Source organism: Spiroplasma endosymbiont of Nebria brevicollis (assembly GCF_964030895.1).
Taxonomy (GTDB): Bacteria; Bacillota_I; Bacilli_A; order Mycoplasmatales; family VBWQ01; genus Spiroplasma_E.
Genome location: NZ_OZ034986.1, coordinates 749728 through 980413, shown reverse-complemented (window position 1 = coordinate 980413; position 230686 = coordinate 749728). Strand labels below are relative to the sequence as shown.

The 230686-nt window shown below is 24.7% G+C and carries 265 protein-coding genes and 1 riboswitch (2 of these 266 running past the window's edge); of the genes, 147 read left to right on the top strand and 118 right to left on the bottom strand.

What is annotated here, in order from left to right; all coding sequences use genetic code 4:
• From AAHM98_RS05705 to AAHM98_RS05690, 4 genes are all read right to left on the bottom strand, one after another.
• On the bottom strand, positions 1 to 175 hold the 5' portion of the coding sequence (locus AAHM98_RS05705; RefSeq protein ID WP_342275923.1) for a hypothetical protein. Its footprint begins 116 nt before the window's first position; the window shows 175 of its 291 coding nt (coding positions 1–175); its start codon is at positions 173 to 175; the stop codon falls past the left edge of the window.
• A gap of 3 nt (positions 176 to 178) precedes the next feature.
• Complete coding sequence (locus AAHM98_RS05700) at positions 179 to 1498, bottom strand: hypothetical protein (RefSeq protein ID WP_342275922.1); 1320 nt, start codon at positions 1496 to 1498, stop codon at positions 179 to 181.
• A gap of 12 nt (positions 1499 to 1510) precedes the next feature.
• A complete protein-coding gene (locus tag AAHM98_RS05695; RefSeq protein WP_342275742.1) occupies positions 1511 to 2041 on the bottom strand; it encodes a hypothetical protein in 531 nt (176 codons plus the stop codon).
• 103 nt (positions 2042 to 2144) lie between these two features.
• A complete protein-coding gene (locus AAHM98_RS05690; protein WP_342275741.1) occupies positions 2145 to 2510 on the bottom strand; it encodes a hypothetical protein in 366 nt (121 codons plus the stop codon).
• A 90-nt stretch (positions 2511 to 2600) separates the two neighbouring features.
• Between AAHM98_RS05690 and AAHM98_RS05685 the strand changes: the two genes are divergently transcribed.
• The 9 genes from AAHM98_RS05685 to AAHM98_RS05645 all read left to right on the top strand — a co-directional run bounded on the left by AAHM98_RS05685 (position 2601) and on the right by AAHM98_RS05645 (position 10723).
• Positions 2601 to 3782 carry an Mbov_0401 family ICE element transposase-like protein gene (locus tag AAHM98_RS05685; RefSeq protein ID WP_342275740.1) on the top strand — a complete coding sequence of 394 codons (1182 nt, stop codon included), beginning with the start codon at positions 2601 to 2603 and terminating at the stop codon, positions 3780 to 3782.
• Between the two features lie 261 nt (positions 3783 to 4043).
• Positions 4044 to 4340: a hypothetical protein gene (locus AAHM98_RS05680; RefSeq protein ID WP_342275921.1), complete on the top strand. Its 297-nt coding sequence runs from the start codon at positions 4044 to 4046 to the stop codon at positions 4338 to 4340.
• Positions 4341 to 4352: 12 nt separating this feature from the next.
• Positions 4353 to 5696, top strand: coding sequence for a hypothetical protein (locus tag AAHM98_RS05675; RefSeq protein ID WP_342275920.1), 1344 nt, complete (start codon positions 4353 to 4355; stop codon positions 5694 to 5696).
• Positions 5689 to 5979, top strand: a complete 291-nt coding sequence (locus AAHM98_RS05670) for a hypothetical protein (RefSeq protein ID WP_342275919.1) — start codon at positions 5689 to 5691, stop codon at positions 5977 to 5979. Before AAHM98_RS05675 ends, AAHM98_RS05670 begins: the two co-directional genes overlap by 8 nt.
• Positions 5945 to 6787, top strand: coding sequence for a hypothetical protein (locus AAHM98_RS05665; RefSeq protein WP_342275918.1), 843 nt, complete (start codon positions 5945 to 5947; stop codon positions 6785 to 6787). Before AAHM98_RS05670 ends, AAHM98_RS05665 begins: the two co-directional genes overlap by 35 nt.
• Positions 6787 to 7704, top strand: coding sequence for a hypothetical protein (locus tag AAHM98_RS05660; RefSeq protein WP_342275746.1), 918 nt, complete (start codon positions 6787 to 6789; stop codon positions 7702 to 7704). The genes AAHM98_RS05665 and AAHM98_RS05660 overlap by 1 nt, the downstream gene beginning before the upstream one ends.
• Before the next feature lie 8 nt (positions 7705 to 7712).
• Complete coding sequence (locus tag AAHM98_RS05655; RefSeq protein WP_342275917.1) at positions 7713 to 8228, top strand: hypothetical protein; 516 nt, start codon at positions 7713 to 7715, stop codon at positions 8226 to 8228.
• A gap of 6 nt (positions 8229 to 8234) precedes the next feature.
• Positions 8235 to 8576 carry a hypothetical protein gene (locus AAHM98_RS05650; RefSeq protein ID WP_342275916.1) on the top strand — a complete coding sequence of 114 codons (342 nt, stop codon included), beginning with the start codon at positions 8235 to 8237 and terminating at the stop codon, positions 8574 to 8576.
• Between the two features lie 41 nt (positions 8577 to 8617).
• The gene (locus tag AAHM98_RS05645; RefSeq protein WP_342275915.1) at positions 8618 to 10723 is read left to right on the top strand and encodes a hypothetical protein; all 2106 of its coding nucleotides are present in this window, start codon (positions 8618 to 8620) and stop codon (positions 10721 to 10723) included.
• A 30-nt stretch (positions 10724 to 10753) separates the two neighbouring features.
• Here AAHM98_RS05645 and AAHM98_RS05640 read toward each other — a convergent pair whose 3' ends face one another.
• From AAHM98_RS05640 to AAHM98_RS05565, 16 genes are all read right to left on the bottom strand, one after another.
• Positions 10754 to 11050: a hypothetical protein gene (locus tag AAHM98_RS05640; RefSeq protein WP_342275914.1), complete on the bottom strand. Its 297-nt coding sequence runs from the start codon at positions 11048 to 11050 to the stop codon at positions 10754 to 10756.
• Positions 11051 to 11107: 57 nt separating this feature from the next.
• Positions 11108 to 14035: a hypothetical protein gene (locus tag AAHM98_RS05635; protein WP_342275913.1), complete on the bottom strand. Its 2928-nt coding sequence runs from the start codon at positions 14033 to 14035 to the stop codon at positions 11108 to 11110.
• Positions 13989 to 15344, bottom strand: coding sequence for a hypothetical protein (locus AAHM98_RS05630; RefSeq protein ID WP_342275912.1), 1356 nt, complete (start codon positions 15342 to 15344; stop codon positions 13989 to 13991). Before AAHM98_RS05630 ends, AAHM98_RS05635 begins: the two co-directional genes overlap by 47 nt.
• A 57-nt stretch (positions 15345 to 15401) precedes the next feature.
• Positions 15402 to 16823 (bottom strand): hypothetical protein, encoded by a 1422-nt coding sequence (locus AAHM98_RS05625; protein ID WP_342275911.1) that lies wholly within the window; start codon positions 16821 to 16823, stop codon positions 15402 to 15404.
• A gap of 4 nt (positions 16824 to 16827) precedes the next feature.
• Positions 16828 to 17004 carry a hypothetical protein gene (locus AAHM98_RS05620; RefSeq protein ID WP_342275753.1) on the bottom strand — a complete coding sequence of 59 codons (177 nt, stop codon included), beginning with the start codon at positions 17002 to 17004 and terminating at the stop codon, positions 16828 to 16830.
• Positions 16989 to 17111: a hypothetical protein gene (locus AAHM98_RS05615; protein ID WP_342275910.1), complete on the bottom strand. Its 123-nt coding sequence runs from the start codon at positions 17109 to 17111 to the stop codon at positions 16989 to 16991. The genes AAHM98_RS05620 and AAHM98_RS05615 overlap by 16 nt, the downstream gene beginning before the upstream one ends.
• A complete protein-coding gene (locus AAHM98_RS05610) occupies positions 17111 to 17632 on the bottom strand; it encodes a hypothetical protein (protein ID WP_342275909.1) in 522 nt (173 codons plus the stop codon). Before AAHM98_RS05610 ends, AAHM98_RS05615 begins: the two co-directional genes overlap by 1 nt.
• Complete coding sequence (locus tag AAHM98_RS05605; RefSeq protein WP_342275908.1) at positions 17625 to 18422, bottom strand: recombinase RecT; 798 nt, start codon at positions 18420 to 18422, stop codon at positions 17625 to 17627. Before AAHM98_RS05605 ends, AAHM98_RS05610 begins: the two co-directional genes overlap by 8 nt.
• The gene (locus AAHM98_RS05600; RefSeq protein WP_342275907.1) at positions 18422 to 19063 is read right to left on the bottom strand and encodes a PD-(D/E)XK nuclease family protein; all 642 of its coding nucleotides are present in this window, start codon (positions 19061 to 19063) and stop codon (positions 18422 to 18424) included. Before AAHM98_RS05600 ends, AAHM98_RS05605 begins: the two co-directional genes overlap by 1 nt.
• Complete coding sequence (locus AAHM98_RS05595; RefSeq protein WP_342275757.1) at positions 19047 to 19208, bottom strand: hypothetical protein; 162 nt, start codon at positions 19206 to 19208, stop codon at positions 19047 to 19049. The genes AAHM98_RS05600 and AAHM98_RS05595 overlap by 17 nt, the downstream gene beginning before the upstream one ends.
• A 2-nt stretch (positions 19209 to 19210) precedes the next feature.
• Positions 19211 to 19396 carry a hypothetical protein gene (locus tag AAHM98_RS05590; protein WP_342275906.1) on the bottom strand — a complete coding sequence of 62 codons (186 nt, stop codon included), beginning with the start codon at positions 19394 to 19396 and terminating at the stop codon, positions 19211 to 19213.
• Between the two features lie 14 nt (positions 19397 to 19410).
• On the bottom strand, positions 19411 to 19617 hold the full coding sequence (locus tag AAHM98_RS05585; protein WP_342275759.1) for a hypothetical protein: 207 nt from the start codon (positions 19615 to 19617) through the stop codon (positions 19411 to 19413).
• A gap of 13 nt (positions 19618 to 19630) precedes the next feature.
• A complete protein-coding gene (locus AAHM98_RS05580; protein WP_342275760.1) occupies positions 19631 to 19804 on the bottom strand; it encodes a hypothetical protein in 174 nt (57 codons plus the stop codon).
• Positions 19805 to 19930: 126 nt separating this feature from the next.
• Positions 19931 to 20419, bottom strand: a complete 489-nt coding sequence (locus tag AAHM98_RS05575; protein ID WP_342275762.1) for a hypothetical protein — start codon at positions 20417 to 20419, stop codon at positions 19931 to 19933.
• Between the two features lie 17 nt (positions 20420 to 20436).
• A complete protein-coding gene (locus tag AAHM98_RS05570) occupies positions 20437 to 20634 on the bottom strand; it encodes a hypothetical protein (RefSeq protein WP_342275905.1) in 198 nt (65 codons plus the stop codon).
• On the bottom strand, positions 20634 to 20822 hold the full coding sequence (locus tag AAHM98_RS05565; protein ID WP_342275904.1) for a hypothetical protein: 189 nt from the start codon (positions 20820 to 20822) through the stop codon (positions 20634 to 20636). Before AAHM98_RS05565 ends, AAHM98_RS05570 begins: the two co-directional genes overlap by 1 nt.
• Before the next feature lie 430 nt (positions 20823 to 21252).
• Here AAHM98_RS05565 and AAHM98_RS05560 point away from each other — a divergent pair, with 430 nt between their 5' ends.
• Both AAHM98_RS05560 and AAHM98_RS05555 read left to right on the top strand, forming a co-directional pair.
• Positions 21253 to 24018 (top strand): hypothetical protein, encoded by a 2766-nt coding sequence (locus AAHM98_RS05560; protein ID WP_342275903.1) that lies wholly within the window; start codon positions 21253 to 21255, stop codon positions 24016 to 24018.
• Positions 24019 to 24078: 60 nt separating this feature from the next.
• Positions 24079 to 24363 (top strand): hypothetical protein, encoded by a 285-nt coding sequence (locus tag AAHM98_RS05555; protein WP_342275902.1) that lies wholly within the window; start codon positions 24079 to 24081, stop codon positions 24361 to 24363.
• 272 nt (positions 24364 to 24635) lie between these two features.
• Here AAHM98_RS05555 and AAHM98_RS05550 read toward each other — a convergent pair whose 3' ends face one another.
• From AAHM98_RS05550 to AAHM98_RS05495, 12 genes are all read right to left on the bottom strand, one after another.
• Complete coding sequence (locus tag AAHM98_RS05550; RefSeq protein ID WP_342277253.1) at positions 24636 to 24851, bottom strand: DUF3800 domain-containing protein; 216 nt, start codon at positions 24849 to 24851, stop codon at positions 24636 to 24638.
• Between the two features lie 37 nt (positions 24852 to 24888).
• Positions 24889 to 25353, bottom strand: a complete 465-nt coding sequence (locus AAHM98_RS05545; RefSeq protein WP_342275901.1) for a DUF3800 domain-containing protein — start codon at positions 25351 to 25353, stop codon at positions 24889 to 24891.
• 200 nt (positions 25354 to 25553) lie between these two features.
• Positions 25554 to 25676: a hypothetical protein gene (locus AAHM98_RS05540; RefSeq protein WP_342275900.1), complete on the bottom strand. Its 123-nt coding sequence runs from the start codon at positions 25674 to 25676 to the stop codon at positions 25554 to 25556.
• Complete coding sequence (locus AAHM98_RS05535) at positions 25661 to 25783, bottom strand: hypothetical protein (protein WP_342275899.1); 123 nt, start codon at positions 25781 to 25783, stop codon at positions 25661 to 25663. The genes AAHM98_RS05540 and AAHM98_RS05535 overlap by 16 nt, the downstream gene beginning before the upstream one ends.
• A complete protein-coding gene (locus AAHM98_RS05530; protein ID WP_342275898.1) occupies positions 25783 to 26313 on the bottom strand; it encodes a hypothetical protein in 531 nt (176 codons plus the stop codon). The genes AAHM98_RS05535 and AAHM98_RS05530 overlap by 1 nt, the downstream gene beginning before the upstream one ends.
• Entirely contained in the window at positions 26306 to 27145 is an 840-nt protein-coding gene (locus AAHM98_RS05525; protein WP_342275897.1) for a recombinase RecT, read from the bottom strand. Before AAHM98_RS05525 ends, AAHM98_RS05530 begins: the two co-directional genes overlap by 8 nt.
• On the bottom strand, positions 27123 to 27785 hold the full coding sequence (locus AAHM98_RS05520) for a PD-(D/E)XK nuclease family protein (protein WP_342275896.1): 663 nt from the start codon (positions 27783 to 27785) through the stop codon (positions 27123 to 27125). Before AAHM98_RS05520 ends, AAHM98_RS05525 begins: the two co-directional genes overlap by 23 nt.
• Positions 27772 to 27930: a hypothetical protein gene (locus AAHM98_RS05515; RefSeq protein WP_342275895.1), complete on the bottom strand. Its 159-nt coding sequence runs from the start codon at positions 27928 to 27930 to the stop codon at positions 27772 to 27774. Before AAHM98_RS05515 ends, AAHM98_RS05520 begins: the two co-directional genes overlap by 14 nt.
• A gap of 2 nt (positions 27931 to 27932) precedes the next feature.
• Positions 27933 to 28118 carry a hypothetical protein gene (locus AAHM98_RS05510; protein ID WP_342275894.1) on the bottom strand — a complete coding sequence of 62 codons (186 nt, stop codon included), beginning with the start codon at positions 28116 to 28118 and terminating at the stop codon, positions 27933 to 27935.
• Positions 28119 to 28132: 14 nt separating this feature from the next.
• A complete protein-coding gene (locus AAHM98_RS05505; protein ID WP_342275759.1) occupies positions 28133 to 28339 on the bottom strand; it encodes a hypothetical protein in 207 nt (68 codons plus the stop codon).
• A gap of 13 nt (positions 28340 to 28352) precedes the next feature.
• The gene (locus AAHM98_RS05500) at positions 28353 to 28526 is read right to left on the bottom strand and encodes a hypothetical protein (protein WP_342275893.1); all 174 of its coding nucleotides are present in this window, start codon (positions 28524 to 28526) and stop codon (positions 28353 to 28355) included.
• A 126-nt stretch (positions 28527 to 28652) separates the two neighbouring features.
• Positions 28653 to 29138 (bottom strand): hypothetical protein, encoded by a 486-nt coding sequence (locus tag AAHM98_RS05495; protein ID WP_342275892.1) that lies wholly within the window; start codon positions 29136 to 29138, stop codon positions 28653 to 28655.
• A 548-nt stretch (positions 29139 to 29686) separates the two neighbouring features.
• On the opposite strand from AAHM98_RS05495, the gene AAHM98_RS05490 reads away from it, so the two are divergent.
• Positions 29687 to 29893, top strand: a complete 207-nt coding sequence (locus AAHM98_RS05490) for a DHH family phosphoesterase (RefSeq protein ID WP_342275891.1) — start codon at positions 29687 to 29689, stop codon at positions 29891 to 29893.
• Positions 29894 to 29907: 14 nt separating this feature from the next.
• Positions 29908 to 30858 carry a bifunctional oligoribonuclease/PAP phosphatase NrnA gene (locus AAHM98_RS05485; protein ID WP_342275890.1) on the top strand — a complete coding sequence of 317 codons (951 nt, stop codon included), beginning with the start codon at positions 29908 to 29910 and terminating at the stop codon, positions 30856 to 30858.
• A 173-nt stretch (positions 30859 to 31031) separates the two neighbouring features.
• Here AAHM98_RS05485 and AAHM98_RS05480 read toward each other — a convergent pair whose 3' ends face one another.
• A complete protein-coding gene (locus AAHM98_RS05480; protein ID WP_342275889.1) occupies positions 31032 to 32435 on the bottom strand; it encodes an SIR2 family protein in 1404 nt (467 codons plus the stop codon).
• Between the two features lie 628 nt (positions 32436 to 33063).
• Between AAHM98_RS05480 and AAHM98_RS05475 the strand changes: the two genes are divergently transcribed.
• On the top strand, positions 33064 to 34230 hold the full coding sequence (locus tag AAHM98_RS05475) for an IS3 family transposase (RefSeq protein ID WP_342275888.1): 1167 nt from the start codon (positions 33064 to 33066) through the stop codon (positions 34228 to 34230).
• Positions 34231 to 34245: 15 nt separating this feature from the next.
• Here the strand turns inward: AAHM98_RS05475 and AAHM98_RS05470 are convergent, their stop codons facing one another.
• Positions 34246 to 34443, bottom strand: coding sequence for a hypothetical protein (locus tag AAHM98_RS05470; protein ID WP_342275887.1), 198 nt, complete (start codon positions 34441 to 34443; stop codon positions 34246 to 34248).
• Between the two features lie 485 nt (positions 34444 to 34928).
• Positions 34929 to 35105 (bottom strand): hypothetical protein, encoded by a 177-nt coding sequence (locus tag AAHM98_RS05465; protein WP_342275886.1) that lies wholly within the window; start codon positions 35103 to 35105, stop codon positions 34929 to 34931.
• A gap of 13 nt (positions 35106 to 35118) precedes the next feature.
• Between AAHM98_RS05465 and AAHM98_RS05460 the strand changes: the two genes are divergently transcribed.
• The 6 genes from AAHM98_RS05460 (at position 35119) to AAHM98_RS05440 (ending at position 38143) form a co-directional block, all read left to right on the top strand.
• Positions 35119 to 35310 carry a hypothetical protein gene (locus tag AAHM98_RS05460; RefSeq protein ID WP_342275885.1) on the top strand — a complete coding sequence of 64 codons (192 nt, stop codon included), beginning with the start codon at positions 35119 to 35121 and terminating at the stop codon, positions 35308 to 35310.
• 165 nt (positions 35311 to 35475) lie between these two features.
• Positions 35476 to 35940, top strand: coding sequence for an ATP-binding cassette domain-containing protein (locus AAHM98_RS05455; RefSeq protein WP_342275884.1), 465 nt, complete (start codon positions 35476 to 35478; stop codon positions 35938 to 35940).
• Positions 35941 to 36164: 224 nt separating this feature from the next.
• Positions 36165 to 36701 carry an IS1595 family transposase gene (locus AAHM98_RS05450; RefSeq protein ID WP_342275883.1) on the top strand — a complete coding sequence of 179 codons (537 nt, stop codon included), beginning with the start codon at positions 36165 to 36167 and terminating at the stop codon, positions 36699 to 36701.
• Positions 36702 to 36814: 113 nt separating this feature from the next.
• The gene (locus tag AAHM98_RS09030) at positions 36815 to 37111 is read left to right on the top strand and encodes an AAA family ATPase (RefSeq protein ID WP_425289608.1); all 297 of its coding nucleotides are present in this window, start codon (positions 36815 to 36817) and stop codon (positions 37109 to 37111) included.
• Positions 37009 to 37305, top strand: coding sequence for a hypothetical protein (locus tag AAHM98_RS05445; RefSeq protein WP_342275882.1), 297 nt, complete (start codon positions 37009 to 37011; stop codon positions 37303 to 37305). The genes AAHM98_RS09030 and AAHM98_RS05445 overlap by 103 nt, the downstream gene beginning before the upstream one ends.
• Before the next feature lie 67 nt (positions 37306 to 37372).
• Positions 37373 to 38143, top strand: a complete 771-nt coding sequence (locus tag AAHM98_RS05440) for a hypothetical protein (protein WP_342275881.1) — start codon at positions 37373 to 37375, stop codon at positions 38141 to 38143.
• A 174-nt stretch (positions 38144 to 38317) separates the two neighbouring features.
• Here the strand turns inward: AAHM98_RS05440 and AAHM98_RS05435 are convergent, their stop codons facing one another.
• The 7 genes from AAHM98_RS05435 to AAHM98_RS05405 all read right to left on the bottom strand — a co-directional run bounded on the left by AAHM98_RS05435 (position 38318) and on the right by AAHM98_RS05405 (position 45355).
• Entirely contained in the window at positions 38318 to 38440 is a 123-nt protein-coding gene (locus AAHM98_RS05435; protein WP_342275880.1) for a hypothetical protein, read from the bottom strand.
• A 121-nt stretch (positions 38441 to 38561) separates the two neighbouring features.
• A complete protein-coding gene (locus AAHM98_RS05430; protein ID WP_342275879.1) occupies positions 38562 to 39158 on the bottom strand; it encodes a hypothetical protein in 597 nt (198 codons plus the stop codon).
• A 627-nt stretch (positions 39159 to 39785) separates the two neighbouring features.
• The gene (locus tag AAHM98_RS05425) at positions 39786 to 40028 is read right to left on the bottom strand and encodes a hypothetical protein (protein WP_342275878.1); all 243 of its coding nucleotides are present in this window, start codon (positions 40026 to 40028) and stop codon (positions 39786 to 39788) included.
• 733 nt (positions 40029 to 40761) lie between these two features.
• A complete protein-coding gene (locus tag AAHM98_RS05420) occupies positions 40762 to 41610 on the bottom strand; it encodes a bifunctional 5,10-methylenetetrahydrofolate dehydrogenase/5,10-methenyltetrahydrofolate cyclohydrolase (protein ID WP_342275877.1) in 849 nt (282 codons plus the stop codon).
• A gap of 21 nt (positions 41611 to 41631) precedes the next feature.
• A complete protein-coding gene (locus tag AAHM98_RS05415; RefSeq protein WP_342275876.1) occupies positions 41632 to 43173 on the bottom strand; it encodes a TrkH family potassium uptake protein in 1542 nt (513 codons plus the stop codon).
• Positions 43174 to 43336: 163 nt separating this feature from the next.
• A complete protein-coding gene (locus AAHM98_RS05410; RefSeq protein WP_342275875.1) occupies positions 43337 to 44458 on the bottom strand; it encodes a YitT family protein in 1122 nt (373 codons plus the stop codon).
• An 18-nt stretch (positions 44459 to 44476) separates the two neighbouring features.
• A complete protein-coding gene (locus AAHM98_RS05405; protein ID WP_342275874.1) occupies positions 44477 to 45355 on the bottom strand; it encodes a hypothetical protein in 879 nt (292 codons plus the stop codon).
• Positions 45356 to 45547: 192 nt separating this feature from the next.
• On the opposite strand from AAHM98_RS05405, the gene AAHM98_RS05400 reads away from it, so the two are divergent.
• Positions 45548 to 47620 carry a hypothetical protein gene (locus tag AAHM98_RS05400; RefSeq protein ID WP_342275873.1) on the top strand — a complete coding sequence of 691 codons (2073 nt, stop codon included), beginning with the start codon at positions 45548 to 45550 and terminating at the stop codon, positions 47618 to 47620.
• 176 nt (positions 47621 to 47796) lie between these two features.
• On the opposite strand, the gene AAHM98_RS05395 is transcribed toward AAHM98_RS05400, so the two are convergent.
• Both AAHM98_RS05395 and AAHM98_RS05390 read right to left on the bottom strand, forming a co-directional pair.
• On the bottom strand, positions 47797 to 48111 hold the full coding sequence (locus AAHM98_RS05395) for a hypothetical protein (protein ID WP_342275872.1): 315 nt from the start codon (positions 48109 to 48111) through the stop codon (positions 47797 to 47799).
• Positions 48112 to 48779: 668 nt separating this feature from the next.
• Complete coding sequence (locus tag AAHM98_RS05390; RefSeq protein WP_342275871.1) at positions 48780 to 49781, bottom strand: TcdA/TcdB catalytic glycosyltransferase domain-containing protein; 1002 nt, start codon at positions 49779 to 49781, stop codon at positions 48780 to 48782.
• Between the two features lie 1090 nt (positions 49782 to 50871).
• Between AAHM98_RS05390 and AAHM98_RS05385 the strand changes: the two genes are divergently transcribed.
• Positions 50872 to 51078 carry a hypothetical protein gene (locus AAHM98_RS05385; protein ID WP_342275870.1) on the top strand — a complete coding sequence of 69 codons (207 nt, stop codon included), beginning with the start codon at positions 50872 to 50874 and terminating at the stop codon, positions 51076 to 51078.
• Between the two features lie 375 nt (positions 51079 to 51453).
• On the opposite strand, the gene AAHM98_RS05380 is transcribed toward AAHM98_RS05385, so the two are convergent.
• Positions 51454 to 52146, bottom strand: coding sequence for a superoxide dismutase (locus tag AAHM98_RS05380; RefSeq protein ID WP_342275869.1), 693 nt, complete (start codon positions 52144 to 52146; stop codon positions 51454 to 51456).
• 157 nt (positions 52147 to 52303) lie between these two features.
• On the opposite strand from AAHM98_RS05380, the gene AAHM98_RS05375 reads away from it, so the two are divergent.
• From AAHM98_RS05375 to AAHM98_RS05360, 4 genes are read left to right on the top strand one after another with little or no spacing between them, the layout of a single operon-like run.
• Positions 52304 to 53389, top strand: a complete 1086-nt coding sequence (locus AAHM98_RS05375; protein ID WP_342275868.1) for a CPBP family intramembrane glutamic endopeptidase — start codon at positions 52304 to 52306, stop codon at positions 53387 to 53389.
• 19 nt (positions 53390 to 53408) lie between these two features.
• Positions 53409 to 54338: an RluA family pseudouridine synthase gene (locus AAHM98_RS05370; protein WP_342275867.1), complete on the top strand. Its 930-nt coding sequence runs from the start codon at positions 53409 to 53411 to the stop codon at positions 54336 to 54338.
• A gap of 37 nt (positions 54339 to 54375) precedes the next feature.
• Positions 54376 to 56298 carry a hypothetical protein gene (locus tag AAHM98_RS05365; RefSeq protein WP_342275866.1) on the top strand — a complete coding sequence of 641 codons (1923 nt, stop codon included), beginning with the start codon at positions 54376 to 54378 and terminating at the stop codon, positions 56296 to 56298.
• 21 nt (positions 56299 to 56319) lie between these two features.
• A complete protein-coding gene (locus tag AAHM98_RS05360; protein ID WP_342275865.1) occupies positions 56320 to 57057 on the top strand; it encodes an Abi family protein in 738 nt (245 codons plus the stop codon).
• A gap of 102 nt (positions 57058 to 57159) precedes the next feature.
• Here AAHM98_RS05360 and AAHM98_RS05355 read toward each other — a convergent pair whose 3' ends face one another.
• Positions 57160 to 58896: an ankyrin repeat domain-containing protein gene (locus tag AAHM98_RS05355; protein WP_342275864.1), complete on the bottom strand. Its 1737-nt coding sequence runs from the start codon at positions 58894 to 58896 to the stop codon at positions 57160 to 57162.
• Between the two features lie 482 nt (positions 58897 to 59378).
• Positions 59379 to 62102, bottom strand: coding sequence for an alanine--tRNA ligase (gene alaS, locus AAHM98_RS05350; RefSeq protein WP_342275863.1), 2724 nt, complete (start codon positions 62100 to 62102; stop codon positions 59379 to 59381).
• A 1161-nt stretch (positions 62103 to 63263) separates the two neighbouring features.
• Here alaS and AAHM98_RS05345 point away from each other — a divergent pair.
• Positions 63264 to 63959 carry a TIR domain-containing protein gene (locus tag AAHM98_RS05345; RefSeq protein ID WP_342275862.1) on the top strand — a complete coding sequence of 232 codons (696 nt, stop codon included), beginning with the start codon at positions 63264 to 63266 and terminating at the stop codon, positions 63957 to 63959.
• Between the two features lie 95 nt (positions 63960 to 64054).
• Entirely contained in the window at positions 64055 to 65458 is a 1404-nt protein-coding gene (locus AAHM98_RS05340) for an SIR2 family protein (protein ID WP_342275861.1), read from the top strand.
• A gap of 625 nt (positions 65459 to 66083) precedes the next feature.
• Here the strand turns inward: AAHM98_RS05340 and AAHM98_RS05335 are convergent.
• The 3 genes from AAHM98_RS05335 to AAHM98_RS05325 all read right to left on the bottom strand — a co-directional run bounded on the left by AAHM98_RS05335 (position 66084) and on the right by AAHM98_RS05325 (position 67413).
• Positions 66084 to 66509: a hypothetical protein gene (locus tag AAHM98_RS05335; protein ID WP_342275860.1), complete on the bottom strand. Its 426-nt coding sequence runs from the start codon at positions 66507 to 66509 to the stop codon at positions 66084 to 66086.
• Positions 66510 to 66570: 61 nt separating this feature from the next.
• A complete protein-coding gene (locus AAHM98_RS05330) occupies positions 66571 to 67041 on the bottom strand; it encodes a hypothetical protein (RefSeq protein WP_342275859.1) in 471 nt (156 codons plus the stop codon).
• Positions 67042 to 67233: 192 nt separating this feature from the next.
• On the bottom strand, positions 67234 to 67413 hold the full coding sequence (locus tag AAHM98_RS05325) for a hypothetical protein (RefSeq protein WP_342275858.1): 180 nt from the start codon (positions 67411 to 67413) through the stop codon (positions 67234 to 67236).
• 48 nt (positions 67414 to 67461) lie between these two features.
• Here AAHM98_RS05325 and AAHM98_RS05320 point away from each other — a divergent pair, with 48 nt between their 5' ends.
• Entirely contained in the window at positions 67462 to 67701 is a 240-nt protein-coding gene (locus AAHM98_RS05320) for a hypothetical protein (RefSeq protein ID WP_342275857.1), read from the top strand.
• 495 nt (positions 67702 to 68196) lie between these two features.
• On the opposite strand, the gene AAHM98_RS05315 is transcribed toward AAHM98_RS05320, so the two are convergent.
• Complete coding sequence (locus tag AAHM98_RS05315) at positions 68197 to 68367, bottom strand: hypothetical protein (RefSeq protein ID WP_342275856.1); 171 nt, start codon at positions 68365 to 68367, stop codon at positions 68197 to 68199.
• 27 nt (positions 68368 to 68394) lie between these two features.
• Here AAHM98_RS05315 and AAHM98_RS05310 point away from each other — a divergent pair, with 27 nt between their 5' ends.
• Both AAHM98_RS05310 and AAHM98_RS05305 read left to right on the top strand, forming a co-directional pair.
• Positions 68395 to 70287 (top strand): M60 family metallopeptidase, encoded by a 1893-nt coding sequence (locus AAHM98_RS05310; RefSeq protein WP_342275855.1) that lies wholly within the window; start codon positions 68395 to 68397, stop codon positions 70285 to 70287.
• 247 nt (positions 70288 to 70534) lie between these two features.
• Positions 70535 to 70777 (top strand): hypothetical protein, encoded by a 243-nt coding sequence (locus AAHM98_RS05305; protein ID WP_342275854.1) that lies wholly within the window; start codon positions 70535 to 70537, stop codon positions 70775 to 70777.
• Positions 70778 to 71040: 263 nt separating this feature from the next.
• On the opposite strand, the gene AAHM98_RS05300 is transcribed toward AAHM98_RS05305, so the two are convergent.
• The 5 genes from AAHM98_RS05300 to AAHM98_RS05280 form a co-directional block, all read right to left on the bottom strand.
• Positions 71041 to 71325: an HNH endonuclease signature motif containing protein gene (locus AAHM98_RS05300; protein WP_342275853.1), complete on the bottom strand. Its 285-nt coding sequence runs from the start codon at positions 71323 to 71325 to the stop codon at positions 71041 to 71043.
• A 104-nt stretch (positions 71326 to 71429) separates the two neighbouring features.
• The gene (locus tag AAHM98_RS05295; protein WP_342275852.1) at positions 71430 to 73793 is read right to left on the bottom strand and encodes an extracellular solute-binding protein; all 2364 of its coding nucleotides are present in this window, start codon (positions 73791 to 73793) and stop codon (positions 71430 to 71432) included.
• A complete protein-coding gene (gene potB, locus AAHM98_RS05290) occupies positions 73793 to 74902 on the bottom strand; it encodes a spermidine/putrescine ABC transporter permease (protein ID WP_342275851.1) in 1110 nt (369 codons plus the stop codon). Before potB ends, AAHM98_RS05295 begins: the two co-directional genes overlap by 1 nt.
• A gap of 1 nt (position 74903) precedes the next feature.
• Positions 74904 to 75956, bottom strand: coding sequence for a spermidine/putrescine ABC transporter ATP-binding protein (potA, locus tag AAHM98_RS05285; protein WP_342275850.1), 1053 nt, complete (start codon positions 75954 to 75956; stop codon positions 74904 to 74906).
• 21 nt (positions 75957 to 75977) lie between these two features.
• Complete coding sequence (locus AAHM98_RS05280) at positions 75978 to 76511, bottom strand: XRE family transcriptional regulator (RefSeq protein ID WP_342275849.1); 534 nt, start codon at positions 76509 to 76511, stop codon at positions 75978 to 75980.
• A gap of 634 nt (positions 76512 to 77145) precedes the next feature.
• Between AAHM98_RS05280 and AAHM98_RS05275 the strand changes: the two genes are divergently transcribed.
• From AAHM98_RS05275 to AAHM98_RS05265, 3 genes are all read left to right on the top strand, one after another.
• Positions 77146 to 77598, top strand: a complete 453-nt coding sequence (locus AAHM98_RS05275) for a hypothetical protein (RefSeq protein ID WP_342275848.1) — start codon at positions 77146 to 77148, stop codon at positions 77596 to 77598.
• 130 nt (positions 77599 to 77728) lie between these two features.
• Positions 77729 to 78022, top strand: coding sequence for a hypothetical protein (locus AAHM98_RS05270; RefSeq protein ID WP_342275847.1), 294 nt, complete (start codon positions 77729 to 77731; stop codon positions 78020 to 78022).
• Positions 77985 to 78182, top strand: a complete 198-nt coding sequence (locus AAHM98_RS05265; protein WP_342275846.1) for a hypothetical protein — start codon at positions 77985 to 77987, stop codon at positions 78180 to 78182. Before AAHM98_RS05270 ends, AAHM98_RS05265 begins: the two co-directional genes overlap by 38 nt.
• Before the next feature lie 443 nt (positions 78183 to 78625).
• Here AAHM98_RS05265 and AAHM98_RS05260 read toward each other — a convergent pair whose 3' ends face one another.
• The 4 genes from AAHM98_RS05260 to AAHM98_RS09025 all read right to left on the bottom strand — a co-directional run bounded on the left by AAHM98_RS05260 (position 78626) and on the right by AAHM98_RS09025 (position 80979).
• Entirely contained in the window at positions 78626 to 78826 is a 201-nt protein-coding gene (locus tag AAHM98_RS05260) for a hypothetical protein (protein WP_342275845.1), read from the bottom strand.
• Between the two features lie 316 nt (positions 78827 to 79142).
• On the bottom strand, positions 79143 to 79439 hold the full coding sequence (locus AAHM98_RS05255) for a hypothetical protein (protein WP_342275844.1): 297 nt from the start codon (positions 79437 to 79439) through the stop codon (positions 79143 to 79145).
• 104 nt (positions 79440 to 79543) lie between these two features.
• The gene (locus tag AAHM98_RS05250) at positions 79544 to 80542 is read right to left on the bottom strand and encodes an AAA family ATPase (protein ID WP_342275843.1); all 999 of its coding nucleotides are present in this window, start codon (positions 80540 to 80542) and stop codon (positions 79544 to 79546) included.
• A gap of 119 nt (positions 80543 to 80661) precedes the next feature.
• Positions 80662 to 80979, bottom strand: a complete 318-nt coding sequence (locus AAHM98_RS09025) for an AAA family ATPase (RefSeq protein WP_425289607.1) — start codon at positions 80977 to 80979, stop codon at positions 80662 to 80664.
• A gap of 710 nt (positions 80980 to 81689) precedes the next feature.
• Between AAHM98_RS09025 and AAHM98_RS05245 the strand changes: the two genes are divergently transcribed.
• The 16 genes from AAHM98_RS05245 to AAHM98_RS05170 all read left to right on the top strand — a co-directional run bounded on the left by AAHM98_RS05245 (position 81690) and on the right by AAHM98_RS05170 (position 93541).
• Entirely contained in the window at positions 81690 to 82199 is a 510-nt protein-coding gene (locus AAHM98_RS05245) for a hypothetical protein (RefSeq protein WP_342275842.1), read from the top strand.
• A 585-nt stretch (positions 82200 to 82784) separates the two neighbouring features.
• Positions 82785 to 83078, top strand: coding sequence for a hypothetical protein (locus AAHM98_RS05240; protein WP_342275841.1), 294 nt, complete (start codon positions 82785 to 82787; stop codon positions 83076 to 83078).
• A gap of 2 nt (positions 83079 to 83080) precedes the next feature.
• Positions 83081 to 83317, top strand: a complete 237-nt coding sequence (locus tag AAHM98_RS05235) for a hypothetical protein (RefSeq protein ID WP_342275840.1) — start codon at positions 83081 to 83083, stop codon at positions 83315 to 83317.
• Positions 83318 to 83330: 13 nt separating this feature from the next.
• Positions 83331 to 84143, top strand: coding sequence for a hypothetical protein (locus tag AAHM98_RS05230; RefSeq protein WP_342275839.1), 813 nt, complete (start codon positions 83331 to 83333; stop codon positions 84141 to 84143).
• A gap of 18 nt (positions 84144 to 84161) precedes the next feature.
• Entirely contained in the window at positions 84162 to 84374 is a 213-nt protein-coding gene (locus tag AAHM98_RS05225) for a hypothetical protein (RefSeq protein WP_342275838.1), read from the top strand.
• 2 nt (positions 84375 to 84376) lie between these two features.
• Positions 84377 to 84634 (top strand): hypothetical protein, encoded by a 258-nt coding sequence (locus tag AAHM98_RS05220; protein WP_342275837.1) that lies wholly within the window; start codon positions 84377 to 84379, stop codon positions 84632 to 84634.
• Positions 84634 to 85017: a hypothetical protein gene (locus tag AAHM98_RS05215; RefSeq protein WP_342275836.1), complete on the top strand. Its 384-nt coding sequence runs from the start codon at positions 84634 to 84636 to the stop codon at positions 85015 to 85017. The genes AAHM98_RS05220 and AAHM98_RS05215 overlap by 1 nt, the downstream gene beginning before the upstream one ends.
• Before the next feature lie 15 nt (positions 85018 to 85032).
• Positions 85033 to 86220 (top strand): hypothetical protein, encoded by a 1188-nt coding sequence (locus tag AAHM98_RS05210; protein ID WP_342275835.1) that lies wholly within the window; start codon positions 85033 to 85035, stop codon positions 86218 to 86220.
• 14 nt (positions 86221 to 86234) lie between these two features.
• A complete protein-coding gene (locus tag AAHM98_RS05205) occupies positions 86235 to 87554 on the top strand; it encodes a hypothetical protein (protein WP_342275834.1) in 1320 nt (439 codons plus the stop codon).
• A 159-nt stretch (positions 87555 to 87713) separates the two neighbouring features.
• On the top strand, positions 87714 to 87932 hold the full coding sequence (locus tag AAHM98_RS05200; RefSeq protein ID WP_342275833.1) for a hypothetical protein: 219 nt from the start codon (positions 87714 to 87716) through the stop codon (positions 87930 to 87932).
• A 1-nt stretch (position 87933) separates the two neighbouring features.
• Positions 87934 to 89085: a hypothetical protein gene (locus AAHM98_RS05195; protein WP_342275832.1), complete on the top strand. Its 1152-nt coding sequence runs from the start codon at positions 87934 to 87936 to the stop codon at positions 89083 to 89085.
• Between the two features lie 58 nt (positions 89086 to 89143).
• Positions 89144 to 90196 (top strand): hypothetical protein, encoded by a 1053-nt coding sequence (locus tag AAHM98_RS05190; RefSeq protein WP_342275831.1) that lies wholly within the window; start codon positions 89144 to 89146, stop codon positions 90194 to 90196.
• Positions 90197 to 90337: 141 nt separating this feature from the next.
• Positions 90338 to 91573, top strand: a complete 1236-nt coding sequence (locus AAHM98_RS05185; protein WP_342275830.1) for a hypothetical protein — start codon at positions 90338 to 90340, stop codon at positions 91571 to 91573.
• Positions 91521 to 92264, top strand: coding sequence for a hypothetical protein (locus tag AAHM98_RS05180; protein ID WP_342275829.1), 744 nt, complete (start codon positions 91521 to 91523; stop codon positions 92262 to 92264). The genes AAHM98_RS05185 and AAHM98_RS05180 overlap by 53 nt, the downstream gene beginning before the upstream one ends.
• Positions 92265 to 92281: 17 nt before the next feature.
• On the top strand, positions 92282 to 92434 hold the full coding sequence (locus tag AAHM98_RS05175) for a hypothetical protein (RefSeq protein ID WP_342275828.1): 153 nt from the start codon (positions 92282 to 92284) through the stop codon (positions 92432 to 92434).
• A gap of 231 nt (positions 92435 to 92665) precedes the next feature.
• On the top strand, positions 92666 to 93541 hold the full coding sequence (locus AAHM98_RS05170; RefSeq protein WP_342275827.1) for a hypothetical protein: 876 nt from the start codon (positions 92666 to 92668) through the stop codon (positions 93539 to 93541).
• Here the strand turns inward: AAHM98_RS05170 and AAHM98_RS05165 are convergent, their stop codons facing one another.
• The 3 genes from AAHM98_RS05165 to AAHM98_RS05155 form a co-directional block, all read right to left on the bottom strand.
• On the bottom strand, positions 93542 to 93823 hold the full coding sequence (locus AAHM98_RS05165) for a hypothetical protein (RefSeq protein ID WP_342275826.1): 282 nt from the start codon (positions 93821 to 93823) through the stop codon (positions 93542 to 93544). It lies immediately after the preceding gene.
• Positions 93824 to 93840: 17 nt separating this feature from the next.
• Positions 93841 to 94008, bottom strand: coding sequence for a hypothetical protein (locus AAHM98_RS05160; protein WP_342275825.1), 168 nt, complete (start codon positions 94006 to 94008; stop codon positions 93841 to 93843).
• A 149-nt stretch (positions 94009 to 94157) separates the two neighbouring features.
• On the bottom strand, positions 94158 to 95864 hold the full coding sequence (locus tag AAHM98_RS05155; RefSeq protein ID WP_342275824.1) for a hypothetical protein: 1707 nt from the start codon (positions 95862 to 95864) through the stop codon (positions 94158 to 94160).
• Positions 95865 to 95937: 73 nt separating this feature from the next.
• Between AAHM98_RS05155 and AAHM98_RS05150 the strand changes: the two genes are divergently transcribed.
• On the top strand, positions 95938 to 97041 hold the full coding sequence (locus AAHM98_RS05150) for an Mbov_0401 family ICE element transposase-like protein (protein WP_342275823.1): 1104 nt from the start codon (positions 95938 to 95940) through the stop codon (positions 97039 to 97041).
• A gap of 292 nt (positions 97042 to 97333) precedes the next feature.
• Here AAHM98_RS05150 and AAHM98_RS05145 read toward each other — a convergent pair whose 3' ends face one another.
• The 3 genes from AAHM98_RS05145 to AAHM98_RS05135 all read right to left on the bottom strand — a co-directional run bounded on the left by AAHM98_RS05145 (position 97334) and on the right by AAHM98_RS05135 (position 99487).
• Complete coding sequence (locus AAHM98_RS05145; protein WP_342275822.1) at positions 97334 to 97519, bottom strand: hypothetical protein; 186 nt, start codon at positions 97517 to 97519, stop codon at positions 97334 to 97336.
• Positions 97520 to 97543: 24 nt separating this feature from the next.
• Complete coding sequence (locus AAHM98_RS05140) at positions 97544 to 97945, bottom strand: hypothetical protein (RefSeq protein ID WP_342275821.1); 402 nt, start codon at positions 97943 to 97945, stop codon at positions 97544 to 97546.
• A gap of 279 nt (positions 97946 to 98224) precedes the next feature.
• The gene (locus AAHM98_RS05135; RefSeq protein WP_342275820.1) at positions 98225 to 99487 is read right to left on the bottom strand and encodes a hypothetical protein; all 1263 of its coding nucleotides are present in this window, start codon (positions 99485 to 99487) and stop codon (positions 98225 to 98227) included.
• Between the two features lie 241 nt (positions 99488 to 99728).
• On the opposite strand from AAHM98_RS05135, the gene AAHM98_RS05130 reads away from it, so the two are divergent.
• A complete protein-coding gene (locus AAHM98_RS05130; protein ID WP_342275819.1) occupies positions 99729 to 100427 on the top strand; it encodes a hypothetical protein in 699 nt (232 codons plus the stop codon).
• Between the two features lie 128 nt (positions 100428 to 100555).
• On the opposite strand, the gene AAHM98_RS05125 is transcribed toward AAHM98_RS05130, so the two are convergent.
• Positions 100556 to 100690: a hypothetical protein gene (locus tag AAHM98_RS05125; RefSeq protein ID WP_342275818.1), complete on the bottom strand. Its 135-nt coding sequence runs from the start codon at positions 100688 to 100690 to the stop codon at positions 100556 to 100558.
• Between the two features lie 651 nt (positions 100691 to 101341).
• Between AAHM98_RS05125 and AAHM98_RS05120 the strand changes: the two genes are divergently transcribed.
• The 6 genes from AAHM98_RS05120 to AAHM98_RS05095 all read left to right on the top strand — a co-directional run bounded on the left by AAHM98_RS05120 (position 101342) and on the right by AAHM98_RS05095 (position 107601).
• The gene (locus AAHM98_RS05120) at positions 101342 to 103057 is read left to right on the top strand and encodes a hypothetical protein (RefSeq protein ID WP_342275817.1); all 1716 of its coding nucleotides are present in this window, start codon (positions 101342 to 101344) and stop codon (positions 103055 to 103057) included.
• A 295-nt stretch (positions 103058 to 103352) separates the two neighbouring features.
• Positions 103353 to 104327, top strand: coding sequence for a hypothetical protein (locus tag AAHM98_RS05115; protein ID WP_342275816.1), 975 nt, complete (start codon positions 103353 to 103355; stop codon positions 104325 to 104327).
• Positions 104328 to 104413: 86 nt separating this feature from the next.
• On the top strand, positions 104414 to 104704 hold the full coding sequence (locus AAHM98_RS05110) for a hypothetical protein (RefSeq protein ID WP_342275815.1): 291 nt from the start codon (positions 104414 to 104416) through the stop codon (positions 104702 to 104704).
• Positions 104705 to 105418, top strand: coding sequence for a hypothetical protein (locus tag AAHM98_RS05105; protein WP_342275814.1), 714 nt, complete (start codon positions 104705 to 104707; stop codon positions 105416 to 105418). It abuts the gene before it with no gap.
• Between the two features lie 62 nt (positions 105419 to 105480).
• On the top strand, positions 105481 to 106839 hold the full coding sequence (locus tag AAHM98_RS05100; protein ID WP_342275813.1) for a Sapep family Mn(2+)-dependent dipeptidase: 1359 nt from the start codon (positions 105481 to 105483) through the stop codon (positions 106837 to 106839).
• A 60-nt stretch (positions 106840 to 106899) separates the two neighbouring features.
• Positions 106900 to 107601, top strand: a complete 702-nt coding sequence (locus AAHM98_RS05095) for a hypothetical protein (RefSeq protein ID WP_342275812.1) — start codon at positions 106900 to 106902, stop codon at positions 107599 to 107601.
• Positions 107602 to 107953: 352 nt separating this feature from the next.
• On the opposite strand, the gene AAHM98_RS05090 is transcribed toward AAHM98_RS05095, so the two are convergent.
• Complete coding sequence (locus tag AAHM98_RS05090; protein WP_342275811.1) at positions 107954 to 108694, bottom strand: Mbov_0401 family ICE element transposase-like protein; 741 nt, start codon at positions 108692 to 108694, stop codon at positions 107954 to 107956.
• A gap of 343 nt (positions 108695 to 109037) precedes the next feature.
• A complete protein-coding gene (locus AAHM98_RS05085; protein ID WP_342275740.1) occupies positions 109038 to 110219 on the bottom strand; it encodes an Mbov_0401 family ICE element transposase-like protein in 1182 nt (393 codons plus the stop codon).
• Between the two features lie 90 nt (positions 110220 to 110309).
• Here AAHM98_RS05085 and AAHM98_RS05080 point away from each other — a divergent pair, with 90 nt between their 5' ends.
• The 10 genes from AAHM98_RS05080 (at position 110310) to AAHM98_RS05035 (ending at position 117370) form a co-directional block, all read left to right on the top strand.
• Complete coding sequence (locus AAHM98_RS05080) at positions 110310 to 110693, top strand: hypothetical protein (protein WP_342275810.1); 384 nt, start codon at positions 110310 to 110312, stop codon at positions 110691 to 110693.
• A gap of 121 nt (positions 110694 to 110814) precedes the next feature.
• A complete protein-coding gene (locus AAHM98_RS05075) occupies positions 110815 to 111282 on the top strand; it encodes a hypothetical protein (RefSeq protein ID WP_342275809.1) in 468 nt (155 codons plus the stop codon).
• 70 nt (positions 111283 to 111352) lie between these two features.
• On the top strand, positions 111353 to 112696 hold the full coding sequence (locus AAHM98_RS05070; protein WP_342275743.1) for a hypothetical protein: 1344 nt from the start codon (positions 111353 to 111355) through the stop codon (positions 112694 to 112696).
• Positions 112689 to 112979, top strand: coding sequence for a hypothetical protein (locus AAHM98_RS05065; protein WP_342275744.1), 291 nt, complete (start codon positions 112689 to 112691; stop codon positions 112977 to 112979). Before AAHM98_RS05070 ends, AAHM98_RS05065 begins: the two co-directional genes overlap by 8 nt.
• On the top strand, positions 112945 to 113106 hold the full coding sequence (locus AAHM98_RS05060; RefSeq protein ID WP_342275808.1) for a hypothetical protein: 162 nt from the start codon (positions 112945 to 112947) through the stop codon (positions 113104 to 113106). The genes AAHM98_RS05065 and AAHM98_RS05060 overlap by 35 nt, the downstream gene beginning before the upstream one ends.
• A gap of 31 nt (positions 113107 to 113137) precedes the next feature.
• Positions 113138 to 113545: a hypothetical protein gene (locus AAHM98_RS05055; protein WP_342275807.1), complete on the top strand. Its 408-nt coding sequence runs from the start codon at positions 113138 to 113140 to the stop codon at positions 113543 to 113545.
• Complete coding sequence (locus AAHM98_RS05050) at positions 113545 to 114462, top strand: hypothetical protein (RefSeq protein ID WP_342275746.1); 918 nt, start codon at positions 113545 to 113547, stop codon at positions 114460 to 114462. Before AAHM98_RS05055 ends, AAHM98_RS05050 begins: the two co-directional genes overlap by 1 nt.
• Positions 114463 to 114470: 8 nt before the next feature.
• The gene (locus AAHM98_RS05045) at positions 114471 to 114989 is read left to right on the top strand and encodes a hypothetical protein (protein ID WP_342275806.1); all 519 of its coding nucleotides are present in this window, start codon (positions 114471 to 114473) and stop codon (positions 114987 to 114989) included.
• Positions 114990 to 114992: 3 nt separating this feature from the next.
• Positions 114993 to 115334: a hypothetical protein gene (locus tag AAHM98_RS05040; RefSeq protein WP_342275805.1), complete on the top strand. Its 342-nt coding sequence runs from the start codon at positions 114993 to 114995 to the stop codon at positions 115332 to 115334.
• Between the two features lie 41 nt (positions 115335 to 115375).
• Positions 115376 to 117370 (top strand): hypothetical protein, encoded by a 1995-nt coding sequence (locus AAHM98_RS05035; RefSeq protein WP_342275804.1) that lies wholly within the window; start codon positions 115376 to 115378, stop codon positions 117368 to 117370.
• A 15-nt stretch (positions 117371 to 117385) separates the two neighbouring features.
• On the opposite strand, the gene AAHM98_RS05030 is transcribed toward AAHM98_RS05035, so the two are convergent.
• From AAHM98_RS05030 to AAHM98_RS04965, 14 genes are all read right to left on the bottom strand, one after another.
• Positions 117386 to 117694 (bottom strand): hypothetical protein, encoded by a 309-nt coding sequence (locus tag AAHM98_RS05030; RefSeq protein ID WP_342275803.1) that lies wholly within the window; start codon positions 117692 to 117694, stop codon positions 117386 to 117388.
• A 63-nt stretch (positions 117695 to 117757) separates the two neighbouring features.
• A complete protein-coding gene (locus tag AAHM98_RS05025; protein ID WP_342275802.1) occupies positions 117758 to 120700 on the bottom strand; it encodes a hypothetical protein in 2943 nt (980 codons plus the stop codon).
• Complete coding sequence (locus AAHM98_RS05020; protein WP_342275801.1) at positions 120654 to 122009, bottom strand: hypothetical protein; 1356 nt, start codon at positions 122007 to 122009, stop codon at positions 120654 to 120656. The genes AAHM98_RS05025 and AAHM98_RS05020 overlap by 47 nt, the downstream gene beginning before the upstream one ends.
• A gap of 1 nt (position 122010) precedes the next feature.
• Positions 122011 to 123483, bottom strand: coding sequence for a hypothetical protein (locus AAHM98_RS05015; RefSeq protein ID WP_342275800.1), 1473 nt, complete (start codon positions 123481 to 123483; stop codon positions 122011 to 122013).
• Between the two features lie 4 nt (positions 123484 to 123487).
• Positions 123488 to 123664 (bottom strand): hypothetical protein, encoded by a 177-nt coding sequence (locus AAHM98_RS05010; RefSeq protein ID WP_342275753.1) that lies wholly within the window; start codon positions 123662 to 123664, stop codon positions 123488 to 123490.
• A gap of 105 nt (positions 123665 to 123769) precedes the next feature.
• Complete coding sequence (locus AAHM98_RS05005) at positions 123770 to 124279, bottom strand: hypothetical protein (protein WP_342275754.1); 510 nt, start codon at positions 124277 to 124279, stop codon at positions 123770 to 123772.
• Positions 124272 to 125069 (bottom strand): recombinase RecT, encoded by a 798-nt coding sequence (locus AAHM98_RS05000; RefSeq protein WP_342275799.1) that lies wholly within the window; start codon positions 125067 to 125069, stop codon positions 124272 to 124274. The genes AAHM98_RS05005 and AAHM98_RS05000 overlap by 8 nt, the downstream gene beginning before the upstream one ends.
• On the bottom strand, positions 125069 to 125710 hold the full coding sequence (locus tag AAHM98_RS04995; RefSeq protein WP_342275798.1) for a PD-(D/E)XK nuclease family protein: 642 nt from the start codon (positions 125708 to 125710) through the stop codon (positions 125069 to 125071). The genes AAHM98_RS05000 and AAHM98_RS04995 overlap by 1 nt, the downstream gene beginning before the upstream one ends.
• Positions 125694 to 125855, bottom strand: a complete 162-nt coding sequence (locus AAHM98_RS04990) for a hypothetical protein (RefSeq protein ID WP_342275757.1) — start codon at positions 125853 to 125855, stop codon at positions 125694 to 125696. Before AAHM98_RS04990 ends, AAHM98_RS04995 begins: the two co-directional genes overlap by 17 nt.
• Positions 125855 to 126043, bottom strand: a complete 189-nt coding sequence (locus AAHM98_RS04985) for a hypothetical protein (RefSeq protein ID WP_342275758.1) — start codon at positions 126041 to 126043, stop codon at positions 125855 to 125857. Before AAHM98_RS04985 ends, AAHM98_RS04990 begins: the two co-directional genes overlap by 1 nt.
• A 14-nt stretch (positions 126044 to 126057) precedes the next feature.
• Positions 126058 to 126264 carry a hypothetical protein gene (locus tag AAHM98_RS04980; protein WP_342275759.1) on the bottom strand — a complete coding sequence of 69 codons (207 nt, stop codon included), beginning with the start codon at positions 126262 to 126264 and terminating at the stop codon, positions 126058 to 126060.
• A gap of 13 nt (positions 126265 to 126277) precedes the next feature.
• Entirely contained in the window at positions 126278 to 126451 is a 174-nt protein-coding gene (locus AAHM98_RS04975) for a hypothetical protein (RefSeq protein WP_342275760.1), read from the bottom strand.
• A 126-nt stretch (positions 126452 to 126577) separates the two neighbouring features.
• The gene (locus AAHM98_RS04970; RefSeq protein WP_342275797.1) at positions 126578 to 127066 is read right to left on the bottom strand and encodes a hypothetical protein; all 489 of its coding nucleotides are present in this window, start codon (positions 127064 to 127066) and stop codon (positions 126578 to 126580) included.
• A 443-nt stretch (positions 127067 to 127509) separates the two neighbouring features.
• Complete coding sequence (locus tag AAHM98_RS04965; protein ID WP_342275796.1) at positions 127510 to 127719, bottom strand: hypothetical protein; 210 nt, start codon at positions 127717 to 127719, stop codon at positions 127510 to 127512.
• A gap of 75 nt (positions 127720 to 127794) precedes the next feature.
• Here AAHM98_RS04965 and AAHM98_RS04960 point away from each other — a divergent pair, with 75 nt between their 5' ends.
• The 3 genes from AAHM98_RS04960 (at position 127795) to AAHM98_RS04950 (ending at position 129845) form a co-directional block, all read left to right on the top strand.
• Positions 127795 to 128703 carry a hypothetical protein gene (locus AAHM98_RS04960; protein WP_342275795.1) on the top strand — a complete coding sequence of 303 codons (909 nt, stop codon included), beginning with the start codon at positions 127795 to 127797 and terminating at the stop codon, positions 128701 to 128703.
• 245 nt (positions 128704 to 128948) lie between these two features.
• Complete coding sequence (locus tag AAHM98_RS04955; RefSeq protein WP_342275794.1) at positions 128949 to 129452, top strand: hypothetical protein; 504 nt, start codon at positions 128949 to 128951, stop codon at positions 129450 to 129452.
• A 201-nt stretch (positions 129453 to 129653) separates the two neighbouring features.
• Positions 129654 to 129845 (top strand): hypothetical protein, encoded by a 192-nt coding sequence (locus tag AAHM98_RS04950; protein WP_342275793.1) that lies wholly within the window; start codon positions 129654 to 129656, stop codon positions 129843 to 129845.
• Positions 129846 to 129942: 97 nt separating this feature from the next.
• On the opposite strand, the gene AAHM98_RS04945 is transcribed toward AAHM98_RS04950, so the two are convergent.
• From AAHM98_RS04945 to AAHM98_RS04890, 12 genes are all read right to left on the bottom strand, one after another.
• On the bottom strand, positions 129943 to 131202 hold the full coding sequence (locus tag AAHM98_RS04945; protein ID WP_342275792.1) for a hypothetical protein: 1260 nt from the start codon (positions 131200 to 131202) through the stop codon (positions 129943 to 129945).
• 17 nt (positions 131203 to 131219) lie between these two features.
• On the bottom strand, positions 131220 to 131963 hold the full coding sequence (locus AAHM98_RS04940) for a hypothetical protein (protein WP_342275791.1): 744 nt from the start codon (positions 131961 to 131963) through the stop codon (positions 131220 to 131222).
• Positions 131938 to 132231, bottom strand: coding sequence for a hypothetical protein (locus AAHM98_RS04935; RefSeq protein ID WP_342275790.1), 294 nt, complete (start codon positions 132229 to 132231; stop codon positions 131938 to 131940). Before AAHM98_RS04935 ends, AAHM98_RS04940 begins: the two co-directional genes overlap by 26 nt.
• A complete protein-coding gene (locus AAHM98_RS04930) occupies positions 132171 to 132551 on the bottom strand; it encodes a hypothetical protein (RefSeq protein WP_342275789.1) in 381 nt (126 codons plus the stop codon). Before AAHM98_RS04930 ends, AAHM98_RS04935 begins: the two co-directional genes overlap by 61 nt.
• Before the next feature lie 263 nt (positions 132552 to 132814).
• The gene (locus AAHM98_RS04925) at positions 132815 to 133126 is read right to left on the bottom strand and encodes a hypothetical protein (RefSeq protein WP_342275788.1); all 312 of its coding nucleotides are present in this window, start codon (positions 133124 to 133126) and stop codon (positions 132815 to 132817) included.
• 17 nt (positions 133127 to 133143) lie between these two features.
• A complete protein-coding gene (locus AAHM98_RS04920) occupies positions 133144 to 133266 on the bottom strand; it encodes a hypothetical protein (protein ID WP_342275787.1) in 123 nt (40 codons plus the stop codon).
• A 4-nt stretch (positions 133267 to 133270) separates the two neighbouring features.
• A complete protein-coding gene (locus AAHM98_RS04915; RefSeq protein WP_342275786.1) occupies positions 133271 to 133450 on the bottom strand; it encodes a hypothetical protein in 180 nt (59 codons plus the stop codon).
• 96 nt (positions 133451 to 133546) lie between these two features.
• Positions 133547 to 135025: a hypothetical protein gene (locus tag AAHM98_RS04910; RefSeq protein ID WP_342275785.1), complete on the bottom strand. Its 1479-nt coding sequence runs from the start codon at positions 135023 to 135025 to the stop codon at positions 133547 to 133549.
• A complete protein-coding gene (locus tag AAHM98_RS04905; protein WP_342275784.1) occupies positions 135013 to 135933 on the bottom strand; it encodes a hypothetical protein in 921 nt (306 codons plus the stop codon). Before AAHM98_RS04905 ends, AAHM98_RS04910 begins: the two co-directional genes overlap by 13 nt.
• Position 135934: 1 nt before the next feature.
• The gene (locus AAHM98_RS04900; RefSeq protein WP_342275783.1) at positions 135935 to 137629 is read right to left on the bottom strand and encodes a hypothetical protein; all 1695 of its coding nucleotides are present in this window, start codon (positions 137627 to 137629) and stop codon (positions 135935 to 135937) included.
• Between the two features lie 14 nt (positions 137630 to 137643).
• Positions 137644 to 137961: a hypothetical protein gene (locus AAHM98_RS04895; protein ID WP_342275782.1), complete on the bottom strand. Its 318-nt coding sequence runs from the start codon at positions 137959 to 137961 to the stop codon at positions 137644 to 137646.
• The gene (locus AAHM98_RS04890) at positions 137942 to 138175 is read right to left on the bottom strand and encodes a hypothetical protein (RefSeq protein ID WP_342275781.1); all 234 of its coding nucleotides are present in this window, start codon (positions 138173 to 138175) and stop codon (positions 137942 to 137944) included. Before AAHM98_RS04890 ends, AAHM98_RS04895 begins: the two co-directional genes overlap by 20 nt.
• Positions 138176 to 139435: 1260 nt before the next feature.
• Between AAHM98_RS04890 and AAHM98_RS04885 the strand changes: the two genes are divergently transcribed.
• Both AAHM98_RS04885 and rmuC read left to right on the top strand, forming a co-directional pair.
• Positions 139436 to 139732, top strand: coding sequence for a hypothetical protein (locus AAHM98_RS04885; protein ID WP_342275780.1), 297 nt, complete (start codon positions 139436 to 139438; stop codon positions 139730 to 139732).
• Between the two features lie 347 nt (positions 139733 to 140079).
• Positions 140080 to 140268 carry a DNA recombination protein RmuC gene (gene rmuC, locus AAHM98_RS09020; RefSeq protein ID WP_425289606.1) on the top strand — a complete coding sequence of 63 codons (189 nt, stop codon included), beginning with the start codon at positions 140080 to 140082 and terminating at the stop codon, positions 140266 to 140268.
• 152 nt (positions 140269 to 140420) lie between these two features.
• On the opposite strand, the gene tpx is transcribed toward rmuC, so the two are convergent.
• Positions 140421 to 140927: a thiol peroxidase gene (tpx, locus tag AAHM98_RS04880; RefSeq protein ID WP_342275779.1), complete on the bottom strand. Its 507-nt coding sequence runs from the start codon at positions 140925 to 140927 to the stop codon at positions 140421 to 140423.
• An 89-nt stretch (positions 140928 to 141016) separates the two neighbouring features.
• On the opposite strand from tpx, the gene AAHM98_RS04875 reads away from it, so the two are divergent.
• Positions 141017 to 142645 (top strand): YhgE/Pip family protein, encoded by a 1629-nt coding sequence (locus tag AAHM98_RS04875; RefSeq protein ID WP_342275778.1) that lies wholly within the window; start codon positions 141017 to 141019, stop codon positions 142643 to 142645.
• An 85-nt stretch (positions 142646 to 142730) separates the two neighbouring features.
• Here AAHM98_RS04875 and AAHM98_RS04870 read toward each other — a convergent pair whose 3' ends face one another.
• Together AAHM98_RS04870 and AAHM98_RS04865 are read right to left on the bottom strand one after the other, a co-directional pair.
• A complete protein-coding gene (locus tag AAHM98_RS04870; RefSeq protein WP_342275777.1) occupies positions 142731 to 142970 on the bottom strand; it encodes a hypothetical protein in 240 nt (79 codons plus the stop codon).
• Between the two features lie 104 nt (positions 142971 to 143074).
• Positions 143075 to 143320: a hypothetical protein gene (locus AAHM98_RS04865; RefSeq protein WP_342275776.1), complete on the bottom strand. Its 246-nt coding sequence runs from the start codon at positions 143318 to 143320 to the stop codon at positions 143075 to 143077.
• Between the two features lie 436 nt (positions 143321 to 143756).
• Between AAHM98_RS04865 and AAHM98_RS04860 the strand changes: the two genes are divergently transcribed.
• The 6 genes from AAHM98_RS04860 (at position 143757) to mgtA (ending at position 152933) form a co-directional block, all read left to right on the top strand.
• Positions 143757 to 144509, top strand: a complete 753-nt coding sequence (locus AAHM98_RS04860; RefSeq protein ID WP_342275775.1) for a hypothetical protein — start codon at positions 143757 to 143759, stop codon at positions 144507 to 144509.
• A 90-nt stretch (positions 144510 to 144599) separates the two neighbouring features.
• Positions 144600 to 145598, top strand: a complete 999-nt coding sequence (locus AAHM98_RS04855; RefSeq protein ID WP_342275774.1) for a glycosyltransferase family 2 protein — start codon at positions 144600 to 144602, stop codon at positions 145596 to 145598.
• 7 nt (positions 145599 to 145605) lie between these two features.
• Positions 145606 to 146298 (top strand): RDD family protein, encoded by a 693-nt coding sequence (locus AAHM98_RS04850; RefSeq protein ID WP_342275773.1) that lies wholly within the window; start codon positions 145606 to 145608, stop codon positions 146296 to 146298.
• Positions 146299 to 146334: 36 nt separating this feature from the next.
• Positions 146335 to 148521, top strand: coding sequence for an ATP-dependent helicase (locus AAHM98_RS04845; protein WP_342275772.1), 2187 nt, complete (start codon positions 146335 to 146337; stop codon positions 148519 to 148521).
• A gap of 440 nt (positions 148522 to 148961) precedes the next feature.
• Positions 148962 to 149765 (top strand): hypothetical protein, encoded by an 804-nt coding sequence (locus AAHM98_RS04840; RefSeq protein WP_342275771.1) that lies wholly within the window; start codon positions 148962 to 148964, stop codon positions 149763 to 149765.
• A 172-nt stretch (positions 149766 to 149937) separates the two neighbouring features.
• A riboswitch (M-box (ykoK) riboswitch) is annotated at positions 149938 to 150106 on the top strand.
• Positions 150107 to 150212: 106 nt separating this feature from the next.
• Positions 150213 to 152933, top strand: a complete 2721-nt coding sequence (mgtA, locus tag AAHM98_RS04835) for a magnesium-translocating P-type ATPase (RefSeq protein ID WP_425289583.1) — start codon at positions 150213 to 150215, stop codon at positions 152931 to 152933.
• 99 nt (positions 152934 to 153032) lie between these two features.
• Here mgtA and AAHM98_RS04830 read toward each other — a convergent pair whose 3' ends face one another.
• Complete coding sequence (locus AAHM98_RS04830; protein ID WP_342275769.1) at positions 153033 to 155987, bottom strand: AAA family ATPase; 2955 nt, start codon at positions 155985 to 155987, stop codon at positions 153033 to 153035.
• Positions 155988 to 156356: 369 nt separating this feature from the next.
• Here AAHM98_RS04830 and AAHM98_RS04825 point away from each other — a divergent pair, with 369 nt between their 5' ends.
• From AAHM98_RS04825 to AAHM98_RS04805, 5 genes are all read left to right on the top strand, one after another.
• Positions 156357 to 160382, top strand: a complete 4026-nt coding sequence (locus AAHM98_RS04825; RefSeq protein ID WP_342275768.1) for an ABC transporter permease — start codon at positions 156357 to 156359, stop codon at positions 160380 to 160382.
• Positions 160383 to 160499: 117 nt separating this feature from the next.
• A complete protein-coding gene (locus tag AAHM98_RS04820) occupies positions 160500 to 161147 on the top strand; it encodes a hypothetical protein (RefSeq protein WP_342275767.1) in 648 nt (215 codons plus the stop codon).
• A gap of 19 nt (positions 161148 to 161166) precedes the next feature.
• Positions 161167 to 161832: a (d)CMP kinase gene (gene cmk / locus AAHM98_RS04815; RefSeq protein ID WP_342275766.1), complete on the top strand. Its 666-nt coding sequence runs from the start codon at positions 161167 to 161169 to the stop codon at positions 161830 to 161832.
• 24 nt (positions 161833 to 161856) lie between these two features.
• Positions 161857 to 163197 carry a ribosome biogenesis GTPase Der gene (gene der / locus AAHM98_RS04810; protein ID WP_342275765.1) on the top strand — a complete coding sequence of 447 codons (1341 nt, stop codon included), beginning with the start codon at positions 161857 to 161859 and terminating at the stop codon, positions 163195 to 163197.
• Between the two features lie 136 nt (positions 163198 to 163333).
• A complete protein-coding gene (locus tag AAHM98_RS04805; RefSeq protein ID WP_342275764.1) occupies positions 163334 to 163804 on the top strand; it encodes a hypothetical protein in 471 nt (156 codons plus the stop codon).
• 98 nt (positions 163805 to 163902) lie between these two features.
• Here the strand turns inward: AAHM98_RS04805 and AAHM98_RS04800 are convergent, their stop codons facing one another.
• Positions 163903 to 164340: a hypothetical protein gene (locus AAHM98_RS04800; RefSeq protein ID WP_342275763.1), complete on the bottom strand. Its 438-nt coding sequence runs from the start codon at positions 164338 to 164340 to the stop codon at positions 163903 to 163905.
• Between the two features lie 615 nt (positions 164341 to 164955).
• On the opposite strand from AAHM98_RS04800, the gene AAHM98_RS04795 reads away from it, so the two are divergent.
• From AAHM98_RS04795 to AAHM98_RS04735, 13 genes are all read left to right on the top strand, one after another.
• Positions 164956 to 165444 carry a hypothetical protein gene (locus AAHM98_RS04795; protein WP_342275762.1) on the top strand — a complete coding sequence of 163 codons (489 nt, stop codon included), beginning with the start codon at positions 164956 to 164958 and terminating at the stop codon, positions 165442 to 165444.
• Between the two features lie 17 nt (positions 165445 to 165461).
• Complete coding sequence (locus AAHM98_RS04790; RefSeq protein WP_342275761.1) at positions 165462 to 165617, top strand: hypothetical protein; 156 nt, start codon at positions 165462 to 165464, stop codon at positions 165615 to 165617.
• A complete protein-coding gene (locus tag AAHM98_RS04785; RefSeq protein ID WP_342275760.1) occupies positions 165607 to 165780 on the top strand; it encodes a hypothetical protein in 174 nt (57 codons plus the stop codon). Before AAHM98_RS04790 ends, AAHM98_RS04785 begins: the two co-directional genes overlap by 11 nt.
• Before the next feature lie 13 nt (positions 165781 to 165793).
• Positions 165794 to 166000, top strand: coding sequence for a hypothetical protein (locus tag AAHM98_RS04780; RefSeq protein WP_342275759.1), 207 nt, complete (start codon positions 165794 to 165796; stop codon positions 165998 to 166000).
• A 14-nt stretch (positions 166001 to 166014) separates the two neighbouring features.
• Positions 166015 to 166203, top strand: coding sequence for a hypothetical protein (locus AAHM98_RS04775; protein ID WP_342275758.1), 189 nt, complete (start codon positions 166015 to 166017; stop codon positions 166201 to 166203).
• Positions 166203 to 166364, top strand: a complete 162-nt coding sequence (locus AAHM98_RS04770; RefSeq protein ID WP_342275757.1) for a hypothetical protein — start codon at positions 166203 to 166205, stop codon at positions 166362 to 166364. The genes AAHM98_RS04775 and AAHM98_RS04770 overlap by 1 nt, the downstream gene beginning before the upstream one ends.
• Positions 166348 to 166989: a PD-(D/E)XK nuclease family protein gene (locus AAHM98_RS04765; RefSeq protein ID WP_342275756.1), complete on the top strand. Its 642-nt coding sequence runs from the start codon at positions 166348 to 166350 to the stop codon at positions 166987 to 166989. Before AAHM98_RS04770 ends, AAHM98_RS04765 begins: the two co-directional genes overlap by 17 nt.
• Positions 166989 to 167786 carry a recombinase RecT gene (locus AAHM98_RS04760; RefSeq protein ID WP_342275755.1) on the top strand — a complete coding sequence of 266 codons (798 nt, stop codon included), beginning with the start codon at positions 166989 to 166991 and terminating at the stop codon, positions 167784 to 167786. Before AAHM98_RS04765 ends, AAHM98_RS04760 begins: the two co-directional genes overlap by 1 nt.
• Positions 167779 to 168288, top strand: coding sequence for a hypothetical protein (locus AAHM98_RS04755; RefSeq protein WP_342275754.1), 510 nt, complete (start codon positions 167779 to 167781; stop codon positions 168286 to 168288). The genes AAHM98_RS04760 and AAHM98_RS04755 overlap by 8 nt, the downstream gene beginning before the upstream one ends.
• A gap of 105 nt (positions 168289 to 168393) precedes the next feature.
• Positions 168394 to 168570, top strand: a complete 177-nt coding sequence (locus AAHM98_RS04750; protein WP_342275753.1) for a hypothetical protein — start codon at positions 168394 to 168396, stop codon at positions 168568 to 168570.
• A gap of 4 nt (positions 168571 to 168574) precedes the next feature.
• Positions 168575 to 170047, top strand: coding sequence for a hypothetical protein (locus tag AAHM98_RS04745; RefSeq protein ID WP_342275752.1), 1473 nt, complete (start codon positions 168575 to 168577; stop codon positions 170045 to 170047).
• A 1-nt stretch (position 170048) separates the two neighbouring features.
• Positions 170049 to 171404, top strand: coding sequence for a hypothetical protein (locus AAHM98_RS04740; protein WP_342275751.1), 1356 nt, complete (start codon positions 170049 to 170051; stop codon positions 171402 to 171404).
• Entirely contained in the window at positions 171358 to 174282 is a 2925-nt protein-coding gene (locus tag AAHM98_RS04735; protein WP_342275750.1) for a hypothetical protein, read from the top strand. The genes AAHM98_RS04740 and AAHM98_RS04735 overlap by 47 nt, the downstream gene beginning before the upstream one ends.
• A gap of 484 nt (positions 174283 to 174766) precedes the next feature.
• Here the strand turns inward: AAHM98_RS04735 and AAHM98_RS04730 are convergent, their stop codons facing one another.
• From AAHM98_RS04730 to AAHM98_RS04690, 9 genes are all read right to left on the bottom strand, one after another.
• Positions 174767 to 176602: a hypothetical protein gene (locus tag AAHM98_RS04730; protein ID WP_342275749.1), complete on the bottom strand. Its 1836-nt coding sequence runs from the start codon at positions 176600 to 176602 to the stop codon at positions 174767 to 174769.
• 41 nt (positions 176603 to 176643) lie between these two features.
• A complete protein-coding gene (locus tag AAHM98_RS04725; protein ID WP_342275748.1) occupies positions 176644 to 176985 on the bottom strand; it encodes a hypothetical protein in 342 nt (113 codons plus the stop codon).
• Between the two features lie 6 nt (positions 176986 to 176991).
• Entirely contained in the window at positions 176992 to 177507 is a 516-nt protein-coding gene (locus tag AAHM98_RS04720; protein WP_342275747.1) for a hypothetical protein, read from the bottom strand.
• An 8-nt stretch (positions 177508 to 177515) separates the two neighbouring features.
• Positions 177516 to 178433 carry a hypothetical protein gene (locus tag AAHM98_RS04715; protein WP_342275746.1) on the bottom strand — a complete coding sequence of 306 codons (918 nt, stop codon included), beginning with the start codon at positions 178431 to 178433 and terminating at the stop codon, positions 177516 to 177518.
• A complete protein-coding gene (locus AAHM98_RS04710; RefSeq protein ID WP_342275745.1) occupies positions 178433 to 179302 on the bottom strand; it encodes a hypothetical protein in 870 nt (289 codons plus the stop codon). Before AAHM98_RS04710 ends, AAHM98_RS04715 begins: the two co-directional genes overlap by 1 nt.
• A complete protein-coding gene (locus AAHM98_RS04705; protein WP_342275744.1) occupies positions 179268 to 179558 on the bottom strand; it encodes a hypothetical protein in 291 nt (96 codons plus the stop codon). The genes AAHM98_RS04710 and AAHM98_RS04705 overlap by 35 nt, the downstream gene beginning before the upstream one ends.
• Positions 179551 to 180894, bottom strand: a complete 1344-nt coding sequence (locus AAHM98_RS04700; protein WP_342275743.1) for a hypothetical protein — start codon at positions 180892 to 180894, stop codon at positions 179551 to 179553. The genes AAHM98_RS04705 and AAHM98_RS04700 overlap by 8 nt, the downstream gene beginning before the upstream one ends.
• Before the next feature lie 12 nt (positions 180895 to 180906).
• Positions 180907 to 181437, bottom strand: a complete 531-nt coding sequence (locus tag AAHM98_RS04695) for a hypothetical protein (RefSeq protein WP_342275742.1) — start codon at positions 181435 to 181437, stop codon at positions 180907 to 180909.
• 103 nt (positions 181438 to 181540) lie between these two features.
• Positions 181541 to 181906, bottom strand: a complete 366-nt coding sequence (locus tag AAHM98_RS04690) for a hypothetical protein (RefSeq protein ID WP_342275741.1) — start codon at positions 181904 to 181906, stop codon at positions 181541 to 181543.
• Positions 181907 to 181996: 90 nt separating this feature from the next.
• On the opposite strand from AAHM98_RS04690, the gene AAHM98_RS04685 reads away from it, so the two are divergent.
• Complete coding sequence (locus tag AAHM98_RS04685) at positions 181997 to 183178, top strand: Mbov_0401 family ICE element transposase-like protein (protein WP_342275740.1); 1182 nt, start codon at positions 181997 to 181999, stop codon at positions 183176 to 183178.
• Between the two features lie 166 nt (positions 183179 to 183344).
• Here the strand turns inward: AAHM98_RS04685 and AAHM98_RS04680 are convergent, their stop codons facing one another.
• Entirely contained in the window at positions 183345 to 183560 is a 216-nt protein-coding gene (locus AAHM98_RS04680; RefSeq protein ID WP_342275739.1) for a hypothetical protein, read from the bottom strand.
• Between the two features lie 158 nt (positions 183561 to 183718).
• Between AAHM98_RS04680 and AAHM98_RS04675 the strand changes: the two genes are divergently transcribed.
• Entirely contained in the window at positions 183719 to 184807 is a 1089-nt protein-coding gene (locus tag AAHM98_RS04675) for a hypothetical protein (RefSeq protein WP_342275738.1), read from the top strand.
• A gap of 331 nt (positions 184808 to 185138) precedes the next feature.
• Here the strand turns inward: AAHM98_RS04675 and AAHM98_RS04670 are convergent, their stop codons facing one another.
• From AAHM98_RS04670 to AAHM98_RS04650, 5 genes are all read right to left on the bottom strand, one after another.
• The gene (locus tag AAHM98_RS04670) at positions 185139 to 185411 is read right to left on the bottom strand and encodes a hypothetical protein (protein ID WP_342275737.1); all 273 of its coding nucleotides are present in this window, start codon (positions 185409 to 185411) and stop codon (positions 185139 to 185141) included.
• A gap of 181 nt (positions 185412 to 185592) precedes the next feature.
• The gene (locus AAHM98_RS04665) at positions 185593 to 185727 is read right to left on the bottom strand and encodes a hypothetical protein (RefSeq protein WP_342275736.1); all 135 of its coding nucleotides are present in this window, start codon (positions 185725 to 185727) and stop codon (positions 185593 to 185595) included.
• A 363-nt stretch (positions 185728 to 186090) separates the two neighbouring features.
• Entirely contained in the window at positions 186091 to 186375 is a 285-nt protein-coding gene (locus AAHM98_RS04660) for a hypothetical protein (protein ID WP_342275735.1), read from the bottom strand.
• Positions 186362 to 186490 carry a hypothetical protein gene (locus AAHM98_RS04655; protein ID WP_342275734.1) on the bottom strand — a complete coding sequence of 43 codons (129 nt, stop codon included), beginning with the start codon at positions 186488 to 186490 and terminating at the stop codon, positions 186362 to 186364. The genes AAHM98_RS04660 and AAHM98_RS04655 overlap by 14 nt, the downstream gene beginning before the upstream one ends.
• 304 nt (positions 186491 to 186794) lie before the next feature.
• Positions 186795 to 186938 (bottom strand): hypothetical protein, encoded by a 144-nt coding sequence (locus AAHM98_RS04650; protein ID WP_342275733.1) that lies wholly within the window; start codon positions 186936 to 186938, stop codon positions 186795 to 186797.
• A 278-nt stretch (positions 186939 to 187216) separates the two neighbouring features.
• Here AAHM98_RS04650 and AAHM98_RS04645 point away from each other — a divergent pair, with 278 nt between their 5' ends.
• The 9 genes from AAHM98_RS04645 (at position 187217) to AAHM98_RS04605 (ending at position 198125) form a co-directional block, all read left to right on the top strand.
• Positions 187217 to 188782 (top strand): hypothetical protein, encoded by a 1566-nt coding sequence (locus AAHM98_RS04645; protein WP_342275732.1) that lies wholly within the window; start codon positions 187217 to 187219, stop codon positions 188780 to 188782.
• Positions 188783 to 188830: 48 nt separating this feature from the next.
• A complete protein-coding gene (locus AAHM98_RS04640; protein WP_342275731.1) occupies positions 188831 to 190801 on the top strand; it encodes a hypothetical protein in 1971 nt (656 codons plus the stop codon).
• Between the two features lie 48 nt (positions 190802 to 190849).
• Positions 190850 to 193003, top strand: a complete 2154-nt coding sequence (locus AAHM98_RS04635) for a hypothetical protein (protein ID WP_342275730.1) — start codon at positions 190850 to 190852, stop codon at positions 193001 to 193003.
• Positions 193004 to 193031: 28 nt separating this feature from the next.
• On the top strand, positions 193032 to 194408 hold the full coding sequence (locus tag AAHM98_RS04630) for a hypothetical protein (RefSeq protein ID WP_342275729.1): 1377 nt from the start codon (positions 193032 to 193034) through the stop codon (positions 194406 to 194408).
• A 193-nt stretch (positions 194409 to 194601) separates the two neighbouring features.
• Positions 194602 to 194724, top strand: coding sequence for a hypothetical protein (locus tag AAHM98_RS04625; RefSeq protein ID WP_342275728.1), 123 nt, complete (start codon positions 194602 to 194604; stop codon positions 194722 to 194724).
• A gap of 37 nt (positions 194725 to 194761) precedes the next feature.
• The gene (locus tag AAHM98_RS04620; RefSeq protein ID WP_342275727.1) at positions 194762 to 194887 is read left to right on the top strand and encodes a hypothetical protein; all 126 of its coding nucleotides are present in this window, start codon (positions 194762 to 194764) and stop codon (positions 194885 to 194887) included.
• Between the two features lie 212 nt (positions 194888 to 195099).
• Positions 195100 to 195930, top strand: a complete 831-nt coding sequence (locus tag AAHM98_RS04615; RefSeq protein WP_342275726.1) for a hypothetical protein — start codon at positions 195100 to 195102, stop codon at positions 195928 to 195930.
• Positions 195931 to 196093: 163 nt separating this feature from the next.
• Complete coding sequence (locus AAHM98_RS04610) at positions 196094 to 197593, top strand: AAA family ATPase (protein ID WP_342275725.1); 1500 nt, start codon at positions 196094 to 196096, stop codon at positions 197591 to 197593.
• Entirely contained in the window at positions 197565 to 198125 is a 561-nt protein-coding gene (locus tag AAHM98_RS04605; RefSeq protein ID WP_342275724.1) for a hypothetical protein, read from the top strand. Before AAHM98_RS04610 ends, AAHM98_RS04605 begins: the two co-directional genes overlap by 29 nt.
• Before the next feature lie 111 nt (positions 198126 to 198236).
• On the opposite strand, the gene AAHM98_RS04600 is transcribed toward AAHM98_RS04605, so the two are convergent.
• Positions 198237 to 199214 carry a hypothetical protein gene (locus AAHM98_RS04600; RefSeq protein WP_342275723.1) on the bottom strand — a complete coding sequence of 326 codons (978 nt, stop codon included), beginning with the start codon at positions 199212 to 199214 and terminating at the stop codon, positions 198237 to 198239.
• Positions 199215 to 200136: 922 nt separating this feature from the next.
• Between AAHM98_RS04600 and AAHM98_RS04595 the strand changes: the two genes are divergently transcribed.
• Positions 200137 to 200688, top strand: a complete 552-nt coding sequence (locus AAHM98_RS04595) for a hypothetical protein (protein WP_342275722.1) — start codon at positions 200137 to 200139, stop codon at positions 200686 to 200688.
• A 68-nt stretch (positions 200689 to 200756) separates the two neighbouring features.
• Here the strand turns inward: AAHM98_RS04595 and AAHM98_RS04590 are convergent, their stop codons facing one another.
• Positions 200757 to 202358, bottom strand: a complete 1602-nt coding sequence (locus AAHM98_RS04590; RefSeq protein WP_342275721.1) for an MATE family efflux transporter — start codon at positions 202356 to 202358, stop codon at positions 200757 to 200759.
• A 986-nt stretch (positions 202359 to 203344) separates the two neighbouring features.
• Here AAHM98_RS04590 and AAHM98_RS04585 point away from each other — a divergent pair.
• The 13 genes from AAHM98_RS04585 to AAHM98_RS04525 all read left to right on the top strand — a co-directional run bounded on the left by AAHM98_RS04585 (position 203345) and on the right by AAHM98_RS04525 (position 212731).
• On the top strand, positions 203345 to 203518 hold the full coding sequence (locus AAHM98_RS04585; RefSeq protein ID WP_342275720.1) for a hypothetical protein: 174 nt from the start codon (positions 203345 to 203347) through the stop codon (positions 203516 to 203518).
• Positions 203461 to 204183 (top strand): hypothetical protein, encoded by a 723-nt coding sequence (locus tag AAHM98_RS04580; protein WP_342275719.1) that lies wholly within the window; start codon positions 203461 to 203463, stop codon positions 204181 to 204183. The genes AAHM98_RS04585 and AAHM98_RS04580 overlap by 58 nt, the downstream gene beginning before the upstream one ends.
• Entirely contained in the window at positions 204165 to 204449 is a 285-nt protein-coding gene (locus tag AAHM98_RS04575) for a hypothetical protein (RefSeq protein WP_342275718.1), read from the top strand. The genes AAHM98_RS04580 and AAHM98_RS04575 overlap by 19 nt, the downstream gene beginning before the upstream one ends.
• A 19-nt stretch (positions 204450 to 204468) precedes the next feature.
• Positions 204469 to 205857 carry a hypothetical protein gene (locus AAHM98_RS04570; RefSeq protein ID WP_342275717.1) on the top strand — a complete coding sequence of 463 codons (1389 nt, stop codon included), beginning with the start codon at positions 204469 to 204471 and terminating at the stop codon, positions 205855 to 205857.
• 566 nt (positions 205858 to 206423) lie between these two features.
• Positions 206424 to 206612: a PQ-loop domain-containing transporter gene (locus tag AAHM98_RS04565; protein WP_342275716.1), complete on the top strand. Its 189-nt coding sequence runs from the start codon at positions 206424 to 206426 to the stop codon at positions 206610 to 206612.
• Positions 206612 to 206776: a hypothetical protein gene (locus tag AAHM98_RS04560; protein ID WP_342275715.1), complete on the top strand. Its 165-nt coding sequence runs from the start codon at positions 206612 to 206614 to the stop codon at positions 206774 to 206776. The genes AAHM98_RS04565 and AAHM98_RS04560 overlap by 1 nt, the downstream gene beginning before the upstream one ends.
• Complete coding sequence (locus AAHM98_RS04555) at positions 206776 to 207150, top strand: SemiSWEET family sugar transporter (RefSeq protein ID WP_342275714.1); 375 nt, start codon at positions 206776 to 206778, stop codon at positions 207148 to 207150. The genes AAHM98_RS04560 and AAHM98_RS04555 overlap by 1 nt, the downstream gene beginning before the upstream one ends.
• Positions 207151 to 207319: 169 nt before the next feature.
• On the top strand, positions 207320 to 208603 hold the full coding sequence (locus AAHM98_RS04550; protein WP_342275713.1) for a methyltransferase domain-containing protein: 1284 nt from the start codon (positions 207320 to 207322) through the stop codon (positions 208601 to 208603).
• A gap of 15 nt (positions 208604 to 208618) precedes the next feature.
• On the top strand, positions 208619 to 209365 hold the full coding sequence (locus tag AAHM98_RS04545) for a PP2C family protein-serine/threonine phosphatase (protein ID WP_342275712.1): 747 nt from the start codon (positions 208619 to 208621) through the stop codon (positions 209363 to 209365).
• Between the two features lie 100 nt (positions 209366 to 209465).
• Positions 209466 to 210461 carry a serine/threonine protein kinase gene (locus AAHM98_RS04540; protein WP_342275711.1) on the top strand — a complete coding sequence of 332 codons (996 nt, stop codon included), beginning with the start codon at positions 209466 to 209468 and terminating at the stop codon, positions 210459 to 210461.
• A gap of 21 nt (positions 210462 to 210482) precedes the next feature.
• Positions 210483 to 211358, top strand: a complete 876-nt coding sequence (gene rsgA / locus AAHM98_RS04535; RefSeq protein WP_342275710.1) for a ribosome small subunit-dependent GTPase A — start codon at positions 210483 to 210485, stop codon at positions 211356 to 211358.
• Positions 211359 to 211380: 22 nt separating this feature from the next.
• Positions 211381 to 212061: a ribulose-phosphate 3-epimerase gene (locus AAHM98_RS04530; protein ID WP_342275709.1), complete on the top strand. Its 681-nt coding sequence runs from the start codon at positions 211381 to 211383 to the stop codon at positions 212059 to 212061.
• A complete protein-coding gene (locus AAHM98_RS04525) occupies positions 212054 to 212731 on the top strand; it encodes a hypothetical protein (protein ID WP_342275708.1) in 678 nt (225 codons plus the stop codon). Before AAHM98_RS04530 ends, AAHM98_RS04525 begins: the two co-directional genes overlap by 8 nt.
• 136 nt (positions 212732 to 212867) lie before the next feature.
• Here AAHM98_RS04525 and AAHM98_RS04520 read toward each other — a convergent pair whose 3' ends face one another.
• A complete protein-coding gene (locus AAHM98_RS04520; protein WP_342275707.1) occupies positions 212868 to 213548 on the bottom strand; it encodes a hypothetical protein in 681 nt (226 codons plus the stop codon).
• Between the two features lie 203 nt (positions 213549 to 213751).
• Between AAHM98_RS04520 and AAHM98_RS04515 the strand changes: the two genes are divergently transcribed.
• The 24 genes from AAHM98_RS04515 to AAHM98_RS04400 all read left to right on the top strand — a co-directional run.
• Positions 213752 to 214876, top strand: coding sequence for a MupG family TIM beta-alpha barrel fold protein (locus AAHM98_RS04515; protein WP_342275706.1), 1125 nt, complete (start codon positions 213752 to 213754; stop codon positions 214874 to 214876).
• Positions 214863 to 215444 (top strand): family 1 glycosylhydrolase, encoded by a 582-nt coding sequence (locus AAHM98_RS04510; RefSeq protein WP_342275705.1) that lies wholly within the window; start codon positions 214863 to 214865, stop codon positions 215442 to 215444. The genes AAHM98_RS04515 and AAHM98_RS04510 overlap by 14 nt, the downstream gene beginning before the upstream one ends.
• A gap of 290 nt (positions 215445 to 215734) precedes the next feature.
• Positions 215735 to 215950 (top strand): hypothetical protein, encoded by a 216-nt coding sequence (locus AAHM98_RS04505; protein ID WP_342275704.1) that lies wholly within the window; start codon positions 215735 to 215737, stop codon positions 215948 to 215950.
• Positions 215951 to 216004: 54 nt separating this feature from the next.
• Positions 216005 to 216124: a cysteine peptidase family C39 domain-containing protein gene (locus AAHM98_RS04500; protein WP_342275703.1), complete on the top strand. Its 120-nt coding sequence runs from the start codon at positions 216005 to 216007 to the stop codon at positions 216122 to 216124.
• Between the two features lie 229 nt (positions 216125 to 216353).
• Positions 216354 to 216806: a hypothetical protein gene (locus tag AAHM98_RS04495; RefSeq protein ID WP_342275702.1), complete on the top strand. Its 453-nt coding sequence runs from the start codon at positions 216354 to 216356 to the stop codon at positions 216804 to 216806.
• The gene (locus AAHM98_RS04490) at positions 216799 to 217209 is read left to right on the top strand and encodes a hypothetical protein (RefSeq protein WP_342275701.1); all 411 of its coding nucleotides are present in this window, start codon (positions 216799 to 216801) and stop codon (positions 217207 to 217209) included. The genes AAHM98_RS04495 and AAHM98_RS04490 overlap by 8 nt, the downstream gene beginning before the upstream one ends.
• Before the next feature lie 68 nt (positions 217210 to 217277).
• Positions 217278 to 217889 carry an ATP-binding cassette domain-containing protein gene (locus tag AAHM98_RS04485; protein ID WP_425289582.1) on the top strand — a complete coding sequence of 204 codons (612 nt, stop codon included), beginning with the start codon at positions 217278 to 217280 and terminating at the stop codon, positions 217887 to 217889.
• 1 nt (position 217890) lies between these two features.
• Entirely contained in the window at positions 217891 to 218295 is a 405-nt protein-coding gene (locus AAHM98_RS04480; RefSeq protein ID WP_342275699.1) for a hypothetical protein, read from the top strand.
• A 47-nt stretch (positions 218296 to 218342) separates the two neighbouring features.
• Positions 218343 to 218816, top strand: coding sequence for an rRNA maturation RNase YbeY (ybeY, locus tag AAHM98_RS04475; RefSeq protein WP_342275698.1), 474 nt, complete (start codon positions 218343 to 218345; stop codon positions 218814 to 218816).
• A 12-nt stretch (positions 218817 to 218828) separates the two neighbouring features.
• A complete protein-coding gene (gene cdd, locus AAHM98_RS04470; RefSeq protein WP_342275697.1) occupies positions 218829 to 219263 on the top strand; it encodes a cytidine deaminase in 435 nt (144 codons plus the stop codon).
• A gap of 3 nt (positions 219264 to 219266) precedes the next feature.
• On the top strand, positions 219267 to 220163 hold the full coding sequence (era, locus tag AAHM98_RS04465) for a GTPase Era (RefSeq protein ID WP_342275696.1): 897 nt from the start codon (positions 219267 to 219269) through the stop codon (positions 220161 to 220163).
• 2 nt (positions 220164 to 220165) lie between these two features.
• Positions 220166 to 220468, top strand: coding sequence for a hypothetical protein (locus AAHM98_RS04460; protein ID WP_342275695.1), 303 nt, complete (start codon positions 220166 to 220168; stop codon positions 220466 to 220468).
• Between the two features lie 422 nt (positions 220469 to 220890).
• Positions 220891 to 222297: a glycine--tRNA ligase gene (locus AAHM98_RS04455; RefSeq protein WP_342275694.1), complete on the top strand. Its 1407-nt coding sequence runs from the start codon at positions 220891 to 220893 to the stop codon at positions 222295 to 222297.
• Positions 222298 to 222310: 13 nt separating this feature from the next.
• On the top strand, positions 222311 to 224104 hold the full coding sequence (dnaG, locus tag AAHM98_RS04450; RefSeq protein WP_342275693.1) for a DNA primase: 1794 nt from the start codon (positions 222311 to 222313) through the stop codon (positions 224102 to 224104).
• A gap of 29 nt (positions 224105 to 224133) precedes the next feature.
• Complete coding sequence (locus tag AAHM98_RS04445) at positions 224134 to 225483, top strand: sigma-70 family RNA polymerase sigma factor (RefSeq protein WP_342275692.1); 1350 nt, start codon at positions 224134 to 224136, stop codon at positions 225481 to 225483.
• An 8-nt stretch (positions 225484 to 225491) separates the two neighbouring features.
• Positions 225492 to 226256, top strand: a complete 765-nt coding sequence (locus AAHM98_RS04440) for a Nif3-like dinuclear metal center hexameric protein (RefSeq protein ID WP_342275691.1) — start codon at positions 225492 to 225494, stop codon at positions 226254 to 226256.
• A 168-nt stretch (positions 226257 to 226424) separates the two neighbouring features.
• Positions 226425 to 226706 (top strand): hypothetical protein, encoded by a 282-nt coding sequence (locus tag AAHM98_RS04435; protein ID WP_342275690.1) that lies wholly within the window; start codon positions 226425 to 226427, stop codon positions 226704 to 226706.
• Positions 226707 to 226730: 24 nt separating this feature from the next.
• Positions 226731 to 227351, top strand: coding sequence for a RadC family protein (gene radC / locus AAHM98_RS04430; protein ID WP_342277252.1), 621 nt, complete (start codon positions 226731 to 226733; stop codon positions 227349 to 227351).
• Positions 227352 to 227518: 167 nt separating this feature from the next.
• Positions 227519 to 228121 carry a LemA family protein gene (locus AAHM98_RS04425; RefSeq protein ID WP_342275689.1) on the top strand — a complete coding sequence of 201 codons (603 nt, stop codon included), beginning with the start codon at positions 227519 to 227521 and terminating at the stop codon, positions 228119 to 228121.
• Positions 228122 to 228295: 174 nt separating this feature from the next.
• A complete protein-coding gene (rpmG, locus tag AAHM98_RS04420) occupies positions 228296 to 228445 on the top strand; it encodes a 50S ribosomal protein L33 (RefSeq protein ID WP_342275688.1) in 150 nt (49 codons plus the stop codon).
• 86 nt (positions 228446 to 228531) lie between these two features.
• Positions 228532 to 229608, top strand: coding sequence for an aminopeptidase P family protein (locus tag AAHM98_RS04415; protein ID WP_342275687.1), 1077 nt, complete (start codon positions 228532 to 228534; stop codon positions 229606 to 229608).
• 2 nt (positions 229609 to 229610) lie between these two features.
• Positions 229611 to 230177 carry an elongation factor P gene (gene efp / locus AAHM98_RS04410; protein WP_342275686.1) on the top strand — a complete coding sequence of 189 codons (567 nt, stop codon included), beginning with the start codon at positions 229611 to 229613 and terminating at the stop codon, positions 230175 to 230177.
• Positions 230178 to 230196: 19 nt separating this feature from the next.
• Positions 230197 to 230511 (top strand): hypothetical protein, encoded by a 315-nt coding sequence (locus AAHM98_RS04405; protein ID WP_342275685.1) that lies wholly within the window; start codon positions 230197 to 230199, stop codon positions 230509 to 230511.
• Positions 230511 to 230686, top strand: the start of a protein-coding gene (locus AAHM98_RS04400; protein ID WP_342275684.1) for a transcription antitermination factor NusB. 232 nt of this gene lie beyond the right edge of the window; the window shows 176 of its 408 coding nt (coding positions 1–176); its start codon is at positions 230511 to 230513; the stop codon falls past the right edge of the window. The genes AAHM98_RS04405 and AAHM98_RS04400 overlap by 1 nt, the downstream gene beginning before the upstream one ends.

Here is a 230686-nt window from a genome sequence, read left to right as displayed (position 1 = left end):
CACATACAGCAAAATTATCATGTACATTACTTACTCTTATATAATTTGGATTTAATGTTGGAAATTCATAAAGTAATATTGCTAATATATCTTGTGAACTATTTAAATCTTCTGGTTTTGGGGAATTTATAATAATATGTGATTTATCATTAAAATATTTATATATAAATTCCATAATTTAAGCCTTAGTAAATGTTAATTTAACTGTTCCATAATATTCTTTATTATCACCAGTCATAGTTGCACTTGTATTAGTAATATTAGTATATGTTGCTTTTTTAGGTTCAAATCCAACATTACCTATTTTTACTATTGCTATATCTAATTCATCACTAGTAGGATTATCACTAGCAATAGTAATTTTTCCTAAATCTTTATAATAAATTATATTTTGTAAATCTAAAATATTCATATTATCATAATCTGTTGATTGATAAGTAGCATTAACATTAGTTGGGTCTGTTTTATAATTTTTTGCTCTTGCTGTTTTAATTTCATCAATTGTTGGCATTTTTTCTTGAATAATATACATTAAATCTGGTCTAATTGCACTTGGTAATGCATATAATGCTTTCCCAATAATACGAATATTATCTGTTGCATTATCTAATTTATTTCTTACTTTTGTAAATGAAATAGGCATACCTCACATATATCTGTTATAAACTACACCAAATAAATTTAATAAATTATAATCTTTTTCTAAATGCATACCAGAAACTGTATCATGAATAAAATCTTGTTCTAAATAAAAACTTTCATAAAATTCCATACCCATAATTTGATTTGTATATCTTTTACCAGTTGCTAAAGTATTTGCAGCAATTTGACCATAATTTAATAATGTAAATGCTTTTGCCAAATTAAAACTACTATCAATACCACAAGCACCAGTTAAATCTGCTTTATTAATACCAACCGTAATATCATCTACTTTTTTAATTAATTTATTATTTCTTTCTCCAATTATATAATAAGCATTTAATGCTTGTTCTTTAGTCATATTATTTAAATTTAAAGGTAATACTAATGATTTAGCAATTGCATAATCTTTGGTACCTTGTAAAAATATTAATTCAAAATTTTCTCTTAAATTTCTCATAAATGAACTTGTTCAATTTGAAACAATTTGAGTTGCTACATTTGCTGGTGAAGTCATAAATCTTTCAATATCAAATTCTGGAATATTAAAATCAATTGTTAATTCTTTATCAATAATTAATGTTGTTGTTTTAACTGTTCCTTTTTGTCTTTTAGTACCAGTAAATTCATCTCATGTTGAACCTCATAATACACGAACTGTTGCTCTATATATTGCCATTGCGACACCACTAATATTTGCTATTTGGTCAGCAGTAACAGTATTTCTCATAAATAAAGTACTTATTTCAGCAGTTAATTCACCACGAACTTGTGCTTCAAGTACACTTAAAACAGCATTTTCAGTAGGTGTATTACCACCAATAATAAATGCTTTAGGTATTTGTGGAATTGCCATTTTATCCTCTTTCTATTTAATAGATTTAAGTGCATTTCCTCTTGCTAAATTTACAAGTTTTTCTAATTCGTTAGGGTCAGTAATACCTGTAGTTTTTGCTTTTTCATTTAATTTTCTTTCTAATTCTTCTGGATTAATACTATTTGTATGTAAATCTAAAAGAGTTTTAGGATTAAAATCATTTGTATTAGGTTTATTTTCTTGTTTAAAAGATTCTGATATTTTATCAATAAGAAATTCTTTATAATCTTCATTTATTTTATTAAATGCTTCTTGTTTAGATAAAGATTTATAATTATCAGTACTCATTAAATTTTTAATTAAATTTACTTTTTTAGTATCTTTAATATTAGAAAATAATTGTTGCTCTTCATAACTATTAATTTTAGTTTCATATTCTTTTAATTTAGTTTGTTGTTCTTGTAGTTTTGGTTCTAATTCAGTCTTAGTATTTTTATAAACAAAATTTCGGTGTTGTTCTAATAAATTTTCTAATTCTTCATTAGTATAATTTTTATTTTTATCTCAGTTAAAGTTTTCCATATTTAACTCCTAAACTCACAGAATGGCTACTGTTTCCTTAATATTAATTATATCATTTTTTCCCTTTAAAATAAAGAAAAAATCTATATTTATTATAGATTTTCTAGTCATTATTTTCTATTTTTCTTGGTTCAGTAATATTAATAATTATATCATTTTGAGTGTTATTATCTTCTTCATTTATATCAAATTCATTTGGATGTGATTTTCTTCAATGTTCATAAATTAATTGTGGAGTTACTAATGCTTTTTCTAACATATGAGTTGAAATAATACTACGTGCTTTATCATAACTTTTTAAAAATTTTACTTGTCATGGACTATTTCTACGTCGGCAATCATATATAAATTTTCTATCAATTCCAAGAGCATTATTTAATCCTTGTGGTGTTAATGTTTTATTTTTTGTTCGTAAATAATTACTAATTTTAACCTCATAATCTCCTAATTCTTTTCTTTGTTTTGGCATATTATTCACCTTTTATCCTTATGTATATTATAACATTTACTATTATTCTTATATATAATTATTTGTAGTTTAAAGAAAGGAATTAATATTATGACTTTAATTAATAATGAATATGATTATGATAGTTTAGATATTAAATATACAAATTTAAAAATAAAAGAATATGAACAAGATTTATTAAATTATGATTATAATTATTTTAAAACTTATGATAAAAATAAATATAAATTAATACAAAGAAGAGTAAAATTAATTATTAATCCTTTTGGAAAATCTTATCTTCCATTAAGAATATATAAAAATTTAGAAACTAATGAAAATATATGTCCAGTAAAAAATTTTATTAAAATTCTAAAATATAAAAATTGTACTAATCGTTTATTAAATTTTATATTAAAACAAATACATAAAGGTAAAAGACAATGTGATATTAAAGATATGTTACCCGATTGTCCTATTTCAAATCAAACTATTAGTAATATAATAAAAAATAGTAAATTTACTATTCAACCTTTAAAAGAAAAAATTAAAGTATTAGATAATCAAAAACTTCATATTGATATTGATGATTGTTATGAATTTTTAAGAAATGATTATGGAATAATAGAAAAACATTGTATTAGAATTTTTAATTTTTATACTCATAAAATTAATATTGGTAAAAATAGAAATCAATTATTAAATAAAACTACTGCTTTTTTATTATATAAAACTGGTAATAGTAATAATATAACACAAGATAAAGTATATAATTTTGTTTTTGAAACTATTAATAATAATTATGATATTAAAATAAATAGTTTAAAAGATTTAGAATCTCAAAATCTTAATTTAATAATTGCAGGTGATGGTGCATTATCAATAAGAGCAATGGCTAAATTATTAGGTGGTTATTATATATTAGATAAATTTCATGCTTTTAGTTATCTTTGAAAATCATTTGTTGGTAAAAGGGGAAAGAAAAAAGAATCTACTGATTGAACTAAGTATATAGATTCATCTGCTTCTTTTAAAAACGGTAATTATAATCAATTTATTAATATTTTAGAAAATAATGTTGATGAAAAAACATTTAATTATTTTAAAAATAATACTCAAGGTATTATTAATCAAGGAGCAGATTGAAATATTGGTTGTTATGCTGAAAGTACTGTTTTTCATTTAGTAAAGTCATTAAAAGGAAATGGTGCAAAATCATATAATTCTAAAACATTTATTAATATGTTAAATGCAAGAGTAGCATATTTTAATAAACAAAATATTAGTTTTTAGTTAATATAAAATTAAATAAATCTTTACCTAAATAGTTAGGAATTTTTAGATTAAAATAGTAAAATTAAAGTGATATTATTGTTTACAAGAATGATAATATATGATATAATTATATCAACAATTAAAGATATATTTCTCTCATTGAAAATATATCTATACGTATATTTTATTCGCCCTTAAACTAAAATTAATAGTTATGAAGAGCAACAATTATTTTCTAATATTAAAGATACTAAAAAAGTAAATTTAATTAAAAATTTAATGAGTACTGATAATTATAAATCTTTATCTAAACAAGAAGCATTTAATAAAATAAATGAAGATTATAAAGAATTTCTTATTGATAAAATATCAGAATCTTTTAAACAAGAAAATAAACCTAATACAAATGATTTTAATCCTAAAACTCTTTTAGATTTACATACAAATAGTATTAATCCAGAAGAATTAGAAAGAAAATTAAATGAAAAAGCAAAAACTACAGGTATTACTGACCCTAACGAATTAGAAAAACTTGTAAATTTAGCAAGAGGAAATGCACTTAAATCTATTAAATAGAAAGAGGATAAAATGGCAATTCCACAAATACCTAAAGCATTTATTATTGGTGGTAATACACCTACTGAAAATGCTGTTTTAAGTGTACTTGAAGCACAAGTTCGTGGTGAATTAACTGCTGAAATAAGTACTTTATTTATGAGAAATACTGTTACTGCTGACCAAATAGCAAATATTAGTGGTGTCGCAATGGCAATATATAGAGCAACAGTTCGTGTATTATGAGGTTCAACATGAGATGAATTTACTGGTACTAAAAGACAAAAAGGAACAGTTAAAACAACAACATTAATTATTGATAAAGAATTAACAATTGATTTTAATATTCCAGAATTTGATATTGAAAGATTTATGACTTCACCAGCAAATGTAGCAACTCAAATTGTTTCAAATTGAACAAGTTCATTTATGAGAAATTTAAGAGAAAATTTTGAATTAATATTTTTACAAGGTACCAAAGATTATGCAATTGCTAAATCATTAGTATTACCTTTAAATTTAAATAATATGACTAAAGAACAAGCATTAAATGCTTATTATATAATTGGAGAAAGAAATAATAAATTAATTAAAAAAGTAGATGATATTACGGTTGGTATTAATAAAGCAGATTTAACTGGTGCTTGTGGTATTGATAGTAGTTTTAATTTGGCAAAAGCATTTACATTATTAAATTATGGTCAAATTGCTGCAAATACTTTAGCAACTGGTAAAAGATATACAAATCAAATTATGGGTATGGAATTTTATGAAAGTTTTTATTTAGAACAAGATTTTATTCATGATACAGTTTCTGGTATGCATTTAGAAAAAGATTATAATTTATTAAATTTATTTGGTGTAGTTTATAACAGATATATGTGAGGTATGCCTATTTCATTTACAAAAGTAAGAAATAAATTAGATAATGGAACAGATAATATTCGTATTATTGGGAAAGCATTATATGCATTACCAAGTGCAATTAGACCAGATTTAATGTATATTATTCAAGAAAAAATGCCAACAATTGATGAAATTAAAACAGCAAGAGCAAAAAATTATAAAACAGACCCAACTAATGTTAATGCTACTTATCAATCAACAGATTATGATAATATGAATATTTTAGATTTACAAAATATAATTTATTATAAAGATTTAGGAAAAATTACTATTACTAGTGATAATCCTACTAGTGATGAATTAGATATAGCAATAGTAAATTCTGGTAATGTTGGATTTACACCTAAAAAAGCAACATATAGTAATATAACATCAACTTCTGCAACTATGACTGGTGATAATAAAGAATATTATGGAACAGTAAAAATAACATTTTCAAAAGTAAAAAAGAAACAAGTTAATAATGACTAATATATATGAATATTTTAATTATAAAAATGAAATTATTATAAATTCACCAAAACCAGAAGATTTAAATAGTTCACAAGATATATTAGCAATATTACTTTATGAATTTCCAACATTAAATCCAAATTATATAAGAGTAAGTAATGTACATGATAATTTTGCTGTATGTGTTGGAGATAATGTTAATTTAAAAGGTAAAGTATTAATTCAAATTAAAAAATCTACTAAATTATTAAAAGGAGAAAATAAACATGCCACAACATGCTGAAACTATACCATTGAGTAACTATACTTTAATAAAATTAATAAGAACAGGTATAAGTCCAATTTCAGCAATGATTGGAACCAGTGCTTATTATGGTCAATTAATAGGTAATCCAATATTAGGCTCAATTAATTCTTTATTATTTGGTAAAAAATTAGGTTTAGATATATGAAATTTAAATCAAAGACCTTCTTCTAAAACTAAATTTATTAATAGTAGTAAAAAAATATTATTAGGTTTAGGAACAATTAGTTTAGCAAATTATAGTAAGTTTTTAAATACTGTTATTACACCAATAGAACCTAGTACAACAATTAATCCAATAACAAGTACTATATCTCCTATAACTACTACAAGTACAACATCAACAACTGTTAATCCATTTCCAGATAATTTATTTAATAATAATTCTAATAATTTAATGGATTGAGATACTTATATTTCATTAAATGCTTATGGTATTTCAAATCTTATTAGTGGAATTACTGAATTAATACCTAATAGATTTGAACCAATAAGAAAAATAGCAAATATGGGTACTGGTGGGTGTTTAATTAGTAGTGGTGTAGCAATGGGTATTAATAATGATTTTAATAATGCTTATGCTATTCCTACAATAATAGCGGGTGCTAGTGAAATTATACATAATTTATTACCAATGAAAACAAATCATGATAGAGAAATGCAAGAAACTTCATTTATTGATAATGAAACTCAACCAATAATATCAGATGATAATATTTTTGATTGAGATAACTATGAAATAAGAAATACTATTAATGATTATGACCCTAATATTCAACGTAGTAATAGTTTATTTACTTTATAATGTTACCTTTAATTATTAGATTAATATATTCTGCATTAGCAAGTGATGATATTCGAGTATTAATTGTTAGTTTATTAAAAAATTATAGTAAAGATAATGGATTAAAATCAGTATTAGATAGTGAAAATGTTTCTATTGAAGAATTAAATCAACCTTATTCAGTTTTTAATCCTAATATTGCTAAAAAATTATTATCTATTTTAAAACCTAATGAATTAACTATTTTAAAAACTGAATTAGATAAATTATTTGTTAATCCAATTAAAAAAGTTAATAATTTATTTAAAGATAATAAAACTAAAGATACTAAAGATTTAAATAATAAAGATGTAAAAGAAACTGATAATAAAGATGATAAAGGTTGAGTAATATTATCTAGTTCATGATTAAAAAAAGGTTTATTTTATAAATCTAATAAATCACTTAAATTAGGATTATTACAAGTTTTAATACAATCTGATACATATAAAAATAAACGTTGATATGGTCCATATACTTATCCTAATGTAAATGAAGAGACTTGAGAATTAATGAAAGTTCAAAAAGGTAAAAATGGTAGTGGTGCTGGAACAATATTTTGAAGATATTTTTTAAGGGGTTTTTTACCTTCACAAATACGTAAATATGTTAAGAAACAACTTAAAGAAGAGAAAGGTATTAGTAAAGGTAAACAACGCTATAATGTGCTTAAATCAACTAATATTAATGTATTAAAAACAACTGCATTTATTAATAGATTAGAACGTGGATTTTTTAAACTTAAAGAATTTAAAACTTTACCAAAAACTGAATTAGGTAGTAGAGCATGAAGAGTAGAAAGAAAAGAATATTTAAATTTTCATAAAACAAGTAGTACTACTAAAAATATAGGTATTTCTATTTATAAAAATAAAAGTAAATATAAAACATGAAAGTAGGTGATTATATGGATATAGATTTAACAAAACCTATTAAACCAATTGGTATATGAAATACTATTAATCCAATATCAAAAGATAATAAAGAATATAAAAAATTAAATAAAATTTGATTTAATAAAAATAGTACTCATATAGATAAAATCAAAATATTAATATCTAATATTTTAAAAATAACTAGTCATATTATTGGTATATTAATAACATTATTTTTTACAATAACACCATGATTACTACCTAAAATACCAATAGAAATGGGAATTGGAAGTTATACAACTCAATATAATTTTACTTGACCTGACCATTTGGTTTTAACTTTATTTCCAATGTTTAGTCATATAGGATTAAATCTAGCAACTAAATTAGGTAATTATGGAAAATTACTTAAATTTGGATTAATAATAATTCCAATTATTATTACAAGTCCTTATTTAATTTATCAATATCAACAAATTAAAAAACATAAAAAAGAATGTATTTTATGTAAAAATCATTCAAATAAAATTCAAATAGAAAAGGTGTAATAAAAAATGAATTTAACAGTATATTTATTAAGTGGAATTATAGGAGGAGCAGTTACTAGTGGAGTAATTGTGACTATTGTTTTACTATTATTATCAAAATTTATTAAAAAATCAAAACAATCAAATTTAGCAAAAGAATTAAAAAATAATAAAGAATTAGAATTTATTAAAGCAAATATTAAACAAATTAATTCTCAATTACAATTAGAAACTACATCAACTGCTAAATTACTTGATAGTTTTAATGTAGAACAAGAACAAATTGATAATTTTGTAATAGCACAAAAATCTAAAAAGAAAGAATTATCAGAAAAAGATAAAAAGAAAGCAACTAAAATTAAAATTTAAAGGGTTTAAATACCCTTTATTTTTACATTAAGGAGTAAATTATGGCAATTAAAGACCCAATATTATTTATTACAGTTGAAGAATTTAAATTATCAAAATATTTTAATGAATTATTATTTGATAAAGTAACTACTCCAGATAATGAAATTTGATTTGCAATATCTGTAGCTAGTAGTAATATTGATTATTTAAGTGGTTTTACTATTAGTAAAAAATGACCAGAAATAACACCAACAGATTTTACAGATAATGTTCAAACAGCAACTACTAATTATGTTAGATTTTTATTAACTAAAGATGTAGATTATTTACGTGGTCAAGGTTCAATTAGTCAAGGTGGATTAACTTATAGTGAAACTAATCCAGATGACCCTTATTTTATCCCACCCGAAGTATTTAATTATTTAAGAAAAATTAAAGAATATCCAAATATTAAAGGTTTTAATTTAAAAGGAATAGAACCACAAAAAAATAATTATTTTAATAAATTTATTTCAAATTGTGGAGAAGATAGTCCATTAAATGCATATATACCATATACTAATATAAAATCATTAGATATTAGAACTAAAATTACTATTACTAATACACAAAATATGTTAAGACCAGTTGTTAATATTGATACTAGAGGTATTAATACAAGTACTACAGTACCTGAATTTAAAAGTCCAAAAAAAACTATTAATATTAAATATGATAAAGAAACTCATATAGTTAATAGTGATGTTAGTGATAAAGTAATTTATTTTGATGACCTTGATGATAAAAAAAATGCTATTGAAATTTTAAAACATACTTTAGTACCTAATTTTATATATAAATGAGTTGCTTATAAAAATTTTAATCCGTTTACAGAAGATTACTCAAGTTATTTAAATGGAACTTTAATTCCAAAAAAATATGCAGATGATAAATTATTATTAAAACAAGATAAATTAATTGCAGGTACTAATATAACTATTAAAGATAATATTATTAGTGCTACTGGTGGTAGTGAACCGCCAGATTTAACTGATTATTATAAAAAAGAAGAAACTAATAATTTATTAGATAAAAAAGAAAATAAATTAAATCTTGTTTATGAAGGAACAACAGAATTAATATATCACAAAATGCCAGATGAAGGTAATGATTTATGAATTCCTAATGGTGGTTGAGTAAAAAAATATGTAGATAATAAAATAATTAATAAACAAGATAAATTAACTGCAGGGGATAATATTACTATTGATGAAAATAATAAAATTAGTGCTACTGGGGGAAGTTCAGTTGATGAAAATAGAATATTTGATAATAAAGATGATAAAGATACTACTACTAATTTAATTAATAATGTTATTAAAAAAGGTAATATTACATTAACATATAGAAATAATCCGTTTGTAACTGATGATTTAGATATTCCACATAAAAAATATGTTGATGATAAAATTAATGAATTAAATTTTATTAAATGAAAATCAGTTGGTACTATTAGTAATGAGAATGATAATATTGCATTTAATTTTAAATTAAACACTTTATATCGTGTTAGTTATTCATGAGCATATCTTAAAAGTAATGGAAGTAGTAAATATTTAATTTTTATGTGAAGAGGCGCACCTGCTATATTAGATAGTACATTTCAAGCAGAAAATAATCAAAAGGTAGTAACTAATTATGTTGATTTAGGTGTTACATCAGCAATGATTTATTTAAAAAAATATAATTACCAAACTGGTTTTTTGCTTTCATTAGAAGAAGCAGAAAATACAAATACTAAAAATTATAGTGAACAAATATTACCAATAACTCCACCAATACCACCAACACCTTGTCCATGTCCAAAATGAAAAGAAGTAGGAACAAGACAAACTAAAGATAGAATTTTATATACTTTTATTGTGGGTAAAAAATATAGAGTTACTTATATGTGATACGGAGATACGCAACCTATTTCTTATTCTATAACTAAAGAATTTGATAAACTAGTATCAAACAAGATTGATTGTATATATACAATAGATAGTTATGTACGAAATTGAAATGTAGTTAAAAATAGAATTGAGTTGTTTAAATTAGAAGTTAATAATATTTGTATTAGAATTAACAACGCTGGTGGTATTACTTATGGAAATATTTTAAAATTAGAAGAATTACAAGAATAAATATAAAAAGTTACCTTAATTGGTAACTTTTTAATTAGATTGTGGGAGAATGTTAGTTTCAATTTTTCTAATTTTTAAAATTATTCAAGTTATTATAAAAGTAAAAGAACATACTAACATAAAAATCATTATTTTAATTAAAAAATATCTATCATTAAAAAAATAAATTCTTGTCTTATCAGTTGAAATATTTAAATTTCCAAAATAATTATCTCAATAAATTAATGTTATTAAATAATATAGTGCTGTAATTAAAAATATAATACTAAAAACTATTAATCATGTTTTTTTTTCTTTAAATTTTATTTTTTTTAACTTTTTATTCATTTATATATACTCCATAAAAATATTTTAATAATTAAAATTATAACATAAAAATATTTTTTATCTTGTATTTAATACTATTTTAGTAATATTAGCTTTAATACTATTTATATATCTCATACCATAAGTTAAAAAGGGACTTATTATAGTATAATTATCTCATCTACATTCAATTTTTCCTAAATTTGCTTGTAAATAAAATGTTCATTTTAAGTTATTATCTACAATACTCATATTAATACATGATTTATTTTCATAACTTTCATCTACTCTTATGCCGGTACCAAAAAATATAGATAGATTAAAATTATATCCAATTAATTCATAAGGCATTTGTCTATTATCACTAAAAAAATAATTATATGCCATACCAGAAGTAGTATCAGTATTTGCTGTGTGATATCAAGTATTTTCATAAAGATTTTCTTGGGGTCTATTTTTATTAAATTTTAAATCTTTTAAATCAATAGTTATACTTGTATTGTCAATTTTTGTTGGTCTAAAATTTTCAATACTTGAATATTTTATTAATTTATTATCTGGTGAATTTTGTATTTCTTCTTTTGTTTCAATATTATAATCATAATATAATGTTATACTTTTATAATATCTTTGTAAGTCATTAAAAGTATTAATTAATAATGTTGGGTCTAATAAAGATTTTAAATTAATTTCATAATTAACCAATTTATTTGGATTATTTTTTTTCCATTCGTTATTATTAGATTGATATGGTCTAACATTTATATTTGTTAAAGGAATATTATTTGCTGTCATTTCTATTTTTAAATCTGGAATAATAATTATTGATTTTGCTATATTTTGTGGACTTGGTGGTAATATGTTTGCTGGATAACTAAATGTAGTTTCTTCAGTTTCTTTATATTCATCATGATTTAATTTATATAAAGTAGTTCAATTAAAAGCATTATTAGTTAAAGCACCTTTATTTTTATATCTAAATTGAGCAACTGAAAGTTCATTATAATCACCTTGATAAGTAAATGGATTATCACTATAAAATGTATGTCTTTCTTCACCTTGATGTAATGATTGAGTTACAATTGTATCAATAATGTATGCATAATTAGAACCATCACTAACACCATTACTTGTTGGATTTCATTGCATTTCTGTGTCTAAGTTAGTTAATGGACTTGCTATATCTAAAAATTCAGTATCTTCTGCTAAAATATAAACTTTATTATTTTTCTTTTGTGATAAATCAACTGTACTTATTTGTTCTTTTGTTTTTAATTTATGACCAGTTTTAGGGTCTCATGGATATACTGATATTCTATCAGTTAATTTCATAGTCATAGCAGTTGTAGAAACATTAGCACCTAATAATTTACCAATAGCAAAAGCATTTTCATTAGCAAAAGCATTTAATGGAATTAAACCACCATTACCAATAATATTTTCTAAATTATTTGTAAAAAATGCTGACATGAAACCATTAAAATATAACATTTTTTTATATTGTTGATTATTTTGATTAATAATAAAACCAATTGGAATACCTAAACTTAAAACATTTAATAATTTACCAATTAATGGTATATCACTTAAAGCAAAAGGTAATCATTGTACACTATCATAAGGCATTTGTATTAAACTACTAAATACTACTGAATTAAAATTTAATATAGCACTCATATATTTTTGACTTATTTTTGAATAATCTACAGTTGGTGAACCAATAATTAAATTAGTATCTGGGTCTTTATATTTAAAATTACTAGACATATCTACATTATAATTACCAGAGATATTATTAATATTTCATTCACTATCTCAAAAGAATTTAGCTTCTCCAATTGCTGTACCATTACTATTAGTTGCTTTTGTTTTATCAAATGCTAACATACCTTTAAAATCTTTTGTAACAAATAAATTTGCTTGTAAATTTAAACTAGTTGATAATCATTCTTTTCAATTTTTAAAATTAAGATATCCAGTAGGTTTTGCATCCATTAAATTATAAAATGTAGTTTCTGGATGACTATTAGTAGTTATTTTATCATTAATACCTGCTAATAAACCACCATTATTTTTAACTGATGTACTTGAACGGTCATTATTACCAGCAATAAATAATCTTCTTGAAGCAAATACTTTTTGTTCAAATATTTCATTATTATTAATTTGATTAGGTGCTTGACCTTGTATTATAGGTCTACCATAATAATAACAACTAGATAATAATTCTAAACCATAAGATTGTCTATGACTATATCTAACTCCAATATCACGCATTAAAGTACGATTTAACGTTACTAAACTATTTTGAATAGTAGGGAAAGCATAACCACTACCTGGACTTGCATATTGTACATAATCAAGCGTATTTTGACCACTTGCTACTGCTCTATCATTAACTGAACTAAAAGTTAATACTTGCATACTAAATTCACCATTATAAGGACTATAATAATTAGTTACATTTGAAATATATAATAATTGTCTATCTTGATTTTTACCAGTATTACCACCAATATTTTCATTTTTATCATTAAATACACAAAAAAATTGTAAATAATCATCTACTGTAATTTGTTCTTCAAACATAACTAATATATATTGTCTTGTTGTAGAAATTGTTTTAAATAATTGATTATTAGGTAAACCACCAAAATCTACACCACTTGTATCATCAATTAAATAAGCATTTCAATAATCACCAATTTTATATTGTTTAGTATAATATTGGTCTTGTCCAGTAGTTTTATGAGTAGTTGGGTCTGTTATACCTTTATTTTTTTGATAGATTTTAGTACTATTTTTTCAAATACATACAACTGGAGTATTACCAGAAAGTATTAATTCATATTGACCAAAATCACTAATTTTACTATTAATAGGTTTATAACCAGTTTCAGTTAAAGGTATTGCTCCATTATTAATTATAAATGGAAATATTTTTCAATGACTTAAACGTTTAATTATTGCTTGTTGTCTCTTTAGATTTAGATGTGCGTGTTTCATTAATTGAATTCGTTGATGATTGCTCATTTTCACTATCTCCTAATTCTTTATTTAATTTTTTATTTTCTATAATAATATTTTCTAATTTATTTTCTGCCATAAGTTGGTCAATATTATCATATTCACCAATTGCTTCACTTACTGTCATAGTACCATTATTTAATCTTGAATTAATAATTTGGTCTTGTACTATTTGGTCAGTCATTGCTATAGGTATAAATTTAAATGAATAAGGTCTTTCACCAATACCATTTCATAAATTTTCACTAATAAGAAGTAAATCAAATATACGATAAAAATAAGCACTATAAAATGCTATTTTAATTTCTGTTGTTTCCATATCAAATTTATTATTAAACATACTTTGTGTTTTATTAGTATAAACATCATTACCATGTTCATCATAATCATAACCAGAACCATTAAATATTGCTTTAGCAGTACCATTATAATCTAATCAATATTCACTAAATTTTGGGTCACCTTGTATAATTTGCATACTACCATTACCATTTTTATCATATCCAGCACTACCAACATTAACTATCATATCTTTTTTAGGATTTTCAATAATATTACCATTTTCTTGCATTTCTTTAACTGTTTCATTATCTAATACAGCAAATAAAGTAGTAACATTAAATTCTCTTTCTAATCTTTTTTTCTTAATAACTTGATTTAAATCTCATATTAAATCTCATACTGCTGTACAATCTGGATAAGCATTTAAAGTAGTTGTATTACCATATAAATTAATAATTGGTAAATTAGTTATTTCAAAAATAGGAATATAATTAAATGGATTTTTAATTTCATAAGTATTTAATGGTGTTATATTTGGTTTTAATTTAGTTCTTGTAGAACCTAAAATAATATCTTTATTATTATCTTTATATGTTTCATATTTAACTTTTCCATTTTGTATTGTTACTCAAGTTAAAGTAGCACTATCAGCTTGTTCATTAATAAAATAAAATTCTGCTGATTGTTCTTGTTCATTATATTTAGCAACTCTACCACAAAAACTATTAGGTAATATTTTAAGGGATTTACTATTATCTTCATTAACTATAATCATAATAAATACTTTACCCATTAGTGAATTTTGTAAACCAAATTTATAAAATTTTTCTAATCATTTATCTTTTAAATTCATTTCATTAAGATAATCTAATATTTCTTTTTTACTTGAATTAAATAAAAATCCTTTACCTAATCATAATTTAGTTGATTTTTGAGCAATAATCATTGGTATATCAATATATCAATCTTTTTTATCACAACTTAAATATTCCATTGTATTTATCATATTAATCACCACCAAAATTATTTTTATTAATTAATAATTTATTATTAATACCATTAATTAATCATTTCATTTCATTTCATGCATTAATGCATACATATCACTATCTCAAGTATCATCATGTAAATCTAACATTTTCGGAGTATTATTATTAGTATCTAATTTCTTTTTATCTAATCATTGCATTAAACTATATTGTCTTTTAGTTTCTTGACATCTTTCTCAATTAAAACTAATAATATTTTTAAGCATACAAATTGTTGTAAAATCAATTCTATCATTTAAATATAAAATTGATTTATCTACTGCTATAAATTTTAATCATGTTATATTACGTTTTTTAACTCAACTTTTTAAAACATCAATAAATACTAACCCACCATTACCATAATCAACATAACAAGTAAAACCAAATAACATTGCTATATAACGTTTACTTTCATTAATATAATAATTAATAATATCATTTGCTAAAGTATCAGTATCTTTATATTGCATAGTAACATTACTATGATAAAATTCACTTTCTTTATGTGCTCTTCTACCATTATCATTTTCACCAATAAATCATAATGAAGCAGATGTAGGATGACCACTTGGACTTGTTGCCATACCTATATCTAAACCACCAGTTAATCTTTGTACTTGAAAATCTAATTTAGTATTAACTTTATCTAAATATCTAGCAAAAATAGCACCTTGTAAAATACTTGGTACACCATAATATCAACTTTGTGCTTTAATTGGATCTAATACTTTTAATTCTTCTAAATCATTAATCATATCTAATGTAAGATTATGAGCATTTACTTTTCAATTACTATAATGAAATAATTTAAAAATATTATTATCAAATATTGATTTAATTTGTTCATTTTTTTCTTTCATTATTTCTAAATTAAAAGGTACAATTTTATTCATATATTCAATATAATATTGATAAATATTATCTGGATTACAACTTTTTATTTTTATTCTTTTTTTAGCATTACCTAATGCAAATGTTATTGCTTGAAATTCTTGTTGACTAAATTCATTTGCTTCTTCACATCATTCAATTGCTAAATCAAAACCTTTTATTTCACTACGAGAAAGACCTTTTAAAGGTATTCTATCATTTGAATTACTATATACACCCATTACCCTAATAAATGATTTAAAACCTTTAAAACGAAAGTCTGCTTGCTTATTAGGGTATTTTAAAGTAAAGTCTTTATAATCATTCAATCCAATTATTATTAAAGCATTATATATTTCTTTTACTAAATCATTAATATCTTTATTTAATTTTCTAAATGCATAAATAGCAATTGATTTTTGTACTTTAATTGATATAACTATTAATATTGCTAATTCTTCTGCTATACTATATGTTTTACTAGAATATCTACTACCACTAAGATTATATTCACTATGAGTAAAATCACTTTTATTTAATAATCAATAACTAATTTCATTAAGATAAGTAAATTCTTTATTCATATTATTACTCCTTATTTTTATAATATTCTTTAATTTCTTTTACTTTATTATTAAAATCTAATTGATGTTTTTTACACATTTTAAAAAATTGAACAGAAGTATTTTCTAAATCTGTAGATTGTAATTTAATTAATACTTTACTATTACAATCTTTACAAATACATTTTAATTTAGTTTTCATTTTCTTTTTTCCTTTAATAAATCAATTAATAAAACAATAAAACAACCTAAATTTATTAATGCTATTATTGTAGAATTTATAATTATTAATATTTCTCATCAAGACATTATTTCACTTCCTTATTTAAATAATATCAACCAATTAATAAACTTTCTGCTTGGTCATGGTCTTTAATTTTAATATTTCAATTATGGTTCTTAATCATGAATTGAGAAAGTTCAATTGATAACTCTTTAGTTCAAGGTTTATAATTTCAATTATATTTAATTTCATCTAAATTTTGATATCATTTTCTTCATTCACTACTACTAACTAACATATCTTTAGTTAATAATTTATTAAATTGTCCAACAATAAAACCACGTAAATGGTCTAATGTTTCTTTACCTTTACCAAATTTTGGATTAAATATCCCACGTTCAATTACTAAATATAAATTATTTTTATTTATACATTCATCATAACTATTAATTTCATCAATTATAAAAGCATTAAATTTAATTTCAATATATTTTTCAGTATATTTTTTAAAACTATAACTATTTATTCATACTGGTTTTTTATTTTCTCATAATGTAAACCCAGTATTTTTTATACTTGGGTCAATTGAAAGTAAATAATTATTCATTACTAAATACTACCTTATCTAAATTATCAATATTAGTTTGTATTTGTTCATAATTAATATTTATTTCTTCTTTTGGTTCTTCAATAGATTTTAATTTAATTTCTTTATTATCATTATTTGGATTATCAACATACATTATATTTTCATTATCTAATACTATTGCTTGATCAATTTGCATTGCTCTATCAACAATATTTTGATTTTCTAATTTAATACTAGGGTCTTTATTAATATCTCTAATAATTGCTTTAATAACTGTTTTAAGTGCCATAGCATTAAAACTAGTAGTTCATGGACTATTACCATTTGCTTTACTATATTTTTTTTTATGTTCTTCACATTCTTGTTTAGTCATACCTTTAATAAAAGTAATTATTTTACCTAAATAATTTTTAATAGAAATCATACCATAATAACCAATAATTATTTTATTTTCAAATATTTTACTAGGGTCTAATTCTCAACGTTGAGTTTCTTTATTAAAAATATGTTTATCAGTAATAATTTCTCTTTGAAAATCAATTACACAATTTGAACGTTGTAATAAAGTTAAAAAACCATCTTCTTGTATTTGTACTTGTAATTCATTATTATAAGGTATTAATGCTATTTCTTTTTTAATTGGATTATTACTTAAATCTAATTCAAATATAGTTGCTAAAGTATTAATAACTGATTGTGGATTTAATGTTGATAATTTTTTATCATTTAATTTTGTTAATTCATAATAGTTAGTAAATTGTTGTATTTTTGATTTATCTATATTTTTAGGTAAAGTTAAATTTGCCATTAGTGATTTTCCTTTCAAAGTGCAATTGCCATTTCTCATTCATATACTAATTCATCTGTTATTTCTACTAATATTTTTTCTACATTATCTTTTTGAATTCAATAAATATAATGTGTATTTGATAAATTAAAACCATTATTTTTTAATATTCAATAATAAGCAGTTAATTGTAATATTGATTTTTCTTTATTTTCTTTATACATATTTGATAATGTTTTAAAATCAATTATTGTATATAAATTATTTTCTTTATAAATTAAATCTGGTGTTCCAGCAATAATATCATAAGTAAATACTTGTTCACATATATATTTAGTATTTACTTTAAATTCTTGTAAATTATTTAATAAATTTTCACAATATTGTAAATAATTTTTATTAAATAAATGTTGAATATTATTTAATAATTTATCTTTTATATTATTAATATTTATATTTTTAAAATATAATTCTGCTACTTTATGAACAGTTTCTCCTCTTAATCTAGCATTTTCTAATCTATCAAAAGGTATATTTTCATAAGGATTTTTATCTTCATATAAATAATATTGAATAATTTTAGATACTGATATTTTTTCTTGTTTATTTAAAAAATATTGATGTGTATCTTTTTTAAAAATTAAATTATTTTTTAATTGCATTTTTAATTAAACTCCTTAAAAAAGCATTAATTGTAATATGATTTTCTAAGCAATATTTTTTAAATTCATAATATTCATCTATAGTTAATCTAACAATCATTTGTTTATTTAATAAATCTTCTTTATTTTTCTTATGTGCTGACATTATTATTCAACTCCTTTAATATCTAATTCCATTACTAATATTTCATAATGTTCAATATAAGCATTTTCTAATATATGATGTTTATAATTTTTATGAAAATTAATAGCATTTTCAATTGTAGAAAATATTTTTTGTTTTCTTTTATTAGTATAATTTACTTTATATTTTAATAAATAATTATATTGCATATTATTTTTCTCCTTTAACCTTTAATAATTTTTTTATAATGAATAATTACTTGTTCTAATTTATTTATTTTTTCATATGAAAAATAATCTTTCATAATTTTTAAATCACCATCATTATCAATTTCAAATTCTAATTCTTCATATTTACTATTAAATTCTTCTTGTAATTCTTCAAATTTATCTATTAATTTTCTTGCATTTTGTAATTCTAATTGATTCATTATCTTTTCTCCTTTAAAAATTTTCTAATTGTAATTCATTAATATAATAGTTATATAAACTATCATAGTTATCACTTGTTAAATATATATCTTCTTCAATCATATTATTAATACATTTATTACAATAATAAGAATTATCTATTTCACTAATTCAAATATATTTTTTATTATGTAATTTACATTTCATTATTTTTACCTATTAATTTATAAAAACAGTTATTACATGTTCTATTAGCAAATGAAGATTTTTTATAACAAATATCACAGTTATGAGTAATAATATTTCAATTAAGCATTTATATTAATTCCTTTCTTAATATTTTAAATAAAATATTTTATTATTATGAGTTACTAAATCTTTTAATGATGTTACTATATAATTTATTACTAAATCATTATGATTATATGGATTATTTATTTTAAAACTTTTTCTATCTTTTTCTCAGGTAATATTATATTTAAAACATTCTTCATTTTTTATTTGTCCAATATAATAACCATTATATTTTTTATAAAATTCAAAAGTAATTAATTTTTCAATAATTTTATTATTTATTATTGGTTTTTCTTTCAAATCTTCAATTTGAATATATTGTTTTAATAATTCTTTTAATTGCACACCATTTAATTCTTTTTTTATATTATCTTTAAAAACTCAATATATTCGTGTTTCATCAATATTAAAAGAATTTTTTTTAATAAAACATTTAGAAATTGATATTTTATATTCTCCAAATTCAATTATTATTGCACCATTATCAGTTTCTTTAATAATTTGCTCTTGTGAAAATTCTATTATCATTTTAAAAACCTTTCTTTTTATTTATTACTTTCTTTTTGCTTTTTATTATAAATAATTGCAATTCCTAATATTAAACCTATAAGATTTAAAGTAATAAATAATATTATTACTCCCATTGCATTATTATCATTACACATAAATAAACCCAGAGTTGTTAATATTATTCATGCAAAAATTCCTATTATTATTAATAATATGATTGTTTCAATGCTCATTAATACTTCCTTTCTTTTTTTTCATATCAAATTTCTTTTAAATGTAATTTTAATTTTCAACAATAAATACAAATAACTTTATTATTTTTATCTTGTAAAAATATATTTTGAAAATAAAATAAATGTTTTATTCTATAAGTATCACAATAATTACAATAATATCTTTTAACAGTAAAATTATGTTTCATTTTAAAAACCTTTCTTTTTATTCAGCACTGCTACTTTTAGTAAGCAGTTGCTGTTTTTTTATTTTCTTTTTTTAAAAAATCTTATAAATAGGTTCTTGTTCACTGATAGTGACAAGACCTAAAAAAATAAATATATATACTAATTATTTAATTTATGTTAATATATAATTGATAAGGTATGTATGTAATATATAACCCCCTTTATGTGTAATAATTTAAAAATAATTAAAGAACAGGGTTTATGGTTATTACATAATCTTGAAAAATTCTTTACTAACTCAATATAGAGACTTCAATTAATAGACAAATACATACAATAACAATTCAATAAAAATTAATAAATTACTCTTTTATACTCATGTAGTAGTATTTACATAAAGTACTCACAATTTAACTAACTACGAGAGTTTATTTAATTTAACAATTAAAAATGAGAGTATTATCTCTCATTTATATTTTTATTAAATCTATACCTATTTTTTATACGGCCGGTATCTCAGACCCAACTACTCATAAAACTACTGGACAAGACCAATATTATACTAAACAATATAAAATTGGTGATTATTGAAATGCTTATTTAATTGATGATACAAGTGGTGTAGATTTTGGTAGTTTACCTAATAATCAATTATTTAAAACAATTTCTACAACAAGACAATATATATTAGTTATGTTTGAAGAACAAATTACAGTAGATGATTATTTACAATTTTTTTGTGTATTTAATGATAAAAATGAAAATATTGGTGGTAATACTGGTAAAAATCAAGATAGACAATTATTATATATTTCAAATGTAACTAATTATTATAGTCCTTATAATGGTGAATTTAGTATGCAAGTATTAACTTTTAGTTCAGTTAATGATAGAGCAGTAGCAAGTGGTCAAAATACGCTTGATTATGTACAATATGCAAGTCCAGGTAGTGGTTATGCTTTCCCTACTATTCAAAATAGTTTAGTAACGTTAAATCGTACTTTAATGCGTGATATTGGAGTTAGATATAGTCATAGACAATCTTATGGTTTAGAATTATTATCTAGTTGTTATTATTATGGTAGACCTATAATACAAGGTCAAGCACCTAATCAAATTAATAATAATGAAATATTTGAACAAAAAGTATTTGCTTCAAGAAGATTATTTATTGCTGGTAATAATGACCATTCAAGTACATCAGTTAAAAATAATGGTGGTTTATTAGCAGGTATTAATGATAAAATAACTACTAGTAGTCATCCAGAAACTACATTTTATAATTTAATGGATGCAAAACCTACTGGATATCTTAATTTTAAAAATTGAAAAGAATGATTATCAACTAGTTTAAATTTACAAGCAAATTTATTTGTTACAAAAGATTTTAAAGGTATGTTAGCATTTGATAAAACAAAAGCAACTAATAGTAATGGTACAGCAATTGGAGAAGCTAAATTCTTTTGAGATAGTGAATGAAATATTAATAATATCTCTGGTAATTATAATGTAGATATGTCTAGTAATTTTAAATATAAAGACCCAGATACTAATTTAATTATTGGTTCACCAACTGTAGATTATTCAAAAATAAGTCAAAAATATATGAGTGCTATATTAAATTTTAATTCAGTAGTATTTAGTAGTTTAATACAAATGCCTTATGATAGTGTACAATGATTACCTTTTGCTTTAAGTGATATACCATTAATTGATAAATTATTAAATGTTTTAAGTTTAGGTATTCCAATTGGTTTTATTATTAATCAAAATAATCAACAATATAAAAAAATGTTATATTTTAATGGTTTTATGTCAGCATTTTTTACAAATAATTTAGAAAATATTATTGGTAATGGTGGTTTAATTCCATTAAATGCTTTTGCTATTGGTAAATTATTAGGTGCTAATGTTTCTACAACTGCTATGACTATGAAATTAACTGATAGAATATCAGTATATCCATGAGACCCTAAAACTGGTCATAAATTAAAAACAAAAGAACAAATAAGTACAGTTGATTTATCACAAAAGAAAAATAATAAAGTTTATATTTTAGCAGAAGATACTGAATTTTTAGATATAGCAAGTCCATTAACTAACTTAGACACAGAAATGCAATGAAATCCAACAAGTAATGGTGTTAGTGATGGTTCTAATTATGCTTATATTATTGATACAATTGTAACTCAATCATTACATCAAGGTGAAGAAAGACATACATTTTATAGTGATAATCCATTTACTTATCAAGGTGATTATAATGAACTTTCAATAGCACAATTTAGATATAAAAATAAAGGAGCATTAACTAGTAATGCTTTTAATTGAACTACTTTATATAAATTAAATCATGATGAATATAAAGAAACTGAAGAAACTACATTTAATTATCCAGCAAATATCTTACCACCAAGTCCACAAAATATAGCAAAACAAATAGTTATTATTCCAAAAAATTCAACTGTTGATATTACATTACAACACTGAGATACTTTATATAAAGGAGAAAACGCAGACATATTATATTCCAATAATAAGTGAATAGAAAAAAATTTATCATTAATTAAACCCTTAGAAATAGATATTAATTTTAAAGATTATTTAGACCCTACATTATTAATTAATACTTTTAATGATTTAAAAAGATATTATAAAAGTATAGATGTATACTTAAGTTATGAATATGAAACAGATGAGTGAAGTTCAACATCAACTAAACCATTTAATAATTTAAATACTGGTGAAAATTTTAAATCAAATAAAAAGCAAGAATTATTAATGAAATCTTATTTATTAAGTGAACTATTCTATTATACAAAAGAAAATAAATTAAAAATATTTGAAAATTATGAAATTAAAGATGATAGTCAATCAATAATACAACTAAAATCATATAAAGGTAAAGCTACAATATCTGCTATTCCAAGTAATATTAATAATTTATATGAAATTTCTAGTGATGAATTATATGGTTATATGTGAGGATATAATTTTTCAACAAATGCTAATGATATTAAACATACTTATTTAGGTTTTTATGATAATTCAACTAAAGAATTTAAATGAAAAATACAAATGTTTCCTATAACAAATCAAATCCAACTTGTTTGACATGATAAACCATATAGGTACACTGATTTTTATTATTCTTTATCAAGAAGTATAATTAATTATAAATTAATTATATCTAAAATAGTGTTAAATCCTAGATAAATTTATTTTTTGTTGTTATACTTAGAACGTAACAAAGAAGTATTTAAAAAGGAGAAAATTATGAAAATAATAGAAAAATTTCTCGATAAAATTATTAGTAAAAAATATATTAAAGCCTTCATATTTTATTCTTTTGGTCTTGCTATCGGGTTTTTAATAATGGCCTTTTCATGAAAATATGCGTCATATGGTGTAAATCAAAAACCTAATTATAATAATTATATTGGTTTTATAGTACAATTTTATATTTCAATTGTACTTTTATCATTTAGTATCTTCTTTTCATTAATATTAACAATAATTTATTTAAAACCTAAACAAAATAATATTCCCTCACAATCTTAAATATTAATGTATAATATAATTAATCTATTTATTTTTTCTTAGCAGTTTTGATAGATTAAATTTAAGGTTAAAAAGTTACCATTTCTGGTAACTTTTTTTATATAAAAGAAAAAAGATGGGAAGCGAACTTACGCTCTTACCAATATGGGACAAAGTCCTATGGCCATCTTTATAATTAAATAATAACATTATTTAATTATTTGTCAATTGATTTGTTTTCACTGCTACTTCAATTTCTGCTTCTTTTACTTTAAAAGGTAATTCTTTAAAATTTATAGTTTTTTATCATTTATATATTTAAAAAACTTTTCATCGTTTTCATTATATGCTCTCCCTACAGAATAAGCTAGAAAATCTGCTCCTTGTAAACAATAATCTTTTTTTGAATCTTCCATTTTAAAACTAAATTCACACTCAAATAAACGTAAATATTTCTGTCCATATTTTAAATATGATTCCATAGTTTCATAATTATCGGTAAATCATAAGTATTCTTTATCACTTATAATATTTATTTTTGTATCTCTATAATATAACTCTTTTAGTTTTATAAGTGCGATTAATTGACCAATAAAATAAGTTTTGTGTCTTCCATATTCATTTTTTTTTATATTTTTTCAGTGTTCTTATTGATTTTTTACTTTTATCGCTAAGTTCTAATAAATTTTTATATTGTGTTTCTAGTATTTCTAATGTATATGAATTATTTTTATTAATAACTACTAAAAATAATTTACAATTACTGTTTATTATACAGTTATGAATTTTATTTCTTTTATCTTTTGGTATTCTATCTGCGCCTTTTACTTCATTATTGTTACCAAATAATGAAATTAGTGTTTTTTCGAAATTAATTCTAAATTCCTTAATGTCTTTTTTATCACTAAAAAGAAGTGCTGAATAGATAAAGTAATTACTTTTATCTGTTAATTCAATATTACCACTATCATCAATAAATATTCAATATTCATTTTTTGTATTATTATTCATAAATAAAAACTCATTCCCATTTTTTTATTAGTTAATAATATTATTATAAATTAAATAAAGAGAAGTTATAATTAGGAACGAGTTTAACTTCTCTTTATTTAATTATATCATATTTTCTATACTAAATATAGATAATTTGGTCATTATTTACTCCTTATTTTTATAATATTCTTTTATTTCTTTTACTTTATTATTAAAATCTAATTGATGTTTTTACACATTTTAAAAAATTGAATAGAAGTATTTTCTAAATCTGTAGATTGTAATTTAATTAATAATTTTTTATTACAATCTTTACAAATACATTTTAATTTAGTTTTCATTTTCTTTTTTCCTTTAATAAATCAATTAATAAAATTATAAAACAACCTAAATTTGTTAATGCTATTATTGTAAAATTTATAATTAATAAAATTTCTCATCAAGACATTATTTCACTTCCTTATTTAAATAATATCAACCAATTAATAAACTTTCTGCTTGGTCATGGTCTTTAATTTTAATATTTCAATTATGGTTCTTAATCATGAATTGAGAAAGTTCAATTGATAATTCTTTAGTTCAAGGTTTATAATTTCAATTATATTTAATTTCATCTAAACTTTGATATCATTTTCTTCATTCACTACTATTAACTAACATATCTTTAGTTAATAATTTATTAAATTGTCCAGTAATAAAACCACGTAAATGGTCTAATGTTTCTTTACCTTTACCAAATTTTGGATTAAATATCCCACGTTCAATTACTAAATATAAACTATAATCTGTTTTATCATCAATTAAACCTAAATTATTAGTTTGACATTGTAGAAAAACTATATTAATAAAATCAGTAAAATAATGATAATCTTTTTTAGAAAAATTAAGACTAGTTATTAATATTGGTATTTTATTTTCTCATAATGTAAAACCAGTATTTTTCATACTTGGATCTATTGAAAGTAAATAATTATTCATTACTAAATACTACCTTATCTAAATTATCAATATTAGTTTGTATTTGTTCATAATTAATATTTATTTCTTCTTTTGGTTCTTCAATAGATTTTAATTTAATTTCTTTATTATCATTATTTGGATTATCAATATATATTTTTTCAGTTTCAGTAATAATTGCTTGGTCACTTTCATACGCTGTTTGCATTTCAGTACTCATAATTCCTCATTTTCTTAATAATTGAGTAAGTACAGTTTTTAATGCCATACTATCAAAATCACTAACAATAAATTCTTTATTTTTTGCATAAGTTTTTGAATATTTTAAAAAATGTTTTTCTATTTGTTCTTTTGACATATATAAAGTTTTTTCAAAACCATTTACTAATTTAAAATATGCTACATAACCAATAATAGGTTGTTTTAATCTTTCTAAATCATTTTGTATTCAATTAAATTCAATACCTTTAAGTCTATCTACTTTTTCCATTTCTGTTAATCTAACATCACTTACATTAATTTCTTTATATTGTTGACTACGTAATGATAATTGAATATAACCTTTATATCCCATTTGAAATTGAGCATTATTTACTTTAGTATTACTATCTCAATAAGGTACAACATAACAATAACCAAAGTTTTTTTCTAATGGTAAATTTAATAATACTGCTTGATAACAACTATTAATAATAGTTTCTGGATGTGCTTTATCTAAACCATATTGATTTGAAATTGCTAATACATTACTTTTAAATTTTTGTATTTCTAAATTATTAATAATTCCTTTATTTTTAATATATTTTTCTACATTACCATTATTAATATGTTTAATTACTAACTCATTTGCCATGTTTATCTTCCTTTCAAAGTGCAATTGCCATTTCTCATTCATATACTAATTCATCTGTTATTTCTACTAATATTTTTTCTACATTATCTTTTTGAATTCAATAAATATAATGTGTATTTGATAAATTAAAACCATTATTTTTTAATATTCAATAATAAGCGGTTAATTGTAATATTGATTTTTCTTTATTTTCTTTATACATATTTGATAATGTTTTAAAATCAATTATTGTATATAAATTATTTTCTTTATAAATTAAATCTGGTGTTCCAGCAATAATATCATAAGTAAATACTTGTTCACATATATATTTAGTATTTACTTTAAATTCTTGTAAATTATTTAATAAATTTTCACAATATTGTAAATAATTTTTATTAAATAAATGTTGAATATTATTTAATAATTTATCTTTTATATTATTAATATTTATATTTTTAAAATATAATTCTGCTACTTTATGAACAGTTTCTCCTCTTAATCTAGCATTTTCTAATCTATCAAAAGGTATATTTTCATAAGGATTTTTATCTTCATATAAATAATATTGAATAATTTTAGAAACTGAAATTAATTCTTTATTTTTAATAAAATATTGATGTGTATCTTTTTTAAAAATTAAATTATTATTCAATTGCATTTTTAATTAAATTCCTTACAAATTTATTAATTGTAATATCTTTTTCTACACAAATTATTTTTAATTTATAATAATCAGTTTTATTAACTCAAATATGAATTTGTTTAATAATTAAATCTTCTTGATTTTTCTTATGTGCTGGCATTATTATTCAACTCCTTTAATATCTAATTCCATTACTAATATTTCATAATGTTCAATATAAGCATTTTCTAATATATGATGTTTATAATTTTCATGAAAATTAATAGCATTTTCAATTGTAGAAAATATTTTTTGTTTTCTTTTATTAGTATAATTTACTTTATATTTTAATAAATAATTATATTGCATATTATTTTTCTCCTTTAACCTTTAATAATTTTTTTATAATGAATAATTACTTGTTCTAATTTATTTATTTTTTCATATGAAAAATAATCTTTCATAATTTTTAAATCACCATCATTATCAATTTCAAATTCTAATTCTTCATATTTACTATTAAATTCTTCTTGTAATTCTTCAAATTTATCTATTAATTTTCTTGCATTTTGTAATTCTAATTGATTCATTATCTTTTCTCCTTTAAAAATTTTCTAATTGTAATTCATTAATATAATAGTTATATAAACTATAATAGTTATCACTTGTTAAATATATATCTTCTTCAATCATATTATTAATACATTTATTACAATAATAAGAATTATCTATTTCACTAATTCAAATATATTTTTTATTATGTAATTTACATTTCATTATTTTTACCTATTAATTTATAAAAACAGTTATTACATGTTCTATTAGCAAATGAAGATTTTTTATAACAAATATCACAGTTATGAGTAATAATATTTCAATTAAGCATTTATATTAATTCCTTTCTTAATATTTTAAATAAAATATTTTATTATTATGAGTTACTAAATCTTTTAATGATGTTACTATATAATTTATTACTAAATCATTATGATTATATGGATTATTTATTTTAAAACTTTTTCTATCTTTTTCTCAGGTAATATTATATTTAAAACATTCTTCATTTTTTATTTGTCCAATATAATAACCATTATATTTTTTATAAAATTCACAAGATATTAATTCATTTTCATTAGCAGTAACATTTGGAATATTTTTTATATATTTTAAAATTTCACTACCTTTAATAGTAGAAATATCATTTATAATAGATTTTTTACCTAATTTATAATCTCAATCTTCAAAAATTTTTATTAATATTTTTTTATTTTTATTATCAATATTAGTATATTGAATAGAAAATCATGTTTCATATTCACCAATTTCTAATAATATACCTTTATCTGTTTCTTTAATTTTACTTTTTAATTCTAAATTAATAGTTGTCATATATTCCTTTCTAACCTTTCTATTATGTATAAGCCTTATCACTTACAGTGATAAAGGCTTATATACTAAATATTTACTATCTACTACGTATAGGCTTATTGCTACTGTAAGTAGCAATAAGCCTCGGAGGGTAGGGGGTTCTAGGGGGAAGGGAACCAAAAAAAAATATAAAGTTATAAAAGACCAACACAAAAATTACTATTAGTTATATCTGCACTATAGCCTTTAATAATTTTTATTAAGTTATGTAATAATTAATTACTTTAATAAAGTACAGATTTATCAAAATAATTAATTATAATTGTTTAACAATTAAAAATGAGAGTATTATCTCTCATTTATATTTTTATTAAATCTATACCTATTTTGGATACGCCCGATAATTAGATGCAAAAAGTAATAATGAAGCCCAATTTTTAAGTTATTGTTATGCAAATTACAAACTTTCTGCTAAAGGAATTATTAGCTTAACTATTACTAATAAATATTTAACTCAATTAAAACTTAGTGCCGATAAAGCTGCTTTTCATGTTAATATTTTCAGTAATGTGATTGGTCATCCAATTTGAGTAATAGGAATTGAATATCCTGATAAACATATTCGTTGTGAATTGCGCACTAGTGATAATAATATTAAAGTTAATACTATTGCTCAACAATTTGGTGTTGGTGGTCACAATAGTGCTGTTGGATGTAAAGTATTTTCATGATTAGAATTTCAACAATTAGTTACAAGCATTGAAACATTATTATAAAAAGGATTGATCGTATGAAAATTATAAATGAAATTTGAGATGAAATTAAAAAACATGAAAAAATTGTTTGCTTAGCACATATTAATCCTGATGGGGATGCCTATGGTAGCCAAATTGGCTTGTCATTATTAATCAAGAAATCATTTCCCAATAAACAAGTTATGTGTTTTAATGATGTAAGTACGCGTTTTTCTGATTGAAACCAATATTTGCGACCAGAAAAAGCAACGTTTATAAAAGATAGTCTTGTAATTATTAGTGATACTGCCAATAGACCACGAATTGATGATCAACGTTATTGTCTTGCCAAAACCATAATTAAAATTGACCATCATCCAGTGACTGATTTATATGGTAACTTAAACTGAATTGATGAAAAATCATCATCGACATCACAAATGATTGCCATGTTAAGTTCTCATTTAAAATTAGATATGGATAGTAATATCGCTCAAATTTTATATACAGGTATGATTAGTGATACTGATCGCTTTCACTATCCTACTGTTGATAGTACTACTTTTAGTATTCTTAGTTATTTAACATCATTTAAAATTGATTTAACAAAAATCTATAATGAATATTATGAGCAAACAGTTGATACCTTACAATTAAAATCAATAATTTTAAGTAAATATGAATTTAGTGATAATAAAGTTTTATCATGTTGTTTAGAAGCTAAAGTTTGTCAATCATTAAATGTCTCAGCTGCGCAAGCTAATGAAGAAGTTGATTTACTTGCTAATATTGATGATGCTAAAATTTGAATGATGTTTAGTCAATCAGTAGTAGATGGCCCTATTACAGGTATTTTTCGCAGTAATAAATTTCCTGTGAATAATATTGCTCAACAATTTGGTGTTGGTGGTCATGTGCATTATGTTGGTGGTACTTTTGAAACATGAAAACAAGTAAGAGAAATTATTAAAGCATATGACCAATTAGTTAAAGGGATTCATAATTAGTGGTGGTAAACCTATTAATTCTGTGAGATTACAAACCAAATTAAGCCAGTATGAAAACATATACTTAGAAAAGGTTAAGTCCAAAGTTAACTATAAAATAAATATATTCTTTTGTTTCATCATAATAATATGATATGAAAACATTATACGTAAAATTTCGCATTTTCTTTCAACTAATTTCTTTTATTCAAAATTTCTACGATAATGCTAACAATTTTTTTGTAGTCTTTTTCTGATTTTAGAATAGTCAAATAATCTTTTAAATACTTAAAATCTTTTATATCTTTTTCAATTAAATTTAAAATTTTCTTGCTCATATACCCAGTTGAACCTATAGGTATAATTATTTTATTTTGTGATTTTGCTATTTCAAATTCTTCCATCATTCCTTGCGAATTTATTATTTTATTATGTTTTTTGTCAAATTTATTACCAAAAACAAATATAATAACTCCTGATTTTTCAATTATTTTATTACGATAATCGTTCCAAATTTGATTTATATCATGTTTTTTTGAATGTTGTGGAAATGGTCATACATCTAAAATTTCTTCTAAATCAGTTCCATTATCCTTAGAATAGTCAACTGCACCACTTATAATAGAATCACCAATCCCTAAACTAAAACCACTAATTATTTTTTTCTGTTTTTTACATAATTCATTTGCCAAATTGTATAAAAATGTTTTGCTATTAATTTCATTATCAAATTCTTTATAACTATAAGCTGCACCTGAGATAAAAATATTTTTTCTTAAGATTAAACTATTTATTGAGTTAAAAATTTCCGATAATTCAGAATAATCTTCTAACAATACTGTCTTTATATTAAATCTTGTTTTTAAATCTTTGATTTTATGTTGTAAGAACATTCTTTCAAATTTTTGATGTTCTTTTATATCTTTTAAAAAAATAAAATGCTCACTTTTATCTTCTTTATTTACAATCATATTTACTTTACTTAAAATTAGATTTAAATTGGTATCTTCAATTGAAGTTCCTATAAATAAAAAATTCTTATTAATTAATTCCATGCTTAGTTTATCTCAAAAAAATTTCCTATCTTTTTCATATAAATCATAACTATCTTTTGAAAACACAAGATATTCTTTATTAAGAATATCGCCATGAATTTTAAAAATAGAATATTTTCTACATGCAGTATAAAATTGTTTCTTATTATAAATAGAATCATATTTCTTATTTTCATTATTTAAGGCTTTTTCAAATAAATCATCATAATTTGTTGTTCAAAATTGTTGAATTGGTAATCTAGTTAGTGAAGTTAAATTTTTTCCTGGCTTTTTATTCTGTAGATTAATTTTTTCTGATATTATATTTAATAGTTCTCTTTCTGATCCCTTTTCGTTTATATAGAACTGAGCAATTAAAGCTAAATCAATATTTTCTTTAACTTCTAAATTTAAGTCCTCAAAAATGTCTCTTAATAAATCAATTCATGTAGGTAAACCTACTTCTACATTTATTCCAGCTCCTAGAAAAACTGCTACCTTGTTTTGCAAAATCATTTTTGAGTATCGTTTTATAAAATCATTTTTTTTAATAACGTCTAACATTATTGAAACTCCTAACCAATTTTTATTATAAATATGGCTAATATTTAAAAATTTTCTTTTAATTTATAACAAAAATATTGATATATAATAGAGTGCTATTTATTTTAATAATTTACACTAAAAAGTTTTATAAATCAACAAAAATTAACTTGAATTCATTATATACATATGCTGTGATGGAAAAAATTAATCCATCACTACTTTTCTACAAAATTAAAAAAATTTTCTCACCTTTATCCCAGTGGTATTAAAATTCTATCATTTAATATTTTTGTAGGCATAAATTTGACTTTTTTCATCTGATAGATGTTGAATAATGCTGCTTACTAATTATGTATTACGTCTTTGTTTTTATTCCTTTTAAGTTAAATTAATTATTTTTAAAAGGAATAAAAAATTGTAATTTTACGTCTAATCAAGCACTTAGTGGAATTACTTGATTAGATGAGACTTATAATCCACAAAATTATAAAGACAGTTGAAACAACGATAATAAGCCCGAAAAACTTCAGGAAATGATCACCTATAATTAAAGTAGACACAAAAAAGAACCATTTTGTGGTAAAACTTTATTGAGAGAGGTGTTCATTTTCTGCATAAATGATATTCAAAAGAAGAAAAATTAGAAATGTTAAAAAAATTAGAAGGTTTAGGTTGTATTACTGCAAGTAAAATATTAAATGTTGATAAAAGTAGTATTAAAAGATGACGCAAATCTATAAGAACTTTAGGTGAAGATAGTCTTATTCCAGGAAAAGGTATCCAATCAAAAGGTAAACGGCAAGGTAGACCTAAAACTCTTGATTTAAATGAAATGACTAAAGAAGAACTAATTCAATATATTGAGGTAATGAATTATCTAAAAAAGTATTTAGAGATATCGACAAAGGGAAAGTGCCAGGCGATATCTCAATTACAAACAAAAAATCCAGTTAATTACCTTTGTAAATTATTAAAAGTTTCAAAATCTGGTTATTATAAATGACTTAACAATGGTATGAAACAGTTTAATAAATGGATTCCATTTATTGCTAATATAATTAAAAGTACATTTTATGCGTTCAAAGAAATTTATGGTTATAACATGATTTGTTGTTGAATAAAGAAAATTTATAAGTTAAACATACAACCACATATTGTTTATAGGTATATGAAAAATATGGGTTTAAAATCCAAAATTAGAACAAAGAAGTTTGATTATAGGTTAAAATCTGGCAGTTTAAGATATGATAATTTATTAGTAGACCGTAATTTTGCAACTACTGGTTTAAATCAAAAATTAGGCACTGATATAACCTATTTACTAACTAATGGTAAAACGTATTATTTATCAATCGTTAAGGATTTTCACAATAATGAAATATTAGATTACAAAATAAGTTCAAGTTTAGATATGTCATTTGTAACAAAAAATATTATTCAAGCTTGAGTTAATGTTGGAAAGTATAAAACATGAATTTTACAATCAGATCAAGGTTTTCATTATACCAACCCTTCTTATAAAACTTTATGTGATACGTTAGGTATAAAAATATCAATGTCCAGAAGAGGAAATTCTCCAGATAATGGGGCAACAGAATCATGGTTTGGAACTATGAAAACTGAATTCTTATATCAGATTCCAAGAAAAAAACGAACTATTGAATGAATTAAAGAAAATTTACTTAAGTATATTTATTTTTACAACAATCATCGACCACAACCAAAATTAAAAGGAATGAGTCCAATTGAATATCGATTAGCTTATTCCCAAACAAATATTAAGTTTATTCCTATGAAATTAGATTTAATGTAACATTTATAATAATAATTATATAAGGTTCTTTTTATTGTCCACTTTACTTGACAAGTTCATAGGTGGTTCTTTCATTTTCAAATTATTATTCAACTGCCACCAATTTGTTTTTTTCTCAATTATTTTAATTTTTTGTTCATAATTTCTAAAAATTTCATTGAAATCTTTATCTGAAAGTTTGTTTAAATTTTTGATAATATCATTTTTATTCATGAAAATTACCTATTAATAAATTCCCACTTTTTGAGGAAATTTAAAGTGAAAACACTACTTTTCTACAAAATTTAAATAAAAAATGTATCAACACGACCTAAAATTTGATTTTATTGAATTTTAGGTTTTTTATATAACAAAGTATACAACACGATTTTTAGGGTTAAGTCGAGAATTAGGTGATAAAGGTCATGAGAAGTTTACTAAAAATCCAACAAAACATATATCCTATTAAATTTAATAAAACCTATTGTAGTATTAAAATATTAGCAATATAATAGTGTTATTCATTTACAAGAATTCTTATTATAATTTATTGTTTTGGGGGTTAACAGGTAGCAAGTAAATATTCTTTAACTTTCTTTGTAAGAATAATTGTTTTATGAATAATGATATTTAGAAGGGTTTATTAAAATTAAAAAAATTTTACCAACAATTGCTGCTTTATTTTTAGTATCAGCGTTTTCACCAAATATATCAAATGCTTATACTAATAATAGTAATTTTAATTCTAATCATTGAACTTGAGAAGATGTTCGAATTAATCATGAAGTTTGAACACCACCAACAGGAACACATGAAGAATCAGACACAAAAATAGATACTAAATCAACAGTTCAACCACGGTCTATTTTTCTGAGTTCTCAACAAATTATTTGCAATCGATATTTTGCTTTGCATACTTATGATGGAGCTGTTTACTTAAATCAGGTTGTATTAAACTTAAAACAAGATGTTGCAAATGATGTTTTTAGACAATGAGATTTTTCAAAAACTAATGATGTTTGACAAGGTTGAGGTTTGATGACCTCAACCATTACCCTTACAGTAACTGCTAAGTATGATGAAAGTGAAACATTAACATAACATCGCTATTAATTTTCCGTGAACAATTAATTCACTGGCTAGGTTACGCATTTCTGCAAGAACTGTTGGTTCTTTTCATGAAGCATCAACAACTTCTCAAGTAACTAGTCTTGAATTTATTAGTTAATAAATTTCTTAAAAATTTTAGAAAAGGTGTATTGAAATATGAATGATGAACATTCTTATGAAATTGAATTAAATAATGTTACAAAAACTTATTCTGAGACAGTAGGAGTTTTTGATATAAACATTAAAATTAAGCAAGGGGAAATATATGGATTCATCGGACCAAATGGGGCTGGTAAGTCCACAACAATTAGACAAATGGTAGGTTTTATTAAACCAGATTATGGAACTATTACTATTAATAATAAAAATGCTTGAACCAACTCCAAAGAAATTATGAAGGTTTTAGGTTACATTCCTGGTGAAAATATTCTTCCAGACTATATGAAAGCTATTGATTATTTAAAAGCAATTGCTGGTATTAGATATAATGTGGAATGAACATATGTTGAAAAATTAATTAATTATCGGACTTCTCCCCACATGTACTTGTGGAGGAAAAAATGAATTGAAATGAATTCAACAGAATATTTCAAACTGAAAAACAATGTCTTGCATATATAGCAAGTTTGAAACAAAGCAAATGTATTAGGTGTTCTAGTTTTAATTTGAATACTTCTGATTTAAAAAGAATGAGATGTTTGAAATGTCATCAAACATTTAGTATTCTCACGGGCACTATATTTTCAAAGTCCCAAACGTCTTTAATATCTTGGTTTTATCTCATCTTTAGATGAATAAACACCAAACATGGAATTCCATCAACTGATGTTGCAAAAGAATTGGGAGTGACCTTGAAAACAGCTTGAAGAATGGGTCATAAAATCCGAAGTGCCATTGCTAAACAAAAACCTCAATTCATTGTTGAAGGGATAGTGCAAATAGATGAAATGTATCTTTCACATATGGGTTTTAAAAAACAAGGAAGATCCTTGTTAAACAAAACCTTGATTGTTGGCATTTATCAAAAAACAACCAATAATTTAATTGTGAAAGTATTGAAAAACGCAAACAGTAAAAATCTTTTGCAGTTTGCAAGAAACCACATGTCTTCAAAGTGTGATGTACATACTGATTTGTGAAAAGGATATCGCGATTTGAAATCGGTTTTCACTAAGCATGAAACAGTTAACCATCAAAATGGCTATGTTTCAAAAACTGGTGTAAATACCAACCAAATTGAATCAGTATGAAAACATATACGAAGAACATTTAAAACACATATCAAAGTTGCAAAACATCATGTTCATTTATATGCAAAAGAATCAGCATATAAATTCAATAACATACCTAGTTTTGAAACTGTAATGCTATGTTTGATTTAAAACTGTGGGGAGAAGTCCGTAGATAGGCTTTTCTCAGCATTTATGTGATAAAATTTAATAGTACATAAAGGGAGAAAAGCCTTAATTATTTTGACCTTAATCCGAAAGTAAAAATTAAGAAAATGTCAAAAGGCATGAAACAAAAAGTTGCCTTAATAGCTGCTTGTATGCATAAACCTAAGATTTTAATTCTAGATGAACCAACATCAGGTTTTGACCCGTTAATGCAAGAAAAGTTTTTGAAAGTAATTAAAGACTTTAAAAATAATGGAACCACAATTTTTTTAGTTCTCATATTTTTAGTGAGGTGGAAGCACTTGCTGATAAAATTGCAATTATTAAATCAGGAAAAATTATATCTGAAATTTTGATGAAAGATGTTAAAATACCATATGAAAAAATTTATTTAATAAAATTTTCACAATTAAGTTGAAAAACAGAAGTAACTAATAATACAATTAAAGTTTTTGTCAAAAAAGAAAAAATTAATGATTTTCTAAAAGATTTAACTAAATTTAAAGTTGACTCTTATACAGAACAACAATTTAAATTAGAAGAACACTTTTTAAAATTTTATGGTGGTGAAATAAATGATCAATTTTAAATTTTTGAAAGTACAATTGAAAAGTACGTGAATATTGTTAATGTTATTTTCTATAGCATCACTTTTTATGATAATACCAGACCTAATTGGTCCTAAATCGTTTTCTCCGTTTTCACATGTTTATCCTGGTGGGTCAAGTACAGATGGTAGTGTTGGAGATTCAGTTTTCTCAGCGTTAGTAGTAGCTTGTACTATGGCTTTATCTTTTATTTTATCTATTCTTTTAATTTATAAATTATTCATTAAAGAAATTGACCGTAGTTATATTGGTTCATGATTAGTAATGCCAATGTCAAAAGTTAATGTTTATACAACTAAATTATTTGTTGTTATTGCTTATATTTTTATTTTTCATATTATATGTTTAACTTTCCAAGAAATTCTTTTTGGTAGTTTAATGCAAGATTTTACTAGTAAAACATTTTTATATTTATTTACTATTAATATAAAAATGTGTTTAGTTGCTTTATTATTTGCTGCTTTTGCTTTATTTTTAGTATCAATAATTGATAAACAAGCTATTTCTTTAACCATTGTTTCAGTTTTATTATCATTATTTACTATCTTTTATATTATGTATGTTGTAACCCCCATTAAAGAAAATCCTTTTTATATTCTGAAGTATTTTACGCTTTTAATATTAGTTCAAAATCCTATGAGTTTTGATGAAACTAATCCCATTAAAATATTTATTAGTCCTACTGAATGAAATGAATATTATTCACTTATTATTAATTGAGTTAACTTATCATGACAAATGCTAACTCCTGTATTATTAGCAATCCCTTTATTTACTTTTAGTATGGTCTTTTTTAAGAATAAAAACTTATCAATTTAAAAGAAAAGGTTCATAAACCGCTTTAATTCACGACTTTTTACTAATTCTATTTTTTATTTCATAATTTATTTTAAGTTTTTAACTTCCTAGACTGCATATGTAACTTTAATCGTAAATGGAACCGTTGATGTAGCTGAAACTAGACCTGGGCCAAAGACAGTTTTTCTACATGTGTTAAGAATTGTAAATTAAACGCAAGTGATGAGAGCCATCAATATCATATGCTGCTTTACATGCCATTAATTGATGTTGAAAACTAGCATTTAAATCATCGATTGTAATTGTAGAGCCTGACACTTGTCATTGTCAAGGTCTAGTTGGAGAACCACCTTAAGCAGCATCATATGCCATTTGGAAGATTCTCTTAAGATCATCTAAAATTCTTTGGCTAACAATTGGAATATTGTTTCCATTAACTTTATTTAACACAGAAGTATCCTGGTAACGTTGGATTACCTGGCATTGGTATGTAATAAATCTTTGATTGTAACCCGAATGCTTCTGCTGTTGTCAAGTATAAATCTAAATAAGGAATATTTATTGCATTTAAATTTAATGCTAATGTTGCTGAATCATGTATAACATTTTTTTGAGTAATTTTGATATGTAATGGGAAATCACTTGTTGCATTTTTTATAATCTTACCATTTTTTATTTCTTGGTAAGCAATGTTATAACTGAGTAAACATGTTTTGTTTTTATTCTCTTTAATGTTATTTAAATCACAAAGTAATGAAACAGATGCAACATTTCTAGCTTTAATTCCAGTTTCTGATAATATTGAAATTCCTCACTCAATATAATTTTCTTTTAATTTTAATTGTTCTTGTAAATTTTTATAAATTGTTTTTTCTAATTTTTTTAAATCACTATTATATTCTACTTCAATGTTGAAAGTAAAGTCTTCTACTTCATCATCATTTTTAGATATATGTGGTGGTAAAATATGTATAAATGATTTATCAGATATTTTTTCTATCTTTTTTTCATTTTTTGCTTGTAATGTGTCTTCCATTTTTACTGCTCCTTTTTATTGTAATATTTTTATTCCTCTTTACTCACACTATTGTTTAATATCGCTTGAACTACAAACTATTATCCATTTTTAATAAAAGAAGAAAAGTTATTTTAAAATAATATGATAGGTTTAAAGTAAGGTTTGTAGATTGTTGATGGAAGTAGAGCATAATCATCCAAATAATTAAAATCATTATGCTTTATGTGTTGTTAATATTAAGATTTACTTAGAATACCAATTTGTTTGTTATTGTGCAATATTGTTGGTCTAGAGGAAAAGGTTAAATAGTATTAAGAATTTTAAATTAAGTTACCTTTTTTATAAACTAGAGTTATAAATTTTTAATCTTTTTAAAAGTATTCTATGTAAACCTTAATTTAAGTTTATAACTGAAAAAATGAATATGCAATAAACATGGTAGATTGTCAATTCAAACGCAACGTTTTAATTAAAATTTACACTAAATAATGTTATTTTCTTAAAACCAAATGTTCAAACTAAAGAAAGCGTAACTAATTCATATCATTTCATTTTTCATAAGTATATGTAAAAAAATTATTTTTTTATCAGCCATTGAAATACTCTTGATCCACTTCATTATAAATTGTTTATTTTTATCTTATTTTAATAACCATTTTCATTTAAAGGAATTTTGTACCAAAATCCTTCATAACAAACAACATTTCCATAATTATTTTTATATTTATTATAAGAACGGCAAATATTATTATACGCCTGGTAATAACTTTTTTTATTACTTTTATCTATATGATAAACTTTTCATATTGTTTCTTCCATTGTGTCATAAACACCCAAACAATTATCTTCTTTATCATATCTGGCATAAATAAATTGTATTTTAATCATTTCAAAGCACTTCAATCTCCAACATATTTTTATATTTATCTATAAATTAAGATTTACCTCTCATAACGTTTGTGTAATTAAGCACTGCTAATAATTGATAAAATATTTAGAATTTTGAGAAAAGTATGAAATGGTAATAAAGAGTATTAAACAAATTTAATAACAGTAATTTTTAATTTTCAAAAAAATTCGGTTGAATAAAGTACTTACAAATAAAACTTATAAGTTAATTTATAAACAATATTTTTAACTATTAGATGTTATTGATTGAATCAACAACACTAATTAATGTATAAAAATTTTTATTATAAATCCTGAGTTGTAAAATTAAATTATAAGTTTTTAGAACATATATAATCATTCATCATGGGCTATTAACAATTCTTGTAATAAATTTAAGCGTTATTATATCTAAGTAAATCTAATTCAAGTTTATAACTGAAAAATCAAATATACAACAAAAAAATGTGTTTATTATTAAAAAACATAATTATATTTCCTCTATGTACATGTTTTAGTACTTTTTTCTTTTTTCTCAAATGAAAAACATGCCCTTCGTTTTCTATGTTTAATTTTAAATTGATAAATATTTTCTGAATCTATATTTTTCCAATTAATTTTCTTTTAGAATGTTCCACTGGATGAAATTCCCGAATTGTAAAATTAAATGGGGGGGTAAGTAGTCTTGAATTCATTAGTTTAAATAGAAAGGTTCACTAAGTGAACCTTTCTATTATTTATTATTTAATTCATAACAAGTCATTAGATTTGTTAATAATATAGCAATCGTCATTGGTCCAACTCCACCGGGAACAGGGGTAATAGCACCTGCCACTTTCGCCATTTCCATAAAATTTACATCACCAACCAATTTTTTATTAGGTCCTGTATAATTAATGGCAATGTCAATAATGGTAACTCCTGGTTTGACTTGTTTATTATTAATAATATTATGAACCCCTGTGGCAGTACAAATAATGTCAGCATTCTTAGTATATGCGAATAAATCTTTTGTTAATTTATGGGCAACACTAACAGTCGCTCCCATATTGTTTAATAATAAACCTAAAGGTTTACCGACAATGTTACTATCATTAATGATAGTAACATTTTGTCCTTTAATCAGAATCTTATAGTAAGTTAATAGTTCTAAAATTCCTTTGACTGTACAAGGTAGCATTGTTTGTTTATCACCTTGTAATAATCGTCCAGCATTAATATTTGTGAGACCATCAACATCTTTATCAATAGTAATGGTATTAATGATAGTTAACATATCTAAATGTTTTGGTAAAGGTAACTGTACTAAAATTCCATCAATGGTACTATCATTGTTTAAACGCTCAATGTGACTAATAACTTCTGTTTGATTAGCAGATTTATCTAAAGCAATTACTTGCCCATCAATATCACATGTTTGACATGCCTTGATTTTAGTATGAACATACATTTGCGAAGCTAAATCATCGCCAATAATAATAACAGCTAATTTTGGTTTTCTTTTGGTAAGATTTGCTACTTGTTGTTTAATTTCTAATTTGATTTTTTGGGCAAGTATTTTGCCATCTAAGATTTTTGTCATATTTTTTCACCAATCTTAATTTTATCCAATTAAAACATTTTCTTCAAGTCTACTAATAGTTGGTTTTCTTTTACGATCACTTCATGCTAATACCGTAGTTGATACACCCAATTGTCCCACAAACATTAGTAAAATTAAACTAAGTTGACTAACAATTCCTAATTTGGAATTATCAAATAATGATAATCCAGTCGTTCCAAAAGCACTAGACACATCATATAGGATTTGGACAAAGGTAATTGAACTGTTTTGATTCATAAAAATATTTTCTATGGCAATAATCATTACTGATAAGAATACAAGAAAACCACCAAGAAAGGCAATAACAAATGACATACGAACAGTGTCATCAGGAATTTTTCGTTTAAAAGCAGAAACGTTATTTTTACCACGAGCAATACTGAAAATAGTTAAGATAATAATGGCTAAGGTTGTAGTTCTAATTCCACCGGCAGTACTTGCTGGTGATGAACCAATTCACATCATTAGTGATTGAATAATTTGTGATGCCACATGAAATTTATTTAAATCAACAGTATAAAAACCAGCATTTCGTGTTGACATGGTATTGAAAAATGCCGCCATTAAGGCATCAGAAGTGGATAAATCTTTAAAGATAGGTTTCATACCACTATCAGTGTCAAAATCGCGAGAAAAGTATTCAATAAACATTACCCCACCAACACCAAATACGGCTACTAAAATATAAGTGGTTGCCGTAATTTTTGTAAATAAACTAAAACGGAATTTTTTACCGTGAGTTTTACTTTTAAATCAATGATATAAATCGTAAAAAACAGGGAAACCAATTCCGCCAATTACAAATTCAGTAACAAAAATTCACTGCACAAAATAATCACTTTGAAAGGCAGATAAAGAATTTTTACCAACAATATCAAATCCCGCATTATTAACAGCGGATACGGAATGGAAAATTCCGCCTCATAATGATAATCATACATGTTCATGATAAATGTGAGTGCTTGTTCCTGTTCCATAAGCAATGTTACTATTAGGAACAAAATAAAAATACAAAAATAAAACAATAGCACCTAAAAACTCGGTAATTGTCATAACGATAATTCCTACTTTAAGGACATCAATGGTTGTACCTAACTTATTAGAACCACGTTCACCTTGCATTAGTAATCGTTCACGTAAACTAGGATTACGGTTAAATTGAAAAACCGAAAGTACTGCTAGTTTAACAGTAATTAAACCAACACCACCAAACTTAATTAAAACTAATATTATAAACTGACCAAAGAAAGTAAAATCATTAGCTGTACTTTTAACAGTTAAGCCTGTATCAGAAAAAGCACTCCCAGTTGTAAACAGAGCTTGTAGAAAAATTCATTGACCTTTAGTAGTGGCTCAGGGTGTCATTAAAAGAATAGTTCCAAGAATTAAGGTATAAAAATATAAATTAAACATTTGTCGCGGTCGGGTATTACCAACAAAAATTATTTTAAAAACTTTTTTGACAGTACTATAACTTCTTTTTCAATTAAAACTATTAGTTAGTTTTAATTTTGATAATGACGGCATAATCTGAGATAACATTAAAAAAACTCCTACAAATACTTTTTTTAATTATACTATACTATCATTAGTAATCTATGAATAAATAGTTATTAATTTCTTATAGAACGTACCAAGTACTGAAAATGAATACAAGTTTAGTGGTAACTGAACACCTATAATAAAGTGTTAATTGGGAAGATCATTAATTTTTCACAAGAAAATCATTAATTTCAGTAATATTAACTGGCGCGTTTTGCGGTGGTTTTCCAGCATTACCACCATGCATATATTTAGCAGGCAAGACCACAATAAAGACTTTAGGGTCAATTTCCACTATTTTACTTTTGAAAAAATTATATTCTAATAATGACATTGTTGTCATCATCATTTTATATTCATTGCCAGAATACAAACCTTTAACATTTCATACATTTCCACCGCGTAAGTAATTATTACGATAAATATCATTTCTAATTTGTTCTAATTCAGTAGAGATAATAAATACTGTCATCAACATATATTTTGGATAAACACGGTTCATAATAAATGCAGAAACATAAATATAAACAATAGTAGCAATAAAGTAGGGTTTAGTTAAAATATTATCAATGAAACTATTATGTTGAATAAAAATACCATCAAGCATTAAAACAACAATCACAATAATAATATTAGTGTTTCTAATAATAGTAGCAATTGAATATTTACGTTTCATAGAAATATAAGTACTAATGAAATCCATACCACCACTAGAACCGCCAGTTTTAAATAAAATTCCAATGCCAGCACCATAAATTAGTCCTGCTAACGCAGCAAAAATAAAGGTTCGTGCTAAAGGGTCTTCTGATTGACTACCTAAAATCTGAAAACTATTAGGAATAAATGTTAAAAGTCAGTTAATACCAGTTTGAAAACCCATATAGATAATAGTATAAATAGTAAATCGAAAACCAACTTTTAAAAATCCTCAAATAATAATAGGGATATTAATAGCTACAAACATTGGATAAAATCAAAGTGCTTGTACTTGCTCTTTTTCTGCTACATCTGTATAAGGCGCGGCAATAAACTTGGCAATTAATTGGGCAAAGGCTGATAATCCATTAGTATACAAGCCGGCACGGTTAATGAGGAAATAAAAAGAAGTAGTGGTTAAAAAAGCACCAATAAAAATTAAAATTAAATTTTTAGACGTTATTTTTCAATTAAAGTTTTTCCATGAAGAACGAATTTCTTGTTTCACACCAATGTTTTTAAAATTAAAAGCGTCAACAATTAATGGTGTTTCTTTATCTTTTTTTGGTTTTACTTTATCAGAAGGCATTTTTGAAATTTCCTAACTCTAACTAACTATAAAATTAATTGTTGTTTGTGGATAGACAGTACTATCATATGGTGAAGGATTAGCCATATTAATAAAAGAATCTTGGAATTGAACATTAAATGTAATTTTAATAGTAAATGTATCTGATACGACTTCATCAGTAATTCCTTGTTGAATAGTTGCTACAATATTGACATATGGATTAGTATTTTTTGTTTGTTTAACTAATTCTGTTTTGATTGATCCTTGAAGATTAGTACTTAAATCAGCAAAAGTTGTCCCAACCTTAGGTTTATCTTTATCTTCAATTGTAACTGTTAATGAATTATTTTGGATATGAGTAATGCTTTCAACTGTTGTGTTAACCATATAGTCACTTTGTGTATAATCACATTTTAAATTAAAAGTAACTTTAACTTGTTGTTGATTTTGGAAAGTTTTATCGTTAGCAACGACTCCCACTTGATATATAATATCAACAGCGATCCGAGCAGTTGTTCCATTAACAACCCATGTTTTATTACCTGTAGTACTATCAGTTGTCCCATTATCAATACTAAAGTTATAACATTTAGTGCCTTCACTAAGACTAGCATCAAATCAAGATATATTAGTTGTACTTTTTGCTTCATCCATAATCTTTTGGACTAAGGTTTGAGCTAACACTACTAATTTATCTTTAGTAATTGTTTGTGATGGTATAGGTTGTTGATCTTTAATCGGTTTACCTGTTGGCTTGTTAACGCCAACGTTTAAATCTCATGCTTCATAATTAGTATCACCACCACTAATTGTTTTTAAGGTTCCATCAAGAGTTTGATTTGAACAAGCTAAGATGGGAGAAGTAGCACAACTACTTAATGTCAACATTCCTATTAATGTTAAAATTTTTCTCATGATTAATCATTCTTCCTTTTTTATAATATTTAGTAACACAAACGTCATTATTTTTAAAATAATGACAAAACTAAAATAAGTTTAATAAATTTATTATAATATAAATTGTATAGTATTTTTTAAAATTTAATATAGTGTACTTTTAAATTATTGATAATATTATTTAATAACACGAAAAAAGGACTTGGTATTATGTGAAAGCAACTACTTTTAACAACAGTTTTAGCAATTTTTACTACTACTTATACTATAAAATCGCAACATGCTAATTTAAATGAATTACATCATCAATCCAATAGTGATATTTTTAATAATCAAACTTTAAACTTAGCTTTTAACGAAGGTCATTTTTTTACTTGAAACACAATGAATACTTCAAGAACCATTGCTGGAGTTTTTACTGCAACTACTAATCAAAGTTATTTATTAAACACCGATGGTACTTATGATAATTTAGATTTACAAATTAATAACTTTATGCAATTTAATGATGACTTAGGAATTGCTACTTGTAATAATTATCATACTGTTGATGGTACCAATTATTTGAATAAGTCATTTTTAATGAATAAAGATGCAAATATTATTCCTAATCCCTTAAAAACAGTTAATAACACCTTCGCTAGATGGGGTGATAAGGTTGTTAGTATGGGGGTTGGAGCTGATTTAATTGCTGATGATGGCTCTGTTAGTGCCTTAGTTGATAATCCTTATAATTACGGTTATGGAGTAACAAGTTTTACTGCTATTAACAAAGATTATGGTGTATTTGTTGGTGGTGACCAAAAGTGTTACTTATTAAAATATGATAAACAAATTACAAACATTAATGATACAGGAGGAAAACAGATAATAGCACCAAATCCTAATATTGCAAAATGTTTTGTTAAACTTAATGATAAGAGTGGTATTATTCGTGATAAAGATGGTCATTTGTTATATGTAACAATTGATAATAGTGGTGGTATTAGTACATATCCCCTAATTATCAACCCTGGTAGTGAACCACTATCTAGTACTACAATTAACTTTTTTACGCCAATTAATCACGACCAAGGAATCCTAAATATTAGTTTTGAAAATAGTAGTAACAATTATGGTTATCCTTATTTAATTGATGCTACTGACCCTGTGAATATTACTTTTACTAAAATTACAAATCATTTAATGAATAATTTTGTTTTACTTCATAATAATTTAGGAGTTTTTATTGATGATGACCAAACAGCATGATTTCTTGATAATACTTTAAAGTTTACTGAAATTGGTAGTGCCACTAATTTTCAAACTATTAATAATGATTTAGGTTTATTAACAACGAATACTTCAACATTACTCTTAACTGACAAAGCTGATAAGAAACTTGCTAATATTAATACTATTACTTGAACCAATGCTGATATCAAACAAAATAGTACTTTTATTAACGCCTATCTTAACTTTGGAAAACAAAATTTCATTGACCGAACTAATAGTTGAATTAGTAATGGTGCTTTAACTTTAAATGTTACTAATAAAAGATTAACCAATGTTACTATTGCTGGTAATCTTCCTTTAAATCCAGATAGCTATGGTAATGTTACTACTACTATTTCGACCATTGGTACTAGTAATATCACTTTTAATTTTAGTGATAGTGCACCATTAATATACCATGTTTTAATTTATAGTATTCCGAGAATACCAACCTTAGATAATACTGCTGATACTAGTTACCAATACGTGGGAGTTAATAATAAACAGTTATATGATATGAATAGTACTAATGATAGTAACGGTTTTACTATTAACTTTAAATATGATAGTACTATTCAATGTGTTAATATCGCTACGATTGATGAAAATAGTATGAATAAAAATAATTTATGAACTATTCAGCCTGGAGAGAATTTTAAATTGCCTATAGGAAATAATAGTCTTACTTATTGTGTCGAAACTGTATCTTGAGATAATACGATAAATTCACAATATTTTAGTATTTATCATAATAATACGTTACCAATTACTGAATTTTGAAAATCTGATGAAGGTGTTAACTTATTCAATCGTGCACTTAAATTAGGATATACAGAAGCTAGATTATTGGCAATGAAGGCCAGTGAAATTAATAACTTACAAGCTTTAGCAGCTAATTGAACTATCAATGAAATTCGTGGTAATATCCTTGGCTATGTGATTGGTGGATTTCTTAGTGTTGGCGTGATTGTTGCCATCATTGCTTTAGGATATGATTGATATTTAAAAAAAGATTTTAAATCCATTTAACCATTCTAGACATGGTGCAAAACTATTTTAAGTGTAAATTAAATATTCCACAAATTAAGTTAAATCGTTGCGTTTGTTTTGCCAATCTGCCATCTACTTTACTTGACAAGTTCAAAATTCAATAAAATTAAATTTTAGGTCGTGTTGATATCTTCTTTTATTTTTCCCCTACTTTTCTACAAAATTAAAGTTGCATCATTAACTATTGAAGGTTGATATTGAACAGAATCATTAATTTGTTGCCAAGGGTCTCCCCCTAAGTTGGACATTTCATGGGTATGTTTTGTCGAGCTTTCATTGGTGCTCTTATTAGTTTCTGATGCTTTATTTAAAGATTTTAAGAGTTCTTCTGAACATTCTTTTGATTTAACAAAAGTAGAAGAAACCAATGATTCAATAGTATTTCAAAAAAACATGTCTTCATCTCTTAATCTTATTAAAGGTTTTAAACTTGCTGCGCTATTACCAAATGTCATTATTCATATTTCCATTGTATTTTCTATTGTATTATTAATATAAATTGACTTTCGATAAGACAAGTTACCTAATTGTTTTGATAAGACACCAGGCCCAGTATAATTGATAGTTGCCTTAGCAGAAGAAACAATATTATCTAAACGATAGTAACTTAAATTATTATTAATTTTAGTATAATTAATTTCATTATAATCTACTTCTGAATGGGGTTTGTTAATTAAAGTATAATTTGAACTAATTTGATTAATAGTATCTTTTAGTTTAATATTTTGTCTTTTAGAAATTATTGCGTTATTAGCTATATGTTTTCAAAATACTACCTCTGATAAAGGGTTTTTATATTCATAAAAAAAGAGAATTTGAAACTAATTGATTAAACCCATTAAATGGCATATTAGGTTCTAGACTTAAAAATGGATTAATACCTTCTTCTTTGATTTTTTTTATGGCATTTTTTATTATAGGAATAAAAAATTGAAAATCAGAAAAATAAGCAGGTAATTCATAATTATAACTTTTCTCGGGATGATGTGTAAAGGAATTTACTAACAGTTTTGAAAATATTGCTTTTAAAATTTCAAAAAGGCATGGTATTTATAAAAATTAAAGTTATAATATTTTTACAAACATTGCTGTTATATTTTTCATTCAAACTTTCAGATAAATTTTGAGCAATTAGTTTTTAAAAAAATAATGATGTTTCAGCAGTTTTTGGAATTAAATGGTCTGTTGCTTTTTTAATGAAAGGTATTATTTTAGGGTTAATTTTTGGCAAAACATCGCAATCAAAATAATAACCTCCTTGCTTAAATAAAATCTCATAACGCAATATATCACTAGCAGCGGGAAAATGTTGTCGCAAAAGCAATTCTTGTAAATATATTTTGTGTCGTTGTTTTTGATTTAGAAGGAAAATATCTTTATTTTCAAAAAATTCATTTTCAGTTACTTTAATTTTATTAATATTGTTTAAGTTTTTAAAGGTTTTTTCATGAATTATACTTGCCTCTTCAATAATTTTATCGATTTCTTTTTCTACCATTCATTTATTTTGTAAAATAAATTCTTTAATATTTTGATCAATACTTTTTTGATAATCATAGTTTGTAAAAAAATCATCTTGAAAATTAATAATCTTCTCTATTTGTTCTCTAATGGGGGTTACTCTATCTCAAGAACTTTTTTCTTTAATTAGTTCATTTAAGGTTTTTATTAAATAACCTTCAGGTTCATAATAAAAATTTATTTTTCATTTTTCATTTGTTTCAGATCAAATTTTTAAATAATCACTGACATTTTCAGATATTACTCCAATTCAAATAAAATGAATTATATTTTCTTCATCGTTTATTTTTATTGGATTCTTGTCAAGGAAAGCATTAATTTTTTCAAAAAATTCTTCTTCTGTAAAAGTCAAATTAGGGTTCTCATAACATTTAAAGAGAATGATTTCCTTTAAAATATTGTGATTTAGATAATACAATTCATTTTTTTCTAAATCAGTTAGAACTTCAAAATCGAGAAGTTCCCAATATGCTTTTAAATATTCAATTCTTGATTTAACCATATTAAGAGTAGGAATATTTTTCTCACTGCTAGTTATCATTTCTAAAATTAATGTTTCAAATTCTAATATATAGTTTTTAGTTATATCTATATCAATTATAAACAGATTGTTGCTCATGTTATATTCCTTTCAAAAATGCAATTTTTATATTGGACCTAGCTAAATTTTTATTTAATCAATAGTAAAAAGCAACAAAACTTCCCCGTTACCCATTTGCAGAAACTTATATTTACTATGATAGTAGCACCACTAACTTTTTATTTCAATAATAATACCTTGTAATAGCTAATGTTTCATAAACTAGATCATGGCTTATTTTATTAATGATTTCATAACCTATTTCAACAAGTAGTTTACCAACAGGTTTAATAAATTTTTCTATTTCATAAATTTTTTAGGTTCTAATTCTTGCCCATTAAATCTACGAGCACCATGTTTTGTTAAGAACTCTATTAAACTCTTGTTAAAACCCATTGTATAATCTAATGCACTATAATGACCAGCAGATTCTGAATCAATTTTTATACCTTCGTAGTTACCTGTTACTAACGTGAAATACTTGAAAAATTCTTAGTTAATTGTTCTATTAATGTTCATAAAGACACTTTTCTTGCTCTTTAAATAAAATCATTAAGCTTAAGAACAAAAAAATACTTGCCATTTATAAACATAAATAGTTAAGTATTTCAAATACAGTTCTTAAGTTTAATAATATTATAAACTAATTATTATTAATATATTAAAATTATTTAAGTTATTCATCAAGTATTATTTAGTAAATTTAAAACTAATATTATTTAATAGTTTTAAATTTACTGTTAAAAATTGTCCCATTCATATTTACAATTTGGGATTAATTCTGATTAATAATACTTAATCAAATAATCTGGCTATGCACGACACATGAACTGATTTTATTAAAAACAAATTTTTAGTTTAACTACATATAAAAATTGTTATCAATTAAAGCTTAAATTTTTGATAAAAAAATAAAAATAAAACATTTTTTAACAATAATGTTTTATAATTATAATTGATATTAAAAAATAATATCTATTTTAATATTTGTTTTTTTAAAACTTTTTTAAGCTTATTTAAGTTTAGAAAGTTTTTTGTGCTTAAATTGCATTTTTTAGGTCCATTTTTTTAATATTTTAAAATCATTATCAAATCTACTAATATCTCGTATTAAGTTAGGAGTAATAATATGAAAGATACATATGCCTCTGTTCGCTTAGCACAGAAACCTGACAATGCTTTTGCTTGCCATCGTTGTGGAAGAATTATTTTAATTGCTGATTTTTTAGAAGCAAAAAATATTCAATTAAACTGTAATCGTTGTGGTTTTAAAAAACATGTAACAAAAATTAAAATTGAAAAAAAAGAAGAAACTAAAAAAACAATTACAAAGTAGTTTCCTGAATTATAAAAATGAATCCTAATATAATTAGGGTTCATTTTTACAAGACTTCTAGACAGTTGAGTTGAGATAAGTACTTTGTAAACCTTGATATAACTAGAATCAGCAAGAACTTTTAATAGTTGCTAACATTTGATTTTTGATCCTTGAAAGAGTTTAAAATCATGGTTTTCAATTAAGATATCTTCAATTCCATAACTTATTCCAATATTCTAACATCATTAAGAACCTATCTTTTAATGTAATCTTATTAGGAGCATCGTCACTTTTTTCTTTTTTGTGTCTACTTTATTATAGGTGATTACATCTTATTAAAAGAACTAACCATGCCTTTATTTTTATTATAAATGTTCACCTCACACAAGAGATCTATTTAATATTATTTAATTTTAAATAATTTTGATAGTACTTCTCTACTTTTTCTCAATTAATAACTTGTAATAGTGCTTTTAAATATTCTTCACGATTATCTTTATATTGCAAATAATAAGCGTGCTCTCAAATATCTAAAGCAATAATAGGCGTCATATTTAAAAATCATGGATTATCTTGATTAAATGTTTTATATAACCTTAACTTTCCAAGATTATCAATAACTAGTCATGCCCAACCACTACCAAAAATTTCCAGGGCTGTATTAATTATTCCCTCACTAAATTTCTCATAAGAATCAAAACGCGCAATAATCTCTTTTCCAATTTGTGATTCACTGTTAAATGGTTTACCCTTTCCTAAAATTGAAAAGAAAAAATTATGGTTTATTAATCCACCCCCAAATTGACGAATATTACTTTGTAATTTTTTCACATTACAATTTTCTTTATTATCACATGTATCCTCTAATTTACAATAGTTACTTAATAAATGATTTAATTCACCCTTAGTTTCGCAATTATAATTAGCAAAAACTTTTGGATGCTTATCCAGAATCCCTTTTAAAGACGTTAAATACCCACGATGATATTTATCATAGTGATATTTCATCGTTTCTTTAGAAATATAAGGTTCTAGGGCATCATAACTATAAGGTAATTCGATAATATCTATTTCATATTTAGGCATTTTGTGCTCTTTCTCCTTCTTTATACATTTCATGCTTTATTGTGTATTTATACTAAAATAATACAATAATAACAAGTTTATTGCCAAGATTTATCACTATATGTTATACTAAAAACTGATGAATTAATTAATTTCGAATAACAAGGGAGTGATTTTCTTGAAACAAAGCTTATATGGTTTTAATAAAAAATCTAATCAAATTAATGTTTCTCAAAACAATAATATCACACGTAAAATTAATGTAAATGAAACTGATAAGATTAATGAATATAATTTGCAAAAAACAGCAAAAAAGGCTATTTTTATTGATAAATTTACTTCAAAAACACTTACAAGTGATGAAAATTACAGTTTTAACTTTAAAACCGCCAAATGAAGTTTAACTATTATTTATATTGTTTCCTTTATCGCCATTCCCATTTTATATAGTGTTATTAAAGCCTATGCTTTTCATAATAATACTAATTCTTTTCTTGATATTTTTATTTACTATTTATTACCAATTTTGGGTCTTATTGTCTCATTAGGAATTGATAGCCCAACAATGATAAAAAAAGGGGGTTGAGCTGCATATACCCATTGTATTTTCGGATTTATTAGTATGATTTTTGTTTCCATTTTCCTAATAGGTACTAAACTTATTTCAGGAAAAAGTAATGATGTTAATTCATTAGCAACCATGTTCTTAATTCAACAACTATTCCAACTACTAGGGTCTATTTTAGTGATTACATTTTGTAAATCATTACGCGCAAGAATTATAGCAACAATTAAATGCGCTAAACTTGATTTAATCACATGAATTACAATCTTTGTTGTAATAGGGACAGTCCTTAATGTATTAATTAATTTAATTCCCAAATTTACTAGTATTAATTTTTTAACTGACAATGATAGTTCAAAAAATCAAGATACTTTAAATTTATTAATGAAATCACCATATGGCATTTTTAGTTTAATTCTTGGTACAATCTTTATCGCCCCTTTAAATGAAGAAATATCATACCGCCATGGCACATTCACAATCGTTCGTTATCGTTGATTAGGATATGTTGCATCATTAATTTACTTTCCATCAATGCATGTAATGGATGGTGGCGATTGAAATCATATCTTAGGATACTTAGCAATGGGTGCTTTATTACCGCTCCTATTTGTAATAACACGTGGTAATGTTACATACACTATTGGCTTACACGCCTTTTCCAACATCTTAGCTACTATTTCTGGTTTTATTAAATAACCCTCAAAGGAGAACATTCATGACAACACTAATAATCACTGCTAATGATGCAGAACAAACTTTAATCAACTATTTTAAAAAAGTTTTTAAAACTTCCCCGCTCTCGCAAATTTATCGTTTATTTAGAACCAAAAAAATTCGTGTTAATGGTAAACAAATTACTGACTTTAAATTTCGTTTAACTGAAAATGATAAGATTGATATTTATGAAAGTAATTTAGCAGTTAACTATAAACCAGAAAAACTTGCCAAAGAACCACCCATTGATTTAGTATATGAAGATGATAATTTCTTAATCGTTGATAAACCTCATAACTTAGTAGTTCACCAAACATATGGTTCTAACCTTGATACAATGGTTCGTTACTACTTACAACAAAAAAATCCTAAAGCGCCAAGAGAACAAACTTTCACTATTAGTCATCAATATCGTTTAGATAAACTAACAAAAGGATTAATTATTTATCCTAAAAATAAAATAACACAAAATGCTTTTTATGAAGCTAACCAAAATGGTAGTATTATTAAAAAATATCTTGCCATTTGCAAAGGGCAACTAACAAAAACATTAGACATTTCTGGTTTTATTACTCATGATGAAGATGAAATGAAAATGATTTTTAACATGGAATCTTATGAACAAAGCAAAAGTTGTACTACTATTTTTACTCCCTTATTTATGACAAAAAATTTTACTTTAGTTGAATGTCAATTAATAACAGGACGAAAACACCAAATTCGCGCTACTTTACAATTTTTAAACTTACCAATTGTTGGTGATACTAAATATGGTTCGACAATTACATCTCCTCAAAAGATTGCATTATATGCTTATTATTTAGGCTTTAATGATTTAACAGGAAACTTATCGTATTTAAATGGGAAAGAATTTATCTTAAAAGAACTAATTCCTGATTTAATTAATCAGATTAAAATAGAAAAATGATAGAATTACTTTATACTAAAGTGTAGATTGGGTGAAGGTAATGTCAACTAAAAAAGGTATTTTTAATACAGTTATTGGAGTTATCATGACAATCGTCATTTCAATTCTCCAGTTGACTTTCCTTTATATTACTGCCAACACCTATGGTGCACAAATTAACGGACTGATCCGTGTTATTATTTCCTTCTTGACTTATTTGAGTTTAACAGAAGGTGGACTTGGTTTAATTACCATTTTTTCTTTATACCGTCCTTTACAAAATGACGACTACGAAACTGTTAATGACATTATTAATACAACAAGAAAAAACTACCAACACTCAGGAAAAATCTATTTAATTATTCTTGTTAGTGCTGGATTTTTATTAGGTCTTTCTAGCCAGTATGTTCCTAGTTTAGGTTTAAGAATGGATATTCCCTTCTGACAAATTGCCTTAATTATCATTTCTTTAGGTTCTCGTGAACTAACATTTTTTTATTTCAGTGGTGCTTATCAAAATTTAATTCAAGCTGACCAAAAAGGTTACCTAAACCGTTTAATTTTTATATTTTCAGAAATTATTATGTACATTCTAATTATTACATTAATGGTTATTAGAGCACCAAATAATGAACCAATTAGTATGTACATCCCGTTTTTTGCCTACTTTATTTGTGGCTTGCTAAAAGTATTTGTCACTTATCTAGTAGTTAAAATTGAATACCCATGATTACAACATAAAAAATGAACACAACAACGACGTATGTTAAAACAATCATGATGAATAGCATTAAATCGTTTACCCGATATGATTATTTCCAATGTTGATATTATTCTCATTACTTTATTTTTATCACTAACCACAACATCGATTTATGCTATTTATTTAATTATTGCTACAACCATGCGTTCGATTGCTTTAATTCTGATTAGTTCCTTTCGGGAAGTGTTTGGTTATTGAATTGCCAAGAGTGGACGAATTCGATGGACCGTCTACACCAAATTTGAACTATATGCTTACATGATTGCTGGTTTCTTATTCATTAATCAGTTCATTATTACTCCTTATTTAGTGTCAACGTTAGGAGTACCCCTTAGCATAGATGCTACTCATGCTAGTGAGTTTAAATCATCAGAAGGGTTATTTACTAATTTATTTTTAAACCAACCGTGATTTATCTTATTATTTTCTTTAAAAAATACTATTCAAGTAGCAACAGAACCAGGAAAAGTTATTGTTAATGCTACTGTTAAACATAAAGAAACGATTTGAGGTTCTTATATCCAAGCTATTATTAATGTTAGTTTAGGTGTTATTCTAGGTTGAACATTATCAAGTTATGGTAATCGTGGCCATGATTATCAACTTTTAGCCCTTGCACTATATATGATTATTTTAGCTAGTTGTCTTGGATGAATTTATCGTTTAATTTCGATTTGGGTTTATGTATGAAAACATTTAACTTACAATAGTGATTTACGATTTATTATTCAAAATACCTTAGTTTTAATTTTACCGATTTTAATAGTTGTCTTATTTGGTGTCATTTATTTTTTTAAACTATACCCACCAAATATTGATTTCCGCGATGTTAAGTTTACACTAGAAGTCACTGGTTATTCATTACTTTACTCAGCACTACTAATTTTGGTTCTTTCCATGACCATTAACTTCCGGCAATTTTGATCAATTTTTAACTTTAAAAAGTTCTTTAGAAATCTATTTGCTCGCAAACGAAAACAAAAACATTTTATGGATCAAGAAGTCCAAGCATTTTTCAAGGATACTAATAAAAATAAAAATGCTTTTACTAACAAAACTTTTGACTGAACAGTAACTTACCAAAATACCAATATTAACATTGATGATTTTATTGAAAAAGAATTACTACGAAAACAGGAACTAAAGCATGATACTAACAAAGAAAAAACTAAAGAGCAAGAAGACACACTACGTGTTGGCGTTTATAAAATTAGAGGTTAATGAATTTAAGGAGCAAACTACATGCCATTGAATGAATCATGAATCATAGAACATATCGTTGAAGAAAAATATTTAGATTTACTAAAACGCAATTATCCGCAACATGATTTACAAAATTTATTACTTTTAAATATTGATTTACGTTTATTATATTTAAAGCATATTTTAATGATTGAAAATTCATTAAAATATGCGCTATTACAGCAATTACTAAGTGATAATATTCAAAATGTTAATAATACTACCTACTTGAATCCTGACCATTTAGAACAAATGAAAACGGCTTTACATTTAATTCGCGCTGGTTATAACAAATATGGACGCAGTGGTGTTTTAAAATCACGTACCATTCGTAGTTTATTAGAAGTTATGTCCTTTGAATGAACTATGAGTTTACTCCAAACTTTAAATCATAAAAGCATTGCTAAAATTGCTCATTACTTTGGAATTAAAGATTTCAATGATCGTAAAATTTTACTAGAACAATTAGAATACATTAAAGATGTTCGCAACTACTTATCTCATAATTTTAAAGTTTTAGGTGTCCAGTTTAAACATAAAGAACGTTTTGCTTATTACGAACAAGCCTTAAATGCTACTAATGAACACCATTATTTACATTTATTGATTGACCGTTTTTCAAGTAAAAACGAACTATTACCACGATTCAATAGTGATTATGAAAAATTATTTAAAAACTATGAAGTGAAAATTCACGATTGTGTTAAAGAACAAACAGATACAAGAGTTCAATCTTAATAAGATTATTATCTATGCTCAATAATGAAAACATAACCTTTATAAGATAAGAACCAAGCATTAAATGCTTGGTTCTTGATAGTTATGTATTTATAAAGGTTTTTAATCTAAACTTAATGATCCACTACTAGTATTAATAGTATCTCCTGCTGTAGTATGATTGATTGCATCTGTTGGAAAGTCTTCATCAGTTTCCATAGGAACACTAGTAATATCAGATCCATTGTGACCATCAACTTCATCATAAGAATCAATTTCAATCTCCTGAGGTTGATGTGACATATTTGAAGATGAAGAAAGATTTTGGTATGGTCCTGAGTTTGGTATATATCTTAAACCATGACCTTGACTTAATATTATCCCAATACTTTGAGATTGAAGGTTTTCTTCACTATCCTTTATAAGTTTTAAATATTTAGGAACAAACATTTTTTTATTTTCAAGAGCTTTTTTAAACAACTGTGCTATTTGCCCTTTATCCGTTTTTCCACTATTTGTTTGCCTAACGTCTGGAAGTAATAGTAATTGACATGCAGTCAATCCTTCCTCATTTGATAGTTTTAAATCAATTTCTTTTGATTCTAAAAGCACCTTTATTACTGACAACTTAGCATAAAATATTGCACAATGTAAAGGAGTATTACCCTCCTCATTTTGAGCATTTATATCACCTTTATTTTTTAAAATTAATTTTAACATTTCAGGATTAGATCTATATACACACTCATGTATCACAGTATCACCTTCATTGTCTTTAGAATTAATTTGCCCAGGAGTGATAGAAAGTAAATATTTTGCTATTTCTTCATATTTTTCAACTAATAAAATTCTATTTATAGAATTAGTATTAACATCAAAGGAAATCTCTTTTAATAATTCCTTAAACATATTATCAAATGAACGTATTCATACTTCTCCTTTTAATGGTACTCCGGTTTTATCATGTGTACTAGATCCTATAATTGCGATTTGTAAAGGAGTTCCATAATCTTCCATTAATTTATTTATTGATAAGGGATTTTTTAATTTTTCAAATAGGGCTTTCATACCATTTATATCGCCTGACATTGCTGCTACATGTACAATTTTTCTATATTTAGAAACTTTTATCATTTCTTCTAACCGGTTACTATCAATTTTTTCTAATAAAAAAGGTATGATATCGGGGTTAAAAGAATTAGTTTCTACAAAATGTTTTGCACTATATTTAAAAGCAGATTCTAAAAGAGAATATACAAGCTGATTTTTCTTAGCACTAATTTCGTCATCTTTTAATAAATCAAACAAAAACGTTAATATTTCAAGTTGACCATTAGCAACAGCAACATGAAAAAGATTATCTTGCTTTTTCTCATCATCCATAAGTTTTGAAATAGTTCAATAACTATCATATTTTGTTTTTAACATTTTTATATAATTAATATTTCCTTCTTCAATAAAACGTTTTGCTACTCTAAAAATTATTTTATCTTTAATTTCTTTTAAAATACTTAATTCAAATAATTTTTCTAATTTAGCTGGAAAATCGTTCGTAAATAACCATTTAGCACAATTAGAACTAATTTCTAAAGTTAGTTCGTTCGACCTTGGACCTATGAAATCATTTAGTTTTTTCATATATAATGAGAAGTATTCTAATTGTTTAACATCTTCATGTTTTATCTCATCAGGTTTATTTGATAATTCTTGTAATTCATTCTTTAAAGAAGCAATATCAGTTAAGGAAACTATTGCTTTGTCAACAAGTTGATTATTATTAATATATATTTCTCCTACTTTATTTATTGTTTGAATACGTTTTTCAAGTTTTTCTAAATCTATTTTGCTTTCCACAGGCATATTTTTCAATCTCTCTTTATCTAAAATATTAATTTAACAAAAATAAAACCCAATATAGAAAAATATCTATATTAGGATTGAACTTTTATTAAATTATAATTTAATAATAACACATATTATTTAAATTTGTAAAAAATAATAACACTCACTGACTTACTCAATAATTAAATCACTAACTATTAAATTAAAAACATTTAAAAATAATAATTAATATATTTATAATTCAAGTATGAGTAAGTAAAATTATTATTGGTCTAAATTTGACAAAAGGTAACAGGTAAGAATGACTTTTTCATTAACTACCTTTTTTATGAAAAAAGTAATCCTATTTGCTTGTAGTTTAATGTTTGGATAAATTTTTTATAGTAATATCGATTACTATTACCAAATTATCTGATAATAATGCCTGACCTGACCTATCTAACTAAAAATAATTACTATGAATCGAGGATGGAAAGAAAACTTTCTATCCTCTCTTTCTTTTATAAGAATTTCATAATATCATTATCAGTAACAGTCTTATTAATTTTACCTTGTCCTAAAATTGGTGTACCACCACCCTTACCATCATAGGCTTTCAAGATTTTTTGTAAAATTACATTACTGTGATATTGTTTATTACTATGTAATTCTTTACTTGATGCTACTAAGATTAAACTTTCTTGCTCATTATTTTTATTAATAAAAATAATGATAATATTTTGGTACTGATTACGATAATGCTCCATTAATTCACGTAGTGTTTTAACATCTAAACCATTAAAATTAGCAATTAACAGTTGATATTGTCCTTTAAATACTGGTACTAAATTTAAATGTTGTTTTAAAACCATAGTTCGTTGTAATTCTTGATTATTAATTTGTCATTTTTTAAATAAACTTTGGAGTTCATTAATTAATAATTTACCATTTCGTCAATCAATAATGCAGGGTTGCAGTTTACTAATAGTTTTGGCAATGCTTTCGATTGTTAAATCTTGATTAGTATTATTTTTTAGATTTTGATATTGATTAAATCAATTAGCACTCTCTGTTTGAATTGTTAATAATTGTTTGCTTAAATATTCATTAATAGTTTGATATGATGTTAAAGCATGAACACGGTATGAACCAGAACCTTTTGATTCAATATTAGTAATTAATAATTGTTCTACTTCTTTAGTATTATGACAGTGTGTTCCGCCACAAAGTTCAATTGAAAAATCACCAAATTTAATCACACGCACTGTTTCATCATATTTTTCACCAAAAAATGCTAATGCTCCTAGTTTAATTGCTTCATCATAAGCACAATGAATAACTTCACATTTGGTTTTACTTTTAATTCAAGTTGCTACTTGTGTCTCAATTTGTGCTTGTTGCTCAGGAGTAATATTTTCATAATGACTAAAATCTAATCGTAAATATTGGTAATTATTAAAACTTCCTGATTGCATAACATGTTGTCCTAATACTTTTCGTAGCGCAGCATGTAGTAAATGCGTTCCAGAATGATTTTTACGAGTATCCAAACGATGATTGCTGTCAATTTCTGCTACTACTATATCAGTAGTTGTTAGTGTTCCTGTTACTGTTACTTGGTGGATATGTTGCTTTTGTGGTCCTTGTTGGACATCGCTAACATAGGCACTACTATTAATACCTTTAATGAATCCATCATCTGCTGCTTGCCCACCTTTTTCAGCATAAAAAGGTGTTTCTTTTAAAATTAGAAATCCAGTTTCATTTGTTAACTTTGTCACCTTTTTTTCATCTTTAAACATAAAATTAATATTAGTTTTAGTTTGGTCATGAGTATAGCCAATAAAAGTAGAATCAACTTTTAAATTGGTTAACAATGAAGATTGAATTGTTAATGCTTGATGGTAAGAGCGTACTTTTCTAGTATTATCTTTACTATTTTCTAACAGTTTTTCAAAACCTTTTAAGTCAACAGTAGCATGCATTTCTTGCGCCATTTCTAAAGTTAATTCAATCGGGTAACCATAAGTATCAAATAGTTTAAAAGCACTCACTGCATCTACTTTTTTCTGAGTTTTAATAACTTGTAACAACAACTGTTTTCCTGTACTTAGCGTTGCTCAAAACTTAAGTTCTTCATTTTTAATAATAGTAGTTACTAAATCAATTTTATCATGTAATTCATAGTAGTGAACACCCATTACTTTCACAATTACTGGTACTAGTTTGAATAAGAATGGTTCATTGATACCTAACTTTTGACCGTAAACAACTGCTCGTCTAATTAATCGTCTTAACACATAACCACGGTCTTTACTACTTGGAAAGACACCATCACTAATAGCAAAAACTAAGCACCTAATATGGTCAGCAATAATTTTAAAGGCAGTATTAATGGTTTTTTGTTGTGGTTGATTAGTAAAATAATTGTTAATATCATATCGAATATTTGTTAATTTTTCACAATTATGAATAATATTTTGAAATAAGTCAGTATCAAAGTTAGTAGGAACATCTTGTAAAATAGTTACTAGTCTTTCTAAACCAGCACCGGTATCAATATTTCTGCGCAGTAAGTCAGAATAGTTGTTTTTACCATCATTATTAAATTGAGAAAAAACAATATTTCAAATTTCAATATAACGATCATTTTCCATATCGTCTTGTAATAGTTTAATCCCAATATTTTTTTCATCATATTTAATACCACGATCATAATAAATTTCGGTATTGGGGCCACATGGACCTTGTCCCATATCTCAAAAGTTAGTATCTCTTGTTCCTTTAATAATATGATCTTTTGGTAACTTAATAATATTTAATCATAAATCATATGTTTCATGGTCTTCACTAAAAACTGTTACATAAAGTAAATTAGGATCCAAGTTTAATCATTTTTTACTTGTTAAGAACTCTCACCCTCAAGTAATAGCTTCAACTTTAAAATAATCACCGATCGAAAAATTACCTAACATTTCAAAAAAAGTTTGATGTCGTGCTGTAATTCCGATATTTTCAATATCGTTAGTTCTAATCGCTTTTTGTGAGTTAACTAGTCGGTTAGCAACTGGAGTACTACGACCATCAAAATATGGTTTTAAAGTAGCAACTCCTGAGTTAATTCATAATAATGATGGATCATCATTAGGAACTAGCGAAGCACTTGCTAAAACATGGTGGTCATAATTTTTGAAAAAATCTAGTCATGTTGTTCTTACTTTATCTGTTGTTCATTTTGTGCTCATAATTTTCTCCTTAAAATAATAAAAAACGTTCCTTAATTTAGGAACGTTTAATTGAACGCGGTACCATCCTAATTCATTTATTAACTTAATAATAAATGCTCTTAATTGTTTTATTAAATATGAAAAATTAGGAGCTTCCCACTAATATTAGTTAAGTGCTTACACTGTCCACTCTCGCTGTTATATAACTTAATGATTATAATGGTACTTATCTAATTTAAGATTAATATTTTACATATTAATTTCTGTACTAATATTATCTACAAATTATAAATATTGCAAGTAAAATTATTAAAAAGGAATGAATAAAAACAAGGGCGTAATACATAATTAGTAAGCAACTTTATTCAACATCTATCGGATGAAAAAGTTCAAATTTATACTTACAAAAATATTAAATGATAAAATTTTAATACCACTGGATACCACTGGGGAAAAGGTGAGAAGATTTTTTTAATTTTGTAGAAAAGTAGTGATGGACTAATTTTTTCCATCACAGCATATGTATAGAATTCAAGTTAATTTTTGTTGATTTATAAAACTTTTTAGTGTCAATTATTAAAATAGCACTCTATCATATATCAATATTTTTGTTATAAATTAAAAGAAAATTTTTAAATAATTAAAGAAAGAGGAGGAATAGGTTGAATGAACAAGACATCCTTAATTGAATAGGTGCTGTTGCTAGTCTCAGTATACTTATTTTTCTATTATTATTTTTAGTAATAGTATTTCATTAAATTATAAGAATAAAAGTAAAGTTAAAAAAAATACTTTGTTCAAATGTTTTTAATAAAATTACAGAAATAGAAGCACAATTAGCAGTAGGTATAGAAAAATATTTTCAAGAGATTTTTATAAAAGATGTTGATAGGCTTAGTTAATAGTAGATTATTATCAAAAATAGATAATAATGGCAAGTCTACTATTAATTATGAATATTTAGGTGAAAATACCATTAAAGATTTTTGAAATCAAGTTAATAAACCTAGAAAAGGTGTTAGATGAAAATGAATACTTATATTTTATTTCATTGCTTTCACTCTCAGGTCATACTAATGAGCAAATTAATAATTTAGTAAGCTATCCAAATAAACATAAAATGACTAAAGAAGAAATTCAAATTAATAAGTTAATTAAAATAATACAAGGAGTTATATAATGAAAACAATTTTTATTACGTATTATCATGCAAGTGAACAAAAAGAAAAAGATGAATTATCAAAATTATTTACAGAACTTTATAGTGAATATTTTGCCTTGAAAGACATGTCTGTAAAGACACATAATATTGATACTAAGTTGCCTGATAGAAAAGCATTTCAAATTATCAGAGAACACTATTTAAAAGATACAGATGTTACGATAATTATTTTAGGAAAATATACAAAATATAGACGATTCGTTGATTGAGAAATTGCAACTTCATTATCAATTTATGGAAGTTTGGGTAGAAGAAAAAAGTGAAATGACTTAATAATACTTTTAACTGATGATTTTATTGAACAAGAAAAAACAAATCCTGTTTTTGATGGTAAAAATTATAGTTCTTTGATTTATGAACAAAACTCTGGTCAAAGAATTTATGATAATGTAATAAATGGCTATGCCACTGTTGAAAGTTTTTCACATATGTATTCAAATCCTGGTAAATTAAAAAAATTAATTGATAAACCACAAGATAATTCTAAAAAAGGTATTAGTCCAAACAATACATCCCAACTTAAAACTAAAAATGAAGAAAAATGTCCATTTGAAGAAAGTAAATTTAAAATTAATGAAGTTAATAACTTAACTCAACCTGAGAACAGCATCAATAGTAATGAGAAATTGACTAAAACTGGTAATGCTGTATAAGATAAAAGATAAGAATTTATTAAATAACATCCATTTCAGAGAAAATTTTTAAATATTAGCATATTTATAATAAAAATTGGTTAGGAGTTTCAATAATGTTAGACGTTATTAAAAAAGATGATTTTATAAAACGATACTCAAAAATGATTTTGCAAAACAAGGTAGCAGTTTTTCTAGGGGCTGGAATAAATGTAGAAGTAGGTTTACCTACATGAATTGATTTATTAAGAGACATTTTTGAGGACTTAAAGTTAGAAGTTAAAGAAAATATTGATTTAGCTTTAATTGCTCAGTTCTATATAAACGAAAAGGGATCAGAAAGAGAACTATTAAATATAATATCAGAAAAAATTAATCTACAGAATAAAAAGCCAGGAAAAAATTTAACTTCACTAACTAGATTACCAATTCAACAATTTTGAACAACAAATTATGATGATTTATTAGAAAAAGCCTTAAATAATGAAAATAAGAAATATGATTCTATTTATAATAAGAAACAATTTTATACTGCATGTAGAAAATATTCTATTTTTAAAATTCATGGCGATATTCTTAATAAAGAATATCTTGTGTTTTCAAAAGATAGTTATGATTTATATGAAAAAGATAGGAAATTTTTTTGAGATAAACTAAGCATGGAATTAATTAATAAGAATTTTTTATTTATAGGAACTTCAATGGAAGATACCAATTTAAATCTAATTTTAAGTAAAGTAAATATGAATGTAAATAAAGAAGATAAAAGTGAGCATTTTATTTTTTTAAAAGATATAAAAGAACATCAAAAATTTGAAAGAATGTTCTTACAACATAAAATCAAAGATTTAAAAACAAGATTTAATATAAAGACAGTATTGTTAGAAGATTATTCTGAATTATCGGAAATTTTTAACTCAATAAATAGTTTAATCTTAAGAAAAAATATTTTTATCTCAGGTGCAGCTTATAGTTATAAGGAATTTGATAATGAAATTAATAGCAAAACATTTTTATACAATTTGGCAAATGAATTATGTAAAAAACAGAAAAAAATAATTAGTGGTTTTGGTTTAGGGGTTAGCGATCTTATTATAAGTGGTGCAGTTGACTATTCTAAGGATAATGGAACAAATTTAGAAGAAATTTTAGATGTATGACCATTTCCACAACAATCAAAAAAACATGATATAAATCAAATTTGGAACGATTATCGTAATAAAATAATTGAAAAATCAGGAGTTATTATATTTGTTTTTGGTAATAAATTTGACAAAAAACATAATAAAATAATAAATTCGCAAGGAATGATGGAAGAATTTGAAATAGCAAAATCACAAAATAAAATAATTATACTTATAGGTTCAACTGGGTATATGAGCAAGGAAATTTTAGATTTAATTATAAAAGATATAAAAGATTTTAAGTATTTAAAAGATTATTTGACTATTCTAAAATCAGAAAAAGACTACAAAAAAATTGTTAGCATTATCGTAGAAATTTTGAATAAAAGAAAATAGCCTTTAATAGTGTTATTTTAAGCGAATTTTTTGCAAATATTGGAAATAAATAACACCAAAAGTTTTTTCTTATCAAGAAAAGGTAGTTTATCATTACAATTATGGCATATCATCTTTAAATAGATTTTATTTGTTACTAACTAATTAGTATTCAATAATTAACAGTTTCTTAACTAATTCTGTGAAAGGTAAACCCGAGAAGTAAATTTCATAGTTTATGTGTCTGATTTTTATTATTATAATGCTTTGTTTTTTCCAAAAAATGGAATCATTTTAAATAAAATTTTACGTAAATATTACTAACACCCTTAAAAGGACTTAAAAATGATTTTAGTCTGCTACGTAAAGAATCAATTTTTTGAAGTTTTTTATTTTCTTTTTCGTTACTTTTAATAACAATATGGGTAGCGTTTTTGTGTTCTGAAAAAACTTTATATGTCAATTCAGCATCAGAAAATATTAATATAAGATCTTTTGTATGTTTCATTAATTTTTTAATTGATTTTTGTTGATTTACTCTTCCAAAACCATTAATTTCAAAGAAACTATTATTATTTTCATCAATTCTTGTAAGAATGCAAGTTTGAAATCTTGAAATACCTCTTAAATTTTACATAACACTAAACTATTGATATTGTAATAAAAAACCTTCATTAGTCACACCTTCAGTAAAAATAGCCATTGTATTTGATACAGATCTAAACTCTGAAATAGATATTTTAGTCATTGGTACTAAATTATTATTTCAATCATTAATTTTAGTAGTATCAAGTAAGAAATTTTCATTATTACTAGTTAACACTATTGTTGTGTTTGACAAAACTCCTACATATGAATAATTAGTTAATTCAGTAAATCCATTACTAAACTTAGTAGCATCAAAAAAATATGATTTACTATTATCCCCATTGGAAGCAATTGCTGTTGTATCAGAGATACGATAAAAATCAGTAATATTTGTTTTTAAGTCTAATAAACCTTTACTACTATTATTAACTTTAGTAGCATCAAATAAGTAAGATGTATATAATCAGTATCAGTAGTTCCTCATTCTAAAACAGCTGTTGTATTTGATAATTTATGATTTTCTCTATATTTGCCTCCTAAATTAACTAAACCTTTACTAGCATCATTAACTTTAGCAACATCAAAGAAATAAGTATTGTCAGCACTAGTTGGAACCTGAGTAAGGGGTATTTTTGTATTTGACAACACACAATGCTACCTAAAACTCTTACTCCTAAATCTATTGAAGTTTGACCAACAGCATAAAAAAATGTTGTTGTTCGGGTAATAAATAATGCTGTTGTTTTTGATAAAACTTCAACATTACCTAATTCGTTTTGCAAATCAACTAGGTTCTTTGTCAGTGTATTATAAAAATAAGCATTATTAGTAGCTTTTTGTTCAAGAAGAACTGTTGTTGATAGTTGAAAAATGCTTTTAATTTTTATTCCAATATCTGTTACTGTTAAAGTTTTTGGTGTTTCTGGTGTACTTTTATTATTCTCACAACCTATAACATTTAAACTTAATGGAGTACTAACAGTTAAAACTGCTAAAAGTTTTAATAATTGTTTCATATAAAATCATCCCCTTATAATCTCATTTTTAACAATCTAAATGATTAGTTCTTTACATTATATCAAATAAAAAAGTGTTATTTATTTATTACATTCTCTACTCAGGAATTTAGAGATAACCCTTTCACAAAAAGATGGATTGTATAATCCACCTTATTTACTATCCATTTGTTTAATTATAAAAATGTTTCACTAGTAAAAATCTTGCACTAAATTATCAAAAAGAATTTCTTGAAACTTCAAACTTATAAAATGAAAAATAAAAATATAAGCAATAACAACTACTAATTTAGTTTTATAAACATTAACTTTTGACATTGGCTTTACTAATCATGATCCAATATAACTACGATCAATTTGTCTTTTTTTCAATCTATTAATGTTACATTTAAAACTGTCTGATTTAATCGCCAAAAACTTATGAAATCACCACAATTAGCAAAATCACAATATCCATTTAAAAAACTTAAAGGTACTATCCAAATTGATGAATCGCTTCTTAAAGAGATACACAAAGGTAACTTTAAAAACCCAGATGATCCAAGAAAAAAACATCTGGAAGAAAATAGCAAAGATTTAAATTGCTGTGTCGAAATGGCAATTAATAGTGATAACATATATGCTCAATCAACAAATACCAAAAGATTAAAGAAAAAATAAGTCCAAGAAAATTTAACTAGTGAACTCATTGAAGAAGGTTCAATATTAGCTTGTGATGTGCAAACCTTATATGACGTAAGTTATAAAAATTTAAATAAAGTTAGCAAAATATAACCAAGTTTAAAAGAATTTATTACTCATTATCATGAAATAGGATTTACCAACATTCAACAATATCCTCGACTTATGAAAATTTAAATATTAGCACTATGGATTAACGTATTATCAAAAATCTGTCGTATTGTACTTTGCTAAAGAAAAAATAAATGATATATTTACAAGAAAATTTTCAATAACTATTATTGGTTTTAAAAATCAATGGTTAATAATAAAAAAGGTAGGGCATGTTTTATTAATGTTTATTTTCGAGATTCACGAATTTTTAAGTGGTATGTTATTAAAAATAATTACATGATAATAAAAACATTTATAGTATGATAAATTCTTAATTTTTGAAAATAAATAGGTAAAATTAAATTATTCAAAGATATAGAATTATTTTTGAAAATGAATTTGATAAGGAGTAACAACAATGAAAAAAATATCAATATCATTAATTATTGGTAGTAGTTTTCTAACTAGTATTGGCTTACTAATGTTAAAAGTATAAGTATTTTCGATGATATTTATCATCATAACTTGATAAGTAAGCCCAACTATAAACAATATGCCACCAATATCACTAAAGAAGTTTTGGCACTACCACAAGGTGATAATGATTGACATCGTCAAATCGAAAATATACTTTTAACTCATTCACAATTTACACCGACCGGAATTTTTGTTACTAAAGGATCAAAGGTTATAATTCAATTTCCAAAAGTTGATGATAACAAATTTAGTATTTTTATTGGACAATGAGGAGATTATGCTAATTTAAATCATGGTCAAAGTTTGTCACCAAAAGAATATCAATTAACTCCTGAAACCAACATAATTATTTCTGAAACTGAAGGTATGTTGTATTTAAGCAATAAAACTGAAGATAAATCGTTTCAAGTTCAAGTTAACGTAGAAGCTGGCATAAATGTTCCAACTTTTAAAGTTGATGAAACTAGTAATCAAAACTTTTTAGAGCAACTTCAACAATGAAGTGAGACACTATTTGTAGAAATCATTGGTAAAAATGTTTTTGGTACTTTTCAAATGTCACTAGCGAAAGAACTTTGATTAAAAAACGATCCTAATACTTATAATATTAACTATACAGTTCAAAACTGAGATAAAGTTTATGAAATGTCTAATCATATTAGTGGTCTTGATTTTAATTATGATGGTGTTGCTTTAAAACATCATAATTTAATTCAAATTGCTAATCCCGATAGTGGTGTTGGTTATGCTTTTGCTACTAATAATTATATTGGTTTTCAACAAGATACAAATGCAGGGAAAGATTTATTTCAATATAAGTCTTTAAATGATTGATGAGCACTTTGACATGAAATTGGTCATACTTATCAAAATCCAGGTTATAAATTTGATGGATTTACTGAAGTAACAGTTAATATTAATTCTTTTTCTATTCAAGAACAATTAGGATTTAAAAATCGCGTTTTTGCTAGCCCTGATGTTGTCAATGCTATTAAAAATTTTATTAAATCTCCTAATCCTAATAAAAGTATTGAAAGTTTAGATGATTGAGGTAAATTAGGTCTATTTTTACAATTACATATGGCTTATGGTAAATCATTTTTTCCGTCATTAAATCAAATGTATCGATTATTGAACCCTGAACAAAAACCAAAATCTAATGAACAAAAATACCAATTATTCATTGAAATGACTTCTAAGTTAGTAAATCGTAACTTAACTCCTTTCTTTGAAAAATGAGGAATTAAAGTTTCAGATAATACAAAGAAAATTGTTAGTCAATATCACAATTTAACAGTTAAAATTTGAAATAATATTTTTGATGGCCATATTGAAAATAATGCGATTGTTGATTATATTTTACCTGATTATCAAGTAGTAAATGGACCAAAAGTTGATAGCACTGTGCCAATTCGAAATTTACGGTTTGGACAATCAGTTACTGCTCAACTTGCACAGAAATATATTACCAATATGAGTGCAGATATGACATTTGATACTCTTTCGCAAGTTGATTGAAGAAATACTAATTATTCTAGTAATAACTCTTATTTTGCAATTAACGTTAATCAGCCTAATAAAATTGGTAATAAATATATAATTCCAAATAAACTAATCCTTGATAGTAGCGTTAAAATACTTGGTCTTGGCAATGATTTTCATGGAATTTTAAACTTAGATGTAACTAATCAAAAGCTATTTTTTGTCGGTATTGGTTCTGAAATTCATCTTTATTTTAAAGATGAAAAATACGTTGGAATTCAGGTATATGATGATAACAATCAACTTATTTATGATAAGAGTGTTAATGGTGATGAAAATACTTTAAAATTTGAAGATTTAAATAATTTTACTTATCATAATAATTATCAAATTCACTTTTGATTTGCTGAACCTGGTGTTCGTGGACAATATTTTAGTAATGGTAATTGAAAGCAAACTAAGCAAAAACTTAATAAATTTATTATTAAAGAGAATAATTTAGTTAAAATTTAACGGTTAGTTATTCAAACAATATTACGGCAAAATCGAATTCAAAATGTGCCGACTTACTAGTTGATTATTTAAATAATGAAACTCATATTGGTACAAATCTAATTAAAAGAGAATTTTTTCCGTTAATTGTTGTTCTTAGTAATTATAGGCGCTCTTATTGATTGAAAGTTATTGATAACTTTTGAAATCTTAAAAGTGAATTTTTTGCTGAAGCATTTGATGAATGATTAATTTGTCTTTGTAATTGATGGCTTCTCCTAGATTTCCTATTTTTAACTATTGATGAGTAATCGATCAAAAATACCCTAAAATTTCCAAAAGAAAATTAAAAAAAGTGTTTATTAAATTTATTAAAACTTGTTCTTTTGAGTTAAGAAAAATAGATAATTTAAATGATAAAATCACAATTATTCACTTATTATTTAAGGAAAAAAATATTGATAAAAAATATAAAAAAGTAATTGAAAAATTTAATAATCCTAAATTATAAATTCAACTGATTTTATCATCTTGACTTTAATCAAGATTAATACTTTTATTTTTTAAAAACGTTATTTACAGAATAAATCCAAAATGATAATTTAAAAATTAGAACATTAATTGACCACCCTTATCAAAAATATGCCGTGTTGTACTTTGCTATATAAAAACCCAAAATTCAATAAGATTAAATCTTAGGTCTTGTTGGTACCTTTTTTATTTTCCCTTAATTTCTCTACAAAATTAAAGAACATGCTACTAGTGTCGATAATGTTAGTCTTTTTTAATATTACATTCTACGTGCATTGGTTGAAGGTTTTGTCAATTGTTATTACTAGAATTACCATCTATATGGTCAATATTTCAAACAAAAGCTGATGTTGGTTGTTCACCTTGATATGCACCTTTTATCATTGGTAAGCAGCATCATGGACATGGTGCTTGCACATTTAATGTCCAAAATTCAGATAGGCCTTTAAATGAAGAATTCATTTTCTTAGTGTAATTATTTCATATTTTTTCTTTTTCATGTTTTTCTCATTTTTTACGACGTATCACTATAAATTAACCCCTTTCGTATTCAATTATATACTAGAATATAAAAATATTGCAATATTTTTCATCTTTTTTATATTAACGGCTGTATTTATAGTTTGTGATAGTTAACGTGCTAATAATCGGTTGTAAACAGTTTGCATATAGGCATCAAAATCACGATGGTATAAACCATTGAAGAATCCTAAAGGATTATTAGCAGGATTGGTTATTTGACCATCGCTAGGAGTATATACGTGTTTTCAAATGGCTTGAGGATAAAGCACGCTAACTTCATCCATTGCTGCTTGTAGTGGAGAAGTATAACCAAATTCGCTGCTTAAACTTATTTGTTGGTTTTTATCCATAATGTAGTTTATAAATTTGAATGCTAAATCTTTGTGGGGTGAATCTTTACTAATAACCATATCATCATTTCAAATATTAGTTCCCATGTAAGGTCTGATTGCTAAATATTTGCCATCTAGAAAAGCAGTATTATCTCTAATAGCTGATAATAAATCACCATTATACATCATGGCAATATCTCAATTATTAGACTTAATTTCGTCGACAATATTATCATTTAGTAGTTTAGTATTACTATTTTTGATAATTGGCGATAATCAAGTACTAGCATCATCAATTTCAGTCTTATTATGGGCATTAATATTATCGTGGAAAGTATTATTGATTTGGTTATTATCGCCAGTACCTGTATTTTCTCCTCATTTATTTTTGTAATGTAAATCAGTTAGTGCTGTCATAAATAAGTTGTGCATATCATCATTTAAAATAATATTCTTGTTTAAAGTTGCTGCTGTTTGTAAAACACTTCATTGGGCTTGGTCAGGGTCTGTGATACCAAGGTCAGTTAAATTATTAGGATTAGTAGCATTAATAACCATGACCACATCACCTCAGAAATAAGGGATACTGTAATCATTTAAACCATTAGGACTTACTGTTCCATCAATTGTTTTAACTTGATAGCTTTGCATTAAATTATATAGTTCAGTGTTAATAACAGTCTTGGGTGTAAAGTTTAATTTACCAGCATATTGAGTGTCATTAAAGTTAATAATACGATCTTCACTTGCTAGCTTTGCTACTAAGTAATCACTAGGGACCATTAAATCATAGTTAGTAGTGTATAGTTTTGCATATAACGATTCATTATCATCATAAGTTGTATATTTAACTTTTACTTGATATTCTTTTTCAAATCCGTTTAAGACTTCGGGACTAATATATTCACCTCAATTAGCAATTGATAAATCATAAAGGTTAGTATAAATATAGAATGCACCAAGCCCAATGAATCCTGAACCTAATAGAATGCTAATCATAATCATTTTTCATGGTCAAACTAAGAAGTGGTATTTATCACGAATTGCTTTAGAACGTTCTTCTTTCAAAATTTTTTTAGCACTAATTTTGCTTTTTATGTGGTTAATTCAAATCATTTCCGTTTCGATTTTTGCTTCTAGTTTTAAGATATGGGCAATTAATTTAGGATTTTTAGCAATGCGATTTTCGGCATTGCTAATATCTTGTTCAGTAACTAGTTCGAAATTATTTTCCCGATAAGGTGATTTACGATGTTTTGATTTCACTTTTTTGGTATTAAAATTATTTAATTGTAAATAACATTTAGTTAATAGTTTTTCATTTTTAGTTATTTTTTGATTGTGATAAATGCTTTTAGTAATTTTTTCATTACGTTGTTTAATTTGTTTTTTAACAACGACATAACCATTTCATGAAATGATAGTTAATGTAATTAAAACAATAATAATGGTTGAAAAGGCGTTAATATAGGGTTTAATCCGTTTTAAAGAATAAATAAAAGTTGAAACATTTGAAGTATTACCCCCTGTAAAATAAGAAATTAGGAAATCATCAAAACTCATAGCAAAGGCAATGGCAGCACCAGCAATAATCGCTGGTTTAATTGTTGGTAAAACAATTTTTCGTAGTGTATATCAAGGCGAAGCGCCTAAATCTTGACTTGCTTCTAATTGTGAAACATTAATTTGTCTAATCTTTGGTAAGACAGTAATAATAACATAAGGGATATTAAAAGAAATATGGGCTAAAATTAGAGTTCCTAAACCAAAACTAAATCCTAAAGCCATGAATAACAACATTAGTGAGACCGCAGTTACGATATCGGCGTTTACTAAAGGAATATTAGTAATTCCCAGCGTTAAATTACGAGTTAGTTTACGGGTTTTACTTAAACCTAATGCCGCAAAAGTACCAATAATGACAGCCACAAAGGTTGAAATAAACGCAACAATTAACGTCACACTAACTGATTGCCACAATTGGCTTTGAGCAAATAAATCAGCATAAGCATCAAAAGAAAAGTAACTTCAACTACGAACTGAATCACCACCATTAAATGAAAAAGCCATCAACACTAAAATGGGTGTGTAAAGCAATAAAAAGATAATAGCTAAATAACTATTTTTGAAAAAATTTTTCATTAGGCTACACCTCCTAGTTTTTTACCTGTGGCTCAACGACCAACAACTTTTAATGTAAAAATAATAATTAAAACAATAATCCCAAGAATAACTGAGATAGCAGCACCATAAGCAAAATTAGCACCACGATAGAAATAAGACTCAATAATATTGGTAATTAAAATCGTTTTTCCTTCTCCAATGTATTTAACAACTACTAGTGATGTCATGGCGCTTAACATCATTAATGTGAAGCCAGAAACAATACCCGGTACTGAGAATCGGAAGGTAACTCTTCAGAATGTTTTTCAAGATGAAGCACCTAAATCTTGACTTGCTTCTAATAAACTGTGGTCAGTTTTTTCTAAAGAGTTATAAATGGGTAATATCACAAATGGCATAAACATGTAAACCATGGCTAAAATAATTCCAATTGGCGTTCCTAATAAAATATTAGGTCCTAAGATACTGAAAATAATTTGTAAACCAATGGTTCTTAATAAAATATTAATTCAAATTGGTAATGTTACTAGAACTCAAATATTTTTTGAGACAATTTTTGTTGACATAAAAGCCATAATATAAGCAATAGGATAACCAAATACCACAGCAATTAATGTCGCAACAAACGAGTATCCAATGGAACGTAGCAGCACCATTACGAAACTATTTTCTTTGAAGAAATCATTGAAGTTGCTAAAAGTGAAACGGAAGATTCAAGCATTGTTAGTAGCTTTAATAATTGAATATAAAATAACAATTAATAAAGGTAAAACAATTAAAATTACCATTAACACCAAATAAGGATAAGAAAGTGTTACTCATGATTTAAAACCAAAGTTTACTGATTTGTCTTTAATTTTATTTTTAATTTTAAATCAGTTTGTTTTGCTGTTTTTTAATCATAGTGGTGGATTTTTCTTTTTAGGTCGGTTAGTAGTTTTAGGTTTTTTGGTAGTTAGATTTTTAAATTTAAACCAAGATTTGATGTTAAATGTTTTTTTATTATTTGTTGGACGAATAACAACCAGTAGATTGTTGTTTTCATTATCTATGGGATTAATAGGATTAGTTTCAGTAGGTTCAAAAATAGGAGTTGGGGCTTTGTGTTTTTTAAATCACTTTTTCATATTACTCTTCAATTTCCTTTCACATAACATGAATATCTTCGACATTTCATTTTAAACCAACACGATTACCGACTTCAAAAGTATCAGTAGTATGAACTACTCATTTTCTTTTGCTAGTCGTAATATCAATTTCCCATAGTAAACCTTTGAACACTACTGATTTAATAGTGCCATCAAAAAATCCAACGCCAGCATTAACTAAATCAATGTCTTCGGGACGAATAACAATATCGATGTTGCGTTCATTTTCACCAAATCCAGTATCAGAACAAGCAAATTTTTTTCCATCAAAGCGCACACAATTATCATTAACAAATATACCATTATCAATCACATTAGAAGTACCAACGAATTGAGCAGTTCATTTATTTTCTGGTTCATTATAAATATCTTGGGGACTACCAATTTGTTGAATTTGCCCTTGATTTAAAACAACTACCCGGTCTGACATTGTGAAAGCTTCTTCTTGGTCATGGGTAATAAAAATAAAAGTAATGTTAACTTCTTCTTGAATCTTTTTCATTTCCGCTTGCATTTGTTGACGTAGTTTTAAATCTAAAGCGGCAAACGGTTCATCCAATAGTAAAACTTTTGGATTAAGAACTAATGCCCGTGCTACGGCAATCCTTTGTTTTTGACCACCTGATAAATCATTAACATCTTTATCTTCAACTCCGGTCAGTTTAACTAGTTCTAAAGCTTTTTTAACTTCCTTTTTAATTTTTTCTTTATCAATTTTACGTAATTTTAAACCATAAGCAATATTGTCAAAAACATTTAAATGAGGAAATAAAGCATAATTTTGAAAGATAGTATTAATTTCACGTTTGTGAATGGGAATTTTAGTTAAATCTTTGTTCTTAAATAATAACTGACCATTATTGGGTTGTTCAAACCCAGCAATTATTCTTAGCATGGTGGTTTTACCACAACCACTGGGACCTAAAATGGTAAGAAATTCACCTTCATGAATGTTTAAACTAATTCCTTTTAAAACAACCTTACCATCATATTCTTTAGTAATGTTACGTAATTCTAAAATATTAGTGCTCATATTACCCTCCTTAAAATGTTTTTAAAAAATTGGTGGATTGGAAACTCATAAAATCGTAGCAGAGTTTTTGTTGGTATTTTCCAGATAATGTCGTTCATTACCTTTAAGATAAAATGTTTCATTAGTGGTGGCTTTAATTTTGTTACCACCATAGTGGACATAGACTGTGCCGGTAAGAACATAACCAAAGATTTGCCCCTGAAAGGGGGGGACCTTGTTGGAACTACCGAATGGTTTTAAAACTAAGATGACTGGTTCTAAGGATAGTTTTTGGGCGTTAGGAATAATTCATTTAATTTGATATTCATGTTCATCAAGGATGGTAATATCTTGTTCTTTGAAAACTATTTTTTCTTTGGTTTCTTGTGCAAAGAAAGCAGATAATGAATAGTCGAAGACATCGAGAATATTCTTCAAGGTTTCAATGCTAGGTGATGCAACATCATGTTCTAGTTGACTAATGAAACCTTTTGATAAATCACAGCGTTTACCTAGTTCTTCCATGGTTAGATTATGTTTTAATCTTAAAGTTTTTAACTTTCTGCCAATTTTCATAATTAATTATTTTCTCCTTTTTTGTTTATTTTTACTAAACTTTAAGTTAAATAATACAAATAAAATTATATAATATTTTTTTTTAAAAACAATTATTTTCTTTATTAATTTTTTAATGGGTAAATTAATTGTCGTTATCTTATGATAATGTCTTACTAGTTATCTTTTGATTATGTCTCAACCTAAGGTTAAAATAATACCTTAGGTATCATATGAGAAAGGTAGTACTAAGAATGAATTAGAAAAATATGAAGTTATTAAAAACTTAGTAGAAAAGAAAGGTAGTAAAAGAAGAACTAGTATTAAAATAAATTGTTCTTTACGAACTATTGATAGATTAATAAACAAATTTAATAACCAAGGTAAAGAAGGATTTGTCCATGGTAATCGCAATCGAAAACCAAGAAAAACTAAAGATGAAAATATTACTAAAACGGTTCTTGAAACATATCAAAGCAAAGTATATAGTAATAGTAATTTCAAACATTTTAGTGAACTACTATCAACCAATAAAAACATTACAATATCATACAATTTTGTTCATAAAACACTTACTAGAGCAGGGATTTTATCACCAAAATGTCAGCGTATTACTAAAAAAAGGAAAGCCAAAGCAGAAAAGGAAGAACAAAAAATGTTAAACATTAAAATACCAGAAAAAATAGAAGAAAAAAATATAGAAGTAGAGATTTTATCTGAAACAAAAGTATCGAGAATAATATCAAATTCATTAGCTCATCCAAGAAAAGAAAGCAAAAAATATTTTGGTGAACAAATCAAAATGGATGCTTCTGATCATCTTTGAATTAATGGTGAAAAATGACATTTACACATTGGAATTGATGATAGCACATCAAGGATTGTTGGTGCATACTTTACACCAGAAGAAACATTAGTAGGGTACTATACTATCCTCAATCAAATACTAACTGAATATGGAATACCATATGAAATTAAATCCGATAATAGAACCGTATTTAAGTATGGGGCAAAAGAAGAAAAAGAAAATCCTTCTCCCAAAAACCAAGAGAAGGACTCACATACCCAGTTTGCTTATGCATGTAAACAGTTAGGCATAGAACTATAACAACAACACATCAGTAGCACAAGAAAAAGGGCGTGTAGAACGTTGTTTTGGCACTTTACAGTCAAGACTAATTACCGAACTTAAGATTGCTAATGTCAAAACAATTGAAGCAGCAAATGAGTTCCTTAAAATGTATATTACTAAACATAATGGACAGTTTGCGCTTCATGCTAATCTTAGCACATCAGTGTTCGGACCACAACCAAAACGTGAATTTATTAATCAAACTTTAGCAATCTTAAGTTCAAGAAAAACTGATAATGGTTGTGGTATCAATTTTCAGAATAAATATTATCAACCATATAAAGATAATAAAATTGTAACTTTTAAAAGCAAAACAAAATGCTTAGTAATTCAATGTTTTGACAAACAATTAGTAGCTTCAATTGAAAATAGAAATTTATGAACTAAGAGAGTTAAATAAGCATCAATCAATATCTAAAAATTTTGATTTAGATGTCCCTGAAGCAGAACAAGAAAAGAAAAAATATGTCCCACCAATGACTCATCCTTGAAAAACTAAGTCCTGAGAAAATTATCTAAATTCACAAAATAAGGGTCATAAAAATTCTGGGGATGTTTAAAGAATTTTGAGACATAATCAAAAGTCATTGACACTTTCAGAAGCAAAATGTTTACGTAAGTCTCATAGTGATAGTTTAGTTGATTTGTAAACTTGTTTGCCATCTTTATCAAGTTCACACCATCAATTTTGGTTCTGATTTCATCAACACCATTATTAGAAGCTCCATCAATTTCTAAAATATCAACATAATTTTCGCTATATTTGATTAAACAGTTTTTATCGTTTTCTCAAATTAGACGTTTAGCTTTAATTAGAAATCTTATGTATTCAGTTTTTTTACTTTTATTAGAGTTTTGTTCCATGTGGGTTGTTCCTTTCAATTAAGAGTTTAAATTATAAAATTAGGTTATTAATGCATTTAATTGTCAACTCACGAATGAATACAAAAAACACAAAAATGGGATAAACCTACTTTGTGTTTAAATGTATACAAATGTTGTATTACAGGTATATTATACTTATATTTTGTTTTAATTTACTTAAATAAAAAATGGTAAGAACATAAATCTTACCATTTTGATGTTGCATTAAATTATTTTTTTTATCTTTATTTTTTTTATTATCAGAATAGTAACTAGAATCATTTCATTTTGTCTCTTGTAATTTAGTTAATAAATAAGCAACTTTAATGTCTTTTTCCATATGTAATTACTCCTTTAATATCAACTTATTGATTTAAGATGACTTATATATAATATATCATATTTTTTTATAATACCATATCATCATGTAATTTATATGATTTTTTTTGTAGTGTATTTTTACCAATTAACAAAAATTCATGATTTGAATAATTTTTAAATAACTGATCTAATTGTGTACATAAAGGTCCATCATAAGTTATTACAGTTTTAATTTTAAACTTATCAGTTAAATATACAATGTGTGGATCTCCTGAAATATTTTGAGTTTTAAAAGTTTCACCATTTAAAAAATAAATTTTGTCTTTATAAAATTTTTAATTTCTGAATCTATTTTTTTTATCATGTTTTTCATTTCAAATATAAATATTTAATGATTTACTACTCATTTTTAATGAATTAATTAAGTCTAAAACTGGACCTATTTTGTGCAATTTATTTCTAAATTTTTGTACCTTTAGTAATTCGTATTTCATCTTTTTTCCTACAATATTAAACATATACTTATGACCATTTTTTATAAAATTAGTTATTGAATCTCTTGTTACCTGTGATAAGCATTCTTCTGTATCAAGATATATAAAAATATTAGTGTCTAAAAATATATTTTCCATTTTAAATCTCCATTATTTTTAGTGCTTCATCAATAAAAAATTTTGTATAATTATCAATTTCTCCATTTAACTTTCCATTTTTTGAATATCAATATTATTGATGCTTACTGTATCATCATTATTTTTATTAAAATAAAATATAGTAATTTTTCTTTATCTTTAGATTCTTTAAAAAGATTTATTTTAGATGAAATGGTCTCAATTTCTTTTTCTTTCTTTAAAATTATTTCTTCATTACTCTTGTAAATTTGATATCTTATGTGATCAATTAAATATTTAGAATGGGTTTCAATAAAAAGTTGATTTTTAAGTGTTTTATCATCTTTATGTTCTATAAATCATTCAAAGATAGACTTACCTACGAGAGATTGCAGTTTTGGATGTAAATGAATTTCAGGTTGTTCCATAAAAACTTTATTTAACTGATTATCATATAAAGATGTTAAAATTGGTAGTATTTGAGATATTCCTGTTCCTGAAATGAAAAGTTTATATTCTTTATTAGAATTACTTTTCTTGTATTTTGGTATGTGTACTATATTATCATCTATTGACCTTGCGTCAATTTTTATACTTGATAACATATCTGAACTTTTTAAAAATTTTTCGACTTTAGAATGTAATTCTTGATTAGATTTTAATTTGGTTAAGGATTTACTATCTGTTGAATTTAAATCAGAAAGTTGATTATTAGTATAAAACCTTTTAAACGCGTTTCTTATTGGTTCCACATAATCTGTAACAATATTTTCATAATCATATTTAATATTTTGTCTTGATGATTTACTGTCTTCATAACTTAAAAATAAATTATGGAGTAGATCATGACCACAAGCACCTTCTTTTTCTATATGTTCTCATTTTGAAAGTATTCTTAAAATATATAATTGATGTTTAGTAAAATCTTGCATAGTAAATAAAAATAATATTTGTTTTTCTCAAATAACGCTTAATTCTTTTTTCTTATTATTTCTAGTAGAATGTGATATATTAAATGTAGTTTCTATAGAATCTTTAAAAGAATTTGTTAAATTATCGTAATCCACTTTAAAAATATAATTAAAATCTGATGATTTATTCATAATTTTTTTTAAATATTCCATTTTATCTTCATTATAAATATCTAAAAACCCTCTTTCTAGATTATATTTATCAAATTGTATTGACTGGACAAATAAAGTATGATTTTCTGGAACAATTTTGTAATTAATTTTAAATTTATTTAATGAGTTGTTATTTTTATTATCTTGTTCAATATATGCAAACTCTGAAATGAATATTTTATCAAGTTTAGTAGCAGAGAAGATTTTATAATATTCAACAATGAAAAATTCTTCTTTTGCTTTTTTGGTTTATGTATTATATCAGTATCAACTATTAAAATTTCTATTGGCTCTTTATTATTAAAAGAAACATCTGGAAAAGTATAATTAAATAAGTATGTATTAACAAAATCAATTCTTTTATTATTAAATAGAGTATCTAATAATTTCATTAAAGATGTTTTGCCAATATTATTATCTCCAATAAATAAATTTAATTTTGGAAAATTAAATGGAGGCGTAACAAACTTACGTAGTAATTATTCTATTATCAATAATTTATCTTTAAAAGACTCATTACTTTTTAAACTCATAAAATACCCTTTTCAAAAAGACGAGAAATAAGTATCGTCTTTTTTTGTAATTGTAAAATTTGCAAATTTTATAACAGTCTTTATCACTATTATCAACACGTGCTAGGGACATAAAATAGTGAACCATAACACAGTTGTTAAAAATAGTGGCTAGCATGTGGACTTGCATGTTGAAATAAAAAGTGGAGTGATACCTAACAAAATATACTAACCATGAATAATGGTAATCCTTGGGGTGGGAGCGGATTGGCAACTAGTGTATATAGACCCGTTTGGGGGACGTATTATAATTAGTTCTTTATTTAACAGCACTGCCACTTTCAGTGAGCAGATGCTGTTTTATTTTTTTCATTTTTTTGGGCGAGTAACATAAATTTTAAAACTTGTAAAAAAAAAATTAAACGGGGCTGGTTCAATATAAATATAACTTGCTAAATGCAAGTTATTAAAAATTGAATCAAATGCTTTAAGTTTTTTTCAAAATTTTACAATTTATTTACGAGCCCAGTTTTTCTAGAAAATATTAATTATATTAGTGTTAACAAAATAAATAACATATATATCCTTTACGCTTATAGCGACAGGATATATAAAAAAAAGAAAGGATTGTTAAAATGCAAATAGAATTTCAAAAAGAACAAATTACTGAAAAATCAAATTCTATTATGATTAATTATGGCGAATATAAATTATCTGTTCCAAATTGAATGATTAAAAATAATAGTTTTATTGTTGATGATAAATATACATATTGAGTTTTTAATTTAGAAAATATTAAAAAAGAATTAATTGGTATGGAATTAAAAGAATTATTAAAACCATATATTAATAGTCAAAAAATAACTATTAATCAACCCCCTGCTAAAAAAGAATATTATATTAATAAAATTAAATTAGAAGAACTTACATTTTATGAAGAACATAATGGGTGATTTATTGGAGAAATAAAAGACCCAAAAACAAACATTATTAATTCATGTTTTAAATACAATGTTAAATGAGTTGAAAATAATAAAGCATACAAGATTATTGAATACAATCATAATGATTTACCCACTAATTATTTAATTACTCCATATAAAGATATTAATACTCATAGTAAAAATACATTTTATGTTAATTAAAAAAATCATTTGAATAATGAATAAATTTTATTGTCAACGTGATTATGGTTGTATGTGTATAGAATTAGAACAAGGAGAATTTGAATAATGAATAACTACTTATTATCAGTAGACCCAAGTATAAACAATTCTGGTTTTACATTATGAGAAAAAACATGAAATATGAACTAATTATTGGTATTGAGACCCCGCGGGTATTGGTACAAGTGGAATTGTTATATATTCAAATGAAACTAATAATATTATTTTTAATGAAACATTTAAAACAAAAACTGTTCTAGAAAGTAAAAATCTATTTAAAGAATACTTTTTAATAATTAAACAACATTTTGAAAATGAAAAAATCTTAGTTATTGTAGAAAATTTCTTTTTAACTTCAAAACAACTATTAACTAATCCATTAGCAACTCCAAAAGTTATTGGTGCTTTAATGGTACTAGTACAAGATGTTATGAATTGAGATTATCAATAAAGTGAACCAAAAAATAAAAGTAAAATAGAAAATTATCAAGGAAATATTATTTTAACAAAACATGAACAAGATGCTTATAAGCATATTCAATATTATTTAAGGAACTAAAAAAAATGAAAGATAAAGCGAATTACATTAAATTAACAGTAAAACTTAGTAACAGTATAGAAGCAAAATATCATGAGAAAGGTAATAAAGATTTATATTATACTGTTCGTGGTCAATGAAATGGATTAAACTATGTTACCTTAATTTTTAATAATCCAAAACTTTATAAACGATGTATTTTATTAAACAAAAATGATGAAATTATGGTAACTGGACAAATCTTTAATACTTTAAATATTCCAAAAAATCGTGCATTTTGTTCCATTAATGTTAAATGATTTAAAAAATGAAAGGAATAAATATGATTATACTACCTACTTTATTTGGAAATAAAGATGAAATTGAAATATTATCACCATCTCCGCAGGCACTTCATACACATAATGATATTAGAGCAATTATTCTAATGAAATATCCTAATGTTAAATCAAAACATATAGTTATTTCTGACACTGAAGATAATGAAGCTTTAATAGTTGGCGATAATGAAGTCTATAAAGGATGAGTTAAAGTTTGAATTAAAAAACAAGGAAATTAAAAAGGAGAAAAATATGCCAAATACAGAAACACCACAAACAAATAACTATACATTATTAAAATTAATAAGAACAGGTATAAGTCCAATTTTAGCAATGATTGGAACCAGTGCTTATTATGGTCAATTAATAGGTAATCCAATATTAGGTTCAATTAATAGTTTATTATTTGGTAAAAAATTAGGTTTAGATATATGAAATTTAAATCAAAGACCAACTACTAGAAATAAAGTTATTAATAGTTCTAAAAAAATATTATTAGGTTTAGGAACAATTGGATTAGCAAATTATACTAAGTTTTTTAATACTACTATTAATCCAAATCCTAGTCCATTACCAATTACGACAACTCCAATTCCAACTACTACCACAGAAACACCACCATGACCATTAATGGTGAATGAAAATAACAATCTTAATAATTTAATAGATTGAGATACTTATATTTCATTAAATGCTTATGGTATTTCAAATCTTATTAGTGGAATTACTGAATTAATACCTAATCGTTTTGAGAGTATAAGAAAGATTTGAAATATGGCAACTGGTGGTTGTTTAATTTCAACTGGTGTAGCAATGGGTATTAATAATGATTTTAATAATGCTTATGCTATTCCTACAATAATAGCGGGTGCTAGTGAAATTATACATAATTTATTACCTATGGAAATTACACATCATAATACTGAAATGCAAGAAACTTCATTTACAAATGAAATAGCAAATCTTATTAATGATAATGCAAGTATTAATAGTTATGGTAGTGATATGAGTGAAGTTAATATTAATGCACAATTAACTTTTGATGAAAATTATTATCATTTATAAAAGGAAGGGAAATATAAAATGAAAGAATTTATACATGAATTAATTATTATTGGAACATCTGTAGGAACATTAATTTGTAGAGAAATTATTGTAATTTTAAAAAAATATATTACAACTCCAAAACATATACGTTCTTATAATAAAATGACAAAACAAGAAAATAAGTTAAATAAGCAACAAATAAAATTAGAAAAACTTATGGAAAAAGGAAAAAGTAAGGAGGTGAAATAACTATGGAAAATAATAAAATTGGAATGACTACTAACATGAAACAAATTTATTTGTTAATGTATAAAACTAATCAAAGTGATGATATGAAATATAAATCATTTGAAACATTAGAATTAGCAACATTATTTCATTTAAGATTTAAAGAAGTAGTTGCTAAAATTGGCTATTCTAATCGTGAAATTATTCATTATCAAATTTTGGCAATTCCATTTAATTTAGATGAAAGTAAAATATTAAATGTAAGTAAGGAAGTGTCATAATGTTAGAAAATGAAACTACTATAGTAAATCAAAACTTAGCTGAAAATAATGTTGAACAAGAACAACAAGAAAATGAAATTAATCAAAAAATTAGTGAAGCAGAAAATAAATTAAATAAAATTAATCAAGAAATTAAAGAACAACAAATGGTTAATATTTTTAATAAATATCAAATTAAACAAGAATTTCATGATTATTTAAAGTTTAAAACAAAAGATACTAAAAGTGAAGAAATAGAAAATACTATAAAACAATTAATTAAAGAACAGCCAGTGTTAAGAACACCACTGAATACTGGTGGTAATCAACAAACAATTATTAATAACCAAATACCAACAAAAATTAATCCATTATTGGATTATAAAAAGAAAAATTATTTATAGAAAAGGAAAATTAAAATGGCAGTAAATATCCAAACAAACTTAAATAATACAGAAAAATTAGTAGAAGCTCCTGAATTTATTGAATTTTTTAAACAATCAAATAGTCCCTGAGCAAGTTTTTTTCCTATTGAAATGGTTAATTCTACTAAAATTGAATTCATTATTAAATTACCAAAAGACCCAAAAATTAAAGTACTTGAGTGAAATGATAAAAGTACAAGACTTGATATTAGTTATGCTCAAACTGATAAAATTGACAAAATTATTGAAAAATTATACGTTGCAGGTGAAACTATTGCAGCTGTTGATTTATTAGCAGAAAATGGTCAAAATTTATTATATACTATGCAATATGAAGTTGCAAATGATTTAACAGATAAATTAGCAAGTGATGACACTAATGTAATTTCACAATTTGCTACTAAGGTATTAATTAATGATACAACTCCAATTGGTTATTTAAAAGCAATGTTATCGGCATGAAATACTTTATTTCAATTAAGAAATGGTGCTAATTCTCGTTTCTTTATTACTAATAATCTTTATGATAGTTTAGTTTATTTAGCAGATAATAAAGGAATAATTACTGATAATCAATTAGCACAGCAATTAAGATTAAACGGTAATGATTTATATGTAAAAGTAGTATTATGTCAAATTGTACTTGATGATTATATGACATTTGCTAATGATAAAAATGAAAATGAAATTATGTCCTTTATTTTAGCAACACCAAAAGCAATGAAAAGATATATGCTAGAAAATACGGTTGTTTATGTGCAAGAGATTACTGACGGTAAAGTTGGTAGAGCATATAAAGTTGGTGGTGAAGTATTGGGTCAATCAATTCCTTATATGTCAAAAAAAGAAACAACATCTCGTTGAATGATGTGTGGTGTAATTAAAAGTGAAGTAAAAACTGACTTAAAATCTAAAATTACAAATTTAACATTAGATACTACGGCAAGAACAGATAAAAATAATAGAGATTTAGATACAAATATTTTATATACAAAAGAAATTAATGGTTTAAATCCAAGTTTAGAAACTCCTACAATTAAATATTTTAGTGATGACCAAGGTAAAAATATTATAAGTAATAATAAACAAAAAACTGGTGATTTATATGTAATTATTAGAACAAATATAAATGACCCAAATTATAAAGGTTCAACAAATCCTATTAAAATTAATCTTAGATAAGGAAAATTAATACTATGCCAATTGGTACTACTAGCACTGCTATAATCTTAAACATAAATAAACCAAAACATACTAGAATAAGTAAACAACAAGAAAATAAAAGTTTATGATTAGAAATTTTAGAAATGATTGGTGTACAAGTAATAGCAGTTGCACTTGCTCCTTTTACTGGTAGTTTAAGTGAAGAACTAGCACTTGGATTAGGTGCAAATGATTTTATTGGTAGTAGTATTGCTGTTGGTATTGAAGCAACAACTGATTTTACTATTAATCAAGTTTATGATTATTTAAAAGGAAATGTAACAAAATTAAATACTTTTTTTAATGTATTACCAGCGTTTGCCAGACTTAATAAAATTACTCGTGGTATTCGTACTACTAAATTTATTAAACTAGCACAAAAAACTAAAACATTAGAAAAAATTGGGATTAAAGAAGCAAAAAATTTACAAGATGTTATTAATCAAGTAACAGGTAAAGAAATTTTAACAGATAAAATTATTGGTAAACAACGATATTTATTTAACTATTCAGTTGCACCTAATCGTGAAACAATATTGCAAAACTTAGGTTATGTTGCAGAAAGACAATTTCATAATAATTTTAAAAAATTAGAAGAACAAGAGTTAAAAGATTACTTATTGTTACAAAATACATTAATAAAGTTAAGTCCACAATTAATTCCTAAATTTAAAATTAAAGATATTGAAAAAGCAAATAATTTTTTTAAAAAATATAATACTGATTTAAAAGAAGTATTAAAAATGAACCAACATGATTGATTAAATTTAGTTTACACAATACATACAGAAAATAGATATGGAAAAACATTAATTTTAGATTTACAAAAAATTCGTGCTAATGCTATTAAGTTCAATTTTAAAAATAGTGTTATTCATAAAGTTGTTTTAAAAACAAATCAAACTTTTAAATATTTTGATATTAGATTTTATTTTAAAAAAAGTTTAAATAAATTTTGAAAAGATACACCATATTTTGAAAAATTACGTGAAAATATATATAAATTACAAGAAAAATTTGAACAATTAGAAGAAAAAGCAATAGCAAAAATTAATAAATTAAAAGAAAAAGCAAGTGATTTATTTACTAGTGCTGAGAAAAAAGCAATTAAACATGCACAATTAATTCCATTAAATTCACCAGTATTTATGGGATGTAAAATTCAACCATTATCTCTAGATAAATGTGCTATTACTATTTATCATCGTAATCCTAAATATAAACCATTTGTTGTTATTGATACTTTTATTAAAGCAGAAACTTTCGTTACACAAGTACATCCTTTTCATTGATATCGCTGAAATAGTGGTTAATATATTGGTTATGGAGTTAATACTAATAAATGATTAAAAACAATTGCATTTGCTCCACCAGTTGTTCAACAGATTATAAGAGATGTTTTTAAGGTACATCGCGAAATATTAAGAATAGTAAGAACTTATCATAAAGTTATTAATGTTATTAATAATCCGATGGAAAATGTTACTAAATCTTTTAAAAGTGTTAGTTTAAAATTTGGAGTTTATACGTTGTTTGGTACTGGTTTATTACATCATTTAGAAAAATTTGCTTATAGTCAAGTGGTTGAAAAAGGTAAGAAAAAATTACAAAAAGAAATTATACATATAGCACATAGAAAAACTAAAAAACGTACTAAACATTATAAAAAAGCATTTTTTAAGGAATGATAACATGATAAAAGAACTTTGAACTGGTATTAGTTTAGAAAATTATAATAAGTGATATCCATTAACTGGAACAATTGATGACACTCCACAACAATATGTAAATACATGACCAAACGCTAATGAATGATTTACTACATTTGCTATTCGCGCACAAAATGATATTAATGCTTATCTTAATTTTATTTTATATAAATTTCCTTTTGATAGTTTTAAAGATAAATTAATTCAAGAAACATTAAGAGATATGGTTTATGTAATGGTGGAACATTGAGTATTTAATCGTACTCCAATTGAATTTAATGTTTATGCTAATATTCAATTTAATAATGGTACACAATTTAGTGCTAGTAGTATTCCAACAATTAATGTGTGAGATTTAGCACCAAGTAGAATGAAAATTCTATCTCAATTAACGCAATTAAAAGAAATACTAATGAGTTATGATGAACAAGAAATTGCTGTTGATAAAATTGATTTAGAAGCATTTTATACCAGAAATCAAGTAGATGAATTAATTGATAATGAAAACAAAAAAAGAATTAGTGGTGACAAAGATAATCATGATTTTATATTAACTAAACAAATGAAATTATATGATGATGTTATAAGCAAAAATGAACCTGAAGTATTTCGTGGAGCAGTTACTAAACTTGTTAATAAAAGTTATGTAGCAACTGAATATGACTCCGAAACTGAAACAATGGTTTTAAATTGACCAAGTGAAATTGGTACATTACCACCAGAAGCATTACAAAATAATCCACAAGAGAATGATTTTACCCATGCTGCAACTGCTGATTTTTCTGCTAAACAACAAAAACGTATTACTAGTAATGAAAATAATATTAAGTTAGCAAATAAAGAAATTGAAAGTATTAAAAATAATTGATTTAATATTGAAACAAGTCCGTTATGAAAAAAAGTAAAAAATGAAAATATAGAATTAAAAAAATGATATGTAATAAGTTGAGTAATTAATTACAATTATGATATTGGTAATTTAGTTAATTTTAGAAGAACTACTAAAGTATTTTTATCTGTTCTAGATGAAGATATTGCTAAGGGTATATTTACTTTAGATTCCATTTTTTATGTAGATGAATTAGGTACAAAAAGATTGGAAAAAGGCGTAAACAATAGCTTTTGATACAAATAATAAACAGTTTACTTCATTTGGTTATAATCACCCACAATATACACCTAATACTGGTGCAATGATTGAAAAAATATATCAATATCAAGGTTCTGGTACTCCAACTGAACTTATAACAGAAACTAATAATAATGATAATTATTATACTAAACAAGAAACAAATAATTTATTAGATAAAAAACAAAATATTAATGACGAAAATTTACAAACTACTAATAAAACAATTAGTGGTGGTATTAATGAAAATAAATCTAATATAGATAAAAAACAAGATAAATTAACTTTAATTAAAGAAGATACTACTTATAAAGTTTTACAATATAATGAATTAGGAAATGGACAATTTACCGGAGAATTAGATATTCCACCTACTAAATTTGTTAAAAAATTTATTGATGAAAAAATTAATAAATTAAATTTTATTAAATGAAAATCAGTTGGTACTATTAGTAATGAAAATATTGAATATAATTTTAAATTAAATACTTTATATAGAGTTGCTTATTCATGAGCATATCTTAAAAGTAATGGAAGTAGTAAATATTTAATTTTTATGTGAAGAGACGCACCTGCTATATTAGATAGTACATTTCAAGCAGAAAATAATCAAAAGGTAGTAACTAATTATGTTGATTTAGGTGTTACATCAGCAATGATTTATTTAAAAAAATATAATTATCAAACTGGTTTTTTGCTTTCATTAGAAGAAGCAGAAAATACAAATACTAAAAATTATAGTGAACAAATATTACCAATAACTCCACCAATACCACCAACACCTTGTCCATGTCCAAAATGAAAAGAAGTAGGAACAAGACAAACTAAAGATAGAATTTTATATGATTTTATTGTGGGTAAAAAATATAGAGTTACTTATATGTGATACGGAGATACGCAACCTATTTCTTATTCTATAACTAAAGAATTTGATAAACTAGTATCAAACAAGAATGATTGTATATATACAATAGATAGTTATGTACGAAATTGAAGTTTAGTTAAAAATAGAATTGAGTTGTTTAAATTAGAAGTTAGTAATAATTTTATTAGAATTAACAACGTTGGTGGTATTATTTATGGAAATATTTTAAAATTAGAAGAATTACAAGAATAATATTATGTTTTTTAAAATTATAAAAATTATTTTAGGTTTAATTGGAATAGTATTATCATCAGCAACAGCAGGTCTAGTTATATTTATTATTGTAAAAATCATATTAAAAATTAATCAAATATTTTAGAAAGGTAAATCATTATGAAAATATTTAAAAGAAAAGAAAAACTAACTGAAAATGATAATATAAAGTTATTTAGTTTAAGTAAAGAAAAAACAATACATGCTTCCATACTAGATTTTTTTGGATTTAATAGTTTTAATCATGAAACTCATTTTACTGATTTTGTAGCAGAAAATAATGCTAATTTATATAATGCACCATTAGAAATTAATAATGACAAAATTAAACAATATTTAATTAATCAAGAATACTATCGTAAAAATTGAAATTCTATTTTTAAATTAAGTAAATTGGGAATCAGTGGATATTTAATTTATATTGCTAATGATAATCTATATTTTCAATTAGTAGATATACAACAAAGAAATTATGATATTACTGGTAAATTAATTCAATGTACTATTTTTTATGAGAATTATCAAAAAAATGCTCAAACAGTAAGATTATTTGAAATTTATACTCTTAATAATGAACAAGTAACAATTAATCGTGAAATTTATAGTATTAGTGATAATAAAAAACAATTTATATTAGATTTTAAAACATATAATAACAACCCTAACTTAGAACAAGAACAAGTATTAAACATTAATTATATACCAATAGTAATTATGCGTAATCGTGCTAATGAAGAACCTGATTGTAATAAAGTAATGGATAAAATTAAAGCATTAGATATTTTCTTTGAACAAATCATTTTAGATGTCATTTTAAACTCACCTAAATTTGTTTTTAATAATATTTATGGTAATAATCAACAATTAATTGATGATGCTATAAAAAAATTAATTGCTAAAAACTATTTATTTACTGATAAAAGTCCTAATGATGCTCCTAATGGTTTAGTAACTATTATTCAAGGTAATTTTAAAGGTAAAACATTAAGTGATGTTTATGATTGATTAATTAATGAAATATCTAAGCGTTGTGGTTTACATATACCAAGTCAAAAGAAGTCAGCACAACAATCAGTTCCTGAAAGTACAGCAGTAAATATTTCAACAGTTAATTATATTCAGCAAAAACTATGACAATTTAATATTGATACTCTTAAATTTATTCAATTATTAGTACGTATTGATAAAGATTTATTAGATAGTAAAATATTTGAAATTAATGATGAACAAGCAATTGAAAATTTAACTGTTAAATTAAATTTATTTAATCCAGTAAATAACCAATTAGTAGGAGAAAATGACAATGGACAACAACAAACCACAAACCAAGTTTCCACAAAAACAAACGAAAATTAATCAAGCAGAAAATGATTATTTAATAGATAATATACCAAATGATTTTTCAGATCTTATGGGTAATACTAGTGACCCTGATATTAATAGAATATACGATAAATTTAAAAAAAGAACAATCTATATTTATGAAATTGAACGTTTATTTAAAGATAGTACAAACAATACTTTAAAATTTTCACCTAATACTATTAAGATTGGTTTTATTGATATTGAAAAAGTATTAACTACTAATGCTGTTGAAACATCAGACTTTAATATGCAATTAAACCAAAGAGCAAGTACTAATATTAATGATAATGCCATTGAATATAGTATGACTGATATTAAAAATTTAATCTTTCAAGAAATAGATTTATTAAATAAATTTAAGTTATATGCTGTTAGTATAAATGAAACTTTAACTGAAAATAATATTGATAATTTATATATTATTAATAGTTATTCACAACCTTATCAAAATCCAAAATTAAGAAGTACGAAAAGTATTACTATAATAAAAATTAAAGATTTTAAAACAAGAGATGGTTATCCAATCATTATTAAATTACATAAACCATTAGATAAAGATACAAAAGTTATTGGTTTAAAAATTAAAGCACCTAGAAGCATGCTCTTTGGCAATATAAAGGTACTTGGTGAAGTTGATAATATGGAAAAGTATACCCTAAGTTATTTGTTAAAGATAAGATAGCATTTCCGCTATTATCAATGCCTATTGAAACTCAACCAAAAGTTAGAATATTAGAACAATGATTTAGTGAACAAATATTACCATGAAATTTAGCAAAACAATTTATTGGACAAGAAAAGTCAGTTTTAGATTTAATTGCTATTGGGAGTGGCAAAGAAACAAGAAAATAAGTTATTAATAATGCAAGAGTAACTAACGTTTGATTAGGTCATGATTTTACTAATAGTCCCGGTATTTGACCATTAAATGGTGAAAAACAATTAAACGATAAAGAAATATGAAGTTGACGTATAACAGATAATGAAAGCGAACATATTTCTACTAATGCTATATTTAGAGATGTTGAACTAGAAATAAAAGATGCACCAACTATTGATAGTTTACAACAACTATTATTAGATATGTTAAGTTATACATATAACTATAATAGAAATTTTGAAGGTGCAACATATAATGATAAAACTGGTAAACCTAAAAATGATATTGCAAAATTACGTGCAAAATTTGAAGGACAAAAACCTGATGAAGTAATTAGTAATTTATTTAAACAATGAGAATTAGATTATCCAAATTATATAAATTTACCACAAATGCAAATATTTAAACAAGTATTTATCATGTTATCAAAATATATTTATTCGTCATTAGCAATTAATAAGGGTTTAAACGATGATAATAAAATTTTATTACCCTATTATTTCGAATTAAAATCAAAACCAATACATCAAAATAAAAATAAAATTTGAGAGTATAAAGATATAAAAGTTATATTAAAATCTAAATATTTTGATTTTACAGATATAAATAATATTAAACTAAAAAATAATGATATTAGTCAAAATGAATTATTTAAACTAGATGATAACCAATTTAATTGATTATCAATTACAAATGAATTAGAAAGCAATAATATACCTTCATTAATTCCTGCTGATTGAACATTAGCAAATGGTGAATATGGAAAATACTTTACAAAAGCAATTATTGATAAAAATAAAATCAAAAATGCTTTAAATTTATATGGTTCAAATAAATCTCAATTATTTTCTAAATTAGAATTCTATAAAGAAATTTTAAAAATTGATAATAATAGTGAATTTGAATTACAAATTGAAAATTCGATTACTAACTTAAATAGGATTGAAATTAGTGGTATATTTGGTGCGGGAAATTATGATTTAATTTTAATAACAGATAAACAAGAAATAAGTTTAAGTAGTATTAATTTATTTGATAAATACAACGAAAACATTTCTTATATAAATTTAGAAATATAATTATTTAAAATAATTATCTGTATAAGTACCATCTCATTTTACATCTTCATCATGATATTTAACTTTAGCAAAATATAATTCAGTTTCATTCGGACTATCCCATTTATTTCATCAAATAGTTGTTGTTCCTAATACAATTTCTCCATTTGGTTCTAAATAGGAATTTTCCATATTATGGGTAAACACACACCCCATGATTAATCCAATTGTTCCAGTTGTTGCACCAGTTAGTGCTAATGCTAATGTTATTTTACTTAAATTTGTTTTTATTCATGTTTTCATTCTTTACTTCTCCTTATTTAATGTTTTATTCCACCATGACATGAACATGCACCTTTACCATGACTATTAGTTCAAGTACCATCATTGCATTGAATAGTATGTCCTGTTAACGCACATCGATAAGTACTTATGGAAAAAGATGGTATAGATGCAAAGTACAAAATCATTGTCATAATTTTTTTCATAATAAATTACTCCTTTTTTCTTAATTTTACTACTAAATTGTACTTAATTTTTGTATTTTTTGCAAATATGCTTTAAACGTTAAATTAACGCCAAATACAAGGCGTTAATTTTTTGTGAACTTTACTATTACTATTATTGTTTTCGTTGGTTATATGGCATAAGAAAAAACACTTATTTTAGTAGAACCATTATTTTTACCCCTAATTATGTTTTTGTATGGATATAGCGCATAAAACAAAGCATCATAAGGGTCTTGGTACATAGTTTTATCAGGAATGTTAGTTTTGATTTGGTCATAGCGTAATTCTTCTAAACATTGTGTAGTTTTTAATAAATCATTTTGATTAGCATAAAAATTACCATAACTCATAATATTACGCATTCATACACAACGGTCAGTTAATCCTGCTTCTTGATTAAGACTGGAAGCATGTTTAATTGCAACTTGACTCATAATTAAGATATTATGTTCATCTGCTAATTTTTGACTTATTCAATCAATAGCGGTTTTTGCTTTATCATCATAATAGTAAATTGCTTGGTCAAAATTTTCAAAATTATCAAGTAATCCGCAAATTTCATCAACATAAGCATTAATCTTTTCATTTTCATTGATAAAATCATTTGGAGTAACTACTAATTCACAAATAATATAAGGGTCATAATAACCACTATTATTATATTCTTTAAAACCAGTTACCATAAGTACAGTATGGTCTTTGGAACCTGTTGCTCAATCAACACCAACACTATAAAAATCAAATTTATAAGTATCTTTTTCTTTGTTATAGAATTCTTGTAAATTATATGGTTGTCAATATTTTATTGCTTTTAGAAATGGAAAAACAGTTGCATCACTATCTAAATATTCAAATCCATAATAAACAGTATTAAATTCATCAGGATTTTTCTTTTTTAATTCTAAAATTAATTTTTGTGTTACTGGTTCTAATTTATTTCAAAATGGAAATAAAGTAAATCTAAAAATAAATAATCCAAGCCCACTAAACGCTTCCGTATCTTCATAGTAGACCTTACCAATTTTTTTAAGGGTATCTATAACTTTATCATTTAATGGCAAATAGGGTGTGCAATAGAGCAAATAAAAGGGGTGGTATTTATCATAGGGATTACAAGTAAAAGCAATAAAGTGATTTTTATAAAAATAACGAGTAATTTTTTTACCATAAGTTGGACTAAATATATTTCTATCAGTAAATGTTCAACTTCAGTCTTGAATTGGTTCATTAGATACTTTAATACGATTACTACGAAACATTGATAATTTTAAACGTTCATAACGTTGAGTTAATTGTTTTTCACTTAACGTTTCTTTTTCTTCTGCCATAATAATTTCATCTGTTCTTGAACATAAATAACTAGAACCACCAACGGCTTTACCAAAAATTTTATTACCATTAGCATAACCAATAAAATCTATTTGTTGATTATTAGGAAAGATAATACAACCACCATCCTTAGTGATTTTTCATTTAATACCATTTGGATTATTAACTCCTAAGTGAATATCATACTTATCTTCTAAATATTGACAAACATCCATTAAAGAACCAATGGTTGTTTCATTATGAGTATTTTCATAACGTCTTACTTCTTGTACAGAACTATCACTAAAATTACAGCACACAAATAAGTCAAACGCTAAACAATTTCATGTTTTTCTTGTTAAACGTGCAGTTGGTACAAAACGATAAAAACAATTGGTAGTAAAAAATTCTGCTCATTGTTCACCAACAAATTCTTTAAAAATATCTCAATTAAAACCATAATTATTATCACTAAAATTAAGGTCATATTTTTTATTTAATTGTGCATAACTACTAATAAGTGTCATATTTTATTCACAAACCTTTACTTATAAATTAAAATTTTAATGTATCAAACATTAAATAGAATGGAGACATACAATGTCTTGAAATTATCGAGAACAATACCAAAAAATTAATCAATTAAATTTAGAATATATCAAAAAAAGATGAGAAAAACTAGACCTAAAATTATTTAAAACACGAGATAAAAGCAAATATATGGTTGTTGATTTTGAAAAAAGAAAAAGAAACACAATATATGGTGTAGTAATTTATAAACGACGTATTTACAAATATTATAACACAGAATCAAACCAATTAGTATATGTTTGTCTAGTTGATGAAAAACTAGAATTACCTAAATATAAGAGAATTGGAGAAGATATCGAACAAAATGTTATTGCATATTTTGCTGATGGAAAAAGATACAAAGATATTCGTCATACCATGTTACAAGCAAATGTTAATCGTATGACTATTTGTCGTATATTTAAGAAATATGTAATTGTCATACAAAATATTAGTAAAATTAAACTAGAACCAAACCAACCTATTTATATTAGTATTGATGATGGTCATCGAAAATTTTGAGAATACAAGCGTAAAATTAATAAATATTCCATGCGATTAGTAGTATTTTATACAGATAATATTAATCATACATTAGTTAATAAAAGAGCAAGTGTCATTATAAGACCTAATAAAACCGTGCTTGGTGCTGAGAAAACCGCTGACTTTATTTTAGAACAAGGAAAACAATTTTTTGAAAATTTTGACCAAGCACAAGTAATCATTTGTGGTGATAGTGCTGGTTGAATTAAAAAAACTGCTGAATATCTTAATGCTAAATTTATTTTAGATAAATTTCATTTAATTAAAGTACTATATCTTGGCATTATTGCCGGTAATAAAGGCAAGTATTATCAAGAATATAATACTTGTAGAAATTTTATTGAAAATGGTGAATATGATAAATTACTGGATTATCTTAAAACCTTAAAACATAAAAAACTAAAGAAAAAATACTTTCTTAATAATAAACAAGGCATTACTAATCAATCTTGTAAAGAAAATATTGGTTGTTTTGCTGAAATTAATGTTTGACATATTTTAAAATCAATGCTTGGTAATCGCACTTATAATATTGAAACATATAAGCAAATTATTATCTTTAAATGTCAAGAAATAAATTTAAAACCATAATCTAATTTTTAAATTAAATCTTGAAAACTTATTAAATGTCTGTTTAGTAAGTATTTTTTGTGTCTTTAAATATACTAAACTATTGAAAATAATTAGAATATGTATTTTAGTTGTAATTATTTATAATTAAGAGTATTATTAAATTACAATTGCATAAAAATTCTTAATTATTTCTCGTCTCAAATGATAATCAGACAATATTGAATAATTAATTCCGGATTTTTGTTACACTCCCAATTAAATTTAGCTTCTTTAAGAGTTCTATAATTTTTTATATGTAATAATTTCATTTTTATTTTCCTGCTTTCAATCTTATATTTTTTTTCTTACTTAATTTACAAGCAAATGGAACTGTCGAACCATAGTAATTACTATCAGTTCAATATATACTAATAACTACATAAAATAAATCTAAATTTTGTGGTTCATTAGTTATTTCTTGTTTCATTTTTTGGTTAATATAATAACGAATTTTCATAAATTTTAGAAAAGCAATGAACATCTATAATAAAGTAAATGCTATTGGATTTGTATAACCATAATAATATCAATGATATTCTGGAGAAATAATAACTATATAAACTGTTCCAGTTTTTTGTAATTCATTATTTATATTAATTATACATTGTGAATCTTGATAAAAATTCAATACCCCTTCATAATTACCCTTTGTAATATCAAATAAACTTGGATTAAGGTTTTTAATTTCGCTGCTATTTTTTATATCTTCAATTAATCAAAAATAAGGTTCTAATTGTGATGGATCTGCTGCATGAATTTTATGATTAATTGAATCAAGATTATTTAAAGCATCTTTTAAATTTACCTTATTAACATTTATATTAAGGTCTAATGCATAAGTAGAACCTATATAATTGTCATCATTTCAAGCAGCACTAATCACAACTCAAACTTCCTGTCATTCTCAAAAGTCAGTTCTTTCTTGTTGCTTATTAGTAATATCTGTAGTTTTTGATTGGTCACTATAGTATCTTATTTTATACCCATCTTTTAATGGAACTGATAGCTTTTTAAAAGCTTGTGAGTTTATGATTTGATTATCAAAATCATGCCATTTATTTTGTGGATTAAAAATGTAAGGATTTTTATCATCATTTAATGAATGTATCGTCTCAAATAAATCTTGTTTTTCAAAACTAACTTTAATAGGTTGTGTTGTTCCTTAATAAATTGGATCATCATTTGCAGTTGTAATTGTAATATAAAAAGTGTTTGCAAATTGATAATCATTAGTTATTTCAAAATATTGTTCTTTATCTTTAAAATAATGAATTTGAAAATTAGTTTTTATCGGAATATGCAAATTTTTAATATATCAATCATTTCTAATTTGAGAATCTAAATCACTATATCTTTTATTAGTATTAACAAAAAGTTTTTTAGAACTAATTTCTAATATTGATAAATATTCTGAAATATTGATTTTTCCAGTACTTACAGGGATAAAATTTGTAGAACCTTGATAAACTGGGTCATTATCTGCATCTGTGATTACTACATAAAATTTTATTCGGTCTTGGTTTTGATTAGTAATATCTTTACCATTTGGTTTATCATAATAATGAATTTGATAACCGCGTACTAATTTTGTTTTTAAATTGTAAACTTGCTGAGAAAACATTATCAACTGATTTCAATCATAAAAAAACTTATTAAAATTCATTGGTACCCTACTAGGACCATCCAGTTCAGTGATTTCTTTATTTAATAATGTTTTATTTAAATTTATTTTTAAAGGTTTAGTTGAACCTTGATAAAATCTATCTTCTGGTGATGTTGTAGCAGTAATAACTACTCAAATAGAACCAACATTTTGTTGGTTATTAATAATACTATTACCATTTGGCTTGTCATAGTATTCAATTATGTATTGTTCAAGATGTGGTCTTAATGCTAAAAATTCTTGAGCATTAATTATTTGACTAGTTAAATAATTATAAGTTTCACCAGGAGTAACAGTAATCTTTCCTAATAGATAATTTAAACTAGTTAAGTGTTGACTTAAATCCATTTTACCTTGAACAAGGTCTAATTCTAAAGGATTAGTTTTACCAAAATAAAAAGTATCATTAGTAATAGTTACTACTACTTTTACTTCCATTGGACCAATAAGTAAACTAGTAATGTCTCTATTATCAAATTTTTCAAAATATTGGATTTTGATAGTTCCGTTAAGTTTAGGTTTTAACATTAGTAATTCTTTGCTATTTAAAATATCGTTATTAAAATCCTTATATCTTGTTGTTTCATAAACTACTAGCTTATGATTAATTGAATCAAGATTTGATATATCAAAAGATATATCAGGATTAGTTGGTGGTATATTAGGATTATCTTTCGCGTGTGATTGATCACATGCAATGATATTAACTGTGCTAGATAATGTTAAACTTAAAATAGTAACTACTTTTAATAATGATTTCATTTATAAAACTCCTTAATTTTTATTGGGGGTGTCTTTTTATTTTCTTAGTATTTTTTCTCTATGATAAGTTAAATATTTCCATATTTTTTGTTGATTTCAAATAACATTTTCCAGGTATTAAATTCAATTTTAACTTACTATCGTTGGATAATTTATTAGAAATTAGTAATGTTCCATTATTTTCAAAAGATATAAAACCTAAGTCAAATAATTTATCATATGTAGAACGGGAGCAATAATCATGAAACAATTATTAATTATTTTAAGTAGTTTAACTACTCTATCATTAGCAAGCAATGTTGCTTTAAATGTTACTAATAACAATACTACTATTAATAACAACCTTACTAGTAGTCCTACTGATGTCCAAACACCAATATCATTGTTTAATAATACCTTTGGTTATTTAAACCAAGACAGCTGAATTACTAATCAATCAACAACTGATAGTAAATATTATAGTTATGATACAAGTCATGCTGTTGGTAAATTATCTGATGGGACACCCTCACGAAATGCATTTATTGTTGATAGCAATGGGAATCTAACGATTGATTCTAGTTTAAAACTTTCTGATACCGATAAAAGTACGTTAAATAACATTCAACAAGAAATGGATAGTCATAAACAAGTAACAAGTGTTAAAGATAGTTATAATCCATATAGCAAAAGTACTTATAGCGATAATTACTTTAGTGGTGATAATAGTAGTTGAAAATATTTACAAATGGGTGATGTTGAAAACCATATTGATATTAGTAGCCAACAATCAGCTAATAAAGTAGCACATAGTAATGGTTTGAGTGAAACGTTAGGTTTGTATTATATTGCTCAAGCAGAACGTAATCCAGGTGGTATTGACGCGAACGTTGCTAATAATTTAGGTAAATATTTTATAAGTAAAAGTAGTTTAACAAATAGTATTATTAATATTTGTTAAACTACTTTTACAATCACCACCTGTTGATGGACAAAGTAATTTATACAAAAACTATGCTATGAATTATATTTTTGATAGTAGTAATAATTTAATTGAAGTTTATTGTAATAAATGAAATAGGGATGACCTTAATCAAGGTATTGCTTATAACTATTCATATAGTTATAATATCACCTACAATCGCGACGCGACGTTGATGGTCCAAATATTGTTCTTCTTTCTTCTTGAACTAAATATGCTCATGATTGAGCAACTTTTATCAAATTATATCCAACTTTAACTTTTGATCAAACCTCTTACATTGAAGTTAGTTCAAAATATGGTAAAGGTAATCGTACAGGAACACAATTAAATATTAATACTACTGACATTGATAAAAACCAATTTTGATATATTCAACATGAATATACAAGTCCAGTTGGTATGCTTGTGACATTACATGCTTGAGTTCTAATCGCTCATAATGATAATGATATTTATCTAAGATGACATATAAGTTTTGTAGGATATGCTGCGAAAAACTTACATTTTGGTATAGTTATAAATAATTGTAGTTTTAATAATACCTGATTTTAAAGCAAAACAACCAAATAAACGAATTAAAATAGTATAAAAAGAAAATTCTTTATTAAACATCTATAATATTAAAAAACGGAATTATCCTTTTAATTTCCCAAATTATAACAGAATGTTATTGAATTATTATGTTATTCCTTCTAGATATATGGTTTCATACACTTTAGAGTGAACTTCTAAATACTCTGTTATAATTTTAATTTTAAAAAAGAAAGTTATTTTTTTCTCATTTTTAACTCAGAAGTCTACTGGAATTGATTACACGACATTATAGTAATTTATTTTGATATAATTAATTAAAATAAGTGAATATACTAGAATAGATTGGGGTCTTTTTTATGATTGAAGAAACAAATTCTGAATCAATTACAACATCAGTTGTCGTAGCAAGTCCTAAAGTGCATCGGATGGGTTTGTATAATCGGTTAGCAATTATGATTAGCGGGGGATTTATTGCTCTAATCTTATTAATTGGTTGAGCAGTATGCTGAATATTTTTTCGTGAAGGAATTGATTATTATATTACTGTTTTTAACACGATGGCCCCTAATACCTTAAAAATGAGTTTTGGAGAATTAAGTGCTATTATTTTTGCTGTTTCAGCATTCGCAATCGGTTTAGTTGTCATTCCCTTTGTGTTTATTAGAACTAAAAATGGTTTTTCAGCACTATTTAGTTTAATTAGTTTTATTTTTTCAACATTACTAGTTGTGGGTTTTATTGTCTTTACCTATATTCGTTTTGACGTTGTAAATTTTCTAATTCAAAAAGATGTTAATAATCCAATCAATACTCTTGGTCTTGTGGTTGCTGTTTTTCTACCATGAGAATTAGCAACATTAGGCGCTATTTTTTTAGTAGGTAATAGTATTTGATTATTAATTAATATTAGTTCAAAATATAGTTCCAACGCTTTATTAGTACCAGTTATACAACCAGAAAAACCATTACCTGTTGTTGAACCAACTCCTATTCCACAAGAAAATGAAATTTCTATCCCACTAGCAAGCACGCAAACAGAAACACTAACTCCTACCTCTACCCCTACTAGTCAGCAACCTATTAATATTACGGTAACTAATAATACGACTTTTCCTGATCAACAATCTAGTGTTCAAAGTCAAAATAGTTTTGAAACAACACCTAATATTTTAGAAAATGGTAAAAATAATACTGAATCATCACCAACCTCTACTCTTACTTATACAAGTACTGCAGGTGAAGCATCTACCAATACAGGCGCCTATGTTTCAGAAGCAGTTGTATCTAACCAAAATCAAGAAAGTAATAATCAAAATAATCCGGTGCGATTAGCAGAACCAATGTTAGAAAATAGTTCAGAACCAAAAATAACATTAACAGCATCTACAACAGATACATCAATTTATTCACGACCTAACAATGAAAAATCAACTACTTCATCTAGTATTTCAAAATATGATAATTTACCTGATGAAAGTAAAGATTCATCAATTAAAGAGCCACAAGTATTGAGTGATGCTACTACTAATTCTATGCCAATTAGTTATGAACCACAAAATCAAGGTGGGTTTGATGTTCAAGGTACAACGCAAGGACAGCCAGATGATTCTGAATTTAGAAAAGAAAAATCAGATACGAAAAATCATGAAGTAAGAACACAACCAAAAACTGCTATGAGACAAACATCAACAACAAAAGTACCTAAATCTACAGCTAAATTAAATGTTAATCATTGAACATTAAACCAAATTCAAACAGTGTGGGAAAAAGCAGAAACTATTGAGGGGGTTAGTGATAAATTATATCGTAAAGATTATGCAGGAGCCTGAATGTTCCGTGATTCATTTACTAATGATTTATCAGAAGCTAGTAATGAAAAAACTTATTCTTGAACTATTGTTTTACATCGACCAGCTAGTCAGAGTGGAACAACTGAACTATACAATTTAGATCCCATGAATGTAGTTAATGCTAAAAATAAAGCAGAAAATTACCCACGTTGAACAACTAAATTATCATCAAAAGGTAATGAAAATATTATTAAAGAACAAAACTGAAAAGCACGAACTTAAAAATAACAATTGAACGCTAATTTAATTAGTGTTCAATTTTAAAATAATTTATAAGTAGAATATTTTAAAATTAAAAATGTCTCCGAGTAGTAATTTAGTGCAAATCCAAAATAAGATGTTCAACTTAACTAAACAGTGCTATGTGCCTATTAAACTTATAAATGAACAAATGCATATATAATACATAATTTAACAAATTTATATATAATGTATTGCATAAACTAAATACAGTTTTCAATCAATTATTTTTTAAAAAAAATAATTGATTTTTTTTATTTTGAAAGGAAGATTAAAAATGCCTAATCAGCAAAACGAACTAACAATTAGTAATGAAAGCGATACGCAACAATTAATAACTAATCAGAATGATAATGATAGTATTATAGAAAATAAAACGCGAAAAACAACAATATGAAATACATTTAAAAATATTGGTGATACTTTAATAGATTTTTCAACAAGACAAAGAAAGACTATTTTAGCTTCACATGAAGCAGCAGTTATTGCTTTTATTGGAATGGTAGAAGATCTAAAAAAAACAAGTCAAAAATTATACTATAATTCTAAGAAAGCATTTTTTATTGATTTTTTTATTAAAACATTAAGTTTACCTATTCCTTTGGGAATAATGTTAATGCGTTCAAATTTACCGTGAGGCGAAATGGATGACGAATGGTTAAATAATCTTGACCAAAATATCATTTTAAATAAACAAGAAACTTTATTTCTTAATTTTAATAACATACCAATACTAGCTTTCTGTTTACTAAGCAGTAGCGCAATAAGCAAAATTATCATTGTTTTTCTAAAAGCACTAAATAGTTGAAAGCGACAAAATAACAATGAAAATGCAACATCATTAATAGAAAGTAATCAGACTTTTGATAATAACAATAATCTTGAAAAAATTATTAAAGTAATGGAAAAACTAGATTTTAGTTTTGAATTATTAGCAATGGGTTATATGTTTAGTTTTCCACCTTCATTCTCTAAACGATTTAATTATACTTTTAGTATGATTTTTGATAATCCACTTTTTACACGGATTGGAGCAGGAATAAACGCTTTTCTTTTGATAGAAAATGAATTTGATATTTATAATAACTTTAAAAATTACTTTTTAAAAGAAAACGTATCACCAATCATTACTCAAAGCAATATTGATAATAACTTTGATAGCAAAGTAATAAATGGTAGTGTTGATAGTTTTGTCAGCACTCAACCATCAACAAATGAATGTAGTAATGTACCAATAATGCAGGTATTATAAATAATAAGACTAGTTTACTTAATATTTTAATGATATTTTTTCCAATTTTACAATTAATGCTTTAATAAACGTAGTATTATTTAATTATGAAATATCCTTCTAAGATTCAACATTTATATTTATATATTCCTGATTTAGTTCATGATGATTTTCAAGTTGCACAACAGTTTTTAAGAAAAATGGCATATGAGATACATCATATTACTAAACAATATGATTTAGCATTAAAAACAATTTATATTGCTAATAGTACCAAAGCAATGCCTTTGTTATTTTTAAAAAAAATATTATTGTTGTTAGCACCCATTGTCAAAAATATTAATCAGTATAGTTTTGAAACTAGTATTGATACTATTAGCAATAATATTCTAAAATAATTGCAAACATTTGGTGTTAACCGTTTAGTGTGAAAAGTGACAACATTTCAACAAGCACTAACTAATCAATTACCAATCAATACTATTATTCATAATAGTATTAAGATGGGTTTTACTAATTTTTCACTTGATTTAAATTATAATATTCCTAACCAGACAAAGGAACAATTATTATGTGATTTACAACAATGTATTTTCTTGCAAGCACCACACATTAGTTTTGATAATGCTTCTGCTCATGTTAACCTACAGTTTAAAAAAATAATTAATGATTTCTTAACACTTCATAATTACTACAACTATGAATATTATAGTTATGCAAAAAATAGTAGTAACTATTCACAATATACTATTGGTTGTTGTTTATTAGAAAACTATTATGGATTAGGGCCAAATGCTGTTTCTTATATAGTAACTAATAAGGGAACACAGGTAATTACTAATAGTGACGACATTCTTTATCAGAAAACAATTACTTATCTTGATAGTAAGCAATGTTTTATTAATAAATTATTGCAAGGTTTACTATTAAGAAGTGGTGTTAAGTTGACAAAAAATTTTAAGAAAGATATGGTTAATAACCAACAATTAATTACAAGATTATTGGATAATGGTCAAATAGTTATTAATAATCAACAATTATTTTGTACAAATGTCGGTTGGGGATTGTTAAATGAACTTATAATTGATATTATAATTAATAGTACTATGTAAAAGGTTAATGACTTATAACATTGTTGTATAATATTGCATAATTATTTAGGAGCGTGAAACATATGGAATTCAATGAAAAATTATTAAAAGATACTTATTTCTCCCAAGCCATGGTAAAAATTAGAGATATTGTTAAAATAAAATCTTTTGCTCAAACGCCCACTAAAGATGCCCCTTATGGGATTGGTGTTGCTGAAGTATTAACTTTTGCGATGGAATTAGGTGAAAGTTTAGGGTTTACTACTGTCCGTGACCCCAAAGGTAAATATGGATATTTAGAATTTGGTGAGGGTGAAGAAATTTTTGCCATATTAGGTCACCTTGATGTTGTACCACCAGGTAATTTAGACGAATGAAAAATTCCTCCTTTTAATCCTGAAATTATTGATGACATCTTATATGGTCGTGGTGTTTTAGATGATAAAGGTCCAACAATTATTATTTTATATTGTTTAAAATATTTAAAAGACCATGGTTATGTTCCTAAACGTCGAATTCGTGTTATCTTTGGTTTAACTGAAGAAACAACATGAGATTCAATTAATACATATATGAAACAAGAAGGAAGTCCAACTTTTGGTTTTACTCCTGATGGTATGTTTCCTTTAGTTTATGCTGAAAAAGGAATTATCGATTTGGATATTATTGGAGCAGGACATAATACGCTTAACATTAATGCTGGTGTTGCTTACAATGTTACGTGTTCAACAAGTACTATTTCAGGTGTTGATATTGATAACTTTGTTAAATTAGGAAAAAATAAAAAATATCGTATTGAAAATAAGGATAAACAGGTTATTATTCATGGAACACCTGCTCATGGCTCACGTCCTAGTGAAGGTATTAATGCAGGATTACAAAGTTTGCTATTATGTAATGAGTTAAATATTAAACATAATTTAGTTCAATTCGTTGGTGAAATTTTACATGAAGATACTGCTTTAACAAAGTACTTCGGTGACTTAGATGATGAATCAGGTAGTTTCACTATTAATGTCGGAATTGTTAACATTGATAAAAAAAGTTCAATTCTAGGATGTAACATTCGTATCCCAGTTAAAACTGATTTATCAGTTGTTATTAAACGTTTAGACATGATTTTAAAACCGTATGATTTAACTATTAAAGAGCGACACTATGATAAACCATTATATATGCCGCAAGATTCAACTATCGTAGTGGAACTAATGAAGATTTACCATGAAGTAACAGGTGATAAAAAAGCTGTTCCCATTGCCATTGGTGGTGGGACATATGCTCGTGCCATGGACAACTGTGTTGCCTTTGGTGCCATCTTTGATCATCTTGTTTCAACTGAACACCAGTATAATGAAAGTGTTAAAGTTGATGAATTATGAAAGTCAATGTTAATTTACGTGCGTGCTATTAGTACGTTAGGTATGTTAGATAAATTTAAATAAAACAAAAAAGAACAATTTTATTTGTTCTTTTTATAAATATTTTAAAGAGGGGTAAAGACTATGTTAGAAAATCAAAAAATAATTGATTTAGAATCCAATAACATTGGTAAAATACGATTTATTAGTAAAGGTATTGTTTATATTCCTTGATTGATTAATAAAGATAATAACAAAATATTAGTTTTTAAATATGATGATAAAATTAGACACTATACTGAGTCTCAAGTAGAATATAAAATTCTAAATATTGTCCCTAATAATGAAAGTATAGATATTAATGCTAATTTTAGTCAATACATTATTAGTGATAATACAAATACTTATCAGATAATTGAAGATGACAAGTGAAAACATACCTTTAGTCAAAGAAGATTATACATACAATCTATTAATAATTATTTTACTTTTGATAATTTTGATTATCCATCATTTGTTAATAGTAAAAATTTTAATTTTGTTGATAAAAATAAAGATAAATTAATTAATATTTTACATGAACAAAAATTTTGAGATATTAAAGATGTTATTAATCCTAAAGATGAATTTTTCTCACAGTTACAAGAAATAAGAAAAAAAATTATAGAAACATTTATAAAACAAATACCAAATGTAAATGAAAACAATGGATCTTCAAACCTAGTAAAACCCCCAGATAGAAATATTGCAACAAGAAACTTTGACGGAAGCATTAAACTAAATATTAGCTCTGATAATAACAATAATAATGCTATTAATAGAAATAAGAATATAATTATCAGATAAAATAAACTAAGGAGATAAGATTATATGATTTTAATTATTGGTGCTATCATTGAAGAGTTCTCTAGTTTAATTGAAAACTTAGCAGTAGTTCCCAACAAACGTTATCCATATTTAACGGGAGTGTAACAAAAATCCGGAATTAGTTATTCAATATTGTCTGATTATCATTTGAGACGAGAAATAATTAAGAATTTTTATGCAATTGTAATTTAATAATACTCTTAATTATAAATAATTACAACTAAAATACATATTCTAATTATTTTCAATAGTTTAGTATATTCAAAGACACAAAAAAATACTTACTAAACAGACATTTAATAAGTTTTCAAGATTTAATTTAAAAATTAGATTATGGTTTTAAATTAATTTCTTGACATTTAAAGATAATCATTTGCTTATATGTTTCAATATTATAAGTGCGATTACCAAGCATTGATTTTAAAATATGTCAAACATTACTTTCAGCAAAACAACCAATATTTTCTTTACAAGATTGATTAGTAATGCCTTCTTTATTATTAAGAAAGTATTTTTTCTTTAGTTTTTTATGTTTTAAAGTTTTAAGATAATCAAGTAATTCATCATATTCACCATTTTCAATGTAATTTCTACAAGTATTATATTCTTGATAATACTTGCCTTTATTACCAACAATAATGCCAAGATATAATACTTTAATTAAATGAAATTTATCTAAAATAAATTTAGCATTAAGATGTTCAGCAGTTTTTTTAATTCAACCAGCACTATCACCACAAATAATTACTTGTGCTTGGTCAAAATTTTCAAAAAAATGTTTTCCTTGTTCTAAAATAAAGTCAGCAGTTTTTTTAGCACCAAGCACAGTTTTATTTGGCCTTATGATGACACTTGCTCTCTTATTAACTAATGTATGATTAATATTATCTGTATAAAATACTAGTAATCGCATGGAATATTGATTAATTTTCCGCTTATATTCTCAAAATTTTCGATGACCATCATCAATACTAATATAAATAGGTTGGTTTGGTTCTAGTTTAATTTTACTAATATTTTGTATGACAATTACATATTTTTTAAATATGCGACAAATAGTCATACGATTCACATTTGCTAGTTTTATTGTTTGAAGTTAGAAAATCTATACGTTAGATTAATTCGTCCCTAATAATGAAATATATTCATTTTTTTGTGTTTTTGGGTTATAATATAAACAAATACGTCGTTTATAAGTTAATAAACCTTTTTTTGATTTTAATTTTCGTTGTCTAAATCGGGCGAATAAAATATACGTATAGATATATTTTCAATGAGAGAAATATATCTTTAATTGTTGATATAATTATATCATATATTATCATTCTTGTAAACAATAATATCACTTTAATTTTACTATTTTAATCTAAAAATTCCTAACTATTTAGGTAAAGATTTATTTAATTTTATATTAACTAAAAACTAATATTTTGTTTATTAAAATATGCTACTCTTGCATTTAACATATTAATAAATGTTTTAGAATTATATGATTTTGCACCATTTCCTTTTAATGACTTTACTAAATGAAAAACAGTACTTTCAGCATAACAACCAATATTTCAATCTGCTCCTTGATTAATAATACCTTGAGTATTATTTTTAAAATAATTAAATGTTTTTTCATCAACATTATTTTCTAAAATATTAATAAATTGATTATAATTACCGTTTTTAAAAGAAGCAGATGAATCTATATACTTAGTTCAATCAGTAGATTCTTTTTTCTTTCCCCTTTTACCAACAAATGATTTTCAAAGATAACTAAAAGCATGAAATTTATCTAATATATAATAACCACCTAATAATTTAGCCATTGCTCTTATTGATAATGCACCATCACCTGCAATTATTAAATTAAGATTTTGAGATTCTAAATCTTTTAAACTATTTATTTTAATATCATAATTATTATTAATAGTTTCAAAAACAAAATTATATACTTTATCTTGTGTTATATTATTACTATTACCAGTTTTATATAATAAAAAAGCAGTAGTTTTATTTAATAATTGATTTCTATTTTTACCAATATTAATTTTATGAGTATAAAAATTAAAAATTCTAATACAATGTTTTTCTATTATTCCATAATCATTTCTTAAAAATTCATAACAATCATCAATATCAATATGAAGTTTTTGATTATCTAATACTTTAATTTTTTCTTTTAAAGGTTGAATAGTAAATTTACTATTTTTTATTATATTACTAATAGTTTGATTTGAAATAGGACAATCGGGTAACATATCTTTAATATCACATTGTCTTTTACCTTTATGTATTTGTTTTAATATAAAATTTAATAAACGATTAGTACAATTTTTATATTTTAGAATTTTAATAAAATTTTTTACTGGACATATATTTTCATTAGTTTCTAAATTTTTATATATTCTTAATGGAAGATAAGATTTTCCAAAAGGATTAATAATTAATTTTACTCTTCTTTGTATTAATTTATATTTATTTTTATCATAAGTTTTAAAATAATTATAATCATAATTTAATAAATCTTGTTCATATTCTTTTATTTTTAAATTTGTATATTTAATATCTAAACTATCATAATCATATTCATTATTAATTAAAGTCATAATATTAATTCCTTTCTTTAAACTACAAATAATTATATATAAGAATAATAGTAAATGTTATAATATACATAAGGATAAAAGGTGAATAATATGCCAAAACAAAGAAAAGAATTAGGTAATTATAAAGAAAAAATACAAGAATATTTAAGAACAAATAAAGATAATCTTAAAAAATGTACTAAACAAGAATTAAATTATATTTTAAAGGTTGATAATAAATACATATTTGATTGCCGAAGAAGACCGACAAAATGACAAAAAGATTTTATTAACGAATATGATAAAGCATGCCTTAAAATAGGCATTGCACGATTAAAAAATGTAACTAAAGTTGCACAATATGAATGATTATATTTAAGAACAAATCATAGAGATATGTTTGATGATTTAATAGATAATCAAGATGTAGAAACAAATAATAGTAATATAATTATTAATATTACTGAACCAAGAAAAATTGAAAATAATAATTAGAAAATCTATATTTAATATAGATTTTTTCTTTATTTTAAAGGGTAAAAATGATATAATTATTATGAAACATGGCGTGACTATTTGCCTAATAATAGGAATTATTATTAATAAGGAGTTTAAAATGGAAAATTTTAAATGAGATGATAAAGTAGATTATTCTAAACCAGAAAATTTACAAAGATTAGTTAAAGAACATGAAGAATTTATGGAAAATAAAATCTTAAATCCAAAACTACAAGAACAACAAACTAAATTAAAAGAATATGAAACTAAAATTAATAGTTATGAAGAGCAACAATTATTTTCTAATATTAAAGATACTAAAAAAGTAAATTTAATTAAAAATTTAATGAGTACTGATAATTATAAATCTTTATCTAAACAAGAAGCATTTAATAAAATAAATGAAGATTATAAAGAATTTCTTATTGATAAAATATCAGAATCTTTTAAACAAGAAAATAAACCTAATACAAATGATTTTAATCCTAAAACTCTTTTAGATTTACATACAAATAGTTATTATTCCAGAAGAATTAGAAAGAAAATTAAATGAAAAAGCAAAAACTACAGGTATTACTGACCCTAACGAATTAGAAAAACTTGTAAATTTAGCAAGAGGAAATGCACTTAAATCTATTAAATAGAAAGAGGATAAAATGGCAATTCCACAAATACCTAAAGCATTTATTATTGGTGGTAATACACCTACTGAAAATGCTGTTTTAAGTGTACTTGAAGCACAAGTTCGTGGTGAATTAACTGCTGAAATAAGTACTTTATTTATGAGAAATACTGTTACTGCTGACCAAATAGCAAATATTAGTGGTGTCGCAATGGCAATATATAGAGCAACAGTTCGTGTATTATGAGGTTCAACATGAGATGAATTTACTGGTACTAAAAGACAAAAAGGAACAGTTAAAACAACAACATTAATTATTGATAAAGAATTAACAATTGATTTTAATATTCCAGAATTTGATATTGAAAGATTTATGACTTCACCAGCAAATGTAGCAACTCAAATTGTTTCAAATTGAACAAGTTCATTTATGAGAAATTTAAGAGAAAATTTTGAATTAATATTTTTACAAGGTACCAAAGATTATGCAATTGCTAAATCATTAGTATTACCTTTAAATTTAAATAATATGACTAAAGAACAAGCATTAAATGCTTATTATATAATTGGAGAAAGAAATAATAAATTAATTAAAAAAGTAGATGATATTACGGTTGGTATTAATAAAGCAGATTTAACTGGTGCTTGTGGTATTGATAGTAGTTTTAATTTGGCAAAAGCATTTACATTATTAAATTATGGTCAAATTGCTGCAAATACTTTAGCAACTGGTAAAAGATATACAAATCAAATTATGGGTATGGAATTTTATGAAAGTTTTTATTTAGAACAAGATTTTATTCATGATACAGTTTCTGGTATGCATTTAGAAAAAGATTATAATTTATTAAATTTATTTGGTGTAGTTTATAACAGATATATGTGAGGTATGCCTATTTCATTTACAAAAGTAAGAAATAAATTAGATAATGCAACAGATAATATTCGTATTATTGGGAAAGCATTATATGCATTACCAAGTGCAATTAGACCAGATTTAATGTATATTATTCAAGAAAAAATGCCAACAATTGATGAAATTAAAACAGCAAGAGCAAAAAATTATAAAACAGACCCAACTAATGTTAATGCTACTTATCAATCAACAGATTATGATAATATGAATATTTTAGATTTACAAAATATAATTTATTATAAAGATTTAGGAAAAATTACTATTGCTAGTGATAATCCTACTAGTGATGAATTAGATATAGCAATAGTAAATTCTGGTAATGTTGGATTTACACCTAAAAAAGCAACATATACTAATATTACTAATACAAGTGCAACTATGACTGGTGATAATAAAGAATATTATGGAACAGTAAAAATAACATTTTCAAAAGTAAAAAAGAAACAAGTTAATAATGACTAATATATATGAATATTTTAATTATAAAAATGAAATTATTATAAATTCACCAAAACCAGAAGATTTAACTACTAGTAATGATTTAAGAGCAATATTACTTGATGAATATCCTAAATTAAGAAATGATTATTTTATAGTAAGTGATATACATGATGATTTTGCTATATGTGTTGGAGATAATATAAATTGTCAAGGTAAAGTAATAATTCAAATTAAAAAATCTACTAAATTATTAAAAGGAGAAAATAAACATGCCACAACATGCTGAGACTACATCATTGAGTAATTATACTTTAATAAAATTAATTAGAACAGGTATAAGTCCTATTTCAGCAATGATTGGAACCAGTGCTTATTATGGTCAATTAATAGGTAATCCAATATTAGGCTCAATTAATAGTTTATTATTTTAATATTTTATTTAATAATAATCCTAATAATTTAATGGATTGAGATACTTATATTTCATTAAATGCTTATGGTATTTCAAATCTTATTAGTGGAATTACTGAATTAATACCTAATAGATTTGAACCAATAAGAAAAATAGCAAATATGGGTACTGGTGGGTGTTTAATTAGTAGTGGTGTAGCAATGGGTATTAATAATGATTTTAATAATGCTTATGCTATTCCTACAATAATAGCGGGTGCTAGTGAAATTATACATAATTTATTACCAATGAAAACAAATCATGATAGAGAAATGCAAGAAACTAGTTTTATTGATAATGAAACTCAACCAATAATATCAGATGATAATATTTTTGATTGAGATAACTATGAAATAAGAAATACTATTAATGATTATGTTCCTAATATTCAATGTAATAATAGTAATTTTAGTTTATAATGTTACCTTTAATTATTAGATTAATATATTCTGCATTAGCAAGTGATGATATTCGTGTATTAATTGTTAGTTTATTAAAAAATTATAGTAAAGATAATGGATTAAAATCAGTGTTAGATAGTGAAAATGTTTCTATTGAAGAATTAAATCAACCTTATTCAGTTTTTAATCCTAATATTGCTAAAAAATTATTATCTATTTTAAAACCTAATGAATTAACTATTTTAAAAACTGAATTAGATAAATTATTTGTTAATCCAATTAAAAAAGTTAATAATTTATTTAAAGATAATAAAACTAAAGATACTAAAGATTTAAATAATAAAGATGTAAAAGAAACTGATAATAAAGATGATAAAGGTTGAGTAATATTATCTAGTTCATGATTAAAAAAAGGTTTATTTTATAAATCTAATAAATCACTTAAATTAGGATTATTACAAGTTTTAATACAATCTGATACATATAAAAATAAACGTTGATATGGTCCATATACTTATCCTAATGTAAATGAAGAGACTTGAGAATTAATGAAAGTTCAAAAAGGTAAAAATGGTAGTGGTGCTGGAACAATATTTTGAAGATATTTTTTAAGGGGTTTTTTACCTTCACAAATACGTAAATATGTTAAGAAACAACTTAAAGAAGAGAAAGGTATTAGTAAAGGTAAACAACGCTATAATGTGCTTAAATCAACTAATATTAATGTATTAAAAACAACTGCATTTATTAATAGATTAGAACGTGGATTTTTTAAACTTAAAGAATTTAAAACTTTACCAAAAACTGAATTAGGTAGTAGAGCATGAAGAGTAGAAAGAAAAGAATATTTAAATTTTCATAAAACAAGTAGTACTACTAAAAATATAGGTATTTCTATTTATAAAAATAAAAGTAAATATAAAACATGAAAGTAGGTGATTATATGGATATAGATTTAACAAAACCTATTAAACCAATTGGTATATGAAATACTATTAATCCAATATCAAAAGATAATAAAGAATATAAAAAATTAAATAAAATTTGATTTAATAAAAATAGTACTCATATAGATAAAATCAAAATATTAATATCTAATATTTTAAAAATAACTAGTCATATTATTGGTATATTAATAACATTATTTTTTACAATAACACCATGATTACTACCTAAAATACCAATAGAAATGGGAATTGGAAGTTATACAACTCAATATAATTTTACTTGACCTGACCATTTAATATTAACTTTATTTCCAATGTTTAGTCATATAGGAGTAAATGTTATTACTAAATTAGGTAATTATGGAAAATTAATTAAATATGGATTAATAACAATTCCAATTATTATTACAAGTCCTTATTTAATTTATCAATATCAACAAATTAAAAAACATAAAAAAGAATGTATTTTATGTAAAAATCATTCAAATAAAATTCAAATAGAAAAGGTGGAATAAAAAATGAATTTAACAGTATATTTATTAAGTGCAATTATAGGAGCAGCAGTTACTAGTGGTGTTATTATTACTTTTGTATTATCTATTATTTCAAAAAAAATTAAAAAAAATAAACAAGATATAGTTGCTAAAGAACTTAAAATTAATAAATTAATTGAATATATTATTTTAAATATTAAACAATTAAATGATAGATTACAATTAACAGAAACTCCTATTGCACAAAAATTAGATGCTTTTGATGTTGATGAAAAAGATTTTGAAGATTTTATTATTGCTCAAAAAGCAAAACGTCAAGAATTAACAAATAAAGATAAGAAAAAAGTAACTAAAATTAAAATTTAAAGGGTTTAAATACCCTTTATTTTTACATTAAGGAGTAAATTATGGCAATTAAAGACCCAATATTATTTATTACAGTTGAAGAATTTAAATTATCAAAATATTTTAATGAATTATTATTTGATAAAGTAACTACTCCAGATAATGAAATTTGATTTGCAATATCTGTAGCTAGTAGTAATATTGATTATTTAAGTGGTTTTACTATTAGTAAAAAATGACCAGAAATAACACCAACAGATTTTACAGATAATGTTCAAACAGCAACTACTAATTATGTTAGATTTTTATTAACTAAAGATGTAGATTATTTACGTGGTCAAGGTTCAATTAGTCAAGGTGGATTAACTTATAGTGAAACTAATCCAGATGACCCTTATTTTATCCCACCCGAAGTATTTAATTATTTAAGAAAAATTAAAGAATATCCAAATATTAAAGGTTTTAATTTAAAAGGAATAGAACCACAAAAAAATAATTATTTTAATAAATTTATTTCAAATTGTGGAGAAGATAGTCCATTAAATGCATATATACCATATACTAATATAAAATCATTAGATATTAGAACTAAAATTACTATTACTAATACACAAAATATGTTAAGACCAGTTGTTAATATTGATACTAGAGGTATTAATACAAGTACTACAGTACCTGAATTTAAAAGTCCAAAAAAAACTATTGATATTAAATATGATAAAGAAACTCATGTAGTTAATACTGATATTAGTAATAAATTACAAAATGAAATTAATAATAAACAAGATAAATTAATTGCAGGTACTAATATAACTATTAAAGATAATATTATTAGTGCTACTGGTGGTAGTGAACCACCAGATTTAACTGATTATTATAAAAAAGAAGAAACTAATAATTTATTAGATAAAAAAGAAAGTATTGAAAATCATAATAATGATATAAAATCAGTAGAATTAAAAATTAGTCAACTTCATACTGAAGTAACTAATAATATGAGTAATATAATTTTGAAACAAAATATTAAAGATGAAAAATTAATTACAGATAAAAAAGAAATTGTTCCTGCTATTAATGAAAATAAAGTAAATATTGATAAAAAACAAGATAAATTAACTGCAGGGGATAATATTACTATTGATGACAATAATAAAATTAGTGCTAGTGGGGGAAGTTCAGTTGATGAAAATAGAATATTTGATAATAAAGATGATAAAGATACTACTACTAATTTAATTAATAATGTTATTAAAAAAGGTAATATTACATTAACATATAGAAATAATCCGTTTGTAACTGATGATTTAGATATTCCACATAAAAAATATGTTGATGATAAAATTAATGAATTAAATTTTATTAAATGAAAATCAGTTGGTACTATTAGTAATGAAAATGATAATATTGCATTTAATTTTAAATTAAACACTTTATATAGAGTTGCTTATTCATGAGCATATCTTAAAAGTAATGGAAGTAGTAAATATTTAATTTTTATGTGAAGAGGCGCACCTGCTATATTAGATAGTACATTTCAAGCAGAAAATAATCAAAAGGTAGTAACTAATTATGTTGATTTAGGTGTTACATCAGCAATGATTTATTTAAAAAAATATAATTACCAAACTGGTTTTTTGCTTTCATTAGAAGAAGCAGAAAATACAAATACTAAAAATTATAGTGAACAAATATTACCAATAACTCCACCAATACCACCAACACCTTGTCCATGTCCAAAATGAAAAGAAGTAGGAACAAGACAAACTAAAGATAGAATTTTATATACTTTTATTGTGGGTAAAAAATATAGAGTTACTTATATGTGATACGGAGATACGCAACCTATTTCTTATTCTATAACTAAAGAATTTGATAAACTAGTATCAAACAAGATTGATTGTATATATACAATAGATAGTTATGTACGAAATTGAAATGTAGTTAAAAATAGAATTGAGTTGTTTAAATTAGAAGTTAATAATATTTGTATTAGAATTAACAACGCTGGTGGTATTACTTATGGAAATATTTTAAAATTAGAAGAATTACAAGAATAAATATAAAAAGTTACCTTAATTGGTAACTTTTTTATTAGATTGTGTGGGAATTTTAGTTTTTTTAGGTTTTCTTTTAAATTTAAACCTATAAAAATTTATTTTATATTTATCATGTCCTATTTCTTCTATTAAATCATCACATTTATTTTTAATAATAATTAAAGCTACTATTAATCCAATAAAATTTAATACTATAAATAATAATACTATACCTAAAGAATGATTTTTCTTACATAACTTAATCCCAAGAGGAATAACAAATAACATTATTCATCCATAAATAATACATAATATTATTATTAAATAATTTACATCAACTTTCATATTTCTCCTTTCATAAGGGTATTAAAACCAAATTAATAATTTAATATTAGCATATTATTTAAATTATCGTGAATTAAATATTATTTTATCAATACTTAAATAATATTTATTTATATATCTTATGATTTGAGAATTATTAGAACTAGGATTTAATGTATTACAATCTTGATATATAACTTGTACTTGTGTTATTATGGGAAACATTTGTATTTTAAATTTAAATTCTTTATCACTAATATCACAAAAACCTAAATAAGTATAACTATCTTTTTCCATTATTAATTGTTTAAGGAGTTTAGCTTCTGATTTAAGCGAACATTTAGAAATTGTATATAGTCAATCAATATTATTGGGTTCTTTTGTTATTACTGAAACTCCATAATTATCAAACACATAACTTTCACCACTTGGGTATTCTATAATTTCATAATTATCATAATTATTTGATGTTTTAGTTTCATTATAAGTATTTAGTTCAGATAAATTTTGACTAAAAAAATAACTTTGTGATTTTGTAGGTATAAATTTTTCTGAAGTTAAAATATTATTTTTATTACCTTGTTTACTTTCAACTGTTTCATAGTTTCATGATAAATAAATATCTACACTTTTATAATATCTTTTTAAGTCATTAAAAGTATTAATTAATAATGTAGGGTCTAAATAGTCTTTAAAATTAATATCTATTTCTAAATTTTTTAAATTTTTATTATTATTAATTCATGTATTTTTATCATATTCTAAATGGTTTTTGTCTTTATATAATAAAGTTGGATATAAATTCACTGTTTCTGTTATACTTGGATTACTTGGTATTATAATTATTTGTTTTGCTATGTTTTGTGGACTTGGTGGTAATATGTTTGCTGGATAACTAAAAGTTATTTCTTCACTTTCTTCATATTCATCATGATTTAATTTATATAAAGTAGTTCAATTAAAAGCATTATTAGTTAAAGCACCTTTATTTTTATATCTAAATTGAGCAACTGAAAGTTCATTATAATCTCCTTGATAAGTAAATGGATTATCACTATAAAATGTATGTCTTTCTTCTCCTTGATGTAATGATTGAGTTACAATTGTATCAATAATATAAGCATAATTAGAACCATCACTAACACCATTACTTGTTGGATTTCATTGACAATCTTTATCTAAATTAGTTAATGGACTTGCTATATCTAAAAATTCAGTATCTTCTGCTAAAATATAAACTTTATTATTTTTCTTTTGTGATAAATCAACTGTACTAATTTGTTCTTTAGTGGTTAATTTATGACCAGTTTTAGGGTCTCATGGATATACTGATATTCTATCTGTAAGTTTCATAGTCATAGCAGTTGTAGAAACATTAGCACCTAATAATTTACCAATAGCAAAAGCATTATCATTAGTAAATGCATTTAATGGAATTAAACCACCATTACCAATAATATTTTCTAAATTATTTGTAAAAAATGCTGACATAAAACCATTAAAATATAACATTTTTTTATATTGTTGATTATTTTGATTAATAATAAAACCAATTGGAATACCTAAACTTAAAACATTTAATAATTTACCAATTAATGGTATATCACTTAAAGCAAATGGTAATCATTGTACACTATCATAAGGCATTTGAATTAAACTACTAAATACTACTGAATTAAAATTTAATATAGCACTCATATATTTTTGACTTATTTTTGAATAATCTACAGTTGGTGAACCAATAATTAAATTAGTATCTGGGTCTTTATATTTAAAATTACTAGACATATCTACATTATAATTACCAGAGATATTATTAATATTTCATTCACTATCTCAAAAGAATTTAGCTTCTCCAATTGCTGTACCATTACTATTAGTTGCTTTTGTTTTATCAAATGCTAACATACCTTTAAAATCTTTTGTAACAAATAAATTTGCTTGTAAATTTAAACTAGTTGATAATCATTCTTTTCAATTTTTAAAATTAAGATATCCAGTAGGTTTTGCATCCATTAAATTATAAAATGTAGTTTCTGGATGACTATTAGTAGTTATTTTATCATTAATACCTGCTAATAAACCACCATTATTTTTAACAGTAGTACTTGAATGGTCATTATTACCTGCAATAAATAATCTTCTTGAAGCAAATACTTTTTGTTCAAATATTTCATTATTATTAATTTGATTAGGTGCTTGACCTTGTATTATAGGTCTACCATAATAATAACAACTAGATAATAATTCTAAACCATAAGATTGTCTATGACTATATCTTACTCCAATATCACGCATTAAAGTACGATTTAACGTTACTAAACTATTTTGAATAGTAGGGAAAGCATAACCACTACCTGGACTTGCATATTGTACATAATCAAGCGTATTTTGACCACTTGCTACTGCTCTATCATTAACTGAACTAAAAGTTAATACTTGCATACTAAATTCACCATTATAAGGACTATAATAATTAGTTACATTTGAAATATATAATAATTGTCTATCTTGATTTTTACCAGTATTACCACCAATATTTTCATTTTTATCATTAAATACACAAAAAAATTGTAAATAATCATCTACTGTAATTTGTTCTTCAAACATAACTAATATATATTGTCTTGTTGTAGAAATTGTTTTAAATAATTGATTATTAGGTAAACCACCAAAATCTACACCACTTGTATCATCAATTAAATAAGCATTTCAATAATCACCAATTTTATATTGTTTAGTATAATATTGGTCTTGTCCAGTAGTTTTATGAGTAGTTGGGTCTGTTATACCTTTATTTTTTTGATAGATTTTAGTACTATTTTTTCAAATACATACAACTGGAGTATTACCAGAAAGTATTAATTCATATTGACCAAAATCACTAATTTTACTATTAATAGGTTTATAACCAGTTTCAGTTAAAGGTATTGCTCCATTATTAATTATAAATGGAAATATTTTTCAATGACTTAAACGTTTAATTATTGCTTGTTGTCTCTTTAGATGTAAATGTGCGTGTTTCATTAATTGAATTCTTTGATGATTGCTCATTTTCATTATCTCCTAATTCTTTATTTAATTTTTTATTTTCTATAATAATATTTTCTAATTTATTTTCTGCCATAAGTTGGTCAATATTATCATATTCACCAATTGCTTCACTTACTGTCATAGTACCATTATTTAATCTTGAATTAATAATTTGGTCTTGTACTATTTGGTCAGTCATTGCTATAGGGATAAATTTAAATGAATAAGGTCTTTCACCAATACCATTTCATAAATTTTCACTAATAAGAAGTAAATCAAATATACGATAAAAATAAGCACTATAAAATGCTATTTTAATTTCTGTTGTTTCCATATCAAATTTATTATTAAACATACTTTGTGTTTTATTAGTATAAACATCATTACCATGTTCATCATAATCATAACCAGAACCATTAAATATTGCTTTAGCAGTACCATTATAATCTAATCAATATTCACTAAATTTTGGGTCACCTTGTATAATTTGCATACTACCATTCCCATTTTTATCATATCCAGCACTACCAACATTAACTATCATATCTTTTTTAGGATTTTCAATAATATTACCATTTTCTTGCATTTCTTTAACTGTTTCATTATCTAATACAGCAAATAAAGTAGTAACATTAAATTCTCTTTCTAATCTTTTTTTCTTAATAACTTGATTTAAATCTCATATTAAATCTCATACTGCTGTACAATCTGGATATGCATTTAAAGTAGTTGTATTACCATATAAATTAATAATTGGTAAATTAGTTATTTCAAAAATAGGAATATAATTAAATGGATTTTTAATTTCATAAGTATTTAATGGTGTTATATTTGGTTTTAATTTAGTTCTTGTAGAACCTAAAATAATATCTTTATTATTATCTTTATATGTTTCATATTTAACTTTTCCATTTTGTATTGTTACTCAAGTTAAAGTAGCACTATCTGCTTGTTCATTAATAAAATAAAATTCTGCTGATTGTTCTTGTTCATTATATTTAGCAACTCTACCACAAAAACTATTAGGTAATATTTTAAGGGATTTACTATTATCTTCATTAATTATAATCATAATAAATACTTTACCCATTAGTGAATTTTGTAAACCAAATTTATAAAATTTTTCTAATCATTTATCTTTTAAATTCATTTCATTAAGATAATCTAATATTTCTTTTTTACTTGAATTAAATAAAAAACCTTTACCTAATCATAATTTAGTTGATTTTTGAGCAATAATCATTGGTATATCAATATATCAATCTTTTTTATCACAACTTAAATATTCCATTGTATTTATCATATTAATCACCACCAAAATTATTTTTATTAATTAATAATTTATTATTAATACCATTAATTAATCATTTCATTTCATGCATTAATGCATACATATCACTATCTCAAGTATCATCATGTAAATCTAACATTTTCGGAGTATTATTATTAGTATCTAATTTCTTTTTATCTAATCATTGCATTAAACTATATTGTCTTTTAGTTTCTGGACATCTTTCTCAATTAAAACTAATAATATTTTTAAGCATACAAATTGTTGTAAAATCAATTCTATCATTTAAATATAAAATTGATTTATCTACTGCTATAAATTTTAATCATGTTATATTACGTTTTTTAACTCAACTTTTTAAAACATCAATAAATACTAACCCACCATTACCATAATCAACATAACAAGTAAAACCAAATAACATTGCTATATAACGTTTACTTTCATTTATATAATAATTAATAATATCATTTGCTAAAGTATCAGTATCTTTATATTGCATAGTAACATTACTATGATAAAATTCACTTTCTTTATGCGCTCTTCTACCATTATCATTTTCACCAATAAATCATAATGAAGCAGATGTAGGATGACCACTTGGACTTGTTGCCATACCTATATCTAAACCACCAGTTAATCTTTGTACTTGAAAATCTAATTTAGTATTAACTTTATCTAAATATCTAGCAAAAATAGCACCTTGTAAAATACTTGGTACACCATAATATCAACTTTGTGCTTTAATTGGATCTAATACTTTTAATTCTTCTAAATCATTAATCATATCTAATGTAAGATTATGAGCATTTACTTTTCAATTACTATAATGAAATAACTTAAAAATATTATTATCAAATATTGATTTAATTTGTTCATTTTTTTCTTTCATTATTTCTAAATTAAAAGGTACAATTTTATTCATATATTCAATATAATATTGATAAATATTATCTGGATTACAACTTTTTATTTTTATTCTTTTTTTAGCATTACCTAATGCAAATGTTATTGCTTGAAATTCTTGTTGACTAAATTCATTTGCTTCTTCACATCATTCAATTGCTAAATCAAAACCTTTTATTTCACTACGAGAAAGACCTTTTAAAGGTATTCTATCATTTGAATTACTATATACACCCATTACCCTAATAAATGATTTAAAACCTTTAAAACGAAAGTCTGCTTGCTTATTAGGGTATTTTAAAGTAAAGTCTTTATAATCATTCAATCCAATTATTATTAAAGCATTATATATTTCTTTTACTAAATCATTAATATCTTTATTTAATTTTCTAAATGCATAAATAGCAATTGATTTTTGTACTTTAATTGATATAACTATTAATATTGCTAATTCTTCTGCTATACTATATGTTTTACTAGAATATCTACTACCACTAAGATTATATTCACTATGAGTAAAATCACTTTTATTTAATAATCAATAACTAATTTCATTTAAGTATGTAAATTCTTTATTCATAATATTACTCCTTATTTTTATAATATTCTTTAATTTCTTTTACTTTATTATTAAAATCTAATTGATGTTTTTTACACATTTTAAAAAATTGAACAGAAGTATTTTCTAAATCTGTAGATTGTAATTTAATTAATACTTTACTATTACAATCTTTACAAATACATTTTAATTTAGTTTTCATTTTATTTTTTCCTTACTAAATCAAGTAATAAAACAATAAAACAACCTAAATTTATTAATGCTATTATTGTAGAATTTATAATTATTAATATTTCTCATCAAACCATTATTTCACTTCCTTATTTAAATAATATCAACCAATTAATAAACTTTCTGCTTGGTCATGGTCTTTAATTTTAATATTTCAATTATGGTTCTTAATCATGAATTGAGAAAGTTCAATTGATAACTCTTTAGTTCAAGGTTTATAATTTCAATTATATTTAATTTCATCTAAACTTTGATATCATTTTCTTCATTCACTTGAACTTATTAACATATCTTTTGTTAATAATTTATTAAATTGACTTGATATAAAACCACGTAAATGGTCTAAAGTTTCTTTACCACGACCAAATTTTGGATTAAAAATACCACGTTCAATTACTAAATATAAATTATCTTTATTTATACATTCATCATAACTATTAATTTCATCAATTATAAAAGTATTAAATTCAATTTCAGTATTTTTTTTAAAACTATAACTTTTTATTCATATTGGTTTTTTATTTTCTCATAATGTAAATCCAGTATTTTTAATACTTGGGTCTACTGAAAGTAAATAATTATTCATTACTAAATACCATATTATCTAAATTATCAATATTATTTTGTATTTGTTCATAATTAATATTTATTTCTTCTTTTGATTCTTCCATTACTTTTAATTTAATTTCTTTATTATCATTATTTGGATTATCAACATACATTATATTTTCATTTTCTAATACTATTGCTTGATCAATTTGCATTGCTCTATCAATAATATTTTGATTTTCTAATTTAATACTAGGGTCTTTATTAATATCTCTAATAATTGCTTTAATAACTGTTTTAAGTGCCATAGCATTAAAACTAGTAGTTCATGGACTATTACCATTTGCTTTACTATATTTTTTTCTATGTTCTTCACATTCTTGTTTAGTCATACCTTTAATAAAAGTAATTATTTTACCTAAATAATTTTTAATAGAAATCATACCATAATAACCAATAATTATTTTATTTTCAAATATTTTATTAGGGTCTAATTCTCAACGTTGAGTTTCTTTATTAAAAATATGTTTATCAGTAATAATTTCTCTTTGAAAATCAATTACACAATTTGAACGTTGTAATAAAGTTAAAAAACCATCTTCTTGTATTTGTACTTGTAATTCATTATTATAAGGTATTAATGCTATTTCTTTTTTAATTGGATTATTACTTAAATCTAATTCAAATATAGTTGCTAAAGTATTAATAACTGATTGTGGATTTAATGTTGATAATTTTTTATCATTTAATTTTGTTAATTCATAATAGTTAGTAAATTGTTGTATTTTTGATTTATCTATATTTTTAGGTAATATTAAATTTGCCATTAGTGATTTTCCTTTCAAAGTGCAATTGCCATTTCTCATTCATATACTAATTCATCTGTTATTTCTACTAATATTTTTTCTACATTATCTTTTTGAATTCAATAAATATAATGTGTATTTGATAAATTAAAACCATTATTTTTTAATATTCAATAATAAGCAGTTAATTGTAATATTGATTTTTCTTTATTTTCTTTATACATATTTGATAATGTTTTAAAATCAATTATTGTATATAAATTATTTTCTTTATAAATTAAATCTGGTGTTCCTGCAATAATATCATAAGTAAATACTTGTTCACATATATATTTAGTATTTACTTTAAATTCTTGTAAATTATTTAATAAATTTTCACAATATTGTAAATAATTTTTATTAAATAAATGTTGAATATTATTTAATAATTTATCTTTTATATTATTAATATTTATATTTTTAAAATATAATTCTGCTACTTTATGAACAGTTTCTCCTCTTAATCTAGCATTTTCTAATCTATCAAAAGGTATATTTTCATAAGGATTTTTATTTTCATATAAATAATATTGAATAATTTTAGATACTGATATTTTTTCTTGTTTATTTAAAAAATATTGATGTGTATCTTTTTTAAAAATTAAATTATTTTTTAATTGCATTTTTAATTAAACTCCTTAAAAAAGCATTAATTGTAATATGATTTTCTAAGCAATATTTTTTAAATTCATAATATTCATCTATAGTTAATCTAACAATCATTTGTTTATTTAATAAATCTTCTTTATTTTTCTTATGTGCTGACATTAAAATTCAACTCCTTTAATATCTAATTCCATTACTAATATTTCATAATGTTCAATATAAGCATTTTCTAATATATGATGTTTATAATTTTTATGAAAATTAATAGCATTTTCAATTGTAGAAAATATTTTTTGTTTTCTTTTATTAGTATAATTTACTTTATATTTTAATAAATAATTATATTGCATATTATTTTTCTCCTTTAACCTTTAATAATTTTTTTATAATGAATAATTACTTGTTCTAATTTATTTATTTTTTCATATGAAAAATAATCTTTCATAATTTTTAAATCACCATCATTATCAATTTCAAATTCTAATTCTTCATATTTACTATTAAATTCTTCTTGTAATTCTTCAAATTTATCTATTAATTTTCTTGCATTTTGTAATTCTAATTGATTCATTATCTTTTCTCCTTTAAAAATTTTCTAATTGTAATTCATTAATATAATAGTTATATAAACTATCATAGTTATCACTTGTTAAATATATATCTTCTTCAATCATATTATTAATACATTTATTACAATAATAAGAATTATCTATTTCACTAATTCAAATATATTTTTTATTATGTAATTTACATTTCATTATTTTTACCTATTAATTTATAAAAACAGTTATTACATGTTCTATTATTTATAGATGATTGTTTATGACAAATATCACAGTTATGAGTAATAATATTTCAATTAAGCATTTATATTAATTCCTTTCTTAATATTTTAAATAAAATATTTTATTATTATGAGTTACTAAATCTTTTAATGATGTTACTATATAATTTATTACTAAATCATTATGATTATATGGATTATTTATTTTAAAACTTTTTCTATCTTTTTCTCAGGTAATATTATATTTAAAACATTCTTCATTTTTTATTTGTCCAATATAATAACCATTATATTTTTTATAAAATTCAAGAGTAATTAATTTTTCAATAATTTTATTATATATTATTGGTTTTTCTTTCAAATCTTCAATTTGAATATATTGTTTTAATAATTCTTTTAATTGCACACCATTTAATTCTTTTTTTATATTATCTTTAAAAACTCAATATATTCGTGTTTCATCAATATTAAAAGAATTTTTTTTAATAAAACATTTAGAAATTGATATTTTATATTCTCCAAATTCAATTATTATTGCACCATTATCAGTTTCTTTAATAATTTGCTCTTGTGAAAATTCTATTATCATTTTAAAAACCTTTCTTTTTATTCAGCACTGCTACTTTTAGTAAGCAGTTGCTGTTTTTTTATTTTCTTTTTTAAAAAAATCTTATAAATAGGCTCTTTATCACCTACAGTGATAAAGCCTAAAAAAAAATAAATATATATATACTAATTATTTAATTTATGTTAATATATAATTGATAAGGTATGTATGTAATATATAACCCCCTTTATGTGTAATAATTTAAAAATAATTAAAGAACAGGGTTTATGGTTATTACATAATCTTGAAAAATTCTTTACTAACTCAATATAGAGACTTCAATTAATAGACAAATACATACAATAACAATTCAATAAAAATTAATAAATTACTCTTTTATACTCATGTAGTAGTATTTACATAAAGTACTCACAATTTAACTAACTACGAGAGTTTATTTAATTTAACAATTAAAAATGAGAGTATTATCTCTCATTTATATTTTTATTAAATCTATACCTATTTTTTATACGGCCTCTAAATCTATATGGTTTATATATAGATTTATCACATTCATTTCATAATTGTTCATCTATTTTTTTAAATAATTTCTCTGTTTGTTTTAAATTTAATTCATCTTGATTAAAATGATGTTTGTCTCAATCAAAATGATTTTGAAATGGTAATGATAACATGTTTTATGTTCCTTTCTGAATTTGGTTTGTTAATGATTTAATTTTAATTTATAAGTAAAGGTTTGTGAATAAAATATGACACTTATTAGTAGTTATGCACAATTAAATAAAAAATATGACCTTAATTTTAGTGATAATAATTATGGTTTTAATTGAGATATTTTTAAAGAATTTGTTGGTGAACAATGAGCAGAATTTTTTACTACCAATTGTTTTTATCGTTTTGTACCAACTGCACGCTTAACAAGAAAAACATGAAATTGTTTAGCGTTTGATTTATTTGTGTGTTGTAATTTTAGTGATAGTTCTGTACAAGAAGTAAGACGTTATGAAAATACTCATAATGAAACAACCATTGGTTCTTTAATGGATGTTTGTCAATATTTAGAAGATAAGTATGATATTCACTTAGGAGTTAATAATCCCCATGGTATTAAATGAAAAATCACTAAGGATGGTGGTTGTATTATCTTTCCTAATAATCAACAAATAGATTTTATTGGTTATGCTAATGGTAATAAGATTTTTGGAAAATCAGTTGGTGGTTCTAGTTATTTATGTTCAAGAACAGATGAAATTATTATGGCAGAAGAAAAAGAAACGTTAAGTGAAAAACAATTAACTCAACGTTATGAACGTTTAAAATTATCAATGTTTCGTAGTAATCGTATTAAAGTATCTAATGAACCAATTCAAGACTGAAGTTGAATATTTACTGATAGAAATATATTTAGTCCAACTTATGGTAAAAAAATTACTCGTTATTTTTATAAAAATCACTTTATTGCTTTTACTTGTAACCCCTATGATAAATACCACCCTTTTTATTTACTTTATTGCACCCCGTATTTGCCATTAAATGATAAAGTGATAGATACCCTTAAAAAAATTGGTAAGGTCTACTATGAAGATAATGAAGCGTTTAGTGGACTTGGATTATTTATTTTAAGATTTACTTTTTATTTCCATTTTGAAATAAATTAGAACCAGTAACGCAAAAATTAATTTTAGAATTAAAAAAGAAAAATCCTGATGAATTTAATACTGTTTATTATGGATTTGAATATTTAGATAGTGATGCAACTGTTTTTCCATTTCTAAAAGCAATAAAATATTGACAACCATATAATTTACAAGAATTCTATAACAAAGAAAAAGATACTTATAAATTTGATTTTTATAGTGTTGGTATTGATTGAGCAACAGGTTCCAAAGACCATACTGTACTTATGGTAACTGGTTTTAAAGAATATAATAATAGTGGTTATTATGACCCTTATATTATTTGCGAATTAGTAATTACTCCCAATGATTTTATTAATGAAAATGAAAAGATTAATGCTTATGTTGATGAAATTTGTGGATTAGTTGATAATTTTGAAAATTTTGACCAAGCAATTTACTATTATGATGATAAAGCAAAAACTGCTATCGATTGAATAAGTCAAAAATTAGCAGATGAACATAATATCTTAATTATGAGTCAAGTTGCTATTAAACATGCTTCTAGTCTTAATCAAGAAGCAGGATTAACTGACCGTTGTATATGAATGCGTAATATTATGAGTTATGGTAATTTTTATGCTAATAAAAATGATTTATTAAAAAGTACGCAATGTTTAGAAGAATTACGCTATGACCAAATCAAAACTAACATTTCCTGACAAAACTATGTACCAAGACCCTTACGATGCGTTATTTTATGCGCTATATCCATACAAAAATATAATTAGGGGTAAAAATAATGCTTCTACTAAAATAAGTGTTTTTTCTTATGCCATATAAGCAACGAAAACAATACTAGTAATAGTATAGTATCACAAAATTAACGCCTTGTATTTGGCGTTATTTTAACGTTTAAAGGTATATTTGCAAAAAATACAAAAATTAAGTACAATTTAATAGTAAAATTAAGAAAAAAGGAGTAATTTAATATGAAAACATGAATAAAAACAAATTTAAGTAAAATAACATTAGCATTAGCACTAACTGGTGCTGTAAGTGGAGTTACTGGTTTAATAATTGGTTCAATAGCACATAATCAAACTAATGGTTATCAATCATTTTTAGGGAATGACTATACAGTCTACTGGGGGATGGGACAACTATATGGTCTAATAAAATAAATAATGATACAAATATAAATTTATATTTTGATATTAAATCACATTATGATGAAGATGTAAAATGAGATGGTATTTATCCTGATGGATATTTTAATAATTAAATCTCTAAATTAATATAAGAAATATTTTCATTATATTTATCAAATAAATTAATATTTTTTAAATTAATTTCTTGTTTGTCAGTTATTAAAATTAAATCATAATTTCCAGAACCAAATATTCCACTAATTTCAATCCGATTTAAGTTATTAATCGGGTTTTCAATTTGTAATTCAAATTCACTATTATTATCAATTTGTGAAATTTCTTTATAAAACTCTAATTTAGAAAATAGTTGTGATTTATTTGAACCATATAAATTTAAAACATTTTCAATTTTGCTTTTATCAATAATTGCTTTTGTAAAGTATTTACCATATTCACCATTACCTAGTGTTCAATCAGCAGGAATTAATGATGGTATATTATTACTTTCAAGTTCATTTGTAATAGATAATCAATTAAACTGATTATCATCTAGTTTAAATAACTCATTTTGACTAATATCATTATTTTTTAATTTAATGTTGTTTATATCTGTAAAATCAAAATATTCAGATTTTAATATTACTTTTACATCTTTGAATTTTCAAATATCTTTACCAGTAGGTTTTATTGGCCTTGATTTTAATTCAAAATAATAAGGTAACAAAATTTTATTATCATCATTTAAACCTTTATTAATTGATAATGATGAATAAATATATTTTGATAACATTATAAATATTTGTTTAAATATTTTAATCTGTAATAAGTTTATATAATTTGGATATTCAAACTCCCATTGTTTAAATAAATTTGTAATTATTTCATCTGGTTTTTGTCCTGAGAATTTATCACGTAATTTTGCAATATCATTTTTAGGTTTACCGGTTTTTTCATCATATTCTGCACCTTCAAAATTTCTATTATAGTTATATGTATAACTTAACATATCTAATAATAATTTTTGTAAACTATCAATAGTTGGTGCATCTTTTATTTCTATTTCAACATCTCTAAATATAGCATTAGTAGAAATATGTTCGCTTTCATTATCTGTTATACGAAAAGTTCATATTTCTTTATCTTTTAATTCTTTTTGTCCATTTAATGGTCAATAACCAGGACTATCAGTGAAATCATGGCCTAATCAAACGTTAGTTACTCTTGCATTGTTAATAACTTCTTTTCTAGTTTCTTTTCCACCACCAATAGTAATTAAATCTAAAACTGATTTTTCTTGTCCAATAAATTGTTTTGCTAAATTTCATGGTAATATTTGTTCACTAAATCATTGTTCTAATATTCAAACTTTTGGTTGAGTTTCAATTGGCATTGATAATAACGGAAATGCTATCTTATCTTTAACAAATAACTTAGGGTATACTTTTCCATATTATCTACTTCACCAAGTACCTTTATATTGCCAAAGAGCATGCTTCTTGGTGCTTTAATTTTTAATCCAATAACTTTTGTATCTTTATCTAATGGTTTTTGTAATTTAATAATGATTGGATAACCATCTCTTGTTTTAAAATCTTTAATTTTTATGATAGTAATACTTTTTGTACTTCTTAATTTTGGATTTTGATAAGGTTGGGAATAACTATTAATAATATATAAATTATCAATATTATTTTCAGTTAAAGTTTCATTTATACTAACAGCATACAACTTAAATTGATTTAATAAATCTATTTCTTGAAAGATTAAATTTTTAATATCAGTCATACTATATTCAATGGTATTATCATTAATATTGGTACTTGCTCTTTGATTTAGTTGCATATTAAAGTCTGATGTTTCAACAGCATTAGTAGTTAATACTTGCTCAATATCAATAAAACCAATTTTAATAGTATTAGGTGAGAATTTTAAAGTATTATTCTCATTATTTTTGAATAAACGTTCAATTTCATAAATATAGATTGTTCGTTTTTTAAATTTATCGTATATTCTATTAATATCAGGGTCACTAGTATTGCCCATAAGGTTTGAAAAATCATTTGGTATATTATCTATTAAATAATCATTTTCTGCTTGATTGAGTTTAGTTTGTTTTTGTGGAAACTTAGTTTGTGGTTTGTTGTTGTCCATTGTCATTTTCTCCTACTAATTGATTATTTACTGGATTAAATAAAGTTAATTTAACTGTTAAATTTTCAATTGCTTTTTCATCATTAATTTCAAATGTTTTACTATCTAATAAATCTTTATCAACGCGTACTAATAATTGAATAAATTTAAGAGTATCAATATTAAATTGTCATAGTTTTTGTTCAATATAATTAACTGTTGAAATATTTACAGCGGTACTTTCAGGAACTGATTGTTGTGCTGATTTCTTTTGACTTGGTATATGCAAACCACAACGCTTAGATATTTCATTAATCAATCATAAACATCACTTATTAATGTTTTACCTTTAAAATTACCTTGAATAATAGTTACTAAACCATTAGGAGTATCATTAGGACTTTTATCAGTAAATAAATAGTTTTTAGTAATTAATTTTCTTATCGCATCATCAATTGTTTGTTGATTATTACCATAAATATTATTAAAAACAAATTTAGGTGAGTTTAAAATGACATCTAAAATGATTTGTTCAAAGAAAATATTTAATGCTTTAATTTTATCCATGACTTTATTACAGTCAGGTTCTTCATTAGCACGATTACGCATAATTGCTATTGGTATATAATTAATGTTTAATACTTGTTTTTGTTCTAAGTTAGAGTTGTTATTATATGTTTTATAATCTAATACAAATTGTTTTTTATTATCACTAATACTATAAATCGCACGATTAATAGTTACTTGTTCATTATTAAGCGTATAAATTTCAAATAATCTTACTATTTGAGCATTTTTTTGATAATTCTCATAAAAAATAGTACATTGAATTAATTTACCAGTAATATCATAATTTCTTTGTTGTATATTTACTAATTGAAAATATAGATTAAATATCCACTAATTCCTAATTTACTTAATTTAAAAATAGAATTTCAATTTTTACGATAGTATTCTTGATTAATTAAATATTGTTTAATTTTGTCATTATTAATTTCTAATGGTGCATTATATAAATTAGCATTATTTTCTGCTACAAAATCAGTAAAATGAGTTTCATGATTAAAACTATTAAATCCAAAAAAATCTAGTATAGAAGCATGTATTGTTTTTTCTTTACTTAAACTAAATAATTTTGTATTATCATTTTCAGTTAGTTTTTCTTTTATATTAAATATTTTCATAATTATTTACCTTTCTTTTAAAATAAATGATTAATTTTTAATATAATTTTTATAATAATAAATATAATTAAACCTGCTGTTGCTGATGATAATACTATTCCAATTAAACCTAAAATAATTTTTATAATTTTAAAAAACATAATATTAATCCTGTAATTCTTCTAATTTTCAAAGTGTACCAAAGTCCGGTCTTGTTGTTGAAGGTAATAAATTATCTGAAATTCTTAACATGCTTACACTTGATGACATACCCCAATAATATCTTAAAGTAATATTTTTCATCATACCTATACTAATAATTGTTTCAATAATGATATCTTTCATAGAAGCTTCGTTTTTATCTATTTTTTTAATATTGAATAATTCAATAACTTTATAAACTCCACTCTCTAAAATCGTAACTGGTATTTTAGAACAATTTTAATAAATACGATATTTTGTATTTTCTTTTAAATCATATTTTATAGTAAAACCATCTGTACTAAGGGCTACTTCTTTTCATTTTGGACATGGACAAGGTGTTGGTATTGGATTTGATTTTAATTCAATACCAAAAGTATTTTCTGCTATTTCTTTAATATTTAAAGTATTTGAATTAATATGTAAAGGTTTAGTAATATTAATATTTTTAGGTTGTTTAATATCTAATGTATTACTTTTAATTTCATAAGTATTTTCTTTTACTTCTTCTTCTAATGAAATTATTTCACCAACACTAATAGTAACTGGTTCATTTGAAGAATTAAATGAATTAATATAAACCCCGTTTAAATTTTGTGGTTGAGTAGGTTTATCTGCAACTAATACAACATCATATTTTTTACTTTTCTCATTTCAAAAAGTATAATCTAATACGGTAGTATCTCCTTTTCATAAAAATGTTTTAAAAATTATTGCACCTTTATCACTTGCATTTCATGAATAACTAACTTTATATAAAGTATTTAATTTAAAATTATATCTAATAAAATTATAATCATTTACTTTTTCTCCTACTTTTTTTCATTTAGGTATTAATTTATATATCTCATTAATTGCCCCACTAACAGTTTTATCAATTGTATTCACATTAGAAATATTTAATTTATTAAATACTATTTCTGTATCTAATGAAATTGTATTATTTTCATTTTTAAATTGATTATTAAAAGTTAATTTATCTTGTTTTTTATCAATATTAGTTTTATTTTCATTAATAGCACCAGTAATAGTTTTATCAGTAGTTTGTAAATTATCATCTTTAATATTTTGTTTTAAAACTATAATATTCATATTATTAGTTACTTCAGTATGAAGTTGACTAATTTTTAATTCTACTGATTTTATATCATTATTATGATTTTCAATACTTTCTTTTTTATCTAATAAATTATTAGTTTCTTCTTTTTTATAATAATTAGATAAATCTACTTCACCACCACTTGCACTAATAATATTATCTTTAATAGTTATATTAGTACCTGCAGTTAATTTATCTTGTTTTTTATCTAATAGTTCATTAGTTTCTTGTTTAGTATAATAGTTATCATCATTATTAGTTTCTGCTATAAATTCAGTTGGAGTGCCAAAACCTTGATATTGATATATTTTTTCAATCATTGCACCAGTATTAGGTGTATATTGTGGGTGATTATAACCAAATGAAGTAAACTGTTTATTATTTGTATCAAAAGCTATTCTTACGCCTTTTTCCAATCTTTTTGTACCTAATTCATCTACATAAAAAATGGAATATAAAGTAAATATACCCTTAGCAATATCTTCATCTAGAACAGATAAAAATACTTTAGTAGTTCTTCTAAAATTAACTAAATTACCAATATCATAATTGTAATTAATTACTCAACTTATTACATATCATTTTTGTAATTCTATGTTTTCATTTTCTACTTTTTTCATAAAGGACTTGTTTCAATATTAAATCAATTATTTTTAATACTTTCAATTTCTTTATTTGCTAACTTAATATTATTTTCATTACTAGTAATCCTTTTTTGTTGTTTAGCAGAAAAATCAGCAGTTGCAGCATGGGTAAAATCACCCTCTTGTGGATTATTTTGTAATGCTTCTGGTGGTAATGTACCAATTTCACTTGGTCAATTTAAAACCATTGTTTCAGTTTCGGGGTTATATTCAGTTGCTACATAACTTTTATTTACAAGTTTAGTAACTGCTCCACGAAATACTTCATGTTCATTTTTACTTATAACATCATCATATAATTTTATTTGTTTAGTTAATATAAAATCATGATTATCTTTGTCACCACTAATTCTTTGTTCTTTTTCATTATCAATTAATTCATCTACTTGATTTCTGGTATAAAATGCTTCTAAATCAATTTTATCAACATCAATTTCTTGTTCATCATAACTCATTAGGAGCTCTTTTAATTGCGTTAATTGAGATAGAATTTTCATTCTACTTGGTGCTAAATCTCACACATTAATTGTTGGAATACTACTAGCACTAAATTGTGTACCATTATTAAATTGAATATTAGTATCAACATTAAATTCAATTGGAGTACGATTAAATACTCAATGTTCCACCATTACGTAAACCATATCTCTTAATGTTTCTTGAAGTAATTTATCTTTAAAACTATCAAAAGGAAATTTATATAAAATAAAATTAAGATAAGCATTAATATCATTTTGTGCGCGAATAGCAAATGTAGTAAATCATTCCTTAGCATTTGGTCATGTATTTACATATTGTTGTGGAGTGTCGTCAATTGTTCCGGTTAATGGATATCACTTATTATAATTTTCTAAACTAATATCAGTTCAAAGTTCTTTTATCATATTATCATTCCTTAAAAAATGCTTTTTTATAATGTTTAGTACGTTTTTTAGTTTTTCTATGTGCTATATGTATAATTTCTTTTTGTAATTTTTTCTTACCTTTTTCAACCACTTGACTATAAGCAAATTTTTTTAAATGATGTAATAAACCAGTACCAAACAACGTATAAACTCCAAATTTTAAACTAACACTTTTAAAAGATTTAGTAACATTTTCCATCGGATTATTAATAACATTAATAACTTTATGATAAGTTCTTACTATTCTTAATATTTCGCGATGTACCTTAAAAGCATCTCTTATAATCTGTTGAACAACTGGTGGAGCAAATGCAATTGTTTTTAATCATTTATTAGTATTAACTCCATAACCAATATATCAACCACTATTTCAGCGATATCAATGAAAAGGATGTACTTGTGTAACGAAAGTTTCTGCTTTAATAAAAGTATCAATAACAACAAATGGTTTATATTTAGGATTACGATGATAAATAGTAATAGCACATTTATCTAGAGATAATGGTTGAATTTTACATCCCATAAATACTGGTGAATTTAATGGAATTAATTGTGCATGTTTAATTGCTTTTTTCTCAGCACTAGTAAATAAATCACTTGCTTTTTCTTTTAATTTATTAATTTTTGCTATTGCTTTTTCTTCTAATTGTTCAAATTTTTCTTGTAATTTATAGATTTTCTCTCGTAATTTTTCAAAATAAGGTGTATCTTTTCAAAATTTATTTAATCCTTTTCTTAAATAAAATCTAATGTCAAAGTATTTAAAAGTTTTATTAGTTTTTAAAACAAATTTATGAATACTACTATTTTTAAAATTAAATTTGATTGCATTAGCACGTATTTGTTCTAAAATTAAAATCAACGCTTTACCTTTATTTTGCATTTGTAAAGTATGAACTAAATTTAATCATTCATGTTGATTCATGTTTAATACTGCTTTAAATTCAATATTATATTGTTTTAAAAAGTTATTTACTCTATCCATATCTTTAATTTTTAATTTAGTTTCTAATTGTGGATTTAATTTTACTAATAAATTTTGTAATGATAAATAATCTTTTAATTGTTGTGCTTCTAAATATTTAAAATTATTTTTAAATTGTCTTTGAGCAACATAACCTAAGTTTTGCAATATTGTTTCACGATTAGGTGCAATTGAATAATTAAATAAATATCGTTGTTTACCAATAATTTTATCTGTTAAAATTTCTTTACCTGTTACTTGATTAGTAACATCTTGTAAATTTTTTGCTTCTTTAATCCCAATTTTTTCTAATGTTTTAGTTTTTTGTGCTAGTTTAATAAATTTAGTAGTACGAATACCACGAGTAATTTTATTAAGTCCGGCAAACGCTGGTAATAAATTAAAAAAAGTATTTAATTTTGTTACATTTCCTTTTAAATAATCATAAACTTGATTAATAGTAAAATCAGTTGCAAATTCAATACTTGTTGCACTAATACTAGCAAGCAAGTCACTTGCACCTAATCCAAGTGCTAGTTCTTCACTTAAACTACCAGTAAAAGGAGCAAGTGCCACTGCTATTACTGGTACACCAATCATTTCTAAAATTTCTAATCATCAACTTTTATTTTCTTGTTGTTTACTTATTCTAGTATGTTTTGGTTTATTTATGTTTAAAATTATAGCAGTGCTAGTAGTACCAATTGGCATAGTATTAATTTTCCTTATTTAAGATTAATTTTAATAGGATTTGTTGAACCTTTATAATTTGGGTCATTTATATTTGTTCTAATAATTACATATAAATCACCAGTTTTTTGTTTATTATTACTTATAATATTTTTACCTTGGTCATCACTAAAATATTTAATTGTAGGAGTTTCTAAACTTGGATTTAAACCATTAATTTCTTTTGTATATAAAATATTTGTGTCTAAATCTCTATTATTTTTATCTGTTCTTGCCGTAGTATCTAATGTTAAATTTGTAATTTTAGATTTTAAGTCAGTTTTTACTTCACTTTTAATTACACCACACATCATTCATTCAACGAGATGTTGTTTCTTTTTTTGACATATAAGGAATTGATTGACCCAATACTTCACCACCAACTTTATATGCTCTACCAACTTTACCGTCCGTAATCTCTTGCACATAAACAACTGTATTTTCTAGCATATATCTTTTCATTGCTTTTGGTGTTGCTAAAATAAAGGACATAATTTCATTTTCATTTTTATCATTAGTAAATGTCATATAATCATCTAATATATGGTTTTAATAATTCTTTTAATTGCACACCAGTTAATTCTTTTTTAATATTTTCTAAATTATAAATTCAATAATTATTATTATCATAAATATTAAAGGTATTATTTTTAATAAAGCATTTTGGTTTTTAATAACTTGCATTTAGCAAGTTATATTTATATTGAACTAGCCCCGTTTAATTTTTTTTTACAAGTTTTAAAATTTATGTTACTCGCCCAAAAAAATGAAAAAAATAAAACAGCAACTGCTCACTGAAAGTGGCAGTGCTGTTAAATAAAAAACTAATTACAGTATGTCTCCCAAAACGGGTCTATATATACTAGTTGCCAATCCGCTCCCACCCCAAGGATTACCATTATTAATGGTTAGTATATTTTGTTAGGTATCACTCCACTTTTTATTTCAACATGCAAGTCCACATGCTAGCCACTATTTTGAACAACTGTGTTATGGTTCACTGTTTTATGTCCCTAACACGTGTTGATAATAGTGATAAAGACGGTTATAAAATTTGCAAATTTTACAATTACAAAAAAAGACGATACTTATTTCTCGTCTTTTTGTGAATTTTGATATAGATTGTAATGAGGGTTAGCAAGGAATCTATTTATAAAAATGATGAGTTATCGACATCTTTGCCACGATCCCAAAATTTTGAGAATACAAGCGTAAAATTAATCAATATTCAATGCGATTAGTAGTATTTTATACAGATAATATTAATCATATACATTAGTTAATAAAAGAGCAAAGGTTATCATTAGACTAAATAAAACTGTGCTTGGTGTTAGAAAAACTGCTGACTTTATTTTAGAACAAGGAAAACATTTTTTTTGAAAATTTTGACCAAGCACAAGTAATTATTTGTGGTGATAGTGCTGGTTGAATTAAAAAAACTGCTGAATATCTTAATGCCAAATTTATTTTAGATAAATTTCATTCAATTAAAGTATTATATCTTGGCATTATTGCTGGTAATAAAGGCAAGTATTATCAAGAATATAATACTTGTAGAAATTTTATTGAAAATGGTGAATATGATAAATTACTTGATTATCTTAAAACTTTAAAACATAAAAAACTAAAGAAAAAATACTTTCTTAATAATAAAGAAGGCATTACTAATCAATCTTGTAAAGAAAATATTGGTTGTTATGCTGAAAGTAATGTTTGACATATTTTAAAGTCAATGCTTGGTAATCGCACTTATAGTATTGAAACATATAAGCAAATGATTATCTTTAAATGCCAACAAATAAATTTAAGATTTTAGGTTTAATGTATATAGTAATTATTAATTATTTCGCAATTTTTAATAGCATCTCAAAATTATTATTTATTTTAGATTTTATTTTGACAATAATTAAGAAATTAGTTAATATAATAATTATAAAAGTTAAAATTGGAGTTATAATTATTAGTAAAATAAGTCCAATTTGTAACTGCAATAATAAATGATGATTAGAAATTTGAATAGTGCAAAGTCCAGAAATTCTATTGGAAAATTTACAATTATTTACTAATATAGAATTTAAATTATAATGTTTTAATAAATCAAATCCATTATAATTAATTATTATTTTCTCGTTATAATGTTTAATTGTTCATATTTCTTTTAAATGATATAAACTTATTAATAAAAATCCTGAAATCATAATTAAAATAGTTACAATAAATAGTGATCCGGTTATTAATTGTAGTTTTTTCTTTTTCATATTTTCATTCTCCTTTTATAATCTAAGTGTGATTTTATCATTTATTACAATTTTTATTGTATGCATTTTATTTTAATTGCAATTATTTATAATTAAGAGTATTATTAAATTATAATTACATAAAAATTCTTAATTATTTCTCGTCTCAAATGATAATCAGACAATATTGAATAATTAATTCCGGATTTTTGTTACACTCCCGAGATTTTTGATGTTTCATTTCGTGAACGAGTTTGGATTTGTTCACCCACTACTTTAGCCTATTCATTCCATATTATTTCTCAAATTCAAAAAGACTATGAGTTGAATAAAAATATTAGTAAAGTTAAAAAAGTAATTAACGAAATTAAAGATGATTATTAAAGATTTAACATTAGATGAGAAGTAATTAAAAAGAAATTATTAGATAATGAAAAGATAATAAGGGACCTTGACATAACTATTAATAAAATAAAGGATAAACAAGAAAAATTAGAAGACTTTGATTTAGATGAATAATAAAGAAGTTTTCTTTATTAGTTTAATGTTTTAAGAAACTTTAATATGTGGTCATAATCTGGTTCATCACTTACTTCTTTGACAATTTGTAAATATAAAACTTTATTACTAGCATCTAGTACCATAACACTACGTGCTAACAATTGTGTTTCATCAATTAATAAATTAGTCTTGCTACTAAAATTATTTTCATTATTACGATAATCACTTCAAATATGGAAATTACTGTTAAGTTTTAAGTTTTCACAAAATCTACTTTGCGCAAATGGTAAATCTTTAGAAATTGTAATAACAGTTAATTCTTGTAACTTAGCAGCTTCCACATTAAAATATGCAGTTTGTAAAGCACAAGTTTTAGTATCAATACTAGGAACACTAGAAATGATTTTAAAGCGATGAGGAAACTGTGCTAAATTCATTTCACACAGGACATTATCAACTGCCGTGAAATTTAATGTATCGCCAACCTTAATGGGATTATTTTTAATATGAACAGGGTTACCCTTAATTGTTAGTTGAACCATAATATTTATTTCTCCTTTTTAGTAAATGTATTTTATAATATTATTATAACTAAAAACTAGTGATAAATAAAACTTAAGGAGTAAAAATTGTGCAAAAACTTTTAAAATCAATAAAAAATGGTAATCAAGAATTTAAAACTGCTTTTAAAACAATAGGTTCTAATCACGTATATAAAAATCGGAAAACCATTGTTAAAAGTATTGCCTTATGTTTTATTCCTTTCTTATATGCCTTTATTGCCTTGTGAGCATTTTTTAATCCTTTAGGTAATATTAATAAGTTGCCTATTGCATTAGTCAACGCTGATACGTATAGTGATGCTTCTGGTAGTGATAACCGTGTTATTAACTTGCATAATTTAAATTTAGATGGAATTTCACAAAATAAATATGGTGCTTATCAATTTAATATTAATGATTTAAAAATTAGTAATGAGAAGAAAACCTTTACCGTTTATTATTATGATAATGATGAAACATACCAACAACATAAAAATGATAAAACATTTTTGACAGAAATTATAGTTGATAAAAACTTTACTAATGATTTTAATATTTTTTTTAGTAAATCTTTAAAAATCGTGGAAGATAAGATTAAAAAACCTGAAAAGATTTGGAATTTGATTAATCAAATTACTGATCGTCCCAAAATTAGTTTAGAAGCTTCATATAAAGTTAGTCCCATTTTAGGGGAAATTAATGATTTTGCATTAAATACTTTAAAAGATAGTATCTTTGGTAAATTCTTACCAGTCGTTATTAGTGACCAAATTTTTGATTATTGATACAATAATGCTATTAAAGACGGTGTTGATGGTTATAAAAAGTTTCAACAAACTTTTAAAACCTTATATGGTTTTTTATCAATTGTCGTTCCTGGTCTAGGTCCGCATGCTGATGAGTTTAATACTCGGATTAATAGTGTTGATAACAATGATAAAATTAAGGAGATTAAACAGTTAGAACATACATATTGAATGAATCATGAACTACTAGCACCACTAAATTTTATTGATTTTAATATTAACATTGAAGGACAAGATAAATCACCTTATGGTTTTGGTTTAGGTCCGTACTTTATGTGTATCGGGATGTGAGTAGGAACCTTATTATTAACCTTTACTTTCATTCGTGATAAGGATTTAAATAAATCTAAGTTCTGATCTAATTATTTAGGTAAATCAGCATGAATGGTCATGTTTGGATTAGTACAATCAACGATTTTAACTACTTCATTATTATTGCTATTCCATAGTTCTGATTTATGAAGTCGTTGTTGACAATTATTATTATATATGTGGTGTATTGGGATAGTTTTTGACTTAGTAGTTCAAAGTATTGCTCATATGTTCCGCAATCATGATTTAGGAAGATTTTTAATTGTTATTTTATTGATTTTACAACTTTCATCATCAAGTGGCACTTTCCCCGTGGAACTTGAACCAGGATTCTTTCAAGTCATGTACCACGTGTTACCATTTAGTTATGCTATTAAAGGATTAAGGGAAATTCTTATTAATCCTAATGCACTTAATATTTTATGAAGTCTTGGTTGTTTATTACTATTTGTGGTAATTTTAGTACCATTGTCATTATTAGTTAACTGATGGTATGATAAACGTGATAATAAACAACTTGGAACTAAACGAGAAAATCATAAACCAGAAACATTACTAATTGAAACTAATAACATTCCTTTGCTAGAAGAAGGCGAATAAGACTTTATTGGTCAAAAATTGACAAAGGTAGTTAGTAAAAATAATTTTTTACTAACTACCTTCTTAGGGATACGTCCCTTAAAATTTATCTTCCAAATCTTTTATTCATTCAAGTATTAGGACTATCATTAGCACTTGAACTACTACTATTACTATTTGCTTGTTGTCGTGCTAAGTTATTTCAATTTCTTACTCGTTCTAATTCTGTTCGTTCTGCTCGAGCTGTATTAAGTCTTCCTAAAACATTATCAATCGTTCTTGCTGCTTGATCATAATATGTTTGAGCATTATTACGTTCATCTTTTAACCTATTAAGGGCTGCCACTCTATTATTGAAATTGGTTTCTAATATATTATGTTCTTGTTCTGCTTGTATTTTCTTACCATTAAAATGCTCATAACGTTTTACTGCTGCCTCTCATTTATATTTTAGTGCCTCTCTTTCTGCTCCAGTACTATAAGAATATGCTGAATTTGCTGTTGTTGCACGGGTTTGTTGTTGAGTCGGTTACTCCTTGCTACCCTCATCCTTTCCCTTGCTCGTGTAAGTTCTGTATGTAGAGTGTTAATTTTTCTTTCTTCAGCATTAAATCTTGTTACTAAATTTTGATAAGTTGTTCTAGCATTATCACGTGTTGTTTCTGCTGCTATTCCTCTAATATTGTTATTATCCATAAATAATCACTCCTTTTTGTTGTTTTGACAAACAATACCTTGCTTTTAAATCTTTAAAATCAAAAACCATATGCTTTTAAATTCAGCAATGATTTTAAACCATAACTCCTTAATTTTTAAGAAGTGAGTATATTTTATGCTTTTAAATTGTGCTCGCAGTAGATATAGTAATTTACACATTAACTGTGTAATGAATAAATAAAATTGTTGTTGGTCTAAACTTGATAAGTATGATTATTAAAGAAAATTTCTAGTAAAACCATTAAAACAATATACTCATTAACTTTTATTTAACTGTTTTATTTGATTTAGATTAGACCCTACGACCAACAAAAACTTTATTCAAACCTATAATTCGTCTTATCACACTATTAAATTATAATTTGATAAAATAGTTACTAGATTATGATATAAGTAAAGATTGGAGCAAGTGATTATGAAAAAAAATATTTTAAAAACAAGTATTTGTATTGATGAAATTGAAAAGGTAATTACTAAAAATAAAAGTTGAGAAATTATTGAAAAAAAATATGATTTTTATCAACCTTATGTTAGCACCTTTGATAAATTAAATTATGAAGCTAAAATTGATTTATACATATCATTTAAAACAAAAACTGATTTTACTCATAAGATTTATTGTTATTTTTTAGATTTTGATGACGATAATATTTTTAAAATTTCAGATATTAAATCGCAAGAACATCCCCATGGGCAAAAAACAACACGCGTTGCTGGTTTTAAATATTATAATACCACAGGTAATTTAGGTTTTACTACTTATCATAGTCCTGTTAAGGGTCAAGAATATAATTTAAGTCATAACTACCAAAGTTTCTTTGATACAATTGTTGCTAAAGAAAAAGATAAGGAATTAAATTATGTTTGTATTTTACTTAAATATCATAATCATGCGCAGAATAAGAAACTATTACGTTACTATGTTAATTCTTATAAAAAATTCATTAGTAGTTTTTTATTAAAAATAGAAAGATTTGAAACCAAAAAAATATGTGCTTTAGAAAAACAAACAACAAAATTAATTAGTAAAACTAATAGGAAAAAAGTAAAAGAAGCGGGCAGCTTACCACTAAAATTGAGTAATAAAAAAAATTTAAAGTATAATTTAAATGATGAGAAATTATATTCCTCTGTTATCGAAAAACAAGAACGTTTCAACGATAAATAATATTCTATAACTAATTACTTATTTTGGTTTTTATTAAACAAAAGAATTAAGTAATGTTATAATTAAAGGAGAAACAAGAAAGGGAATGTTATGTTGCTAAGTTTTATTTTAAATACAACAGCTATTGAATCAAAAGTTTTAAACTATTGATTAGAAAATATATTCCAACAAAAAAGTTCTGATTTTGAAATTGTTGTTATTGATGATGGAATTGACAATGAAAACTTAGAAGTAATGTCTAAGTTTTTTAAATTATATTCAGAGCAACTAGTTCTTATTACTTATTTTCAAAGTAGTGGCATTTCCATTGGTCGTAATTTAGGATTAAAATATGCACGAGGAGAATATGTAATTGTTTTAAATCCAACTGAAATTCCAAATGTTAATTTTGTATTGCTTATTACACAAACATTAGAAAAAAATCCCAAAATTGATTGCATTGAATATCGTGTTCATTATGAATTAGATGCTAATTCCGTTTTCCATTCAACAATTAGAATCGAAACTAATGAGTTGTATCAATTAAATACACCTAAGGGAAAAAGCGTTTATGCTTTAACATCACCAATTTTAAGTACGAAAGTAATGAAATTACGTATTATTAGAGAACATGAAATCCAATTTCGTAAAGAAATTCAATTTGATAGTTTATTTCTTTACTCGTTTTTAGCGCATTGTACAGAATATTATGCTATTATTGATACATTAATTACCTGTAAATTTAATTCTTTAGAACATGATAATACCTTTGATTTGTTAAATCAGTGAGTACATATTTTAAACTATTATAATAACCAAAAAATTAAAAAAGTATTACATGATGAACTAGAATATGCCTTTGTTCGTTATTATTTGTATACATTCTTACGTTTTATTAGTATTACCAAAAAGCCATTACTAATTCAAAAAGCTTATAATCGTGTTAAAGATACCATTGATTTTCGTTATAAAAATTTTCTTAAAAATCCTTATTTAAAAACTATTAATAAATACGATGTGTTCACGACGTATTGCCTTGATTTAAGTAAGTATGTTAAAACATATTGTCGTGAAAATAAAATTGTGGATGATTCAAAATATTGAGAGTAAAAAAACTATGAACAACAAAAACAAGCCCTTAACTGAAACTTATAAAATCGCTCAAACATGAAAGCGCCTTACAGCTCGTATTTTTGATGTAATTATTGTTAGTATTATCCCACTAGTAATTGGTTTAGGAATCTATTTAGGTGATAAAACTAATCAAGAATGATGAAAAATCATGCTTGTATTTATTATTAATATTGTTATTGTTACTATCTATTTTGTTATTGTTCCTTGAAAATGACATGGTCGAACGTTAGGTAAATTAATTTTACAAATTAAGTTAGTAAATGATAATAATGAAAACCTAACTTTAAAGCAACTTTTTTATCGGGAAATGTTTTTGGTTTTTATTCCATTAGGTCTAACGATGGGAATAATTTTATTTCTGAGATTGACTTTTAACATAAATATTGTTACTATTAAACCTAATAATACTTTAAATTTTTGAATAAATATTCTTATTCGTATTGTGGTTAGTTTTGATTTTGCTTGATATTGTGGTATCATGATTGTAACGAAAATTGACAAATATCACCAATTGTTTTATGACCGTCGTGCTAAAACTTATGTTATTAATAAAAACCCGATTATCCAAAAAATAAATGTTAAACAAAAAAAACATAATGAACCACATATCCACTTAGTGTTCTGCCAACCAGGTAATATTAGTGATGACGAATTAGAAAATATTCATAATCTTTAAACGTATCGATATTTACTAATTTAAGGACACCAAAAAATGGATAAAAATAAACTTCTTAACAATCTTAATGACCAACAATTGCAAGCAGTTATTAATATTGATGGACCATGCCGTATTATTGCTGGAGTTGGAGTGGGAAAAACTCGTGTTTTGACTTATAAAATTGCTTATTTAATTAATGTAATAAAAATACCAAGCGAAAAGATCTTAGCTTTAACATTTACAAATAAAGCAGCCAAAGAAATGAAACTTCGAGTAGTACAGTTATTAGAAAATGATGATATCAAAGTTACCATTGCTACTTATCACGCAATATGTGCTAAAATTTTACGAAAAGATATTCATAATTTAAAAATTAATAATAGTTTTAATATTATTGACCAAGAAGACCAACGAAAAATTTTAAAAGATATTTATCAAAAAGAATTCTCAAATAAAGTTGATTTGGCAGAATTAAGATTATTAAGTAGCAGTATTTCTAATTGAAAAAATCATCATACTACTTATGATGAATTAGTAAACGATTATCAAAATCAAGACCAATGAATTTTACGAGCTAAAGTTTATGAATCATATAAACAATATCAAACAAGTAATTCTTGTTTAGATTTTGATGATTTATTATTGTTAGTACAACGTTTGTTTAAAGAATTCCCTCATGTCTTAAAAAAATGACAAGACCAATTTAGTTTTATTTTAGTTGATGAGTTTCAAGATACTAATGATATTCAATATAGTTTATTATTATCCCTCTCTACAAATCATAATAATATCACAGTAGTTGGTGATCCAGACCAAACTATTTATAGTTGAAGGGGTGCTAATATTAATTTAATTTTAAATTTTACTAAAAAATTCCCTAATACCCAAACTTTTATTTTAAATGAAAATTTTAGAAGTACCACTAAAATTTTAAACATTGCTAATAGTTTAATTAAAAATAATGTCCAACGAATTGATAAATCCTTATTTACTAAAAATGATATGGGTAGTGAAGTAGTTGTTTATCATGCTAGCAGTAGTACTCAAGAAGCGCATTGAGTTGCTACAAGTATTAAAAAAATTCATTTAAAATATCATTTAGGTTTAAATAATATTGCAATTTTATATCGTAATAATTATTTATCAAAAGATTTAGAACAAGCATTAATTAATAATAATATTAACTATAAAATTTTTGGTGGTTACAAATTTTTCGAACGTAAGGAAATTAGAGATATTTTAGCATACTTAAAAGTTATTGCTTGAAACGATAATTTATCAATGGTTCGTATTTTGAATGCTACACCAAAAATCGGTCCTAAAGCTATTGACCATTTATTAGAACTAGCTAAACAAAATTCATTAAGTCTAAATGAATATTTATTTCAGTATCAATACAACTTACCAAAAAATTACCGTCAACACTTACAACCATTAATTAAATTAATTAGTGATATCCAAAAAAATATTGAAGATGTTACCTCATTACATAAATTAACAGAACAAGTATTAGCAGAAACTAATTATTTAAAAACATTAGAGGAAAACTTGGAAACTGAGCGAATTCAAAACTTACAACAATTATTGACACAATTATTAGATTTTGATAGTACTAATGAAACAAAAGGAACTGCTTTGCTTACTTCTTTTTTACAAGAAGCAAGTTTATATACTGACTTAGATGAAAATAGTAATGCAAAAGCTGTCAGTTTGATGACTATTCATAGTGCTAAAGGCCTAGAATTTGATGTTGTTTTTATTATAGGTATTAACGAAGGTATCTTACCAGGTCATAGTAAAAATAATGATAAAGATAATAAAATTGAAGAAGAACGTCGTCTATTTTATGTTGCTATTACCAGAGCTAAAAAATATTTATTTTTATCAAGTGCTGATGGTTTTTCATTTTTTTTAAATGCTATGAAACAACCATCACGCTTTTTAAAAGATTTAGATATTACCCATTTAAAAATAATTAATAATGAACACCAAGAGATGGCGGAAAGTTACCAGAATCGTAGTAATTCAAAATTTAATTATTTTAAATTTGATGCAAACAAAGACAATAACCAAGCTATTAGTAATGATTGAAAAGTTGGAGATATTATTGTTCATGAAATTTTTGGTAAAGGAGTAATCACTAAACTAATTGGTGACAAAATTCAAGTTGCTTTTCATAAAAATAATGGTGGTATACGTATCCTTAGCGCTACTCATAATGCAATTAAAAAGTTTGTATAATATTCTGTTCTTAAATATTAAAAATGTCTATTACTAGTAATAGACATTTTTAATTAGTATGTGAGATTCATTTATATATGTCAGCGATTATTAAGTTTAAAATTAAGAAATTTGTTGGTTTTGGAAAGTCTAAAAGTCTTTTTAGTTACTGTGTTAGTGAACTGATTTTATTTTTAATAGCAAAACGGTACTTCTTATCAATAGCATACCAATTATTCTAACTTAGAGGTGACACCCTCTCTTATATATCAAGTTGAATTAAGTTATATTGGCACTACAGGAGCAACAATCGCCGAACTTGTTACTGGTAATCATGGATAATTTTATTAACAACTTCAAATTACTTTTTAGATAATTCATGCACAATGCATAATTAACACATAAACGTGCAAAAGTAGTTATAATTACAATATTAGGTTATATAAGATAGGAGTAAAACAATGAATTGAAAAAAATATTTATATGATTGAAAACTATTCATTAAGATACTAACTATTATTGTAAGTTTATATGCCATGATTCAAACTTTTGTTGCTGGTGCTAATCAGTTAAATGGTTGAAATAAAGATAGTACTTTTCTTCTTGAAAATGTTCATGGTTTATGATACTCACTTAATCCGGCTATGTTTTTATGAACAGGAATATCATACTTTAGTATTGAAACTAATATCATTATCATTGTCTTATTAATTCTATTGATTATATTTCACAATCAAGAAAATGAAAATAAATATTCTAATTATTATTTCCGTTTAGCGACAGTAGTTTATGCTAGTACTATTTTTATTACTTACTTTTTAGCACTATTACCGATTCAAGCACAAAATAATAAAATCGGAATTTTAGATAATATGACTTTTGTGAGTAGTATTCTTTTACATTTAATAGTACCTTTAGGAGTAATTGTCTTATTCTTAGTAACTCCTAGTAGTCAGCCGGTTACTTATAAACAATTAGCATTTAAAAAATTACCTTATATGTTAATCTTCCCGTTTTTATTTTTTATTAATGCTTTAATTAAAGGTTCATTAGTAGGCGAAGTAGTATTTCATGATGGAAAATGAGTAATTAATTATTCTTACCCTTATCAATTCTTAAATTTTAAAGAAGGTCTTGGTGAAATGATTGGTATTTCAATTGGAATTTTAGTTGTAATTGTTAGTTTTATTTTCTTATTTTGTTGATTAAATAATCTATTGTCAATAAGAAAAATTAATCAACTATCAGCACCTGATAATTGATAAAATTATAAAAAATATTCATCTATTTTCCCTTTTATCAAATTCATTATCGCTAATTTAAAAGTATGGTTCAATTAAATTAATGCTTAATGGTACCAAAAAATTATTCTATTCTAAATTGATTGATGTTTGCTTTTAATTCTGTTATAAATAACTTGTATTTTAAAAACTAATAATTATATTCTGTTCAGAAAGGCTCCTTTATAGAAATACGCTACTGCCCATCCTATGTCCAAAGACATTTTATGGGTCAACACAGCAACAGTCGGATTAAGGCTTTTGCTAACGTAGCTGGTAGGATACCTAAGCTATATCGTGCTCATTCTGTAACGAGGGAATATTAATGTCTGCTATTTTTGCAATTGTCACGACTTTATTCTCTTTGAATAAAGTCCTTTTATTTATAGTATACAATTAAAGTAAATAAGTTTAGAAATGGGGTTTTCTGTCATGCACTTTTGAAAGACGAAACATAAAGAACAAAAAACAACTACTATGTTTAAACAATTCTCCCAAATGTCAAAAGAAGAAGCCATCACAAAATTAAATGGTAGGATGAAAGGTTTAAAATTTGATGATGTTGAAGATAGAATCAAAGAAAATGGAAAAAACATTTTTTCTCATAAACGTTTTGTCTGGTACAAAAAATTAGTTCATAATATTATTAATCCATTTATTATTATATTAACGTTAATTGTTATTTATAATTTTATTAGTTATAGTGTCCTTGATAATAGTAATGATCGTAAAGTTGATTTATATAGTGCTATTATTGTATTAGTAATGATTGTAATGAGTGTCTTTATTTCTTATTTTCAAGATTATCGTTCCTATAAATCATCAGAAAAATTACGACAGTTAATTGAAACAACCGCCAGTGTCTTTCGATTTCAGGACCAAAATAAAAATATTAATTTTAATGATTTAAATAGCGTTTCAAATTTTACCCAAGAAATACTAATCGAAAACTTAGTGCCTGGTGATATTATTTTCTTATCTTCAGGTGACATGATTCCTGCTGATGTTCGAATTTTAGCATCAGCTGATTTATTTATTAACCAAGCAGCTTTAACAGGTGAAACCTTACCAGTAGAAAAGCATGCTATTGACCCTACTAACGATGCTAAGAAAAGTAGTATCTTGGAACTGCAGAACTTATGTTTTATGGGCACTAGTGTTGTTTCTGGTGGTGCTATTGCCATTGTTATGGCGACAGGTGCTAATACATACTTTGGTTCGATTGCTAGTGCTGTCACAGGAAAACGTCCTACTACTAGTTTTAATAAAGGTATCAAAAAAGTAAGTTATATTTTAGTTGGTTTTATGTGTGTAATGGTACCATTAATTTTTATTGTTAATGTTTTTACTAAAGGAAATATCTTAACTGCGTTAATTTTTTCAATCTCGGTTGCTGTAGGTATTACCCCAGAAATGTTACCAATGATTATTAGTGCCAATCTAGCACGAGGTGCTGTCAAACTATCACGTAAAAAAGTTATTGTTAAAAATTTAACTAGTATTCAAAATTTCGGTGCCATGAATATTTTATGTACCGATAAAACTGGGACATTAACTGAAGACCGTATTGAATTAGTTAAACATTTAAATCCTGATGGCGTTGAATCAGAGAAAGTGTTAGCAATGGCTTATTTAAACAGTTCTTTTCAAACAGGATTAAAAAATAATATTGATAAGACAATTGTTGAACATATTAAAGCTCATCATAATAGCGTTACTGATATTATGCCATATCGTAAAATTGACGAAATTCCTTTTGATTTTGCACGACGTAGAATGTCAGTTGTTGTATCAAAAGATAAAGTAACTAACACTTTAATTTGTAAGGGTGCTGTTGAAGAACTATTAAAAATTTGTACACAAGTTGATATTGGTGGCAAAGTTATTACATTAACTGATAAAATTAAAGATAATGTTTTAAAATTAAGTGTTGACCTTAATAATGATGGTTTACGTGTAATTGCTATTGCCTATAAACCATTTACGAGTGATAAAAAAATTTTTAAAATTAGTGATGAAGAAAACTTAATTTTATCAGGATATGTTGGTTTTTTAGATGTACCCAAACCAAGCGCTATTAAAGCTATTAACTCATTGAATCAACATGGTGTAGCAGTTAAAATCTTAACTGGCGATAATGAAATTGTTACTAAAGCCATTTGTAGAAAAGTAGGATTAACTCCTGGTGTTCCATTATTGGGTTCTGATATTGAAAATATGGATGACCAACTTTTACGTACTATTGTTGATAAGACAACTATTTTTGCTAAAATGGATCCATTACAAAAAGCACGCATTATTGATATTTTAAAACTAAATGGCCATACTGTTGGATTCTTAGGTGACGGGATTAATGATGCTGTTGCTTTACATCATGCTGATGTGGGGATTTCAGTCAATAGTGCCACTGATATTGCAAAAGAAGCTTCTGATATTATTTTATTAGAAAAAGATTTAGAAGTTCTAGAACAAGGTGTTATTAGTGGTCGTATTACCTTTGGTAATATTTTGAAATATATTAAAATTACTATTTCTTCTAATTTTGGTAATTCACTAAGTATTTTAATTGCTTCAATTTGGTTACCATTTTTACCAATGATGGCTATTCAATTGTTATTGCAAAACTTGTTATATGATATTTCTCAATTAGCTATTCCTTGAGATCGTGTTGATAATGACTTTGTGGCTAAACCACAAAAGTGAGATACTAAGAGTATTTTACCATTTGCCTTTTGAAATGGACCTTTAAGTTCGCTCTTCGATATAACCACCTTCTTATTTTTAGGATATGGTTTACATATTTTTAGTAACTATAGTAATTCATCAAGAACAGATGCTTTATACTGAATATCATTATTTCAAACAGGATGATTTATATTAGGAATTACTAGTCAAACCTTAATTGTCCAGTTGTTACGAACTTCAAAAATCCCCTTTTTACAAAGTCGTCCATCGTGGCAGTTATTCAGTACTACCGTTTTAATTACCGGAATTGGGATTTTAATTCCTTATACAGCATTGGGAACTACTATTGGTTTAACAACAATTCCACCAATATTTTATGCTTATTTAGCAGGGGTAGTAGTAGTATACTTCTTTGCAAGTCAATTGTTGAAAATGTTTTATATTAAAGTTAATAAACGCTGATTATAATATTAAATATTTTTAATATTCCCGAATTGTAATCCCAAGTGCGAAAATAAAAATTCAAACCTTCTTTTGATCAAAAAAAAATAAACAATTCAGTTTATACTAAACCACATAATTAGTACTAATTGGTTTCTCTTCACTAGCAATAATAGTTTTAGCATCAGCTAGTTTAATAGCAACCATTTTTGTAATGCCTTGATTTTGCATAGTTGTTCCATATAAAACATCACAATTTTCCATAGTTCCAGGACGGTGAGTAACAATAATAAACTGTGTGGTTTTAGAAAAACTACGAACATAACGCGCAAAACGTTCCAAGTTAGCAGGATCAAGTGGTGCTTCAACTTCATCTAAAATCGTTAGTGGTAATGGTTTTACTTTTAAAATGGCAAATAATACCGCTAATGCAACTAATGATTTCTCACCACCTGATAGTAAGTTTAAATTACTAATTTTTTTTCCTGGGGGGTTAGCTAGGACTTCCACACCAGTGTTTAAAATATCATCAGGTAAGGTATAACGTAAACTACAAGTTCCTCCACCAAATAATGTTTGAAATGTTTCTGGTAAAACTAAGTTAATAGCTTTAATTGTTTCATCAAACTGGGTTATCATTATATTATCCATTTCATCAATGGCTTTTAACAGTTCTTTGGAAGCAGTTTGTAATTCATCATGTTTAGTTTTTAAATGCAAATAACGTTCATTTTCTTTTTCGAATTCTTCAATCGCATTGATATTAACAAATCCTAAATCTTCAATTTGATTACGTAATTGTTGTACTAAAATTCGTGCTTGTGCTTCATCGGCAAGTGGTTCATGATAGTGTTCTTTACCATATTCATAAGTTAAATTATAAGTTTCAACTAGACGTAGGAGATGTTGTTCTATTTTGCTTTCTAGTTTTACATGATCTAGTTGTTGTTTATTTAACTGTTCAGTTGCCATAAAGTGTTCTTGGTTTCAAATGTATAATTCGTTTTCTAATTTTTGCATTTGCTCTAGTAACTGATGTTTTTGTTTACGAATAACTTGTAATTGTTGGGTAGTTTGAGTTTGTTCATATTTGCTTGTTTCATATTGAAGAAAAACATCAGTTAATTTGGTGTTATTAATATCTAGTTTTTCACCAGTTAGATTTTGATATTGGCTTGTTAATAGTTGACAACGGTTTTTGAATTCATTATTATCGGTTATTAGTTTATTGATTGTTAGATTACTCGTAATTTTTTGGTCTTGTAATTCGTGAAGTTCACTTTGGATGCTAGTAGTTTGGACATTAATGTTAACTAGTTGTTGTTCTAAAGATTTAATTTCATCATTTAGTTGTTCAATTATCCGTTTTTCTTGGAAAATATTAACATTATTACGTTGTTGATGGTAACCTCCAACAATGGCTCCTCCGGCTTTAATTAGTTGCCCATCTAGGGTAACACATTGGTACTTAGCAGCAATTAATTGGGAAATAATTCTTGCTTGTTCTAAAGTTTCACAAACAATAGTACGTCCTAATAAAAAATCAACAATCGGTTGCATTGAAATATCAGTAGCAGTAACAATATGATGGGCAAAGTTTAAAAATCCAGGTTTGCTCATCACAATAATTTCATCTTCTTTTGTTGCAGTACGAACTTGTAAGGAGTTTAAAGGTAAAAATGTCGCAATTCCTGCTTGGTTTTGTTTTAAAAACGCTACAGCTTTGGTAGCATCTTTACTTGTGACAGTAACAATATTCTTTAAAGCGTTACCAAGCACCATAACAATAGCATTAGTATAAAGTTCAGGTACAGTAATTAAATCACTAACGACACCAACGATACCAGTTAAATTTTCTTTATTATTTAAAATTGTTTGCACACCTAAATATTTTTGATTACTACGAATTTGATAGTTGATGGCAGTTGCTAGTTGTGCTTTTTTGTCACCTAACCCTTGATGAAGATTGTTTTGACCTAGCATTAAATCTTGTAATTGAATGTTTAAATCATTGTAGGATTCACTAATCATATCAAAGTGCAGTTGTTCTTTTTGGATTAATAAGTTTTTTTGTTCCATTAATGCCATTAAATCAGTAATATTACTTTTTAAGATCGTAACTTCTGATTGGTCTTGTTGTTGGTTTTTAGTTTGAATTAAGGTTTTCTGTTGTTCTAGTACTTGTAATAAAATATTAATGTTAGATAAGTTCATTTCTAAACTATTAATATTTTTTTCTAAATCATAACTTTTGTTTTTTAAGAATTTTAATTGTTGTTTGTTGTTACTAATTTTTAAATTAAGTTGTTGTTGCAGTTTACTGTTATTAGTGATACTAGTGGTAGTTGATAATAATTGCTGTTGATAAACAGTTAAGTCTTTAACAATAATCGTAATTTCATATTTTTTTAAAGTATCACGTAGTTCAAGAAAGGTTTTAGCTTTCTGAGCTTGATTGGCAAGTGGTTCAATTTTACGATGAATTTCACTAATGATATCACTAACTCGTGTTAAATTATCATTAGTACGTTCTAATTTACGTAGTGATTCTTCTTTGCGTTTTTTATATTTAGAAACACCTGCTGCTTCTTCAAATAAACTTCTTCGTTCTTCGGGTTTTGAATCGGCAAATTTAGAAACATTACCTTGACTAATAATAGCAAGTGAACCTTTAGCAAGGCCAGTTCCCATTATGATTTCTTGAACATCTTTTAAACGCACACGAGCTTTATTAATGAAATATTCATTTTCACTACTATTGCGATAGGCTTTACGGGTAATTTGTACTTCATTAAAGTCAACTTTAAAAATACCACTAGTATTATCGAACACTAGTGTTACTTGGGCGCTATTTAATGGTTGCTTGCCTTTGGCACCATTGAAAATAATATCTTCGCTATTTTCACCACGTAATGATTTAACTGATTGCTCGCCTAAGACTCAACGAATAGCATCATTAATATTAGACTTGCCAGAACCATTGGGTCCCACAATCCCGACTATGTTACTATCAAATTCAATTTTGATTGGTTCTGCAAATGATTTAAAGCCGTATGCTTCAATGCGTTTTAAAAATGCCATTTCTACCTCACCTATTTTATATTTCTTGAATAGTATTTTATCATGAAATAGAAGAAAATTTCGGGTTATAGAGTCCTGAGTTGTAAAATTAAGTTGATGTATTGTTTAAAATTAAAACGCAATTTTGTTTGTAATCACTCTAGTTTCTAAAAATTTTTAATTTAATTAAGCAGTTTAATATTTCTCATGACATTCGTTAAATATTACTGTTTCAATGACAATATTTTTAATTTTTATCTACTATTTGGAAATTATTTCAGAAACTAATAATCTTACTACTTTCCGTTATTCTATTAAAAATAAATTTTTATGCTAGAATTAAGTATATAGTTTTCTTTTATGAGGAAATAAAATAGGGTGGTTAATAGCATGAAAAAAGAATCATTATTATTTAAAAATGCTTTTAAACAAGCATTTCGTAATAAAATTCAATTAGTGGGATTAATAGTGTTAGTATTATTATCATCAACTATTTTCTCATTAATGGAAACTAGTTTAAGTCGTATCTCTAGTGAATATGTAATATTAATTGGTAATGATCCCCAACATGGTTCTAACTTGCATGACTTTGTTATTGACCTATCAGAAACTGCTACCATTGGCCCCATTCCCGCTACACCATTTTTAGAAGAAAAATCTAATATTGTGATTAATAACATTGCTAATGAAATTGATAATAGTTTCATGTGGGACCGGGTTGAAGGAAGAAACTTACAACTTGACAATAATAAGAACCAACGAGTATTAAAGTTACTAACTTATAATAATCAAGCACGTATTGACCGATTAGTTATCAGTGATGGTTATACCATTGGTGATTCTAATAATCCCGATAAATTAACACCTGCTGTTAAACAAACAGTTATTAATAAAGAATTTGCTTATAAAAATAATTTACACATTGGTGATATTATTCGTGTTCAAAAAGACCAGTTGGGTACTAGTTTAAAAGTTAATTATGATATTAATAATCCGATTTATAGTATTTTTAATTGATTAAAAATTGTGGGATTTGGCACTAGTGCTGATTTTACAACTCCTATTATTGACCAAACAACTCCTATTCCTAATAAAACACGTGAAGGTGTTTTATATGTTGATCCAATTAGTTTTGGACTAAGTAATTCTCGTAAAGATAATAATTTTTTTTGAACTTATAATAAACAATTAGAACATTTTAGTGTCAGTTCACAAGCCGATCGTGAAGTTTATTTTGTTGGGAAATGAAATCATGGTCAAAACAATAATATTACTAATGTTAGTAATCAATTACGTACTACTTATGTTAGCATTATCGATGCTGATGCTAAGTTAGTTTATAATTTAGGAGATAGTGATTATCGCTTTAATAGTCGTACTAGTATTTTAACAGGTACGATTAATGGTTTTACTAGTTTACTAATCGCGTTATTGTTAATTGTTTTAGTTATTACGGGAATTACAGTAGTTTTAATTACTTATAAAAATATTGATAATTCTCGTATGCAAATTGGAATCTTAAAATCGCTTGGTTATAGTAATATTAAAATCTTAATTACATCATTGGCATATCCCATGGTAGCAGCTTTTATTGGTACGATTTTAGTATTCTTACCTGCTAGTGGTTTACAATTAATTGTTGTTCATACTTTTGCTAACTATTTTAATTTAGATTTTGGAAAGTTTGTATTTGATGGTTTAGGTTTTTTATATTGTTTAATTTTAACATTTGGGTTTTTATCAATTATTGCCTGAGTAATTAGTGCTTTAACTGTTATTCAAAATCCCATTAAATTAATTAAAAACGAATCAGTAACTGCAGATTCACACTTTACTAGAGCAATAAAACGTGTAAGTATTAATCGTGGATTTTTAACAAGATTTCGTTTAGCATTATTTACATCAAGTATTGGCAAAATGGCTGCTGCATCGCTAACAATGTTTTTAGGAACTACTTTAATGACAACAGCTATTATTGGGCCAAAAATTATGGCTGATAATAAATTGCTTTCCTTTACAGGTATGAACTATAAATCAGCAGTTGAATATAATATTCCTACTTACAACTCACCATATACTTTTTACCAAACTTATAATCCTAATACTAAACCATGAGATTATAAAACGATAAAACAAGGCACTGATACCTATCAACGACCACTACGAGGTGATGAAAATAATGATGAATTTGTGAAAGAAATCTTAGCAAATAATATTAATTCCGAAGCTTATGCACCTATGACTTTTGCGAATGCTAGTGCAGCACTATCGACATTGGGATTATTTAGTTTAACCTACTTAGATGGTAAAATGTTTACTAAATCTTTTTTAAACGGTTTAGATAGTAGTGATGCTAATAGTCCTTATTTAATTTCGACAATTGTTCCTAGTGCTTGACCTGCAGCATGGCCTATTTACTTAAATGCTTTGCAAAATACTGATGTTGATAGTTACTATAGTAACGATAATTATAATTTATTACGTAAGTTTTATCAAGATTATCGTTCAACTGTCGCGATGAATATTAGTGGTGTCATCTCTAAGTCTGGTCAGTTAAGTGATAATCCTAATGATTTTAGTAATACTTTATTTAAAAGCTTTGCTACTAAGAATGATTTTTTAGGCAAAAAAACTATTCCTGCTTATGATAATATTCCACCAATTAGTGAAGGTGGTGATACTTTTGAAACTACGATTGATAATTTTCAATTTGACCAAAGTGATAAGGCCTATCCGTGGCATGTAACTAATGAAAAAGAAATATTAACAAAATCTGCTACTGAATTGCCTTCACAAGCATCACGTAATAGTTGAATTAATAAAATATCAACATGATTTGGTGCCTTATTTTATAGTAGAATTGGTCAAACAGTAGTACAAGGTACGTATAGTCGTTCACCATATTTTATTCGTCAAAATATTGCCAATGCTTATAACGATCCCAATTCTCCATTTAATATTAGTTTTAATGTCCTTCCCTTTAATAACAAAACTGATGAATTAGGTACTTATTTTGTTGGTGAACCTGATAAATATTTTAATGGCCATAAATATCCCATGAAAGTTTATGGATTACAAAGTCAACAACAATTAGAAAAACCATCAATGATGCAATTATATGATAGTGATGGCAATGTTTTAAATCCTTTATTAGAAAGTGATGATGGTAGTGATACAACAAGGATTGTTATTAATCAAACGATTGCTAAACAATTAAACTTACATGTTAATGATCCATTTATGATGACAACTAATGGTAATATTATGGAATTTAAAAATAATCCTGGTGATGATTATACCCATTTTAATGTAAAAGATATCTCATTTACTGAGTTAGGTAAAAATATAGTTGGTAATCGATCAAATAATGTTACGTTAAATAAACAAAGTACTAGGTTTACAAAAGTCAATAAATTAAAAGATAATCCATATGTTTCATTAAATACTGCTACAAAGATGTTAAAAGAGAATGTCGCTGGTAATGTTGTTACTACTCGTGATAGTATTCTTACCAAATATAAAGTAGTAGGAATATATAATGGCTATGGTCAACCGAATGCTTATATTAGTAAAACTAATGCTGATAAACTATTACATTATAATGATAAAACAGTCAATAATACTGATAGTCGTAGTATGTTATTTCGTATTTTTCAAATGGAATGAAAAAATGAAGCAACCTGAAATGGTATTGATTTTAGTGTTTTAAAGCCAGCAGATATGGATTATGCTAAATTCGTTAATGATGCAACTGTTGACCCTAATTTAGTCAAAGTATTTGATAATGAATATCCCCTATTTAACTTTAAATTTTCAAATTCGGATGTATTACCTGATATTACTAATTCATTTTCAACATCACAGATATATGGCGATTACAGTCCTTTTGGTTTAAATGGTGGATTTGAAGAAGCGAGTGGTGAAACCTATGAAGGCTATGGTGTTGGTTCTGCGCTTAATGTATCACCACTATATGTCCATTATCAATTATTAAATCAAATTACCACTTTAGTCGATGCAGTATTAGCGGCGTTCATTGTTTTCTCATTAATTATTTCGTTCTTTATTATCTTGCTAACAAGTAACTTAGTTATTTATGAAAACCGAAAAGTTATTGCTACTATGAAAACCTTAGGTTATAGTGACAGTAAAATCACTAATATTGTGATTGGTATGTACTTGCCATTAATTATTGCCATGTTTGTGATTGGATTTCCTATTGGTTGAGTTATTGTGAGCCAAGTTATTAGTTATTTAGCATTACACACAATTTGGGTGTTACCACTATTCTTTACATGATGGCTACCATTTGTTGTAGCAGGTATTGTGTTAGGAATTTATGGTGCTACCTTTATGATTGGTTGAAATAGTATGAAAAAAATTAATCCTATTAAAACCTTAAACGAAATTGATTAATTAGTAATAGTAAAATTGATTTTTAAATTCAATGATTCCTGAGCTAAAAATGAGAAGAAAAAATAATAATATTCAATAAATAATGTTAAAATTAATTGTTTGCTAGTAGGTGCTTTTATGACAAGAATGGAAAAATATCAATCAGTTCGTAATCAAATTGCTCAGGATATTAAAGATAATGCTAATATTTGACAACAAGAACAAATGTTAGAAAATTATCGCCAAAAATTAATGAAAATTGATAAAGAATATTTTACTGCTATTTTCAAAGATTTAAATCATGAATTAAATTTAATTAATTTTGAAACCCATCTATTAACAACTAATGATGAAAAATTAAAAGATAATGATAAATATGTACTTGAAAAAATGTTAGTTGATATTAACAATACGCTTGAACATTTCACAACCAAAGTTGTTAATGAACCATCATCACTAGATGACATTAATCCAGAATATAAAACATTAATTACTAGTATGCACAATAAAATTGTTGAATTTCAAACGCATTTGGAAAGTAAAATTAGTGATGTTAGACTATTCATTAAAAGTTTAGAAACTAAATATCAAAAACATAAATTAAATGTTCGCGATTTCAAACAAGGTTTAATCGAAATTAATGATCAACATAACAATTTTCAAGATGAGTTACAAAAAATTAAAACTAAAAACAATTATAAAACTAGTTTAACAATTTTTAGCATTATTATTTGTTTAGTTTTAGTTGTGACATTAATTTTATTGTTAATAACTTATATTGATTAAAGAGAATGGAGATAAAATAATGATTAAAAAAATTAATATTGCCATCGATGGACCTGCAGCATCTGGTAAGTCAGCAGCAGCAGCATTATTGGCTAAAAAAGTTGACTATAACTATATGGATACAGGGATTATGTACCGTAGTTTTACTGAGTATTGTTTAAAAAAACAAATTCCCTTCGATAGTGAAGACTTAGTGACCCAAGCATTAGAATTATTTGAAATGAAATGAGTTAATGGTCACTTCTTATTTAATGGTCAACCTGTCACTGATGAAATTTATAGTGCTAATGTTACAAAAAACGTTCCTAAAATTGCTGCTTTACCAGAGGTTCGTAAAATTATTGTGAAACGAATTCAAGATATTGTTAAAACACAAGGGTTTATTGTTGTCGGAAGAGATATTGCTAGTGTTGTGTTGCCTGATGCGCAGTTAAAAATCTTTTTAACTTCTAGTCTTCATGCTCGTAGTATTAGAAGATACAAACAATATATTAAAGAAGGTATTAATATTAAACAAGAACAAGTATATGAAGATATGCTATTACGTGATAATACTGATAAAAATCGTAGTACAGGAAGACTAATTATTGTTGAAGATGCTAAAGTTTTAGATAATAGTGACTATGATTTACAAGTAACAGTTGCTAAATTAACAAGTTTATACCATAATTACTTTAGTCATTAATAAATAAAATAAGGATGGAAACAAATGAATAAATTACCAAAAGTTGTAATTGTTGGCAGACCAAATGTTGGTAAATCTTCAATCTTCAATCGGATATTACAAAAACGAGTAGCCATTATTGAAGATATGCCTGGTGCCACAAGAGACCGTATTTATGGCATTGGTGAATGGTTAACACAAAACTTTGTGGTCATTGATACTGGTGGTATTACCAAAGAAATTACTAATTTTACTAAACAAATTAATGAGCAAGTCAATATTGCTTTAGTTGAAGCTGATATTATTTTATTTGTGTGTTCATATCAAGAAGGTTTAACGCATGAAGACCAAGATATTGCCAAATTACTTTATAAAACCAAAAAACCAGTCATTATTGTTGCAAATAAATACGATAATGTAGCTCGTGATGAAGATAAAGTTTATGATTATTTAAGTGTGGGATTTGGTGATCCAATCTTAGTATCTGCTGCTCACGGTATTGGTTTTGGTGACTTGTTAGATTTAATTATTGCTAAATCACCCAAAGCGCAAAACAAAGAGCAAAATAAAAATATTAATTTAGCTATTATTGGTCGTCCTAATGTTGGCAAATCTAGTTTGGTTAATACTATCTTACAAGAAAATCGAGTGATTGTATCACCAATCGCTGGTACTACTACTGATGCCATTGATAGTAATTTCGTTTATAATAAAAACCAATATTGTGTGATTGATACAGCAGGAATTAGAAAAAAAGGTAAAATCAGTGAACATTTAGAAAAATATAGTTTAATTAGAACAACTAATGCCATCGAACGCAGTGGTATCGTTTTATTCTTATTAGATGGTAGTGTTGAAATTCAAGAGCAAGATTTAACAGTAGCAGGAATGGCTAAGAATTTAGATAAACCAGTTATTATTATTGTTAATAAATGAGACTTAGTAAAAAAAGATGAAAAAACCATGATTGAATTTACTAAAAAAATCAAAGATAAATTTAAATATTTAGAATATTCATTTATTGTATTTCTATCAGCACTTGAGAATACTCGTGTCCATACATTATTTGCTACTATTAATGAAGTATTAATGAATATGAATTTACGAATTAAAACAAGTATTCTCAATGAAGTTCTTAATAAAGCACAATTAATTAATGAACCACCATATTTTAAAGGTGGAAGGCTAAAAATTTATTATGGAACCCAAGTTGATAAAAATCCGCCAACTTTTGTTTTAATGGTTAATGATCCACAACGTTGTCACTTTTCATATGAACGTTTCTTAACTAATCAAATTCGTGAACGATTTGGCTTTCAGGGTGTTCCGATTAAACTGTTTTTAAGAATGCGTAAATCATTATACAACGAACAAAAAGAAGTATAAAGATGATAATGGCATCGGACATTTTCAGGAAATAACGATAATTAATTACACTTTTTGAAGTTTTGACTATTTAGTAATTATAAGTTACAATTTAGTAGAATTATTTAAAAATGTAAAGAAGGAGAACCATATTATTATGAATGAAACAAAAACTCTTGATCGAAAATTAAAAGTAGGTGCTATGATTGGATTTATTACTAACATTGTTAGTATTATATTCTGTGCCCTTTTTTTTATTATTTTAATTGCTGATAGCGCTGCGATTGTCGCGATGATGACTAAAAATGTTGGTACTGTTGTTCAAACTGCATCAACAAGCATAATTGCTATTCTTGTAATTGGCTTACTAATTAAACTAGGAAGCTGTATTACTTTAATTATTATGTGTAATAACGTATTAAAAGGTAGGGCTAAAGATGGGTTAGTAGTTGGAAGCCTAACATTAGGAATATCGGGATTATACTTAAAAACTGTGTGTTTTGGAAATTTTAATTGAATGAGTGGATTTAACATTATTTTCCTTGGTCTTAATATCGCTTCAGGTGTATTACTAATTATGGGTAAATACAGTACTCAACAAACAACAGTAGAAACAGTTAATCAATAGTAAAAATACATAACTTTAATAAAATATGTATTAGTAGCTTTCTATTAACTTATAATTTAGTACCATAAGGGTAGTTTACTTTAGGAACATAAAATTCTTTAATGGTTGAATCATCGACTGGATATTTTTTTATATCTAATATTATTAATTCATAAATAAAAATATTGTAAAATAATAGTAATTAGAAAAATCCCAACAATAGCAAACACTAAAAGCCCAACACCATTAGTTTGGTAGTCTAAGAAAAAATAAGGATATCTTGTAGCATCTAATTCTCCTTGTTGAGTACGTAATACCCCACGTACCACCACAACAATTAAATAAAAAAAAGGATAAAAACAAATAAATCATAAGTATAATCTATGATGTTCTTTTAAACTATAAAATTCTTCACCACAAGCAAAGACAAAATTGATAATCATAATTACAGGCATAAAGAAATGTAAAATTACAGTTTTAAATCAAGGATAAATACCAGTTCCAAATTTACTACGTTCTTGTGATTTAGTAGCAATCCCTCCCCAGAACACTAACATAGTAATAGCAATATAAACGGTAATACTTAATAAAGTATAAAAACGTGGTTTAGAATGAGGTTTAAATCTATTTTCAAACAGAAAAACAAATAAATAATAACTAAGTAATTAGTTTGCGTAAAGGCCGTATAAAAAATAGGTATAGATTTAATAAAAATATAAATGAGAGATAATACTCTCATTTTTAATTGTTAAATTAAATAAACTCTCGTAGTTAGTTAAATTGTGAGTACTTTATGTAAATACTACTACATGAGTATAAAAGAGTAATTTATTAATTTTTATTGAATTGTTATTGTATGTATTTGTCTATTAATTGAAGTCTCTATATTGAGTTAGTAAAGAATTTTTCAAGATTATGTAATAACCATAAACCCTGTTCTTTAATTATTTTTAAATTATTACACATAAAGGGGGTTATATATAAATACATACCTTATCAATTATATATTAACATAAATTAAATAATTAGTATATATATATTTATTTTTTTTTAGGCTTTATCACTGTAGGTGATAAAGAGCCTATTTATAAGATTTTTTTAAAAAAGAAAATAAAAAAACAGCAACTGCTTACTAAAAGTAGCAGTGCTGAATAAAAAGAAAGGTTTTTAAAATGATAATAGAATTTTCACAAGAGCAAATTATTAAAGAAACTGATAATGGTGCAATAATAATTGAATTTGGAGAATATAAAATATCAATTTCTAAATGTTTTATTAAAAAAAATTCTTTTAATATTGATGAAACACGAATATATTGAGTTTTTAAAGATAATATAAAAAAAGAATTAAATGGTGTGCAATTAAAAGAATTATTAAAACAATATATTCAAATTGAAGATTTAAAAGAAAAACCAATAATAAATAATAAAATTATTGAAAAATTAATTACTTTTGAATTTTATAAAAAATATAATGGTTATTATATTGGACAAATAAAAAATGAAGAATGTTTTAAATATAATATTACCTGAGAAAAAGATAGAAAAAGTTTTAAAATAAATAATCCATATAATCATAATGATTTAGTAATAAATTATATAGTAACATCATTAAAAGATTTAGTAACTCATAATAATAAAATATTTTATTTAAAATATTAAGAAAGGAATTAATATATATGTATTTATGAAAAGAAAATATTGAATATAAAAAAACTTATTTAAATAATATTATTACTCATAGTTGTGATATTTGTCATAAACAATCATCTATAAATAATAGAACATGTAATAACTGTTTTTATAAATTAATAGGTAAAAATAATGAAATGTAAATTACATAATAAAAAATATATTTGAATTAGTGAAATAGATAATTCTTATTATTGTAATAAATGTATTAATAATATGATTGAAGAAGATATATATTTAACAAGTGATAACTATGATAGTTTATATAACTATTATATTAATGAATTACAATTAGAAAATTTTTAAAGGAGAAAAGATAATGAATCAATTAGAATTACAAAATGCAAGAAAATTAATAGATAAATTTGAAGAATTACAAGAAGAATTTAATAGTAAATATGAAGAATTAGAATTTGAAATTGATAATGATGGTGATTTAAAAATTATGAAAGATTATTTTTCATATGAAAAAATAAATAAATTAGAACAAGTAATTATTCATTATAAAAAAATTATTAAAGGTTAAAGGAGAAAAATAATATGCAATATAATTATTTATTAAAATATAAAGTAAATTATACTAATAAAAGAAAACAAAAAATATTTTCTACAATTGAAAATGCTATTAATTTTCATAAAAATTATAAACATCATATATTAGAAAATGCTTATATTGAACATTATGAAATATTAGTAATGGAATTAGATATTAAAGGAGTTGAATTTTAATGTCAGCACATAAGAAAAATAAAGAAGATTTATTAAATAAACAAATGATTGTTAGATTAACTATAGATGAATATTATGAATTTAAAAAATATTGCTTAGAAAATCATATTACAATTAATGCTTTTCTAAGGAGTTTAATTAAAAATGCAATTAAAAAATAATTTAATTTTTAAAAAAGATACACATCAATATTTTTTAAATAATCAAGAAAAAATCTCAGTTTCAAAAATTATTCAATATTATTTATATGAAGATAAAAATCCTTATGAAAATATACCTTTTGATAGATTAGAAAATGCTAGATTAAGAGGAGAAACTGTTCATAAAGTAGCAGAATTATATTTTAAAAATATAAATATTAATAATATAAAAGATAAATTATTAAATAATATTCAACATTTATTTAATAAAAATTATTTACAATATTGTGAAAATTTATTAAATAATTTACAAGAATTTAAAGTAAATACTAAATATATATGTGAACAAGTATTTACTTATGATATTATTGCTGGAACACCAGATTTAATTTATAAAGAAAATAATTTATATACAATAATTGATTTTAAAACATTATCAAATATGTATAAAGAAAATAAAGAAAAATCAATATTACAATTAACTGCTTATTATTGAATATTAAAAAATAATGGTTTTAATTTATCAAATATACATTATATTTATTGAATTCAAAAAGATAAAGTAGAAAAAATATTAGTAGAAATAACAGATGAATTAGTATATGAATGAGAAATGGCAATTGCACTTTGAAAGGAAAATCACTAATGGCAAATTTAACTTTACCTAAAAATATAGATAAATCAAAAATACAACAATTTACTAACTATTATGAATTAACAAAATTAAATGATAAAAAATTATCAACATTAAATCCACAATCAGTTATTAATACTTTAGCAACTATATTTGAATTAGATTTAAGTAATAATCCAATTAAAAAAGAAATAGCATTAATACCTTATAATAATGAATTACAAGTACAAATACAAGAAGATGGTTTTTTAACTTTATTACAACGTTCAAATTGTGTAATTGATTTTCAAAGAGAAATTATTACTGATAAACATATTTTTAATAAAGAAACTAAACGTTGAGAATTAGACCCTAGTAAAATATTTGAAAATAAAATAATTATTGGTTATTATGGTATGATTTCTATTAAAAATTATTTAGGTAAAATAATTACTTTTATTAAAGGTATGACTAAACAAGAATGTGAAGAACATAGAAAAAAATATAGTAAAGCAAATGGTAATAGTCCATGAACTACTAGTTTTAATGCTATGGCACTTAAAACAGTTATTAAAGCAATTATTAGAGATATTAATAAAGACCCTAGTATTAAATTAGAAAATCAAAATATTATTGATAGAGCAATGCAAATTGACCAAGCAATAGTATTAGATAATGAAAATATAATGTATGTTGATAATCCAAATAATGATAATAAAGAAATTAAATTAAAAGTAATGGAAGAATCAAAAGAAGAAATAAATATTAATTATGAACAAATACAAAATAATATTGATAATTTAGATAATATGGTATTTAGTAATGAATAATTATTTACTTTCAGTAGACCCAAGTATTAAAAATACTGGATTTACATTATGAGAAAATAAAAAACCAATATGAATAAAAAGTTATAGTTTTAAAAAAAATACTGAAATTGAATTTAATACTTTTATAATTGATGAAATTAATAGTTATGATGAATGTATAAATAAAGATAATTTATATTTAGTAATTGAACGTGGTATTTTTAATCCAAAATTTGGTCGTGGTAAAGAAACTTTAGACCATTTACGTGGTTTTATATCAAGTCAATTTAATAAATTATTAACAAAAGATATGTTAATAAGTTCAAGTGAATGAAGAAAATGATATCAAAGTTTAGATGAAATTAAATATAATTGAAATTATAAACCTTGAACTAAAGAATTATCAATTGAACTTTCTCAATTCATGATTAAGAACCATAATTGAAATATTAAAATTAAAGACCATGACCAAGCAGAAAGTTTATTAATTGGTTGATATTATTTAAATAAGGAAGTGAAATAATGGTTTGATGAGAAATATTAATAATTATAAATTCTACAATAATAGCATTAATAAATTTAGGTTGTTTTATTGTTTTATTACTTGATTTAGTAAGGAAAAAATAAAATGAAAACTAAATTAAAATGTATTTGTAAAGATTGTAATAGTAAAGTATTAATTAAATTACAATCTACAGATTTAGAAAATACTTCTGTTCAATTTTTTAAAATGTGTAAAAAACATCAATTAGATTTTAATAATAAAGTAAAAGAAATTAAAGAATATTATAAAAATAAGGAGTAATATTATGAATAAAGAATTTACATACTTAAATGAAATTAGTTATTGATTATTAAATAAAAGTGATTTTACTCATAGTGAATATAATCTTAGTGGTAGTAGATATTCTAGTAAAACATATAGTATAGCAGAAGAATTAGCAATATTAATAGTTATATCAATTAAAGTACAAAAATCAATTGCTATTTATGCATTTAGAAAATTAAATAAAGATATTAATGATTTAGTAAAAGAAATATATAATGCTTTAATAATAATTGGATTGAATGATTATAAAGACTTTACTTTAAAATACCCTAATAAGCAAGCAGACTTTCGTTTTAAAGGTTTTAAATCATTTATTAGGGTAATGGGTGTATATAGTAATTCAAATGATAGAATACCTTTAAAAGGTCTTTCTCGTAGTGAAATAAAAGGTTTTGATTTAGCAATTGAATGATGTGAAGAAGCAAATGAATTTAGTCAACAAGAATTTCAAGCAATAACATTTGCATTAGGTAATGCTAAAAAAAGAATAAAAATAAAAAGTTGTAATCCAGATAATATTTATCAATATTATATTGAATATATGAATAAAATTGTACCTTTTAATTTAGAAATAATGAAAGAAAAAAATGAACAAATTAAATCAATATTTGATAATAATATTTTTAAATTATTTCATTATAGTAATTGAAAAGTAAATGCTCATAATCTTACATTAGATATGATTAATGATTTAGAAGAATTAAAAGTATTAGATCCAATTAAAGCACAAAGTTGATATTATGGTGTACCAAGTATTTTACAAGGTGCTATTTTTGCTAGATATTTAGATAAAGTTAATACTAAATTAGATTTTCAAGTACAAAGATTAACTGGGGGTTTAGATATAGGTATGGCAACAAGTCCAAGTGGTCATCCTACATCTGCTTCATTATGATTTATTGGTGAAAATGATAATGGTAGAAGAGCACATAAAGAAAGTGAATTTTATCATAGTAATGTTACTATGCAATATAAAGATACTGATACTTTAGCAAATGATATTATTAATTATTATATTAATGAAAGTAAACGTTATATAGCAATGTTATTTGGTTTTACTTGTTATGTTGATTATGGTAATGGTGGGTTAGTATTTATTGATGTTTTAAAAAGTTGAGTTAAAAAACGTAATATAACATGATTAAAATTTATAGCAGTAGATAAATCAATTTTATATTTAAATGATAGAATTGATTTTACAACAATTTGTATGCTTAAAAATATTATTAGTTTTAATTGAGAAAGATGTCCAGAAACTAAAAGACAATATAGTTTAATGCAATGATTAGATAAAAAGAAATTAGATACTAATAATAATAGTCCGAAAATGTTAGATTTACATGATGATACTTGAGATAGTGATATGTATGCATTAATGCATGAAATGAAATGATTAATTAATGGTATTAATAATAAATTATTAATTAATAAAAATAATTTTGGTGGTGATTAATATGATAAATACAATGGAATATTTAAGTTGTGATAAAAAAGATTGATATATTGATATACCAATGATTATTGCTCAAAAATCAACTAAATTATGATTAGGTAAAGGATTTTTATTTAATTCAAGTAAAAAAGAAATATTAGATTATCTTAATGAAATGAATTTAAAAGATAAATGATTAGAAAAATTTTATAAATTTGGTTTACAAAATTCACTAATGGGTAAAGTATTTATTATGATTATAGTTAATGAAGATAATAGTAAATCCCTTAAAATATTACCTAATAGTTTTTGTGGTAGAGTTGCTAAATATAATGAACAAGAACAATCAGCAGAATTTTATTTTATTAATGAACAAGCAGATAGTGCTACTTTAACTTGAGTAACAATACAAAATGGAAAAGTTAAATATGAAACATATAAAGATAATAATAAAGATATTATTTTAGGTTCTACAAGAACTAAATTAAAACCAAATATAACACCATTAAATACTTATGAAATTAAAAATCCATTTAATTATATTCCTATTTTTGAAATAACTAATTTACCAATTATTAATTTATATGGTAATACAACTACTTTAAATGCATATCCAGATTGTACAGCAGTATGAGATTTAATATGAGATTTAAATCAAGTTATTAAGAAAAAAAGATTAGAAAGAGAATTTAATGTTACTACTTTATTTGCTGTATTAGATAATGAAACAGTTAAAGAAATGCAAGAAAATGGTAATATTATTGAAAATCCTAAAAAAGATATGATAGTTAATGTTGGTAGTGCTGGATATGATAAAAATGGTAATGGTAGTATGCAAATTATACAAGGTGACCCAAAATTTAGTGAATATTGATTAGATTATAATGGTACTGCTAAAGCAATATTTAATGGTTCTGGTTATGATTATGATGAACATGGTAATGATGTTTATACTAATAAAACACAAAGTATGTTTAATAATAAATTTGATATGGAAACAACAGAAATTAAAATAGCATTTTATAGTGCTTATTTTTATCGTATATTTGATTTACTTCTTATTAGTGAAAATTTATGAAATGGTATTGGTGAAAGACCTTATTCATTTAAATTTATACCTATAGCAATGACTGACCAAATAGTACAAGACCAAATTATTAATTCAAGATTAAATAATGGTACTATGACAGTAAGTGAAGCAATTGGTGAATATGATAATATTGACCAACTTATGGCAGAAAATAAATTTGAAAATATTATTACAGAAAATAAAAAATTAAATAAAGAATTAGGAGATAGTGAAAATGAGCAATCATCAACGAATTCAATTAATGAAACACGCACATCTAAATCTAAAGAGACAACAAGCAATAATTAAACGTTTAAGTCATTGAAAAATATTTCCATTTATAATTAATAATGGAGCAATACCTTTAACTGAAACTGGTTATAAACCTATTAATAGTAAAATTAGTGATTTTGGTCAATATGAATTAATACTTTCTGGTAATACTCCAGTTGTATGTATTTGAAAAAATAGTACTAAAATCTATCAAAAAAATAAAGGTATAACAGACCCAACTACTCATAAAACTACTGGACAAGACCAATATTATACTAAACAATATAAAATTGGTGATTATTGAAATGCTTATTTAATTGATGATACAAGTGGTGTAGATTTTGGTGGTTTACCTAATAATCAATTATTTAAAACAATTTCTACAACAAGACAATATATATTAGTTATGTTTGAAGAACAAATTACAGTAGATGATTATTTACAATTTTTTTGTGTATTTAATGATAAAAATGAAAATATTGGTGGTAATACTGGTAAAAATCAAGATAGACAATTATTATATATTTCAAATGTAACTAATTATTATAGTCCTTATAATGGTGAATTTAGTATGCAAGTATTAACTTTTAGTTCAGTTAATGATAGAGCAGTAGCAAGTGGTCAAAATACGCTTGATTATGTACAATATGCAAGTCCAGGTAGTGGTTATGCTTTCCCTACTATTCAAAATAGTTTAGTAACGTTAAATCGTACTTTAATGCGTGATATTGGAGTTAGATATAGTCATAGACAATCTTATGGTTTAGAATTATTATCTAGTTGTTATTATTATGGTAGACCTATAATACAAGGTCAAGCACCTAATAAAATTAATAATAATGAAATATTTGAACAAAAAGTATTTGCTTCAAGAAGATTATTTATTGCTGGTAATAATGACCATTCAAGTACATCAGTTAAAAATAATGGTGGTTTATTAGCAGGTATTAATGATAAAATAACTACTAATAGTCATCCAGAAACTACATTTTATAATTTAATGGATGTAAAACCTACTGGATATCTTAATTTTAAAAATTGAAAAGAATGATTATCAACTAGTTTAAATTTACAAGCAAATTTATTTGTTACAAAAGATTTTAAAGGTATGTTAGCATTTGATAAAACAAAAGCAACTAATAGTAATGGTACAGCAATTGGAGAAGCTAAATTCTTTTGAGATAGTGAATGAAATATTAATAATATCTCTGGTAATTATAATGTAGATATGTCTAGTAATTTTAAATATAAAGACCCAGATACTAATTTAATTATTGGTTCACCAACTGTAGATTATTCAAAAATAAGTCAAAAATATATGAGTGCTATATTAAATTTTAATTCAGTAGTATTTAGTAGTTTAATACAAATGCCTTATGATAGTGTACAATGATTACCTTTTGCTTTAAGTGATATACCATTAATTGGTAAATTATTAAATGTTTTAAGTTTAGGTATTCCAATTGGTTTTATTATTAATCAAAATAATCAACAATATAAAAAAATGTTATATTTTAATGGTTTTATGTCAGCATTTTTTACAAATAATTTAGAAAATATTATTGGTAATGGTGGTTTAATTCCATTAAATGCATTTACTAATGATAATGATTTTGCTATTGGTAAATTATTAGGTGCTAATGTTTCTACAACTGCTATGACTATGAAACTTACAGATAGAATATCAGTATATCCATGAGACCCTACTACTGGTCATAAATTAACCACTAAAGAACAAATTAGTACAGTTGATTTATCACAAAAGAAAAATAATAAAGTTTATATTTTAGCAGAAGATACAGAATTTTTAGATATAGCAAGTCCATTAACTAATTTAGATAAAGATTGTCAATGAAATCCAACAAGTAATGGTGTTAGTGATGGTTCTAATTATGCTTATATTATTGATACAATTGTAACTCAATCATTACATCAAGGAGAAGAAAGACATACATTTTATAGTGATAATCCATTTACTTATCAAGGAGATTATAATGAACTTTCAGTTGCTCAATTTAGATATAAAAATAAAGGTGCTTTAACTAATAATGCTTTTAATTGAACTACTTTATATAAATTAAATCATGATGAATATGAAGAAAGTGAAGAAATAACTTTTAGTTATCCAGCAAACATATTACCACCAAGTCCACAAAACATAGCAAAATCAATAATTATAATACCTGATTTAAAAATAGAAATGACAGCAAATGATGTAATGTTAATAACAGAAAATGCAGAAGATAATACTAAAGAATGATTAAATAATAATAAAACAATAAATACATCTAAGGATATTAATTTAAAAGATTATTTAGACCCAACATTATTAATTAATACTTTTAATGATTTACAAAGATATTATAAAAGTATAACTATATATTATAATTATGATATTGAAACAACACATAATTCAAAAAATGCTGATAGTGGCTCAACTAAAATAAATATTAATAGTGAAAGTTTTCATCCTGCAAAAGAAGAAGATACATTTTTATCAATTGATTTAAAAGATTTAAATCTTAATAATGGTGATTATCCACAATCCTTTTATAATGTAGATTTTTATGTAATACCATATAATTATGTAGATAATTTAGCAATAGTTTATTTTAATTCTAATAATAATTGAAAATATTATAAATTAGTTGAAACTGAATTTAATTTAAAAATAGAATATACTCAACCTATCGGTTCATCTTATTTTTATGAACAAAAAATTAATAGTTATTATCCCATAAATTTAAGTATAATAAATAATAATAATTTAAATTGAACTTTTTATTTAGAAGCTAATTTATCAAAAATAGAGTTTAAAAATCATACTCCAAGAGACCAAGATAAAAGTTCAGCATATAGATTTATGAACAATATAAAATCAAATGTATATAAAATAGTTTTAAACGCAAGATAATTTGTTAGAATTAAAATATAATTAAATTTTAGGAAGTGATTAAAATATGTATTTTTTAAATCGTAATAATTCAGATGATTGGCTATGATGAAGAGAATTTACACATTCTCCTTATACAATTTCAATAAGTATGTCTATTTTTTTTATGTTTTTGATGTTTTTATCTTATAAATTATTTAATTTTTTATGTGAAAATAAGAATTTTAAAAATTATATATATATATATATATTATTAAGTTTTTTATTTATAAGTCCAATTTTAATTTATCTTTATGATAATAATTTAAATATAAAACAACTTTATTACATTTATATTATTTTTGGATGTATTGAGTTTTTATGTTTTTATTTTATTCCAATTATTTTAAAATTATTTAAAAAATATCCTAAATTAAAAATAAATTTTAAATTTAAAAGAAAACCTAAAAATAACATTCCCACACAATCTAATTAAAAAGTTACCTTAATTGGTAACTTTTTATATTTATTCTTGTAATTCTTCTAATTTTAAAATATTTCCATAAGTAATACCACCAGCGTTGTTAATTCTAATACAAATATTATTAACTTCTAATTTAAACAACTCAATTCTATTTTTAACTACATTTCAATTTCGTACATAACTATCTATTGTATATATACAATCAATCTTGTTTGATACTAGTTTATCAAATTCTTTAGTTATAGAATAAGAAATAGGTTGCGTATCTCCGTATCACATATAAGTAACTCTATATTTTTTACCCACAATAAAAGTATATAAAATTCTATCTTTAGTTTGTCTTGTTCCTACTTCTTTTCATTTTGGACATGGACAAGGTGTTGGTGGTATTGGTGGAGTTATTGGTAATATTTGTTCACTATAATTTTTAGTATTTGTATTTTCTGCTTCTTCTAATGAAAGCAAAAAACCAGTTTGATAATTATATTTTTTTAAATAAATCATTGCTGATGTAACACCTAAATCAACATAATTAGTTACTACCTTTTGATTATTTTCTGCTTGAAATGTACTATCTAATATAGCAGGTGCGCCTCTTCACATAAAAATTAAATATTTACTACTTCCATTACTTTTAAGATATGCTCATGAATAAGCAACTCTATATAAAGTGTTTAATTTAAAATTAAATGCAATATTATCATTTTCATTACTAATAGTACCAACTGATTTTCATTTAATAAAATTTAATTCATTAATTTTATCATCAACATATTTTTTATGTGGAATATCTAAATCATCAGTTACAAACGGATTATTTCTATATGTTAATGTAATATTACCTTTTTTAATAACATTATTAATTAAATTAGTAGTAGTATCTTTATCATCTTTATTATCAAATATTCTATTTTCATCAACTGAACTTCCCCCAGTAGCACTAATAATATTATCTTTAATAGTTATATTAGTACCTGCAATTAATTTATCTTGTTTTAATAATAATTTATCATCTGCATATTTTTTTGGAATTAAAGTTCCATTTAAATAACTTGAGTAATCTTCTGTAAACGGATTAAAATTTTTATAAGCAACTCATTTATATATAAAATTAGGTACTAAAGTATGTTTTAAAATTTCAATAGCATTTTTTTTATCATCAAGGTCATCAAAATAAATTACTTTATCACTAACATCACTATTAACTATATGAGTTTCTTTATCATATTTAATATTAATAGTTTTTTTTGGACTTTTAAATTCAGGTACTGTAGTACTTGTATTAATACCTCTAGTATCAATATTAACAACTGGTCTTAACATATTTTGTGTATTAGTAATAGTAATTTTAGTTCTAATATCTAATGATTTTATATTAGTATATGGTATATATGCATTTAATGGACTATCTTCTCCACAATTTGAAATAAATTTATTAAAATAATTATTTTTTTGTGGTTCTATTCCTTTTAAATTAAAACCTTTAATATTTGGATATTCTTTAATTTTTCTTAAATAATTAAATACTTCGGGTGGGATAAAATAAGGGTCATCTGGATTAGTTTCACTATAAGTTAATCCACCTTGACTAATTGAACCTTGACCACGTAAATAATCTACATCTTTAGTTAATAAAAATCTAACATAATTAGTAGTTGCTGTTTGAACATTATCTGTAAAATCTGTTGGTGTTATTTCTGGTCATTTTTTACTAATAGTAAAACCACTTAAATAATCAATATTACTACTAGCTACAGATATTGCAAATCAAATTTCATTATCTGGAGTAGTTACTTTATCAAATAATAATTCATTAAAATATTTTGATAATTTAAATTCTTCAACTGTAATAAATAATATTGGGTCTTTAATTGCCATAATTTACTCCTTAATGTAAAAATAAAGGGTATTTAAACCCTTTAAATTTTAATTTTAGTTACTTTTTTCTTATCTTTATTTGTTAATTCTTGACGTTTTGCTTTTTGAGCAATAATAAAATCTTCAAAATCTTTTTCATCAACATCAAAAGCATCTAATTTTTGTGCAATAGGAGTTTCTGTTAATTGTAATCTATCATTTAATTGTTTAATATTTAAAATAATATATTCAATTAATTTATTAATTTTAAGTTCTTTAGCAACTATATCTTGTTTATTTTTTTTAATTTTTTTTGAAATAATAGATAATACAAAAGTAATAATAACACCACTAGTAACTGCTCCTCCTATAATTCCACTTAATAAATATACTGTTAAATTCATTTTTTATTACACCTTTTCTATTTGAATTTTATTTGAATGATTTTTACATAAAATACATTCTTTTTTATGTTTTTTAATTTGTTGATATTGATAAATTAAATAAGGACTTGTAATAATAATTGGAATTGTTATTAATCCATATTTAATTAATTTTCCATAATTACCTAATTTAGTAATAACATTTACTCCTATATGACTAAACATTGGAAATAAAGTTAATATTAAATGGTCAGGTCAAGTAAAATTATATTGAGTTGTATAACTTCCAATTCCCATTTCTATTGGTATTTTAGGTAGTAATCATGGTGTTATTGTAAAAAATAATGTTATTAATATACCAATAATATGACTAGTTATTTTTAAAATATTAGATATTAATATTTTGATTTTATCTATATGAGTACTATTTTTATTAAATCAAATTTTATTTAATTTTTTATATTCTTTATTATCTTTTGATATTGGATTAATAGTATTTCATATACCAATTGGTTTAATAGGTTTTGTTAAATCTATATCCATATAATCACCTACTTTCATGTTTTATATTTACTTTTATTTTTATAAATAGAAATACCTATATTTTTAGTAGTACTACTTGTTTTATGAAAATTTAAATATTCTTTTCTTTCTACTCTTCATGCTCTACTACCTAATTCAGTTTTTGGTAAAGTTTTAAATTCTTTAAGTTTAAAAAATCCACGTTCTAATCTATTAATAAATGCAGTTGTTTTTAATACATTAATATTAGTTGATTTAAGCACATTATAGCGTTGTTTACCTTTACTAATACCTTTCTCTTCTTTAAGTTGTTTCTTAACATATTTACGTATTTGTGAAGGTAAAAAACCCCTTAAAAAATATCTTCAAAATATTGTTCCAGCACCACTACCATTTTTACCTTTTTGAACTTTCATTAATTCTCAAGTCTCTTCATTTACATTAGGATAAGTATATGGACCATATCAACGTTTATTTTTATATGTATCAGATTGTATTAAAACTTGTAATAATCCTAATTTAAGTGATTTATTAGATTTATAAAATAAACCTTTTTTTAATCATGAACTAGATAATATTACTCAACCTTTATCATCTTTATTATCAGTTTCTTTTACATCTTTATTATTTAAATCTTTAGTATCTTTAGTTTTATTATCTTTAAATAAATTATTAACTTTTTTAATTGGATTAACAAATAATTTATCTAATTCAGTTTTTAAAATAGTTAATTCATTAGGTTTTAAAATAGATAATAATTTTTTAGCAATATTAGGATTAAAAACTGAATAAGGTTGATTTAATTCTTCAATAGAAACATTTTCACTATCTAACACTGATTTTAATCCATTATCTTTACTATAATTTTTTAATAAACTAACAATTAATACACGAATATCATCACTTGCTAATGCAGAATATATTAATCTAATAATTAAAGGTAACATTATAAACTAAAATTACTATTATTACATTGAATATTAGGAACATAATCATTAATAGTATTTCTTATTTCATAGTTATCTCAATCAAAAATATTATCATCTGATATTATTGGTTGAGTTTCATTATCAATAAAACTAGTTTCTTGCATTTCTCTATCATGATTTGTTTTCATTGGTAATAAATTATGTATAATTTCACTAGCACCCGCTATTATTGTAGGAATAGCATAAGCATTATTAAAATCATTATTAATACCCATTGCTACACCACTACTAATTAAACACCCACCAGTACCCATATTTGCTATTTTTCTTATTGGTTCAAATCTATTAGGTATTAATTCAGTAATTCCACTAATAAGATTTGAAATACCATAAGCATTTAATGAAATATAAGTATCTCAATCCATTAAATTATTAGGATTATTATTAAATAAAATATTAAATAAATTATCTGGAAATGGATTAACAGTAGTAGATGTTGTACTTGTAGTGATTAATGTTGTTGTATGTATAGGTGCTGTAGTACTAGTAATAGGAAATGATGTTGTAGTAGGTTCTATGGGATTAATAACAGTATTTAAAAACTTAGTATAATTTACTAAACTAATTGTTCCTAAACCTAATAATATTTTTTTAGAAGTATTAATAAATTTAGTTTTATTACTTGGTCTTTGATTTAAAGCTCAAATATCTAAACCTAATTTCTTACCAAATAATAAACTATTAATTGAGCCTAATATTGGATTACCTATTAATTGACCATAATAAGCACTGGTTCCAATCATTGCTGAAATAGGACTTATACCTGTTCTAATTAATTTTATTAAAGTATAATTACTCAATGATGTAGTCTCAGCATGTTGTGGCATGTTTATTTTCTCCTTTTAATAATTTAGTAGATTTTTTAATTTGAATTATTACTTTACCTTGACAATTTATATTATCTCCAACACATATAGCAAAATCATCATGTATATCACTTACTATAAAATAATCATTTCTTAATTTAGGATATTCATCAAGTAATATTGCTCTTAAATCATTACTAGTAGTTAAATCTTCTGGTTTTGGTGAATTTATAATAATTTCATTTTTATAATTAAAATATTCATATATATTAGTCATTATTAACTTGTTTCTTTTTTACTTTTGAAAATGTTATTTTTACTGTTCCATAATATTCTTTATTATCACCAGTCATAGTTGCACTTGTATTAGTAATATTAGTATATGTTGCTTTTTTAGGTGTAAATCCAACATTACCAGAATTTACTATTGCTATATCTAATTCATCACTAGTAGGATTATCACTAGCAATAGTAATTTTTCCTAAATCTTTATAATAAATTATATTTTGTAAATCTAAAATATTCATATTATCATAATCTGTTGATTGATAAGTAGCATTAACATTAGTTGGGTCTGTTTTATAATTTTTTGCTCTTGCTGTTTTAATTTCATCAATTGTTGGCATTTTTTCTTGAATAATATACATTAAATCTGGTCTAATTGCACTTGGTAATGCATATAATGCTTTCCCAATAATACGAATATTATCTGTTGCATTATCTAATTTATTTCTTACTTTTGTAAATGAAATAGGCATACCTCACATATATCTGTTATAAACTACACCAAATAAATTTAATAAATTATAATCTTTTTCTAAATGCATACCAGAAACTGTATCATGAATAAAATCTTGTTCTAAATAAAAACTTTCATAAAATTCCATACCCATAATTTGATTTGTATATCTTTTACCAGTTGCTAAAGTATTTGCAGCAATTTGACCATAATTTAATAATGTAAATGCTTTTGCCAAATTAAAACTACTATCAATACCACAAGCACCAGTTAAATCTGCTTTATTAATACCAACCGTAATATCATCTACTTTTTTAATTAATTTATTATTTCTTTCTCCAATTATATAATAAGCATTTAATGCTTGTTCTTTAGTCATATTATTTAAATTTAAAGGTAATACTAATGATTTAGCAATTGCATAATCTTTGGTACCTTGTAAAAATATTAATTCAAAATTTTCTCTTAAATTTCTCATAAATGAACTTGTTCAATTTGAAACAATTTGAGTTGCTACATTTGCTGGTGAAGTCATAAATCTTTCAATATCAAATTCTGGAATATTAAAATCAATTGTTAATTCTTTATCAATAATTAATGTTGTTGTTTTAACTGTTCCTTTTTGTCTTTTAGTACCAGTAAATTCATCTCATGTTGAACCTCATAATACACGAACTGTTGCTCTATATATTGCCATTGCGACACCACTAATATTTGCTATTTGGTCAGCAGTAACAGTATTTCTCATAAATAAAGTACTTATTTCAGCAGTTAATTCACCACGAACTTGTGCTTCAAGTACACTTAAAACAGCATTTTCAGTAGGTGTATTACCACCAATAATAAATGCTTTAGGTATTTGTGGAATTGCCATTTTATCCTCTTTCTATTTAATAGATTTAAGTGCATTTCCTCTTGCTAAATTTACAAGTTTTTCTAATTCGTTAGGGTCAGTAATACCTGTAGTTTTTGCTTTTTCATTTAATTTTCTTTCTAATTCTTCTGGATTAATACTATTTGTATGTAAATCTAAAAGAGTTTTAGGATTAAAATCATTTGTATTAGGTTTATTTTCTTGTTTAAAAGATTCTGATATTTTATCAATAAGAAATTCTTTATAATCTTCATTTATTTTATTAAATGCTTCTTGTTTAGATAAAGATTTATAATTATCAGTACTCATTAAATTTTTAATTAAATTTACTTTTTTAGTATCTTTAATATTAGAAAATAATTGTTGCTCTTCATAACTATTAATTTTAGTTTCATATTCTTTTAATTTAGTTTGTTGTTCTTGTAGTTTTGGTTCTAATTCAGTCTTAGTATTTTTATAAACAAAATTTCGGTGTTGTTCTAATAAATTTTCTAATTCTTCATTAGTATAATTTTTATTTTTATCTCAGTTAAAGTTTTCCATATTTAACTCCTAAACTCGCAGAATGGCTACTGTTTCCTTAATATTAATTATATCATTTTTCCCCTTTAAAATAAAGAAAAAATCTATATTTATTATAGATTTTCTAGTCATTATTTTCTATTTTTCTTGGTTCAGTAATATTAATAATTATATCATTTTGAGTGTTATTATCTTCTTCATTTATATCAAATTCATTTGGATGTGATTTTCTTCAATGTTCATAAATTAATTGTGGAGTTACTAATGCTTTTTCTAACATATGAGTTGAAATAATACTACGTGCTTTATCATAACTTTTTAAAAATTTTACTTGTCATGGACTATTTCTACGTCGGCAATCATATATAAATTTTCTATCAATTCCAAGAGCATTATTTAATCCTTGTGGTGTTAATGTTTTATTTTTTGTTCGTAAATAATTACTAATTTTAACCTCATAATCTCCTAATTCTTTTCTTTGTTTTGGCATATTATTCACCTTTTATCCTTATGTATATTATAACATTTACTATTATTCTTATATATAATTATTTGTAGTTTAAAGAAAGGAATTAATATTATGACTTTAATTAATAATGAATATGATTATGATAGTTTAGATATTAAATATACAAATTTAAAAATAAAAGAATATGAACAAGATTTATTAAATTATGATTATAATTATTTTAAAACTTATGATAAAAATAAATATAAATTAATACAAAGAAGAGTAAAATTAATTATTAATCCTTTTGGAAAATCTTATCTTCCATTAAGAATATATAAAAATTTAGAAACTAATGAAAATATATGTCCAGTAAAAAATTTTATTAAAATTCTAAAATATAAAAATTGTACTAATCGTTTATTAAATTTTATATTAAAACAAATACATAAAGGTAAAAGACAATGTGATATTAAAGATATGTTACCCGATTGTCCTATTTCAAATCAAACTATTAGTAATATAATAAAAAATAGTAAATTTACTATTCAACCTTTAAAAGAAAAAATTAAAGTATTAGATAATCAAAAACTTCATATTGATATTGATGATTGTTATGAATTTTTAAGAAATGATTATGGAATAATAGAAAAACATTGTATTAGAATTTTTAATTTTTATACTCATAAAATTAATATTGGTAAAAATAGAAATCAATTATTAAATAAAACTACTGCTTTTTTATTATATAAAACTGGTAATAGTAATAATATAACACAAGATAAAGTATATAATTTTGTTTTTGAAACTATTAATAATAATTATGATATTAAAATAAATAGTTTAAAAGATTTAGAATCTCAAAATCTTAATTTAATAATTGCAGGTGATGGTGCATTATCAATAAGAGCAATGGCTAAATTATTAGGTGGTTATTATATATTAGATAAATTTCATGCTTTTAGTTATCTTTGAAAATCATTTGTTGGTAAAAGGGGAAAGAAAAAAGAATCTACTGATTGAACTAAGTATATAGATTCATCTGCTTCTTTTAAAAACGGTAATTATAATCAATTTATTAATATTTTAGAAAATAATGTTGATGAAAAAACATTTAATTATTTTAAAAATAATACTCAAGGTATTATTAATCAAGGAGCAGATTGAAATATTGGTTGTTATGCTGAAAGTACTGTTTTTCATTTAGTAAAGTCATTAAAAGGAAATGGTGCAAAATCATATAATTCTAAAACATTTATTAATATGTTAAATGCAAGAGTAGCATATTTTAATAAACAAAATATTAGTTTTTAGTTAATATAAAATTAAATAAATCTTTACCTAAATAGTTAGGAATTTTTAGATTAAAATAGTAAAATTAAAGTGATATTATTGTTTACAAGAATGATAATATATGATATAATTATATCAACAATTAAAGATATATTTCTCTCATTGAAAATATATCTATACGTATATTTTATTCGCCCGTTGTAAAATACGCATAGTATATCGATAATCGTTCAGTTGCTTTCTTTACTTCTGAATTTTCAAAAGTACTGGGATAATCAATAGTTAAAATTAAATCAAAAATTAAAAATAGTGTTATGATAAGTAAACCAAGCAAACGGAAACTAAATTTACGAAGATTTTTTCTTCTTAATCACTCTGCATCATTAAAATATTTTTTATTCATCACTAGTCACTCATTTCTTGAGAAATTATGATTTTATATACTCTTATATAATGTATTCATATACATTATAGCGCATTTTAATTTATGATTTTTATTTTTAAATTTTTTTAAAATTCCTTCTACTAATAAGATATAATTCATAAGGAAAGGTGAGATAAATGAAAAATACATTAATAAAAATTCAAAAAAAATTATTACATATTCCTTTAGCGCTTACTGCTGTGGCGTTAGGATTAACAACTTTAGGCATTGCCTTCACCCAATATAACAAAGCAACAGTTGGAGGAAATCTCCCTGGTATTAGTTTCAATGGCGATTGAGTTCAATACGTGACCATTACCCTAGCTAGTTTTTTCTTATTCTTATGTTTATTAAAAGTACTAAGTAATCCCCAATGATTCTGAAAAGAAATGAAGAGTGGTAGTGCAAGTTCACACTTACCAGTCCTATTCATGACTACTATGGCCATTGGTGAGTTTGCGATTGGTAAAGGGTCTATTTATGGTGGTTTATTCTACTTTGGAATTACGCTATGATATATTGGTTTAATTTGTCAACTAGTTTATTTAGTATGATGGTTAGTGACAAGAGCAATGTGGTTTGACATTAAAGATGTTGATGGAGCATGGTATGTACCATTAGTAGGAATTCCTGTTGCTTGTGCTATTTTACCAGGGCAACTTGGTGGTGCTAACTATGTTACTTTATTACAAGCGTTATGATACTTTAGTTTTGTTGGATTTATTATCTTAACTTGTTTAATTTTATATCGTTACTTATTTGTGACAGCAATACATACTACGGAACTACCGGCAATCGGGATTATTGCCGCTCCTGCAAGTCTATTGTTAGTTACTTACTTTTTTGACTTTAGTGGGACAAGTAATGAGAATCATGTGTTTATGTTTTTATTAGCAGGAATTGCTATTACGTTTACCTTTATTGCTTATATTAGTATGATTAAAGTTTTCGTCACTAAATTTAATACTGGTTTTGCTGCTTATTCATTTCCATTAGCCATTGGCGCGGTAGCACGAATTGTTTTTGCATCATGATTTGCTGCTAATTACAGTATAAGTTCTGATGTATTAATAATTTTTAAAACAGAAGCATTTGCTGAGTTAGTTATCAGTTCGCTTGTTATGCTATATTTACTAGTTGGATTTAGTATCCATAGTATTACTAAAATTGCTGTACATCCTGACAAACATCAGCATTTACCAAAAATAGTAAAATATTTTGAATAGTTTGCTAACTAAAAATACATGTTGAAAATTGTTGCTTATTAATCAAATTGTAAGCAACAATTTATTACTTTTTTGATTATTAAATTATTACCAAAAAGAACGGGATTTTACTTTAAATTGAGTTTTTCAATGTCGTTTGCAATTATTACAATAGTATTTTTTAGGAATTGGAATTCTAAATATCATACTTTTCATACCGATAAATCTTGCGTTGATATTGTTTTTATAAATAACATGATATTTTGTTCTATGAATACTTTATCATGTTATTTTATATTTGCGTTGCAAATTTTTCTTCCGTATATCTTCTCAGTAATTTTGTAAAACTAAGTTACACAGTTAACTGGAAAGCAGCCCCTGCCGTTTCTTCGTTTTCTTCTACAGCATATTCAATACTAGATTTATATTCTTTTAATTCCTCTTCAGTATTAACTAATAAATAATTAATACTAATGATTCTTTTATTAAGTTCTATTATTTCATTTTTTAATTTTTTTATTTCATCATCATATTCTTTTTTAGAATCTTTTAGGGGTTGGGATATTTCATTTGATGGATTTAAAATTTTTAATTTTTCCTCAGTATTCTCTTTTAATTTTTTCATGATTTCCTTTTCTTCATTTTCAAGTTCTTTTTCATAGTTTTCAATTACTTCATTTATTTTATTTTCTCATTCTTCTAAAATATTTTGATTTTCTTCTTGTAATTTTCTTGTTTTTTCTTCAAAATTCAGTTTTTCTTGATCTTTAAAAAATTGTACCGAAGTTTAAAATTTCATTTTGGTTTTAGGTAACTTCTCATCATTTATCAATAGTTTCGATAAATTTTTTACTTTCTAATAATTTATTGAGGTCTTTAAAAAAAGTTGAAATTTGTTTTTCATGTCTAGTTGATTTGAAAAAGTCATTTTTTATTTTCATGTTTTTTTATTATAAAGTAATAAAATTTTCCTTTTTTCATTTTCTATTTCTAAATTTTTAATTTTTTTATTAATTTCCTCAATTTCTTTAATAGCCTCTTTTTCAGTTTGATTAATATGACTTAAAAAATCATTTTTTATTTTCTCATTTTTTAAATTTGCATTTTTAATATGTATTGCTTCTTCTTTATTTTTAATTATAAAAGATTTTAAAAAAGTTGTATTATTTTCCGAATGAAAATCTTTAATACTTTCATTTTTTAAATATTCTTCGTTATCATTTTTAATATCTTGAATTTCTTTGTTTGTTTTAATAATATGACTATTTATTTTTTTTATTTTCTCTTTTAAATCATTAATAATTTTAATTTTGATTTTTTTCTCAAAAAAATCAAAATAATTGATACTTTAAACTATCTTTTAAATGTTTAATAGTGTTATTTATTTTTTCTTCATTTACTACTTGTAATGCAGCAACAATAGCTGATGATGTTGCACTGTTTTCTATTGTATTTTCAACATTATTCGAAAAAATCTTGGTATTGCTTTTTCATTCTGAAATTAATTCTTTAAATTCATCAAAAATGATATCAAAATCAACGTTTTCAATGTCAGGTTTATTATCCTGAAAAATATTAAACCATGGCATGTTTTTCTCTTCTTTCAAAATATAGTATTGTTATTTCTTTTTCATTTAGAAAACTTACCTTTACAATTCGGGTAATTAAATCATCTGTAGTCATGTTTTTATTGTTTTTTGCCATGCTTTATTTCTCCTTTTAAAAATATAAACTATATTATATATTTAGTTTATGCATAAACTTTAACAAATATTAAAAATTATATTAGATATAATAGTACATGTTTTAGTGGTGTTATCTTATGACAATGTCTATTATATATAAATGCAGTTTGTGTTTTTCTTACAAAAGAATTTTTAGGATGATAGTTTTCAACAACAATGGATTATTTTTCGTTAGTTAAACCTAGTTGTAGAACAAGCATTAAAGTACTTTACTAATGAACAAATTAAAATTTAATCCTTCATATTGATAATGGTAAGCAATATTATCATCAAGATTTAAAAGATTTAGCAGAAGAATATGGAATAGTTTTAAGTAAAAAATGTCCTAATTGTTTTGATGGTAATGTTTTATTAGTAAACTGATTTGCACATTTAGCCCAAGAATGAATACCATATGAAGGAAACAAAATAAATCAACTCCTAATATTATTTATTGCTTTTTAAGAAAAAAAGTTTATTATTAATTATAAGGATTACTAGTAATTAATCCTTATAATTTTAATGGATATATGAATATATAAACTGCCCTATTTATATAAATATTAAAATTATTATTCAATTATAAATTTTATGATTTGGTTATTTAAACTTTAGTTTTTATTTTAATAAAACTAAATTTTTTCCATATTTAAGTGATTTTTCAAAGTCAAGAAACCAAATTAAAAATGAAAGAAGGTGATTAAAAGTGATAAAAATATCACATTTTAATTATAAATTTACAGCATTACTATCGACACTAGCACTTACTTCTGGCTTAACTTTTGCTACTACTAGTAATCATACTTTACCAGGATTTCATATTACTGTTAAAGAAAATAATAATAATGATGTTAAATTAGCTAATACCTGAAATAAGATTAATGATAATTATGCACAATTAATAAAAAATAATAAAGATAAATTAATTAATGTTGAATTCAAGCAATGAGACCAAATCGCTAATCAGTTACAAGCACCAATTAGTGATGATTTTATTAGTAAAGAAGTAGTTAACGCATTCCAAGGACAAATTGACGACAAGACTAATCATTTTATGCCCACTGATGGAAAACAATATTTTGATAAGACAATTATTGGTCGTAGTTTTGCAAATAAAAATTTTGATAGTGGAATTTCTAGTTTTGGTAGTGTCTATCTTAACTATAGTGATCAATTGTCAACCAGCATTAATAATGGTTTGTTTGCCACGATTAACCCCAAAAGTAGTTTTACCAATTATTTTTCAGTACCTTATACTTTGCAAGCTAGCAAAAATATTATTAATCAATCATTATCTGAACGTTTAAAAGTTATTCCAATCGGTGATAATAATATTAAAAGTGAAAATGAAAATGAGTTAGTTATTTTAGCTAAAGCTAAACCAGAAGAAAAATTAGTTATTAAATCTGGTACTACTAACATTGAACCAATTGAAAATGGCAATCTTAGTTATGCTATTATTGCTCATAATCCTAGTGCTGGGTTTAACGCTACTAATTTTAGCGTTGATGCTAGTGGTTCTGCTACCAATGAAGTAGTGCACCATGATATTACTATTAGTAATAAAACATCTCAATTAAGTTTTACTATGGGCACTAAAAATGATATTACTAATGTTGATTGTCAATATTTAGTTCAAAATGTTGCTGGTAATGACAACTTACTTGTTATGAACTATGCTAAAGGAAATGCTACTGTTAAAATCCCTACTTATGAAAAATGAACTTATGCCAATGTTGATGCTAAAACTTTAACTATTGATAGTACAACAACAAACCCTATTGCTAATAATTATACATTAACAGCAAGTAGTTCATCATCAGGAATCCAAGTTTACTATCTTGCTTTAAATGTGCAAGACAAAGCTCAACAACAAGCATCAGGTCAATATGTTACTATTTATAATCAAGACCAAGCTCCAATTTTTAGTAATTGTACTAATTTATTTGCTGATAGTAATGTGACATTCCAAGGATTTCAACAATATCTAAATAGTACTAATAATCTTGAAGTTAACGATTTAAAAGATAATGCTAGTGCGTTAGTTAGTCAATTTATTACTTATCAAGGTGCTATTGCTAAACATAACTATATTAATTATTTAACAACCAATAGTGATGATCCAAATCCATTTCATATTAATACCAAACCATCTTCTAAAACTTTGGTTAATAATTGAAAGACTATTATTCTTGCTTGTATATTTTTTAGTATTTTAATTATTTTACCATTTGTGATTTTATTGCTTCGTAAACGTAAACGTTTAAAATAACAATTTTTGTTTATTAAAAACAAGTATGAATAGAAAGGAGAAATACCAATGAAACCAAAAACAATTAATCATAGACCAACAATTATTACTAATGTTGATAAAACCCCAACGCTTATTAAAAATAAGTTACAAAAAAATCATAAAAAAAATTGATTATTAATTAGTATTTACTTATTAGTGTTTGGTATAACAGGTATAACAACAACTACGTTATTAGTATCCAATCATGCTAGCTATAGTGATAGTAATTTTAATCCTCATAGCAATGCTAATTTATGAGAACAATATTATGAAAATAATAAGCCAGATAATAAACCAATTGACTTAGCACCTACACAAAACTTTTTTAAAGATAATGCTAATCCAGTTTTTTGACAAATTCATAGTGCTAAGGATAAAGACAGTCTTAGTTTTAGCGCCATCTTAAACCAAATTGATAACAAATTACAAGTTGGTGGCATTGAAACAGTTTCCCAACAAACTGTTAAATCATTACCTAATGGTTTCTTTACTAATATTATTAATAATCCAGCAGTTGATTTTACAGTTAACAATCAACAAGTTACTAATAATACCTTTGAATGACCAAGCAACTATAATCAAAGTACATCATATGATTTAAAAGTAAATACTAGTGATGAAGCTAAAGCTTTTGGTATCGTAAATAATAATATTAATTTTGTAATTAAAGTTACAATCACGAATTTGCTGACAGTTGAACTTAAAAATGTAAAGTTAGACTTAAACCCCAATCAAGTAATTTATACTGACTACAAAAGTAGTACTAATGCTACTATTCCGCAAATTGTTCAATATATTCAACCAGCAATTAAAGATGCGTTTGTAACTAAACTAAAATCAATTTTACAAATTCCTACTATTCCTGATAGTGATTATAATATTACTTTTAATGATAATGATGATAAACCCCACAATTTTAATACAGAGTCAGTTCCTGTTAAGTTTCAAATTACAACTACAGATGGTAATAAAGATAACTTTACTGGAAAACTAGAATCTAGTGTTAATGTTCAAAATAAAATATGTGATCTAAATGGAGAGGCACAATTACAAACAGAAATTAAAAATAAATATCCTGAACAAGAAACAAACCCTGATAATTGATTAAACATAATATTTGATAATAAAACTGATAAAGATAATATTGATACTAGTTTAACAGATACAGGGTTAATAACAGCCAATAGTAAAATTAATGAAGCTATTAAACCCCTTGTAGTAAGTTACTTTAATAAGAAATATAGTTTACTTAACCTGAAAACTGATAATATTCAAATTACTTCTGACTTAAAACTAAAAGATAATCTCTTTCAAAATAATGATGGTATCTCAGGTAAACAATGTAAAATTACTATTTCTCCAAAGCAAGAAGGTTATAAACTTTCTGGTAATTTATCATTTGATATTACAGTTCATGGTACTAATAATAGTGCTACGACCCAAAATCATAATTCGCCTGCGGGATTTAAACTAAATGGTATTTATTTACCTGACGGACAAGATGCTAATATCTTGCAAGATAATGAACACTATTACCAACAAGCAACATTATTAGCAAATTTAATGGGCGATGATAAAGATAGTTTAAAAAATCAATTAAAAAATGCTTATAGTATTAAAAAAAATAGTTTTACTGGTTCGTTTACTTCCCAATATCAATTAGAAACGTCAGGGTCAATAGAATCTACTACTCTCAATATTAGTGATATTAAAAATCCTAATCAAAAAATAAGTAATTTTTACGATTTAATTAATCAAACTAAAAATATTTATTTATATACTAGTGTGACAAAAAATCCACCATCAGGACAAAAAGATAGAATTTTAAATAGTGTAAAATTAGTATTCACTAGTACCATTGATCCACCACATACTAATGGTGATAATACTTTATATAGTTTTGACCTTGTAAAAAAAACAGGAATCTCAATTGATGATGGCGCTATATTAATGTTTCCTAACTTTAATTTCAATATTTCCTATCAACAAAATAATTAAATAATAAATTGCTATATTAATCATATTAAAATAATTTTGGAGGTAAAAATGAAAAATTTATTATTGACTTTAAGTAGCATATCTACTTTAACCTTAGCAGGAAATGCAGCATTAAACACTAATTTTACAGAACATAAAAGTATTATTAAATCAAGTACTAATGTAACACCACAAGTAGCTTCTGCCACACCAATATTTAATGATGAATATCAAAAATTAAATGATAGTGATTGAATTACTAATCAAGCAACAACAGACCATAAATATTATAGTTATGATACAAGTCATGCTAACTATGAATTAAGTGACAAAAGTAATGCAAGAACAACCTTTAAAGTTGATGATAGTGGACAACTAGTAATTAACAAAAAAGATAGTTATACAAATATTGACTATAATAATCTTAACAATACTAAAGATGAAATAATTGTCCATCGCAAAGTAACTGCTTTTAATCGTATTACTGATAATGCTTATACAGGTAGTGAATTTCGGAATGATTTATTTAGTGGTGACAATCCTGATTGAAAGTTCCTTCAAGAAAGTCAAGTTGAAAAGCATGTTGATATTTCTGATGTTACTGGTGCCAATAAAGTTTCAAATCATGACAGTTTAAGTGAAGGATTAGGACTTTATTACATTGGTAAAGCAGCGAAAGACCAAAGTAAAGAAGAATTAAACACATATTTAGCTTTAGCAAAAGCATTTATGAATCGCAGCGTTTTAGGAACTAATGTTCCTGATGAAGTATTTACTGGTATTATTATTACTTTTATTTCCTCATCTGCTGATGTTGCCTTGCAGTATATTATGAGTGCACCATATCAAAATAGTGATGATAATACTAACTACGCTACTAATTATATTTTAGATAGTAATAATCAAGTAGTAGAAATTTATTACACGCAATATACTAATCAATTTGATATTAAGAATTTAAACTTGCAATTTGACCCACAAGTTATTTCTGTCGAAAAACCTGAGTCAAAATCAGTTAAAGATATTGAAAGTTTAATTAAAGAAAAAGTAATTAATAGTTTTAAAAGTCAATTAAGTGATAGAGTGAAAATTAAACCAGAACAGCTTGATAATAAATATTTTAACCTTAATTTCAATGATAGCGATGCAATTAAAAACTTTAATGATACTATTAATGTTAGTTATACAATTACTACTAATTGACAAGCTGCTAATCAGTTTAACTTTGCTGGTACTTATGATGGAACTATCCCTGTAATTAATAAGTGTGTTAAATTAAGTGGCGAAGATAATTTAAAAACTACAATTGAAACCAAGTATACTAACACTGATCAAGCACATTGACTAACTATTAATATTGATAACAAAGATAATAGTAATGCCGATGGTAAGTTAACAACCGTTGGACTAGCAAGAGCTAATACCCAAATTAATGATATTATCAAAAAAGATGTATCTGCCTATTTTCAAACTAATGATTCTGATATCGGAATTAAAGATGATGATTTTACTATTAGTACAAATTTACAAGTAGGTGATAACCTTTTCAATCAAAAAAAAGGTAAAACTTTTACTGTTACGATTGCAGCAGTAGCTGGACAATATCGAATTATTGAGAGTTTATCAGATATTAATATTATAGTTCATGGTAAAAATACTAATTTTATTAATAGTGAATTAGCATCTGACCCTGCAAAACAAGTTCCAATAGATGGAATTAAACTTCCTGATGGTCAAGATCCTAATTTATTGCAAGATAACGAACATTATTATCAACAATCTAACTTAACAAAAAGATTAATTGGTGATTCAAATAACAAAGATAGTGTCTTGGGAACTATTAACAATAATTCTTATAGTGTTATTGACTCTAGTTTTAAAGGTCATGTCAATATTGATTATAAATTAGAAAGTGGCGATCCTAAATCTCCAACACTTAACATTGACACAGCATCTATTACTAATGATGAAGGTTCTGAAAAAAACTTTTGAGATGTACTTACTAAAACAACAATGATTTGATTGCACACTAAAGTTGAAACAAGTGGTAATGATCGTAAGTTAACAACTGTTTCTTTAATATTTGCCACAAATGAAAGTTATAGTAATCCATTTTGTGTGCTTGATATATCAAGTGAATTTAGTGGAATATCAGTTAGTCCAGGTGCTTTAATAACATTCCCTGATTTTAAGTATGTAATTGATTATCAACAAATGAGTTAGAAATTATTTCAATAAAGGAAAATAAAATATGAAACAAATATTAATTATTTTAAGTAGTTTGACTACTTTAACATTAGCAAGTAATATGACGGTGAATGTTGTTAACAATACTATTATTAACAACAAACTTAATAGTAACCCTAGTAATGGTCAAACACCATCTTCATTATTTAATAATAAATTTGGGTATTTAAGTCAAGATAAGTGAATTACTAACCAATCAACAACTGACCATAAATATTATAGTTATGATACCAGCCATGCTGTTGGTAATTTAAGTGATGGGACGACGCCCTTTCGAAATGCTTTTTTTGTTGATAGCAATGGCAATCTGGCAATTGATTCTAGTTTAAATCTTTCTAATGCCAATAAAAATATGCTAAATAACATGCAAGCAGAGATGATTAATCATAAACAAGTAACAAGTATTAAAGATGATTATAATGTTTATAGTAAAAGTATTTTTAGTGATAGTTACTTTAGTGGTGATAATAGTAGTTGAAAATATTTACAAATGGGTGGTATAGAAAATCATATTGATATTAGTAGTCAACAATCAGCTAATAAAGTAGAACATAGTAATAGTTTGAGTGAAACGTTAGGTTTGTATTATATTGCTCAAGCAGAACGTAATCCTGGTGGGATTGATATGGCTGTTGCTACTAGTTTAGGTAAGTATTTTATTAGTAAAAGTAGTTTAAAAAACCTTGATGATAGTGTAACAAGTAGCATCATTAATATCATTGCTACTAGTAATAATGTTTATAATTTGCTTTATCAATCACCACCACGTGATGGAGAAGGTATGTTGTATAAAAATTATGCTACTAATTATATTTTTGATAGTAATAATAATTTAATTGAAATCTATTATTCAAATTGAAATACGGATAATCTTACTTTGAATGTTAATACTAACGATAGTGCTAGTGCTGGGTCTTTTAATTATGGTTATAAATGATGATGAAGTGACCCGCAAAGCATTGTTAATTGAAAAAAAATTGCTAATAACTGAGATAATTTCACTAGTCTATATCCAACCTTTGTTTTTGGTAACAATTCTTATTTACAAGTTAAGAATGGTAATACAGGTTCAAAAAAATTTAGTGATTTAAACGCTAACACTAATTGCATTAAAGATAAACAACCACCAGATTTAAGTAATTTCGATAATGCTTATACTAATGACTGAAATTCTGATGATTACTATAAATTTATCATTGAAAAAGATTATGATAATGGTTATTATTGAAGTCAAATGTGTTTTGCCTTATATCTTTGACATGATGATAATAATATTTATTATCAAGCTTCATCAGTGATAGCAGTTCATGATGTAGACAGTGATGGCTATGGTTATCAATATAATCTAGATAATATTACTTTTAATAATGGTATGAAGTAGTCTAGGTAAAAGTTAGTTAAGTTTACTAATATTATGGAATAACAAGTAATACAAATCTTTTATTCACTATCTTTTTAGATGGTGAATTTTTTATAGTTGTTAACTTATACCTCTAGTTGATTAATAAAGTAAATTATTTTAATAATGTTATAATTTCAATGTTAAAGGTGATTTTAGAAGGGGGGTATAAATAATGTCTGAAAGAAAAGTATTACATTGTGTTGATTGCAATAAGGAAATTAATGGTAACGACCTTGCTTTAAACTCTAAAAAAGCACAAAAAGCAATGAAATGTCCAGAATGTGCTAATCGTTAATTTTTAAAATTAAATAAAAAAAGGAGAGAGGAAAATAATGAAAGATATAAATATGAAATGCTCTGGTTGTGGTATTACTACGGAAGAACACGAAATTGCTACTAATCCTGATGGTTCTATGATGAAAAACATATGTAAAATCTGTGCTAATCAAGTTAAATAAATTGTTCAGTATCTTTGTAAAATCTTTTACAAAGATACTTTTATTCTTATTTTTTAATTATTCTAGATGACATATGATAGTATAAAGATTATTAATATTTTAAAATTTTATGTATAATATAAATTAGAAAATAACTATTATTATTTATGTAATATTTATTATTTAGATTTTAATACCATTTATGCTAATGGTTATGCAAAGAGGTAACGATTATGAAAGTTATATTACGATTTCTAGGTGCTATTATGATTGGTAGTGTATCTTTAACAAGTATTAATGCACATAGTAAAATTTTAGCATGAAATCAACCACAAGTTGATTCAGAGTTTGCTTTGTTATTAGGATGAAATAGTGATGATAATATCTCAAAAATAGAACAAAAATTACAGTATAATGCCCAAACAAATATGTATGAAATTTTTATTAATAGTAAAATTATTACTGAGACTAATTTCAAAGAGCAATTATTGATTAGTAATGGTAATGATTTTACGGCCAAAAACCTTCAAACGGCTAATTTATTAAGACAGTTAGGATTTATTTCTGGTGGTATTGAAACAATATATAGTAGCCAAGATGTTGATGATATTAGTAATCTAACTGCTGTTATTGATAATGTTAATCATGGCAAGATAACTGCTGGTAGTTGGGATTATCAAATTTCTGGTGGTACTATCGAAGTTAGTGTCAAACTAAATAATAAAACTTTGAAAACATATCATTTAGATACATTAAATAATAATTATTTAAATATTCCCCAACTAGCAACACAGTTAGTTAACTCAAACAATATTGCTTTAAATAAAATTTGTGGTTTTACTATTAATGCTTTTTCTCGTAATTGTACTTTAAATTTAAATAGTAATGATAAACAAAATCAATGAGCTGCTTTACTTAACTTTTTATCTGCAACACCATCACTAACTTGAACTGATAACAGTATGTCTGTGGTTGAAACATTTACGACAACTCCGGTCTGGCTACAAGTAAGTTTTGGTAAAATAATAGTAGTTAATGCTTTTTATTGTGGTAGTCCTCAGTAAATAAGTTTTAAAATATAATTCGTGCTTCATTTGTCAACCATATTTTAATTTTCTCATTATTAGTAATAAGTAAAATACTCAATATTTGCCATCTATCTAGTCTTAAATGGTATGATATTTGTATGATTTAAAATATTTAAAAATATATAAAGGTGAGTTACACATGAAATTAAAAATAAAAAACATTGGGCCATTTAAAGATACTACTTTAAATATCGGTGATATTACAGTGATTGCTGGTATTAATGATACTGGTAAAAGTTATTTAAGCCGTTTAGTTTTTGCTATGATGAAAATTGCTACTAGTGATATTGAATCACAAGTTGTTAAAAATTTTCTTAGTTTTATTGAAAGTACATTCAAACAAATCGAAAGTTCGATTGATACTTTTATCGAAACTAACTTTAGTAATAAAGATAAAGAAACACCACTATTTAAAGAAATTAATACGATTTATGAACAACTTAATATAAGTAATAAAATGTTTTTACAAAAATGAGTAGAAAATTTTGATAATAAACAAGAAAAATTTAATGATTTTTGAATTAGTTTATTAAAAGATTGTAATAAGTTATTGAAAAAGAATGATGAATTAATTATTATTACTTTACAAAAAATTGATATTAATACTAATAAGGATGCCTACAAAATAAAAACTATTAAGTATGTTATTAATACTATTAATAAAGATATTGAAGAAATTTTAATATTTTTCACTAATGATAAAAAAGATATTATTTCTTATTTAATGTCCAACATCTTATCAGAAAATTTTCATAGTGAAACACTAAAAAATAAAAACTGTAGTAATGAAGATAGTCAGTTAAAACTTAGTTTGGATAACAAAAAAACATTAAGTATTATTATTAAAGCAAATAATGAGTTTGAATTGGAAAATGAATTTAATTATTTAGAAAACATTATTGAAAACCCTGTCCTTGATGCTACGTATATTAGTGACACTGATCAAATTTTAGATTTAATGATGGAAGAAAAACGTATTCAAAAAACTTCTGAGTATATGTTAGAAACTGAAAGATTAAAATTATCTATTAATAATATTTTTAAATTTAAAAAATGTAATTACTTAGACGATTTTAAAAGTAAGATTAGTGATGACGATGAAACTGAACGTTACAGTAATTTAAAAGCTGTCCTTGTTAAAGAAAAAATTAGTAAGGAACTATATAATTACTTTGCTTTTGAGAATAAAATCAACTTGGAAAATGGTAGTTTAACTAAAAAAGGGGTAACTGTTAAGTTTTCTAATTCATCACGTGGTTTAAAAATTATTGAAGCATTTAAAACAATGATTAGTAATGGTTTCTTTAAAGAAGGTAATTTAGTTATTATTGATGAACCCGAAGCTTATATCCATCCCGAATGACAATATTTGTTTGCTCGTTTATTATTAGACATTGCTCGGATTGTTAATTTTAAATTAGTAGTTTCAACACATAGTCCTTATATTATTGAAACTATTACTTCATTGTCAAATCGTGACTTTAAAGACTTAACATTTAAGTATAATTTCATTAATAAAGATAAAAATTTTAATTCTTGTATAATAGAAGAGAATAGTTTAGACCATATTAACGAAGCTTTAAGCTATCCATACAGGGAGTTGGATAAGTATGAATTTAAATGAGACATTAAAAAGTAATTTAATTAAGATTTATAAAAAAAATAAAAAGACTTTTCGTACGCTTTCATATAGTACTGCTTCTAAGACGTACTCATCAGATTCTAATGAATATGCTATTGATGGTGATAATTTAAAAATATTATGTTGTAATCGTACTCGTGGTGTTAAATCAATTGATGCTATTACTTTTAACAAAAAAAATGAGTTTTTATTTATTGAATTTAAAATTCAAAAACATTTTCATGAAGATATTGTTAGTGATTTATCAAAAAAATTTATGGATACTTTTAGTTGTTTTCAACATAATATTGATACCAATCGTGAGATTTTATTTAATGAAATAAAATGTTTTTTTGTGTTTGATATTAGACGTGAAACTGATCGTAGTATTAGAAATATTAAAAATATTAGATATAAATTAAAAGATAAAGTTCAAAGATTAAATGATGAAAATCGTATTTCTTTAAGTTTTAAAATTATTTATTCATCAACATTTGACCATAGTATTGATTATTTTAAAATGGATGATTTTTTTAAAGAACTTAGTTAATTATTCTATCTATTTAGCAAGCATCTATGTCAATGACTTTTGATTATGTCTCAAAATTCTTTAAACATCCCCAGAATTTTTATGACCCTTATTTTGTGAATTTAGATAATTTTATCAGGACTTAGTTTTTCAAGGATGAGTCATTGGTGGGACATATTTTTTCTTTTCTTGTTCTGCTTCAGGGACATCTAAATCAAAATTTTTAGATATTGATTGATGCTTATTTAACTCTCTTAGTTCATAAATTTTCTCTTCAATTGAAGCTACTAATTGTTTGTCAAAACATTGAATTACTAAGCATTTTGTTTTGCTTTTAAAAGTTACAATTTTATTATCTTTATATGGTTGATAATATTTATTCTGAAAATTGATACCACAACCATTATTAGTTTTTCTTGAACTTAAGATTGCAAAAGTTTGATTAATAACTTCACATTTTGGTTGTGGTCCGAACACTGATGTGCTAAGATTAGCATGAAGTGCAAACTGTCCATTATGCTTAGTAATATACATTTTAAGGAACTCATTTGCTGCTTCAATTGTTTTGACATTAGCAATCTTAAGTTCGGTAATTAGTCTTGACTGTAAAGTGCCAAACAACGTTCTACACGCCCTTTTTCTTGTGCTACTGATGTTGTTTTGTTCTATGCCTAACTGTTTACATGCATAAGCAAACTGGGTATGTGAGTCCTTCTCTTGATTTTTGGGAGAAGGATTTTCTTTTTCTTCTTTTGCCCCATACTTAAATACGGTTCTATTATCGGTTTTAATTTCATATGGTATTCCATATTCAGTTAGAATTTGATTGAGGATAGTATAGTACCCTACTAATGTTTCTTCTGGTGTAAAGTATGCACCAACAATCCTTGATGTGCTATCATCAATTCCAATGTGTAAATGTCATTTTTCACCATTAATTCAAAGATGATCAGAAGCATCCATTTGGATTTGTTCACCAAAATATTTTTTTCTTTCTTTTCTTGGATGAGCTAATGAATTTGATATTATTCTCGATACTTTTGTTTCAGATAAAATCTCTACTTCTATAGTTTTTTCTTCTATTTTTTCTGGTATTTTAATGTCTAACATTTTTTGTTGTTCCTTTTCTGCTTTGGCTTTCCTTTTTTTAGTAATACGCTGACATTTTGGTGATAAAATCCCTGTTCTAGTAAGTGTTTTATGAACAAAATTGTATGATACTGTAATGTTTTTATTGGTTGCTAGTAGTTCACTAAAATGTTTGAAATTACTATTACTATATACTTTGCTTTGATATGTTTCAAGAACCGTTTTAGTAATGTTTTCATCTTTAGTTTTTCTTGGTTTTCGATTGCGATTACCATGGACAAATCCTTCTTTACCTTGGTTATTAAATTTGTTTATTAATCTATCAATAGTTCGTAAAGAACAATTTAGTTTAATACTAGTTCTTCTTTTACTACCTTTCTTTTCTACTAAGTTTTTAATAACTTCATATTTTTCTAATTCATTCTTAGTACTACCTTTCTCATATGATACCTAAGGTATTATTTTAACCTTAGGTTGAGACATAATCAAAAGATAACTAGTAAGACATTATCATAAGATAACGACATTATTCTATCTATTTAGCAAGCATCTATTGAATAAATATCTATGTCTGTTATAATTATATTGTCCTATTATTAGGACAATTAACAAATAGTTTAATTAATTTAAAATTGTAAATTTGGTTTTATGCTCTTATTTGGATAATACATTCAGATAAGGGTTTTTATGTTTTAATTCAATTGATATAAGTTTTTATTAGATTTAAAAATACAATTTAATATCTATTCCAATTTCACAAATAAAATTTATTTCCATATTTACCCTTAAACCCAAAACTTACACATAATATTAATGATAAAAAATCTTTTAGAAATTTATATCATTAGCATTTAAAATAATAAATTTAGATTCAAATTTACTCCTTTATGGTAATTAAACTTAGATTTAGTATAAATAATTTTGAGAAAATGAGGTTCATTAAATGCAAAGTCTTACCAATTGTGGCATTTACTTTGCTAATGTTCCATTAACGAAAACTACTAACGAAACTAGATGTGAGAATGCTAACTGTAATTACCAATATTGTATTGGTTGTATTCTCGAACCAGTTATCATTTGAACACAAACTCCTGATAAAAAATGTTTAGTAATTCCGATTATTAAAACATCAGTTGAACATCATGAACAAAATTTAGGGTCAATTGGTGATAACTTAGCACTTATTAATTTAAAAAAATCAAGTAACAATGCTATCTTAAATTTTTTAGAAGATAATGTTTGCTATGCTAACCTAAATCGTCTTACTTGAATTAAAAATTTTAGAATTGGCGCTCAATATTTAATTGATGTCCAACTACGTGTGTTAAATGAAACAGAAATTCATGATTTATCATTTCGTGTTCGTACTTTACCAGTATCAAGTGTTTCTGTCATCAGTAATATTGGTCTAAATAAAAACTTAAATTTAAATAATCAAATTATTAATTCATCTTCTGTTGCTGTTGCTTATAATGGCGATAACATGAAAGACTAATTATTAAATTTTCTCTCTCTTTTTAATCTATATGGTTAATAATCACGTTATTGATTATTAACCATATTTTATTTACTAACCATTAATACTTCATGAGTAGTAACCATTGGTTCAACAAATTGTTGTTCTTGTAAGTTATCTGTAACATCAATTAAATTATTACGATGTTTTTTTCACTTATAAACGAGAATCGGAATTAAAATAGCAGCACTAAATAAATCAGTTAAACCAATAAATCCATAATAGTAAATGGCATTACCAGTAGCCATACTAATAACAAATCCAATACCAATACATGGTAAAGCCACAACAATTGTTCGTAAACTATTACTAATGGTAGCTAATAAAGATTTATTAGTGCCTTGAAATAAAGTTAAACAAATATAAGTAACAGCACAGAATGGATAAGACATAAAGTTTAATACTAATCATCATTGATACTTGGTCGAATAGTTAGCAGGAAAGGCAAACATTTCCATCATTTCTTTGCCAAAACTAATAAACACTATTAACATTAAACTAAACCAAATAATTAATAAAGTACTAGTTCGTTTTAATATTTGTCAAATGCGATTATATTTTTTAGCACCGTAATTATAAGCAATAATACTACGTGCACCTTGGGTAATACCAGCACCAACCGAAACAATTAAAATCATTCATGGGGCAATAGAAGACATTAATTGTTGGAGAATAGAAACATGATTTTCATAGTCTTGATTTGGTAATTGAACTATTAAAATGGTAGAAATAAATGAAGTAAATACTAAAGCACCATTGGCTAAAAAATTAGGAAAACCTAATTTCATAAATGCTAATAAATTTGATTTATCAATTTTGATGACATCTTGGATACCAAAAGTAGTTTTACTATCTTGCATTTTTACAATAATTATTAAGCCAATCATAACTTGACAAATTCATGCCACTACCGTTCCTAACATACTGCCAACCATTCCTAAATGGCATATTGTCATAAAGAAAATGGAACTACCAATATTAATTGCTAAGGAACTAACAATCATCATAATAGTTAAATTACTTCTTCCTTCACTACGTAGTAGTGATAAAACATAGTAACTTAAAAACATCATGGGAGCACCAACAATCATGGGATAACAATATTGTCAAGCAATTTGTTGGGTAATGGGATTATATAAGTTTCCCATTTGAACGGTAATAAATATTGCTTTGAATCCAGGATAGATTAAACAAAACATAATAACCCCGACTAATAATCCAAACAAACTAGTAAGAGCAAAACCGTTACCTGTAATTTGTCGCATTTTTATTTTATCTCTTCGTCCATAGGCCATTGAGAAATTTAATGCGCATCCTAAGCCAATCATGACTGAAAAAGCTCATTGTAAATTATAAACTTGGTAGCCATATTGGGTACCAATATTAATAAAAGTACGCATATCATTAATTGGAATGGAAGTAACTTTATCAATTCCAGTGAGTCCTTTTAATGCATTGTAAGCATTAACATATCAACCATTAGTGCTTAAGTCACCGGTTGCAAATTGTAACGCTAGGGTTTTATCAACCACATCATATAAACCTTGAATGACCATAATTAAAATGGTAGGAATACAAAAGTAAGTTATCGTGATTCAAGGTTTGGCAAAACGAAACTTTTTTTCGCGTTTTGTTAAATAGATATCCATAGTATCTCTCCTTGTATTCTCTTTTTACTATTTTTATTCTCTTATACTGTTTCAAATTATAACATGGATAATCTTGTCATTGTTTCTTGGTAAGAAATAGACGCTGTTAAATGGTAAGTTTTGGAAAAGAAATATATTTTTATTGATGTGATTTTTGCTTTAATTTTGGAGAAAAGTAGGGGAAAAATAAAAAAAGTAATCAACACGACCTAAAATATGATTTTATTGAGTTTTGGGTTTCTAAGTCATCTCAATTAAAGTCTTGCTTTATAAATCTTTATTGTCACCTGCACCTTGTACGATAAAAATATCAATTAGCACTTAACTTATGGTAAACTAAACAGAACTGTTATTATTAAAGTCATCTTTAGTTCCAAATGCAACTCAAGTTGCAGTAGTTCTGGAATTATGTCCTCTTTCTTTTTTTCAAATATCATCTAAAGCATTATTAAAATTATTTAATAATATTAATAAGTGAATTGAAAAAACATTCTATTATGAAAAGACTGTAAATAAGTATTTCTTTAAATCTATTACTTATTTTAGATTGGAGTTGGGAGTTATATTTGTTTTAAAGGAGAATAAAAACAGATAGGTATTCCTATCCGCAAACAAATTTATTCTACTTATAGGGTTGAATACGGTTAAAAAATAATTTATAATAAGTATTAACTTAAAAAAGTGTATATAAAATACTTAACTATTTATATTTATAAATGGCAAGTATTTTTTTATTTTTAAGTTAATATTATTTTTTAAGAAACAGTAAAAATATTTTTACGAATGAAATAATTCACGATTTCTTTTTTAATTTCATAGGTGTATTTCCTTTTAACATCAAATCCTTTTCAAAAAGATTACAATATAGATTTTGAAAAAAGTAAAAAAGTCCTGAAACATTATCCCCCACATTAGAACAATTAAATCAAAATTTTCAATCAATGATGTTAGCGACACTACATATATAAAACAAGGAGAAAGCTAATATGCCAGAAGAAGAAAAGCCACTACTACTTGTTCATGAATTAACTGATGCACATCAAACAGCAATTAATAATTATCTGATAGATTTGCAAAACATTTCATCATTATCAGAAAAAGAGTGAAACAAAATTTTAATAAAAGTAAAAATGCTACTGAAGTATTTAATAAATTATTAAAAGTAAGTTATAAAGATGCTATTTTATTTATTAAAGAATTTCCAATTGAAGCATTAGAAAAGGGTACTCAAATATCACAGGTAGTTCCTGATACTGTTGTTGCATCTATTAGAGGAAAAGAAAATAGTTTTCGTGATATGATATTAGACAAAAGCATTCTAGAATTTAATGATTATTATAAGCAAATGCTGCAAAAAAAAGAGGAATTACTTGTTGATTTTGTGCCTAGGTTACTTAATCGCTATGCTAGACAAGGATTACAATTAGCAAATTGTGAAAAAAATATTAGCACTTACTTACAACATCATCATTCTACTTATTATGAGTACAAAAAACATGAGAACGAAGTAATAAAAAAATATTGTATGCTAGAACCTAAAATGACTCTTAGCAACGAATTAGATAATTTTCAAGTTTCAGAGTTAACTCTAGATTTATCATTACAAGAAAAAATGAAAAACGATATTGAAAGTCTCAATTTAGCATTAATTTATAAAACAAACGTAGACGCTAAAAAAACAGAACAACAATTTAAACCAAAACTTTTTACGAATACTAATAAATTATTTAATGAATTAACTACAGAAATTAATAATTCAGATATTAAATTGAAGATTTTAAAGAAGAAAAACCAGAATTTAAGGATTTGACTAATGCGCTTGTAGCAAAAATTAAAAATAAAACAGATGAAGAAGACGAATATAGATTATTTTATGGAAATATTCTTGCTGCTTCAAAGATTAAACTATTACTCTTACCAAAAGATGAAAGTTATTATAACTTGCTCAGCACTTTTAAATCAAACTATGCCCATAATGTAATGTTAGCGAACTTAGTTGATAATTTAACAAGTATTGTTGATAAAGAAACTGAAAAATATCCAGCACTTGAAGCACAACCCCAAGCAAACGTATTAATGCCACCTATTTAATAGTGAAGATAAACCAAATGTGGCTGTTGATACTTACCAAAAAATTAAAGAAAAAACTAAAGGTAAAGCAGATCGTAGCAAAATTAAAACACAAAAAGTAAATTTTAAAAAGAAAGAAAAAAACACCAATAATATTGTTGAAGAAAGAGAAGGTGTCCCTAAAATTAAAGCACTAAAAACTTCAGAGCAAGAAAATCTTGAAGAGATTACTAATAGTTTGCAAGAAATTAAACGTGCAAAAAATAATTCTGAAATTAATTTAAGTGTTAATAAGATTATTAAATCTTTAAACACAAATAAAATAACTAGTGAAAAACAAAATAATCAACTTTCAACTAACCTCGAAATAATTAACAAAATTAAACAAAGAAAAAATACAATTGATAATAAAAACATAATTGAACAAATATATAATACTTGTTCAAAAGAAAATATTAGCGTTAATAATCCTGAAAAAATGCAAGAATTACTTAATTTAGCAAATAAATTAGAAATTACTGATACACAACCAAAAGTAATCCCCTATTATGATTATCAACAAAAATTATCAGCAGAAAGATTATTACCAACAGAAACAAAGGGGATAACTACTAAAGTACAATCAGAGATTATTCCACAGCCAATTAAACATACTTTACCTTGAAAAAATAAAAAGGATTCATTTATGGTTTATCGTTTAAAACGGGATATAGTAAAAGACCATGAAAGTGGTCGACCTGCCATTTATTTAGGTTTTGATGAAGAAAAAGGACAACATAAATTAATTTCAGGTACTTCAAATTCTTCAAAAAGTAAAAACCAAATTTTAGAATTAGATTTATCAACAAAAACTTATTTTAATCCTGAAAACATTATATTAATAAATGATGCTGAAATTGACAAAGTATTAGATGATTTTTGACGCAGAGATTTTAAAAGTAATAAACCAATTGATTTTTTAAATTTCTTGCCACCAAAGCAATTAGAACAATTTAAACAAAGTATTGATTCTCAAGAAAAACTTGAAGCAAGTGAAAATACAGCAATAGACCCGATGAACGAATATCTGGACAATTCACAAAATCAGGATCGACAACTTTCAGCACAAGACGCTCAAAATAATAGTTTAACAAGTTGTAAAAAACCACTAACAAATTGATTAACTACTAAAAAACAAATATCTGAACTAGAAGTTAGTGATGATGTACTAAAACAACCAAATAAAGTTAGTAATAAAAAACAACTTCTACCACTTCGTGAAACAGCATCTATGAAAGAGTGCTCTTTTAAACAACCTGTACTTGCTTCTTACAACAGTGGAGATAGTGTTAAAGTTGCAAAATTAGTCCAAAAAGTTCAAGAAGAAGAAATACAAAAAAACTCAAGAAAAAACAATTCCAAAACACAAAAATGTTCTTTAATTTTGTAGAAAAATAGTGGTAGTGCGTAAAATATAAAAGGTTTTGAAGATATACAATAGATAAGGAAAACAACCCCTCGAAACCGACTTACAAGCGACTGTAAGGTTTCGTTAAATATCTATTTTTGTTATACGTTCAATCAAAAAACAGCCTTTACGAAAAGTAAAGGCTGTTTTAATTTATAACTTGATATCGGTTAGTACTTTTATTTACAATTTCCTTTTTCATCTGGATTAGTACATTGGCTTTGAAACATAAAACAATATAGTACATTAACAACTTGGTGTTTGTTTAAAAAGCAATAGTTATTTTTTGAATTCATAATTTTTCACTACTTATGTATTATTATATTTTGTTATAAATAATCCGTGGTTACAACTATTCATAACATTATAACTTTTAGCATTTAAATTACAAGCTAAAATATAATTTAAATACTACTGATAGTAGCAGTTATTACTTAACTAAATTAATACAAAATATTTTTTAAAATATCTTAAAAACGCTTTGTATTTTAAAAAAAATATAAGTAAAATATAATTATCAACAGAGAGATTAGAAAAGGAGAAATAAAATGGAAATTTTTATTCAATTTATCGGCTATTTAGCAGGCATTTTAGCTGTTATAACATTTATACCACAAGCTATCAAAACAATAAAAACTAAAGAAACTAAGCACATAACATTATTAACATATATTATTTATAATATTGCTAATTTATTTTTTTTTTATTTGGAGTATTGTCAATTGCCTTACCAGTAATGTGAGCACCCGGAGCAACTACAGCATCAATTATCTTATGAGGTTCAACTTTAATATTACCTTATACAGCGACAATTATCGCTACTAACTGTATTATTTATGTTAAAGTAAAGAATATGAAAACGCTAGGTGAAAAAGCCGGAACTTTGGAGGTAAATGCATAATGGGAAGCCAATGATGAATTGTAACAACGATTGGATTTATCGCTACTTTAATTGCAGTAGTAGCATTCTTTCCTCAGTCATTGCGAACAGTGAAAACTAAAAAAACTAACGGTATTTCTTTATCAACATTTATTATTTACACTATTGCGAACAGCCTTTGAGTATTATGAGGTGTATGTCACCTTGCCTATTTTGGAGCTAGTGAATCAACAATCTTAATGAAAGATTTAGTTGTTATTTGTGCTAATACACCATGTGCTATGTGAGCAGCTATCATCCTAGGCATTAAAATTAATAATATGTACAAATATGGTGAAGACTGTAAAAAATGAAAAGGGAAAGTTAATTTAAATCAAAAATCAAATTTAGTTTAGATAGAATCAACAGTTTCATTTAAATTAAATTTCCTAAAAATGCATCAATTAATGCATTTTTTATTATTTATTTTTACTTAATCCTATCCTCTATGTTCCAAAATTCAAAAAAAATAATTTAAGTTATAATATATTTAACTAATAAAAAAGATATAGTGGGGTTAGAACAATGAATATACAAACTAGTGCATATAAAATTTTATTAAAAGTCATCTTAGAAAAAGGTCACTGTAATGTCTTATTAGCAAACATGATGCAAGATAAAGATCTCCCTATGTTTGAAAAAGAACTAATTGAAAAACTAGTTTTTGGTAGTTTAAAAAATCAAATTTATTTAGATTATATTTTAAACCAAATTTGATTACGTTTACAACCAAGTGTTGCTATTCCCTTTGAATTAACAATCTTTCTATGAACAGTACTTTATGAAATTTACTTCCTAGAAATTACTGACCGACAATTGTTTACTAAAGATACTTTAAATATTGTTAAAACAATTAACAAAGATATGGTTCATATTAGTTCTGGACTATTAGAACTTTGTTTTGCTGAATTCAGATCAGAATTTAATTTACCAAAAGCCAAACGTAGTACTATCAGACTCATAAAACATAGTTATCCACAATGACTATACAACCTAGTAAAATCACAATTTAGTACTAACATCGCTTTACAACTAATGAAAGATAATCTTAAACAACCATTAATTAGTTTTCGTGTTAACACCTTAAAAACAACGGTTCAACATGTGCTAACTAATGCTCATTACCAAACCTTTGGTTTTCAACCAAGTAAAATCGTTTCCGACGGTATTATTAGTAATAAATCGATTTTCAACACTAAACTTTATCAAGAAGGAAATATTATTAAGCAAGACCAAGCAAGCATGCTTGTGAGTCACATGCTTGATCCCAAACCTTATGATGAAGTTTTAGACATGTGTGCAGGGATTGGTTCAAAAACTGTCCACATAGCCGCCCTTATGGCTAATAAAGGAACCATTATCGCTACTGATATTAATGCTAATCGTTTAAAAATTGCTCATCAATATTTAATTAAACTAGGAGTAACTAACACCAATATCATACCTTGTGATGCTATTATCTTTAACTTTAACCAAAAATTTGACAAGATTTTAATTGATGCCCCAAGTACTGCTTCAGGGTTAATTAAACGCAAACCAGAAGTTAAATTGATTAACTGAACAAAAGAACAAATTGATAATCTAATTATTGTTCAAACACAATTATTAGAAAAAGCATATCAACAATTAAAATCACAAGGAATGTTAGTATATGTAACTTGTACTTTTAACATGGAAGAAAATCAAAATCAAATTGCAACATTCATTAAAAAATTTCCCAAAATGACGATTATTGAAGAACGACAAATCTTTGGTTTTCATGAAGGAACAGATGGCTTCTACATTTGCAAGTTAAAAAAAGAAGTATAGAGATGAGTGGTAACTATGAAAATAATTGCTAGTTACAAAACTGATATTGGTAATTATCGTAAAAACAATCAAGATGCTGCTTTATATATTGCAAACAAAACTGGACAAAGTTTGGCTGCTGTTTGTGATGGTTTAGGTGGTCACAAGTGTGGTGAAATTGCAAGCAACATGGCTATTAATATGTTGAAAAAATTTTTTCAAACTACAGACTTTACTAAATTAAAACACGATATGCAAATTCACGCTTGACTACAAACTCAAATTGATACCATTCATGAAGCAATGTATGAGTATAGTCTCTCCAATCATGAAGCAATGGATATGGGGACAACCATGGTAATTGTTTTAATTGCTAACAATAAAGCCTACTTAGTTAATATTGGTGATTCACGAATTTATTTGTTTAATGAAAATGGTTTAAAACAATTAACTGTTGACCATAATGTTTTAAATTTATATTTAAAAACCCAAGAAGAACAACCAGAACCATTAGATTTAAATCAAACTTATTGAAAAGCATTAACGAGTGCCTTAGGTCCATCTAAAACTTTAAAAACTGATATTTTTCATTTACCGATTTCTACAAATAGCTATTTTTTATTAACAAGTGATGGTGCTCATGACTTTTTAGAAAATCACGAAATTACTAGTATTTTAATGAAAAAAGTTAATCTTAATATCAAAGTTAAACTATTAATTAAACAAGCACTAAATAATGCTTCAACCGATAACGTAACGGCATTATTAATAGCAATTAATTAACAAAAAATTCCTATTAAGTAGGTGTGATATAGTAATATAAATATGTTTTAATGTAAAATATATTTAAGCGATAATTAAAACTAAAGTATTGGTGGATCTAATGGAAATAAATAAAATCTTAAACAACCGCTATCAAGTTACTAAACAAATTGGTTCTGGTGGCATGGCGAAAGTTTATGAAGCTCATGATAAATTTTTAGACCGTAAAGTGGCACTTAAAGTTATTAATCCTATTTCCCCATTAGATGATTTGATTAAAGAACGATTTTTACAAGAAATCAATGCTGTAGCACGCATTAAACACCCTAATGTCATTTTAGTTTACGATGTTTTTATTGATAAAACTGATTGATGTTTAGTATTTGAACTACTAGAAGGTAAAACTTTAAAAGAATATTTAACTACTAATTCGGTCTTAGGAGTTAGTGAAGCAGTAGCTATTACCCAAGAAATTTTAAAAGGAATTAATGCTTGTCATGCAGCAGGTATTATTCATCGTGATTTAAAACCAGAAAACATTATCCTAACAGCCAGCGGTGCTATCAAAGTTTTAGATTTTGGCATTGCTGTCATTGATGATTATGAAGTAAAAAAACATGCTAATCAAGTTGTCGGAACCATGAAATACATTGCTCCCGAAGTTGTGCGACTTCAAAAACCAACTACACAAAGTGATATTTATGCGATGGGAATTATTTTATACGAACTATTAATTGGTAAACCACCATTTTTACATAAAAATCCTCAAATGTTAGCATCTAAGCATATTAAAGAACCCATGCCTTTAGTTCGTGACATTAATAATAAAATCCCCCAAAGTTTGGAAAATATTATTATGAAAGCCACTTGTAAAACCATTGCTGGTCGCTACCAAACGATTGAAGCATTACAAAGTGATCTTGCCACTTGTTTAGAAAGTACGCGTAAAAATGAAAAACGAACTAATAAAACGCAAGTCATAATTCTCAAAAATAAAACAATTAATCTCAATGTTGACAAGTTAAAACAACCCTTCTATGTTAAAAGATGATTTTTATTTAGTTTAATTATAATCATTTGTGCTTTAATTGGTGTTATGATTAGCGTATTAGTCTAATACTAAAGGAGGAACTAAGCAATGCATTTACAACAAGCAATGGTCATTAATGTTGCTAATAATTTTGTTGATGTGGCTATTAATCAAATTATTCATCGCTGTTTAATTAGAGGTAATCTGAAGTTTAACAAACCTAAAATTTTAGTTGGCGATTATGTTGAAGTCAATTTTTCTGATCCAAATTATCCATTAGTTGAAAAGATTTTACCACGCATTAATGAACTATATCGTCCGAGCATCGCCAATGTTGACCAAGTATTAATTGTTAGTGCTTTAGTACAGCCTGCATTTAGTAGTTTTTTACTAAACAAGTTACTAACGATTTTTAATTTTTACCATTTAGCAATGATTTTAGTTTTTACAAAAACGGATTTAGTAACCAAAGACCACGAAGTATGAACTAAAATCGAATCTTATCAAGACTTGGGAATTAAAACGATATTGCTTTCTAATGTAACTAAACAAGGTTTACAAGAACTAAAACAAGTTTTTATTAATAAACTATCACTTTTAACGGGCACATCTGGGGTTGGGAAAAGTACGACCTTAAATAGTCTAGATAAAGATTTAAAATTATGAACACAAAATATTTCTGCTGCTTTAAATCGTGGTAAGCATACGACCACTAAATCACGGTTATATTTTTGTCTTGGTGGTATTATCGCTGATACTCCTGGTTTTTCTGTTTTTCAACTACAAGGCCTAACTAATGTTGATATTGCTACTAACTTTCCTAGTTTCAATAATATTTGACAAAAATGTAAATTTCGGACTTGTTTACATCAACAAGAGTCAGAATGTGCTATTAAATTAGCTGTGAAAAATAGAGTTATTCCCACATTTTTTTATGAAGATTATTGTAAAATTTTAGGAGAGTTTCAACACACTAAAAAATAAGTTTCGGAGGTAATAAAATTATATGAAAACTAATGTTACGATTGCAGCTAGTGTCTTAACAGCTAACTATTTATCTTTGAAAGATGATTTAACAAATTTACAACAAGCAGGTATTAATTGAATTCACTTTGATGTCATGGACCATCATTTTGTCCCTAACTTAAGTTTTGGTCCGAAAATTTTAAGTGATATTTGTCAGTTTAATCCAAATTTTAATCTTGACTGTCATTTAATGGTTAAAATCACAACCCCTAAAGTTCATGACTATTTAAAACCATTCATGTTACCACAAGTAAAAAACATTACTTTACACTATGAAGCATTAACGAAAGACCAACTAACAGAATTTCTAATGTGAAAAAATCCGGGATTTAAAAAAGGTTTAGCGATTAACCCAGATACTGCTATTTCTAAAATCTTTCATTATTTACCATACCTTGATACCATTCTAATTATGAGTGTCAAACCAGGTGCTGGTGGTCAAGCCTTCATTGCTGATAGTACTAATAAAATTAAATTATTAGTAGCACATATTGCTAATAATTTTCCTAATTTAACGATTGGTGTTGATGGGGGTATCAATGATTTAACAGCCCACGCTTGTATTAATGTGGGTGCTAATTATTTAGTAGCAGGTAGTTATTTATTAAATAGTAACAATCCGATTAAAACACAAGTGGATAAGTTATTTTCTCATGAGTAAGGATAACTTTCAACAATTAGTAATTGTCAGTCGTGATTATAAAATTGATTTTAGCCAATTTATTAATCCCATTTATGTTGGAGTTGAAACTGGAATTATAAATTTATTAAAGAATGATAAACCGATAGCTTTTATTTGTGGTGACAATGATACTATAAGCAAACAACAATTATCAAAAATAAATAAAGATCGTAAAAATTTACATTTAGAAATGATTGTTTTTAATAGTGTTAAAGACCAACTTGATAGTGAACTAGCCATTATGTCAGCTTTAGAACGCAAACTAAATTTCCAACAAATTGTGTTAGTAGCTGATGGGACACGTTGAGACATGCTAATGGCAAGCATTAATATTTGTTTAAAATATCAACAATACAATCCCATTTTACTTGGAGAAAATAATTATTGTTTTATGTTAAAAAGTAATGAACACTACACTTTTACCCAACAGCAACTTACTTATGACTATATTTCCTTTTTTAGTTATGACAACCAACCAGTTATTTATAATTTTAGTGGTTGTAAATACTATCCTAACCAAGACATTATTATTAGTACTAATGATACACAATCATTTAGTAATGAATTTTTAGTATTACCTAACCATGTTCCTAGTTTAAAAATTAAACAAGGTAATTGTTTAGTATTTTTACATAAAAATATTTTTTAACTTTAAATTTTTTTAAGAAATATATAGGGTAATTATAATTCTCAAACTTGTTGTGTATTCAAAGCATTGTTGAACTCATTGAGTTTCATATATTCATCAAAGTATACATGTGAGAGAAATCTGATAGTAAACTTAATTAACGCATGGCATTGAATTTCTTTTTGCATTTGGTGTTATTTTGTGATTCACTTGCATTTATTTCATCTATAGTGCTTTGTTTAATACTTTTATCTTGCTTATCAGAACTTTGTATGTTTGTGTTGATTTTGTTTTCAATGTTAGAAAAATAATTAGTTTTTCAAATAGTATAATCTTCTTGTTTTATATCGTATTGATTTAATATTTTTTTCATTTTTCTTTCTTTTGCTTCATTTTGATATTTTATTTTCTTATTTTTAATTTTTCTAAATAAATTTTTAATATGAGAAATTATTGGTTTAAAAGGTTTAATAAAGGGTATGACTGGTATTAATAGTATTAATCCTAGTCATACTATCGGAATAGTAGAAGATATTATTATAAACGTAATGACTAAAATTACAATCCAACTCCCAGAAAAAAGTAAAAAAGGGTTTCTAAGACTAGGAATATTGTTATTTAGGTCTAATAATTCTTTCTTTTTAAAATTTTTTGATTTTCATTCTTCTTTTAGAATTGAAATAAATTTTATATTTTTAATTAATTCTTCGTACTGTTCATAATCTGATTTAGTTATAGTATTGTTAACTGACTTATACCTTATTCTTGCAAAATTAATAAAAAGGGTTCGGTAATTATCTTCAATAATTTTTCTTGTTCTTACTTCTATATTTTCCATTTATATTTTTTCCTATTCTAACAATACAGGTGATAAAGATTATATACACTTAAAATTGATTGTTCAATCTTTTTTAATTTTTAATTTAGGAATTTCTGACATGAATAACATTTGGTTTTTCTCGATATTTATGTGGTAAAATTTCAATTGTACATAAAAGGGAGAGAAAAAAATCTTGAGAAACCATAAGGAGAAACAAAAATATGACAAAAATTGGTGCATCAATTTATTTACATTTAACAACCTTAGAAAAACTTACTAGTTACACCCAATTGTTGGGTGAAAATAAAATACAAACCATTTTCACAACTTTAATTAACTTTAAACCAACCGAAAAAGAACATTTAGAAAAATTAATAGTTTTAACAACAACCGCTAAAAAATATAATATAGATGTTTATGTTGATATTAATCAAGAATTTATTAATGATTTTAAACTTAATATTGCTAAACGTGATGAATTTATTAAATGATTTAAAAATCAAGGTGTTACCGGAATTCGCTGTGATGAAGGGATTACCATTCAAGAACAAGCCAAATTAAGCCAAAATAAATTAAACTTTAAAATTATTATTAACGGTTCCCATGCCATTGATGAAGTAGAACGCTTATTATTACAATATAACGCTCATGCTAAAAACTTAATTAGTTGTTATAACTTCTATCCCCAACGTTATACAGGTGCTGATATTGATTTTTTTTCTTTAAATCAAGCAGAAAGTATCATGAATAAAATTCCGTTTGCTTCATTTGTTACTCTATTAGGAAAAGACAAGGTAGGACCATGAGTTTATAATGACAATTTACCAGCATTAGAAATGCACCGTGATTGGCCATTAACAACACAAATTCGCCACTACGTTGCTTTATGTTTAGATATGGTTATTGTTGCTAATCAGTTTTTAACTAAAGATGATTTAATCCAAATCAACAATATTGATTATGAAACCTTATCTTTAAATATTCAATTAAGTAAAGATGTTACTGCTAATGAAAAAACTATTATTTTTGATAACAATATTCATAGTGTTCGTCCTGATTTAGCCCAAGATTTAATTCGTAGTTCTATGTCTCGCATTACGTATAAAGACTTATCAATCCCCAAGCACAAAACTAATGAATGATTAGAAATTGGTGATGTGGTAATCCTTAATAATAATGCACAAAACTATTGTGGTGAACTCCATATTATTACTAATAAAATTAAAAACGACGGGATTCGTAATGTTGTAGGAAAATTAGCACCAGAAGATTTAAACTTTATTCCTTACTTAGTATCTAATCGTCCTTTTAAGTTTATCGGCGGTAATAACAATGAAAAAATATAGTTTCCCTGACAAATTCTTATGAGGTAGCGCCTTTTCTGGTCCGCAAACTGAAGGTGCTTTTGCCATTGATGGCAAAACCCCAACCATCTGAGACCATTGGTTTAAAATTAAAAAAAATCGCTTTTTTGAAGGAATGAATGTCAAGAATGACTTTTATCATAAATATGAAACTGATAGTAAAATTATGGGACAAATGGGTTTAAATGGTTTAGTTTACAATTTAGATTGAACACGAGTTATGCTTATTAATGATTCTTCCATTAATATGGAAGGTATTATCTTTTACAAAAATGTTTTTGCTAGTTTAAAAGCCAATAACGTACAAATTATACCCATCTTATTTCATTGAGATACACCACTTTGAGCAGAAGCATATGGTGGTTGAACCAATCGTAAAATCTTAGATTCATTCCGTATTTTCTGTCAAACTATGTTTGAACAATTAGGTAAAACTAGTGACATCTGGTATGTTAACGATGAAAATTCAACATTTACTTTGTTAGGATATTTAAGTGATTACTTACCACCGGCTAAAAATAATACTTTAGACACGGACCACAAAAATTAGTTTTAAAGAAACAATTTTAGCCCCCACTATCATTTATGGCATAACAGATAGTATTTAAAAAAATATGATAAAATATCTTTGAAATATCAAAAAATAATTAGTAAATATAAAAATTTCAAACGCTAATGTTTGACTAATAATTATGATAATATTAGGTAAATGATACTAATGGTGTGCTTTATTTTTTTATTTTTGAAAATAAAAACTCATTATTCTCTGAAAGTTATTGCTAATTTTATGATTTACTAATATACTTATTAAGTAAAACGAAAATATAGGAGCTGACATGAATGCAATCAGTGAAACAATCACCACAAGCAGATAACAATGAAAACGAAGAGCGAACAGTTGGTGAGCAAGACTTTCAAAAAGCGTTAAAAAACTTCAGTAAAAAAGCGCAAGAAACAAAAAGAGCACAAAAAAGACACGACCATTATCTTTCTTCACGTGATAAAACTCGTGAAAAACGCGCAAATGCCGCTAAAAAAAAGAAAATTCGTAAATAATAAAAAAGGAAATTTTGGTAATCATCGTCAATTAATCATTGGCGGTGATTTTTTATGAAGTATCCTTTTATTCAACAAGAAACAAATAATGATTGTGGATTAGCATGTTTAGCAATGCTTTATCGTTATTTTTTTAAACGTAAAATTTTAATTAATGATTTAAAAAAAACATAAAAATCAATTACTAATTGCCAATCCTGCTGATTTTGAACTTCTATGAACTAGGATTAGTGATTATGAAACAACGTTTAGCAATATTGTTATTACTAGCAAGAAAACAAATATCGAGAAACCTATTATTAACAATTCAATAACAATTAAACAATCATTATTATTACCTAGATACTTAGTTTTTGCACTTACTGTGATTATTAGTAACTGTTTACTAGTAAATACCTTTTTTATGGCACAAGTTTTTTATAAAAACTTTATTAATCAAATTATTGCTAATAATAGTCTTGCATTAGCAGTGACATTATTACTAGTATTCTTTGCTGTTAATATGTTTAAAATTATTATGGAATATATTTTAAATAAAATTTATCAGAAGTTTACAAAGATTTTTACAATCCACTTAACTAATAATCTTCATCAGCAGTGTTTTAAAAATACGCCATTACAAATGACAAATTATAGTAGTAGTCAATTGTGCCAAATGTATCAAGATATTGATAATATTAGTATTATGTTTTGTCATAATACCTTAGAAATCATTGTTAATGCCATGACATTTTTATTAGTAACTATTGTTTTATTAAAAATTAATTTTATGCTTTTTCTTGTAAATTTAAGTAATGGCATTATTACATTATTAATTGATATTATGGTTATGTTATGAAAAAAAACCAATGGTTAAACAAGCATTAACAACCAAATTAACATTACAACAGCAAATTATTTTAACTAAAAATGAATTTGAAGATGCTTATTTTCGTCAATTGCACCCTTACATGGAATCTATGTTACAAACCAAATTTAATGAACATTTACAAAATGATTGAAAACTAAATAGTTTAAAAATTTTTAATAATACAATCATTAGCATTATTAAAAATATTATTAATTTCATTACTATTTATTTAGCTGTTATCTTAATTTTTGATAACAAAATTAATTTATCACAACTAATTTTCATTACTTCTATTAATGTTTATTTAGTTAATTTCTTTACTAATCTTGGTAGCATTTTCATATTTTGACCAGATTTTACTAACTCTTGACAACGAATTAACACCTTTTTTAATTTGAATCAAAAATAGACAGTAACAATAAATTAACAATTTTACCACCTATTACCAAAATCAATATTACAAATTGTCATTTTAAATTGGATAACAAAACTTTGTTTACTAACCTGAATTTAACATTGCAAAATACTAATATGATAGTAGGAACGTCAGGAATTGGTAAAACTTCATTACTAATGCTAATTGCACATAAATATATTCCAAAAAGTGGAAGTATTAATATTAATGATAATATTGATTTACAAACTATTAATCGTCACACATGACAAAAAAGATGTATTTATTTATCTCCTAATCCTTATATTTATCATGGTAGTGATTTAGAAAATATTTTATCATTTTTCTCTACTAACGAAAAATTATATTTGTGACAACAACTAGGTATTGATAATATTTTACAAGTTATAGGTCTAACATCATTTTATATGTGTCATGATTATGGCTCTAATCTCAGTCAAGGTCAAAAACAAATCATTGTCTTTTGTAGTTTATTTTTCAGTAATTGTCAAGTGTTATTATTAGACGAAATCTTAAGCAATGTTAATAGTGAAATGAAAGTTGCTTTAATAACATTACTAGTAACAACCTTACCACATACTATTATTATTTATGCTGGTCATGATTTAACATTAAAACCATTATTTACTAATATTATTAATTTACAAGAACTTATTGAAGAAGGGAAAAAATAATATGAAATGAAATATCCATTATCAAGTCATTACCATGACCGTTATGATTACTGGTTTATTTATGAGTTTACTTTTAATGTTAAGTATTATTACAAAACCACAAGTTATAGCCACTAGTGGCCAAATAATTTTTATTAATGATAGTAAATATGAACAACAAGGACAATTTGTTTATGTTGTTAATTTTAAAAAAACACATTTTACACAAATGCACACTAATAAAATTACTATTTTTTTAGTTTCTAACAATAATTACCTTACAATTAACTTTCCACAATGAATTAATAATGAACAATTTTTGGTTTCTAAAAACATGAATGATAATACATATTCTAACCAACCAGTCCTAATAATGACCCAAAATGAAAGTTTATTAGTATTTATTTGAAATAATTTTACAACATAAATTTAAATATTGATATAATTTAAATAAAAAGAAATTAGGAATCAAAAATGGTTACTAAAAATTTAAATATGGTAAATGTTTACAATGAGCATAGTTATGAGATTAAAACCTTTGGTGTTCTTTCACAAAAAATTTTGCAAACGCTTGCTAGCAAATTAAATGCCAGAAAACCATGAATGATTGCTGTTATTTTTAGTGATGAGGCCACAAGTCAACAATTGAATATTGACTATCGTCAAAAAGATTATGTACCTGATGTCCTATCATTTGGTAGCGAAGATGACGATTTCCCCACAGGAGATGATGAAATTAGAGATTTAGGGGATGTATATATATGCTATGCCAAGACTGTTAATCAAGCCCAAACCTATGTTCATAGTTTAACAAGAGAGTTATGTTTCTTATTCCTTCATGGGCTACTTCATACCTTAGGATATGATCATCAAACTGTTGAAGAAGAAACCATTATGTTTGGTTTACAAGATGAAGTTTTAAATCAACTTAATATTACTAGAAACTAAGGAGTTGTTTATATGAAACAAACAGCAGATTTACAAGCACTATTAAAAAAAGCTAAGTTATTACAAACCCATGCTTATGCACCATATTCTTTATTTAGAGTTTCTGCCATTGTCACATTAAAAAATGGTAACCAAATTACTGGTGTTAATGTCGAGAATGCTGCTTACTCTGCTGGTATTTGTGCTGAAAGAAATGCTTTAGCCCAAGTCTTTGCGCAAGGATATCAAAAAGATGATATTAGTTATTTATTTTTAATAACTGATAGTAAAATAATTGGTTCACCTTGTGGTGTTTGTCGTCAATTTATGATTGAAACCATGCCTAGTGAAGCAATTATTTATATTAGTAGTAAAAATGATAATAATGACATTAAATCTATTATTAGCGTTGCTGTTGAAGACCTATTACCTATGGCCTTTAAACCCAATGCATTGAAAGGAAATTAATTTATGAGTGAATATTTTAAGTCAGGATTCGTTAGTTTTGTAGGAAGAAGTAATGTTGGTAAATCAACTTTACTAAATACTATTTTAAAAGAAAAAAAAGCTATTGTTTCCAATAAACCACAAACAACAAGAAACCAAATCAAAGGTATTTACAATAGTGAAGATATGCAAATCATTTTCTTTGATACACCAGGAATTCATAAACAACATAATCAATTAGGTCGTATGATGAATCGAACAGCTAATCGTGCCACGAAAGAAACTAATATTATTTGTTTACTAGCACCGTGTGACGAATACATTGGTGGCAGTGACCAACATATTATTAAATTATTATCAGAACGCGTTGATACTACCATCTTTCTTTTATTAACAAAAGTTGATCTTGTCAATAAAGAACAGTTAATGAACAAAATTAATGAATGAAAAGATTTACTACCATTTCAAGAAATTATTCCCATTTCTTCAACTAAAGATGTTAACCTTGATATTCTTTTAAAAAAAATCCATCAATATTTACCAGTTGGTAATAAAAATTACTTAGTAGAAAATGTTGATGATGTTTCTGATAGTACCTTAATAAAAGAAATTATTCGTGAAAAAATTTTAAATTTAACTGAAGAAGAAATCCCTTATAGTGTTGCTGTTTTGATTGAAAATATTAATTATGAAGCCAAAACTAATATTACTGAAATTAATGCCGTAATTGTTGTAGAACGTGATTCGCAAAAAGGAATTATTATTGGTAAAGGAGGTTCTATGATTAAAGAAATTGGTATGTTATCAAGAATGGAATTAGAAAATATTTTTGACTCACACATTATTTTAAAAACTTTTGTAAAAGTAATGCCAGATTGACGTAATAATCCACGAAAACTAAAAGATTTAGGTTATAGTTAAAAATGTTTAATATTACCATAGGAGTAATTTTAAAAATTGATGCTTATTTTCCAAATCGTAACATTACAATTTTAACAGACAATAGTGGTATTAAAGTTGTATCATTATCCAAACTCCAACAATATTTTCATAACTATCACATCTTAGATGTATGAATGTTTATTGTCAGTAGTAATAGCAAAGATGAGATTTGGATTCCCTATGAGCAACTATCAAGTTTTAAACAATTACATAAAAATCGTGATGTTTTAAAACTGATTTATTATTTTAATAAAATTGTTATCAAAAAGAAATTATACATATAGCACATAGAAAAAATGTATGGTTTCCTTTTGTTTCATACTTTATCATTACAAGGTATTCAATTTAATTTTAAAAACTGTATTAATTGTGGTTCTAGTAATAACTAATAACTTACCATTATTTAATACACTTATGGAGTTAGACAATATTAATAATTGAAAAATTACTCAAAAAGAACTTAATTATATTATCAATATTTTAGAATACCACTGTCAAACATATAGTGTAATTCCTACTCCCTATAAAAAAAACTTATAAACAGTTGACAAAATAAAAATAAGTCAATATGATTAAAATACAATTATTAATTAATTTTTTAATATAGAAAAATTAACATGTTATTGCCATTTATAGTACATAAAATGGTAGTAACATGTATCATTATTTTATGAATAAATATATAAGATAATAAAGGGAGAAAAATATGGCTAGTAATGATAGTTTATTTAAAGAAATAATTATCCATTTAAAAGAAAAAGGTTTTATTTTTCAAGGCTCAGAAATTTATTCTGGACTTGCTAACACCTGAGATTATGGACCACTTGGGGTCAAACTTAAAAATAATATTAAACAGCAATGATGAGATTTTTTTGTTGAAAAAAACCAATACAATGTAGGATTAGACAGTTCTATTTTAATGAATTCTAAAGTCTGAGCTGCTTCTGGTCACCTTAGTAATTTTAGCGATCCATTAATTGATTGCAAATATTGTAAAGCACGTTTTCGTGCTGATAATCTAATTAATGTTCAGCGCCCTGACATTATCTTTGATGGTTGAAGCAATGAAGAGTTAGAAAAGTTTATTGTTGCTAATCATATTAAATGCTTAAAATGTGGTCAAGAAAACTGAACATCAATTCGTCAGTTCCAATTAATGTTTGAAACTCATCAAGGTGTAATCAAAGATGAACATAATAAAATTTACTTACGTCCTGAAACGGCACAAGGTATTTTTATTAATTTTAATAATGTGAGAAAAAGTGTTAATCAAAAGATTCCCTTTGGAATTGGCCAAATTGGCAAAAGTTTTCGCAATGAAATTACTCCAGGCAATTTTATTTTCCGTACTAGAGAATTTGAACAAATGGAATTAGAATTTTTCTTTATTACACAAAAACAAAAGGATAACACATGATTTGATTATTGAGTTAATCAATGTAAAGTATTTCTAGCAAGTGTTGGATTATCAAATTCTAAAAATCTTAGTTTTAAACAACATGAAACCAATCAATTAGCTCATTATGCCCTGGCAACTACCGATATTGAATACAACTTTCCCTTTGGCATGAGTGAATTATGTGGGATTTGCAACCGTGGTAACTATGATTTAACAAAACATAGCGAAAGTTCTGGTGTCAAAATGGAAGTTCAAGACCCTAGCGTTAGTACTAAAAAAATGGTAATTCCATCAGTAATTGAACCATCAATGGGTGTAGAGCGTCTTTTATTAGCTTTAATCTGTGAAGCTTACACTAAAGAAGTTCTAACTGACGGTCGGGAAAGAATAGTGTTAAAATTAGATAAAAGCATTGTTCCATTTCAAGTTGCAATTATGCCTTCTAATAAAAATAAATTTGGTGCACTTGCTACTAAAATCTTTAAGGATTTAAAGCATACTCAATTAAAAGTGATATATGAAACTGCTGCTAATGTTGGAAAGTCTTACCGTTATCAAGATGGTATTGGTACTATGTATTGTGTGACAGTTGACTATGCAACTGAAGAACAAGGTACTGTAACTGTTCGTGACCGTAATACTACTCAACAAGAAATAGTGCCTTTAAGTGGTCTTAAAAAATATTTATATAACAAATTAGATATTATTTGTTAAAGTTGTGTGAAATATGGATTTAGAGTTTAATAAAAAAGTTAGTGAAATTAAAGCAAAAATTAGTATTGTTAAAGTAATCGGTAAATATTTAAATTTGATTCAAAAAGGCAATAATTTTTGAACTATCTGTCCATTTCACGAAGACTCAGAGCCATCATTATCAATTTCAGAATCCAAACAAATTTATAAATGTTTTGCTTGTGGTGAACAAGGTAATGTTTTTATATTCTTACAAAAATTTAAAAACATTAGTTTTATTAATGCCTTAAAAGAAGCAGCAGAAAGTGCTAATATTAATTTAAGAGAATATGATATTAATCTTATTGATAGTACTATCGAACCAAAAATTAATCCATTAATAACCATCAATAACACAGCCATGCAATTTTTTAGTTATCAATTGTTAACTGATGCAGGAAAAAAAGCCATGAACTATTTAGAATTTCGTAATATTAATTCTGATACAATTAAAAGTTTTAATTTAGGTTATGCACCAAGTAAAAATGAATTACTAGATTACTTGCGTGCCCAAGGTTATAAAGACAGTGACATAATTAACTTGGGTTTAGCAAAAATTAACAATAATGACCAAGTTATTGATAGTTTTTTCAATCGTATTATTTTTGCTATCAAAGATAATAACGGTAATTGTGTTGGATTTTCAGCTCGTAGTTACCTTGAAGATGATAAAAGTGCTAAGTATATTAATAGCCCCCAATCACAAATTTTTAAAAAGGGTAATATCCTTTATAATTTTGAGCAAGTCAAATTACGTTTAAAAAAAGATGATGCCATTTATTTAACAGAAGGCTTTATGGACACCATTGCCCTAAGCACAAATAATATTAAAACTAGTGTGGCCTTGATGGGAACTAATTTAACACAAGAACATATTATGCTTTTAAAAAAAGTCACTAATACTATTATTATTTTTTTAGATGGTGATATTCCAGGAAAACTAGCTTGCTTAAAAATTGCCACTATCCTTTTATCACAAAATTTTAAAGTTCAAATTATTAATAATAATACTAAATATGATCCTGATGAATTGATAAATAAATATCCTGACCAATTTAAAAGTATCATTGCTAGTACTATCCATCCCTTTGAATTTGCTATTAATTTAGGTTTAACCCAAAATGACATTAAAAAAGATAGTTATCAACTTAATGCTTTTCTTAAATGATTGCTGCCAATATGAGAAACAATGACTGATATTGTTACTAAAAAGTTTTATTTAAATCATTTAGTAACTATTACCAATTTAACAATTAATGATTTAACACAAATTTTGCCACTAGAAAAACCATCATCTAAAGAAACAGTAATTTCGAAACCAGTTATTAGTAATTATCAAAAACCACAAACTATATTAGTAACTAAAAATAAAATTATTGAAGCCCAAAAACAACTTATATTTCTAGTATTAATGTCACGTGATGTTTATGTAATCTTAGAAAAAGAAAAGTTTATTTTTCCACATCAAGATTATATGACCTTATATTTTTTAATTAGTCAAATTTATCAAAATGAAACTATCAAATATATTGACTTCACAACTATTATCAATCAACTCCAAACAAATTTACTATTAAATACTTTACAAACCATTATCAATCAATACAAAGATAAAACATTTGATTTAAAACCACGAATTATTATTGATTATTTAAAAATCATTAGTAATGAATTAATTGAATATGAGATAAGAGGTATTAATGATAAATTAAAAAATGAAACAAATCTTACTACTCAAATTCAACTTTTAAAACAAATATCACTTTTAAAAACAAAAATTAAACAATAAGTAAACTACAATAAGGATAAGGTGTAATCATGGCTAAAGAAAACCCAACTGTTAAACTAAAAAAATTACTAACATTAGAAGAAGTAGAACGTAATCTAATTGTTAAATTGGAAAACAATAAAGATATCAAACAAGAAGAAGTTATTAAAGCCTTTAGTCATTTAAAATTGGATGATGATACAATTGAAGAAATCTTTGATCGTTTAGAAAAAGAAGGTGCTATTTTTACCGATATTTTAATAGATGAAGAAGACGAAGATGATATTAGTTTTTTAGAACTTGACGAATACCAAGTTTCTGTTGATTTAGATATAGATATTCTAGCTAGCGATTTAAGTTTTAAAAATACAATGGGTATTTCTAATGACACACGAAGAAAAGATGGCATTAAATCATATTTTAATATTTTAGGAACTAGTCAAATTTTAAGTCAAGAAGAAGAAATTAAATATGCCAAAATGTTAGAATCAAAAGATGATGAAGAACGTATATATGGTCGTGAACAATTAATTAAATCAAACTTAAAATTAGTAGTATCTGTAGCACGTAAACATTTAAATCGTGGTTTAGATTTTGCCGACTTAATAGAAGAAGGAAATATTGGTTTAATTAAAGCCGTTGACAAATTTGATTATCGTCGTGGTTACAAGTTCTCAACTTATGCTACTTGATGAATTAGACAATCAATTACTAGAAGTTTAGCAGATCAAGGAAAAATGGTTCGTGTTCCGGTTCACATGGTAGAACGAATTAATAAACTAACAAGAATTGAAAGAAACTTAACACAAGAATTAGGTCGTGATCCAACACATGAAGAGATTGCCCTAAAGATGGGTCAAAACATGACAGCAGATCGTGTACGAGAAATTAAAAAACTAGCTATTGAACCAGTTTCACTAGAAAAACCCATTGGTGAAGAAGATGACACGCATTTTGGCGACTTTATTAAAGACAAAAATATGTTATCACCTGATGAATATGCCGAAAGACATTGATTACGTGAACAATTAGACCGTGTTTTTGCCGAAGTTTTAACTAAGCGTGAAGAAAAAGTTATTAGAATGCGCTTTGGAATTTTACCAACAAAACTAAGAAGACTATTAGAACTATGTGAAGATGACACTGAAATCAATGAACTAAAAATGGTTGTTAACAGTTTACAATTACATTATGATACCAGTTTAGACAAAACAGAATTATTACGTGATAAAGTAGTACATAGACACATTAATAAATATGATTCACCCAAAACCCTAGAAGAAGTAGGAAAAGAATTTGCAGTTACTAGAGAAAGAATTAGACAAATTGAAGCTAAAGCTATTAGAAAATTAAAACATCCATCAAAATCTAAACATATTAAAGAATTCTACAAAGGTTAATTGCTAATATGTTGCCCATAAAAACAATCATTACTGTCATTGAAGATAAATTTCCACTTGCCAATGCTTGTTTGTGAGATTTTATAGGATGACAAATTAAAGCAAAAATTAATATTAATAAAATTTTAGTATGTTTAGATATTACTAATGCTGTTTTAGAACAGGCACTTACTGATGGCATTGAGTTAATAATTTGTCATCATCCACTTGTTTTTGCTAGTGATATTAATCATCCTAGTATTTCGCCATGAAAAAAGAAATTATATCAAAAAATTAAAAATAATGATATTAATGTTTATACCCTTCATACTAATTTTGATAGGGATGAAAAAGGTATGAATGTCTTAATGGCACAGAGTTTAAATTTAGAAAATATTAATTTTCTAGGTCAAGATAAATTAGCAATTGTTGGTAATTTAAATCAAGCACTATCAGTTTCTACGATTATTAAAAATGTTAAGACTTATTTTAATATTGAATATTTGCAATTAATTGGTAATCAACAGCAAATTATTAACAATGTTGCATTATCTGCTGGGGCTGGCGGTGATGCCATTACTATCTTGCCTAATAGTATTCAATTATTTATTACGGGGGAAATGAAATGACATCATATCATTGAAGCCCAAGATTATGGAATTAATGTACTTTTAGTTGGTCATTATATGGAACAAAAATTTGTTGATTTTATTCATGATTTTTTATATCAAGCATTTAATGGTCAACTAGAAGTAATTAAATATAAACATCAACAACCAGTCATAATAATATAGACATTAATTCCCAAATTGTAGTCTATTCATATTTTTAATTTTTAAACTTATTTTTTATTACGTTTTATTTAGACGTGATTATTTTTATATTCTTAATTTGAAAAGTTTAAAAATTAAAAAAGGAAATATTTACGACAATATTTAATTATTAGCAGGAGGTTGATAAAAATGGAATTAACAAATTTAATACCAATGACAGATGAAGAATGTCAAAATGAAAATGGTGGGTTCTTACAATTACTTTTTGGAGGATTACTAGCAATGTTTGCTGTTCCTGTCGTTAAAAGTTTATGAAATAGTGTTAGTGGTAGTATTAAATTACCAGGTGGCATTGAAAGTAAATGAGATAATACTAAAGATGATAGTAAAGAAATGAAAGCATTTAAGGATGATTTTGATAAATTTACTAAGCAATTTGGTCATTTAATCCCACCATTTTATGAGTTTTAGAACAATTGATAAAAATAAAAAGCCATTAAATATGGCTTTGAATCTTTGACAGATAATGAATTATTAGCTATTATTTTACGAACAGGAACCAGAGAAAAAAATGTTTTATTATTAGCGCAAGAAATTATTAATAATTTTGGTGGCATTGAAAATTTAAGTAAAGTGACATTTAAATCATTATTAACAATTAAGGGTATTGGCACTAGTAAATTGTTAGAAATTTTAAGTTGTTTGGAACTTGCCAAGCGTATCAAAATCATTCAAAATCAGAAAAAGTATAGTAAAATTATTTGGCCAGAAGATGTTTTTAATCTAGTGCATGCTTATTTTCAAAATTTAACACAAGAGCATTTTTATTTATTATTGTTAAATAATCAAAATAAATTAATTCATCAAAATCTTTTATATAAAGGCACTAATGACACACTAAAAATTGACGTTAAAGATATGCTTCATTTGGCACTTGTTCATAAATCTAACAAAGTAATTTGTATTCATAACCATCCAAGTGGAGACAGTGAACCTTCTCTTTCAGATTTACATATTACCGAAGAAATAAAAAGTAATTTTAAAATGTTAAATATTACTTTATTAGATCATATTATTATTGGACGCGAAAACTATTATAGTATCATATCAACTTAAATAAAAAGTATTATAAAATTAAATAAAAAGGATATTTAATAACTTAGTACTAAAAATATAGTAAAATGATTGTGGTTTAATGTGTAAAGGAAATATTTAAATTAGAATTCGGACTAAATATTAATATTTAGTTTATTAATTTATATATTCAAGAAGGGAGAAACATTATGACAACAATCAAACCTAGTAATGAATCATTTAAAGCACAACCATCACTTTTGGGAAAAATTATGGTATATTTATCTTTTATTTTAATTATCCCTATTATTATGTTCATCGTTTCTCGTAATAACTTTTTACGACTACAACAATCAATTGAAGAAACAGCTTCTGATATTGATGTTCAACTAAAGCGTCGTTTTGATTTATTAACAAAATTATTGGATGCTACTAAAGGGTACATGAAATTTGAAAAAGAAACATTATCACAAATTATTGCTTTAAGAAATGGAAAAATGGAAACAATGCAAGATTTTTCTAAAGCTGACAGTGGGCTTAATTCTGCCTTTGGTAAGTTTAATGCACTATTAGAAAACTATCCTGATTTAAAAGCTAATACAACTGTTTTACAATTACAGTCAGGAGCAAAAGATTGTGAAGACAATATTGCTGCTGCAAGAAGATTTTACAATGCTAATATTAAAGTATTTAATAGTAAAATTAAAACATTTCCTAGTAATGTTGTAGCTGAATCATTACATTTAATTTCAAAAGACTATTTTGCTGCTTCTGAGAATGATCGTCAAGATGTTAAAATTGATCTGTCATAAAACTAATAATTAAAACAAATTTTAGTCTTTCTACTAAAATTTGTTTTTACTAGTTTATTCAAAGGAAAAATATTGGAAACAATCATTGATTTAATTGCACTTATTACTTAATTATGTAATAATAGTATATTGTGTATAACTTAAATTAATAATAATTATTCCAGGAGGTGCCTAATGCGTGATGGCCTAACTTTAAGATGTGATGTATGTAAAGAAGAAAACTACATTGCAGATCGTAATAAAAAAACTCAAACTGAAAAATTAGAAACTAAAAAATATTGCTCAAGTTGTAATCAACATACATTACATAAAGAAAAGAAATAAGTAAAACCTTATTTCTTTTCTTTAATTTAGAGTACAATATATGTATAACAAATAAAATTAAAATTATAAAAAGGAATGAATTAAAGATGAATAGTTCTAGTAAACATGAAACCATAAAAAATATTTTAAGTGAGCAAAAAATTGATGCTATGCTATTCTATGCTCCAGAAAATCGATTTTGATATAGTGACTTTTTTTCTAATCTGGGTTACTTATTAATTAACAAAACAAACGCTACGTTACTACTTGATGGTCGTTATATTACTGAAGGTAAACTAAAAGCTAAAAATGTTAATTGTCAAAATTTCACTAACCCTTTTGCTAGTTTAACTACCATTTCTAGTGAACAAAAAGTTAAAACAATTGGTTTTGAAGCTGAGTACATTACGTATGCTCAATTAGAATCATGAAAAAAAGTTATGTCTAATATTACTTTTAAACCTGTATATGTACATGATTTACGTGCTAGTAAAGATGAATCAGAAGTTAAAAGAATTGCTAAGGCATGTGCTATTGGCGATTTAGCTTTTAATGAAGTTTTAAACTTTATTAAACCTGGTGTTAGTGAGAAAGACGTTGAAGATGTTATTTTACGAGCCTTCACTAAATATGGTGCAACTAAAGCATCATTTGATACTATTGTTGCTTCAGGTGTTCGTGGATCAATGCCCCATGGTAAAGCAAGTGATAAACTTATTGCTAATAACGAATTAGTTACTTGTGATTTTGGTTGTGTTTATGAAGGGTTTTGTTCAGATATGACTAGAACCTTCGCTATTGGAAACGTAGATTCTAAATTAAATGAAATTCATGGAATTGTAAAAGCTGCGCAAATGGCAGGTATTAAAGCTATTAAGCCAGGCATTGCTATTTGTGAAATTGATAAAATTTGTCGTGACTATATTAATGAAAAAGGTTACGGTCAATACTTTACCCATGGAACAGGTCATGGATTAGGAATTGAAATTCATGAAGCACCATGAGTAATTAAAAATGAACCTACTATCTTAGTTCCAGGTATGGTTATTACTGTCGAACCTGGTATTTATATCCCTGATCTTGGTGGTGTAAGAATCGAAGATGATATTCTTGTTACTAACGATGGATATGAAATTCTAACTAAATCACTACGAGAAGTAAATGTTTGAAAGGAAAATAAATAATCATGATTAACGTTAATGACTTTCGTCCTGGTACAACATTTCTGCATAATAATAAAAATGAAATTCTAACAGTTATTGAATCAGCACATTCAAAAAGTGGTCGTGGTCAAGCACATGTCAAAGTAAAAGCTAAAAATTTGAGAACAGGTGCTATTACTAGTATTACTTTTACCGGTGGTGATACTGTTTATCCTGCTGTTATTGATAAGCGCCCAGCTATTTATAGTTATGACGATGGTGACCATTCAATTTTTATGGATAATTCTGATTATAATGAAATCAGAATTAATAAATCAAGGTTACAATGAGAAAAAAACTTTTTAATACCGGGCAATGAAATAAAATTACGAGTTTATCAACAAACAGAAATTCTTGGTGTTGATTTACCAGCATCTATTGAAGTAGAAGTTACTGATGCCCCTCCAGGTGTCAAAGGTAATAGTGCAACTAATACTACGAAAACGATTACCATTGAAACGGGTTGACAATTACAAGCGCCCATGTTTATTAATAATGGTGATAAAATTATAATAGGTACTGATGACGGTAAATACAAATCTCGTGCTTAATTAAAGATTGGAGAAGAATATGAATATTATTATTGAAGAAAACAAACGTGGAACTTTAAAATTAACTTCATTAGTTGTTAGAAAGCTAATTTATATATTATTAACTAGTGATAACTACCAAGTTGAATTTGCTGCTATTAATGCTTCAATTTTAGAAAATAATTCAATTATTGCTGAAATCAAATTAGCGGTTGATTGTGATACTGATTTATTAAGTTTAAAAAGTAAACTTAATAAAATGATTTTAGAACGTGTTAATTCAGTATTAAACTCAGTATTGTTAAATACTCATTTAATATTTATCACCAATTGCAAGGAAGAAGTAAAAAAATAATGCCAGAATATAAAAACCTAACCCAGCATGAAAAACGGATTGGTCTTATGGAAGCACTTTATCTATATTTTCTTGATGGTCAATCACAAAAAGAATTTGAACAATATATTTTTGAAGAAGAAGGTATTAGTTTAATTACCGAACAATGTAATATCTTAAAAGAGATTATTAAAAA